The sequence below is a fragment of the Rathayibacter sp. AY1A7 genome, assembly GCF_002930845.1.
Classification (GTDB): domain Bacteria; phylum Actinomycetota; class Actinomycetes; order Actinomycetales; family Microbacteriaceae; genus Rathayibacter.
Map to the genome: position 1 here is coordinate 111,197 of NZ_PSTL01000002.1, position 223,824 is coordinate 335,020.

The following is a 223,824-nucleotide window of genomic DNA, read 5'->3' on the forward strand; positions in this document are numbered from 1 at the left end:
GCTCGCGATCGGGCTCGAGAAGGTGTCCTCGAAGGACGACATCCTGCTCGGCTATCTCAACATCGCCCTGTTCGGAGGCACCGTCTACGGCATCGAGGCCGCGGCGGAGTACTACTACGGCATCCCGGCGGCCGACCTCTCCCTCGCGCAGTCCGCCTCGCTCCTGGCGATCGTGAACAACCCCGAGAAGTTCCGCTTCGACCGGCCGGACGACACGGCCAACGGCGAGGCGAACGGCTACGCGCAGACCCGGGAGCGGCGCGACTACATCCTCGACCGGATGCTCGAGACGGGGAGCATCGACCAGGCCGCGCACGACGCCGCGGCCGCCGAGGCGATCACCCCCGACATCACCCCAGCGTCCACCGGCTGCCAGACGGCCGGCAGCGCGGCCTACTTCTGCGACTACGTGACCCACGTCCTCCGCGACGACCCGGCGCTCGGAGCGACCGACGACGAGCGCTACGCGGCGATCAAGCAGGGCGGCATCAAGGTCTACACGACGATCGATCTCGACCTGCAGAGGACCGCGCAGGAGCTGATGGACGAGCAGGTCCCCTCCTCCGATCCGCGCTTCGACGTCGGGGCGACGGCGGTCGCCGTCCAGAACGGCACCGGGCGCATCCTCACGATGGTGCAGAACAAGCGCTACAGCCAGGACCCGGACGTGATCGCGAGCGGGCCGGAGTTCTCGGCGATCAACCTCAACGTCGACGCGTCCGCGGGCGGCGGCAACGGCTTCCAGACCGGCTCCGCCTACAAGGTGTTCACGCTCGCCGAGTGGCTCGACCGCGGGCACACCCTGCTCGAGCAGTTCGACTCGAAGCAGAAGAACTGGACCGGCTTCGCCGACAGCTGCGAGGGCACCTGGGACTACGACTCCTACAACCCCAAGAACGCCGGCGACGGCGGCTACACCGACACCCAGACGGCGCTGTACTCGACGATCTACTCGCTGAACACGGGCTTCACCGGGATGTCGCACCTGCTCGACCAGTGCGAGATCCGCAAGCAGGCCGAGGCCTTCGGAGTGCACCGCGCGGACGGGACCGCGCTCGTGCAGTCGCCGGGAGCGGTCCTCGGCACCAACGAGATCGCACCGCTCACCATGGCGACCGCCTACTCCGGCATCGCCGCGAACGGCACGACCTGCACCCCCGTCGCGATCACGGCGATCGTCGGAGCGGACGGCCGCGAGATCGAGCCGGTGGAGACGACCTGCAGCCGGGCGGTGTCGTCGAGGGTCGCCTCGGCGATGCAGTACACGATGCTCAAGGTGACCGCCGAGGGCACGGGTGTCGAGGACGATCCGAAGAACGGCATCCAGCACATCACCAAGACGGGCACCACCGACAACTCCGCCGACACCTGGGCCATCGGGGCCTCGACCGAGACCTCCCTCGCGGTCTGGGTCGGCAGCATCTCGGCACGCGCGGACGGCTCGAGGGTGAACCTCGACTCGATCGACTTCGACAGCGGCTGGGCGCCCTCGGCACGCCACCGGATCTGGAAGCCGTTGATGACGGCGATCGACTCCCGCTACGGCGGCTCCGACTTCCCGCAGGCCGACCAGTCGCTCATCGCGGCGCCGCAGGCCACCGTGCCGGACCTGTCGGGCCGGACCAGCGACTCCGCCGCGCAGGCGCTGACTGCAGCAGGGCTCACTCCCGGAGCGACGTCGCAGGTCGACTCGCCCCAGCCGATGAACACCGTGGCCGGCACCGGTCCGGCCGCGGGCACCCGCGTGGACAAGGGCTCGGTGGTGGGCGTGCAGCTGAGCACGGGGAAGGCGCCGCCCGCTCCCGCTCCGGGCGGCTGACACCGCTGGACCGGGATGTCGCCGGTCGGCGAGGATCTGCGACGGGAACGGGTCAGGGGGAACGGGTCAGGGAAGCCGGCTCAGGGCTCGACGGCTCCGGCGGGGAGCAGCCCGAACTCGACGAGCTCGTCGTCGGTGAGCAGTCGGCTGCGGATCATGAAGCGCTTGCCCTCGGGTGCTTCGACGCTGAATCCGCTGCCCCGCCCGTCGACGAGGTCGACGGTGAGGTGGGTGTGCTTCCAGTACTCGAACTGGGAGCGGGACATCCAGAAGTCGATCGGGTCCAGGCCGTCGAGCCGGAGCGATTCGACGAGCACGTCCGAGGCGCCGGTGCGGAACATCCCGGCGGGGAAGCACATCGGGGAGCTGCCGTCGCAGCATCCGCCCGACTGGTGGAACATGAGCGGCCCGTGCAGCGCCGTCATCCGGCGGAGCATGCCGGCCGCCTCCGCAGTGACGTCGACCCTCGTGGAGGTCATGGGTGGTGCTCCTTCGCTCGTGGTGCGGAATGTCTGTGTGCGCCCGCCCGCTGACGGCGGACGCTCCTCCGGGCGGCGTCTCGATACGCCGCTGCGCGGACTACTCGATCAGCACGAGCGGGCGGCCCGTCGTCAGGTGCCTCGCCCGCAGGGCCGAGCACCGTCCTTCCGCGCGTCGCGAGGTGCCTCGCCCGAAAGGGCCGAGCACCGTTCTCCCACGCGCCGCCAGATGCCTCGCCCGCAGGGCCGAGCACCGTTCTCCCGCGCGTCGCGAGGTGCCTCGCCCGCAGGGCCGAGCACCGTCCTTCCGCGCGCCGTCAGGTGCCTCGCCCGAAGGGCCGAGCACCGAACGGCGGATCCGCGTGCCAGCGGATCCGTCTCGGTGCGCACGCTCCCCGCTCCTCCCCACCCGGCCACATCAATAAGCCGACCGCGGCACGGGCGACGAGGAACGAGGAGCCCGTGCACACCAGCACCGAACGACGGATCCGCGTGCCAGCGGATCCGTCTCGGTGCGCACGCTCCCCGCTCCTCCCCACCCGGCCACGTCGGCGAGCCGACCGCGGCACGGGCGACGAGGAACGAGGAGCCCGTGCGAACCGACTCAGAAGAAGCCCATCGGTCCTTCCGCGTAGGAGACGAGGAGGTTCTTCGTCTGCTGGTAGTGGTCGAGCATCACCTTGTGGTTCTCGCGTCCGATGCCCGACTGCTTGTAGCCGCCGAACGCCGCGTGCGCGGGGTACTGGTGGTAGGTGTTCGACCAGACGCGGCCGGCTTCGATGGCCCGGCCCGCGCGGTAGAGCTGGGCGCCGTTGCGGCTCCACACTCCGGCGCCGAGGCCGTAGAGGGTGTCGTTGGCGATGCCGATCGCGTCGTCGAAGTCGTCGAAGGAGGTGAGGGCGAGGACGGGTCCGAAGATCTCCTCCTGGAAGATGCGCATCGAGTTGCGGCCCTCGAACACGGTCGGGTTGACGTAGTAGCCGCCGCTGAGCTCGCCGCCGAGGTCGGCGCGGTCGCCGCCGATGAGCAGCTTCGCTCCCTCCTGCTTGCCGATGTCCATGTAGGAGAGGATCTTCTCGAGCTGGTCGTTCGAGGCCTGGGCGCCGATCATCGTGGCGGTGTCGAGCGGGTTGCCCTGTTTGATCCGCTTGACCCGCTCGAGGCCGTCTCCGACGAAGTCGTCGTAGATCGAGCGCTGCACGAGCGCCCGCGACGGGCAGGTGCAGACCTCGCCCTGGTTGAGGGCGAAGAACGAGAAGCCCTCGAGCGCCTTGTCGTAGAAGGAGTCGCGTTCCGCGGCGACGTCGGCGAAGAACACGTTGGGGCTCTTGCCGCCCAGCTCCAGCGTCACCGGGATGAGGTTCTCGCTGGCGTACTGCATGATCAGGCGGCCGGTGGTCGTCTCGCCGGTGAAGGCGATCTTGCGGATGCGCGGGTGGGAGGCGAGCGGTGCGCCCGCTTCGAATCCGAATCCGTTGACGACGTTGAGCACGCCGGCGGGGATGAGGTCGCCGATCAGGTCGAGCAGCACGTGGATGGACGCCGGCGTCTGCTCGGCCGGCTTCAGCACCACGCAGTTGCCCGCGGCGAGCGCCGGTGCGAGCTTCCACACGGCCATCAGGATCGGGAAGTTCCAGGGGATGATCTGCCCGACCACGCCCAGCGGCTCGTGGAAGTGGTACGCGATCGTGTCGTGGTCGATCTCGGAGACGCCTCCCTCCTGCGCGCGGATCGCTCCGGCGAAGTAGCGGAAGTGGTCGATCGCGAGGGGGATGTCGGCGGCGAGGGTCTCGCGCACGGGCTTGCCGTTCTCCCACGTCTCGGCGACGGCGAGCAGCTCGAGGTTCGCCTCCATGCGGTCGGCGATCTTCAGGAGCATGTTCGAGCGCTCGGCGGGGCTGGTCTTCCCCCAACTCGCGAACGCCTTCCAGCCCGCCTCGACGGCGCGGTCGACGTCGGCGGCGGTGCCGCGGGCGATCTCGCAGAAGGGCTTCCCGGTGATCGGGGTGATGTTCTCGAAGTACTGGCCGCTCGCGGGGGCGACGTGCTCGCCTCCGATGTAGTGGTCGTAGCGCGAGCGGAAGGAGGCGACGGATCCCTCCGTGCCTGGATTCGCGTAGACCGTGGAACCGGGCTCCTGCGGTGCCTGCTCGGCGACCTGGTCGGCGTACAGCGTCATGTGGACCTCCATCGACGTCGTTGTCGTGGGCGCGGGGTGGGCGCCCGGTCCTGACGCTACGTCGCGGGGGGTTGCACGACGTTGCACGGGTCGACGCACTGGCGGGAGCGGCGAGGACGGAGACCGGACCGGCCGGGCGGAGACGCGGCCGCCCGAGGAGGAGGGCCCCGCGGCCCGGACCTCAGACGCTCGCGAGCAGGCGCTGGGCGATCCGGCTCATGTAGACGCCGTAGGTCACCGTGGCCGCTGCGGCCCCCGCGCCGACCCAGGACCACACCTGCGGCCAGGCGGAGCCGTCGACGAGGACCACGACGACTCCGATCGCTCCGACCAGCGTCGTCCAGGTGGCGAGCCAGAGGTCGAGGGTTCGGCCGAAGATCCTCGCCATCGGGTAGAAGTGCAGGCCCACGATCACGGCGATCGCCGGCACGAGGAAGCGGTCGAGCCCGGTGCCGGTGAGGACGCCTACCGCGACACCGATCAGCACGCCCTCCGCGGCGAAGACCGCTCCGAACAGCAGACCGTTCGGCTTCGCCGCGCGGTCGGCGTCGGTGAGCTCCACCGCCATCCTCCGCCGGGCGACGAGGAGGCGGACGGCCTGCACGGCGAAGACCACGGCCGCGAGCGCGCAGAGGGTCACGGCGGTCGTCGCCGCCGGTGCCGGCCAGCCGACCGTGGTGTCGCTCGCCCACCACATCGTGAAGACCGCCATCAGGAGCAGACCCCCCGCGACTCCGCTCGCGAGGGCCCGGGGAGGTGGTGCGAGGGTGCTCATGCGTCGAGGCTAGCGAGACGGCTCCGCGGCCTCACGGCTCCGGCGGGACTCCCGGGAGCGACCGGGACGGCTCAGCGCTGCTCCGCCTCGATCGTCTCGAGGTGCGCGGCGACACCGGCACGGCGGGGCGAGCGGGGCGGGAGGACGCGCAGGAGCTCCCGCCACACCTCCGCGTCGTCGCGGCCGTCCGGGCCCTCCGCCCAGGCGAGGAGGGTCGCGGGCGCCGCATCGGCGAGGACGCTCGCCCGCACCCGCAGGCGCAGCTCGCCGGCGATCGCCCGGATCCCCGGCGCCTCGGACGAGGGCAGCGGCGCACCCCGGTAGGCGTCCAGGGCGAGGCGGTGGGAGCCGCGGTCGAGCAGGCCGAGCACCTGGCGGGCGTCGAGGTCGACCGGGCTCGCCAGGCGGTAGGGGCGCGAGAGGGGCACCAGGCGCGGGAGGGTCGGCTCGAGCGCGCGGCGCAGCCGCACCATCTCGGCGCGGACGGTGACCACCGCGTCGTCCCGGCCGTGGAGCAGGAGGGCGAGCTGCTCGGCCGAGAGCCCGGCCCGGTGCCAGGCGAGCAGGGTCAGGATCTCGGCGTGCCGGGTGCTCAGCTCGAGCGTCGCTCCGGCGGCCGTCACCAGGCCCGTCTCGCGCCCGAGGACCCGCAGGCTCGGCGCCCGGGCCGCCGCTGTGCTCCGTGCAGCGGGCCGCCGCGGGCGGAGGAGCCGCTGCACCATCAGCTCGCTCTCGACGGCGGCGGCGGTCGCCTCCATCAGCGGGAGGGTCTGCGGGGCGACGACGTCGGCGCCGCCGGTGATGTCGATCACTCCGAGGATCTCGTGCGTCTCGGGGTCGTGCACGGGGACGGCGGTGCAGCTCCACGGGTGCACGAGCGAGGCGAAGTGCTCGGCGCCGTGGATCTGCACGCCGTGATCGAGCACAAGAGCCGTCCCCGGCGCGGACGTCCCGACGTCGGGCTCGGCCCACGCGGCACCCTCGACGAACGACATCCCCTCGGCGAGGCTCTTGAGGTGCTGGTCCCCGTCGATCCAGAGCAGCCGCCCGAGCGCGTCGCCCACCGCGACCAGCACGCCGCTGTCCTCGTCGGCGTCGCGCACCAACAGGCGGCGGATCACCGGGAGGACCGAGGCGAGCGGATGCCCGGTGCGGTACTCGCGGAGGTCGTCTCCCGAGAACGAGAGCGGTGCCGTCAGCCGGTCCGGGTCGAGGCGCCGCCGCCGTGCGCGCTCCCACGACTCCTCGACCAGCGCGCGCCGCCGACCGCTGCCAGGGCGGGCCAGCCACGGGTTGGTCATGCGCTCCGCCTCGTCGTCGGGTCGGTGGGAGTCGACGCTACTCCGCGGAGCGCGGCGGCGCCTCTCTCCGCGCACCGGAGCGGCCGCGCCCCCGCACCGCCAGCAGCAGCACCGCCGCCACCAGCACCGCGACGCCCAGGACGGCTCCCGTGGTCAGCCGCTCGCCCAGCACCGCCACGCCGAGGAGAGTCGCGGTCGCCGGCTCCAGGAGGGTGAGCGTCGAGACGGTCGCTGCGGGAAGCGCTCGCAGGCCGCGCGCGAAGAAGGTGTAGGCCACGGCGACCGTCACCACTCCGAGCCAGAGCACGGCCGGAATCGAGCCGGAGAGCCGCTACGGATCGCCCAGCAGCAGGAACGGGAGCGCGAGCAGCGCCGCGGCTCCGAACTGGGCTCCCATGGCGGCGACGGGGCTGAGCCCGCGCTCGAGCAGCAGCTTGCCGCAGACGGCGTAGAGCGCGTAGGAGGCGCCGGCGCCGGCCGAGGCGGCGAGGCCGGGGAGCGTCACGCCGCCGGATCCGCCTCCGCTGAGGAGCACCACGCCGACCGCGGCGAGCGCGGTCGAGGCGAACCAGCGCGGGCTCGGCGTCGTCCGCAGGACGAGCCACTCCAGCAGGCCGGTGAAGGCGGGAGCGGAGCCGAGGGCGACGATCGTGCCGACCGCGACTCCGTTCTGCGCGGTGCCGGTGAAGAAGGCGGGCTGGTACGCGGCGACGCCGACCGCTCCGAGCACGACGAGCAGCACGACGGCGCGGGTCGGGCGGGAGCGGCTCCGCCGGCGCAGAGCCTCCACGCCGAGGAGAGCGGCCAGCAGGGCGCCGCCGAGGACGATGCGCGCCGCCCCGAGGAGGAGCGGATCCACGCCCGCCGCTCCGAGGGCCTGGGCGGTCCCCGTCGTGCCGAAGCAGACGGCGGCGAGGAGGACGGCGCCGATCGCCGAGGTCCGGGCCCCGCTCATCCCGCCCCACTCCCCCGGCCGCCTGATGACCGGCTCCCAGTGTCCCAGGGATGGGCGCGTGCTCTTCCGCCTCTCGCACCGGGGGCCCAGGATGGAGGGACCGGACTAGCGGAGGAGCACGACGTGGGCATCGCGGAACCGTTCGACCTCGAGGACCACCACCGCAGCGCGCACGGCGCCCTGCGCGAGCACTTCTCAGTGCGCGAGTTCGAGGAGGTGCCGCTGGACCGCGAGGCCATCGTCGCCACCGCGTACCTGCGGGCGATCGAGCACGCCACCGTGGCCCGGGTGCTCCCCCTCGCGCGCGCCCACCCCGACGAGCAGGTCCGCGCGTTCGCGTCCGTCTGGGCCGCCGAGCGGCACCGGATCGCCGACGCCCTGGGCGACGTGCTCGCGGCCTCGCCGCAGATCCGCGGCATCGACGTCCGCCCGCCGGAGCCGACGGTGAGGTCGCGCCCGCTCCTCGACCGCGCCGCGGCCTCCCTCGCCGGCCCCGTCGCGCTGGCCCTCGCGGTGGACGCCCGGGTCGCGGTGCACGGCTACCGCCGTCTCGCCCGGCTCTCGCTGCACCCCGAGATGGAACGCCTCGCCGAGACGGTCACGGGCATCCTCGAGCGGCAGGCCGACTTCTTCACGGTGCACGCGGCGGGACGCCTCGGACGCCCGCTGCCGCGCAGGGTGCAGGCGGCCGGCCTGCTCGCCGTGCTGCGCCTCCCGATCGGCGAGGCCGACCTGCCGGAGGCTCTCGCGCGCGAGGGCCGGGAGCTCGTCTTCGGCCGGGACGACGGCGGACTCGACGGGATCGACGCGGGCGTCGTCGCGGCGTTCGCGCTGCCCTGCACGGCGGCACGGCGGCTCGTGCACCCGTACCGGCCGGTGTCGATCCGTGCCGCGCACCGCCTCGGACGGCTCGCCGCCGACACCCGCGCCGCCGTCACGACCCTGCTGGAGCAGGTGCGCGAGTAGCGGCGGCGCTCAGCCCAGCAGCTCGCGCACGTCCTCGGCGGTGATCCCGCCGGTGGCCGCCGCGCCGTCGTCCGACATGACCGCGGCGAAGAGCGCGGCCTTCGCCTCCTTGAGGGCCATCACCTTCTCCTCGATCGTGTCCTTCGCGACCAGGCGGTAGACCATGACCGAGCGGGTCTGGCCGATGCGGTGCGCGCGGTCGACCGCCTGCGACTCGGTGGCGGGGTTCCACCACGGGTCGAGCAGGATGCAGTAGTCGGCCTCGGTGAGGTTGAGCCCGAAGCCGCCGGCCTTGAGCGAGATCAGGAACACGCCCGCCGCGCCCGAGCGGAACCGCTCGATGACCTCGTCGCGCTTCTTCGTCGCTCCGTCGAGGTAGGCGTACTCGATGCCCGCCGCGTCCAGCCGCCCGCGGACCCGGCCGAGGAACCGCGTGAACTGGCTGAACACCAGCACGCGGTGCCCCTCGCCGAGGGCGTCGCCCAGCAGCTCGTCGAGCAGGTCGAGCTTGGTCGAGGGCACGCTCTCGTGCGCCTCGTCGACCAGTGCCGCGTCGAGCGCGACCTGGCGCAGCACGGTCAGCGCGCGGAAGATCGCGAAGCGGTTCTTCTCGAAGTCGCCGATCAGGCCCAGCACGCGCTGCCGCTCCCGCGCCAGGTACGTGTCGTAGACCTTCCGCTGCTTCGGGCCGAGCTCGACCTCGAGGGTCTGCTCCTGCTTGGGCGGCAGCTCCTTGGCGACGAGCTCCTTGGTGCGCCGCAGCATCAGCGGGCGGATGCGCCGCCGCAGCTGCGAGAGCTTCTCGCTGTCGGCCTCGCGCTCGATCGGCTTCTGGTAGAACTCGACGAACCCGGCGGGCGAGGGGAACAGGCCCGGAGCGACGATCGACAGCAGCGACCAGAGCTCCATCACGTTGTTCTCCATCGGCGTTCCCGTGATGGCGAGCTTGAAGGGCACGTCGAGCCGGCGCGCGAGCTGGTGCGTCGCCGACTGGCGGTTCTTGACGAACTGCGCCTCGTCGAGGAGGAGCCCCGACCACTGGATTCCCGAGTACGACTCGTAGTCGAGCCGGAACAGGGCGTAGGAGGTGACGACCAGCTCGGCCTCGCCGATGACGCTCGACAGCGCCTTCCGCTTCTTCTTCGACGTCTCGTCGATCCCGACGACGCGGAGGTCCGGGGCGAAGCGCTTGGCCTCGCCGACCCAGTTGGGCACCACGCTGGTGGGCGCGACGACGAGGAACGGGCGCGGCGAGGTCCCCGCCTCCGCGGCCGCGGCGCGCTGCTCCTGCATCACCCGGGTGACCAGGGCGAGGGACTGCACGGTCTTGCCCAGGCCCATGTCGTCGGCGAGCACGCCGCCGAGCTGGTTGTCGTAGAGGAACGAGAGCCAGTCGTAGCCGAGCTGCTGGTAGGGCCGCAGCTCCACGGCGAAGCCCTCGGGCAGGACCCGCGACTCCAGCGCACCGGTCGCGGTGAAGCCGGAGAGCCCCTCCACGGAGCGGCGCCACGCGGCGGCCTGGGCCTCCACGACGCCCAGCTCGACCAGCTCGTCCCAGAGGGAGGACTGGAACCGGCTGATCCGCAGGGTCTCGCCGGGATCGTCCGAGAGCTCGCGGGCCTCGGCGATCAGCTCGCGGAGGCGGCCGAACCGCTCGTCGTCGAGGGCGAAGTAGACGCCGCTGGGCAGCACCATGTACTCGTCGCCGCGGGCGAGCGCGAGGAAGATCTCGGCCAGCGGGACCGCCTCGTCGTTGACGGTGACGGAGATCTCGAGGTTGAACCAGTCGCGGCTGTCGGGCTGGGCGACGGTCTGCACGGCGACCACGGGGGCGGTCTGCGCCTCGCGGTACTCGACGCGCTCGCCGATCTCCTCGATCTCGACGGTGCCCAGCTCGCGGAGCCGCTCGACCTCGCCGGTGAGGAAGCCGACGGTCTGCATGCCGCGCAGGTCGAAGGTGGGGCGCAGGCGCCTGCTCGACGGGGACACCAGGGCCGGCGTCGACTCCGGGTCGAGACCCGCTCCGACGAGGGAGTCGAGGATCCGCTGCTCGGCCTCGGGGTCGCGGTAGCCGGCGTCCTCGCCGACCCGCAGCGGGAGCCGCTCGGCGTCCACGCCGCCGCGCGCCCCCTCCACTCCGTAGCGCCACCACCACGAGCCGCGCAGGCCCGCGCCGTCGGTGTGCTCGAGGGTGAGGCCGAGGCGCGGCTCGGGCACCGCGGGCGCCTCGAAGGAGCCGTCGCGGGAGACGATGTCGAACAGCCGGTGCAGCCGCTGGTAGTGCTCGGTGAGGAACGCCGACTCCTCGGCCACCGGGATGCGGATGGCCTCGCGGCTCCAGAGGAACGTGCGCGCGGAGGACAGCAGCGGCGCGGCGAACGGGATGAGCGTGACCGGGCGGGCGCGCATCTCGTCGCCGCCCTCCCACGTGTAGAGGCCGACGGCCGGGTCGCCGATGAAGCCGAACTCCTCGGGCGCCGGGTGGTCGCCGATCGCGACGAGCGAGCGCAGCTCGAGGCCGGCGGCGGTGCGCGTGACGTCGATGGAGGCGGTGGCCGTCGTGTCGAGGATCTTCAGCGGCGTCTGGTCGCGGTCGCCCATCACCAGGCCGATGCCCGCGCGGACGGCTCCGTGCAGGGCCGCCCAGATCGCCTCGCTCCGGCACTGGTCGAGGTAGAGCCAGGTGTCGGGCGAGTAGTAGCTGGAGGCGCTGTGCCCGGAGAGCAGGCCCTGCATCTCGCGGATCACGTCGATCTGGCGCTCGTCGTAGTCGTGGCTGTAGTGCAGGTAGCCGAGGTCACGCCAGCTGGTGCCGGTGCGGACCCAGCGATCGCGGTCGCCCATCCGCACCGGGCGCACGCCCAGGCGCGGGCGCGGCTCGGGCGGCGGCCGGTAGGAGTTGTAGCGGCCGGGCGGGCGACGCACGGGCTCGCCGGGCAGCAGCTCGAACTGCAGGCCGAGCGGGATGCCGGTGTGCGAGCGCTCCGCGCCGGCGAGGAGCGGGGCGAGCGCGCTGCGCCACTCCGGGACGGCGTCGACAGCGGCCTCGCCCGGGAAGGGACCGGCCACTCCGCCCTCGCGCTCGCGGCGCAGGGCCTCGATCAGGACGGCCGCGACGTGCTTGCACTCGTGCTTGACCGGGCAGCTGCAGGCGCCGCCGAGGAGGGTCCAGTGCTCGCCCTCGTCGCGGAGCTGCACGCTCACGGCGTACGGCGAGCGCCCGGATCCGCGGACCTGGCCGAAGAGGCGGGTGCGGCCGCCGAACCACTGCAGCTCGCGCACGCGGCCCTCGTCCGCGTACGCGGTGCCCTTCTCGACGGCGGCGGTTCCGACGAGGGCGCGGATGTCCTGCTCGGAGAAGGGCTCGTGGCCGGCGGTCACCGGCCCGGGTGCGGCCGACGGCAGCACCTCACCGGGGGGACTCTGGCGGGCCATGGACCTCACGCTCTCCGCGCTCGAACGAGCGCATCCGTCTATTCAACCCGATTCCGGAGGCGCTGCGAGCCGCGGGCCGGGATCCGTGGAGGACGCACGGCCGTCCCTACGATGGAGGGATGCCCCGTCTGGCCGTCGTCTCGGCGCACACCTCCCCGCTCGAGCAGCCGTCGACGGGCGACGCGGGCGGGATGAACGTGTACCTCGCGGCGGTGCTCCCGGAGCTGGCTGCGCTCGGCTGGGAGATCGAGGTGCTGACCCGCGGCGAGGGCGTCCGGATGCTCGCGCCGGGTGTGCGAGTGGTCGGCGTGCCGGTGCCGGCGGGCGACAAGTACGCGCTGGTGGCCGCGGCGCCGGAGTTCGCGCGCGCCGCGGAGGGGGCCGACGTCGTGCACTCCCACTACTGGGTGTCGGGCCTCGCGGGGGCGCTCACCGGCAGGCCGCACGTGCACTCGATGCACTCGGGCTCGCTCGCGAAGAACGCCCGGCTCGCCCCGGGCGACGTCGCGGAGCCGCAGCAGCGGATCGACGCGGAGCGCTCCGTGCTCGCCTCCGCCGACGCGATCGTGGTGGCGGGCGCCTCGGAGCGGGAGGACGTCGTCAGCGGGTACGGCGCGGATCCGGACCGGGTCGTCGTGGTGCCGCCCGGAGTCGACGCGCGGTTCCGCCCGGGCGGCGGCGAGCGCTCCGGAGTCGTCCTGGTCGGCCGGGTGCAGCCGCTCAAGGGCCAGCTGCTGGCGGTCGAGGCGCTCGCGGCGATGGCGCCGGCGGAGCGGCCGGTGCTGCGGCTGGTGGGCGGGGCGGCACCGGGCCGGGAGTCGTACCTCGACGCGGTGCGCGCCGCGGCGGCTCCGCTGGGAGATCGAGTGCTGATCGAGGGGGCCGCCGACCGCGACCGGGTGGCGGAGCGGCTCCGGAGCGCGCAGCTGGCGCTCGTACCCTCGGCGGCCGAGACCTTCGGGCTCATCGCGCTCGAGGCGGCCGGCAGCGGCACTCCGGTACTCGCACGCAGGACGACCGGCCTGGTGGACGCGGTGCGCGACGGCGGGAGCGGCGTGCTGCTCGACTCCGACTCCCCCGCGGCGTGGGCCGAGGCGATCCTGACCCTGCTGGGCTCGCCCGGTGAGCTGGCGCGCCTCGGCCGCGGCGGCGTCGACTGGGCGGCCGCCCACTCCTGGCCGGCCGCAGCCGCCCGGCTGGACGCCGTCTACCGCGGCCTGTCGGCCCGCTGAGGGAACCCCGGAGCGTCGAGGGACCCAGCGCCTCCGGAAGACCTCGACGGGTCGGGGCTCCCTCGGTGCAGGGAGGGGGTCAGTCGGCGATGGCGGGGGCCCCGGGGTCGAGGCGGGCGCCGCGAGTGGAGCGGTACCAGGGAGCGAGGCGGTCGGGCGAGACGGCGACCATCGCGGCGCCCGTGAATCCGGCGTCGTTGCCGAAGCGGGCGGGGACGATCTCGGTGCCGATGTCGAGGAAGCGGGCGAACTCGTCGAAGACGTGCGCCGCCGCGCCGCCGATCACGAACAGCTGCGGCGAGAGCAGCATCTCGAGGTGCCGGTAGTAGACGCTGAGGCGACCCGCCCACTCCTCGAGGGTGATGCCCTCGCGCCGGACGGCCGAGAAGCCGACCTGCGGCTCGAAGTCGGGACCGTCGATGTGCAGGTGCCCGAGCTCGGAGTTGGGGATCACCACGCCCTCGTGGACGAGCGCCGTCCCGATGCCGGTGCCGAGGGTGGTCAGCAGGAGGAGGCCCTCGCGTCCGCGCATCGCCCCGAACTCGCGCTCGGCGACTCCTGCCGCGTCCGCGTCGTTGACGACGACGACGTCGACCCCGGTCGCCTCCGAGAGGAGGGCCTGCGCGTCGAGCCCGACCCAGCGCTGCGAGACGTGGGTGGTCTGGCGGACGACGCCGCCGCGGACGATCCCGGGGAAGCCGACGCCGACGGGCGTGCCCGCGATCGGCGAGACGTCGCGGACGATGCCGGCGATCGCCTCGGCGAAGTCCTCGGGCTCCTTGCCCAGCGGGTTCGCGACCGCGAAGCGCCGAGCCGCCCGCTCGCCGGTGGTGACGTCGACGAGGGACGCCTTGATCGACGTCCCCCCGATGTCGACGCCGACGGCGAAGCGCGGGAGGAGGCCGTCGTGGGGCTGGGTCACGGATGCTCCGTCTGCAGTGGTGGCGAGTGCGGGGACTCGGGAGAACGGTCGGCCCGTCGGATCCGGGATCGCGACGAGCCGAAGGCGATTCTACGAGCCGTCAGGTGCGCGCGGGCTCCGAGAGGGCGCGGAGGACGAAGTCGATCACCGGCTCGTAGAGGTGGACGGCCAGCCCGTCGTCGATCGGGACGACCACCTCGATCGAGCCCTGCGCCTCGGCGACGAACACCGCCGGGTCGTTGCAGTCGGCGATCGCGATGACCGGCAGCCCCCGCCGGCCGGCGGCGCCCGCGAAGCCGTGGTCGGCGACGACCAGGTCGGGGCGGACGCCGAGCTCGTCGAGGCGGTCGAGCAGCGCGTCCATCGGCTCCGGCGAGTGCGTGTGCTGCAGCCCTCCCCCGCGGTAGACGCAGGTGACCCCGCCGGTGCACCACAGGGCCTGGTGCTCGTCCGCGAGAGGCACGCGGATCCCGTCGGGGGCGGCGAACGGGAGCGCGTTCACGTCGATCACGCGAGCGCCCCGCTCCGTCGCGGCAGCAGCGAAGCGGCGGTAGACGTCCATCAGGGTCGCGGGGTGCGCGGTGGCGAACAGGAGGAGCGCCCCCTCGCGGACAGCGGCGGCGAACCGCTCGCGGTAGCGGGCGAGCCCCGCGACCGTCAGGCGGGCGTCGATCCGGTCCTGCCCGCTCTCGAAGGAGGGGTCGGTGCTGATCCCCACGCGCTCCCCCATCAGCGCGAGCAGTCTCTCGAGCGTCCAGTCCTCGGCCACGTCCACCCCGTAGAGGTGCGCGGGCTCGCGGGCGGCGAGGCCGCGGAGGTTGCCGAGGTTGCTCGCGCGGCCGGTGAGGACGTCCCCGGCGAGGAGGGAGGAGTCGAGGTACGCCTCGAGCTCGGAGTCGGGACGCGGCATGCGGGACCTCTCGATCGACGGGGAGCTCCCAGGCTACGGGCAATTCAGGTGTTGACATCCGATCCGTCACCGATATATCGTTACTGCATCGCCGACAGATCGGAAGCAGCCGCTCCCGACGGGCGACCGGATCCGATCGAAAGGGATCCCCTCACGACAGAGAGCAGCACACCCATGAACTCCAGGACCTTCTTCTCCGACGACCGCCGCGACTCGTGCGACGGCGACCACTCCTCCCGCCACGAGCACCCCGGCCGCGGACAGCGCCGCGGACCCGGCGGTCACGGCCGCGGCTTCGGGCCCGGCTTCGGCTTCGGCCCGGGCTTCGGCCCCGGCTTCGGCGGCCCCTTCGGCCGCGGCGGAGGACGCGCCCGACGCGGTGACGTCCGCGCGGCCCTCCTCTCCCTCCTCTCCGAGAAGTCCTCGAACGGCTACGGCCTGATCAAGGCCATCGCCGAGAAGACGAACGGATCGTGGCGTCCCAGCCCCGGCTCCGTCTACCCCACCCTCCAGCAGCTCGTCGACGAGGGCCTCATCACGGCCGTCGGCGAGGGCCGCGGCACCGAGTACCAGCTCACGGACGCGGGCGGCACCTACGTGCGCGAGCACGCCGACGAGCTCGACGCGGCCTGGGAGGCCACTCCCGGCGCGAGCGACGCCGATCGCGCCTTCATGGAGAACGTCGGCAAGCTGATGGGCGTCGTGCAGCAGTTCCGCGGAGCGACCGAGGCGCAGCGCGCCGCCGCCTCCGCCAAGCTCGACGAGACCCGTCGCGCGCTGTACCTCATCCTCGCCGACTGACCTCGGCTCCCCTCCCGCGATCCGTCGCGGGAGCCCCGGACGGACGGGACCCCCTCGCCTCGGCGACAGGGTCCCGTCCGTTCCGTCGTCTCCGGACCCGGCGCCTCAGCGGGCGGCGGACAGGCGCGCCAGACCCTCGTCGAGGGTGACCGACGGGCTCCACTGCAGATCGGCGCGCGTGCGGCGCTGGTCGAACCAGTGCGCGGTCGAGAGCTGCTCGGCGAGGAAGCGGGTCATCGGCGGCTCATCGGCGCCGGGCCGCACGGCCCACACGCGCTCGACGAGCGAGCCCGCAGCGCGGGCGACGGAGGCGGGGACGGACCAGCGCGGCGGCTCGACGCCCGAGGCGCGGCAGATCCCGGCGAGCAGCTCGGCGACCGGGCGCGGCTCGCCGTTGGTGACGACGTAGGAGCGGCCGTGCACCTCCTCCGCCCGCCCGAGAGCGGCGACGATCGCCGAGGCGGCGTTGTCGATGTAGGTGGAGTCGATCAGCGCCTGGCCGTGCCCGAGGAGCGGCAGCCGGCCGGCGCGCGCCCGCTCGACGATGCGGGCGACGAGCTGGGTGTCGCCCGGACCCCAGACCAGGTGCGGGCGCACGGCGACCACCGCGAAGCCGGGGGCGTCGGCCTCCAGCGCCAGCAGCTCGGCGCGGGCCTTGGTGCGCGCGTAGTCGCCGCGGGCGCGGTCCGGATCGGCGGGCTCGGCGTCGTCGCCGGTGATCGAGGAGCCGGAGTGGGCGACGGAGGGCGACGAGATCTGGACGAAGCGGCTCACGCCGGCGCGGGCGGCGGCGGCGAGCAGACGCCGGGTGCCGTCGATGTTCACGCGGTCGAAGTCGCCAGGATCGCCGGCGAGCGAGACCTTCGCGGCGAGGTGCACGACGCCCTCGGCCGCGTCGACGGCCTCCTCGACCGCGCGCGGATCGGTCAGGGAGCCCCGCGCCTCCTCGACGCCCGCGACCCCGGAGGGCCGACGCTGGAAGGTGCGGACCTCGTGCCCCTGGGCGACGAGGCCCGCGGCCACCGCACCGCCGAGCAGGCCGCTCGCGCCGGTGACCAGGACCCTCACGGAGCCACCATCGGGCCGCCGGCGAGCACGCCCTCGGCCCAGCGCGAGAGCGCGGCCCGGTCGATCTTGGAGTTGTGGCGGATGTCGGTGGGCAGCGCCGGGACGACGAGCACCGCGGCGACGGGCCGGCCGACGGCCGCGCGCACCTCGGCGGCGAGGGCCTCCTCGGCCAGCACCACGCGGCGCGCGCCCGAGCGCAGCTCGACCACGGCGACCAGCTGCGCGACTCCGCGCGGGCCGGCTCCGACGATCGCGGCGCGGGCGACCGAGGCCACGCGCGCCTCGATCCGCTGCTCCGGTCCGACCGGCGTGACCACGCCGTCGGGAGTGACGACGACGTGCGGCATGCGGCCCTCGACCCAGAGGCGGCCGGCGGAGTCCATCCGCCCGACGTCCCCGGTGCGGTGCCAGCGCTCGCCCGGGACGGCGCCGACGCGGGCGGCACGGTCGGTGAGCCAGAGGCGCTCGTAGTGGTCCTCGACGTGACCGGCCGAGACGACGATCTCGCCGGTCGTGCCGGTGATCTCCTCCGGCTCGTCCGTGGCGCGGCCGTCGGCGTCGAGCGGGGCGATCCGCAGCCGGACGCCCGCGGCGGGCACGCCGACGCAGACGCCTCCGCGCGGATCGTCGTCGGACGCGGCCTCGCGGATGCCCTCCAGCGACGCGTCGGTGAGCAGCAGCCCCTCGGTCATGCCGTAGGGAGTGCGGGCGGAGGCGTTCGGCATGAGCGCCTGCGCCTCGCCGAGCAGTCCCGCCGAGACGGGGGCGCCGGCCGAGAGGAAGGTGCGCACGCCGGCGAGGGCGCGGTGGTCGTCAGTGTCGAGCGCGCCGGCTGTGGCCACGACGTTGGCCAGTGCGGCCGGCGAGAGGAACAGCACGGTCGCGTCGACCCGGGCGGCGGCCGCGGCGACGGCGGCCGCGGTGAGCGTTCGGGGCGCGGTGACGTCCATGTCCGGAGTGGCGGAGCGCGTGCCCAGCGCGGGACCGAGCAGGGCGAAGGGCGCGAAGCCCGCGACGAGCCCGGTGCCCGGTCCGATCCCGTACTGGCGGGCGAGCGCGTCGCGGACGCCGGCGAGCTGGCGGTGCGTGTAGACGACGCCCTTGGCGGGGCCGGTCGAGCCGGAGGTGAACAGGATCGCGGCTACGGCGTCGGCGGCGGGAGCCTCGCCCAGCGCCTCCGGGTCGGCGGCCAGCTCGGCGCGGCCGAGCTCGATCAGCTGCCCGAGCGAGGTGTCGACCCCGAGGGCCGCGGCGGAGGCGCGGGGCAGGGTCTGCGTCGAGACCCGGCCGCCGGGCCAGCGGAGGGCCCGCGCGACGGTGAGGCCGGGCAGGGCGCCGACCACCAGATCCGGCCAGGCACCGCGGACCGCGCGGGTGAGACCTCGCAGGCCCAGGCCCGCGTCGGCGACGACGACGACGGCTCCGATGCGCAGGCACGCGTAGAGCAGCGCCGTCAGGTCGGCACCGGGCGGCACGAGGAGCGAGACGCGGTCGCCCGGGGAGACGCCGGAGGCGCGGAGCCCGGCGGCGAGCTCGCGGACCCGCTGCGAGAGCAGGCGCCACGAGACCGAGCGGGGCCCGCCGCCTCCGGAAGGCGCCATCTCGACCAGGGCGAGCGAGTCGTCCTGCGCGTTGCGGTCGAGGTGCGCCCACAGCGGCTCGACCGGCGCGGTCGGGCGGCGGACGTCGGGGGCGGGGTCGCCGCCGAACGGCTCCTCGCCGTCGGAGAGGTCGCCCAGCCAGGTGAGGACGGCGGACGCGTAGTCGACGTCCTCGGCCACCAGGTGGCCCGCTCCCTCGTAGCGGTGGACCTGCGCGTGCGGGAGGCGGTCGACGAGGTCGTCGAGGTAGCGGTCGGAGAAGATCGGGTCCAGCGGGCCCCAGAGCATCAGGGCCGGCGTCGTCAGGGCGCTGACGCCCTCGGCGATGCGCTGCAGCTCCGGGTCGCTCGGGTGCGCGGAGTCGACCGGGATGTCGGCGACGAAGCCGCCCACTCCGCCGCGGCGCGACGCGGACCGGTAGGGCGCGCGGTACCCCTCCTTCACCGCGGAGGGCAGCGCCGGGTGCCCCAGCGCGAGGGTCGTCTCGAGGAAGGCCGGCGTGCCGACCGTCGAGGCGCCGAGCACGCCCGAGGCGAGCGCGAGCCGGAGCGGGGCCGGGATCGGCTCGTCGGCGCTCTGGTGGATCGCGGTGTTCAGGAGCGTCGTGGCGCGCAGCTGCTCCGGGTGGTCGACCGCCCAGCCCAGCGAGACGACTCCACCCCAGTCGTGGCCGAGGGTGACCACGTCGTCGAGGCCGAGCACGTCGGTGAGGTTGGAGAGCTCGCGCACGCGGTCCGCGAGCGTGTGCAGGGCGCCGGTCCGCTCGGAGAAGCCCATCTCGAGCTGGTCGACAGCGACCACCCGCCAGGCGGGGCCTCCGCTGCGGGCCGACTCGAGCGTGGCGGCCGCGAGGCGGCGCCAGAGGTAGGACCAGGTGGGGTTGCCGTGCACGCAGAGGACGGTGCCGACGGGCTCCGTGCCGAGGGCCCCACCCGTGTCGAGCAGGTGCCAGCGACGCGGCACGCCCTGGGCGTCCGGAGCGTCGACGAGGCGCGACCACGCGGGATCGAGCCCGTCGAGCCCGGCCGGGGGCAGCTGCGCCGCGGCCGTGGAGCCGAGCGCTCCGCGGATCCGCTCGGCCGGGTGGGGCGCGGTCACCAGGCGATCTCGAGCATCGCGGTGTTGATGCCCGAACCCACTCCGATGAGCAGCACCCGGTTGCCCGGCTGCAGGGTCTCGGCCTCCTGGGCCAGGGTGATCGGGATCGACGCCGGGCCGACGTTGCCGAGGGTGGGGTAGGTCGTGGGGACGCGGCTGCGGTCGATGCCGACGGCCTTCACCAGGGCGTCGGTGTGGACGTCCGACACCTGGTGCGTGATGTAGCGGTCCATCCCGCTCCAGTTCCAGTCGCGGGTGGCCTCCTTCCACGCCGAGAGGACGAGCTCCATGCCGCCCTTGAGCAGCGCCTTCGCGTCCGTGAACATGCCGTCGACGCTGCCGACGCAGAGCTCGTTGAACTGCGTGGCCGCGCGGGTGATGCCGCCGAGGATGCGGTGGCCCTTGGGGTGCTCGTCGGCCGGGCCGAGGACGGCCGCGGCCGCGCCGGAGCCGAGAGTCAGGCTCGCGAACTCGCTCATGAAGTCCTTGCGCTTGACGCCCTCGCGGCTCAGGCGCTCGATGGTGTTGACCTGGATCTCGTCGGCGTCCTCGCCGTCGATGATGAGCGCGTAGCGGATCTGGCCGGAGTCGATCAGCTGCGCGGCGAGGGTCATGCCGTTGACGAAGCCGAGGCACGCGTTCGCGATGTCGAAGTTGATGGCCGACGAGGGCAGGCCGAGCCCGTGGTGCAGGCGCACGGCGACCGAGGGCTCGAGGTGCTTGCGGGTCACCGACGTGTTGATGATCAGGCCGATCTGGTCGGCGCGGACGCCGGCCTCGGCGAGAGCGCGCTTGCCCGCGTCGATCGCCGCTCCGTCGAAGCCCTGCTCGGTGCCCCAGTTGCGGCGCTCCTGCACTCCGGCGACGCGCTGGAGGAGCCCGGTGGGGAGCCGCAGGCGCTTGAGCGCCGGAGCGAGCCGCGCCTCGATCTCGGCCGAGGTGGTCACGCGCGGAGCCAGCGTGGTCGCGACGGACAGCAATGCGACGTTGCGGTGCGTGGTCGTTGCGTTTCCGTCCAACGGAACTCCCTGTCGAGTTGTCGATCCTGGCATGTGCCTCCGTGATTTTACGCTGTCGTTCAGGCTGCGCTTCCTGGACGCCCGCTGGGCGGTCGCGGAACGCGTCCTCGGCGGCCCGGCGGAGGCTCCTCCCCCGGAACGACGGGCGAGGAGCCGCCGAGGCCACACGCGACGCGCGGTGTCAACCCACCCGCCGGGGCGTCAGGTCCCCATCGCCCACGGCTCGCGATCGCCGCGGAGGCGGGCGGCGAGCGCCATCGCCTGCTCATCGGTCAGGGTCGCGACGTAGTCGACCACACCGCGTCCCCGGCCGAGCCGCTGCAGCGCGGCCGGGTCGGAGGTCGGCCGGCCGCGCTCGTCCGCCGGGAGCCAGTCGGGGTGGTCGGCGCGCAGGCGGAAGTAGCCGTCGGTCGCGAGCTCGATCAGGTCGAGCAGCTTCTGCGGAGCCCGCGAGCCGTCGCGCGGATCCTCCAGCCAGGCGTCGAGGTGGGTCACCAGCGTCTCGAGCACCTGCGACTGGCCGCGCTGGTAGGTGGCGAAGTCCGGCCGGTCGATCACGAAGCGCGTGTGCACGAACTTCAGCACGGCCACGTCGTGCCAGGCGTCGGGGAGGAGGGAGAGGTGGCCCGAGCGGACATTCGGCTCGGCGAGCACCACCACGGAGCGCTGCAGGCGGCCGATCCAGGAGGAGACGAAGGCCTCGATCGCGCGCTCGGTGCGCGTCGATCCGTCGAAGGGGAGCGCGAGGAGCCCCTCGACCAGCTCGGTCGACACCCGCTCCACGGAGGCGCGGAAGTGCTCGTCGCTCGCGATCCACGGGTCGCGAGCCACGAGCCTCCGGCGGAGCATCTCGAGCGAGTGCCCGGGGGCGCGCGCCCACAGCTCCTCGGCGTCGAGGGCGGCGAGCGCGTTCTGCTCGCGGAGGAAGGCGCGGAACTCCACGGCGACGGCCGCCTGCTGCAGCACTCCCGCGCGGTAGAAGTCGTCGAGGTCGTGCAGCGAGTAGGCGATGTCGTCGGCGACGTCCATCACCGAGCACTCGAGGGTCTGCTGCCAGGGGGCGATCGCGGCGAAGCCGGAGCGGGCGTCGAGCAGGTCGTCGAGGTCGAGCGTGTACGCCGAGAACTTCGGCGGTGCGGTCTCCCACCGGCTGGCGGTCGAGCCGCGGGGCAGCTCGGTCGGGTCGGCGGAGTCGATGCCGGGGCGGTGGACCGTCCGCCCCCACGGGTACTTGAGCACGGCGGCACGGGAGGCGGCGGTGAGGTTCAGCCCCACCTCCACCGTCTCGCAGACGTCGAGCTCGGAGAGGATCCGGAACGACTGCGCGTTGCCCTCGAAACCCTCTGCGAGCCCCAGCCGCTCGCGCGCGAGCCGGTCGAGCGCCTGCTCGCCGAGGTGGCCGAACGGAGGGTGGCCGAGGTCGTGCGCGCTGGCCGCGGCCTGCACGACCACCGGGTCGCAGCCGCCGAGCCGCTCGACCAGCTCGCGCTGGGCGGGATCGGTGGTGGTCAGCTGCATCGCGATCGCGCGGGCGACCGCGGTGACCTTGATCGAGTGCGTGAGCCGGTTGTGCACGACCTGGCCGACGCCCGAGGGCGAGATGACCTGGGTCACCGCGGAGAGTCGGGCGAAGTACGGCGAGAAGCGGATCCGCTCCAGGTCGACGCGGTACTCGGGGTACTCCTCGCCGGTGGCGAACCGGTCGACCGGCTCGGGGATGCGCCGGTCGCGGCGGTGGTCGTGCGGGGCCGAGGCCCGCGGGGCCGTCGTCTCGGGGAGTGCCGGCTCGCTCATGGCTTCACCCTAATCAGGGGCGCGGGGGCGGAGGGACCGCGCCGCTCCGGCGGTCGGCGTCGCTCCTCCGCCGAGACACCGCGTCCGCCGGCGAGGCACCGCGGGGACGGCGGCGCCTCGGGGAGCGCAGGGACACCTCGGCCGTGGCCCGGGGGCGGGGCCGGCGCCTCGGCGGACGCCGGGACGCCCCGCGGGAGCCCCGCTGACGAGGCGAGCGGGAGACGCCGGGCGCGGACTCCGTCAGGCGGACTGCTCGCGCGGGGCGACGGCGAGGTGCACGGCCGCGGCGACGACCGCACCGAGGACGTAGGCCGCGATGTCGAGCCAGGAGAAGGTGGTGCCGACGACGAGGCGGAGCGGCGCCCACAGCTCGACCAGGCGCGCTGCGACTCCGATCGCCTGCAGCTGCTCCATCGCGATCGACCAGGCCAGCGCGATCCCGGCAGCCGTCACGCCCGGGATGCGCGGCAGGAGCACCGCGATCAGCAGCGCCACCAGCACGACGTAGGCCACTCCGCCGGCGAGGTCGGCGAGCAGCCCCGTGAGCACGAACCGCAGCGCCAGGCCCAGGCCGAGCACGGCGACGGCCGCGAGGGCGAAGCGGAACCGCGCCCTCACCGGGCACGCTCCTCGAGGGCGCGCTGGAGGCGGTCGAGAGCGAGGAGGAACGTGCGGTCGTCGGCCACGCGCCAGCCGAGGGCGGCCGGGGCGGCGACGACCAGGGGCACGAGGACGGTGCGCGGGCGCCGCCTCGCCGCACGCAGGACGGCGGAGGCGGGCGGCGGGGCGAGGACCGCCAGGACCAGCGCGCGGACCCGGTGGGCACCCGAGGGCGAGGTGCCGACGCCCACCGAGACGATCCGATCCCACTCGGCGATGCGCAGGGCGTCTGCGCGCTCGGCGGCGAGCTCGAGTCCGTCGCGGCCGACGGCCAGCACCGCGGCGGCGGCGGCCGGAGCGGCGGAGGCGGGTGCCGCGATCCGGCGCAGCGCCCGGGCGAGCTCGGGAGTGCGCAGGACGGCGAACCCCTCGGTGACGGCGGCGAGCGCCGCCAGCCGGCGCTGCCGCTCCGGGGCGGCCTGGCGGACCCGGGCCCGGACGGCGGCCGGGGCGGGCAGGGGCGCGGCGAGCAGCGCGGTCGGCTCGAACCGCGTGCGCGGGGGCAGCGGGACCGCCGGCGGTGTGCGCGGCGGGGGCTCGCCCCAGTGCGGCGTCGATGCGGGATCCATGCACCCCTCCCTCCTCGCGCGGCTCCGAGCCGCCCCTGAGATCATCCCTCCTCCGCCCTCCCGCCTTGCCGAGAGGGCTCGGCGGGCTTACCATGGAGTACCCCCCGGGGGTATGCCGCGACCGGCGTGCCGACCGGACGCCCACCGGGCCGATCGACCGGATCGGACCGGATGCACGACACAGGAGGACCCATGAGCACCAGGATCGACCTCGGCCTGACCGCGAGCGGATCGACGGGAGGGTGCGGCTGCGGCGGAGGCGGTGCCTGCGCGTGCGGCGGCCACGGCGGCGCCGGCCGCTCCGACGCCGGCCACGCGGCGCAGGGCTCCCTGTCCGCCGCGTCCGTGCAGAGCTTCGGCGTCGCGGGCATGACCTGCGAGCACTGCGTCCGCAGCGTCACCGAGGAGCTCGCCGCCTACCCCGAGGTCTCGGCGGTCGACGTGTCCCTCGCCCCCGACGGGGTCTCGACCGTCACGGTCGGCTCCTCCCGGCCGCTCAGCCGCGAGGAGATCGCCGCCGCCGTCGCCGACGCGGGCTACCGCCTCGCGCCCCTGAGCTGACGTGGCCGAGACCACCGGCACCCCGCTCGAGCTCGCCATCGGAGGGATGACCTGCGCCTCCTGCGTCGCGCGGGTCGAGAAGCGCCTCGACGCGCTCCCCGGAGTCCACGCGACCGTCAACCTCGCCCTCGAGCGCGCGACGCTGACCCTCCCGCCCGGCACGACTCCGGCCGACGCGATCGCCGCCGTCGAGGCCGCGGGCTACAGCGCGACGGTCCCCTCCACCGGCGAGGCGGCTCACGCGGAGGAGCAGGAGGAGCAGAGCGACGACGACCGGGAGCGGCGCGCCCTGCGCACCCGGCTCCGCGTCTCCGCCCTGCTCGCCGTGCCGGTGGTCCTGCTCTCGATGATCCCGCCGCTGCAGTTCGCGAACTGGCAGTGGCTGTGCCTCGCCCTCGCCTCACCGGTCGCGGTCTGGGGCGCGCTGCCCTTCCACCGCAACGCCTGGCGGGCGCTGCGGCACGGCTCCACCACCATGGACACCCTGATCAGCCTCGGAGTCAGCGCCTCCTTCGCCTGGTCGGTCTGGGCTCTGTTCCTCGGCGATGCCGGACGGCCCGACATGAGCATGCCGTTCGAGCTGCTGGGCAGCCGCTCCGGCCACGACGAGATCTACCTCGAGGTCGCCGCCGCCGTCCCCGTCCTCGTGCTGGCCGGCCGCTACCTGGAGGCGCGGTCGAAGCGCGACGCCGGTGCGGCGCTCCGGGCGCTCCTCCGCCTCGGCGCGAAGGACGCCGTGCGCGTCTCCGCCGACGGGCAGGAGGAGCGGGTGCGCGCGTCCTCGCTCGCCGTCGGCGACGTCCTCCGCGTGCGCCCCGGCGAGACCGTCGCCGCCGACGGCACCGTGCTCGAGGGCTCGAGCGCGATCGACGCGAGCATGCTCACCGGCGAGAGCGTGCCGGTCGAGGTCGGCCCGGGCTCGACCGTGGCCGGCGGAGTGCTCAACGCGCACGGCCTGCTCACCGTCCGCGTCGACCGCGTCGGCTCCGAGACCACGCTCGCGCGGATGGGCCGTCTCGTCTCGGACGCGCAGGCCGGCAAGGCGCGCGTCCAGCGGCTCGCCGACCGCGTCTCCTCCGTCTTCGTGCCGGTCGTGGTGGTGCTCGCCCTGGCCACCCTCGCCGGCTGGCTGATCGCCGGCGCCGACCTCGCCGCCGCCGTCTCTCCCGCCGTCGCCGTCCTCGTCGTCGCCTGCCCGTGCGCGCTGGGCCTGGCCACCCCGACCGCCGTCCTCGTCGGCACCGGCCGCGGCTCCCAGCTCGGGATCCTCCTCCGCGGGCCGGAGGTGCTCGAGGCCGGGCGCCGGATCGACACGGTCGTGCTCGACAAGACCGGCACGCTCACCACCGGCGCGTTCCAGGTCGTCGAGTCCAGCGACGACGAGAGCCTGCGGATGCTCGCCGCCGTCGAGCGCGGGTCGGAGCATCCGCTCGCCGCAGCGATCGTGGCCGGGGCCGCGCACCTCGACGTCCCCGAGGCGACCGGATTCCGCTCCAGCACCGGGTTCGGCGTGCGCGCCCGGGTCGAGGGCCGCCTGGTCGTCGCCGGCCGGCTGCGCTGGCTGGAGGAGCAGTGGGGCTTCGCGCCGGGCGGTCTCGCCGAGCGCGCCGAGCGAGCGACCGCCGAGGGCGGCACCGTCGTCGGCGTCGGCTGGGAGGGGGCGCTTCGCGGCTTCGCGGTCCTCCGCGACGAGCCGAGGCCGGAGGCGTCCCGCACCGTCCGCGCCCTGCGCGAGCGGGGCCTGCGGGTGATGGTGCTGACCGGCGACAACCCGCGGGCGGCGCAGGCCGTCGCCTCGGCCGTCGGCATCGACGAGGTCGTCGCCGAGGTGCTGCCGGAGGAGAAGCTCGCGGTGATCGAGCGCCTCCGTGCGGAGGGCCGCCACGTCGCCTTCGTCGGCGACGGTGTGAACGACGCCGCCGCGCTGGCCGCCGCGGACGTGGGGATCGCGATGGGCGCCGGATCGGACGCGGCGATCGAGGCGAGCGACATCACCCTCGTCGGCGACGACCTCGGCCGGGTGCCCGACGCCCTGCGCCTCGGGCGCCGCACCCTTGCGGTCATCCGGGCCAACCTCTTCTGGGCCTTCGCCTACAACGTGGCCGCGATCCCGCTCGCGATGGCCGGACTCCTGGGGCCGCTCGTGGCCGGCGCCGCGATGGCGTTCTCGAGCGTCTTCGTCGTGCTGAACAGCCTGCGGCTGCGGTCGTTCCGCTGAGTCCCGGCGGGCCGTCCGGAGTTCCCTCGCGGAGCTCTTGACGGCCCGCCCGCAGGTGGCGAGGGTGAGCGCATGAGCCTCTTCATCACCTGCCCGGTCGACGACGTCGAGCGCGCCACCGCCTTCTACACCGCGCTCGGCTGGACCCTGAACGCCGAGATGTCCCGCGAGGACGTCTCCTGCTTCGGGATCGGTCCCGGCACGTCCGTCATGCTCGCGAGCCGCGCGATGTACGAGAGCGTCGGCGCCACCGAGGAGCTGATCGGCGCCCCCGGCACCCCCTCGAAGGTGACCGTCTCGTTCGACCTCGACAGCCGCGCGGCCGTCGACGAGCTCGTCGAGCGGGCCGCCGCCGCGGGAGGCCGGATCGGCGACACCGACGACTACTCCTTCATGTACCAGCGCCAGTTCGACGACCTCGACGGCTACCACTACTCCCCGTTCTGGATGAAGCCGGGCGGCGACGCGGCGGAGTGACGGGGCCGCGCGGACTCACTCCGCGTGCCGCAGGCGGTGCCGCCGGACCGCGGCCCGGTTCGCGCAGCGGACGGAGCAGTACCGCTGCCGGCCGTTCCGCGTCACGTCGACGACGACGTTCCTGCAGTGGTCGCCCGGCGCCCGACCGGCCTCGCACCGCAGGAGGCGGCTCATCCCCCGGGTCGTCAGGTGCAGCGCCGTGCCGACCGCGATGACGGCGTGGAGGACGTGCGCCAGGGACTGGTCCTGGTCGCGGTAGTGCAGGTGCCAGCCCTCGTCGTCGTGGTCGGTCAGGCGCGGATACGCGGCGATCGCGGCCATCTGGCGGTTCAGCGACGTCGCCCGGTCGCTCGGAGTCGGCGCGTCGACCACCTCGAGCCACTCGTCGATCACGTCGCGTGTCCTGGCGTGGTCGTCCGGGCCGGACTCCAAGGCCATCGTCATGCCGAACTCGCGCGTGCGCGCCTCGATGCCCGCGCGGTCGGACGGCCAGTCGTTCGCGAGGGAGGCGGCGAGCAGGACCGCGTACTCGCCGTAAGGGTTGAGCTGCATAAGACCATGACAGCACAGTGGCTCCCATGCGCACCTCCACACCCTCCCCGCACCCCTCCGAGCCGCTCGCCCCCGCCGTCGATCCGCACGAGCACGGCTGGACGACCGAGTCGGCCCACCGGACCAGCGAGGGCGTCGTCGTGTACGTCCGCTGCGACGACTGCGGGACGCGGCGCGTGGACGTGCGGACCGGGCGCCAGGATCCCCCTGCCGCTCTCAGCCGCGTCCTGCCCGCCTCCGACGACCGCTCTCGCCGTGGAGCAGAGGGAGGATGAGGGCATGATCGCCGACCTGACCCTCCCCCGCGACGCCGGCCCCGGGGAGAGGAGCCTCCTCCTCCGGCGGGCGGTGCTCGACGACCTCCCCGCGCTCGTCCGGCTCCTCTCCGACGACCCGATCAGCGCCGGGCGCGGAGACGTCGCCGCCGAGGAGGACGAGGCCGCCTACGAGTCCGCCTTCCGGAGCATCGCGCAGGACCCGGGCAACGATCTCGTGGTCGCAATCGACCGCACCGGAGCCGTGGTGGGCACGCTGCAGCTGACCGTGATCCCCGGGATGGCGCGCCGCGGCAGCTCCCGCCTGCTCGTCGAAGCGGTCCGGGTGGCGAGCGCCGAGCGGTCGGCCGGGATCGGCACGGCCCTGATGCGCTGGGTGCTGGACGTCGCTGCGATCGAGCTCCGCACGCCGCTCGTCCAGCTGACCTCGGACGCCGCCCGCACCGACGCCCACCGCTTCTACCTGCGCCTGGGCTTCGTCGACTCGCACGTGGGCTTCAAGCTCCGCGTCGAGCTGTCGGGCTCGTAGCGGCGGCGCGGGCAGCCCGTCCGGACGCCTGATCGGCGTGTCCCCGCGAGCACGGCCGGCCCGGGAGGGGACGATCCGAGCGGAGGCCCGGACGGCACCGCTCGCCTCTCCCCGGCCGACATGATTGGCTGGCCCGATGAGAACCGAGACCCGCCAGGGCGTCCCCCTCCTGCTCGTCGACGACGACGGAGGCGCGCTCTCGACCCCGGACGACGCGATCGCGCTGATCGGCGAGACCTACGGCGGCGACGTCGAGACGATCGTGGTGCCTGTCGGCCGGCTCGACCCCGAGTTCCTCCGCCTGCGCTCCGGGATCGCCGGGGAGTTCGTGCAGAAGTTCGTCTCGTACGGCAAGCGGCTGGTGATCCTCGGCGACGTCAGCGGGCCGGTCGCGGAGTCGAGCGCGCTGCAGGCCTTCGTCGTCGAGTCGAACCGCGGCGACCACCTCTGGTTCGCCGCCGACCTCGAGGCGCTCGACGCCCGCCTCCGCAGCTCCGGCACCGCGACCGAGCCCGGCGCCGACGGCGGAGTGGCGCCGACGCCCGGCCCCGCCCGCTGATGCCCCTGCTCCAGCCCGGCCCCGACGGCTCTCCGCCCGAGGTCGACGGTCCGGTCCGCCTCCTCCTGCTCGCCGACACGCACCTCCCGAAGCGGGCGAAGGCCCTCCCGGACGAGGTGTGGCGCGCGGTCGAGGAGGCCGACCTGGTCGTGCACGCGGGCGACTGGGTCGACGAGGCGACGCTGGACGCGCTGGAGGAGCGGGCGGCGCTCCTGCTGGCCGTGTGGGGCAACAACGATCCGGAGCCGCTGCGCGCCCGCCTGCCCGAGGTCGCGCGCGCCCGCGTCGCCGGCCTCGACGTCCGCGTGGTGCACGAGACCGGAGCGGCGACCGGCCGCGAGACCCGCGCCGACGCCGCCCATCCGGGTGCCGACGTGCTCGTCTTCGGGCACAGCCACATCCCCTGGGACACCGTCTCCCCGGCGGGTCTCCGCCTGCTCAATCCGGGCTCCCCGACGGATCGGAGGCGCCAGCCGGCCTGCACCTTCCTGACCGCCGTCGCCGACGACGGAGTGCTCCGCGACGTGCACCTGACCGCCCTGCCGCTCCGGGCACGAACCATTCCCGGCGGCGGCGCAAGGGGGTCACAGAGCATTTAGGTCGGCCTAAGCTCACCTGGATGAGCAGCTCACACGACCACCCCGACTCCGCGCACCTGCGCCCGGAGGGTCTCGACGACGCCACCGTGGCGGCGCTCGGGAAGCTCTCGGAGGCGCTCGAGACGGTCGAGCACGCCCGCGGTCTGCTCTACGGCTTCCACCGGCTCACCGGCGCGGCCGACCTCGCTCTGGGCGAGGCCGTCGACGCGCTGCGCGAGGCCGGCCACGCCGCGACCGCCGAGCGGATCGAGGCCGAGCTCGTCGGCCGCAACGTCATCGAGGGGCGCTGGACCTTCCAGATCGTCGAGGACTACGACGACACCTACTACGCCGCGTTCCGGGAGCAGGAGCGCGCCGCGCGCGACGAGCTCGCCGGCGGACGCCGCCACCTCTTCGAGTCCGAGATGAAGGAGGACCGCCGCTCCGGCGGCCGCCGCCACCACGAGTCGCGCCCGGAGGCGGGCTCGTGAACGCCGTCATCCGGATGCACGCCTCGTCGCTGCGGGTCAAGGCGGTCACGCCGGGCCGCGGCGGACGCGGCACGCCTCCCGAGCCCGAGGCGACGATGCGGCGCACCACGCTCAGCATCGACGGCCGCCGCTTCCTCCTCGCCGTCTCCCTCGACACCGAGGAGCTCGAGAAGCGCCTGGTCGAGGCCGTGCGCAACCGCGGCGACATGGTGAGCTTCACTGTCGCCGGCGAGCGCGAGGTCTGCGTGCTGGTCTCCCCGGGCGTCGCGGTCATCCTCGAGCACGAGGACGTCCCGGTCGAGGATCCGGACGCCGAGGACGCGCCGATCCTGTACGACGACGTCGAGTACCTGACCTGATCCGTCGGCGACCGGTCCGGCCGCCGGTCCGGGCGCGGCCTCTCGACTCGGGTCGTCCGTCCGCTCAGACCGCCCCGGTGCTCGCCCACAGGTGGAACGCCGCGTGCGCCCGGTGCGGCCGCCACGCCTGCGACGCCGCCTCCGCCTCCGCCGTGCTCACCCGGCCGAGCGCCTTCCGCAGCACCAGGTCGCCGGCGGGGAAGGCGTCCGGATCGCCGAGGAACCGGAGCGCGAGGTAGTCGGCCGTCCACGGCCCGATGCCCGGGATCGCGAGGAGCGCGCGCCGCTGCTCCGGCAGGTCGCCCGCGCGGTCGAGCACGGGTCCGGCGGCGAAGGCCTCGGCGACGGCCCGGACCGTCCGCGCCCGGGCGTTGGTGATCCCGATCGCCGAGCGCAGAGCCTCGAACTCCGGCGCGAGCAGGGCGGCGGGTGCCGGGAACGCCAGCAGACCGCGCTCCCCCGGGGCGCCGAAGGCCGCGGCGGTGCGTCCGCCGAAGGTCCGGGCCGCGGCGACGGACACCTGCTGGCCGAGGACCGCCATCACCGCCGCCTCGAACGCCTCCGGGTACTGCGTCGCGCGCAGCCCCGGTCGGGCCGCGACGGAGCGGGCGAGCAGCGGGTCCCGCGAGAGCTCGGCGCCGATCGCCACGACGTCGGAGTCGAGGTCGAACCAGGCACGGACGACCGCGGCCGCCGGCGTCAGCACGTCCGGCTCCGCCTCCACCCGCAGCCCGGTCTCCGTCACCTCGAGCACGATCGGCCGCGGCGCCCCGTCGAGGGTGAGCAGGCGCTCCAGGCGCCGGCCGTCGGCCGAGACCCGCTCCACTCCGGGGAGGGCGTGGTTGCGGAGGAGGCTCGCGGCGCCGGCGGAGTCGAAGGGCCCGAGGGCCGGCAGGTCGAGGGAGGACGTCTCGTTCAGGGGAGCAGGACCGTCTTGCCGCGCGCGCGGCCCGACTCGACGAGGGCGAGCGCGGCGGCCGCCTCGGTCAGCGGGAAGGAGGGCCCGAGCACGACCTCGAGCTCCCCGCGACCGGCGCGGTCGAGCAGGCCCGGCCGGGCGGCGTCGCGGAGCGCGGTTCCGGGATCGGCTCCCGGTCCGCCGCCGAGCATCAGGATCCCGCCGAGGCGGGCGGCGTGCTCGAAGCCGGCCACAGTGGCGATGCGCGAGCGGTCGGCGACCAGAGCCACCGAGGCGTCCAGCGCCTCGTCGGTGCCCGCCGTGTCCAGCGCGACGTCGACGCCGCCGGGGGCCAGGACGCGCACGCGCTCCTCCAGCCCGGCGCCGTAGCGGACCGGCTCCGCGCCGAAGCGGCGGACGACCTCCTCGCCGCGCTCGCTCGTAGTGCCCAGCACCCGTGCTCCGCGGACGACCGCGAGCTGCACCGCGAGCGAGCCGACGGCTCCGCTCGCCCCGTGCACCAGGACGGTGTCCCCGGAGGAGACGCGGGTGGCCTCGACGAGGTGCTCGGCGGTCGTTCCGGCCAGCAGCAGGCCCGCGGCCGCCGCCCAGCCGAGCCCGGCGGGCTTGGGCAGGACCGCGCTCGCGGGCGCGACCAGCTCGGCGGAGTAGCCGCCGGAGACCCGGAACGCCACGACCTCGTCGCCCACGCGGATCGGTCCGAGCGGCCCCTCGGCCCCCTCGCCGACCGCGGTCACGACTCCGGAGACCTCGCTGCCCGGCCGGACCGGCACCCGACCGCGCCCGAACATCCCGCGCAGGAGCTTCGCATCGGCCGGGTTCACGCCCGCGGCGCGCACCGCGATCCGCACCCTGCCGGGCGTCGGCTCCCCCGGATCGACCTCGACGGCGCGCAGCGCCTCCGGCCCGTCGAATCCCTCGGCCTGCATCGCGACGACCATGCGTCCGCCTCCCGTCCCCGGGCGCCTGCGCACCCGAGCGCGACGCTAGCAGCAGCGTCCGACCCCCGGACCCCCTGCGGAGAGCGCGGCAGCCGACCGAGAACGCCCGTTCTGGTAGCGCCTACCATGGAAGGATGTCCCCGATCCTCGACGAGCGCCCTCCCCGCGAGGCGATCCTCGCGGCCGCCGACCGGCTCTACTACGAGCGCGGCATCCAGTCCGTGGGGATGGACGAGCTCCGCACGGCCGCGGGCGTCTCGCTGAAGCGCCTCTACTCGGAGTTCCCGAGCAAGGAGTCGGTGGTGGTCGCCGTCCTGCACGGCCGGCACGAGCAGTGGACCCTCGGCGTGACCACCCGGGTCGCCGCGGCGGACGGACCCCGCGGCAAGCTGCTCGCGATCTACGACTTCCTCTTCGACTGGTTCTCCGAGGACTCGTTCCGCGGCTGCGGCTTCATCAACGCCTTCGGGGAGCTCGGCTCGTCGAACCCGATGGTCGCCGAGATGGCGCGCGACCACAAGGAGACGTTCCAGCGCTTCCTCGCGACCCTCGCTGAGGAGGCGGGTGGCGGCGCCGAGCTCGCCGCGCAGCTCGCGATCCTCGCCGAGGGCGCCCAGACCACCGCGGCCATCGCCGGAACCCCGGAGGCCGCCCTGCACGCGCGTCGCGCCGCCGAGATCCTCATCGACGCGGAGACGCGCCCCGTCTGAGGTACGCCGCGCGCGGGATCAGGCCTCGCCGCCCCCGGGCGGGCCGACCACCAGCAGCGCCGCGAAGACCACGGCGACCAGAGCCAGGACCAGCGCCCCGGCGAGCACGGGCCGCGCGAGCGCCCAGCGGAGGAGCCGGCTCGTCACGCGCCGGTCGCGCGGGTCGTCCGTGGCGTGCGTCCGCCACGGGCCCTCCAGCAGGCCGCGGCGCTCGAAGCCGCGCTCCAGCGGGACCGTCGCATAGGGCACGACCGCGCTGACGACCGCGAGCGCCGTCGCGCCCGCCGACCACCGCTGGTTCACCGCGAGCACCAGGGACGCGGCTCCGTAGGCGAGGAACGCGAACCCGTGGATCGGCCCGGCGACGCTCACCGGCCAGTCGCCGGCTCCGGCCGCGTACTTCAGCAGCATCCCCACGATCAGGAGAGTCCAGGTCACCGCCTCGACGATCGACAGCAGGCGGAAGAGGCGGCGCGGGCTCATGGGATCGGCTCCGTTCGGTCCGCGGCGACGCGGCTCGGGGTCGGTCGAGGGTCGCCCGGAGCCTACGGGAGCACACTCGCGAGGAAGCTGAGCGGACGAGGACCGCTCGGGGCGCTCAGCCCAGCCAACCGGTGAGCGAGAGGGCCGTCACCGCGCCGACCAGGCCCGCGGCGACGAGGGCGACCGTGCCCGTGACTCCGCTGCGGGAGGGGGCTGCGGCGGGGCCGCCGGCCAGGCGCGCCCAGAGCCGGCGTGCCACCTCCTCGGCGGAGGGGCGGTCGGCCGGATCGAGAGCGGTCATCGCGGTCAGCAGCTCGCGCCACTCCGCCGGGACCGTCTTCGGGACGACGGGCGCGTGGTGGAGGCGCTGGATCGAGATCTCGAGCGTCGTGCCGGTGTATGCCCTGCGGCCCGAGACGGCCTCGAGGAGGACCAGCCCGAGCGAGTAGACGTCGGACGCCGGTCCGACCGGGCCGGAGCCGAGGCTCTCGGGGCTGAGGTACGCGGCGGTGCCCACCAGCACGTCGGAGCGGGTGAGCCGGGCGTCGTCGACCGAGCGGGCGATCCCGAAGTCGCTGAGCTTGGCCTCGTGCGCGGAGAAGCCGGATGCGGTGGCGCGCGAGCGGACGAGGACGTTCTCGGGCTTCACGTCGCGGTGGAGGACGCCCTGCGCGTGCAGGTGCGCGAGAGCATCGGCCACTTGAGCCCCGACCTCCGCGATGAGCCGCGGATCGCCGGAGCCGAACCAGGCGGCCGCCGGGTCGCTGCGGTCGAAGTACTCGAGGACGAGGAACGCGAGGTCGCCCTCCTCGCCGGGGATCTCGCCCTGGTCGAGGACGTCCACCACGGAGGCGTGACGCGAGTCGATCAGGAAGCGGATCTCGCGCTCGCGACGCGCCCGCTCGTTGGGGGTGTCCGGGACGTCGCGGTGGACCTTGACCGCGACCTGGCGGGCGAGGCGGAGGTCGCGGGCGCGGTAGACGACAGCGCTGCCGCCCTCCCCCACCCGCTCGAGCACGAGGTAGCGACCGGCCAGGGTGGAGCCGACGAGCGGATCCACGACGTCGGCGGGGAGCGGCTGCAGGCGGTCGAGTTCGTCCAGCACGGGCAGCTCCCTTCGCGAATGAGTCACTAGCTCGTCTAACTAGTATTCCCTTCGTAGTGGTCGCCGCCCCTTCATGCAAGCACCTCGGGGGAGGTTGGCTTGTCTAGATGTTCTTGCTACGAGACTGTCTAGACTGTTCGTCATGGATGAGGTCACGCTGAAGCGACCCGGGGCCTTCTGGTTCTCGGGTGAGGCGACCGAGCCCGGAGCGGTGGAGGTCCTCGCCGCGATGCGCGCCTTCCGCACGGCGGAGGCCGCGATGCGCCGCCGGACCCGCGGATCCATGGGCATGGGCGAGAACGACCTGCTGGCCGTGCAGTTCCTCATGCGCCGCCAGCAGAAGGGCGTGCACGTCAGCCCGAAGGACCTGGCCTCCTACCTCGGCATCTCCTCCGCCTCCACGACCGTGCTGATCGACCGGCTGGTCAAGAGCGGGCACGTGGTCCGGGAGCCGCACCCGAGCGACCGCCGGGCCATCCGCATCGTCGCCACCCCCACCTCCCACCGCGAGGTGCGCGAGACGCTCGACGAGATGCACCGCCGCATGCTCGAGGCGGCCGAGACGCTCAACCCCTCCGAGGCCGGGACCGTCATCCGCTTCCTGCAGACGATGCGCGACATCGTCGAGCGCCCGGCCGACTCCGAGACGGTCGACGCCGCCCAGGAGCTCGCGGGCGAGCCGATCGGCGAGTACGCCGACGGCGTGCTGGAGCAGCGCCGCGCCTGACGCGCGTCCCCGCGGCCGTGGCCGCGCGTCCCCGAGAGTTCACTCCGAGGGACTTCTGCCGCGCCCGGGTCCGTCGGAGAATCGAGGCGACCGGCGGCGATGGACAGAAAACGCACTCCGCGACGTAAGTAGCTAGCTCAACTAGTAGGAAGTCTTTCTAGCGATATAGAGTGACGGACGTCAGCTATTCGCACGTCAGATCGGAGCACACCATGGGCAACATCCTGTACGGCACTCCCCCCGCCGCCATCGAGGTAGAGGACCGCGCCCTCGCCCACCTCCAGATCGTCATCATCAACAAGTTCCGCCGCGACGAGCGCTTCCTGCTCACCCTCGACGCGAGTCCCCAGGCCGGCACCGGCCGCCGCGGCGTGTGGATGCACCCGACCATCCCGATCCAGTTCGAGTTCAAGGGCAGCCGCCAGCCCACGATCAACCCGGAGTGGGTCGAGGCCCTCATGGAGCGCGCCAACAGCGGCGCCGGCCTCCGCATCGTGCCCGAGCCGACGAGCAACGCCGCCGTCCCGCTGCGCCGCGCCGAGCCCGCCGCCTGACCCTCCGCGCCGGAGCCGCTCCCGATCAGGCGCCGCCGCCGCACACCGACACGACCCGCCTTCCCGCCCGGGAGGCGGGTTCCGTCGTCTCCGGGCCTGAGAAACCCGGGAGCGCGCTCGCAAGTGGTTGACATTCCGCGCCACGGTCAGGGTCGCAGTCCTACACTGCTCCTGCGGCACGGGGCCGTTCCGGCGGGCTCGTCCCTGCTGTCGCACGCATGACCGGCCGCCGGCCGCTCGGGCCCCCCTCTCGAGCGACCGGCGGACGGCTGCGCGGCGCACCCGAAGCGCCGTCCGCGAGGTCCGCCGGAACCAGGAGCGGCCAGATGACCCACGGAACGAACAGCCTCACCACCACCGTCGACGAGGTGCGCCCGGGCGACCTCTTCTGCGCCGTCGTCGCCCACGAGACCGAGCAGTGGCGCGTCGTCGCCGTCCTCGGCATCCGCGTCCTCGCCGAGCGGGTCTCCGGAGGAGACCGCCGCAGCTTCACGCTCCGCTTCGTGCGCCACCAGCTCTCGCCGGACGTGCTCATCGCGAGGGGCGCCGCAGCGAACCGCTAGGGGATCAGGCGCTCCGCGCGGTAGCGGTCGAAGAGCGCCGTGAACGAGTCGACCGTCCGGTGGAACGCCGTGAAGCCGGCGAGGCGGGACTTGCCGATGTCGGTGACGACCTCGAGGTTCCGGCCGAGGTCGGCGTCGGTGTGCCACCAGGAGGCGACGCGGGAGAGGTCGGGCTCGATCAGCCCGTGCTCGTCGACGAGGCGCCGCCAGACGGGCTCGGCATCGGCCATCTGCTGCTCGAGCGGCTGCGGCTCCTCCCCCGGGCCGACCGGCTCGACGCCGAAGTGCTCCGCGATCCGGGTCCACATCCAGCGCCAGCGGAAGACGTCGCCGTTGACCACGTTGAAGGCCTGGTCGCGGCCCGCCTCCGACGTCGACGCCCAGAGCATCTGCTCGGCGAGGATCGTTGCGTCGGTCATGTCGGTGAGTCCGTTCCACTGCGTGAGCGAGCCGGGGAACACGAACGGGGTGCCCTCGGCACGGTGGATCGACGCCGCGACCGCGAGGGTCAGCCCCATGTTCATCGCGTTGCCGACGGCGTGCCCGATGACCGTGTGCGAGCGGTGCACCGACCAGGTGAACCCGGCGCGCCCGGCCGCGGCGAAGAGCTCGTCCTCCTGCGCGTAGTAGAAGTTCGGGGCGTCGAGGCGCTCCTCCTCCTCGTGGAACGGGGTGTCGGGCATCGCGCCCTGCCCGTACGCCTCGAACGGGCCCAGGTAGTGCTTGAGGCCGGTCACCAGCGCGACGTGCTCGACGGGAGCGTGCGCGAGCGCGGCGAGGAGGTCGCGGACCATGCCGCCGTTGACCGCGATGTTCTCCTCCTCCGTCGCCTGGCGCGACCAGGCGGTGAAGAAGACGTGCGTGGGGCGCTGGTCGGCGAGCACGCGGGCCAGGTCCTCGGCGGAGCGCAGGTCGGCGGCGAGCGGAGTGACGCCGGGGCGCGCGTCGATCGGGCGGCGCGAGAGGGCGGTCACCGGCCAGCCCTGCTCGGTGAGCAGGTCGACGAGGGCGGAGCCGCCGATGCCGGTCGCACCGACGACGAGGGCGCTGCGGGGGTCGGACGGGGGGACGGGAGTGGTGGAGGACATCCCCTGGGCCAACAGCCCCGGGGGCGAGGCATTCCCCGATCCGGGCGTCACGGAGGGACACCGGAGGTCACGGAGGGACACCGGGCGTCACGGAGGGACACCGGGCGTCACGGGCGGACCGCGGACCGGGCTCCTCCCCTACCGTCGAGCACGAGCCGCCCGGGGTGGGCGCAGCGGAACAGGAGCCGACGATGACCGTGACCGACGTGCGGGCCGTGCCCGAGGTGGACTACGAGGAGCTGGCGGGGCGGTTCCGGCCGCTGTTCGCCGAGATCGCGGCGGGAGCGGCGGCGCGGGAGAGCGCACGCGAGCTGCCGGTCGCGCAGATCCGAGCGCTGGCGGACGCCGGGTTCGGCGCGGTGCGCGTGCCGCTGGAGTCCGGCGGGGCCGGCGCGAGCCTCCCCCAGCTGTTCCGCCTGCTGACGGAGCTGGCCGCCGCCGACTCCAACCTGCCCCAGGCGCTCCGCGGCCACTTCGCCCTGGTCGAGGACCGGCTGCTCGCGACCGACGGGACCCGCGAGCGCTGGCTCCGGCGCTTCGCCGACGGCGAGCTCGGCGGCAACGCCTGGACCGAGGTCGGCACGGTCGCGATCGGCGACGTGCAGACGAAGGTCGCTCCGGTCGAGGGCGACCCGACGCGGTTCACGGTGACCGGCACGAAGTACTACTCCACCGGCAGCGTCTTCGCCGACTGGATCGACACCTTCGCCCAGCGCACCGACACCGGGCAGAAGGTGATCGCGATCGTCGACGCTCGCCAGGCGGGCGTCGAGCACGCCGACGACTGGGACGGCTTCGGCCAGCGCACCACAGGCTCGGGGACGAGCACCTTCACGGAGGCGGTGGTCGCGGCCGAGGACGTGATCGACTTCGAGACCCGGTTCCGCTACCAGACCGCGTTCTACCAGGCGGTGCTGCTGGCCGTGCTGGCGGGCTCGATCGCGGGGGCCGAGCGCGAGATCGCAGCCGAGGTGCGGGCGCGGACCCGGATCTTCTCGCACGGGAACGCCGAGTCGTTCGCGGCGGATCCGCAGATCCTGCAGGTGGTGGGACAGGTCTCGGCCGCCGCCTATGCGGGAGCGGCGATCGTGGAGCGCGCGGCGGTCGCGCTGCAGCGGGCGCACGACGCGGCCCTCGACGGCGACCCGCTCGAGGACGAGCGGCAGAACGACCTCGCCGAGCTCGAGACGGCGCAGGCCCAGATCGTCCTGACGCAACTGGCCACCCGGGCGACCTCCGACCTCTTCGACGCGCTGGGCGCCTCCGGGGTGAGCACCCGCAAGAACCTCGACCGGCACTGGCGCAACGCGCGCACGGCCGCGAGCCACAATCCGTGGGTGTTCAAGGCGCGGATCGTCGGCGACCACGCGGTCAACGGCACCGTGCCGCCGCGGGTCTGGGCGATCGGCGCGGGGCCGAAGCGGTAGTCGCCTCGGCGCCGGCCGGGGGCGGTGGACAGCCGGCGAGAGCGGAGGAGAGGATCGAGGGGGCGGCGACGCGGCCGCCGCGGACGAGGGGGCTCGCGATGATCCGGACGACGACCGCGAGGGGCGCTGGTGCGCTGCTCGCTTGCGCGGCGGGGCTGCTCGCGCTGAGCGGCTGCACGGGAAGCGCCGACGAGGGGACCGCCCCGACGACCGCTCCACCGCTGGTCTCGAGCGCACCGACGACGAGCAGTGCCGTGCCGACCGCGAGCGCCGGCAGCGCGACTCCGCTGCCCACCGCGACCCCGGCCACCGCCCTGCTCCCCTGCGAGGACCTGCTCACCGCTGAGGAGGAGGCGTCGCTCGCCGAGGACGGTCTCGCCCTCGCGCCCGAGGCGACGGCGTACGACGTCGACTACCCCGTCGTGCAGGAGATCGCCGAGGACGGGGTGCTCTGCCGGTGGACCGGCCAGGGCGACGTGTCGGTCGTGGTCGGGCAGCTGGCGGTCCCGGACGCGGAGTGGCCTGACCGGAGCGCCGTGCTCCTCGCCGACGGGTTCACCGCCGACGACACCGCGGCTCCGGGCTTCCTCGACGGGCCCGACGGACCGGACGAGAGCTACCCCGGCCGCGGCGTCCTCCACCGCGACGGCGTCCTCTACTACGTGAGCTACTCCGGGATCGTCGGCTCGATCGTGCCGCTCTCCGACTGAGGCGGCGGATCGACGACCCAGGGCGGGCGCCCGTGGTCGGCGCTGCTCCCCGTCGTCAGCTGCTCACCGTGGTGGTCGAACGACAGCGGGGCTCCCGCCTCGGCGCACTCACGGCCGATCAGGTCCATGGCGTTCCAGAAGTACTCGCTCGCTCGTCGATCCCCGGAGATCGTGGAGAGCAGATTGCTCGTGGCGAGACGAGCAGCGTCGGATGCGATCGAGTTCGAGTAGCTTTTGTCGAAGCCCTCGAGGGCTTCGCGAAACGGTGGACGCAGAACGGGATCGAGTTCCGGCGCGTAGTCGTTCCACGCGCGCTCGAGCGGGACGCAGGGAGCGGCCTGCTGATCGCCTCCCGGCTCGGTGCAGCCCACGAGGAGCAGCACGGATACGAGTACCGCCGATGAGGCGGTCGTGCGGTCCACCATCGTTCATCGCTCGATGTGCATCGTCCCCGTCATCAGAGCACGCAGGCCGTCTTGCGGTATTCCGGGGCACTGGTCTCGACGATGTGATCGCAGGTCGAGACGCCGGTGTACCACTTCACGCACCCCCCTTGAAACTCGTCCTCGCAGTTCTTGTTCGGCTGAATCGGAGCGGCCGAGGCCACCTGCGCCCCGAGAACCGACGTCAGCGCCAGCGTGACGACGGCGAGACCGGACCCGAACCACAGAGAACTCTTCATGACGTCTCCTCATTCGCCGGCAGATCCGCCGGGTCCTGGGACCGTATCCATCGCGGAGAGGGCGTCGGACGGTCGGCGCGAACTCGACACATCGAGGCGCGGGCCGGGCCCTCGAGAGGGGGTAGCGTCGACAGGTGCGATTCCCGTGGCGTTCCCGAGACAGCGAGCGACTGCCGCGGGACGTGCTCGTGCTGGGGGTCGTCGCCTTCTTCGTGATGCTGGGGTTCGGCGTCGTCGTGCCGGTGCTGCCGACCTACGTGCGCAGCTTCGGCGTCGACTACACGGCGGTCGGCGCGGTCGTCTCGGCGTTCGCGCTGATGCGGCTGGTCGCGAATCCGTTCGTGGGGCCGCTGGTCGACCGGTTCGGCGAGCGGGTCGTGCTCGCCGTCGGCATCGGCATCGTCGCGCTCTCCTCGGCGCTGGTCGGCTTCGCCTCCGACTACCCGCACCTCCTCCTGCTGCGCGGGGCCGGCGGCATCGGCTCCGCGATGTTCTCCGTCGCGGCGATGACGCTCCTCCTGCGCACCGCGAGCCCGGAGCGGCGCGGCCGCTCGATCGGCTTCTACCAGGGCGGCTTCCTGCTCGGCGGCATGGCGGGCCCCGCGGTGGGCGGCGTGCTCACGGCGATCTCACTCACGGCCCCCTTCTTCTTCTACGCCGGCACGCTCGCGATCGCGGGGCTCGTCGGGCTGATCCTGCTGCAGCGGCCGGAGCGCGACGCGGCACCGTCCGCCGCGGCGAGGACGAAGCCGCTGCGCGAGGTGGCCCGCGACCGCCGGTACCAGAGCGCGGTGCTGGCGAACTTCGCCCTCGGCTGGTCGGCGATGGGAGTCCGCGCAACGCTCGTCCCCGTGCTCGTCGTCGAGGGGCTCGGCGGGCAGCCCGCCTGGACCGGCATCGCCTTCGCGATCGCCGCGGTGGTGCAGACGATCGCGCTAGCGCCCGCCGGCCGCTTCGTCGACACGGTCGGCCGGCGCCCGGCGCTGATCGGCGGATTCTCCGCCGCGGCGGTGGCGATGCTGGCGATGCCGTTCGTCTCGGAGCTGTGGCTGCTCGTCGTGCTGCTCTGCGTCTACGGAGCGGCGGCCGCCTTCATGGGCACGGCCCCGGGCGCGCTGGTCGGCGACGCGGCGGGCGAGCGCGGCGGCAAGCCGGTCTCGGTGTTCCAGGCCGCGTCCGACCTGGGCGGCGTGATCGGGCCGCTGCTCGCAGGCGCTCTCGCCGACGCCGCATCGCCGACCGCGGCCTTCGCCTCCGCCTTCGTGCTGCTGGCGGCGAGCGCGCTGCTCGGCCTGCGGATCCCGCGCTCGCGGATCGCCTAGCTGTTCCGCCCGCGGGCGTCGACGGGCCAGACGGCGCCGCCGCCGTCGCGGAGGAGGACGCGGTACTCGTCGGCCAGGTTCACCGCGACGCAGACGTGGTTCGGCGCGATCCGCACCCGCGTCCCCACGGGCAGGTCGACACCGGTGATCGTCGCATGGTGCTCCGAGAGCACCGGGATGCGCGCCTCCGGGTGCTCCGGGAGGCGGCCGAAGCCGCTCGAGGCCGCGCCACGATCGGAGGAGAGCACCTTGCTGCCCGCGTCGGCGATCAGGTGGTCGCCGCGGCGGGACACGATCGTGGCGAGGACGGTGACGGCGATGTCCTCGGGCGTCATCGTGCCGATCTCCCACTGCTGGGCGTCGCCGAGGGCCGAGACCCCGGGGCGCAGCTCCGTGAGCACCGAGGAGTCGGCGAACGCTGCCGAGGGGGTCGAGCCTCCGCTGACCACGCGGGCCTCGACTCCGGACGCCGCGAGCGACGCGACCGACTCGGCGAGCGCGCGCGCCTCGTCGCGGGCGGCCGCCGCTCCGTTGCCGGCCGCGTAGCTGTGGCCGGGGAAGGTGAAGACGCCGGCGACGTCGAGCCCGGCCGAGACGGCGGCCGCGGCGATCGCGCCGGCCTCGGCGGGGAGCACGCCGCTGCGGTGGTGGCCGGAATCGATCTCGACGACGACCTCGAGCCCCTCGCGCTCGGGCAGGGCCGCGGCCAGGCGCTCGGCCGACTCCGCCGAGTCGACGCCGACCCGCACGCGGGCGCTCACGAGGACGTGGCGGAGCCGCCCGGCGCGCTCGGCGTCGAGCCAGAGCGGGTAGGCGATGAAGAGGTCGCGGATCCCTCCCGCGGCGAAGACCTCGGCCTCCGAGACGGTCGCAACGGTGAGCCCGACGGCCCCTGCGGCGAGCTGGCGCCGGGCGATCTCGAGCGACTTGTGCGTCTTCGCGTGGGGGCGGAGCGCCAGACCCCGCTCGCGGGCCGCCGCGGCGACGGCGGCGATGTCGCGGTCGAGCACCGCCTCGTCGAGCACCAGCGCCGGAGTGGCGAGAGCGTCGAGCACGGCGGAGCGGGCGGAGGAGTCGGCGGCGGCGGTATCGACGGTCACGCGCCGAGCCTAGGCCGCACCACCGGCCCGCGTCCCGCCGTGAGGGCGGCCTCGGGCCGGTCCGCCGCCGGTCATCGCGCCCCGAGGAAGGGCCCGCGGAGGGATCCCGTCGAGCACGACACCGCGTCGACCTCGGAGGCGGCCGCGCCGCTCCGACACCGTCTTCCGGATCGCCCACCTCTCCGCCGGAACGCTCGCGACGACGCTCCTGGGCTTCGGCGTGGTCGGGCTGAGCACTCTCGTCCACTGACCGTTCATCCTCCGCGGGATGCGGGGAGGACCCCGGCGCTGCCAGGCTGAGCGGATGACTCCGCAGTCCTCCCGCCTCCGGCCCTTCGGCCCGTCCGGCGCCACCGTCACCCGGCTGACCCTCGGCACCTCCTGGCGCCCCGAGCGCGTCGCCGACCTCGACCGGGTGCCGGCCCTCGAGCGCGTCCTCGACTCCGACGCCGCCACCCGCGCCGTCTCCGTCGTCGACACGTCCAACGAGTACGCCGGCGGCCACAGCGAGCGCCTGATCGGCGAGGCCCTGCAGGCCCGCGGCGGCGTCCCCGAGGGGATCACCGTGGTCACCAAGCTCGACCGCGACCCGAGCACCGGCAGCTACTCGGCCGAGCGGATGCGCCGCAGCCTCGACGAGAGCCGCGAGCGCCTCGGGATGGACGTCCTCCCCCTGCTCTACCTGCACGACCCGGAGCGCATCTCGTACGACGAGGCCTTCGCCGAGGACGGCCCGGTCCGCGCGCTCGTCGCGATGAAGGAGGCGGGCGTCGCCCTCTCGATCGGGATCTCGGGCGGACCCGCGCCGATGCTGCGCCACTACGTCGACACCGGCCTGTTCGACGCCGTGATCACCCACAACCGCTTCACGCTCGTCGACCGCTCCTCCGAGGAGCTGATCGGCGCGTCCGTCGACCGCGGCGTGATCGTCGTCAACGCGGCGGTCTACGGCGGAGGCGCCCTCGCGCGCTGGCCGGAGCCGGTCGCCTCCTACGCCTACCGGCCGGCGCCGCGCGAGATCGTCGACGCCGTCGCGGCGATGGGAGCGGCCTGCGAGCGGGCGGGCGTGCCGCTCGCCGCCGCCGCGCTGCAGTTCTCGACGCGCGACCCCCGCGTGACGACGACGGTCGTCGGCGCCACCTCCGCCGAGCACTACGACTCCTTCGTGGCCGACGACGCGCTCGAGATCCCCGACGCGCTGTTCGAGGAGCTGGAGTCGCTCGCTCCGCCGAGCACCGTCTGGCAGGACGCGCCCGGGGCGACCTGGCCGCGCTGATCCGGGCATAGCCGGGCTCTCCTCCCGGTTGAAGCACGTGACCCCCTCCGCGAGATGCCGCCGGCGTGCGCCCTCACCGGCGTATCGCCTACCGAAGCGGCGTTCCGCGGAGAAGCACGACAGGAGAGACATGACCGACACCGCCTTGTTCCAGCCGCTGACGCTCCGCTCGAGGACCGCGCGCAACCGCCTCTGGGCGGCACCGATGTGCCAGTACTCGGTGGAGGCGCAGGACGGCGTGCCCACCTCGTGGCACCTCGTGCACCTCGGCGGGCTCGCGCGCGGCGGATCGGGCGTCGTCATCGCAGAGGCCACCGCCGTCGTCCCCGAGGGGCGGATCAGCCCCTGGGACACGGGGCTGTGGAACGACGAGCAGCGCGACGCCTGGGCTCCGATCGTCGATTTCGTGCACGGACAGGGCGCGCTCGCGGGCGTGCAGCTCGCCCACGCGGGCCGGAAGGCGTCGACCTACCGCGAGTGGAGCGGACGCGGATCCGTGCCGCTGGAGGACGGCGGCTGGCCGACCGTCGCTCCCTCGGCCGTCGCGTTCGAGGGCTACGCGGAGCCGCGCGAGCTGGCCGCGGAGGAGCTGCCCGGCCTCGTCGAGGCGTTCCGCGCCTCCGCCCGCCGCGCCGCGGACGCCGGCTTCGACGTGATCGAGCTGCACGCCGCGCACGGGTACCTGCTCCATCAGTTCCTGTCGCCGCTCTCGAACACCCGCGAGGACTCCTACGGCGGCTCGCTCGAGAACCGGGCGCGCCTGCTGCTCGAGGTCGTCCGCGCGGTCCGCGCCGAGATCGGGGAGCTCGTGCTGCTCGTCCGCTTCTCCGCGACCGACTGGGCCGAGGGCGGCTGGACACTGGAGGAGACGATCACCGTCTCGGAGTGGGCGCGCGCCGAGGGCGTGGACCTCTTCGACGTGTCGACCGGCGGACTCGTGCACGCCAGCATCCCGGTGGCGCCGCTCTACCAGGTGCCGTTCGCGCGCGACCTGCGGAAGGCGACCGGTACGCTGGTCGGCGCCGTGGGACTCATCACCACGGCGGAGCAGGCGGAGGGCGTGGTCGCGAACGGCGACGCCGACGTCGTGCTGCTCGCCCGCGAGCTGCTGCGCGACCCGAACGCTCCGGTGCGGATGGCGCACGAGCTCGGCGCGGACCTGCCGGTGCCGCCGCAGTACACCCGGGCCTGGCGCTGAGCCTTCAACCGCGAGATGCCACCTGTGCGCACGCCTCGTGGCGTGTCATGTGCACAAGTGGCATCTCGCGGAGGAGAGCGGTCGGGCTCCCCGGAGGAGAGCGTCAGCTCTCGGAGGGCTCCTCGGGAGCGTCCTCCTCGGGGTTGAAGTGCGAGTCTCCGGAGACCCCCACCGCCAGCCCGTCCTCGGAGTGCGGGATGGTCTCGTCGTCGCCGAGACCGTTCGCCTTCTTCTCGCCTTCGGACGAGGTGGCTGCGTCGGTCACGGCTCAGGCCTCGACGTCGCCGCGCCAGGCACCGTCGGGGGTGCCCTGCTTCTCGATGTACTCCTTGAAGTTGTTCAGGTCCTTCTTCACGGCGTGGCTGCCGGCGCCGACGAGCGAGCCGAGCGTCTCGAGGAAGCCCTTCGGCTCCCAGTCGAGCTGCACGGTGACGCGGGTCTCGGTGTCGGAGAGCTTGTGGAAGGTGACGACGCCCGCGTGGTCGGTCTCGCCGCCGGTGCTGTTCCACGCGACGCGCTCGTCGGGGTGCTGCTCGGTGATGTTCGCCTCGAACTCGCGCTCGACGGGGCCGACCTTCACCTTCCAGACGGTGAGGGTGTCGGTGACCTGCTGGATCGACTCGACCTCGTCGAGGAAGCGCGGGAACTCCTCGAACTGGGTCCACTGGTTGTAGGCGACGGACACGGGGACGTTGACGTCGACGGTCTCGATGATCTGCGGCACGGTGGTGCTCCTTGCTGTCTCACTCGGTGTGCGGCGTTCCGCTGCTGCGGTCGTCACGCTCGACGTTAGGCGGGAGCCGCCTGGGAGCGCACCGGGTTGCGGACTGACCCGAACGTGGTAAGCGAGGGCGCTGCTCCGGCGGGCGTGCCGAGACGGCTCCGTCGGGCGCCGGGACGCCGCCGTGCGCGCTGGGACGGCCGCGGGAGGGCGGCGTCCGGACGGCACGGCGGCGTCTCGGAGCAGCAGGACGGAGCTGGCCGCGGTCAGCGGTCCTGCGGGTCGCCGCCGAGCTGGCCGATGGCGGGGAGGGGGCCGCCGTCGTCGGCGCCGGTGCGGCGCCAGCGGGCGATGGCGTTGCCCAGGTGGTAGATCACGAGGGCGGCGCCGGCGCCGAGGACGATGCCGCCGAGCTCGAAGCCGCCGGAGGAGAACGAGAAGCCGGCGATCGCGATCACGAGGGAGACCGCGGCGGTGTACTGGTTGACCGGGCGCGAGAAGTCGACGCGGTTGTCGATCCAGATCTTGATGCCGATCACGCCGATCAGGCCGTAGAGCGCAGTGGTCGCGCCGCCCAGGACACCGGCCGGGATCGAATTGAAGACGGCGCCGACCTTGGGCGAGAGGCTGAGCAGGATCGCAGTGACGCCGGCGACCCAGTAGGCGGCTGTCGAGTACACGCGGGTGGCCGCCATCACTCCGATGTTCTCGCCGTAGGTCGTGGTGCCGGAGCCGCCGAAGGCGCCGGAGAGGGTGGTCGCCACACCGTCCGCGATCAGGGCCCGGCCGGTGCTGGCGTTGGCGGAGGCGTCGGTCATCGTCGCGACGCCGCGGACGTGGCCGACGTTCTCGGCGATGAGGACGAGCACGACAGGCAGGAACATCGCGATGCCCGACCACGTGGATCCGGAGGCGAAGTCGGGGAAGGTGAACGGCGGCAGCCCGAACCAGTCGGCCGCACCGACCGCGGAGTAGTCGATCTCGTTCCGGAGCAGGGCGACGACGTAGCCGATGACCACGCCGAGGAAGATCGAGACGCGGCCGAGGAAACCGCGGAGGAACACGCTCGACAGGATGATCGCGGCGAGCGTGATCGTCCCGGTGATCGGCGCCTGCTTGAAGCTGAGGTACGCGGTCGGAGCCAGGTTGAACCCGATCAGGGCCACGATCGCGCCGGCGACGACCGGCGGCATCAGCCTGTCGATCCAGCCCAGGCCGACGACCTGCACGAGGACGCCGACGGCAGCCAGGAGGAGGCCCACGGCGACGACTCCGGCGAGCGCCGACCCCGTCCCTCCGACGGCGGTCGCGGCGGTGACGGGCGCGATGAACGCGAAGCTCGAGCCGAGGTAGCTGGGGAGCCGGTTGCGCGTGATCAGGAGGAACAGCAGCGTCCCGACTCCGGAGAAGAGCAGGGTCGTGGCGACCGGGAACCCGGTGAGCACGGGCACGAGGAACGTCGCTCCGAACATGGCGACGACGTGCTGGATTCCGATGGCGATCGTGGCCGGCCAGGCGAGCCGCTCGCCGGGGGCGACGACGGCGCCGGGCTCGACGGTGCGGCCGTCTCCGTGCAGGGTCCAGATGGGCATGGGGCTCCTCGGCGGGGAAGGGAGGCGGGGGTCGACGTTCACAGTAGCGAGGGGTCTGGCCGTGCCGCGGCACCCGACCTACGATCGGGCCATGGACGGAGCGCGGCGTCTCGGCGAGGAGGAGTTCTCCGCGCACCTCGCCGAGCGGGTCGCGCGGATCCGCGGGTCGTTCGGCGACCTCCCGCTCTGGGCGGTCTCGGGCTGGAGCGGTCCGCGCCTGCTGGCGGAGTGGACGCTGACGGGCGGCCCCCGGGGGCTCTCGTTCCTCGCCGACGAGGCGGTCCCGGGCGGGCCGGGGCCCTCCGTCGAGATCCGCACGACCCTCGGCGATCCGCGGCACGACGTCGCGCTGCTCTGCTGCCGGGAGGAGGCGCCCGTCTCGTTCGTGCAGCCGGAGGCGCTGCCCGCTCCTACGCGGATCGCGGAGATCCCCGTCGACGGGGCTCCGGAGCCCTTCGAGGTGTGGGAGGGAGCCGGGGCCGTGCGCGCGGCCGCGTGGGTGCGCGGGCACGTCCTCACGCTGGAGTGCCGCGGAGTCGATCTGGACGCTCTCGCGCTGGACGAGGTGGACGACATCGAGCCGTTCGTGGCCGGCTGGCTGGAGTTCGTCGGCGCCTCGCGGCGTTGAGCGACGACCCGCGCTCCCGCGCTGCTGGGAGAGCGCGGAGTCCCACCCGGCGCGCCGGTGAAAGATGTGCGCCGATCCCGGACAGGAGGGAGCATGAGGCACATGCCAGCTCCCCTCGCGGGTCCCGACCGGTTCGCCGCGGTCGCCGCCGCGGTCGCCGATCCCGTCCGCCGCTACCTCTGGCGGCGCACCGACTCCGCCACCGCCGACGACGTGCTCGCCGCGACGCTCTCGGTGCTCTGGCGCCGCAGCGCCGACGTGCCCGAGGACGACCCGGTGCCGTGGGCGATCGGCGTCGCCCGGCTCCAGCTGCAGAACGCCCGGCGGATGCAGCGCCGCCAGGTCATGCTCGCCCAGCGGATCGCGGTCGTCGATCCGCCCCAGGTGCAGATCGACGAGGGCGAGGCGTCGGGCGCGGAGGAGACCGTGCGCCTCGTGCTCGCCCGGATGCGCGAGCAGGACGCCGAGCTGCTGCGCCTCTGGGCGTGGGAGGAGCTCGACGTCCGCGGGATCGCCGCGGTCCTCGGAGTCACGGCGAACGCCGTCTCGATCCGCCTCCATCGCGCGCGGCGCCGCTTCGCCGAGCTCTACGACTCCGCCGACCCGCACGCGCCCGAAGGGGGACTCCGATGACCGGAACCGACGACGAGGACGTCCGCCGCCTCCTCCGCACGGTCGACCCCGCGCGGAGCCTCCCCGCGCTCGACCGCGGCGAGCTCGCCGAGCAGATCGCCGCCGCGACGGGCGAGGGCACGCGGACGGTGCACTCCCGCCGCCGCTCCCCCTGGCTGATCGTGGGAGTCGGCGCGCTGAGCGCCGGGGCCGCCGCCTCCCTCCTGCTGCCCTTCGCGCTCGGCGTGGGCGGGGGCAGCACCTCGACGCTGATCCTGCCGAGCACGGGCGGGCCGATGGCCGCGTGCTCGCCGGTGACGGCCGCCGCGCTGGCCCCCGCTCAGCTCGCGTTCCGGGCCGAGGTCCGCTCGATCGACGGGAGCACCGTCACCCTGCACGTGCTCGAGCGCTACGCGGGCGAGGTCGGCGACGGCGTCACGGTCACCCAGGGCAGGGAGACGGCGGTGGACGGGGCCCCGATCGTGTTCGAGACCGGGGTCGACTACCTGGTCGCGGCCGACGGCGACACGATCCTGACCTGCGGCCTCAGCGGCGAGAGCTCCCCCGAGCTCGCGGCGCTGTACCAGGAGGCGTTCTCGCGGCAGTAGGCGGAGGCGGGTAGCGGTCCGCGCGGGCGGTGGCAAGGGCCTCCCCGATCGGGGGGAGCGGCGCGCAGGCTGAGGCATGGGCCTCCCGGCCCTCCCCCTCCGGTCGCCCGGCGGCGCCCGCGGGCCCTCGGCGACGCCGCCCCGCCCGCCCCGCAGGAGGCCCGCATGCCGGTGTTCCGGCTCCTCGAACCGCTCCACGCCGCCGGTGTCGCGCTCGCCGACCTCGCGAGCGATCGGCTCCGCCTCCACGGCGACGGCTCCGACGTCCGCATCACCGCGGTGACCGTCGCGCACACCGAAGCGGGCCCCGGCGCCCTCTTCGCCGCGCTCCCCGGGAGGAGGAGCCACGGGGCCCGGTTCGCGGCCGACGCGGCGGCGGCAGGAGCGGTCGCCGTGCTCACCGACGCGGGCGGGCTCGACGAGGCGCGCGCCTCCGGACTGCCCGTCCTCCTCAGCGACGACCCCCGCACCGCCCTCGGCCCGGTCGCCGCGCAGGTGTACGGCACGAGGAGCGGACCGGTGCTCCTCGGCGTGACCGGCACCAACGGCAAGACCAGCACCGTGCACCTCCTCGACGCGGTGCTCCGGCAGCTGAGCGTCGTCTCGGGGCTGAGCTCCACCGCCGAGCGCCGCAGCGCCGACCACGTGGTCGCCAGCCGCCTCACGACGCCCGAGGCCTCCGAGCTGCACGCGCTCCTGGCCCGGATGGCGGAGGACGGCGTCGAGGCGGCGGCGATCGAGGTCAGCGCTCAGGCGCTCGTGCGCTCCCGGATGGAGGGGATCGTGCTCGACGTCGCCGGGTTCACCAACCTCAGCCACGACCACCTCGACGACTTCGGCGACCTGGACGAGTACCTCCGCGCCAAGCAGCGCCTGTTCACGCCCGAGCGGAGCCGCCGCGGCGTCGTGGTCGTCGACACCGAGGCGGGGCGCCGGGTCGCCCGCGAGGCCTCCGTCCCGGTCGTCACGCTCTCGGCCGGAGACGGAGCCGACTGGCGGATCGACGTGCTCGAGACCGCGGTCGACCGCACCCGCTTCCGGCTCACCGCCCGCGACGGCTGGTCGACGACCACCTCCGTCCCGCTCCTCGGACGCCACATGGCCTCGAACGCGGCGCTCGCGCTGGTGATGCTGATCGAGGCGGGCCACGCGCGCGACCGGGTGGCCGCAGCGGTCGGCTCCGGGATCGACGTCACCGTGCCCGGGCGGACGCTGCTTGTGTCCGGCGCCGACGGGCCGCGGGTCTTCCTCGACTTCTCGCACACGCCCGACTCGGTCGCGCGCACCGTCGACGCCCTCCGCGAGGTGACGCCCGGCCGCGTGCTCGTCCTCCTCGGCGCCGACGGCGACCGCGACCCGAGCAAGCGCGCGCCGATGGGCCGGGCCGCCGCCGAGCGCGCCGACCTGGTGATCGTCACCGACCACCACCCGCGCTTCGAGGACCCCGCGCGGATCCGCCGCGCCCTGGTCGACGGCGCCCGCCGCGTCGAGCGCTGCGAGGTGCTCGAGATCGCGGAGCCGGCCGACGCCGTCCGCGCCGCCCTGCACCGGGCCGGCCCGTCCGACTCCGTCCTCTGGGTCGGCCCCGGCGACACCGACTACCGCGTGGTCGGCGCCGACGACCTCCCCTACTCGCCCCGCGCCGACACGGCCCGCGCGCTGGCCGAGGCCGGCTGGAGCGTCGACCTGCTTGACTGACCGGGTGTTCTCGACCCTCCCGGTGCGCCGCGTGCAGGCCCGACCCGAGCACCCCGCCGACCTCGCGCGGTGGCCCGCGACGCTCGCGCCCGTGCGGCAGGTGCTGGCCGAGGGCTGGGATCTCGGCCAGGTGACGGTGATCACCGGCGAGAACGGCTCGGGCAAGTCGACGCTGCTCGAGGCGGTCGCCCTCGCCTACGGGCTGAACGCGGAGGGCGGATCCACGGGTGCGATGCACTCCTCCCGCGCCTCGGAGTCGGACCTGGCCGAGCACCTCCAGCTGGTCCGCGGGGCCGGGGCGTCCAAGCGCGGCTTCTTCCTCCGCGCCGAGACGATGCACGGCTTCTTCAGCTACCTGGAGGAGGTGGGGATCGACGGCGGGTACCACGAGCGGAGCCACGGCGAGTCGTTCCTCGACATCGTGGCGAACCGCTCCCGGATCAGCGGGCTGTGGCTCCTCGACGAGCCGGAGTCGGCCCTCTCGGTGTCGGGCTGCCTCGCCCTGATCGGGCAGCTGCGCGATCTGGTCGCCGGCGGCTCGCAGGTCGTCCTCTCCACGCACTCGCCGATCCTCGCGGCCCTCCCCGGAGCCGACCTCTACGAGCTCGACGAGACGGGCCTGCGCCCCTGCCGCTACGACGACCTCGACCTGGTGCGGACCTGGCGCGGCTTCCTCGACCAGCCGGCCCGCTTCCTGCGCCGGTTGGAGTAGGTCGGAGGGCGCTCGGCCGCGCCGGAACGGGCCGTTCCTGTTCATAAGGAAGGGAGGTAAGTCGGCAGGCCGCCCCGATCTCGCGCATCCCGAGCCGCCCGGGCGAAGCCCTCCTCCGGCACGAGCACTGTCAGGCCGCGGAGGCCGCCGTCGGCCGGGCGACCCGGGGCGCCCAGCCCACCGCGATCGCGGCGCCGGCGAGCGCGAGCTGTCCGAGCGGCGGCAGGATCGCCGAGACCAGGGAGCCGTCGCCGCCGGACGTGACGAAGGTGTCGGCGACCGACATCCCGAAGCCGAACCCGGCGAAGAAGCGGAAGACGACGGCGCCGGCCACCAGGGCGAGCATGAGCACCGCGATCCGCCGCGGAGTGAGCGGCGACCTCCGGCCGACGAGGGCGCCGACCGTCACGACGATCGCGGCGGCCGTCCAGAACGCGGCCCACCCGGTGACCCAGATCGCGTGGGAGCCGAACTCGAAGCCGTCGCGCTCGGACATGGTCGCGTAGATCTCCGCCAGGGCCACGCCGGGGACCTTCGCCTGCGGATTCCAGACCAGCAGATCCACCGCGCCCACCACCGTGACAGCCGCCACGAGCGCGAGGCCCGCGAGGGCGACGGGGAGGCGCTGAGCGCGGGTCGCCGTCCGCGGTGCGAGGGCGATGGTCCGCGAGCCGCCGAGGACGATCGCCCCGCAGACGAGTCCGGCGAGGGAGACGGGCAGGCCGACGAGGGCGAGGGGTCCGGGGAGGAGGAGGCCGGCCGCGGTGAGCACCGGGCCGACGACGGCCGCGACCAGGGAGATCCGCGCGAGCACCGTGCGGGCCGACGCCGCGGCGCCGAGGAGGTGGATCGCGCCGAGGACCGCGACCGCGACGGCGGCGACGAGCACCGCGGTCTGCACGGCGCCGACGGCGGCCAGGGCTGTGTCGGAGGCGGCACCCGGCTCGGGGACGATCCCCCCGCCGGTCAGCGCGATGCCGCTGAGCATCAGCGCGGCCGCGGCGAAGAGCGCGAGTCCGCGGCGGGCGAGGCGGCGCGGGAGCGTGCCCCGCGCTTCGCCGGTGTGCGCGGGCAGGTCGCGGTCGACGCTCACCAGCAGGGCGAGCGCTCCGAGGACGACGCCGCGCCGGGGCAGTCCCAGCTCGGCGGCTCCGGCCAGGTCGGCCCGCCACTCCTCGAGGTAGCGCTCGCGGGCGAGCGGGGGCAGCAGCAGCGACAGGAGCCGCAGAAGCGCGCTCATGCGGTCGCCTCCGCCGCTCGCGGCGCCGTCCGCGCCGTCGACCGCATCCGCTCGACGGCGGCCCGGGCTGCCGGGGCGCCCTCCGCGGTCAGCTCGTAGAGCCGGCGACGCGGGCCGCTCCGCTCGCTCGCGGCCTCCCACTCCGAGACCACCCAGCCCGCTCCCTCGAGCCGCTCCATGATCGGGTAGACGCTGCCCGCCGGTCGCCCGGTGGCCTTGATCACGACCATGCCCCAGGTCGGGCCGTCGGCGTCGAGGAGGGTCCGGAGGACGTCCGCCGTGGCGGGCGTGAGGCGAGGGAGTGGCTGCACACGGATGACGCTACCTATGTAGAGATAGCGGGGTCAACACAGGCGGGACGGCATCTCTAAGCAATACCGCTCTCTGGATTCTCAGCTGCCTGTCAGCCTCTGACATACTCCGCAGATGACCGAGTTCAACCCCGCCGTATTCCCCGGCTCCGCCCCCTCCGCTCCGAAGAAGACCGGCAACGGGCTGGGCCTCGCCTCCCTCATCATCGGAATCCTCGCGCTCATCGGCGCCCTTATCCCGATCGTCAACTACGCCTCGGGCTTCCTCGCCTTCATCGGACTCGTCCTCGGCATCATCGGCCTCTTCCTCAAGGGCCGCTCTCGCGGCACGGCCATCGCCGGCACCGTCCTCAACGTGATCGCGCTTGTCCTCTCGATCATTCTCGCCATCGTCTACACGGCCGGATTCGCGAGCGGCGTCTCGAACGCGATCGCCACCGCGCAGGCCGAGAGCTCCGAGGCCGCTGCCGCGCCGCGGACGCTCGTCTATGAGGTCACCGGCTCGGCTACCGCGGCCTCCATCACTTGGTCGACCTACGACGGAGGAACCTCCGGCTCCGAGCAGGCCACCGGTCAGGCGCTCCCCTTCACGAAGGAGCTGCAAGTCCAGACCGGAGGCGACTTCACCTTCCAGAGCTTCACGCTGACCGCCTCGAACGGCATCGATGACGAAGGCGAGATCAGCTGCCGAATTACCCTCGACGGCGAGGTCATCGCCGAGCAGACCAGCACCGGGGCCTTCGCGTCGGCGCTCTGCTCGGCGACCCCGGAGTAGCCGCCGTGCGTAAAGCCCTTTTCCCTGCAGCTCTCAGTGCGGCAATGCTCCTCCTGACTGCCTGCACGGCTTCCGCGCCCGCAGCAGCTCCGGCCGAGTCGACGACCCCTGCACCTGCGGCGCCCGCGACACCTGCGTTCGTCGAGCTCGACACCGCACAAGCGGCGTCCCGTTATCTCGATCTCGTCTGCCCCAACAACATCGCGATCAAGAATCTGAGCGACGCCTTCTCATCCGGCGAGGACGAGCTTCTGAACGGTGGCGACCCGGACCCTTCCGGCGTGCACGCCGCTGCGTCTGCTCGGCTCGATCTGACAAGACGGACACTCACGCTCCTGGACGACTCGTACTACCACTGGCCGAGCGATGTCTCCGAGCAGATCGCGACGATCCGCGGCTCCTACATCGCCGAGATGTCCACTCTCAACACGATGGCCAACTCGGCCGATTTCAGTGACGCCTACTACTCGACGTTCCCTGAGGCCACGACTGAACAGCAGAGCGCCGGACAAGAGGTCCGCTACGCGCTGGGCATCGATCCGGACACGGTCGCCAGCTGTGTCGGGCACGAGAACGGGATCGACGCTCTGACGTCCGAGAAGGAGCAGCGGGATGCCGGAGCGTAGCGCCTGATCGAGAGGCAGCGATCGGTGGGCGCGTGTTCCCGGAGACGGTCGAAAAGGGGACCGAGGGCTCCGACGCCGACCAGGCGACGTGTTCGCAAGCGGGAGCCCTCGCGCTGACCGTCCGCCGCCGGCCCTCGCGCCGCTAGCCGGACCCCGCACGCAGAACGTCGGTCGAGAGCAGCCGCCTCCACCCTCGGGGGACGGCGGGCACTCTCGGCCGACGTTCTGCGCGCGAGCGCGGGGACTACTTGCGGAACATCCGCGCCGTGGTCTCGAAGAGGCCCTTCACGGGGCGCTGCTGCTCGCCCTGCTGGGCGCCGAGGACGATGATGACGGCGGTCAGCACGGGGATCGCCCACTGGGTGACCTTCTGCACGCGGAGGGCCGTGGTCAGCTCCTGCGAGTTCTGCTCCGACGCCTCGGTCACGCCGGGGGCGCCCTCGTCGGCGTGCTTGGCCTGCGTCGCTCCGGCGACCGCGGCGATCACCGAGGCGGCACCGGCGAGCCCGGTCACGACGGTCTTGACGACGGTGTTCGTGCGGCTCTCCTGCTGGTTGGCCAGGCGGGTCTTGTTGGCGAGGACGAGTCCGATGCCGCCGACGCCGTGGGCGGCGATCGCGGCGAGCTGCACAGGGGTCCAGCGGGCCCAGCCGTTCGAGGAGAGGCGGAGGCGCTCCGCCGGGTCGGACGAGGTGGACGCGGCGCCGTTCAGGCCGACGGCGCCCATGAGCGAGCCGCCGAACCAGGCGGCGGCTCCGAGGTCGTGGAGACTGCGGACGAGGGTGTTGCGGGAGGGCACTGGGGCCTCTTCTCTGCCGGCGGCGGACGTCGGCGGTGGTCGGCCGGTGCGGACTCCTCCGACGCTACGCGCGCCCTGGAACCGCGCACGGGGCTTGACCTCTCCCCCTCCGACACGCTCCGCTGGAGGTCACCGACCGACCCGGACCGACCGACCCGAGGAGCCCCGCGATGCCCACCGACGACGAGAAGCGGACGACCCGCGACGAGTTCCACGACGCCGTGAACATGACCGCGAAGGAGCTCGAGGAGTGGCTCGGCACCGACGAGTCGAAGGAGGTCGGCCAGAAGCCGGAGGGCGGCGGCGAGTCCGTCGGCCACGAGAGCGGGCGCCGCATCGTCGACCTGCTCGGCACGAAGCAGGCCGACCTGAGCGACGACGACTACGCCCACATGACGAAGGTCGTCGGCTACGTGCACCGGCACACGAAGCAGCGTCCCTCGGGCGATGTCACCGAGACGAAGTGGCGCTACTCCCTGATGAACTGGGGCAACGACCCGCTGAAGGGCTGACCCGGTCCGAGAGCTGCGCTCAGCACATCCCGAAGAGGTTGCAGAGGGCGCCGCGGTCCTGGATCGACTCCATGCCCGGCTTCTGCACCTTCGGCAGCTCGTAGGAGGCGGCGACCGTCTGCACGCCGGCGGACGAGGCGGCCTGCACGGGAGCGGCGGCAGGAGCAGCGGCGGGAGCGAGGACGGCTCCGAGGGCGAGTGCGGCGGCGGCGAGGATCGGGGCCATAGTCGTTCTCCTGTGATCGAGGGGTGCGATCGGCTCGACCGCTCCACCAGCATGGCGACGCCCCGTCGCACCGCTCCTGTACGAAAGACCAGTCCGCCCTTGTACGGAAGGCCGACGGGGCTCGGAGAAGGCTTCGGTACCCTGGTCCCGTGGTGGGGACGACGCGGTGGACGAACGACGTGCGGACGCTGCCCGGCGGCTGGATCACCCGGTCCCTCCTCCTCGGCTCCTTCACGCTCCTCGTCGTCATCGACCTGATGGGCGGCAGCGTCGACCTCACGTCGGTCCGCGGCTGGATCGAGCTGGCGCTCCCCTACCTGCCGCTCCTGGCGCTGCTCGCCGGCGCGATCCCCGCGGCGGTCTCGCTCTACCTCGTCTACGCCGTCGTCCTGATGCTCGGCGCCCCGCCGCTGCTGCTCGCGGCGCTGATCTTCCCGACCATCGTGGTGGTCGGCTTCGTCACCTTCCTCCTCCCCTGGCGCGCGGGGCTCGTCTTCGTGCTCGGCACCCTCGTCCTCCTGCCCGCGGTGCTGCTCGTCGACCGCGCCATGGGCACGGCCGTCTACGTCCTGGGCGCGTTCGTCCTCTTCGGCGGCACCGCCGGGCTGGGCCTGAACGCCTTCCGGGGCCGCAGCGAGCGGAGCGAGCGCCGGGCCGACCGCATCCAGGAGGAGCAGGCGCGGATCCGCAACGAGGAGCGGACCCGGCTCGCGCACGAGCTGCACGACATCGTCGCGCACGAGGTCACCATCATCGCCATGCAGGCCCGCCGCGCGACCTCGGTCGAGGACCCGGCCAAGACCGAGCGCATCCTCGAGAGCATCGGCGACGCGGCGCAGCAGGCGCTGCAGGATCTGCGGAGCCTCGTGACGCTCCTCCAGGACGAGGACGAGGCAGGCGCTCCCGCCCGCGGCGACTCCGACCTGCTCGGGACCCCGGAGGTCTCGGGCGCCACGACCACCGCTGTCGGCTTCGTCCACGACGTGCGGAACGTCGCCGACGCGATCGAGCGCGCGGGCTTCCGGGTCCGCCTCGACGTGGCGGGCTCCGTGGCGCAGGTGCCCGCGAGCCTCCGCCAGGTGCTGCGGCGCACGGTCCGGGAGCTGGGCACGAACGTGCTCAAGCACGGCGACACCGCCGGTGAGGTGCAGCTCCGGCTCGAGGTGTCGGGGGGCGAGGTGCAGCTGAGCTCCTCCAACGCGATCGCCTCCGCGGCTCCGATCGTCTCCTCGCACCTCGGGATCGAGGCGATGTCGGCCCGCTGCGCCGTCTTCGGCGGGCGGCTGGATGCGGGAGCCCGCGGCGGCCGCTGGACCACGACCATGACCATCCCCCTCGAGGGCCGGGCGTCCGGTGCGCTCGTCGCGGGGGCGACCGACGAAGGACGAGAGCGATGACCCGCGTGCTGCTGGTGGACGACGAATCGATGACCCGCGAGATCCTCCGCGACTACCTCTCGCAGGACCCGGCGATCGAGGTGGTGGGCGAGGCCTCCGACGGGAGGATCGCGGTGCAGCAGGCGGCGACGCTCCAGCCCGACCTGATCCTGATGGACATGCAGATGCCGGTCATGAACGGCGTCGCTGCGACCGAGCGGATCCACGCCGAGCACCCGGGCATCGCGATCCTCGGGCTCAGCACGTTCACCACGGACCGCTACGTCGTCGACCTGCTCCGCGCGGGCGCCTCCGGCTACCTGGTCAAGGACACGAAGCCGCGGGAGATCATCGCGGCGGTGCACGCGGTGCTCGCGGGCGAGTCCGTGCTCTCCGCCGAGGTCACGCGCCACGTGGTGAAGGGGCTCGAGGAGTCGGTGCCGGCGGAGACGGTGCCGGACCCCGATCTGCTCGAGGCGCTCACCGAGAAGGAGCTCGAGGTGATCCGCCTGCTCGCCCGCGGGATGAGCAACCGCGAGATGGCGCAGGAGCTGTTCGTCACCGAGTCGACCGTGAAGGCGCGGTTCGTGAAGGTGATGGAGAAGCTGGGCGTGCGCGACCGGGTGCAGATCCTGGTCTCGGCGATCGAGCACGGGCTCGTCGACCTGGGGACGCGTCCCGGCCGGAGCTGATCGAGCCCGCCGGATTCAGCCCCAGCCGACCACGTCGGCGACGGGCCGCACGAGCCCCGCGACCGCCCGCTCGAGCGCACTCTCGTCGACCGCGGCGAGCGCCGGCTCCGGATCGAGCACCAGGGCGCCGCCCCAGCCCATCACCTCGTACTCCACCAGGGTGCGCGCGAGCGTCTCGGGCGACCGCCAGGCGCGGAGGAGGTTCGCCCGCGCGAACGCGTGCGCGGCGCGTGCTCCCTCCCCGTGCGCGGCGCGGCCGTCGAGGACGGTGCGCAGCACGGTCTCGAGGGTCGGGATGCCCTGGCCGGCCGGGGAGACGACCTGCCAGGTGAGGGAGGGGCGGCTCGAGCGCAGGCCCCGCGCGACCTGGGCGACCGCATCGCCGCCGGCGGAGCGCAGTGCGGCGGGGACGAGCGGTTCGGCCCCCGCGGTGAGGCGGCACAGCGCCAGGAATGTCGCGGCGTGGCCGACCTCGCCGGACGGGTCCGCGCCGGTGACGATCGTGCTCTCGTAGCCCTGCTCGCGGGACTGGTGCAGAGCGCTCGGCAGCGGAGCCGCGGCGGGCACGGAGACGGGCCGGGACGTCTCGCAGACGGCGCGTTCGGGCCCGACCACGGCGAGCACCGGATCCCCGGCTCCCTGGGCGCGCTCGAGCGTCAGGGCGGTCCAGGCCGCGGCGCCCTCCGGAGGGAGCACCGCGGTGAGGCTCTGCGCCCCGGCCGTCGCCGTCCACGCGAGCGAGACCGCTCCGGGGGGAACGGCCGAGCGGAGGCGGGCAGCGCGGTCGGGCCCGTCGTCTCCGGCCGGGTCGCGCCAGCCGAGGGCGACGACAGCGAAGCGGGAGCGCTCGTCGACGACGGCGAGCGGGGGTGCGGCGGTCATGGGCTCCTCCTTCCTGGAGGGGTGGAGGCGGCGGGAACGCCCAGTGCGGCGAAGGGCTGCTCGGCCAGGCGGGCCGCGGCGTCCGCGAGCAGCGGGCGCGGCGGCCGCGCGGCGAGGGAGTCGACGAGCTCGCCCGCGAAGCCGGGCGCACCGCGCAGCAGGGCATCCCGGGCGACGGTGCGGGCCAGACGCTCGTCGTCGTGCACCAGCCGCTCCGCACGCAGCACCGCGCGATGCCGGGCGTGCTCGAGGGCGGAGTCGTCGCTCACCGCGAGGGCGCGGAGGCGGTGCCACGGATCGACGGGCACGGCGGTGTCGTCGACCAGCACGAAGAGGTCGTCGGCGACGGTGTCGCCCGGGCCGAAGAGTCCGGCGCTCGCGTCGAGTCCGGCCTGCGCAGCGAGCGCCTCGGCGGCGATCAGGTCGCCGAGCAGCTCGTCGGAGACGCGGGTCGACGGCGCGGCGGCGGTCGCGGCGAGCCGGCGGGCGGCGGGCTCGGCGCGGTACTCGGGGCGGGCCGTCCCAGGTGGGACGGCGACCGGTCCTGCCGCGCGATCGGGCGCCTCCGCGAGGGCCGCGACCAGGCGGTCCAGGAGCCGGGCGGGGTCGTCGGCCGTGACGCCGACCAGCACGGAGCCGGCCGGGCTGTAGTGGCGCCGGTGCAGCGCGCGCAGGACGGGCTCGGTCGCGCGGCCCTCGAGGTCGAGGTCGCCGCTGCCGTCGTGCGCGTTGGGGGCGTCGGCCCAGTAGCGGGCGGTCAGGTGCGGCCACGGCAGCACGCCGCCCGGAGCGGGGGCGAGGCGCGCGGCCCGCTCAGAGGCGACCGCGCGGATCTGCTCCGCGATCTGCTCCGGCAGGAAGGCGGGGCGGAAGACCTGCTCGACGAGCCGCTCCGCGATCACGGCGGCCGACCCGGGAGAGCCCGTCTCGAAGAACTCGGAGTAGTCGAGGTGGGTGTGACCGCCGAGGACGCCGCCGCTCTCGGCGACGCGGGTCTGCCGGACGAGACTGGCGACCCCCTCGCTGTCCTGGTAGACGAGGTGCTCGATCAGGTGCAGCATCCCCTCCTCGCCGTCGCGCTCGTGGCGCATACCGGCGGGCACGGCGAGGGCGACCGAGTCGTTGCGGACCTCCGGCCGGTGCACGACGAGCGCGCGGGCGCCGGAGGGCAGGGCGGCGGACAGGGTCGGGACGTCGCGGGCGCTCATTCCGCCCGCTCCCCCAGCTGTGCGGCGGACAGGCGCAGCAGCAGCCGCGCCTGATCGCTGCTGGCGCCCCCGGAGCGGTGCCAGTCGACGGCGTGCTGGGCCAGCCGGAACGCGGTGCCGACGCGCAGCAGCTCGGCGTCGTGGTCCTCCTCGAGCGAGAGTCCGCGGCGGAGCGCGTCGAGGGCCGGGCGGAGCGCGGGGTGGAAGGCGTGCAGCTCTGCGAGCTCCCCGAGCACCCAGGCGGCGTCCCAGACCGGGTCGGCGAGCCCGACGTCCTCGCCCGTGAGCAGAGCGACGCGGGTCCCGCCGACGACGAGGTGGGCGAGGCCGGGGTGGCCGTGGACCACGACCGCGGCCGGCGAGGCGACGACCGCCTCCGCCCAGTCGGCGAGCTCGAGGAGACCGCCGGCGCCGAGCTCCTCGGCGGCGGGCGCCCAGCCACCGGCGAGCCAGCCGCGGGCGCGCTGCAGCGGACGCGGAGGGAGCGGCTCCCCGGCGGGCCGGGCGCCGTGGAGCGCGTCCAGCGCGCCCTTCCACTCGCGGCCGACGGAGACGAGCGCCTCCTCCGACAGCTCGTGGAGGAGCGCGGGCAGCAGGGCGCGGGCGGTGGTGCGGTAGCGGCGGATCGACGGGTCGGCGCCTCCCGGCACGATCCGGGGATCGGGCGCTGCGAGGCGGACGGGCACCGGCGAGAACGGCAGCGGCGCCTGCTCTCCGAGGCGGCGGGTCCAGACGGTGGTCCCGTCGGGTCCTTCCGAGAGCTCGGTGACGAGCAGCCCGGTGACGAGGGCCCGCGGAGGGGCGGTGGTGCTCACGCCGACCTCGCCTCCTTCGCGGCCGCCGGTGCCGTGCGCAGCGACTCCAAGTGGCGCAGCACCGCGGGGAACGCGGGCGGCACCCAGGCGAGCGCCGTGTCGCTGGACTCGCTCGGCCCGGGCACGGGGTCGATGACGGTGAAGTTGGCCGGCTCGCGCAGCAGCGCGAGGGTGGACTCGACGACCGGGTTGCCGAGCGCCCGCGGCGGCAGCGACGGAGCGATGCACACCGGCGCCTCCGTCGTGAGGGCCGCGAGCAGCGACGGGGAGTCGGTGATGCCGTGCGCGAGGCGCGAGGCGTAGTCGAGGGTGGCCGGGTAGATCAGGATGAGGTCGGCCCACTCGGCGAGGTCGACGTGGGCGACGACGATCTCGTCGTCCCAGCGGTCGTCCTGGATCCGGCCGCGCAGTCGCGACTCCAGGTTGTGCCGGGTGGTGAAGCGGTAGGCCGAGTCGCGGACGAGCACGCGGAACTCGGTCGCCGGAGCGGCGGCGCGCGCCCACTGGATCCAGTAGGGCATGACCTGGGTCATGGCGGAGCCGGTCAGGACGAGGGCCACCCGGGAGTAGCCGAAGCGGCCGAGCGAGAGGTCGGAGAGTGCGGCGCTCTGCGCACCGGGCGGGGTGGTCATGGCGGTCTCCTCAGAGGGCGGCGGGCGGGAGGGCGGATCGGGTCGCGGCCGGCGGTGAGGACGGCGGCGGACGGGCGGACCGTGCCCGCGGAAAGGGCGGACGGGGATGGGCGGACCGTGCCCGCGGAAAGGGCGGACGGGGATGGGCGGACGGCGCGAGCGGACGGCACGCGCCCGGGAGGGGCCGGGGCGACGCGGTCGAGGACCGGTCGCCCCGTGCCCGTCAGCACCCTGCGGTGAGGGTGACGCCGATGATGACGCCGGCGCAGAACGGGGTGGTGGCGGGCGCCTCGGAGGCGGCGTCGGTGCCGATCTCGTCGGCGGCGGTGAAGGTGTCGTGGGCGGTGGCGAGCTCGGCGAGGTCGGCGGACTGGACGGTCTGGGCGGTGATGGTCGACATGGTGTTCTCCTTGGATGAGTGGTGGCGGCGGATCCGCCGGGTCGTGCGGGGAGTGGTGCGGGTGGTCCGGCCGGAGGGCCGGGGAGCGGGTGCTGCGGGAGCACCCGGGCGGGAGGAGGGCCGGGTCAGCAGCCCGCGCCGAGGGTGGCGCCGACGATGATGCCGACGCACAGGGGCGTGGTGGCGGGCGCCTCGGTCGCGGCGTCCGAGCCGAGCTCGTCGACGGTGGCGAAGGTGTCGTGCGCTCCCGCGAGGGCGGTGAGGTCGGCGGACTGGGCGTCGGTGGAGATGGTGGTCATGATGTGTCCCTTTCGTGGAGTACCTCGGGCTGAGGTGGTGGTCCCCTCGGGATCGAGGGGAGGTTCGTGGGGCCCTAGCGGGCGGTGAGTCCCGGGCGGTCCGGGTCGATGCGCGCGGCGCGGGCGGCGTCGGCCCAGGCGTCGGCGGCGGGGATCGTCTCGGCCGAGGAGCGCAGGAGCGCTTCGGCGAGGACGCGGGAGCGGTGCTGGCCGAAGCTCAGTCCGCGGTAGGAGGAGCGCTCGTCGGCCGGGTCCTCGGCGTAGGCGAGGCCGTCGGCGAGCCTCTCGGCGAAGGCCGAGACGGCGGTGCGGGGCGAGGGCCGGGCATCGAGCAGCGGAGTGATCCTCCGGGCGACGTCGTCGGCGGAGTCGGCGGGCAGGTAGACAACGAGGGCGTCGGAGCGGGGGAAGGCCCGCGGGTCCGAGAGCGCCTTGACCTGGTGGCGGGCTCCGGAGGCGGCGAGCGCCTCCAGGAGCGGGCCCCACAGGGCGAGCGCGTCCTCCGCCGAGTCGGCGACGAGCGAGAGGCGCACGACCCGGTCGGCGGGATCGAGTCCCATCGGGCCGAGGGCGAGGAGGTAGCCGGGAGTGGTGCGGGTGCGCCAGCTCGGCAGCCGGACGCCGGCGACGACCCCGTCGGCGGAGCGGACGAGATCGACCTCGGGCACGAGGACCCGGACGCGGCCCAGCTCGACGACCCGGCGCTCCTCCCCCTGCACGGTGGCGGAGCCGAGCACCCCGGAGGGAGCGGGCTGCAGGACCGTGCGGTGCGGGATCGCGTCGATCAGCCGGGGGGCGAGGTCCTGGCCGTCGCCTCCGGCGGTCTCGCCGAGCAGCGGGTTCCGGAGGTGCAGGTGGGTGTAGACGGTGGCGGCGAGTCGGGCCCGCAGCTCGATCGGCCCGGTGCCCTCGATCACGGTCCCGTCGACCTCGGCCCGCAGCCGGGCGGCGTCGACGCTGATCACGGCCTCGTCGAGGACGGAGCGGGTGGTGAGGGCGGTCATCGCGGGCTCCTGTCGAATCCGAGGGCGGTGGAGTAGGCGGAGGGGGCGAGCAGGACGCGGCGGCCGATGCCGGCGGCGGCCCGCTCGATCCCGGGGAGGCGGGAGACCATCGAGGCCCGGGCGAGGGTGCGGTCGACGAGGTGCCAGCCCAGGTGGGCGGTGGCGCGGACGGCGAGGGCGTCGTCCGCGCCGGCGGTCTCGGCGGCGTAGGCGAGCCACATCCGCCGGATCCTCGGGACCAGTGCCGCCATCCGCTCCGCGATGCGGGCGTCCGCGGCCGCGGTGTCGAAGGCGAGGGGAGGAGCGGAGGCGCCCTCCCGGGTGGTCACGGTGTCGAGCACCGCGCGGTGGATCCACTCCCCCGCCAGCGTGCCGAGGTCGCGGGCCGGATCCCCGATCCCGAACTCCTCCCAGTCGAGCAGCTGGAGGCGCCCGTCGCGGAGGTGGAACTGGTCGAGGCGGAGGTCGCCGTGGATCGGGGCCGTGCGGTTGCCGCTCTCCCACTCGCGGAGATCCTCCGTGGCCGAGACGAGCTGCTCGTCGTGCTGCAGGTCGCCCCAGAAGGCGAGCTCGGCGAGGGTGAGGTCGACGTAGCGGGTGTGCGGGATGCCGACGCGCAGCATCTCGACGGGAGGGCTGGGGTGCGAGGTCGCGGTGAGGCCCGCCACCGGGCCGGCGTGCAGCCGGGCCAGGAGCCGGCCGGCCTGTTCGGGGAAGTCCGCGGGGACGCGCTCCGCCACGAGCAGGAGGGCCAGGCTGGTGCCGGGGCAGTGCTCGAACACCAGCAGGGAGTCGTCCTCGTCGGCCGCCAGCAGGCGGGGTCCGGCCGGGGCGTGCTCGGGGCTCCGGGCGGCGAAGCCGGCGAAGTCCCTGGAGCGGCGGAAGGCCGCGGGGCCCGCCGTCCGGGGCGAGACGTGCTTGACGAAGACGCGGGCGCCGTCGTCGAGGGTCATCGTCCACGACGCGTTCCGGCCGGCGAAGGCGGGGCGGTCGATCGCGGCGACGCGGTGGCGTCCGCCGCCGAGCAGCCGCTCGGTCGAGGCCGCCGCCCGGAGGGCCGCCGGATCCGCGGGGCGGTGCCCGGGGGTCGCGGGGCGGAGCCCGGGAGTCGCGAGGAGAGTCACGATCGTGCCCTTCGGTCGGTCGAGCGGATCAGAAGAGGTAGGTGACGACGAGGTAGGCGCCGCCCGCTCCTCCGACGAGGAGGGCGGTGTTGACGAGCAGCTTCTTGAGGGGCGAGGGGCGGGTCGAGGCGGTGCGCGAGGTGGTCATGGTGGTGTCCTTCCGAGGGGTGGTGGTGGTGGATATCGGGAGCCGGGCCTAGGAGGCGTCGGCGGCCTTGAGGGAGGCGCGGAGCGAGACGCGGGAGCCGGTGCGGAGCGCGTTGTTGCGGTAGACGCGGACGACCAGGCGGAACAGCAGCGGCACCGTGATCGCGGCGACGACGGCGGCGATCACCATCTCGGGGGTGCCGACCGAGTCGAGGCCGAAGCGCATCGGCATCAGGTAGGAGGAGAAGAGGGGGACGAAGGAGAGCGCGTGCACCCAGGCCTCGTCGAGGTTCGCCGGCACCACGTAGAGCGCGATGATCAGCAGCGCCATCTGCACGACGGAGAGCGGCATGGCGGCGGTGCCCAGGTCCTCCTGCCTCGACACGGTCGAGGCGAGCAGGGTGCTGAGGAGCGCGAAGAGCACGTAGCCCTGCAGGAACCAGACGAGGAACCAGACCAGGCTCGGGCCGAGCTCGATCTCGAGGACCGACCACCCGCCGACCACGCTGAACCCGCCGACGACGGCGCCGCCGATCACGAGCAGCTGGGCCAGGGTCACCAGGCCGACGCCGATCATCTTCCCGGCGAGCAGCGGGGCGACGCCGATCTTCGTCAGCAGGATCTCGACGATCCGGGACGACTTCTCCTCGACCACCCCCGAGGCCAGACTCGACGAGGAGTAGACCATCGCGGCGAGCAGGGCGCTGATCATCGCGGTCGCGAACAGGATCCGGGTGTCGAGGACCACGGTCCCCGCCTCCCTCGTCGCGTCGACCAGGAACCAGCCGCCGATCCCGGCGCCGAGGCCGGCGATCGCGGCCAGCGCGAGGGTCGCGGTGAGGATCGTGCGGTTCCCGGTGCGGGTCAGGATCTCGCGGCGGACGATCGTCGCGGCTCCCCGGGCCGGCGTCGGAGGAGCGGAGCTCTCGGTGGTCCGGGCGTGGGCGGCGCGGGGGTGCGTGGTGGTCATCGTCCTGCTCCTTGGATCTCGAGGCGGCGCTCGGCCGCAGGGGTGGAGGCGGCGGTGAGCCGCTCGGACAGCAGCTCGGTCAGCGAGCGCTGCGCGGTGCGGATGCTCCGGAGGCCGCCGTGGCGGGTGAGGGTCGCGAGCACCTGCTCGGGGACGTCCCGGCCGCTGCCCTCGATCGAGACGAGCAGCGACTCCGGCTCACCGGGGACCGGCTCGGCCGACAGTCCCGGTGTGACGCCGAGCTCGGCGACGAGCAGGTCGTCCAGAGGGCGGGAGAACTGCAGCTGCCAGCGGCTGCGGCCGTCGTCCTGCAGCTCGGCCACCGCTCCGCTCGCGGTCACGCGGCCGGAGTCGAGCACGCACACGGTGTCGCAGAGGCGCTCGACCAGGTCGAGCTGGTGGGAGGAGAAGAGCACGCCGACGCCGCGGGCGGACTGCTGCCGGATCAGGCCGGCCATCGTCTCCACGGCGACCGGGTCGAGCCCCGAGAAGGGCTCGTCCAGCACCAGGAGCGACGGATCGCCCACCAGGGACACGGCCAGCTGCACGCGCTGCTGGTTGCCGAGCGAGAGGTCCTGCACCAGGGTGTCGGCCCGCTCGGCCAGGCCCAGCGCGTCGATCACCTCCTCGGCGGTCTCACGGGCTCCCCGGGCGTCGTGCCCCTCGAGCAGAGCGAAGTGGATCACCTGCTCGCGGACCCGCATCTGCGGGTAGAGGCCGCGCTCCTCCGGCATGTAGCCGATCGAGCGGCGGTCCTCGGCGGTGATCGGCGCGCCGTCCCAGGTGATGGTCCCCGTGTCGGGGGTGAGCAGGCCCAGGATCAGCCGCATCGTCGTGGTCTTGCCGGCGCCGTTGCCGCCGATGAAGCCGACGATCTCGCCGCGGCCCACGGACAGGTCCACGTCGTGCAGGACCCGGTGGCCGCCGAATGCACGGCTCACGCCGCTGAGCTGAAGCCCTCGCATGTCATCTCCTCGAAGTCGTTTCTCTTGACTCCTCAGACGCTACGGACGCTCTCGCGACGGGCTCCTGTACTTCGGTACAGCGCCGAGGTGGCCGAAAGTGCAGGTCCCGGATCACCGGACGTGCAGGTCCCGAGGCGGCCGCGCGTGCAGGTCCGGGGCGGCCCGGGTGCGGGCCGCCTGCGTCCCGGGTGCGGGCCGCCTGCGTCCCGAGCACGACGGACGCCCCCGTGCTCGTCCGGTCGGCGACCGGAGCGCACAGGGGCGTCCGTGGAGGAGGAGGAGGAGGAGCGGGGTCAGGCCGTCGCGCAGCTCCCGTCGACCTCGCCGATGACGCCGTCCGTCACCGACACGACCGCGCAGTTCGGGTAGCCCCGCTGCGGCCGGTGCGCGGGGTCGAGCGCGCGGAGGATGCTCCCGAGCACCGCTCCGTGCGTCACGACCAGCACGTCCCCGTGCTCCGCCGCCGGCGCGAACCGCGCGATCGCGGCCTCCACGCGGGCGCGCACGGTGGTGCCGCTGTCGGCCCGGCCGGAGGGGTCGTGGCGGTGGATCGCGTCGAGCACCGAGTCGAGACCGGCGTCGGTCATCCGCGGCCAGTCGGCGGAGGAGGGCACGTAGGAGTAGCCGTGATCGGCGAACACCGGCTCCCAGAGCGAGGCGTTCGGCTGCCCCTCGAAGGCGCCGAAGTGCCACTCGCGGAGCTCGACCATCGGCTCGGCCTCGAGCGACGGGTGCCCGGCGAGCGCCGCCGCCGCCGTGGTGCGGGTGCGGGTGAGGTCGCTCGTGAACGCCGCGACGAGCGGCACGCCGCGCATCCGCTCGCCGAGGGCCGCCGCCTGGCGCTCGCCGCGCTCGGTCAGCGGCGAGTCGCACCAGCCCTGCAGCTGGCCGGCGACGTTGAAGAGGGTCTCGGCGTGGCGGACGAGGTGGATCGTGCCGGTCACGGGCGCGCGCTCGCGGGCGTCGTCGGGCGGGCGGGGGTGGTGCGGTGCATGCGGTTCTCCGGGGTCAGCGCGCTACTCCGGAGCGGCGCGCGCGATGTGGAGGGCCAGGAAGGCGACCTCCTCGTTGGGCAGGGCGGCCTGGTACTCGGCCGCCACGAAGGAGCGCACGCGCTCGGCGGAGGCGATCGCGCGCGGGTAGCGGGCGCTGAGGCTGGTGAAGAGGAAGTCGTCCTCGCTCTCGAGCAGGCCGCCCGAGAAGAAGCGCTCGGCGAAGTACTGCAGGTGCGCCACGAAGCGGGCGGAGCGGAGGTCGTCGCGGTCGAGCGCGGCTCCGCTGGAGTGCTGGATGATCGCGGTCACCGAGCGGATGAGCTGCACGATCCGGAGCGAGTCGATCCCGACCTTGCCGAGCTCCGCGTTGGCGAGGTGGAAGGCGACGTTCGCGGCCTCGTCGGCGGGCAGCTCCACGTCCAGGCGCTCGCGCATCCGCTCGACCGCCCGCTCCCCCACCGCGTACTGCACGGGGTAGACCGTCCGCATCTCCCAGGCCAGCCGGTTGGCGACCGAGAGCCCGCGCCGCTGCCGCTCCACCGCGAAGTGCAGGTGGTCGGTGAGCGCGAGGTACACGTGCGGGTCGAGCTTCAGCCCCTGCTCCTCCGCGTCGGCGACGACCGCGCGGGTGAGCTCGACGAACTCCGGCGGGATCTGCGCCAGGAGCTCGACGAGGTTGCGCTGATCCGAGTCGTCCAGCGCCACGAACACCTGGTCGACGCTCGAGGGCTCGATCGCCTCGCCGGCCTTCGCTCCGAAGCCGATCCCCCTGCCCAGGAGCACGCGCTCGACGCCGCGCTCGTCGACGACGAGGACGACGCTCGAGTTGAGCACCTTCTTGATGGTCTGCATGCGTGTCTCCGTCGACGGCCGCGTCAGGGCTGGGGTGGGGGTGGCGGGGCCTCTGCCCGGAGAGCCGGACGGCGCCTCCGGGCAGAGGAGGATCATCCCAGATCCGCGCCGTTGGAGGCGATGACCTTCTGGTACCAGAAGAACGAGTCCTTCCGGTAGCGCTCGGTGCTGCCGTGGCCGAGGTCGTCCATGTCGACGTAGACGAACCCGTAGCGCTTCGAGATCTGCGAGCTGGAGGCGCTGATCAGGTCGATCGGCGCCCAGCTCACGTAGCCGAGCAGCTCCACGCCCTCGTCCACCGCCTGGATCATCTGCTCGAAGTGCGCGCGGAAGTAGTCGATCCGGTACGGGTCGTGGACCCGGCCGTCCTCGGTCAGCTCGTCGCGCATCCCGAGCCCGTTCTCGACGATGAACAGCGGCTTGCCGTAGCGGTCGTAGAGGTCGATCAGCGAGATCCGCAGCCCGACGGGGTCGATCTGCCAGCCCCACTCGCTCGACTCGAGGAACGGGTTCTTGACGCCGAGGACCGTGTTGCCGGGGGTGCGCTCGGCGTCGGGGCGCACGGACTCCGTCATCGACATGTAGTAGCTGAACGAGATGAAGTCGACGGGGTGCTCGCGCAGCAGCTCGACGTCGCCCGCCTCGAACGGGATCTCGACTCCGCGGCTCTCGAGCGCCCGCAGCGCCAGGCGCGGGTAGGCGCCGCCCGCCTGGACGTCGGTGCAGAGGTAGAGCATCCGCTCCTTCGCCTGCGTCGCCGCGACGTCGTCGGGGTGGCAGGTGTTGGGGTAGGTGGTCAGCATCGTGAGCATGCAGCCCATCCGCGACGCGGGCCACAGCTCCTTCAGCGTCCTCGTGACCGAGGCGGAGGCGACGAACTGGTGGTGCAGGGCCGTGTAGCAGGCCTGCTCCACGCTGCCCTCGACGGTCTCCTCGATGATCCCGCCCGAGGTGAACGGGTGGCGGATGATGCCGTCGATCTCGTTGAAGGTCAGCCACATGTCGACGAGGTGGCCGAAGCGCTCGAAGCAGGTCCGGGCGAAGCGCTCGAACAGCCCGATCGTGCGGCGGTCGACCCAGCCGTTGTGCTTCAGCGCGAGCGCGAGCGGAGGGTCGTAGTGCGAGAGCGTGACCAGCGGCTCGATCCCGAGGCGCCGCATCTCGGTGAAGAGGGCGAGGTAGTAGGCGATGCCCTCCTCGAGCGGCTCCGCCTCCTCCCCCGTCGGGTAGAGGCGGGTCCAGGCGATCGAGACGCGGAGGGTGGTGAAGCCCATCTCGGCGAACAGCGCGAGGTCGCCGGGGTAGCGGTGGTAGAAGTCGATGCCGCGGCGCTTGGGGTAGTACTCGGTGTCGTCGTCGGCCATCGCCGCCGTGATGCTCTCCACCGTGTTGCGGTGGTGGATCGCGTACTCCTTCGGGTCCGCCTTCGGCTTGTAGGAGGCGACGTCGCTGACCGCCGGGCCGCGCCCGCCCTCGCGCCACGCGCCCTCGACCTGGTTGGCGGCGAGGGCGCCGCCCCATCGGAATCCGTCAGGAAGCGCCATCGGCGAGCTCCTTCTCTTTCTGCGTCACGGTCATGATCCGGTCGCCGGCGGTGATCCGCTCGGCGGCCTCGACGAGCACGGTGTACTCGGCGGAGTTGGTCACGAGCACCGGGGTCGTGGTGTCGTAGCCGGCCGCGGTGATCGCGGCCAGGTCGGCGGTGAGGAGCAGCTGCCCGGCCTCGACCCGGTCGCCGACCGCGACGTGCGCCTCGAACGGCGCGCCGTCCAGCTGCACCGTGTCGATGCCGACGTGGATGAGCACCTCGACGCCGTCCGCGCGGCGCAGCCCCACGGCGTGGCGGGAGGAGAGCAGCGCGATGACCTCGCCCGCGAACGGCGCCCGGACGGCTCCGTCGGTGGGGCGGATCGCCAGCCCCTCGCCGAGCACGCCGGCCGAGAACACGGGGTCCGGCACCTCCGAGAGGGGGATGACGGAGCCGGTGAGCGGCGCCTGCAGCGCGAGCGGGCTCCCGGCGTCGGCCGCCACGTCGCCGAGCGCCTGGACGCTGGCGGAGGCGTCGTCGCGCCAGATGACGAAGGAGACGACGAACGAGACGGCGACCGAGATCAGCAGGCCGATCACGGCGTTGAGCAGGTTCCAGGGGTTCAGCCCGTCGATGAACATCGAGATGCTGGCGACGCCGGGGCTGACCAGCGCGAACGCGGCGACCTGCGTGGCGCCGATGTAGGCGCCTCCGACGACGCTGCCCGTGATGACGGAGACGAGGGCGCGCTTGTTCTGCAGCGTGACGCCGTAGAGCGCCGGCTCGGTGATCCCGAAGAGGGCCGAGAGGCCGCCCGAGAAGGCGGTGGCGCGGAGGGTCGCGCTCTTGGTGCGCAGGGCGATCGCGAGGCTGGAGCCGGCCTCCGCCGCGTTGTGGGCGAGCGAGGAGGCGAGGTAGAAGGTGTCCTTGCCCGCGCTGGCCATCGTCGCGATGGTCGGCGGGATGAACGCCTTGTGCATGCCGACCGAGATGATCAGCGGGAGCACGCCGGCCAGCAGCGCGACGGCCACCCAGCCGAGCGCCCCGTAGAGGCCGATCATCGCGCCGGTGAGCATGGAGCCGAGCCAGTAGCCGAGGGGGCCGAGCAGGAAGATCGTGGCCGGAGCGACGATCACGAGGCACATCAGCGGCACGTAGAACGTGCGGATCGGACCCCACGAGTGCTTCGTGAAGAAGCGCTCGACGACCGAGAGCAGCAGCACGGCCAGGATCGCCGGGAACACCTGGGCGTTGTAGGCGATGACCGGCACCGGGATGCCGAAGAGCGCGACGCCGCCCTCCTGGTTGAGCAGCGTCGTGAACGCCGGGAAGACCAGGACGCCGACGAGCCCGAGCGCGAGCGGCCGGTTCACGTCGAGCTTCTTCGCGCTCGTGTAGGCGACGAGCAACGGCAGGAGGCCGAACACCGCGTCCGGGATGGCGGACAGCAGCTTGAAGTTGTCGGAGGCCGGGTCGAGCCAGCCCAGCGCCGAGGCGAGGACGAGGAACGACTTGAAGATGCCGGCGCCCGCGATGGCCGGGATGATCGGCGTGAACACGCTGACCACGAAGTCCATGATCGTCGCGCCGAGGCGCTTGAGGGATCGCGGCTGCTTCGCCTGCTCTGCGGATGCGGTGGTGCCGCCGCGCAGCTTCTCGACCGCCGCGTACATCTCGCTGACGCCGCTGCCGACGATGACCTGCGTTTGAGGGCCGGTGACGACGCCGATCACGCCGGGCACCGCCTTCAGCGCCTCGACGTCGGCCTTCGCGTCGTCCGCCAGCGCGAACCGCAGACGGGTCGAGCAGTGCTGCAGCTTCGCCACGTTGGCGGCGCCGCCGACGTGCTCGAGGATCGCCTTCGCGCTCTCCTGGGTACTCATCGGTACTCCTCCGGGTGTGTGGGGACGCGCGCTTCCCTGCGCTGTGCTGCCCGGCCGTCCGTCGCCGTCCCCGCCCCCTCCGGCACCGTCATCGGTGCTCCGGCGGAGCGTCAGGAGGCGTCCGGGCACAAAAAAAGGATCCGACGACGCTCATTACGCGTTTCGTCGGATCCTGCCTGCACGACCAGTCACATGTCCGAGAGCGACGCTAACACGGGGGTGGGTGGGGCGTCAAAGTGCGCTGCAACGCGGTCTCGCAGGGCGTCGCCACCGATCGAGTACTCGGTCGAAGAGGAGAAGGTACTGGAGTATTCGATGACATCCTGATCACGTCGAGCTCAGCACTATCAGGAAGAAGTCTCCGCCATGGCACGGATCAGGTCTCTGCACCCCGGCACGCAACGCGTCACTGTCCACCAGACCGAGGTCGACTGCACCTATCAGGCAATCACGGCGGAGGACGGCACTCCGTACATCCACCTCTCGACATTCGGATCGGACAACCGCGCTTCCGGGCCCAAGAGCAGCCAGACCTTCCAGCTCGACGAGCGGACCGCCCGGGAGCTGATCGAGGTCCTGATCTCGACGTTCAAGTTGAACTAGGGCCGCTCCTTCCAGCAGTCGGCGTTGCGCTGCGATTCCAGCATGCGGCGATATCGGCTGCGATGGCGTCCGGGTCCTCGTGCTCCCAGTACCGGAGCACCTGCCAGCCCTCCCCGCGGAGCCGGGCGTCGGTGTCCCGGTCGCGCTCGGCATTCGTGGCGAGCTTGGGCGACCAGTACTGCGAATTCTGCTTCGGATGCGTTGCGTGGAGGGGACAGCTATGCCAGAAGCAACCGTCGATGAAGACTGCGATGCGGCGGCGGGTGAAGACGATGTCCGCCCGCCTGCGGAGGCCGCGCACAGGCCCGTAGTCGACCCGATAGCGCAGCCCCAGAGCATGCAGCCGGCGGCGGACAGCCAGCTCAGGCGCGGTGTCCTTTCGCTTATTGCCGCGCATCGTGCGGCGAGCGCTATCGGAGGACGCCCAGGACTCCGGCGCCTTCCCCCTGCTCACCCGCGCACTACCTGCCTGCTGGCGTCCTGATCACGGTCGCCACCGAGCGCGGGAGATTGGTCTGCATCGTCTCGTAGTCGATTCCGAGGAAGGACTTGAAGAGGGACGAGAAGACGACCTCGGCTCCCTCCACGGGGACCGCCATGCCGATCTGACGACGGACGCTGTCGCGGCCTCCGACGAATTCGTACTCGTCCGGGAACGTCTGCAGCCTGGCCCGCTCGCGGTTGGTCAGCGCGCGCGGCTCATCCCAGTGGTAGACGTGCGTCCCCCCTCCACCGGAGCCCGTCACGGTGTACGAGGGCTTGTCTCGCTCCAGCCGCTTGTAGATCTGGCTGATCGTCGCTCCGGTGACATTCAGGCGCAGGTGCTCCGGCAGCTCTGCGGTGAAAGCACTCTGCCCGGGCTTGATGTGCGTGAGCCGCTCGATGACCCAAGGCTTCTGCTTCGCCAGCTCGTTCTGCGTAACGAGCGGCCCGATCGGAGGGTTCTCGAGCCGATTGCCAGCCGAGTTGTCGATGTGCGCGTACGGCTCCGTGGCGGGGATCTGGAACTGCACGTCGAGGTCCTTCCGGATGCCGACAATGAGGATGCGGTGACGGCGCTGCGGGAGCCCGTACTGCTCGAACTTGTAGAGGTGGGGGGTGAGGACGTACCCGCCCTGGTCCCCCGCCCGCTCCAGCTCGCGGAGGATCTGACGGAAGGAGTGGCCGTCGTTGGCCCCCTTCAGATCGCCGACGTTCTCAGCGACGAACCAGGACGGGGAGTGCTCGTTCAGCACGTTCACGCCGTACTTGTACAGCGGCCCGAAGCGCCCCATCATCCCCTTGCGCTCGCCCACCCGGCTGAAGTCGTTGCAGGGGAAGCCGAAGGCGAAGCCGTCGATCGGAGCGAGCGAAGCGGTCTCGAGGACACGGACGTCGGCATGGATCACGGACTCAGCCGTCGCGCCGGGGATGTTCGACCGGTAGGTCGCGCACGTGTCGGCGTCGTAGTCGTTCGCCCACGCGTGCTGGAGCTCAATTCCGAGCTCCTGCGCCGCACGGTGCGCGCCCAGCGCCATGCCGCCCGGCCCGCAGAAGAGCTCACCCATCCTGAATTCCACGTGCTGCCTCTCGTTCCGCCCCGCGTCAGTGTGCATCCGGCCACCGACATCAGCCGATGCGCCCGATCCCACTCCTGAGCACGCCCGATCGGACGCGCGCTCGACGATCTCGTCCAGCGCCCGAGGGGCAGAAGCAGCTTACCTCGTGGACGGCCGAGGAGGCCGACGCAGCACCGCTTCTCCACGGCAGTCGGTCCTCCGGTGAGAGGAAGTGCTCACGGACAGCACTGCCCATGCACAAGGGAGGTCCTCGTGCCACGTAGGCTGTGCTGAGGTTCATCAAGGGGGCGGCTTGGAGCACGAGATCCTGGTTCCCGGCGTGGAGCTTCTCGAGTCGATGCGGTCTGTCGGCTACTCGTTTCAAGCGGCCATCGCCGATCTCGTCGACAACAGCATCAGCGCTGATGCGCGGAGAGTCGAGATCACTGGAGATCCGATCGATTCCTCATTCCTTACCGTTCTCGACGACGGCATAGGAATGAGCCCAGAAGAGGCGCGCACCGCGCTGCAGCTCGCGGGAAGCGCGCGGACGACGACACGCGCCGGCTCCGACCTCGGACGCTTCGGTCTAGGCCTGAAGACCGCATCGCTCTCCCAGGCGAGGCGACTGACGGTTCTCACCCGCAAGAACGGCGAGACGACCGCCCTCCAATGGGACATCGATCACGTGCTCACCACAGGGCAATGGTCACTCAGCATTCTCGGCGAGAACGAGTACGAGGCACTGCCCCGCGCTGATTCCCTGCTTTCTCGGAGCGCCGGCACACTGGTGGTCTGGCAAGAGCTCGACTACATGCTGGGCGCAGCGGCGCGCCCCGACGTCGTGATGGCTGAGCGCCTCCAGGATCTCAGGGGTCACCTCTCGCTCACGTTCCATCGCTTCCTGGATGACGGCACGCGGAATCCGCTCGTCATCACCGTGAATGGCATCGATGTGCCCGCCCTGGACCCCTTCCTCTCGAGAAACCCTCGGACGCAGGAGTCCTATCGGGAGCCTCTGACCATCGAGGGGCAGCGGATTGAGTTCCAGGCGTACACCCTCCCCCACGCCTCCGCACTCTCGAAGAAGGAGCGCGAGCGCTGGGATCTCGGTGCAGGCATGCGAGAGCGCCAGGGCTTCTACATCTATCGCAACCGCCGGCTGATCTCCTACGGTCACTGGTTCGGGCTGTCCCGGCGCGAGGAGCTGTCGAAGCAATCGCGCGTGATGGTCGACATCCCCAACACCGTCGATCACCTCTGGCAGCTGGACATCAAGAAGTCCCGAGCCGAACCTCCTCAGGCCTTCCGGACCCACTTCCGCCGGGTGATGGACCAGGTCATCGGGAAGAGCAAGCGGGTTCACACCTTCCGAGGTCGACGCGCAACAGGGGACACTGTCGCCAGGATGTGGGAGAAAGTGACCGAGCGCGACGGCTACCGTTACCAGATCAACGCCGACCATCCACTTGTCAGCGCGCTGCAGGAGACGCTGACAGACGAGCAGCGACGACAGCTCGGCCGACTGCTCGCTGACCTCGGACAGACCTTTCCTACCGCGGACCTCTACATCGAGGCGGCGAAGGGCCAGACCAGCTCTGCACCGTCAGTCACCACGACGGAGGTGCTGGAGCAGCTCTCCGCACTTCGACGCTCGGGCGGCTTCGGCAGCTTCTCCCCGGCGCAGGTCGCGTCGGTACTCCGGGCCACCGAGCCATTCGATCGCGTCGAGGACCTCGACGGACTCATCAAGCAGGTATGGAGCGCAAGCGCATGACGAGCACGGCAATCGAAACACAGAAGAAGATCCTGCTCGACGCTCTCAACATGACGCTGTTGAACGACCGGTCGATTCCGCTGGACGATCTCGAGACGAAGGCGCGCCTGCTCGCCCCGATTCTCGCACCCCAGCTCGGCGCGATAGATGTCGACGATGTGGTTGCTCGGGTGACTGAGGTGGGAAAGGTCGTGATCGATCTCATTCCGATCGTCGTCGACCCGGCGACGTTCAAGGAATGGCTCGCCGAACGAAGAGCCACGACGGACACCAAGCGGTGGAATGCCTACCGACAGCTCCTCGTCAATCGCGAGTGGAGCCCGAATGTCATCCAAAAGCTCGACGAATTGACGGATACTGTCCTCGAAAGCATGGGCGATCCGAAGATCCACGGCGAGTGGGCTCGACGCGGGCTCGTGATTGGAGAGGTGCAGTCAGGCAAGACCGCCAGCTACCTCGGCATTTTGAACAAGGCGATCGACTACGGATACAAGATCATCGTCGTGATCGGCGGGCACACGGAGGAACTCCGACGTCAGACCCAGCAGCGACTCGACAAGGACATGACCGGTGTCGACTCCGTCTACATCGCGGACAACATCGACTCCCGCTACGCGAACATGCGCATCGGCGTCGGGAAGATCGACTCCACGATCCAGAGCAACATCCTCACCACGACGCGCTCCGATTTCAGCGCCGCCAGCAAGAACGCCGGTGTCGTCGCCCTCGAGGGGGATACTCCGACGATCTTCGTCGTCAAGAAGAACGCGAGAGTCCTCGCGAACCTAGCCAACTACCTCGTCGGCCAGGCTCAGAACGGGAAGCTGAACGCTCCGTTGGTCGTGCTGGACGATGAGGCCGACTGGGCCTCCGTGAACACGAAGACGGAGGACGACGCGGCAGCGGTGAACAAGGTGATCCGCCGCCTTCTCGCCACTTCCAGTCGAAGCTCGTACCTGGCCATCACGGCGACTCCATTCGCGAATGTGCTCATCGACGACTCGGTCGACGAGGACCTCTTCCCCCGCGACTTCATCCAGGCTCTCGAGAGTCCCTCGAACTACACCGGAGTGGAGTCCTATTTCGGTCGGGAGACCGCCCCGGGAGTGCCGAGGCGCATCCGGACCGACGTGCAGGACTGCCTCGAAGTCCTTCCCTTCAGTCACAAGCGGACGGCACAGCTGGAGGAGTTGCCGACCAGCATGGTCAGGGCAGTGAGCACCTTCCTCGTGGGTACTGCGATTCGGCGGGTACGAGACGGCGAGACTCGTCCTGCGTCGATGATGATCAACGTCTCCCGATTCAACGATGTGCAGGAGAACGTGACCACGCAGGTCAAGCACTTCCTCGACGAGGTCACGCGAGCAGTGCTCGCGGAGTATGCGTTGCCGGAGGACGAGCTGGCAGATGGCAGGTCCTCAGCCTCAGTACTCGAAGACGTCTTCGAGGAGGAGTATCCGGGAACAGCGTCGTGGACTGACCTGCGACCGCACCTCCTCGACATTGCAGCCGAGATCACCGTCGTCCTGGTGAACAGCGGGACGATGGGCCCTCGCAACAAGCGCTTGAGCGAGATGTCACGGGAGGACCGTGAGGCCGAATCACGACTGCCAACGATCTTCGTCGGAGGCGATGTCCTCGCGCGGGGCCTCACGCTCGACGGACTGCAGGTGAGCTACTTCGTCAGGAAGGCAGCAGCCGCGGATACCTTGCTGCAGATGGGGCGGTGGTTCGGCTACCGACCGGGCTACGAGGACCTCGTTCGAGTGTGGATCGACTCTGCCGTCGTGGATCTCTTCAAGTACGTCGCAGATGTCTCGGACGATCTGCGCGGGTCCCTCCGCCTGATGAACTCCCTGAAGATGACGCCGCAGCAGTTCGGATTGAAGATGCGCAGGCACCCCGAGGCATTCCTGATCACAGCCGCGAACAAGCAGAAGAATGCTTTGCAAATCGAAGGCGAGGTGGATATTAATGGAGCTTTCTTCGAATCGTATGTACTGTCTTCAGAGACTGGGGACCTTGACCGGAACTTGAAAGCAGGAGTTGCTCTGGTGGAGACCTTGAAGACCCTGGAGGGCCCGGCCGCGAATCGCGGGTCACTCCTGTGGGAAAGCGTGCCCGCAGAAGTTGTCGCGCGCTTCTTCGCGCAATTTAGAGGTCATGACACCGAGACATTCTTCGGTCGCACAACCAAGAGCGACAAGGCACAACTGGCCGCGCACCTCGCTGATGCGGTGAACGCGGAGAGCTGGGATGTCGGATTCGTCACGGGCTCCGGGGATCAGTCGAGCGCGCTCGGACTTCCGGGTGATCCGAAGACCAGCCTCCGGACCGGAGTGGAGGCGAGCTCGGGGAAGTCACTGCGTTTTGGAAATCGACGCGTTGCAGCAGGATCCGACATCAAGAATGCGATGAATCAGGACGTCATCCGCGAGCTCGAGGCCGGTCTAGGTGCTGGCGAGCGACTCTCGGAGCCCACCATCATCCGCCATGCGTTGGAGCGTCCCCTGCTTCTCGTATACAGCGTGATCACTCAGACATTCACCGACGCGAGAGCCGAAGAGGTGCATGGCGCCGTGGTGAAAGACGACAAGCGGCCGAAGATACGAGCGGATGAACCGCTGGTCGCCGTCGTGGTGGCATTCCCGGTCTCCTCCGACGATGAAGAGCGGGCGGGAAGCAAGAAGGGCCGGGTGTCCCGATTCGTAGCGAACACGGTGTACGCGCGCATGAATCTCAATATGCAGTCGGCAGACGAGGAATCAGATGAGGGAGCCGCGTGAAGCTTGAAGAGGCCTTCGCCACCGTCCTTCGCGGGGAGGACGGCCAGGTCGTCCGGCTTCGTCATCTGTGGCTTCGCGTCTTCGTCCAGAACAGTCAGCGGCATCCGGCTCTCGTGCTTGAGCTTCCGTCAACGCTCGATTACTTCATCGACGGGGGGCGTGGCTTCTCAGTCCAGGTCTCGCAGACCCCTCAGACAGGACTCACATATTTGCGGATCACCTCCCTCGAGCCGGAACTCGATCCGGCCTTCCTCGTGCTCTGCCGGTACCTCCTCGAAGAGAGCCAGCGGGTCGACGGCGCGGAGGCGAGCGTGGAGGCGTTCGCACGCAGTCTCGAGGCGTTCCGGGACTTCCTCGCGAAGCCGCGCGGTCGACTTGGGGAGGACGCACTGCGAGGGCTGATGGCCGAGCTGACGATCCTCGAGATGATCCTCACCGCGGTGAAGACGCCGTCCACTGCCCTCCGGGACTGGAGCGGCCCCTTCGGCAACAGCAAGGACTTCATCTTCCCCTCGGGGCACTGCGTCGAGGTGAAGTCAGCCCACCGGCCGTCCATGGAGGTGACGATCTCGAGCCTGCAGCAGCTGGAACCTGCCAACGCGACGCTGCAGCTGGCAGTCCTGCCCATGGAGAGATCCGACGCATCGGACCAGGAGGCTCGCAACCTGCTCCAGCTCTTCGATGCCCTGGCGGCCGAGGCCGATCACGACCCGGGCTCCAGGAAGCTCTGGATCGATGCCGTCCACGCTCTCGGCTTCGACCGGGAGGACAGCTACTACGCCGACTGGTGGTTCCGGATCGGGGACATCCTGGCTTTCGATGTCGTGGACGAGTTCCCGCGCGTGCGCGCCGTCTCGGTTCCGGCCGCGGTGACGAGCGTCACCTACCGTTTGAACATCGCGTCGCTCGCCGACTACGCGAGCAGTCTTCGACTGCACTGAGCACGAACCGGAGCACAATCAATGACCTTCGAGGAAGCGCTTCGTGAGCGCATCGCCATCAGAGCGGAAGGCTCCTCCTCCTTCGCCGTCCAGGCTTTCGGCGAGGAGCTGGTGGCCCGTCTCCAGGAGGCGGAAGTCGTCTTCGATGCGACAGTCGAGCCTCTTCGCTGCTCCGGGCGGCGATCGAAGAAGCTGGAGATCCTCGGATACGCCGAGGACACCGCAGACGACTCGCTCGTCGTCATCGTCGGTGCTTACTACGACTCTCCAGGCTCGATCCTCACGAAGACGGAGGCACGCAAGATCTTCGGCGCCGGCGAGGCGTATCTCGAGCATTCGGTGGACGGCTGGCTCTCCGAGAACCTCGAGCCCAGCTCCCGCGAAGCGGAGTACGCGATCTACTTCCGCGAGAATCTGGCGAAGTTCAACCGTCTGAAGTTCATCCTCGTCACCGATGCCACGCTCAGCTCCCGGGTCACCACCATCGAGGATGAAGTCGTCGCCGGCAAGCCCGCGTCGTACTCCATCTGGGACCTCCGGCGATTCGAGGAGCTGGCTGCCTCCGAGAGTGGCCGCGATGACATCCGGGTCGACCTCACGGAGTGGATGCCGGAAGGCCTCCCCTGCCTCATCGGCGCGGAGAACGGCGCCGCCGCGACGAGCTATCTCGCGGTTCTTCCTGGGCGGCTCCTGGCTGATGCCTTCCAGCGCTACGGTAGCCAGCTGCTCGAGTCGAACGTCAGGACCTTCCTCAGCGCACGCGGGAAGGTCAACAAGGGAATCCAGTCGACTCTCGCTGAGGAGCCCGACATGTTCCTTGCCTACAACAACGGCCTCACGACGACCGCCACGGGGGTGACGGTCGAGCAGCGGGACGGCGCCAGCTTCATCACCTCGATCGACAACTGGCAGATCGTCAACGGAGGACAGACGACGTCGTCTCTCGCGCACTTCGTCCGGCTGGCGAAGGACCGCTCCCTGGAGGGCGTCTTCGTCCAGATGAAGCTGGTGACGGTGGCTCCGGCTCAGGCGGCGGATCTGGTCGCCAAGGTGTCCCGCTACGCGAACAGCCAGAACAAGGTGAGTGAAGCCGACTTCTTCTCGAACAGCCCCTTCCATGTGCGACTCGAGCAGATCAGCCTGCGCGTCAAGGCGCCCGCCCGAGACGGGGTGCAGTTCGGCACCGGCTGGTTCTACGAGAGGACCCGCGGTCAGTACGAGAACACGAGGAACGCGCGGACGCCTGCAGAGCAGCGGCGCTTCGAACTCGAGTTCCCGAAGAGCCAGGTCATCACGAAGACGGACTGGGCGAAGTTCGCCTTCTCCTGGGAGCAGAAGCCTCACGAGGTCAGCCGGGGTGCGCAGAGCAACTTCATGGCGTATGCGGTGGCGACCGACCGCCTGTGGGAGCAGTCGGCCGATGCAGTGAACGACGACTACTACCGGCAGAGCATCGCCAAGGTCATCATGTACAACCGACTGAGGGCGGCCGTCATGAAGGCGGACTGGTACGAGGGCGGATATCTCGCCAACATCGTCGCCTACGCGATGTCCAAGTTCGCCTTCGAGCTGGGCCGTAAGATGCCCGACCACCGATTCGACTTCGACCGAGTGTGGCGTCAGCAGGCGCTTGGTCCGATCACCGAGGAGGCGTTGCTGGGGATCTCTCGAGCCATGCATGCAGTGCTCACCGATCCGGACCGGCCTCAGAAGAACGTGACTCAGTGGGCGAAGCAGAACGCCTGCTGGGACTCCGCGCAGAAGAAGCGGGTGGTTCTGCCTCCTGCGCTGGTCGATGAGCTCACGCTGACCAGCGCTGCGCACGCGGCACCGGGAGCACCCAGCGCGACCACACCGGAAGGTGGTTCGGTGGTGGAGTCGGTTGCTCGGGTTCTGCGCGTCGATCCCGCGGTCTGGGCGGCTGTGCTCGGTGAAGGAGTCGTGCGAGGCATCGTCAGCCCCATCGAGCGCGCTCTGATCGAGCGCCTCGCCGTCCCCGGTACCGTGCCCAGCGAGAGGCAGGCGGCCCGAGCGCTCGCTGCGCTGGACCGCAGCGCCGAGCACGATCTCGTCGCTGCCGACGCCTACTGACGCCGACCTCGCGCCGGCTGCTTCAGTCGGCGGCTCGATCGCGAAGGAGTGCGGCCAGATCGGCCTCGCCGCGCTCTTCCAACCGGAACAGGACGTCTGAGGCAGATGCGCTCCGATCGAGGCCGACGGCGATGGCCAGAGCGCGATCATCCTCAGCCGAGACACCGGTCAGCGCCGTGACGTCCCCCGAGTCCTCCACTGCCGTCACGGTCACCCGATCTTCAGCGAAGTCCAGCCGGACGACGTCCCCGCCGGCGCTGTCGATCGTGGCGAGAGCGGCTCGGATGGTCCCCATCTGCGGCTGAGTCCCCTCCCACGTGACAGTGACGCCCCAATCATCGCCGTGCCAGCGCTTCCGCTCGCCGGGCGCGAGCCCGAGCGCGAGCGCCACGCCTGAGGACAGCACCGTGCCGCTCCCGCGGAGGTGCTCGGCCGTCACCTCGAGCCGGAAGGCGACCCTCTCGTCGTCGAGGAAGTAGAGGTTCTTCGTCAGGCCAGGCCGCTTGCGGACGGCGGCACGCCGCTCCGCGAAGCGGACCACTCCGGCGCGGGTGACGAAGGGCCAGCCCGCCGCGTAGCCGCGCACGCTGCTCGCGGCCACCGACAGCCGCTCCGGGAGGTCCTCGAGGAGTGCGTCGAGTGCGACGGCGCCGTCGCTCCGCTCCACCTCCGCTGCGATCGCGTCCTTGATGCTTGTGTAGACCTCACCGCCCCATTCCACGAGCCCCCAGTCGCCGCGGCCGACGCGGATGAGCCGATCGTCGTTCGCGAGCGCGTTCCGGATCGACCGAGGCTCCCGCTCCCCCTCGAAGGCGGCCTCGATCCACTCGATCGACCGCGGTGCTCCCTCGACACTCAGGAGCGCCACCGTCAGATCTCCGATGGACGCCCGGCGCGTCCTCGCCCACACGTCGCCGATCCTCACGTGACCGAGCGCGGTCATCCACTCGACGACGCGCTTCTCAGAGAGCGCCGTCCACTCCGCGAAGGACGCGAGCACGTCCGAGTGGGAAGCACCGCCGTGCTGGTCGGCGAGGTCGGCGAAGCGGACCTCCGTCTCCGACCGGGCGCCACCGAGGGAGGGGACGGCGAACCAGTCGCCGTCTCCCTCGAATCCGTCGTCGACCGCGTCGAGAACGGCCAGCGCTGTCGTCCCGTCGTCGTCGACGGGATCGAGGAGTCCCGGGACGGAGGCGAGGAGTTCGACGTGCGAGAGGACGCCGATCCGCGACCTCACTGCCGCGGCTCGGAAGGCCAGGCCCTCGTCCCGCTCCAGCCAACTCGACGTCGCTTCCCGCACTCGGACCTCGATCTGACGGACGCGCTCCCGCGTCACCCCGAGGCGCTCGCCCAATTGGTCCAGGGTCACCCGGCGACCGCCCACATGGCGCCCGAGGAAGATCATCCGCTGACGGTCATCGAGGGCGGCGAGGTGGACGCCGAGCTGCTCGGGCAGGGAGGCGAAGCCCGAGCCGTCGCCGACCCACTCGTCCGAGGTCAGCGCGTCGAGCAGAGCCCATGCCTCGACGACGGCCGCGGGAGCAGCACCGAGGTCTCGCGATGCGGAGAGCAGTGGGGCCTCTCCCTGTCCGAGAGCCTGTCGCCATGACGCTGCGACCTGCACCGCGTCCAGGAGCTTCGTCCTCGGGGTGGCCTCCGCCGCCTGACGCGAACGCCGTGTGAGCGCGGCGGAGACGGCGGGAGGAGCCGGCGACGTGCTGTTGGAGCGGATCGCCTCGTCGACGGCCCAGCCGAGCAGCTCGGTCGCGCTGCGCGCCCCCATGCCTCGGAGCACCATCACGCCTCGCACTCTCATGGGGGCGAGAGCCTCGAAATCGGTGATGTCCTCTCGGATCAAGACGTTGCGGAGGCGGACGCTCTCCACTTGGCCTGGAACGTCGCGGGCGCTCACGGCCGGGAAGAGCTCGCGAAGGGTCGACGAGGTGCGGTACTCGAGGATGTGCTCGACGATCGCGGAACGGGCGCTCGGGTCGTCCAGGTCCCGGCCGGTCAGGGCTGCTCGGAGCTCCGCCCTGTCGGCGGTGGCATGCCCTTCCAGCCAGGGGAACGCGCCGCTCCAGGCGCTCGGCAGATCCGATTCGAAGGCGAAGTCCTCGTATGCGCTCGCGGCCATCGGGGCCCCCTCTCAGCTCCGCCATTCTGGTCTGCGCAACCGACATCTGTCGCCCGCACCACGTCCAGGCTTGACCGAGGGGCAGTCGAAGTGCTCAGTGCGTCGCGACGAAGACCAGGCCCGACGCGAGCAAGAACACGAGGACGGCAGCCACTGTGCCGATCGCGGGGATCCACCAGATCCGACGCGACGTGTTCGGCCGGACGAGTGCGACGACCGTCACGATGAAGGTCAGGGCGACGACTCCGGGGACGAGCACGGTCGTCGTGCTCAGGAGCCCGTAGTCGAATTCGCCCGGAGCTCCCCCCGCACCGATCTATCGCCAGCTGCTCGACCAGCACGAAGAAGGACAGGACGACGCCGAGGACCAGCAGGAGGACGACCAGCAGGATTGCGGTCAGGCGGTCCGCGCGGGCGGAGAGGCGACGGCGGAGCGGCGGGGGAGGTGACAACCGATCGAACGGGTCCCGTTCGCCCCAGTCCGAATCCGAATCGAAGGCCATGGAGCCGCTCGAGATAGTGGAGCAAAGCGGATGAGCATCTCCGATCGCATGGCATCAGTGCGGGTCAGCACGTGGCCAGCACCGCTTCCGCCGCCTCCCGGTCCTGCGCCCCGACCGCCAGCCCGTACTCGCTGAGCACCCCCACGAACTGCTCCACGTACCCGCAACGCAGCTCCGCGGCCGGAGGCAGCCACTGCCCCGGGCCGGCGTCGCTCTTCGCGCGGTTGGTCTGCTCGGAGGCGGCGACGAGGTTCGCGGGGTCGTTCGCGAAGGCGAGGCGCTGGTCGTCCGTCCACGACCAGGCGCCGTGGTGCCAGGCCCAGCCGAGGGCGACGACGTGGTCGATCTGCACGAGGCGGGACGTGTCGGTCCCGGAGACGAAGGCGACCGAGGTGCCGTCGTAGGGGTCGATCAGGGTGCCGGTGAGGACCTTGCAGTCGCGGGTGCCGGGCTTGAACACAGGGGCGAGCAGGTCGCGGCCGAGGACGTCGTTGCGGGTGTCGCAGCCGTTGCGGTCGACGTCCGACCACGCCTGTCCGAAGAGGTCGCGGTCGTAGGGGACGGCGGCGGGGCCTTCGACCGAGGGGAGAGCGGCCAGCGTCGCGAGGGACGGAGCGGACGGCTCCGTTTCCGGAGCGGACGGCTTGACGTCCGCCGAGGGGCTGCTCGGCGCGGGAGCAGAGGGGCTGCTCGGCGCGGGAGCAGCCGGACTGCTCGACGCCGCAGAAGCACCGGCCGAGGAGGACACCGCCTCCGGTCCGCCTCCTCCCGCCGTGTCCGACAGCGCGACGGCGGCGACGGCGAGCGCCGCAGCCCCCAGCAGAGCGAGGATCGCACCAGCCCGTCGACGAGGGCGCCGGCGCACGGGGGACGTAGGCCAGTGGCGCATGATCGACCCCTCCTGCGATGAGACCCGCGATGCGGTCGACGCGACGCGCCTCCTCAGTATGCGGAGTGACCCGCTCCGGGCTCGACGGTCGGGCGGAGGGTCGGGAACAGGGGGCGGCCGCGCGGAGCGACAGCGTCGACGGCCGGGATCGAGCCTCCCGGAGGCCACCTCGTCGCGCCCGCGTCGTCGACCCGCGCCTGCTTGACTGCTCCCATGGAGATCTTCATCGGAGTGGTCGGCCTGCTCGGCGGGCTGGTCATCGCCGGGCTCGCGGTCGTCGCGGTGGTCATCGGACGGCGGCGGGCGATGCCGGCGTCGCTGGTCGACGTCGAGGTGCGGCTGACGCACGCCGGGGACGACTGGTGGCGGGTGGGCGCGCGGGTGCGCAACTCCGGCCGCTCGCTCGTGCCGGTGACGAGCTACAGCGACGGGCGGCCCATCTCGGTCGATCTCGGCGGGGCCGTGTCGGCGGAGTGGTACGGGTCGGCTCCCCGGTCGGACGCGTGGCGGATCGATCCGGCGGTCGGGCTCCTCCTCGGACCCGTCGCGCTGGAGCGCGGGGCCGACCTGGGGGCGACCATCGTCGTGCGCGGGCGGCCGCAGGTGCGGATCGACGCGCCGCTGCGCTACGTGCCGGTGCGCGAGAACGTGATCGAGTCGCAGACGCCGGACGCCGCTCCGGTCTGGGGCGTGTCCGAGGCCGCGGCCGCTCCGGCAGCAGCGCCGTCGTCGGCTCCCCCCGCGCCGATCCGGCCGCGCCAGCAGCGCCCGAGGGACGCCGACCCGAGCCGCGCCGAGCGCGAGAGCGTCCTCCGCGGCGGCTTCGGAGTGTGGGCGGCGATGATCGCGGGCGGCGCAGGAGCCGTCGGCGTCGCGATCGGGATCGCCCTCGAGCTGGCCGGCGTCGAGGCGTCGGGGCTGGGCGGCGCGGGCATCATCCTGATCGCGGCCGGCTTCCTCGGCCTGGTCGGCACCCTCGTGATCCGGCTGCTGCGCCGCTGGCTCGAGCCGCCCGCCCTCTGGCGGACGCCCGCGCAGCGCCTCCGCCGCCCCGGGACGATCACCGTCCTCATCCTGAGCTACGCCGGACTGGCGCTGTTCTGCACCGAGTTCGCAGCGCAGTCGGTGACGGGCGACACGACCTGGGTGGCCGGTGTCGCCGTGCTGATGCTGATCGCCGCGCTAATCGGCATGGGACTCGTCGGGTTCCTCCGCCTGGTCGTCCTGCTCGGCGTGCGCCGCGCCTCCCGGGAGACCCCGTGACCCGTGAGGTCGTCGTCGTCGGAGCCGGCCTGGTCGGAGCGGCGACAGCCCGCGCCCTCACCGAGCGCGGCGATCGCGTGGTGCTCGTCGAGCAGTTCGAGCGGGGCCACGACCGCGGCTCGTCCCACGGCGCGACGCGCATCTTCCGCCGCGGCTACCTCGAGGACGACTACCGCGCCCTCACCGGACGGGCCGGGCGCGCCTGGGCACGGCTCGAGGCCGAGACCGGCCGCCGCCTGCTGCACCCGGTCGGCGCGATCGACCACGGCGACCCCGCCGTCCTGGCCGCCGTCGAGGCTGTCCTCCTGCGCGACGGGATCCCCGTGGTGCGGATCGAGGCGGACGAGGCGCAGCGGCGCTGGCCGGGACTCCGCTTCGAGACCGACGTCCTGCTGCACCCCGAGGGCGGACGCCTCGACGCGGCGGCCGCGATCGACGCGATGCTCGACTCCGCCCTCGGACGCGGCGCCGTCCTCCGGACGCAGACGCGGGTGCTGGGCATCGAGGAGCGCGCCGACGACGTGCGCGTGCTGACCACCGACGGCGCCATCGAAGCCGACGCGGTCGTCGTGGCCGGCGGATCCTGGACGCCTCCGCTCGTGGACGGCCTCATCCGCGCGGCCGGCCGACGCCTCCCTCCGCTGCGCGTCACGCAGGAGCAGCCCGCGCACTTCGCGACGGACCTGCCCCTCGACTCCTGGCCGAGCTTCGCCCACCACCGCGCCGGCCTGCCCGTCGTCTACGGGCTCGCGACGCCCGGAGTCGGGGTGAAGGTGGGCGAGCACAGCACCGGAGTCGTCGTCGATCCGGACGAGCGCACCTTCAAGCCCGAGCCCGGAGCGCTCGCCCGCCTCGTCGGCTACGTCGCGGAGTGGATTCCGGGCGTGGACGCGGCGAGCGCCACTCCGATCAGCTGCCTCTACGACAGCACGCCCGACGAGGACTTCGTGCTCGACCGCGTGGGCCGCGTGACTCTGGCGACCGGGTTCTCGGGGCACGGCTTCAAGTTCGGTCCGGTCCTGGGCGAGCTGCTCGCGGACCTCGTCGCCGGCGGGGCGGCGCGGGAGCGGTTCCAGCTGCTGCCGGTGTGAGGGGCGGGTGCGTCCGGAGGAGCGGCTTCCGACCGGGGAGCAGCGGCTTCTGACCGGGGAGCAGCGGATGGATTCCGACGCAGCAGCGTCTGCTCAGCGGCCTGCCGGGCCTGTTCCGCGCTGCTCGCGGCCGTCCGGGTCGAGGAGGACGGCGTCGTCCCAGCCGCTCGCCGCCGCCGTCGCACGGGCCTTCGCGGGCGCGCGCCGAGCCACCGCGACGACGATCAGCACCCCCAGCATCACCAGGGCGGCGGTCTGCAGCGGCGGCGCGACCATCGCGAGCGCCTGCCGCACGTAGAGCTCCGGCGGGACCGTGATCGAATCGCCCTGGTACTGGTTCGGCAGCAGGAGGACCACGACCGGGAGCGCGAGCACTGCGGCCCAGAGGACGACGGTCACCGCGATCGCGGCGGCCCAGAGCAGGCGGACCCGCGTCATCGGCGGGGAGCCCTCAGCAGCGGGACCACGACAGCCAGGCCGAGCGCGATCAGGCCGACGGTGAGGAACGGTCCGATCGCGTTGTCGCTGAGCACGCGCAGGTACTGCTCGGGCCCGAAGGCGCTCTGCGACGGCGAGTAGTCGTACCAGCTGTGGGAGCTGTTCCAGAGGGCGAGGAGTCCGACGAGGACGCTCACGCCGCCGACGACCCCCAGGGCTCCGGCGATGCGGCGAAAGGGGACGGCGGGGCGGGGGTCGGCGTCGGTCGCGTCGCGACGGTCACCGGAGCCGGGTGCCGCGTCGCGGGGAGCGGAGTCGGGTTCGGCGGGGAGCGGGACGGTCGGCTCGGTCGGGAGTGGGACTGTCGGCTCTGCGGGTCGGGGCGCGGTCGGCTCCGCGGGTGTCGGGACGGCCCGCACCGCCGCTCTCGCGCGCTCCGGAGCGGTGAGTCGGCCGGAGACTCGGGAGCCCGTCGGGCCGCCGACCGATCGCACGTCCTCGTGCTCGGGAGCGGACCCGCCGCCTCTCCGGCCGGCCGAGCGCCCGGTGCCCGCGGCGCCGCCCGACAGGAACGGGGAGCGGAGGCGCTCCTCTCCGCTGCCGCGCCGCTCGGCGCCGCGTCCGTCGTAGCCGCGCTGGAAGCCCGCGTGGTAGCGCGGGTCGGTGCCGCCCTCGTCCGTCCCGCCGCTCTCGCGTGGGGAGCCGTCCGCTCCGGTGCTCCGCGCCATGCCGTCCCCCGCTTCGTGCAGTCGGGCCATCATGTCGCACCTCGCCCGCTGCGGGGAGGTGCCGGGCGGAGCTCGGGGGGCGGTCGACGGAGGCGGGGGTTCAGCGCCCGGCCGCGGTGGTGCGCGACGGGAGGCTGACGATCCCCGCTCCGACCAGCAGCAGGCCGATCGTCACCGCCGTCAGCGCCGACCAGCCTCCGGCTCCGACGGCCAGGCCGAGGAGCCAGCCGCCGGCGGCCGAGCCCGCGTAGAAGGCGATCGTGTAGACCGCGCCGGCGTGCCCACGGAGTGCCGGAGCCGCGCGCGCTCCCGTCCAGGCGGCGCCGGTCGCGTGCAGGGCGAAGAAGCCGGCCGTGAAGACGAGGAGTCCCGCGATCACCACGGCGACGTTCTCGGCGAGCATCACCAGCAGTCCGACGATCATCAGGGCGACGCCGATCCGCATGACGAGGCGGGGGCCGATCCGCGGCCCCCATCTCCCCGCGAGCCGGGAGGAGACGGTTCCCGCGAGGTAGGCGGCGAAGAGGAGGGAGACGAGCGCGGGCGCGAGTGCGAACGGGGGCGCCTCGAGCCGGAACGCCAGGTAGTTGTAGACCGCGACGAACACGCCGACCGCGAGGAACGTCTGCAGCGCGATCGCGACGAGCATCGGATCGCGGAGCACCTGCGCCGTCTTTGCTCGCCAGCCGCCGGGAGCAGTCTCGCGCGCGCCGCCGCCCCGGGGCGCGAGCACCGCGAAGACGATCGCCGCCGCTGCGCAGACGGCCGTCACGACGAGCAGGGCTCCGCGCCATCCGAGCGCCGCCGCGAGCGGTCCGGCGAGCAGGCGTCCGGCGGCACCGCCGATCGTGGTCCCGGAGACGTAGGCGGTCGCGGCGGCCGTCGCTCCGGCGCCTCCGACCCGGTCGTGGATCGCCGCGACGGCGAGCGCCGGGACGGCACCCAGTGCTGCTCCCCCGAGGAAGCGCAGGACGAGCAGGAGCTCGAAGGTCGGGGCGACGCAGGCGAGCAGCGCCAGGACCACGGACGTGAGGACCGCGATCCGCATGGATTCGAGCCGTCCGATGCGCTCGGCCACCGAGGCCCACGGCAGCACCGAGAGCGCCAGTCCGAGGGTCGCGGCCGAGACGGTGAGCGCGGCGTCGGACGGGGCGAGGGCCCATTCCCGCGCGAGCTGCGGGAGGACGCTCTGCACGGCGTAGAGCTCGGCGAAGGTCGCGACCCCGGCGGCGAGGAGGGCGATGGTCAGCCGCCGCTGCGAGAAGGGCGCCGCTGCGCGCATCGGTCGGGTGCGTGCGGCGGTGCTCATGATTCCGACGGTAGACCGCCTGCGGGTGCATCACTAATGCCCTTTCTCGTACTGTTCATGCGTTCTGGTCATGTCCGGATCTAGGGTGGTGGCGTGTCCGACGACTGGCCCGCGACCCTCCGCCTCCTGCCCCTGCTCGTCGCGGTCGCCCAGACCGGGAGCGTCACGGCGGCGGCCGCCGAGCTCGGGATCCCGCAGCCGACCGCGAGCCGGTCGCTCGCCCGGCTGTCCGGCCTGGTCGGCACTCCCCTGGTCCGCCGGGAGGGCCGCGGGGTGGTGCTGACGGAGGCGGGGACCCGTCTCGCCGAGGTCGCTCAGGACGGCATGTCGGTGATCCGCGCCGGCCTCGCGGAGGTGCGGCAGGCGGGCGACGTGGAGCACGGCCGGATCGACCTCGCCTTCCAGACGCTCCTCGGGGAGAGCTTCGTGCCGGATGTGATCCGCCGGTTCCGCCGACGTTGGCCGCAGGTGGGCTTCGGGCTCCGTCACGGCTCCCGAGCCCTCTGCCTGAGGGCCGTGGCGGAGGGCGAGTCCGAGCTGGCGATCGTCGCGGATCCGCCCGATCTCCCCGGAACCACCACGACGACCCTCTACTCGGAGCCTCTTCTCGCGGTCGTGGACCCCCGTCATCCGCTGGCCTCGCGGCGCTCGGTCACGGTGGAGGACCTCCGCGGCCTCGACCTGATCATGCTGGCGCCCGGCTACGGCCTCCACGAGTCGGCCCGGCGCCTGCTCGCCGTGGACGGCCGCGACCCCGTGCCGGCGTTCGAGGTCGGCGACTACCGCGCCGCCCGGGGACTCGCGGCAGCCGGCCTCGGACTCACGATCCTGCCGCCGAGCCCGTCCTCGGTCGACGACGACGTCCGCGAGATCCCGATCGACGATCCGGGCGCGAGCCGTGAGATCGGTGTGCTCGCCCGCGACACCGGAAACCCGGTCGTCCCCGAGTTCCTGCGGGCCCTGCACGCCGCGGCGGCCGCCCGGCGCCGGTGACCGCTGCTCGGCTCTGCTGTCAAGCACAGGAAGCGGAGGCCCTTCGTGCAGCAAGCTTCGAGAGGATCCCCGCACCGCCAGCGACACCCCCCTCCCCCCGCTCCTGCACCACGTCACCGAGGACGGCCCCGGTCATGATCCTTCTCCGCACCCACGCCAACCGCTGGACCGCGCGCGCCCGCCGCAGCGGCGTCGTCCTCGGCATCATCACCCTGGTCTCCGATCTCCCCCGCCCGGCCTACCGGACGGTCCGCCTCGACCCGACGAGCGGCGAGCGCGTCCTGCTCCGCGACACCGCCGAGCTCGAGGAGGCCTTCGCCGTGCTCCTCGCCGGGCTCGAGCGCTCGCGCATCGCGGCCTCGGCATCCCCAGCCGAGTCGGCTCCCCCGTGCGCCCCGGTCGACGCGCCCGTCGCGGTCGCGGACGACCTCGAGGAAGCCGCCTGACCCGACGGCGTCCTTGCGGGGAGACCCTCACCGCGCATCAGGTGCCGAGCTCTCCGCCCGCCTCCTTCACACTCGACGTGTCGGATCCACGTGCCGTGACACCTCGACCGGCGGATCCGCCCTCGGCAGGTCCCGCGGACCGATGACCCGTCGGAGCCGGGCCGACCTGCGCGACCGCAGGAGAGCCCGGCGCCAGCGCGGATCGGTGCGGGCTCGGAGGTGGGGGTCGAGCGGGCGGAAGCCTCCCGCGGTCCGCTCCTCGATCAGCACGATCGTCGCGGTCGCGAGGTGCAGTCTCCGGACCGGCTCCCTCTCGGGATGCGGATGCCCGGAGCGCGTGCGGAGCTGCTGCTCCAGCTGCTCCGGGTCGGCGGACCACCAGGTGCTGACGCCGACGCGTCCATCGGGGAGAGGGAAGCGCTCGGTGATGCGGTACGGGAGGCCGTGCTCGGTCATGCAGTAGTGCCTTTCGAGGAGAGGGTCCGGGAGCCCGGGCCGCGCTGCAGCGGCCCGGGCTCCGGTTCACGAGGTGCGGGTCGAGCGACGGCGCAGCGCCGTCAGAGCGCCGCCGGCCAGGAGCAGAGCGCCGGCTCCGGCCGCGAGGGGCCCGGCCGCCGCTCCCGTCGAGGCGAGCACCGTCGGCACGAGTCCGACCGGAGGCACCGCCACCTGGGCGCAGCTGGCTCCACCGTCGTCCGCGCACGGGTGCAGGACGGTCGTCGGATCGAAGCCCTCCGGGACCTCGGTCAGGCGTGCCCGGTTGGGGATGGTCCACGCGTCCACGCCGTCGGAGACCCGTCCGGTCACGGTGAACGTCGTCGACGCTCCCGGGGCCAGAGACAGGTTCTCGACAGTCAGGTCGGACGACGCCGGGCCGCCGTCCCGGGAGATCGTGACGTCGCTCAGGTGCGCGAGCTCGGGGATGTCGGTGAGGGTCACCCCGTCCGCCGGCCGAGCCCCCTCGTTGGCGACCACGATCCGGAACCCGGCACGCCCGCCGTGGTCGACCTGATTCCCGATCGCCGTCTTCTCGATGGAGAGCCTTCCCTCGACGGGCGGCACCGGGATCTCGGCGCAGGACGACGTCGCATCGTCAGCGCAGGCGTTCGCGACCGTCGGCGGGTCGAAGCCCTCGGGCTGGTGGGTGATCGAGACGCGGTTGGGCAGGGTCGCGGCGTCGTACCCGTCGGCGACCCGGCCGCTGACGTGCAGCGACACCTGGCCGCCGGCGGGGATGTCGAGACCCGTGACGGGCTCCGTGGCCGGCTGCGTTCCTCCGGCGCCGTTCTCGATGGTCGCCTCGAGCAGGTGGTCGAGCGTCGGGACGTCGGTCACGGTCACGTCCGTCGCGTCGACCGTTCCGGTGTTCGCCACGACGATGTCGAAGCCCGCCGTGCCGCCGTGCTCGGCGCTCGCCTGGGACGCGGTCTTCCGGATCAGGAGCGACCCCTCGCCGATGTCGTGCGGGACGGTGGCGCAGGGGTTCGCGTCGGTCCCCGTGCCGGACGAGGCGGGAGCGAAGGGCGCATCGGCGAGGCAGGCCGTGTTCGTCAGCGCGCGGTCCCCCTCGCCGGTCACGATCACGTCGAAGGTCAGCTCGGCCGTCGCCCCGACCGGCAGGCTGCCGGCCGCCCAGGAGATGCGGCCCGTCTCCGCATCGATCATGGCCGTGCCCTGCGAAGCGCGGAGGGAGCCGGAGTCGAGCTCGGCGTCGTCGAGCACGCCCTTGTCGAGGTAGTCGATGACGGCGGCGTCGGAGTAGTCCCCGGTCCCGTCCGAGGTCAGCGTCACCCGGTAGGGCACGCGGCCGCCGCGGAGCAGCGGAGTGGCGGAGTCGACCGACGAGGTCTTCGCGATGGTCACGTGCGGCGCGAGCGGATCGAGGCGTGCGACCGCGACCGCACCGTCCGAGCCGTAGGCCCAGTCGTCGATCGCCCGCAGGTCGCCGTAGGAGCCGTGCACCGAGTCGTTGGCGTTGGGGACGCGGCCCCGCCCGGAGTCGTCGCCCTCCCAGCGGTGCACCCCGCCGGACGAGTCGGTGCCGCCGTCGCCGGACGTCACCGCGGAGGTGCCGGAGTACCGCTCCGAGTTCGATCCGGCGAGGAGCGAGTCGTCCCAGTGGACCATCGACGGGTCGTCGCCGCCGCCGGTCGACCTCACGACGGACACGCCGCCGGCGGACGTCTCGGCGTCGACCCGCGTGAAGTGGAACTCGTTCGTGCGGCCGATGGAGGCGCGGAAGGTGACGTCGGGGTCGGTCACGTCGACCGCCCCGCCCTTCGCGTCCCGTCCGTCCCAGTCGACCGAGAAGGGACCGGTCGTCCCCGCGATCCGGGTGAGGTGCACGTCGCGCTCGCCGTCGTAGGAGCCGTCCCCGTCCGCATCGACGTCCACGACGACGGTGCCCGGCTGCGTCCCCAGGACGCCCGTGAGCGTGCCCGCGTCGGAGCCCGCGGACGACCGCCGGAAGGCGAGGCCCTCGATCGTCGGCGCTTGGTAGGGCGGAGCGATCGACTCCGGCAGGTCGGACGACGGCGGGTCCAGGAAGAGCTTGTAGGTCTGCAGGCCGTCGATCCCGGAGCGTCCGGACGCCTGGACGTACTGCGCCCCGATGCCGCCCGCCTCGCTCGACTGCGGCATGGGGACCGAGAGATAGGACGGATCGGACGACCCGACCTTCACGTTGCCCTTGTTCGTGGCCTGGACCGTCGAGGCGACCCCGTCGTAGCCGCGCAGCCCCAGCTCGTAGCGGGCGCCCGTCTCCGTGACGGCGTGGAGCGTGAAGGACGAGCGCCTCTCCTCGGGCGAGGAGTAGGACTCCTTCGCCCCGGACTGGATCGCATAGGACTCGGACCACACCCGGCCCGCGACCGCCGCGCCCCGCGCGTCCTGGACGCCGATGCTCCAGACGAGGTTCACCGGCGCCGTCACGTCGTCGTCGGACACCCGGATCTGGAAGACCCCGGTCTCGTCCGCCACGAACGAGCCGCCGGCGGACACCGAGGGCGCCGCTCCGGGCGCGAAGTCCTGCTCGTCGAGGACGGCTCCGCCCGGAGCCGTCACCCGGGCGGTACCGCCGCCGGTCTCGCCCTCGCCGGTGCCCGAGCCCGCCTGGAGCGGGTGGAGGTCCACCCGGAGCGTCTCGCCCTTCTGGACCCAGGCCGAGACGGTCGTCACGCCGGCGTTCGTCGCGCCTCCCTGCAAGAGGGTGTTCTCGATCGTCGTGTGAGGACCGTCGGCGGCGAGGGCGGGCGGCGGTGCGAGGCCTCCGCCCAGCAGCCCGCTCACGAGCACGCAGCCCGCCGTCGTGCCGACCAGCGCTCGCGCCGTCCGCGCTCGGGGTCGTCCGCGCTCGTCCCGCCCCGACTGTTCCGTTCGACTCATCCGATGTCCTCTCCTCTGCCGACCGAGCGCACTGCGTCGGCGGCGACCGTTCAGCCCCACGGAAGGAGAGTATTGCTCGGTTCGACGTCACCGCGGCCGGTACGGCTGCATCCGTGGAGAACGGCGCGAGATGGGCGCTGTGGAGGAGGAAACGGCGCGCGAGAAGAGCCGAGCGGCGTGCTCGCGACGGGTGATCGCAGAGCCCGCGAGGAGTGATCGCGAGCACGAGCGCGGACTGATCGCGGATGCGGGCGGAAGACGGTCGGCGCCGTCGACGGCGCGAAGAGGCGTCCTGCGAGACGGAGGACCGGCCGTTCCGTCGCCCCGCGCTCTCCGGGAGACCGACGCCGACAGCCACCGGAACGATTGACCGTTAAAACGAGAACGGCCCGCCGAAGCGGGCCGTTCTGCTCTGTCTCAACCAGAGTGCGCCCGGAGGGATTCGAACCCCCAACCTTCTGATCCGTAGTCAGATGCTCTATCCGTTGAGCTACGGGCGCAGTCCATCGCGTGGGCCAGAGGCGCACGCAACGAGGTACGACTATACATGCCGGGAGCCCCCTCCGCGAATCGGCGGCGGCGGCGCAGACGGCTCCGTCTCGGGACGCCGCCGCAGCCACGAGAACCCAGGCTCCGTCGCGGTGTCCCGGAACGCGCCGCAGAGCCTCCGACGGGCGGATGCCGCTGCTCCCCCTCACGGCGTACCGTGGGCTCATGGAGGCCGCCGCGATCGAGCTCGTGGGCTTCGTCGTCTCTCCGCTGCACCGCTACGAGGGCCGCCCCGCCGATGGCCCGGTGCCGTCCGAGGGCAACGAGCAGCCCGAGCGGATCGAGATCCGCGCAGGCCTCGGCATCGTCGGCGACCGCTTCTTCGCCCAGCGCGCGCACCGCCCCGCGGCGATCACGCTCTTCGCGGTCGAGACCCTCGAGCACATCGCCGCCGAGCTCGGCGCAGGGCCCTTCGACCCCGCCGACGCCCGCCGCAACATCATCGTCCGCGGCGCCGACGTCGATGCGCTCGCCGGCCGCACGTTCGCGATCGAGCAGGGCGGGGAGCGGATCGAGTTCCAGGGCGGACGACCGGCCAACCCCTGCGCCTGGATGGACGTCGTGCTCGCCCCCGGGGCGTTCCGGGCGATGCGCCGGCGCGGCGGCGTCCGGACCGCACCCCTCACGAACGGCGTCCTGAACACCGGGCCCGCCCGTCTGATCCTCCACAGGTCGGACGACATGCTGATCTGAGCCCGGCGGCGAGCGCCTAGGCTCGCAGCGACCGACTCCCCCGATCGAAGGAGGCCCCGTGCTCCGCCCGAGCGACCTCCTCCCCACCCTCGCCACGACCCTGCGGCGCGGAGTCCGCGACGTCTTCGCGACCACGCGCTCCCGGGGGCGGGATCCGCACCGCCGCACCCGCAGCACCGACGTCTCGGTCCAGCGGGTGCACCACCGAGACGTCTGGGCGCGGGTGAGCACAGTGGGGCGCGACGGCGAGCGCACGTTCGTCCTCGTGTCGGGGATCGGAGTCGCGGCCACCTACTTCGAGCGCCTCGCGCCCGCGCTCAACGAGTTCGGTCCGGTGCACGCTCTCGACCTGCCGGGCTTCGGCGGCGTACCGCACCCGATCGACGCGCGCCGCATGGACATCGGAGACTACGCCGAGCTGGTCGGCGCCGTCATCGACGAGCTCGGCCTCGACGATCCCGTCGTCCTCGGCCACTCGATGGGGACGCAGGTGGTGGCCGAGCTCGCCGCGCGCCGTCCGGAGCTGACCACCATCGTCCTGCTCGGACCCGTGATGAACCGGCACGAGCGCCGCCTCCCGACCGCCGCGCTCCGCTTCGCCCAGTCGAGCGTCCGCGAGCCGATCAAGGTCGCGATCCTCGCCGCGGGCGCCTACCTCCTCTGCGGACCGCGCTGGTTCTCCCGTGTGCTGCCCGAGATGATGCACTACCGGATCGAGGAGACCGTCCCCCGGATCCGCGCGTCCGCCCTCGTCATCCGCGGCGAGTTCGACCGGCTCGTGCCGCGCGAGTGGGCGGAGGAGATCGCCCGGTCGATGCCGCACGCGCGGGCCTGGGAGATCCCCGACGCCTCCCACTCCGTGATGCACGCGCACGCGGAGGAGGTCGCCCGCCTCTGCGTCGAGCACGCGCGGGCGCCGCAGCCCGACCGGGACGAGGCCGCCCTCCGCCGCTACCCCGACTCGGAGGTCGACCACTCCGAAGAGGACGCGCCCACCGAGGACCCGATCGGCGCTCTCCGGGGACGCATCACCGAGCTGGCCGGGATCCTCGTGGACGACGACTCCCTCATCGCCGAGGGCAAGACCCTCCACGCCGAGGCGAGCGATCCCGAGGCACTGCACCAGGTCGCTCCGGACCCGGGCGACGGCGAACTCGTCGAGGGCGGCGGACCGAGGAAGGACGGCGAGCAGGACGGCTGACCACCGCAGGCCACCACGAGCCGCATGTCGCGCGGCGCGAGACGCCGAGCGCTCGCGAGAGCAGCCCTCCCGCCGACGCCACTCGGCGCCCGCCCGTCAGGACTCGGCGCCGACGATCTCCTCGCGGATGCGCCGCAGGTCCTCGGCGAGCGCCCCCAGCAGGATCCAGTGCTGCGGATGCGGAGTCGCGATCACGAGCGGCGCGGTGAGAGCGGGCAGCTCGTCCGTGATCGCCTCCGGCTCGGGAACGTCGACCGAGGACTGCACGAGGAGCCGCAGATCGTGGGCGGCCCGGTGCAGCTGGACGGCGATGTCGGCGATCGTCGGCTCCCCGACGAGCTCGTCGTCGTAGAGGTCGTGCACGGTCCGCGTCATGCCCCGGACCCGGGTCACGATGCGCCCCAGCCGCGGGACGACGGAGTCGAGGGCCAGCAGCCGGTCGCGGTGGGCGGAGCGGCGCGGGTTGAGGCGGAGGGACTCCTCGCCGGTCGCGATCGCCTCCTCCGCCTTGCTCTGCATGGTCTGCAGCAGCCGGGCGTTGATGAGCAGCTCGTCGAGCCGGCGTCGCGGGACGGGGGCCTGGAGGGCGTCGCCGAGGTCGTCGAGGGCGGCGGCGAGCTGAGCGGTGAGGTCTCCGATCGCCCGCTCGGCCGGTGCCAGCACGACCGGAGGGACGATGAGCACGTTGATGACGACTCCCACCGCCGCGCCCAGCAGGGTCTCGAGGATGCGGTCGAGCGCGTAGTTCGGCGTGACCGCGCCCACCGAGAGCACGAGCATCGCGCTGATCGGGATCTGCACCGCGGAGGCGGGGGTCAGGCGCACGGCCCACCCGACGGCGATCGCGGCCACGATCGCGAGGAGAACGATGATGCTCTCGCCGCCGAGCACCGTGCCGATCACTGATCCGACGATCACGCCGATGATGACGCCGACCGAGCGCTCGAGGGCCTTGGAGAACGACTGGTTGATGCTCGGCGCGACGACGAGGAGCGCGGCGATCGCGCCGAAGACGGGCAGCGTCCCCGGGAAGACGACGCCGGCGAGGAGCCAGGTGACGACCGTGGCCGCCGCCGTCTTGACCAGCTGCAGCACCGGCGGCCGCGTCGGCACGGTGAAGCTCGAGGTCAGGCGCATGGGACCACGGTAGCGAGCACCCGCTGCCTCGCGGTCCCCGCGCGCATCACCGGCTCGCGGCCGCCTCGACGCTCGCGAGCACCGCGCGGAGCGAGCGCGACGCCTCCGCCCGCAGATCGGCGGGCACCCCCGAGAGCAGCACCCGCTCGGCGTCGAGCACCTCGGGGAAGGCCCGGTCGACCAGCTCCTCCCCCTCGCGAGTCAGCGTGATGAGCGAGCCGCGCCCGTCCGCCGGGTTCGCGGCGCGCCGCACCAGGCCCCGCCGCTCCAGCGAGTGCACGCGCTTGGTGATCGCGGGAGCGGAGGCGAGGGCGATCGTCCGGAGGGTCGTCGGCGACTGCGGAGCGCCGGCGCGACGCAGCGTGGAGAGCACGTCGAACTCGCCGCGGGTCAGCCCGTGGGCGGCGAGCAGCTCCTCCGTCGCCCGCACGATCAGCGCGGAGGCGCGGATCACCCGCCCGACGACGTCGACGGCGGAGGTGTCGAGCTCGGGCCGCAGCACCGCCCAGCCCGCCCTGATCTCGTCGACCGCGTCATCCGGCTGGCCTTCAGAGTCATTCACGCGTAAAGTATATCTGCTTCACCCGTGAACCACTTCTCCGGCCGCCGCCGCTCGGACCCCGATCAGAGGACCCGATGGCCACCACCCCCGTTCTGCCCCACCCCCGCGAGCTCCTCGCCTTCGGCCCGCACGCCGGCGCCCATCGCGTCGCCCTGCGCGCCGGCGTCTCGATCGCCGTCCCGCTGCTCGTCCTCTGGGCGCTCGGCCGCACCGATCTCGCCCTCTACGCGACCTTCGGCGCCTTCACGGCCCTCTACGGACGCCAGCACACGCACCGGCCGCGCCTGCTGATGCAGCTGTCGGCCGCCGCGTTCCTCGTCACCACCGTGACCCTCGGCACCGTCGTCTCCCTCTCTCCTCACCGCGACTGGCTGATCATCCCCGTCGTGGTCGCCGTGACCGTCGCGACCGCCTATCTCAGCGACGCCCTGCACTGGCATCCGCCCGGCCCGCTGTTCCCGGTGTTCGCCGTCACGGCGTGCGCGTCCGTCCCGTCCGAGCCCTCGCGGATCCCGCTCGCCGTCGCTCTCGCCGCGGGCTCCGCCGCCTTCTCGCTCGTCGTCGGCCTGAGCGGTCTCGCGCTCCGCCGCGCACGCCGCCTCGCCCCGACGCCGTGGCGCACCTCGTTCCGCGCGGCGGCGGCCCGTCCGGCGACGCGCGCCGCCCTGCTCCGCTTCGGGGCCGTCGTCCTGGTGGCGGGCACCATCCCGACCGCGACCGGCCTGGGCCACCCCTACTGGGCGATGGTCTCCGCCGTCGCAGCCGTCTCGGGAGCAGACGCCGGCGCCCGGCTCGTGCGCGCGGGCCACCGGATGCTCGGCACGATCGTCGGAGTGCTGATCGCGGCCGCGCTCCTGGCCCTGCCGCTCTCCCCGCTCGCCGTGATCGTGGTGGTGGTGCTCCTCCAGATGACCGCCGAGCTCATCGTCGGCCGCAACTACGGCCTGACCCTCGCCTTCGTCACTCCGCTCGCGATCCTCATGGTCGAGCTCGCGCATCCCGTCGACGAGCTCGTGCTGCTGCGCGACCGGGCGCTCGAGACCGCGCTGGGCGTGCTCGTCGGAGTCGTGGCGACGCTCCTGACCCACGCCGCCTCGCAGCGCTCGCGCTCCTAGGCTCTGGAGGATGGACCGCGCGATCCCCGCAGTGCTCGCCGAAATCACGGCGGCCGTCGCTGAGGTGCGCGAGGTCGCACGGTCGCAGCAGGACGGCGCGCGGGCCCGCGTCGCGGACCGGCTCGACGAGCTGTTCGCCGGAGCGACGACCCGCAGAGAGGTGCGGGCGGCGGCCGCCGACGCGCTCGGGCTCTGGGGCGGGGCGGGCTCCTTCTCGGACGTCGGCTCGGCCGAGGCCGACCACGCGGTCAGGCGCCTGTACCGGGCCCTGCGCGCCGGCCGCTCCTGGCTGCTCCACGCCGGCTGACCCGCACGTCGCGACCGCCGCCCGACGCCGAGAACGACGAAGGCCCCCTGCTTCCGTGGAAGCGGGGGGCCTTCTCGTTGGCGGTACCGGTGGGATTTGAACCCACGGTGGACGCAAGCCCACACATGTTTTCGAGACATGCTCCTTCGGCCGCTCGGACACGGTACCGGGGTCGAGTGTACGCGACGGCCGGAAGTCGCGCCAATCGAGAGGACGGGCCGCCGTCAGGCGGGGAGGAGGAAGCCGAGCACACGGTCCCACTCCGGGATCGCGAGCAGGTGGCCGCGGCCGGGCACGACCTCGAGGCGGGAGTCGGGCAGCCGGGCGGCGTACCACTCGGCATGGCGGCGGCCGGCGACCGCGTCCTCGGCGCCGTAGAGGAGGAGCGCGGGCGGCTCGGCGGACTCGACGGTGAAGCCCCACTCCTGCACGCCGTAGCCGATGAGGTCGGCGGCCATGCCGAGGGCGCCCTGGGCGGCAGCGCGCTCGAGCATGCGCGAGAGGCGCTCGCGGACTCCGGGGGTCTCGAGCACCGCCGTGTCGGCATCGCCGGAGCCGAGCATCCCGAGCAGGGCGTCCGGGGCGGGGGCCGGGCCGAAGGCGCCCTCGAGCGTGCGGGTGAGCGAGCGGACGGCCTCGTCGAGCGGAAGCTCGGCCAGGCGCGCGAGCTCGGCACGGTTCTCGTCGCCGACCCACGGCACGGCGCTGTCGGGAGCGGGCGTGCCGATCACGGCGACGCGCTCCACGAGGCCGGGGTAGTTCGCGGCGAGCGCGAGGGCCACGCGGCCTCCCGCCGACCAGCCGGCGGCGCTGACGGAGGCGATGCCGACGGTCGCGAGGTACTCGGCGATGTCGGCGGCGGCCTGCTCGGGGCTGGCGCCGACGCCCGCTCCGGCGGGGTCGAGGTCGGTCAGGAGGGAGGAGGCGCCGTAACCCGGGCGGTCGAACGAGAGCAGGCGCACCCCGTGGCGCGCGGTCGCCTCCGGGTCGGGGTCGAAGTCCGAGGAGCCGGGAGCGGGATGCGCCAGGACGACGACCCGCTCGGCGCCCTCGGGGCCGGACCAGCTGACTCCGAGCGGGCGGCCGGACTTGAGGACGTGCACTGTCGAGGGCATGTCCCCCAGTCTCCCGCAGACGTCCGACGCCGACGGAGCGGCGCTCGGGAGTCGTCTTCCGAGGCGCGATCCTCCGCCTCCGCCCCTCCGCGACGACGCTCCTCCACAGACGGCTTCCACGCGACCTCACCCCCGGCCTGGCGCGCCCCGCTCCCGGCGTCGGTAGTCGACGGTACTGTCGAAGACACGTTCGAACGAGCGGCGGTGTCGGGGGTCCCCCGTAACGTCGCGCTCGTCCCCCTCCTCCGCCCCGAAAGGACCTCATGGCCTCCTCGAAGACGCGCACCGCCCCGTACCGCTGCTCGGAGTGCGGATGGACGACCGCGAAGTGGGTAGGCCGCTGCGGCGAGTGCCAGCAGTGGGGCTCCGTGATCGAGAGCACCGAGCGCACCGGCCTCGTCCGCGCGGTCGCCGCTGTGGCTCCGGCCGCCGGCCGCATCGCGCGGCCCATCACCGAGATCGAGACCACGTCGGCGGCGCACCGCCCCACCGGCGTGGGCGAGCTCGACCGCGTGCTCGGCGGCGGGATCGTCTCCGGCGCGGTCGTGCTGCTCTCGGGAGAGCCCGGCGTGGGCAAATCGACCCTCCTGCTCGAGGTCGCGAGCCGCGCCGCGGCCGAGGGCCAGCGGGTCCTCTACGTCAGCGCGGAGGAGTCGGCCGCGCAGGTGCGCATGCGGGCCGAGCGCACCGGCGCGATGCACGACAGCCTCTTCCTCGCGGCCGAGACCGACCTCGCCACCGTGCTCGGCCAGATCGACGAGGTCAGGCCGGATCTGCTCATCGTCGACTCGGTGCAGACGGTCGCGAGCGACACCGTCGACGGCCTGCCCGGCGGTCCCAGCCAGGTCCGCGAGGTCGCCGCGACCCTCATCCGCGTCTGCAAGGAGCGGGCGCTCCCCCTCGTGCTCGTCGGACACGTCACGAAGGACGGCTCCATCGCGGGGCCGCGCCTGCTCGAGCACCTGGTCGACGTGGTCTGCCACTTCGAGGGCGACCGGCAGACGGCGCTGCGCTTCGTCCGCTCGCTCAAGAACCGCTTCGGCCCGACGGACGAGGTCGGCTGCTTCGAGATGACCGCCGAGGGCATCGCCGAGATCCCCGACCCGAGCGGTCTGTTCCTCAGCCGCACCCGCTTCCCCACCCCGGGCATCTGCGTCACGGTCGCGATGGAGGGACGCCGCGCGCTCCCCGTCGAGATCCAGGCGCTCGTGATCGCGAACGACGGCGAGCACCCCCGCCGCGTCACGAACGGAGTCGACGCGTCCCGGGTCGCGATGATCCTCGCGGTCCTCGAGCGGCAGGCGGGCATCCCCCTGCGGCGCTGCGACGTCTACGTGTCGACCGTCGGCGGCGTGAAGCTCATGGAGCCGGCGGCGGACCTGGCGATCGCGGTCGCCATCGCCTCCGCCCACGCCTACACGCCGCTGCGGCCCGGGATCGCCGCGTTCGGCGAGATCAGCCTCTCGGGAGACATTCGGCCCGCCTCCGGAGCGAAGCAGCGCGCCTCCGAAGCGACACGACTCGGGCACTCCTCGCACCTCGACTCCAGCGCCTTCACCCTCTCGAGCGCGATCACCCACGCGCTCGTCCCCGTTCCCGAGCGCATCCGTCCGGAGCGGGTGCCCACGCACTGACGGCCGCGTCCCCGGCACGCTGCACACGCACCCGTCCACCGCTCGGAGCCGCTTGCGCCCCCGTCCACCGCATGGTCGAGGATCGCCACCGGAGGCGAACACCGGCTCGATGGGCACTGCCCGACAGCTCCGCCCGACCACGCGCGCGTCCGATCCGCCGCGGCCGCCCGTCGCAGCCTGCCCCTAGACGCCGCCTCCGCCGCCGCCTCCGCCGCCCCCGCCCGAGCTGCCGCCACCGCCCGCGCCGCCGCTCGAGGAGCTCGACGAGGATCCGACGTAGCTCGACGTCGACGACGAGAACGAGGACACGCTGCCGGCGAAGGCCGCCGCGTGGAAGCCGTTCGGTCCGGAGTACCAGACCGGCTCCTCACCGGTGCGCTCGTAGGCCGACGCGAGCTCCGCCGACCACTCCTTCTCGAGACCGAAGAGCACGGCCCACGGCAGCAGGCGCTCCGTCACCTCGACCACCTCGACCGGTCCGACCGTGCGCCGGTCCGCCCCGCGTGGCGACTGCAGCATCGCGATCCGGTCGGCCTCGGCCAGGCGGATGTACAGCTCGAGCCCGCGCAGATGGTCGCGCAGCTCCGCGCCCGCGGCCGTCAGCGGCACCCTCGAGACCAGGATCGTCCCGACGACGGCCGCGACGATCGCGACGAGCATCAGCACGAGCGGGAGCGCTCCGCCGAAGGAGCGGGTCATCAGGAGGATCGCGCCCAGGAAGGCGGCCATGACACCCAGCAGCAGCGGGACGATCACGAGCACGCTGCCGCCGATCGTCCCGGCCTTCTTCAGTCCCGCCTCGGTCACCCTGTTGCCCAGCGCGGTCCGGAACTGTCCGACGGCCTTGCCGAACTCCTTGTCCTTGCCCGAGAGCTCACGCACCGTCCCCGGCGCCCGGCCGAGGGCGATGTCGAGGAACTCGCGGTCGTCGGAGGCGAGGGGCCGCGGGCGTCCCGCGCGTCGCGTCGGCGTCGTCGCAGGGTCGAGCACCCGCACGGCGTACTCCTGCTTCCGCCCCTCCCCCGTCTCCTCGATGCGCACGAGACCGCGGACGGCGGCGTCCAGGAGTCCGGCCGCGGGGGCCTTCGACGTCTTCCGCAGCAGCGCGGCGGAGAGGAACAGCCCCTCCGCGGGCGGGTCGTACTCGGCGACGACGGTCGGGCGGCCGGGAGCGTCGCGGAGCACGGTCCGGCGCCGGTGCACGGCGAGCGCGAGGCCGATCAGGACCGCGGCGAGGCCGCCCAGCTGCACCCAGGACCAGCCGGAGGCGAGGTAGCGGTCGTCGCGCGGCGTGAAGGTTTCGGGGGCGAAGCCGATCGCCACGGTCACGTTCTCCCCCGGAGCCAGCGACTCCCCCGACGCCGTGACGACCGCGCCGTCGCGGCCGATCGGGCAGGGCGTCGTCGAGCCCTCCGGCCCCCGGTAGCAGCTGACGGTCCCCGTCGCGGCGGAGGCCAGCGAACCGGCGAGCTCGACGCGCACGTCGTAGCGGTCGAAGGACTGGCGCCAGCCCGTGCCGTTGACGTCCCAGTAGAACTCGTCCTCGCCGCTGCGCGTGCCGGATCCAGGCAGGGTCGTGTTGTGCTGCGTGTAGGTGAAGACGTAGGTCTGGCTGCCGCTGACGAACTCGTCCGCTGCGCTGGTGACCAGGAGGAAGCCGTCCTCGCGCTCGGTGTCGACCGGCCGCGCCGCCCCGTCGCCGTCGGTGACGGACACCAGGTCGACGTCGGTCGGGTGCCCCTCGTAGTCGAGCGGGATCGCGCGCTGCATGCCGCGGTTCTGCGACGGCGGGAACTCGGCGACGAAGGTCTCGACGGTGGTCAGCGTCGAGCGGCCCTCCTCGTCGCGGTCGAGGCGGAAGTCGGCCGAGTACTCCGAGAACCGGAAGCCGTCCACATCCGCGCGCACGACACCCGCGACGGGCTGCGGAGCCGCGACAGGGTGCGGAGCCGCCACGGCCTGCGCCGCCGCTCCGCCGACCAGCAGCGGGACCGCGAGTGCCACGGCCGCCGCGCGCCGCGCGACCACCCCCGCCCGGCCGGTCGAGGCGGACAGGATCGTGCCGAGCAGCCCCCACATGCCTGCGATGCTACGCGCCGCCGCGCACCCGGCACGTCCCCCGGGCGGACTACTGGAGCAGGAACTGCGTGGGCGAGCCCGAGGGGATGCCGGCGACCGACACCGACAGGTTGTAAGCGGCGCCGCCCGCCTCGACCGCCTCGCGTCCGCCGGAGCAGGTGTCGGCGGAGGAGCGGGTGCGGTCCCACGTCAGCGCGCTGCCCATCACCGAGCGGCCCGCCTGGAGGAGCACCGGCAGATCGGCCGCGCCGGTCTGGCAGTCGGTCGAGGTCCAGATCTGCTCGGAGCCGCTCGTGATCGTGAAGACCTGCTTGCTCGTGCCCGCGTCGATCACGCAGTCGGTGCTCGAGATGTTGGCCAGCGAGAGCGAGAGCTGCGGATCCTCGCCGGGCGCGTAGCTCGTGGCGTCCGTGACCGCGGTGACGGCGACGGAGTCGGCCGTGCAGGCGGGTGCGGCGCCGGGCGTCGCACCGGGCGAGGTGGTCGGGTAGAGCGTCGGCAGCACGACGGTCGGCGTGGGGCTCGACGCGGCGTCGGAGCCGGTCATCCGCGGGAGCAGCGACAGCACCACCGCCAGGCCCGCGACGATGACGACCAGCGCGAGCAGCACTCCGGCGCGGCGTCGCCGGTAGACCCGGGAGGGCAGGCGGCGGGGCGGCGGAGTCACCGGGACAGGCTACGACGTGGCGGCGGTCAGAGCGTCTTCAGCATGCGGGTGTTGCCGAGCGTGTTCGGCTTCACCCGGGCGAGGTCGAGGAACTCGGCGACTCCCTCGTCGGGAGAGCGGAGCAGCTCGGCGTAGACCTCGGGGTCGACGACCTTCTCGCCGATCGGCTCGAAGCCGTGGCGGGCGAAGAAGTCGACCTCGAAGGTGAGGCAGAACAGGCGCTTCAGGCCGAGCTCGCGCGCGTCGTTCTCGAGGCGCTCCAGGATGTGGTGACCCACACCCCTCCCGAGCCAGTCCTGCGCGACCGCGAGGGTGCGCACCTCCGCGATGTCGTCCCACATCACATGGAGCGCACCGCAGCCGATCGCCGTCCCGTGCCCGTCCTCGGCGATGCGGAACTCCTGCACGGCGCCGTAGAGCACCACGCGGTCCTTGCCCAGGAGGATGCGCTCGTTCACGAGCGGCTCGCTGAGCTCCTGGATGAAGGGGACATCGCTCGTGCGCGCGCGGCGCACCGGGTACTTCCAATCGGCCATTCGACAAGCCTAGGCCGCACCGGGCGCGGGATCCTGCGAGCAGGCGCCCACCCCCGGACGACGACGTGCCCGCCCCCTCGCGAGAGGGGACGGGCACGGGGTCGTTCGGCAGCCTGCTACGACATCAGGTCGGGCGTCGCCGGGCCGGCCGTGGCCGCTCCGGTGGACGCGCCGGCGCTGATCGAGATCAGGCGCGGGGTCGTGGTGAAGACGAACCTGTTGTCGGCGAAGTCCACGTGGATGTGGTCTCCGGCGCCGAGCTCTCCGTGCAGGATCCGCTCGGACAGCTGGTCCTCGATCTCGCGCTGGATCGCCCGGCGCAGGGGGCGCGCACCGAGGGCCGGGTCGAATCCGACCTCGATCAGGCGCTCCTTGGCCGGCTGCGTCAGCTCCACCGTCATGTCGCGGTCGAGCAGGCGGTCGCCCAGGCGCTTGATGAAGAGGTCGACGATCTGGAGCAGCTCGGGCTTCGACAGCTGCGGGAAGACGATGACGTCGTCCACGCGGTTGAGGAACTCGGGCTTGAAGTGCTTCTTGAGCTCCTCGTTGACCTTGCCGCGCATGCGGTCGTAGCCGGTGGCGTTGTCGCCCTCGATCTGGAACCCGACGGGACCACCGGCGATGTCACGAGCACCGAGGTTGGTGGTCATGATGATGACGGTGTTCTTGAAGTCGACGACACGGCCCTGGCCGTCGGTCAGTCGACCCTCCTCCAGGATCTGGAGGAGCGAGTTGAAGATGTCCGGGTGCGCCTTCTCGATCTCGTCGAAGAGGACCACGCTGAACGGCTTGCGGCGCACCTTCTCGGTGAGCTGGCCGCCCTCCTCGAAGCCGACGAACCCGGGAGGGGCGCCGAACAGCCGCGAGACGGTGTGCTTCTCGCCGTACTCCGACATGTCGAGCGAGATCATCGCGTTCTCGTCGTCGAAGAGGAACTCGGCGAGCGCCTTGGCCAGCTCGGTCTTCCCGACGCCCGTGGGGCCGGCGAAGATGAACGAGCCCGAGGGGCGCTTGGGGTCCTTGAGGCCCGCGCGGGTGCGGCGGATCGTCCGCGAGAGTGCCGCGATGGCCTCCTCCTGGCCGATGACGCGCTGGTGCAGGGCCTTCTCCATGAAGACGAGCCGCGAGGACTCCTCCTCGGTGAGCTTGAAGACCGGGATGCCCGTCGCCTGGGCGAGGACCTCGGCGATCAGGCCCTCGTCGACCACGCCGGTGGCCTTGACGTCGCCCGACTTCCACTGCTTCTCGAGGCGCAGGCGCTCACCGAGCAGCTGCTTCTCCTCGTCGCGGAGCGACGCGGCCTTCTCGAAGTCCTGGTCCTCGATCGCGGCCTCCTTGGCGGAGCGGACCACGGCGATGCGGTCGTCGAAGTCGCGCAGCTCCGGCGGCGCCGAGAGGATCGAGAGGCGCAGGCGTGCGCCGGCCTCGTCGATCAGGTCGATCGCCTTGTCGGGGAGGAAGCGGTCGCTGATGTAGCGGTCGGCCAGATTGGCCGCCGAGACGATCGCGCCGTCGGTGATGGACACCTTGTGGTGCGCCTCGTAGCGGTCGCGCAGCCCCTTGAGGATGTTGATCGTGTGGGGCAGCGACGGCTCCGCGACCTGGATCGGCTGGAAGCGGCGCTCGAGAGCGGCGTCCTTCTCGAAGTGCTTGCGGTACTCGTCGAGCGTGGTCGCGCCGATGGTCTGCAGCTCGCCGCGGGCGAGCAGCGGCTTGAGGATCGAGGCGGCGTCGATCGCGCCCTCAGCGGCCCCTGCGCCGACGAGGGTGTGGATCTCGTCGATGAAGGTGATGATGTCGCCGCGGGTGCGGATCTCCTTCGTGACCTTCTTCAGGCGCTCCTCGAAGTCACCGCGGTAGCGGGATCCGGCGATGAGCGAGCCGAGGTCGAGCGTGTAGAGCTGCTTGTCCTTCAACGTCTCGGGCACGTCGCCGCGCACGATCGCCTGGGCGAGGCCCTCGACGACGGCGGTCTTGCCGACGCCGGGCTCGCCGATCAGGACGGGGTTGTTCTTGGAGCGGCGGGAGAGGATCTGCATGACCCGCTCGATCTCCTTCTCGCGCCCGATGACCGGGTCGAGCTTGTTGTCGCGCGCCGCCTGGGTGAGGTTGCGTCCGAACTGGTCGAGGATCTGCGATCCCCCCTGAGGCTGCTGTTGCTCACCGCCCACGGCGACCTGCTCCTTGCCCTGGTAGCCGGAGAGCAGCTGGATGACCTGCTGGCGCACGCGGTTCAGGTCGGCACCGAGCTTGACCAGCACCTGAGCGGCGACGCCCTCGCCCTCGCGGATGAGGCCGAGCAGGATGTGCTCGGTCCCGATGTAGTTGTGGCCGAGCTGCAGCGCTTCGCGCAGGGACAGCTCGAGGACCTTCTTCGCCCGAGGCGTGAAGGGGATGTGGCCGGTCGGCTGCTGCTGCCCCTGGCCGATGATGTCCTGCACCTGCTCGCGCACAGCGTCGAGCGAGATCCCGAGGGACTCGAGCGCCTTGGCGGCCACTCCCTCGCCCTCGTGGATCAGGCCGAGCAGGATGTGCTCCGTGCCGATGTAGTTGTGATTGAGCATCTTGGCCTCTTCCTGGGCCAGGACGACGACGCGCCGCGCGCGATCGGTGAATCTCTCGAACATGCTGTCACTCCCTACAGAACCCGCAGGGGTGGGCTCCGATACGTCGACTGTAACCAGCGCTCCCCCCGGTGAGCAGGCCTGTTCGCCCTGGGCGTGCACGCGATCCGGGAGGGGTGCGGGCGGCGGTCCCGTCCACCGGTCCATGCGAAGGCATACACTTCCCGCATGAGCAACCTGGAGGAGCATCCCGACGAGCTCCCCGTCGCCGCGGAGCCGGTCCCTCGCGAGCCCGGCGCGGTCGAGATCCTGGAGGCACGGCTCGTCCCGCTCGGCGGTCCGCGCGCGATCGAGGTGCGCCGCACCCTCCCCCAGCGCTCGCGCTCGACGATCGGCGCATGGTGCTTCGCCGACCACTACGGCCCGGTGCGGCTCGGCGAGGAGGCCGGGATGGACGTCCCGCCGCATCCGCACACCGGCCTGCAGACCGTGAGCTGGCTCTTCGAGGGCGAGATCGAGCACCGCGACAGCGTCGGCAGCCTCGCCGTGGTGCGCCCGGGCGAGCTCAACCTGATGACGGCCGGACGCGGCATCTCGCACTCGGAGGTCTCGACCGGGGGCGCGCCCGTCCTGCACGGGGTGCAGCTCTGGGTCGCGCTGCCCGAGGAGGCGCGGCTCGTCGATCCGTTCTTCGAGCACCACCGCGGCGTGCCCGTGGATCTGCCCGGCGCGCTGGTGCGCGTCTTCGTCGGAGGGATGCTGGGCGCGTCGGTGCCCGCGAGCACCTTCACTCCGCTGGTCGCCGCCCAGATCGACCTCGAGCCGGGTGCCCGGGTCGAGCTGCCGGTCGAGGTGTCGTGGGAGTACGGCGTGCTCGTCGACGCCGGCCCCGTGGCGGTCGAGGGCGCGGACGTCCCGCGCTCGGACCTCGCCTACCTGGCGCCCGGCCGCTCGCACCTGGTGCTGACCGCCGGGGACGCGGGCGCCCGCGTGGTGCTGCTCGGCGGCGAGCCGTTCGCCGAGGAGCTGGTGATGTGGTGGAACTTCGTCGGCCGCAGCCACGACGACGTGGCGGCCGCCCGCGAGCGCTGGCAGTCCGACGTGATCGCCGGGGCGGATCCCGCGGGACCGTTCGGCACCGTCGACGGGTACGGCGGACGCGCGCTCCCCGCGCCCGTGCTGCCGACCGTGCGCCTCAAGCCGCGCCGCCGGGCCTGAGCCGAGACCGTCAGGCCGACGCACTCCGAGGCGGGGCCCACGACGCGGGAGCGCGGGAGTCGCGATGATCCCGCTCGACCACCGCGACTCCCGCGCTCTCACCGGCGCGTCAGGACGCGTCCGACTCCTTCTTCGCGGCGGCCTTCGCTGCTGCCTCGCGATCGGTGGCCTCGGCCGTCTCGCGGAAGGCGCGGCGCGGATCCTGCAGCGCGCTCATCGGCGAGAGGTCGCGCGGAGTGACGGCGTCGACGAGCCAGCCCGTGATGATCCGCCACTTGCGGTCCAGGGTCGGCATCGCCGCTCCGTGGTAGGCGCGGTGCGCGAGCCAGGCGGGGAGGCCGCGCAGCTTCACGCCCTTGATCAGGCCGGCGCCCTTGCCGATGCCGTACTCGGCGACGGTCCCGACGGAGGCGTGGCGGTACTCCTCCACGGTGCCTCCGGTGAGGTCGGCGATGATGTTGCGCGCCAGGAGCTTGGCCTGCCGGACCGCGTTCTGCGCGTTCGGCGGGTAGTACGCGGGCTGCTTCTCGCTGGTGAGGTCCGGCACCTGCGCGCCGTCGCCGGCCGCCCAGGCGCCGCCCACCGGCTCGCCGTCCTCGCGGATGACCCGCAGGCGCGCATCCGCCATGACGTGGCCCTTCGGCCCGCGGGGCGCGTCGGTCGCGTCGAGGATCGGGTTCGGCTTCACGCCGGCGGTCCACACGATCGTGGCCGTCGGGATGCGCTCGCCCGAGGAGAGCTCCACGACGCCGTCCTCGCAGGAGGGCATCGTCGTCTTCAGGTGCACGTGCACGCCGCGCGAGCGGAGGTGGTCGAGCGTCCACTTCGAGAGCTCGGGACCGACCTCGGGGGCGACCCGGTCCAGCGCCTCGACGAGGTGCCAGGTGACGTCGCCCATCGAGAGGGAGGGCTGTGCGGCGAGGGTCTTGCGGCTGAGGTCGAGCAGCTCGCTCAGCGCCTCGACGCCGGTGTAGCCGCCGCCGACGAAGACGAAGGTGAGCAGGCGCCGGCGCTCGGCGGGATCGGTGGTGAGCGCCGCCTTCGCGATGTTCTCGATGACGCGGTCGCGCAGGTGCGCCGCCTCCTCCACCGTCTTGAAGCCGATGCCGTGCTCGGCGAGACCCGGTGTGGGGAACGTGCGGGTGACGGCTCCGAGCGCGAAGACGACCTGGTCGAACTCGATCGTGCGGGTGGAGCCGTCCATCGCGGCGACGGTGGCGCTGCGCTCGGCGAGGCTCACGCCGGTGATCGCGCCGCGGATCACGCGGGTGCGCTTGAGCGCGGAGACCAGCGGCACCGTGACGTGGCGCGGCTGGACGTGCCCGCCGGCGACCTCGGGCAGCAGCGGCTGGTAGGTCATGTAGGGGTTCGGCTCGACGACGGTGACGTCGATCGGCGCCTCCCCCCGTCTCTTCTCGAGGCCCCAGGCCGTGTACAGGCCGACGTAGCCGCCGCCGAGGATGAGGATGCGCGTCGTACGGGATGCCGTCATGTCCGTTCCCTTCTCGAACCCGGCGCCGGGCAGGCGGAACCGGATGGTGCTGAGGACGCTCCGACGCTACGCGGGGCGCGGCGGCCCGCACAGGGACTTGCGCGACGAGTCGGGGCCGCGCATCCTCCGCAGGCGGGCGGACGGGAGCCGCGCTACTGCAGCGCCGAGGTGAGCCGCGCCAGGTTGTCGAGCAGGGTCGAGCGGAGCGGCTGCTGCCGCCACTCGCGGAGGGTCAGCTCGCGGGAGTGCTCGCGGTAGTCCTGCTGCACCTGGCGCAGGTCCTCGACGAACTCCGAGCCGCGCACCATCAGCGAGACCTCGAGGTTGAGCGTGAAGGAGCGCATGTCCATGTTGCTCGAGCCGATCACGGCGACGTCGTCGTCGATCGTGAAGTGCTTCGCGTGCAGGATGGTCGGCTTGCGGTACATCCAGATGCGCACGCCCGCGGTCAGCAGCGTCTCGTAGTACGAGCGCTGGGCGTGGTAGACCACGGCCTGGTCGCCGATCTCGGAGACGAAGAGCTCCACGTGCACGCCCCGCCGGGTCGCCGTCGTGATCGCGTAGAGCATCGCCTCGTCGGGCACGAAGTACGGGCTGGTGATGATGATCGACTTCTGCGCCGAGTAGAGCAGCGTCAGGAACAGGCGCAGGTTGTTCTCGCCCTCGAACCCCGGGCCGCTCGGCACCACCTGGCAGTCGATGGTGTCGCGCTGCTGCAGCGCCTCCATCGGCTCCGACTCCCGGAGGAGCAGCTCGTCGGTCTCGCTGTACCAGTCGGTGATGAAGATGGCGTTGATGCCCTGCACCACCGGCCCCTCGAGGCGCACCATCAGGTCGTGCCAGTGCAGGCCGCGGCGGATGTTGCCGCGCTTGTTGTAGCTGGAGTCGACGACGTTCTGCGAGCCCATGAAGGCCGCGTTGCCGTCGACGATCAGCAGCTTGCGGTGGTTGCGCAGGTCCGGCCGCTGGTACTGCCCGCGCCACGGCCGCACGGGGAGCATGTACGACCACGAGGCGCCCGCCCGCTCGAGGGCGCGCAGCCGGCGGTGGGTGCCGCTGTAGTAGCCGGGCACGCGGATCGACGCGATGTGGTCGAGGAGGATCCGCACGCGCACCCCGCGCGCCACCGCGCGGTCGAGCGCGTCGAAGAAGGGCGCGGTGGTCGAGTCGGCGGCGAGGATGTAGAACTCGCAGTGCACGTACCGGCGGGCGCGGTCGATCTCGGCGGCCATCGCGCGGATGGTCTGCTCGTAGTCGCCCTGGAGGCGCGCGTCGTTCCCGCCGACCAGCGGCATGGCGCCGAGGTTGCGGTTGAGGGTGACCACCGACTCCAGCCACTGCGGCCACGGGTGCTCCCGGGCGACGCGGTCGATGCCGTCGGTCGACTCCAGGATGAACCGGTTGATCTCCTGCTGCTTCCGGCGGCGCTTGCGCGGCAGCCGGTAGCTCCCGATGAAGAGGAACAGCAGGATGCCGACGTACGGGATGAGGAAGATCGCCATCAGCCAGGCGAGGCCGGTGGTCGGACGGCGGTTCCGCGGCACGACGATCACGGCGATCACGCGGACCACGAGCTCGACGACGACGGCCGCGATCGGGAGGATCACAGCCCAGTCGGGTGCGGGCACCGCGCCTCCTCGTTCGTCGTGCGGGGCCGCTCAGCGGGCGCGGGAGGCACCCGCTCGGCGGCGGTGGTCAGGAGGCGTCGCGGGGAGGCAGGCCGCGGCGCTCGCGCTCGCGGGCCTCGATGCGGTCGTACGCGCGGCGCTCGTTGCGGTCCGAGCGGATGAGGGCGCGCATCACGAACCAGAAGATGGCTCCGACCGTGATCGTCGGCACGAGGGCCCACAGCCCCTGGTTCCACAGCTCCCAGTCCATGCGGCGATCATACTGGCGGCACCGGCGCGGGAGCCGTGAGCCCGGAGGCCCGTGCGCCCAGCGGCCTTCGCGGGCGCTGGGCGCTACTGGCTCTCGACCGACTTGTTCAGCGCCGCGGCGTCGGAGTTGAGGCCCTCCAGCTCCGAGCGCAGGCCGTCGTACACAGCGATGTCCGCGTCGATGGCGGCGCGGGTGGCGTCGACGGCCTGGCTGCGGGCGAGCAGATCGGCGCGCTCCGTCTCGAACTCGGCCGTCGATCCGAAGTCGCCGCTGTCGGCGCGCGAGTTGAAGTCGTCGATCTCGACGTTGAGCGCGTCGTACTCGGCGTTGTTCGCGTCGACCCGCGCCGTGAGGTCGGCGTACATCGTCTCGATCCGGGAGACCAGGTCCTCGATGCGGTTCTCGAGATCGGTGAAGACCGCCTCGTAGCGGGCGTTCAGGCCCACGACGACCGAGCGGTCGTCGAAGAACTCGGCGTAGTGCGCCTCGAGCGCCGGCGGCAGGTCGGCCACCTCGGTCCCCAGGATCGAGTGCAGCTCGTTGACGCGCTCGCCGAGGCCGCCGGTGCGGTACAGCTCGAGGCGCTCGGCGATCGTGCCGTCCTGCGGGAGGGACTCGTACGCGGCCTCGAGCTCGTCGCCCAGCTCGGCCTGCTCCTCCGCGTCGAGCCGCACCCACGCGGCGTGCAGCATCTCGTGGGCCGCCGTCACGTCGCGGATCCCGTCGAGGTCGGGGTTGGCGACGTCCGAGATGTAGATGCTGGTGCCGGTGTAGCAGCCGAGGACGATGTCGTCGGAGGCGCCGTAGCCGCAGAGGTCGTTGAAGCCGGCGGTCGGCTCGACCGACGGGCTCGACGCGTAGTAGAGGGCGCGGCCGCGGTCGGACATGGCGGTCCGCTCCGCGAAGCCGGCGATCGTGGGGTCGGGCGTGAACGCCTCGGCCGCCCGCCGGTCGGCCAGCGCGGTGCCGACGTCGCCGGAGGAGGTGAGGACGCTCGCGGCGACCGCGGTCCCCACTCCGAACTGCGCGATCGTGAGGACGCCCGCCGCGACGGCCGCGACGATGCTCGATGCCCTGACCATGTCTCCCCCTCGGCTCCTGCGACCCTACTTGACGAGCGGGAACAGGATCGTCTCGCGGATCCCGAGGCCGGTGATCGCCATCAGGAGGCGGTCGATGCCCATGCCCATGCCGCCGGTGGGGGGCATGCCGTGCTCGAGGGCGCGGAGGAAGTCCTCGTCCAGGCGCATCGCCTCGTCGTCGCCCGCGGCGGCCTGGCGGGCCTGCTCGACGAAGCGCTCGCGCTGCACGACCGGGTCGATCAGCTCGGAGTAGCCGGTGGCCAGCTCGAAGCCGCGGACGTAGAGGTCCCACTTCTCGACGACGCCCGGGATGCTGCGGTGCGCGCGCACGAGCGGCGAGGTGTCGACGGGGAAGTCCATCACGAAGGTCGGACGCGTCAGGCCGCCCTTCACGAAGTGCTCCCACAGCTCCTCGACGTACTTGCCGTGCGTGGGGACGTGCACCTCGACGCCCTCGCGCGCGGCGAGGGTCTCGAGCTCGGCGAGCTCCGTCTCCGGCGTGATCGCGATGCCGGCCGCGAGCGACAGGCTCTCGTACATCGAGATGCGGTCCCACCGGCCGCCGAGGTCGAAGTCGGTGCCGTCGGCCCAGGTGACCACGTGCGAGCCCGCGACGGCCTGGGCCGCGTTCTGGATCAGCTCCTGGGTCAGGTCGGCGATCGAGTTGTAGTCGCCGTACGCCTGGTAGGCCTCGAGCATCGCGAACTCGGGCGAGTGGGTGGAGTCGGCGCCCTCGTTGCGGAAGTTGCGGTTGATCTCGAAGACCCGGTCGATGCCGCCGACGACGGCGCGCTTGAGGTAGAGCTCGGGCGCGATGCGCAGGTACAGCTCGGTGTCGAACGCGTTCGAGTGCGTGGCGAAGGGGCGGGCGGAGGCGCCGCCGTGCATCACCTGCAGCATCGGGGTCTCGACCTCGAGGAACTCGTGCGAGGCGAAGGTGTCGCGGAGGGAGGCGTTCACGCGGGCGCGGGTGACGACCGTCTCGCGGGCCTGGGGGCGCACGATCAGGTCGAGGTAGCGCTGGCGCATCCGGGTCTCGTCGCCGAGCTCGTTGTGCAGGTTCGGCAGCGGCAGGATCGCCTTCGCGGCGATCGTCCACTCCGACACCCACACGCTCAGCTCGCCGCGCTTGCTCGAGACGACCTCGCCCTCGACGAAGAGGTGGTCGCCCAGGTCGACGAGCTCCTTCCACGCCGCCAGCGACTCCTCGCCCACGTCGCCGAGCGAGACCATGGCCTGGATCCGCTCGCCGTCGCCGGCCTGCAGCGTCGCGAAGCAGAGCTTGCCCGTGTTGCGCTGGAACACCACGCGGCCCGCGAGGCCGACGCGCTCGCCGGTCTTCACGTCCGGCTCGATGCCCTCGTGGCGCGCCCGGACGGCCGCGATGGTGTCGGTGACTCCGACCGCGACGGGGTAGGCGCCGGCGCCGAGGTCGTCGCCCGCGAGCTCGAGCAGGCGCTCGCGCTTGGCGAGGCGGACGGCCTTCTGCTCGGAGGCCTCCTGCTGCGCGGCCCGCTCGGCGGCGGCCTGCTCGGAGTCGGACTGCTCGGCGGCGGGGGTCGTGGTCTCGGGGACGTCGGGGGTGTCGGCCATGAGGGGTCGCGGTGCTTTCGGTTCGGGGCGGACGGCCGCGATCAGGCGAGCAGGATCGGGGCGTTGTCGAGGAGGCGGGTGGTGCCGACGATCGCGGCGACGAGCACGAGTGCCGGGCCGCGGTGGTCGGCGTCGACCGGGAGGAGCGTCGCGGGATCCACGACGACGAGATAGTCCAGCTTAACGAGCGGCTCGGCGTGCGCGACGGCCTCGGCGGCCTCGATCGTTGCGGCGGCACCGCGGTCCGCGGCTTCCGTGGCGGCCGCGAGGAGGCGCGGGAGCACGAGGCCCGCGCGGCGCTGCTCCTCGTCGAGGTAGCGGTTGCGGCTGGAGCGGGCGAGCCCGTCCTCCTCCCGCACGATGCCGACGCCCTCGATCGCGACGGGCAGGTCGAGGTCGCGGACCATGCGGCGCACGAGGAACAGCTGCTGCGCGTCCTTCTGCCCGAAGACCGCGACGTCCGGCTGGGCGATGCTCAGGAGCTTGGCGACGACGGTGAGCATCCCGTCGAAGTGGCCCGGCCGCGCGCGCCCCTCGTAGAGGCCGCCGACCTCGCCCGCGACGACCCGCGTCGAGGACGGCCCGTCGGGATACATCTCGGCGACTCCCGGGGCGAAGAGGAGGTCGGCCCCGGCCGCGTCGAGCAGGGCGGTGTCGCCCTCGAGGTCGCGCGGGTAGCGGTCCAGGTCCTCGGTCGGACCGAACTGCAGCGGATTCACGAACACCGACACGACGACGACGTCGGCCAGCTCGCGCGCCCGCTCGACGAGGGCGAGGTGCCCGGCGTGCAGGGCGCCCATCGTCGGCACGAGCGCGATGCGCCGACCGGCCCGCCGCGCCTCCTGCAGCCGCTCGCGGAGGTCGCCGATGCGGTGGACGGTGCTGATCACCCGACGATGCTACCGGCGGTCCCGCGGCCGCCGGGGCCCTCGGCACCGGGACGCCGTGCTCCTCCGCGAGGCACCGCCTCCCGAGCGGCGTCCCACCCGGGGAGCGGCGTCACGAGCGGCACCGCGCGTCAGCCCGCCGCGCGGCGCAGGGCGTCGTCGACGGAGGAGCGGACGAGGCTGGAGAGGAAGAAGCCCGGCTTCTCGACGCCGATGCCCGCCAGCAGTCCCGCCGCCTGGTCGACGATCGCCGTCGAGAAGGTCGTGGCGGTCGAGACGGCCTCCGCGTAGGCGGCGCGGTCCGACTCCGCCACGGTCACCGGCTCCCCGCCCATCTCGACCACCAGCGCCTGCGCGATCGGCAGCACCGGGCCCGGTGCCGACACGGCGAAGTAGGTCTCGGCGAGGCGCGCCAGGTCGAGGCTGGTGCCGCTGAAGGCCATCGCCGGGTGGACTGCCAGGGGGATGACCCCGGAGGCGAGCGCCGGAGCGAGCACCCCGTAGCCGTGCTCAGGCGCCGTGTGCAGCACCAGCTGGCCGGGCTGCCACGCTCCGGTCGCGGCGAGCCCCGCGACCAGGGCGGCGATCTCGCTCCCGGGGACGGCGACGATCACCAGCTCGCTGCGCTCGACGAGCTCGGGGATCGCGAGCACGGGGACTCCGGGGAGCAGCGCGTCGGCGCGCTCGCGGCCGCTCTCGCTGGTGGTGGCGATCCCGATCACGGCGTGGCCGGCCCCGGCGAGCGCGGCACCGAGCACCGGGCCCACGCGTCCGGCACCGATCACGCCGACGCCCAAGCGTCCGTCGCGGCGGTTCTCAGGCATGCGGCTCCCCCTCCGGAGCGGGCCAGTCGGGCAGGGCGGGTGCGGCCGCGCGCCGCCCCCACTGGTGGCTCGCGTCGCGGTCGGCGGCCCGCACTCCGGCCGTCGCGAGGCTCTCGAAGAAGGCGAGTCCGTCGGCCGCGCTCATCACCGGCACGAGCGGAGTGACGGGGCCGGCCACCGTGTGCACGCGCGCCGAGGCCAGCCCGAGCAGGCGCTGGAGCGGTCCCTGCTGGACCCCGACGCTCTGCATCCGCGCCAGGGGCACCACGGCGACCCGCCGCCAGACCGCTCCGCTGCGCAGGATCGCGACCTCGTCCGTCAGCCGGTACCCGGTCCTCCGGAACGAGAAGGGGCGGAGCCACACCGCCGAGCGCGGCGCCCGGGTGAAGCCGGCGGCGTCGCGGTGCCGGAGTGCGTCTCCGACGGGCGTCGACTCCGCTCCCTCGGCCGGTCCGGGCAGCAGGAGGGCGAGGACGCGCTCGACCGCGGCGAGGTCACCGACGGGCAGGATCGTGGTGTTCGGCTCGCCGTTCGCCCCGCGGGAGGCCGCGTGGCCGGCGCGGTCGATCCGCACCTGCCACCAGCCGAAGGGGCGCCAGAGCAGCGGCTGCGTGATCTCGACGGCGTGGATCCGGCCGGGCGGGATCGTGTCGCTGCTGGTCGAGAGCACGCCGTAGCCGACCCGCACGCCGTCGGGCGTCGCGGCGATCGAGTACCGGAGCGAGCGCACGAACTGGCGGACGTAGTAGCTGCCCGAGCCGATCAGGCCCGGCAGGATCGCGAAGAGCACGTAGGGCGAGCCGTAGACGGCGACGAACACCACGGCGACGACCGAGGCGGCCAGGAACAGGGTGAAGCCGCTGAAGACGAGCGAGCCGAGGAGCCGGCCCGGCGGGATCGAGACGACCGACTCGGGCGGCGTCTCGTCCTGAGGCTCGCCGAACTCCTCCAGCCGGCGCGCCAGGAACCCGCCCGCCGGAGCCGCACCGTCGACCGTCGCCTCCCGCTCGCGCACCCCGGACGCGAGCCGCAGGATGTCGCGGCGCAGGGCGTCAACCAAGCGCGACCCGAGGTACGACAGCTGGACGTTCGCGTCCTGCCCGGCCACGCTCACCTCGAGCTTCGCGGCTCCGAACAGCCGCGCGAACAGCGGACGCTGCACCGCGATGCCCTGGATGCGGTCCAGCCGCGCCCGCCGGTTGGTCCGGAAGAGCACGCCGGAGCGCACCTCGACGAGCTCGTCCGTGATGCGGAAGGTGTGCATCCGCCAGGACAGCCAGAACGCGAAGACGGCGACCGCCAGGCCCACCGCGACCGCCAGCAGCGCCCAGCCGACGAGACCGCGGCGCAGCAGCTCGTCGACCGGATCGCCGCTCTCGAACCCCTCCGGCCCGGGCAGGAACAGCTCGACCAGGCGCTCGCGGAGGTTCGTGATCACGATGCCGAGGACGACCAGCAGGCCGATCCCGCCCTTGAGGACCGGGGTCGCGGGATGGAGGCGGTGCCACTCCCCGTCGGCCAGGTCCGTCTCGACGGCGCGGAGCTCGGTCACAGGCCGGCCCGGCGCGACTCGGCGAGCTCGACCAGGCGGTCGCGGAGCTCCTCCGCGTCCTGCTCGGCCAGGCCCGGGATGCTGACGCCGGTCGCCGCGGCGGCGGTGACGAAGCGGAGGTCGGCGAGGCCGAGCGCCCGGGCGAGCGGCCCGCGGTTGACGTCGATGAGCTGCATCCGCCCGTACGGCACCGACACGAAGCGCTGGAACATGATGCCGCGGCGGAAGAGGAGGTCGTCCTGGCGCAGGAGGTAGCCGTAGGCGCGCGCACGGCGCGGGGCCACGATCAGGAGGGTCACCGCGAGGATGGCCGCGGCGGCCAGCGGGATCCAGCCCCACGGCAGGCCGATCAGCATCAGCACCACGGGCACGGCGAGCAGCAGCACGCTCGACACGACGGCCGACACGATCTCGACCGCGACGTACCGGGGCGAGACGCGGCGCCACTCCCCCGTGATGTCGAGGCGGTCCCGCCGGCGTCCCCTCGCGTCGCGGCGGGTCGTCGGCGACGCGTCCTCGGGCTCGGCGGGCATGGCGTCGTCCTCACTGCCCGCGGCGATCCGGGCGTCGGCGTCAGGCGTGGTTCACCTCGCCGACGGCGGTGTCGTCGTCGTCGCTCGGCGGGATGGTGCACAGGTGCTCGGCGACCAGGCCGGCCACCAGCAGGACGAGCGCACCCACGATGGTCGCGACGTCCTGCCACACGGAGCCTAGCGAAGGGATCGCACGGCTCAGCAGGTACACCAGGATGCCGCCGGAGGCTCCGAGCAGCAGAGCACCGACGTGGCTGGACGCCTTCGCCAGCACCACGACGCGCATCGCCCGGAACGGATCGATGGGCCGGCGCAGCGTGCCCTTCGTGGCGCGGTGGATCGGGACGGCGAAGCCGAGCACGAGGGCCGCGACCACGATCAGGGTCAGCGGAACCGTCAGCGGCGGGATGAGCACGGGGCGGCCGGCGGCGGCGATCGCGAGGTCGAGGAGGAACCCCGCGACGGCCCCGGCGAGGCCGAGTCCGAGCAGGGTGCTGATGCGGGTGCGCCTCACGGGGTCCTGCTCTCGGGGTCGGCGGTGGTGCCGCGGGCGGAGTCGCGCCCCGGCCAGGTCAGCCCGGCCGGGTGGTCGGTCACGCGGTCGGTCGCCCGTGCGCGCAGCTCGGCCACGGGTCCGGCCCCGGGAAGGACCGCCGCCGGCTCGGCGTCGAGCCAGGGCTCGAGCACGAAGGCCCGCTCGGCCGCCCGCGGGTGCGGGAGGGTCAGGTGCGGGTCGTCGCGGAGCACGCCGCCGACCGCGATCACGTCGATGTCGAGGGTCCGGTCGCCCCAGCGCTCCTCGCCCTCGCCGCGGATCCGGCCGCCGGCCGATTCGATCGCCGCCGTCGCCGCGAGCAGGTCGTCGGGTTCGAGGACGGTCGAGCCGGTCACGACCGCGTTGAGGTACCCGGGCGCGTCCTCGTCGACGCCCTCGGGCTTCCACGCGGGCGACTCGACGACCTTGGACACCGCCTCGATGCGCAGGCCCGGCGTCGTGGCGAGGGCCCGCAGCGCCTCCTCGAGGTGCGCCAGGCGGTCGCCGAGGTTGCTGCCGAGCGCGAGCACGACGTGGCGCACCGGGCGGACGCGCTCCTGCCGCGGCCTCACGAGCGGGTCCTCGTGATCTGCACGGCGACGTCCTCGAACGGCAGCGGGATCGGCGCGTCCGGCTTGTGGACGGTGATGCGGACGACGTCGGCGGCGGCGAAGCCCAGGGCGACCCGGGCGAGGCGCTCGGCCAGGGTCTCGATGAGGTCGACCGGGTCGCGGGTCACCGCGTCGGCCAGGGCGATCGCGAGCTCGCCGTAGTGCACCGTCTCGGCCAGCGCGTCGCCCTCGGCCGCCGGCGCGGTGTCGAGCCAGACCGTCGCGTCGATCACGAAGTCCTGTCCGTTCTCGCGCTCGAAGTCGAAGACGCCGTGGTGCGCGCGCACGCGCAGCCCGGTGAGGGTGATGGAGTCGCGCACGGCGAGGGCGGCGGGGTCGATCGCGGTCACGGGGTCTCCTCCTGGAGTCGGGCGGCGAGGGCCAGGGCACGGGCGGACGAGCGGACGTCGTGGACCCGGACGCCCCAGGCGCCGTGCTCGGCGGCGATGAGGCTCAGCATGGCGGAGACCTCGTCGCGCTCGGCGGCCGGGGCGCCGGCGGGGGCGAACGGAGCGAGGAACCGCTTGCGCGAGTGGCCGACCAGGACCGGGAAGCCCAGCGAGACGATCGCGTCGAGCCCTGCCAGCAGCGCCCAGTCGTGCGCGCCGACCTTCGCGAAGCCGAGGCCGGGGTCGAGCAGGAGGCGGTCGTCCCGGATCCCGGCCTCACGGGCGGCGTCGACGCGGCGCTCGAGCTCGCCGCGGACGTCCGCCACCACGTCGCCGTAGGAGGCGAGAGCGGTCATGCCCGCGCTGTGCCCGCGCCAGTGCATCGCGATGTAGACGGCGCCGCGCTCGGCGACGAGCGGGAGCATCCGCGGATCGGCGAGGCCGCCGGAGACGTCGTTGACGACGACGGCGCCCGCGTCCAGAGCGGCCTCCGCTGTGGCAGCGCTCATCGTGTCGATGCTGACGCGCACCCCCTCCGCGGCGAGGGCGCGGACGACGGGCAGCACGCGGCCCTGCTCGGCGGCGGAGTCGACGCGCGCCGCACCGGGGCGGGTGCTCTCGCCGCCGACGTCGACCAGGTCCGCGCCGAACGCGGCGGGTCCGTCCCCGGCGGGCCGGGTCAGGTCGAGGCCGTGGCGGACGGCGTCGTCGACGGACAGCCAGCGTCCGCCGTCGCTGAACGAGTCCGGAGTGACGTTGAGGATCCCGAGGAGCGCGGCGCGGCCGGTCGGCGTGAGGTCGGCGACGGTGGTGGCCACGTCACTCCCCCCGCGCGGCGCCGATCAGCGCGATGATCTCGGCGCGGGCGGCCGGGTCGGCGAGGGAGCCGCGGGCGGCGACCGTCACGGTCGAGCTCGCGGTCTGGCGCGGCCCGCGCATCCGCACGCAGCCGTGCTCGGCGTCGACCACGACGAGCACTCCCTCGGGAGCGAGGCCCTGCTCGAGCGCGTCGGCGATCTGCTCGGTCATCCGCTCCTGGATCTGCGGTCGCGACGCGACCGTCTCGACCACGCGCGGCAGCCGGCCGAGGCCGACGACCCGCTCGCGCGGCCGGTAGGCGATGTGCGCGACGCCGAGGAACGGCAGGAGGTGGTGCTCGCAGACGGAGCGGAAGGCGAGGTCGCGCACGATCACCGTCTGGTCGAGCGGCGACTCCTGGCCGCCCTCGACCACCGCGAACGTCTCGGTCAGCTGGGCTGCGGCGTCGTCGTCGAACCCGCCGAAGAACTCCTCGTACGCCTCGGCGAACCGCCGCGGCGTGTCGAGGAGTCCCTCGCGGCCCGGGTCGTCCCCGATGGCCGCGAGGATCTCGGCGACGGCCGCCTCGATGCGCGCCTTGTCGACGGGCACGCGCGCGCTACGCCGTCGCGGGGCGCGGGTTGATCAGCGGCGGGCGCTTCGGCGCGACCTCGTCGGCACCAGCGGAGGAGACTCCCCCGTCGGTCGCACCCGAGTCGATCGGCGCCTTGGCGACCGGGACCGCGATGGGCGGCAGGTCGGACAGGGGGCGCTTGTCGCTCGAGAGCCACTGCGGGCGCTCGTCGATGCGGCGGACGTCCTTGAAGATCTCGGCCAGCTGGTCGTGGTCGAGCGTCTCCTTCTCGAGCAGCTCCATCGCGAGGCGGTCGAGGATGTCGCGGTTGTCGTTGATGACCTGCCACGCCTCGTCGTGCGCCTGCTCGATGAGCTGGCGCGTCTCGGCGTCGACCGTCTCGGCGATCTGCTCGGAGTAGTCGCGCTGGTGGCCCATGTCGCGGCCGAGGAACATCTCGCCCGACGACTGGCCGAGCTTGACCGCTCCGACGTTCGCGGACATGCCGTAGTCGGTGACCATCTTGCGGGCGATGGAGGTCGCCTTCTCGATGTCGTTCGACGCTCCGGTGGTGGGGTCGTGGAAGACGATCTCCTCCGCGACGCGACCGCCCATCGCGTACGTGAGCTGGTCGAGGAGCTCGTTGCGGGTCGTGGAGTACTTGTCCTCCAGTGGGAGAACCATCGTGTAGCCGAGGGCGCGACCGCGCGGAAGGATCGTGACCTTGGTCACGGGGTCGGTGTGGCGCATCGCCGCCGCCGCCAGAGCGTGTCCGCCCTCGTGGTAGGCGGTGATCAGCTTCTCCTTGTCGCGCATGACCCGCGTGCGGCGCTGCGGCCCCGCGATGACGCGGTCGATGGCCTCGTCGAGCGCGCGGTTGTCGATCAGCTGCGCGTTGGAGCGGGCGGTGAGCAGCGCGGCCTCGTTGAGGACGTTGGCCAGGTCGGCGCCGGTGAAGCCCGGGGTCTTCCGGGCGACGACCTCGAGGTCGACTCCGCCGGCGAGCGGCTTGCCGCGGCCGTGGACCTCGAGGATCCGCTTGCGGCCGAGCAGGTCGGGGGCGTCGACGCCGATCTGGCGGTCGAAGCGGCCCGGACGCAGCAGTGCGGGATCGAGGATGTCGGGGCGGTTCGTCGCCGCGATCAGGATGACGTTCGTCTTGACGTCGAAGCCGTCCATCTCGACCAGCAGCTGGTTGAGGGTCTGCTCGCGCTCGTCGTGACCGCCGCCCATCCCGGCGCCGCGGTGGCGGCCGACGGCATCGATCTCATCGACGAAGATGATGGCCGGCGAGTTCTCCTTCGCCTGCTGGAACAGGTCGCGGACACGGCTCGCGCCGACGCCGACGAACATCTCGACGAAGTCCGATCCGGAGATGGAGTAGAAGGGGACGCCCGCCTCGCCCGCGACCGCGCGCGCCAGCAGGGTCTTGCCGGTGCCGGGAGGGCCGTAGAGCAGGACGCCCTTCGGGATGCGGGCGCCGACGGCCTGGAACTTCGCGGGCTCCTTGAGGAACTCCTTGATCTCGTGCAGCTCCTCGATCGCCTCGTCGGCGCCGGCGACATCGCCGAACGTGACCTTGGGCGACTCCTTCGAGACGAGCTTCGCCTTCGACTTGCCGAACTGCATGACGCGGTTGCCGCCGCCCTGCATGCCCGAGAGCATCAGCCAGAAGAACGCGCCGATCAGCAGGATGGGGAGCAGGAAGCCGAGAGCCGAGAGGAACCAGTTGGTCTGCGGGACCTCGTCGTTGTAGCCGGTGCTGCCGAGATCGGCCGCGGACACCGCGTCGACGACCTCCGCGCCGCGAGGGGCCACGTAGTAGAACTGCACCTGCGTGCCGTTGTCTCCGTCGGCCTGCTTGAGCGTGAGATCGACGCGCTGCTCGCCGTCCACGATCTTCGCCGAGTCGACCTTGCCGTCCTTCAGGAGGTCGAGACCCTCCTGCGTCGTGACCGGCCGGAAGCCGGACATGGTGATCAGCGAGGAGCCGATCCACACCGCGACGATCGCCAGGACGACGTAGAGGATGGGACCCCGGAAGATGCGCTTCACGTTCATGCTTGTTGCGGGTGCGACACCCGGCGCCTTTCTGACGAGGAGATTGTGCCTGCCAGGCTACCTCCCGCACTCTGAGCGCCGCCCACGCGTTCGCCGTGGGCCGAACCGCCGCGGGCTGTGTCGTCTGGCGGGGATGCGGCGGGCCGCATCCCCGCGCGCGGTCGGCTTCGCGAGGTGGTGCGTTCCGCAGAGCGGGTCTCGTCGGACTGCCGGGAAACGCTGACACGCGTCGGCACCGTCCGGCGGGGATGCGGCGGGCCGCATCCCCGCGCGCGGTCGGCTTCGCGAGATGGTGCGTTCCGCAGAGCGGGGTGCGTCGGACTGCCGGGAAACGCTGGCACGCGTTTCCCGGTCCGAGTCCTCTGTCTTGCGGGTGGAGGTCGCGGGGATCGGCGCTTCGGCGGTAGGGACGCGCCGCGAGAGCGCAGGAGTTGTCGCACTCGGGCTCGACAGCGACGACTACTGCGGTCTCGGGAAGGAGGCGAAGGTGTCCGAGCAGGACGCGCCGCGAGAACGCAGGAGTTGTCGCACTCGGGCTCGACAGCGACGACTACTGCGGTCTCGGGGGGGGCGAAGGTGTTCGAGCGGGGCGTGCCGCGAGAGCGCAGGAGTTGTCGCACTCGAGCTCGACAGCGACGACTACTGCGGTCTCGGGGGGCGCTGGCGTCCGAGCGGGGCGTGCCGCGAGAAGGGGCAGCAGGCGCGGACGGACAAGCCGGGCCCGCCCGGTCCGCGTCAGGCCGACTCGAGGAGGGGCTCCGGGTCGCGGAGGGCGGGCACGAGGCCGTGGCGGCGGCGGGCGGCGGCCAGCACGGTCACGGCGAGCGCCCCGACCAGCCAGAGCACGAGCACCAGGACCGCGTGCGCGACTCCGATGCTGCCGCCGGCGATCAGCGAGCGGAACGCCTCCACCGTCCAGGTCAGCGGCAGTACGCCGTGGATCGCCTGGAAGAAAGCGGGTGCGGTCTCGACCGGGTAGGTGCCTCCGGCCGAGGACAGCTGCAGCACGATCATCAGCAGCGCCAGGAACCGGCCCGGGGCGTCCAGCAGCGCGATCAGCGCCTGGTTGATCGCCACGAAGGTGAGGCTCGTGAGCACGGCGATCCCGATCAGCCCGGGCAGGTTCGACGCCTCGACGCCCACTCCGAAGCGGATGACGAGCGCGGCCAGGACGCCCTGGGCGACCGCCATCAGCGCGCCGGGCAGGTAGCTGCGCAGCGCGATGACCCAGGCGGGACGGCGCGCGGCGAGGAGGCGGGAGCTGAGCGGGGCACTCATCAGGTAGAAGGCCAGCGCGCCGACCCAGAGCGCGAGGGCCATGAAGTAGGGGGCGAGGCCGTAGCCGTAGGACGGCACGCGGTTCATCCGCTCGGCGTCGATCCCGACCGGGGCGGCCGCGACGGTGCTGAGCTCCTGCGCCTGCTCACCGGTGTAGGTGGGCACGTCGTCCGCGCCGTCCGAGAGCTTCGTGTCGAGGGTGCGCGATCCGGAGGCGAGGGAGTCGATCCCGTCGGCGAGGTCCTGCGAACCGGTGGCCGCGTCGGCCGAGCCGGTCGCGGCGGTCTCGGCGCCGTCCGCGAGGTCCGACGCGCCTGTCGCGAGGGCGGCCGTCCCGGAGGCGAGGTCGGAGGCGCCGGCGGCCGCGGAGGCGATCCCGCTGGTGAGCGGGCCGACCGCGCCGGAGAGGGTGTCCACTCCGCCGGCGACCTGCGCGGCTCCGCCGTCGAGGGTCGCAGCTCCCTGGGCGAGGGCCTGCGCACCGGTCTGCAGCTTCTGGGCGCCGTCGGCGGCGGAGGTCGCCCCGGTGGACAGAGCGGCGGTGCCGGTCGCGAGGTCGGCGGCTCCGCCCGAGACCGTGGCGGCACCGGCGGCGAGCGCCGTCAGTCCGCTGCCGTCGTCGCCGACGAGCGCGGTCGCACCGGAGGCGAGCGTCTGAGCGCCCGCGTCCGCCGAGGCGGCTCCGCCCGCGAGAGCGGCCGCACCCTGCTCGAGGGCGGTCAGCTCGGCCACGCGCTGGGCGTCGGACAGCGAGTCGTACCGAGAGAGCAGGGAGGCGAGGCCGGAGTCGACTCCGGTCGCTCCGGTGGCGAGTCCCGGAGTGGCGGTCGCGAGCGCTCCCGCGCCGGTCGCGAGCTGCTGGGCTCCTGCGAGGGCCTTCCCCGCTCCGTCGGAGAGGGAGGCGGACCCGGTGGCCAGCGCCTCGGCGCCGGACGCCGCCGAGGCCGCGCCGTCCTTCAGGGTCGACGTCCCCGCGGCGAGGTCGGCGGCGCCCGAGGCGAGCGACGCCGCTCCGCCGTCGAGCTGCTGGGCGCCGTCGGCGACCGTGCGGGCTCCCGTGTCGAGCGCCGCCGCCTGGTCGGGCAGCTGACCGGTCCCGCTCGCGATCCGCTGGAGTCCCGACGAGAGGTCGGACGCTCCGGAGGCCGCGCTCCCCGCGCCCGAGCGGAGGGAGTCGGCGCCGGTCGCCAGCTGCGCGGTGCCGTCCTGCAGCTGCGCGAGCCCGACGACCAGCTCGGAGGAGCCGGACGCGGCGGTCCCGGCGCCGTCCGCCAGCTGAGCGGCGCCGTCGGCCGCCTGCTCGAGGCTCGAGTGCACATCGGTGAAGCCGAGGTAGACGTTCTCGAGGTAGGTCGCGCCGACCTTCTCCTCCAGCGTCTTCGTCACGGTGGTGCCGATGGTGGAGGCGATGTTGCCGACGATCAGGTTGGCCGCGTCGTTCGTCTCGATCGACAGCTTCGCCTGCACGGCCGCGGCGGGGTCGTCGCCGCCGACAGAGGCGACGTCGGCCGAGAAGCCGGCCGGCACCGTCAGCACGGCGAGGACGTCGCCGGAGGCGAGCTCGCGGGACGCCTCGTCGGCACCGGTCGCCGTCCAGGCGAAGTCCGAGCCGGACGTGTCGGTGGTGAGCTGCTCGGTCAGGTCGTCGCCGAGGGCGAGCGCGGAGCCGTCCGAGGCAGTCGCGCCGGTGTCCTCGTTGACGATCGCGGCGGGCACCGTGTCGAGGTGGTGCGTGGGATCGAGGTTGGCCGAGGTCAGCAGTCCCGCGTAGATCAGCGGGATGAGCGCGATCGCGGCGAAGACGACGACGAGGCGCGGGTTCACGGCGCGCAGGGCGCGGCGGAGCGGGGAGGTGGTCATGGTCCTTCTACTTCGTGGAGTGCAGGGCGGCGAGCCGCGGCGACGCGACTCCGGTGACGAGGAGCTCGGCGATGTCGGCGGAGGCCGAGGCCGCGGGACGGCGGGCGTCGCCGTCGAGGAGCCAGCCGACGACCAGCCAGGTGGTGCCGGCGGCGAGGAGGACGGCGAAGCGCTCGACGCGTGCGTGGTCGCCGCCGCCCGATCCGCGCTCGGCGAGGGGCGAGAAGGCGAGGAGCCGCTGCGCGAGGAACGCGACGACCGACTCCTGCACGGCGCGGGCCGTGCCTCCGCTCAGCACGCGGCGGTAGAAGTCGGCGTGCACGAGCAGGCCCTCGAGGAGCCCGCGGACGATGCGGGGGACCGCGCCCTCCCAGTCGGCGGGGGCGGTGCCGGGAGCGACGTCACCGAACAGCGCGTGCATCCGCTCCACCGCGGCGGCCTCGATCAGTGACGGCACATCGCCGAAGTGCTGGTAGAACGTGGGGCGGCTGACGCCCGCGGCGCCGCAGAGCTCCGTGATGGAGGGCTGGTCGTCGCCCGGGCGGTCGAGGGCACTCGTGATCGCGGTGAGCAGGAGCTCGCGCGAGCGGGTGAGCCGCGGATCGGTCACGGGGTCCTTCTTCCCGGCGCGAGGAGCGCCTTCTTTACGTCCGTCAGATAACTTACAACCGTAAAGAAGAGCGCGCAAGCATCAGGAGGAGGGCGGCTCCGGGAGCAGCGTCGCGATGGCGGACGTGTCGACGATCACCGAGTCGTGCGGAGTCAGTCCCGGGCTCCGCGGCGTCGGCACCGGCAGGCGCACGAGGAGGGCGCCCGGATCCACGCCGAAGCGCCCGGAGCGGGTGCGGCCGACCGGATCGCCGTCCAGCTCGGCGAGCACCGGCTGGTCGAGCTCGAACGAGAACTCGCGACCGGGCCACTGGCGGAGGGAGGCGAGCCCGTTGCGGTTGCCGGTCGCCACGTCCAGCGCGAGGCCGAAGCGCCGACGCAGCAGCACCAGCTCCAGGTCGCCGTCGTCGAGCACGGCTCCGGCGGCCAGCTCGATGTTCGCGACCACGGAGCTGCAGTTGCAGGCCAGCACCATGAAGCAGCGCTGCGGAGGCTCCTCAGCGCCGTCGATCGTGAGGGTCACCTCGAATCCGGCCTTGAACATCGCCGGCGCCCCCGCCGCGAAGTAGGCGCCCCAGCCCACCCGCTTCTTCAGCTCCTCGTCCGTCTTGTCCATGATCTCGGCGTCCAGGCCCACCCCGCCCATCACCATGAACACCCGCTCCTCGCCGTCGTCGAACGCGGCCGTGCCCACGTCGATCGCGCGGTCCTGCCCGAGCAGGGCGATCTCGACCGCCTCGGGCAGCGAGCCGAGCGGGATCCCGAGGTTCCGCGCGAGGAGGTTGCCGGTGCCGCTGGGCAGCAGGCCGTAGGGGACGCCGGTCCCGCGCAGCACCGTGGCGACGGCGCGGACGGTGCCGTCGCCTCCCATCGAGCACACCAGGTCCGGGCCCGCCTCGAGCGCGGCGCGGGCCGCGGCGGCACCGGAGTCGCCCGGGCTGGTCTCGAACCAGAGCGGCTCGTTCCAGCCGTGGCGGCGCGCGATCGTCGCGACCAGGTCCTCCGCGGCGCCGACGTCGTCGAACTTGCTCGGGTTGATCACGACGGCGACGGTGCGCTTCTCGGGTGCCTTCACCCCGTCAGTCTGACGGCACCGGCGACCGGTCCAGTCGCGCTGACGCCTCCAGGGCGAGCACGGCGCCGATCTCGGCCGAGAGCGTGGCGGGCAGCGACGGAGGCACGTCCCAGCGGGGCCCGGCCAGCAGCACGCCGCGGCGGACGCTCGAGCTCTGCAGCGCGGCGACGCTGCCGGCGACGAAGCCGCGGACGCGAGCCGCCACCGCGGGCGCGACTCCACTCGTCGTGGCGAGGTCGACGAGGTGCCGGTAGGCGATGCCGCCGAACAGGGCGCCGTCCCCCGAGCCCTGGTCGACGAAGACGCCGTCGGGGGCGAGCCGGTCCAGCAGGTCCTCGGCCGTGCGGGAGGCGTGGGCGACCAGGCGGGGGTCGGGCCGCAGGCGGTGCAGGGCGAGCGCCGCGCCGATGTAGACGGCGTGGTTGTAGCTGAAGGCCCAGTCGTCGCGCGCGGAGCCTCCCTCGCGGCCGATGCCGTCTGCGACGAAGCCGGTGTCGTCGTCGCGGAGGCGCACGTGCATCCAGTCGAGGGCGGCGCGCGAGAGCTCCTCCCGGCCGTCGGGCCGCAGCCGCTCCAGGCGGGCGCCGAGGATCGCGAACGGGCCGTTGGCGGGCGCGTTCTTGTAGTCGAGCTGCCGGCGGCGCCAGGCGAGGCTCGCCCCGTGGCGGAGGTTCCACCCCTTCGCGACGGCGAAGCGCCAGAGGCGGTCGGCCCGGTCGAGGAAGCGCGGGTCGCCGGAGGCCTCCCCGAGGCGGGCGAGCGCGCCGCCGAGCCACATCATGTCGTCGAAGTAGCCGTTGACCAGGCGCCCGCCGTTGCGGAGGCGGATCGCACGGTGGATCTGCCGGGCACGCTCCAGGTGCGCCTCGTCGCCCGTGCGCTCGAAGGCGTCGACGGCCGCGTCGATCGCGTGCGCGAGCCACCAGTAGTTGAACTCGAGGTCGGCCCGCAGCGAGGTCGGGTAGCTCATGTGGTAGCCCAGCAGCGGCACCGCGAAGAGCCGCTCGAGGCTCTCCTGCGCGGTGTCCGCGGGGCTACTCGTAGATGTGCGGGGCGAGGACGGCGACATCGCGGAGGTTGCGGTAGCGCTCGGCGTAGTCGAGCCCGTAGCCGATCACGAACTCGTTCGGGATGTCGAAGCCGACGTAGGCCACGTCGACCTCGACCTTGGCGGCCGCGGGCTTGCGGAACAGCGCGCAGATCTCGACGGACTCGGCGCCACGGCTGCGGAGGTTGCCCTGCAGCCACGAGAGCGTGAGGCCGGAGTCGATGATGTCCTCGACGATCAGCACCTTGCGGTTCGTGATGTCGGAGTCGAGGTCCTTCAGGATCCGCACGACGCCGGAGGACTTGGTGCCGCTCCCGTAGGACGAGACGGCCATCCAGTCCATGACGATGTCGAGCTTGAGCTCGCGGGCCAGATCGGCCATCACCATCACGGCGCCGCGCAGCACCCCGACGATGAGCAGGTTCTCGCCCGCGTAGTCGCGCTCGATGGCGCGGGCCAGGTCGCGGATCCGCTCGTGGATCTCGGCCTCGGTGTAGAGGACCTCGGTGATGTCGTCGGCGATGTCGGCTGCTTCCACCCGGCCACTCTACGGGTGCCCGGCCCCCGTCTCCCCTCCGCGAGACTCCGCTCCTGTACACCTCCGCCGGCGAGTCGCGTGCCGGAGCGGCATCTCGCGGGGAGGGGTCGGGCGTCGCGCGGGGACCGGGGGTCGCGGGAACGGGTCAGGGGGCCGCGGGTGCGAAGACGAGGGTGGTGCCGCGGCGGGTGGCGAGGACGCCGGGGAGGTCGACGCCCTTCTGGCCGTGCCAGTCGGTGACCAGCGCGGCGACCGCCAGCGTCTGCGAGCGCGAGAGCGCGACTCCGAACTCGTTCGCCACGACCAGGCGGATGATCCGCTGCCGCAGCGCCGGCGGGTCCGCCGCGAGCCCGCGCGCGTCGACCGTGACGTGCCCCGCCTCGTCCTGGCCCACCAGCTCGAGCGCCCAGTCGAGGGCGAGCGCGTCGAGCGCGTCCCCGTCCTCCCGCAGCTGCTCGGCCGTGCGCGCCAGAGCCTGGGCCACTCCCGGCCCCAGCTCGTCCTCCAGCACGGGCAGCACACGGTTCCGCACCCGGACCCGCGAGTAGCGGGGGTCGTCGTTGTGCGGGTCGTCCCACGGCACGAGCCCCTGGTCGGCGCAGGCGAGGCGGGTCGTCTCGCGGCGCAGGCCCAGGAGCGGGCGCCGCAGCGGTCCGCTGGCCGGCGCCATCCCGTGCAGCGAGGCCGCACCGGCTCCGCGGGCGAGCCCCAGCAGCACCGTCTCGGCCTGGTCGTCGAGGGTGTGGCCCAGGAGGATCGCGGCGGCGCCCGTCGCGGTCAGCGCGTCGTCGAAGGCGCGGTAGCGCGCGCTGCGGGCGGCCGCCTCCGGACCGCCCTCGGCGGACACCGTCACCACCTCGCGCAGCACCGGCGCGAGCCCCAGCGCGTGCGCCTGCTCCGCCGCCCGCCGCGCGACCTCCGCCGACGCCTCCTGCAGCCCGTGGTCGACGATCACCGCGCCGGCCCGCCTCCCGCCCCGCGGGGCCTCGAAGGCGACCGCCGCCGCGAGCGCGAGCGAGTCCGCTCCCCCGCTCAGCGCGACCAGCACGAGCGCTCCGGGGTCGAGCCCGTCGAGGCTCTCGCGCACCGCCCGCCGCAGATCGGCGACGGCGGGGGTCAGGCGGGGGCGATCGGGCACATCAAGTAACGTAATGCCAGCGATCCGCCCCTCCCGCGCGCGCACCCGCGCGAGCGTTCCGGAGGCCGATCCGTCCGCCGATGCGCCGCTCACGGCGCCACCGACTCAAGGAGAGAGCATGGCCGCATACGACGTCGTCGTCGAGATCCCCAAGGGGAGCCGCAACAAGTACGAGGTCGACCACGAGACCGGTCGCGTCTACCTCGACCGCGTGCTCTTCACCTCCTTCGTCTACCCGACGGACTACGGGTACTTCGAGAACACCCTCGGCCTCGACGGCGACCCCGTCGACGCGCTGGTGCTGCTCGAGTACCCCGTCTTCCCGGGCGTGGGCGTCTCCGTCCGCCCGGTCGGCGTGCTCAACATGAGCGACGAGGCCGGCTCCGACGCGAAGGTGATCGTGGTCCCCGCGAAGGACCCGCGCTGGCAGCACATCCAGGACATCGGCGACGTCCCGGAGCAGACGAAGAACGAGATCAAGCACTTCTTCGAGCGCTACAAGGACCTCGAGCCCGGCAAGTGGGTCAAGGTCGACGCGTGGGGCGACGCCGCCGAGGCGGAGCAGATCGTCCAGGACGGCATCAAGAAGCTGGCCGAAGAGGGTCACTGACCCCTCGCATCAACGAAGGAACCCCCTCCCGTCGTCTCGACAGGAGGGGGTTCTCTCGTTGTGCTGTGTGGCCGTGGCTCAGGCGGCCGGGCGGCCGACCATGCCGGCGGGCGTGCCCCAGGTGTTCCAGATGCGCACGGGCTTGCCGTAGTCGGCGGCCTCGATGATCTGGTTGTTCCCGAGGTAGATGGCCACGTGGTAGTAGTCCCCGCCGCCGCCCCAGAAGATCAGGTCGCCGCGCTGGCGCTGGCTGTAGGGGACGAGCTTGCCGGCGCCGGCCATGGTGTTGTACTGGTTCGTCGCCGAGTGGGTGCCGATGTAGATGCCCGAGGACGCGTACGAGGCCTTGGTGAGGCCCGAGCAGTCCCACTGGTCCGGACCCATGCCGCCGAGGACGTACTCCTCGCCGAGCTGCGCCATCGCGTACGAGATCGCGTTCTCGACGGCGCCGCTGGTCGGCACCAGGACCGGAGCGGTGACCGGCTGCGGGAGCGGCTGAGCCGCCGGCTGGGCGATCGGCTGAGCAGCGGGCTGGGCCGGAGCCGGAGCCGGAGCCGGCTGCTGCTGCGCGGGCTGCGGAGCGGCGGGCTGCGGGAGGGACGCGGTCTGACGCGACGGGGCGGCGGTGTCGGCCTGCGCCGAGGACTGCTGCTGGGCGGAGCGGGCGGTGGACTGCGCCTGAGCGGCGGCCTCCGCCTCGGCCTGAGCCTGGGCGGCGGCCTCGTCGGCCTGGCGCTTCTGCTCGCCCGCGAGGTACTGGGTCTCGGCCTCGACCGAGGAGTCCTTCAGCAGAGCGAGCTGGGCGACCAGCTCCTGCGACTTCTCCTCCTGCGCCGAGAGCGACGCGCGGGCCGACTCGGCGGCGGCGTCGGCGTCCTTGCGCGCGGCGTCGGCCTCGTCCGAGAGCGCCTGGTGCTCGGTGACGGCGCGGTCTGCCTGGTCGCCGAGCGACTCCGCGTTCTGCTTGTCGGCGAGGGCGTCGGCGTAGACCTTCTGCGACTGCTCCGAGAGCTGCGACATCGCGCCGAGCTGGTAGAGCAGGTCGCCCGCGTCCTTGCCCTTGGCCACGAGGCTGGCGGAGAGGTCGCCGCCGGCGGCGCGAGAGAGGTGCGCGGCCAGCAGGCCGGCGCGCATCTTCGAGGTCTGGGCCTTGGCGGAGGCGGTGGTCGCCTTCTCCTCGAGGTCGGCGACGGCCTTCGCAGCGGCGTCGAGCGCCTCCTTGGCCTGGCGCCAGGCCTCGGCCTTCTTCATCGCGGTGATCGACTTCTCGTCGACCGCGGTCTGCAGGCTCGCGATGAGGCCGGTGATCGAGTCGATCTCGGCCTGCTTGCTCGCCTCGTCCTTCTTGGCGTTCTGCACGTCGTCCCACGAGGGGTACTTCGCGTCGTCGGCGAGGGCCGGGGTGATGCCGAGGGACGCGGTGACCGCCGTGACCGCGAAGGCGGCGGAGATGACGAGCGGGAGGCGGCCCTTCCAGGCGCGCTCCCGGGGTGCCGGGGTGAAGGTGCGTGCGGTCGTCTGTGCGTCAGCCAAGGGTGACTCCTCGTTGGGCCATGAAAGGTTGGGCGTCGACGGCGGAGCCGTTGACGCGGGTCTCGAAGTGCAGGTGGCAGCCGGTGGACGCGCCGGTCGAGCCGACGGCGGCGATCTGCTCGCCCGCCTGGACCTGCTGGCCGACGCGGACGTAGATGCCGCCGGACATGATGTGGGCGTAGCCGGTGCTGATGCCGCTGCCGTGGTCGATCAGCACCCAGTTGCCGTAGGTGCCGTTGGGGCCCGCGTAGGAGACGGTGCCGCTGTGCGCCGCGAAGATCGGGATGCCGCAGCCACCCGCGAGGTCGGTGCCGCGGTGGTACGAGCCGGAGGATCCTCCGCCGGTCGAGATGCTGTCGCGCGGGCCGAAGGTGCCGGTGATGCGGCCTCCGGCAGGGCGGACCCAGCCGGAGTCGCTGACGGCGCTGGAGCCGCCGCCGCCCGAGGGGGCGACGTACCCGCCGCCGCCGCTGCCGCCGCTGGACGCGGCTGCGGCCCGGGCGGCCTCGCGGCGCGCGGCTTCGGCCTGGGCGGCGGCCTGACGGGCGGCCTCCTCCTCGGCGAGCTTCCGGAGGCGCTCGGCCTCGCGGGCGGCGACGCCGGCCTCGTACTCGGCCACGGTCTTCGACTCGGTGTCGCGGAGCGCGGCGAGCTGCTGCTCGAGCACGACGCTCTGCTCCTGCTGCTCGGCGAGCGCGGCCTCGGACGCCTCCTGGGCGGCGGTCGCCTCGGCCAGCTTCTGCTCGGCGGCGACGCGGAGGCGCTCGCGCTCCGTCTGCGCCACCTCGGCCTGGTCGGCGAGGGAGGACGCGGTGTTGCGGGCGGTGCTGGCCTGCTCGTAGATCGCGGAGGAGCGCTCGACCAGCTTGGTCATGCTCCCGATCTTCGACAGCAGCTGGTCGGCCTGGCCGGCCTTCTGGTCGAGGAAGATGTTGACGGACAGGTCGGTGCCGGTGCTGCGGTAGAGCTGCGCGGCGAGCAGGCCCGCCTGCTGCGAGGCCTTGTCGGCCTCCTCGGCGCTGGCGGCGGCCCGGTCCTCGAGCTTCTTCGACTGGTCCGAGGCCTCGTCGAACGCCTGCTGAGCGGCGAAGTGCTCGTCGCCGCGCTGCTGCGCGAGCTGCTGAGCGGAGGCGACCTCGCTCTGGAGGTCGCCGATCAGGGACGTGATCCGGTCGACCTGAGCGGCCGCGGCGGCGGTGTCGCCCTTCGCCGCCTCGACGTCGGCCCACGACGGGTACTCGACCGCCTGGGCGGGAGTGGCGACGAGCAGGCCGGCGACGAGCGCGACGACGGCGGAGGCCAGGGCAGCACCTCGGAGTCGCCCGAGTCGCGGCGCGCCGGGGAGGCGGGCGGAACGCGGACGGCGCAGGGAGTGGGGCATGGGACCTCGGGGATAGGGGGCCCTCCCTCCGCGGCGGTGCGGCTCCGGCGCGCGGGTGGGGGGAAGAGCGATTCCGCCCCACCCTAACCGCGGCCCTGCCCGATCTCCTAGACCCGGGTCAACCCCGGACGGGGTGCACGCCGCCTGCGGAACCGTCGATTTTGCATCCTGCGCCGCGGCCCCCTATGCTTGCGTGTCGGTAGTCATGGGGGGTCGGCCGCAGGGTCGCCCCGCGAGTCTCCGGCCCCATCGTTTAGTGGCCTAGGACACCGCCCTTTCACGGCGGCAGCACGGGTTCGAATCCCGTTGGGGTCACGGATGGGTCGGTACTACCAGCACCACCAGAAGTACCAGCACCACCGGAAAGTGCGCCGGCTCGAGAGGGTCGGGGCGTGAAAATAGAACAGCCTCGAAGGCAGTATGCTTGTCTTCGCAACGAGGCCCTGTAGCGCAGTTGGTTAGCGTGCCGCCCTGTCACGGCGGAGGTCGCGGGTTCAAGTCCCGTCAGGGTCGCAAAGAGGCCCTTCCGAGAGGAAGGGCCTTTTTCAGGAGATCACCTCTCCAGCGACATCACGTCGCAACGGCTCTGTAGCTCAGTTGGTAGAGCGCACGACTGAAAATCGTGAGGTCACGGGATCGACGCCCGTCGGAGCCACTGGAACCCTCGCCTAGCTTCTACATGGCGGGGGTTTCTTCGTACCCGGAGGTCCCCGCCGCCGCGATTTGCCGCACATCCCTCCCGTTCCGGCCCGCGCCGAGCAGTGACTGCGGCCCGGATCCCGTCCAGGCGGTCTGCGTAGGCTGGCCCGGCCATGCAACCCGACGCCTTCCCGCCGCCCGATCCCGCGACGCTCGCGCCCGACTCCGCTGCGACGACGTCGTGGTCGGCCGAGCCTCTCCCCTCGGTCCAGGCGCCCTACTCCTCCCTCCTCTACCTGCCCGATCCTCGCGTCCGCTGGGGCCTGCCGACCGCCGTGCTCACGATCGTCGGGATCGTCCTGCCGCTGGCCGTGCTCATCCTGCTGTTCGGGTTCGGCGTGCTCCCCTACTCCGCCGGACTCGCCTTCGCGGGGGCGCTCGCGAGCTACCTCGTCGCGCTGATCGTCCCGTTCGCGGCGTCTCGGCTGCGCGGGCTGGGCACGATGGCGGCCGACTTCGGGCTGCGGTTCCGCTGGATCGACGTGCCCATCGGGATCGGGCTCGGCATCGCGGTGCGCGTCGTGATCCTGTTCGTGCTCGCCGCGTTCGCTCCGCTCCTCCAGGACGCGCAGGGGAACCTCGACATCGACCCCGATCCGCTGTGGTTCGTGCTGAGCTCGGTCCTCATCCCCGTCGTCGTCGCGCCGCTGGTCGAGGAGGTCCTCTGCCGCGGCGTCGTGATGCGCGCAGTGCGGAACCGGATGCTCCGGGGCTCCGCGGAGTCGGCGCCGCCCACCCGCGGCCGGCGGATCTGGGCGATGGCGTTCAGCATCCTGGCGTCCACGGCGGTCTTCGCCCTGCTGCACGGGCACCAGATGGTGAACCCGGCGACGATCGTGACACTCGGCGTGACCACGGTCACCGCGGGACTCGCGCACGGCTGGATCGCGACGATCACCGGGCGGCTCGGAGCGGCGATCGTCTCGCACGCGACGCTGAACGGCTCCGCGGTGCTGCTGCTGGCGCTGCTGCCGCTGCTGACTCCGTAGGGGGATCTCGAGACGCCCGTTGCGCGGGCTGCTCGATCGGCAGGAGTCGGGGCGGCCCGATCGGCGGCGTGGGGCGACGCGTCAGACGTCGTAGGTGCGCGCCCCGGGCAGCGGGCCGCGGACCTGGCGGTGCAGGCGCTCCATGTCGGCGTCGAGGGTGGCGGCGGTGCGGGCCGCGTCGGCGAGGCCGTCGAGGAGCTCCTGCGGGACCTGGCGGTCGTACTTGTAGTAGATCTTGTGCTCCAGGCTCGCCCAGAAGTCCATCGCGATGGTCCGGAACTGCACCTCGACGCAGACGTCGACCGATCCGCCGGAGAGGAACACGGGCACCTCGACGATCGCGTGCAGGCTCTTGTAGCCGTTCTCCTTCGGCTCGGCGATGTAGTCCTTCACCTCGAGCACCGTCACGTCGGACTGCGAGGTGAGCAGGTCGAAGACGCGGTAGACGTCCGAGACGAAGCTGCAGGTGATCCGCACGCCGGCGATGTCGGTGATCGCGTCGGCGATGCCCTCGAAGGTCGTCTCGCAGCCCTTGCGCTCGATCTTCTCGATCAGGCTGTCGGCCGACTTGAGCCGGCTCGTGACGTGCTCGATCGGGTTGTACTCCTGCAGCTCGCGGAACTCCTCCTGCAGGATCGACACCTTCGTGACGATCTCGTCCATCCCGAACTTGTACTGGAGCATGAAGCGCGCGAAGTCGTCGCGCAGTGCGCGGATCTCGGCGACGGTGGTGGCGTCGAGCGCCTCGGCGACGGCGTCCGTCAGCGGAGGGACGGCGTGCGCGGGTTCGGGGATGCGGGATTCCACAGTCGGACACCCTACGCGCGGAGTCGTTCGAGACCGGTGGGAGGCACCCGGCCTAGCCTGGGAGCGTGATCACCGAGCCCCGCCCGCTGCGCTTCTGCGCGTTCGTCATGAACACCGCCTCCCACATCCAGCACGGCCTCTGGCGCCACCCCGACGCCCGGCAGCACGAGTTCGACGACGTGCAGCTCTGGATCGACCTCGCCCGGACGCTGGAGCGCGGCCGCTTCGACGCGATGTTCTTCGCCGACGTGGCGGGGCTCTACGGTCCGGCGGACGGCGACTGGGACGTCAACGCCCGCGAGGGGCTGCAGCTGCCCAGCAACGACCCGTCGGTGCTGCTCTCGGCCCTGGCGGTGAGCACCGAGCACCTCGGCTTCGCGTTCACGAGCTCGGTGCTGCAGTCGCATCCGTTCGACTTCGCCCGGAAGGTCTCGACCCTCGACCACCTCTCGAAGGGGCGGATCGCCTGGAACATTGTCACCAGCGCCCTCGACGGCGCGGCCCGCAACTTCGGCTACGACCGGCTCGAGGAGCACGACGAGCGCTACGCCTGGGCGCAGGAGTACCTCGACGTGGTCTACAAGCTGTGGGAGGGCTCGTGGGACGACGGCGCGCTCCTGCGCGACAAGAGCGGCTCCTTCGCCGACCCGGCGCGCATCCACCGCATCGACCACGTCGGGAAGCGCCACCGCGTGCAGGGGCCGCACCTCTCGGCTCCGTCGCCCCAGCGCACGCCCGTGCTCTTCCAGGCCGGCTCCTCCCCCGCGGGCCGGCGCTTCGCCGCGCGGAACGCGGAGGCGCAGTTCGTGTTCTCGGGGTCGCCGGAGAAGACCCGCGAGCTGATCGAGGACACGCGGGCCCTCGCCGCGGCGGCCGGTCGCGGAGCGGGTGCGCCCTCCTTCTACCTGGGCCTCTCCTTCATCACCGGCGACACGGAGGAGGAGGCGCGCCGCGCCGAGCGCGAGATCGACGAGTACCTCTCCTCGGACGCGTTCCTCGTGCACTCGAACCTCGGCTTCGACCCGGCGACGGGCGAGAGGCTCGACCCCGACCTGCCGCTCTCGGCGATCGGGACCTACGCCGGCCAGAGCCACCTGCAGTGGATCCGCGACGCCTCCCCCGACCGCGAGCCGACCGTCCGCGATCTGGCCCGGCTCTCGGCGAAGCTGCGCGGACGGGTCGTCGGCACTCCGGAGCAGATCGCCGACCACCTGGCGGGCTGGCGCGACGCGGGGATCGACGGGATCAACGTCGTCAACTGGATCCTGCCCGGCAGCTACGAGGAGTTCGTCGACAGGGTGATGCCGGTGCTCCAGGAGCGGGGCCTCGCGCAGACCGACTACGCCGAGGGGACGCTGCGCCGCAAGCTGTTCGGGACGGACGAGCTGCCGGCGACGCACCCGGCGCGGGCGTACCGCGGGGCGTTCGCGGGCTGAGCCGTCGCGGGCCGGGCTCTGCGCGTCCACTGCCCCTGCACCGGCTGCCCGCCCCGCCCCGCGCACTCCGTCGGGCGGGGGGACGCGAGGGCGGGTGCGGCTCCGTAGCGTCGAGGGATGATCCAGACCTGGGGAGTCCTGACCGCGCTGTACGGAGTCGTCGTGACGGCGGTCGCGGTGCTCGCGATCGTGCTGCTGGTGCTGCTGTGCCGCCTGGTGCTCGCCGCGCGCGAGAACCTGCAGGCCTCGACGCGGCTGCGCGAGCTGCAGATCGAGCGGATGCTGCTCGAGGACGAGTAGCGGGCCGCGCGTCGCCGGCCGCGACCAGGTCTCCTCGGCGAGGAGCATTCGCGGCCGACGACGCGCGGACCGGTCAGGGCAGAGCGGGTCGCGCCTCCGGGCGGGGCGCCCGCGGGATGAGCAGGCCGAGGGCGACGGCGACCAGCGCTCCGATCGCGCCGATCACGAACGTGGTCTCGAAGCCCTGCGAGCTCGGCAGCTGCACGTCGCCGACCGACACGGTCAGCTGCGCGAGCACGCCCGCGGTCACGGCGGAGGAGAGCGTCGTGCCGAGGGTGCGCATCAGCGAGTTCAGCCCGTTCGCGGCGGCGGTCTCCGAGGCGGGGACGGCGTGCATGATGAGCGTCGGCATCGCGGCGTAGGCGAGGCCCAGCCCGACGCCGATGAGGGCGTTGATCACCAGGATCTGCCACACCTCGCCGCCGAACGGGAGGATCAGCAGGTACGAGACCGCGATCAGCCCGGAGCCGGCGATCAGCACGAGCCGCGGCCCGGACTGCGCCGAGAGGCGGGCGGCGAGCGGGGACGTCGCCATCATCGCCAGGCCCGAGGGCGCGAGCACGAGGCTCGCCACGATCAGGCTCAGGCCGAAGCCGACGCCGGACGCGGTCGGCAGCTCGAGGCGCTGCGGCAGCGTGATCTGGGCGCCGAAGAACGCGAAGCCGACCGCCACCGAGGCGAGGTTGGTGAAGAGGACGGCGGGGCGGGCGGCCACCCGGAGGTCGACGAGCGGGCTCTCCTGCCGCAGCTCGTACCAGCCCCAGAGGAGCAGGACGGCGATGCCGCCGAGGCCGGAGCCGAGGATCGCGGGGCTCGTCCAGCCGGAGTCGTTGCCGCGCGAGACGGCGATCAGCACGCCGCTCAGTCCGAGGGCGAGGCCGATGGTGCCGACCACGTCGAAGGTGCCGGCCGAGCGCAGCGTCGACACCGGCACGACCAGGAGGACGAGGACGATGTCGAGGACGCCGAGGCCTGCAGACATCCAGAACAGGACGTGCCAGTCGGTGTTCTGCGCGATGAGGGCGCTGAGCGGCAGGCCGAGCGCGCCGCCGATGCCGAGGGTCGCGCTGACCAGGGCGATCGCGCCGGGGAGCCGGTCGCGGTGGAGGGTGTCGCGGAGGATCGAGATGCCGAGCGGGATGACGCCCATCACCGCGCCCTGGAGGGCCCGGCCCACGACCAGCGTCCACACGTCGCCCGCGAAGGCGCAGACGATCGAGCCGATCACGAGCACGACCAGCGCGGCCACGGCCATCCGCCGCTTGCCGTAGAGGTCGCCGAGGCGGCCCGAGACCGGGGTGAGGATGCAGGCGCTCAGCAGCGTCGCGGTGATCACCCACGCGGTCTCGGTGCGGTCGGCGCCGAGCAGCGTCGGCAGCTCGGACTGGATCGGGACGACCAGCGTCTGCATGAAGGAGGCGCTCATGCCCGCGAAGGCGAGGACGGCGGTGATGAGGCGCGGGTCCGGCGAGCGGGTCAGGGAGCGTCTGTCGGAGTCGGGCACGGCGGTCCTTCGTGTCGGCGGCGGACGCGCACCCGGACCGCGGCGGCGGGCGGGCCGTCGTCGGCGGGATCGTATCGCTCGGCTCTGCTTTCGACCGGCTCGGGGCTCAACGGCGCGGGGCGCCACTTTGTTCCCTCCTTCTCCTTCCCGCGCGCGTCGGGCAGGACGAGGATGGGCGGATGATCGACATCGAGAGCTGGATCGCCCGCTACGAGAAGGCCTGGGCCACGGACGACGCGGCAGACGTGGCCGCACTGTTCACCGAGGACGCCGAGTACTTCACGGCGCCGCACCGCGACGCGATCACTCCGCGCGGCGCGATCGTCGAGTGGTGGCGGGCGGAGGAGGAGCCCGCCGACCCGACGTTCGCGTGGGGCCTGGTCGCGCTGACGGAGGAGACCGCCGTGGTGGAGGCGCGCACCGTCTACCCGGGCGACCGCACCTACCTGAACCTCTGGGTCATCCGCTTCGCCCCCGACGGGCGGGCGCGCTCGTTCACCGAGTGGTACATGGAGGAGCCGGCCGACTCCGTGTCCTGACCCGCGCGGGTCCCCAGGGAGCGGCGAGGAGCCCTCAGCGGCGCCCGGTCAGAGCTGCGCGGCCGCGAAGGTGTCGCAGCTGGTGGCGTCGCCCTCGAAGCCGGCCTGGAACCAGCGCTGCCGCTGCTCGGCCGAGCCGTGCGTCCATCCCTCCGGATCGACGGTGCCGGTGGCCTGCTCCTGGATGCGGTCGTCGCCGACGGCGGCCGCGGCGCCGAGCGCGTCCTGGTACTCCTGCGCCGTCACCGGCTTGAGGTAGGGCGTGCCGGTCTCGTCGGGCACCGTCGAGGCGTCGCCCACCCAGGCTCCGGCGAAGCAGTCGGCCTGCAGCTCGAGGCGCACCGAGTCCGACTCGGGGCCGGTGCCGGAGCGGTCCGCCGACTCCATCGCGCCGGTCAGGTTCTGGATGTGGTGGCCCCACTCGTGGGCGAGGATGTACATCTGCGCGAGCGATCCGCCCGAGGTGTCGAACCGGGTGCGCAGCTCGTCGAAGAAGTCGGTGTCGAGGTAGATCGTCCGGTCCGGCGGGCAGTAGAACGGGCCGACCGCGGCGGTCGCGCTCCCGCAGCCGGTGGTGGTGCTGTCCTCGAACAGGTCGACGCCGGTCGGGGTCGTGTAGGCGACTCCGAGGGTCGGCGTCTGCTCGCCCCAGTAGCGGTCGAGCGACTCGGCCGCACCCTCGAGGCGGCAGTCGACCTGCGTGTTCGCGTCGGCGCCGCTGTCGCAGGCCACCGCGGTGGAGGTGACGCCCTCCGGCGAGGACCCGCCTCCGCCGAACACCTCGCCGAGGCCCGAGAGGTTCACGCCGAGCAGCTGCGAGAGCAGCGCGAGCACGACCACGCCCACCGCACCCCCGCCGACGGCGATGCCGGTGGTGCGGCCGCGGCGGCGGACCTTGCCGCCGCTGAGCTGGGAGTCGTCGTTGAAGGTCATGCCGACGAAGCTAGCGCTCCGCGGACGGGCTCCGCTCGGGCTTGCGGTCAGCCCCAGCGCGACTCGCTGGCCGAGCGGATGATCTCGAGCAGCGCCTCGCGCAGGGGGCCGTGCTCGAGCGAGCCCGGGAACATGTCGACCTCGAGGCGGTGCGCCCGGCGCCAGGCCTCGCCGCCCGCGTCGGTGAGCGCGACGAGCTGCCGGCGGCGGTCCGACGGATCCGTGGTGCGCGAGACGTGGCCCTCGCGCTCGAGGCGCTCGATGGTGCGCGACATGGTCTGCACCTCGACGTGGGCCGCGGCGGCCAGCTCCTTCTGCGCGACGGGACCCGCCTGCAGGAGGTGCAGCACGATCAGGCCGGCGTGGGTGAGGCCGATCTCGGCGAGGGCGCCGTGCCAGGCGTGCTCGACCATCCGGGAGGCGGTGGAGAGCAGCCGGCCGGTGGGCCAGTCCTCCATCCCGGAGGCGTCGTCCGCGCGCATCTGATCAGGGTAGACCCGCTCCCGGGACACGACGGCACCGGGCGCGGGACGCTCAGGCACGGGCGCCGGGGCATCCCGGCCGCGAGGCGCGGACCGCCCCGCCCATCAGGACGCGAAGCGGTCCGTCGCCTCGATCAGCGCGTCGAGGATCCCCGGCTCGTCGAAGGCGTGGCCCGCGTCGGCGATCATCCGGAAGTCGGCCTCGGGCCAGGCCCGGTGCAGGTCCCAGGCGGTGAAGGCCGGGGTGCACATGTCGTAGCGGCCCTGCACGATGACGGCCGGGATGTCGCGGAGGACGCCGGCGTCGCGGATCAGCTGCCCCTCCTCCAGCCAGCCCCTGTGCACGAAGAAGTGGTTCTCGATGCGGGCGAAGGCGAGCGCGAAGACGGGATCGGACCAGTCCGCGATCAGCTCCGGCTTCTGCAGGAGGGTGATGGTCGACGCCTCCCAGGTGGTCCAGGCGACACCGGCGGGGCCGTGCACGGCGGGGTCCGCGTCGTGGAGCAGGCGGTAGTACGCCTCGATGAGGCTGCCCCGCTCGCCGGCCGGGACGACGGAGGTGTAGCCCTCCCAGAGGTCCGGGTAGACCGCGGCGGCGCCGCCCTCGTAGAACCACTCGAGCTCGGCGCGGCGGAGGGTGAAGATCCCGCGGAGGACGATCTCGCTGACCCGCTCGGGGTGGGTCTCGGCGTAGGCGAGGGCGAGGGTCGAGCCCCAGGAGCCGCCGAGCACGAGCCAGCGCTCGACGCCGAGGTGCTCGCGGAGGCGCTCGATGTCGGCGACCAGGTACCAGGTGGTGTTGGTCGAGAGGTCGGCCTCCGGCTCGCCGGCGTGCGGGGTGGAGCGGCCGCACATCCGCTGGTCGAACAGCACGATGCGGTACTTCTCGGGGTCGAACAGCCGCCGGTGGGCGGGCGAGGTGCCGGCGCCGGGGCCGCCGTGCAGGAACACGACGGGCTTGCCCTCGGGGTTGCCCGAGACCTCCCAGTAGAGCGAGTGGCCGTCGCCGACGTCGAGCATGCCGGAGTCGTGGGGCTCGATCTCGGGGTACAGAGTGCGCATGGCCCGCACCCTACCGACTGTCAGGGTCGCGGTCCGCGAGGCGGGCGGCCCGGCCCCGGAGTGGGCGGGAGCGCCCGCGTCCACCCGGCGCACCCGCCTCCCGCGGTCGTTACTGTGGAGCGGACCTGCACGCCCCCGTCGAAGGAGCCCCCATGCCCACCATTGTGCGCGGCGTCATCGCCCGGTCGAAGGGCGCTCCCGTGGAGCTCGTCGACATCGTCGTCCCCGATCCGGGCCCGGGCGAGGCCGTGGTCGACATCGAGACCTGCGGTGTCTGCCACACCGACTTCCACTACCGCGAGGGCGGGATCAGCGACGACTTCCCCTTCCTCCTCGGTCACGAGGCGGCCGGACGGGTCAGCGCGATCGGAGAGGGAGTCACCCATGTCGCGGTCGGCGACTTCGTGGTCCTCAACTGGCGCGCGGTCTGCGGCGAGTGCCGGGCCTGCACCCGGGCCGAGCCCTGGTACTGCTTCGACACCTTCAACGCGACGCAGCGGATGACCCTGGAGGACGGCACCGAGCTCAGCCCCGCCCTCGGGATCGGCGCCTTCGCCGAGAAGACCCTCGTGCACGCGAAGCAGTGCACGAAGGTCGATCCGGAGGCGGACCCCGCCGCGGTGGGCCTGCTCGGCTGCGGGATCATGGCCGGCCTCGGCGCGGCGATGAACACCGGGAACGTGACGCGCGGCGACTCCGTCGCGGTCATCGGCTGCGGAGGAGTCGGCACGGCCGCCGTGGTCGGCGCCGCTCTCGCGGGCGCCGGCACGGTCATCGCGATCGACCGGGACCCCAAGAAGCTGGTTGCGGCCGAGAAGCTCGGCGCCACGCACGTCATCGACTCCAGCGGCCTCGACGAGGCGGGCGTCGTCGCGGCGGTGCAGGCCCTGACGAACGGCTTCGGAGCGGACGTCGTCATCGACGCTGTGGGCCGCCCCGAGACCTGGCGCCAGGCGTTCTACGCCCGCGACCTCGCCGGGACCGTGGTGCTGGTCGGGGTGCCGACTCCCGAGATGACCCTCGAGATCCCCCTGCTCGACGTCTTCGGCCGCGGTGGATCGCTGAAGTCGAGCTGGTACGGCGACTGCCTGCCCGAGCGCGACTTCCCGATGCTGACCGGCCTCTACCTCCAGGGCCGCCTGCCCCTGGACGAGTTCGTGAGCGAGCGGATCGGGATCGAGGACATCGAGGAGGCCTTCGCCACGATGGCCGGCGGCGACGTGCTCCGCTCGGTGGTGGTGCTCTGATGGGCGCGCGGATCGAGCAGCTCGTCACGAGCGGCACCTTCAGCCTCGACGGCGGCACCTGGGACGTCGACAACAACGTGTGGATCGTCGGCGACGACTCCGAGTGCGTCGTCATCGACGCGGCCCACGACGCGGACGCGATCCTCGCGGCCGTCGGCGAGCGCCGGCTCCTCGCCGTACTGCTGACCCACGGGCACGACGACCACCTCGACGCGGTCGAGGGAGTCCGCGCTGCGACCGGCGCCCCGGTGCTGCTCCACGAGGCCGACCGGATGCTGTGGGACGCCGTGCACCCCGGCACGGCCCCGAGCGGCGGTCTGGTCGACGGGCGGATCGTGCCCGTCGCCGGCGTCGAGCTCGAGGTGCGGCACACCCCGGGCCACACCCCCGGCGCCGTCTGCTTCGTCGCCGAGGCGCTCGGCACGGTGTTCACCGGCGACACCCTCTTCCAGGGCGGGCCGGGGGCCACCGGCCGCTCGTACAGCGACTTCCCGACGATCATCGACTCGATCACGGAGCGCCTGCTGACGCTGCCCGCCGAGACGGTGGTCCGGACCGGCCACGGCGACTCTACGACGATCGGGGCGGAGGCGCCGCACCGCGAGGAGTGGATCGCGCGCGGGCACTGACCGGGCGGGGCCGGCGCAGAGGCTGCCGGCCCTCCCGCTTCGGCATTCTGCTCGCCCGGATGTCCGACGGGTGTGGGAGTTTCGCAACCGATGGTCGTGCTCCCTTGTTACCGTGAACAATCGCCGGTAGCGTGCGGAGACCACACCGCAGGCGGGATCCCCCGTCCGCCCACCGGTTCGCTGCAGAACCCGAGAGGACACGTCGACGATGACGTCACGACCCCCGGGCGGAGGCAGGCCCTCGCGCCTGCTCGCCGCCACCCTCGCCGCATCCGCGACGATCGCCCTCGCCGCCGGCGCCGCCGTGCCGGTCGCCGTCGCCGCGACAGCGGCGACCACTCCCGCGCAGAGCCTGCTCGCGGACTTCACCTTCGACACCGCCCCGAGCGGAGGCGCCTTCACCGACAGGTCGACCCGCGCCGCCGTGAAGGGCACGCCGACCCTCGTCGCCGGCCGCACCGGGCAGGGCAGCGCCGTCTCGCTGTCGTCCTCGTTCTGGCTCGACCTCACTGCGACCGACGGGCAGCCGCTGCTGAAGGGTCGCGACTCCGTCACTCTGTCGTACGACTCCAAGCCCGCCGCCGCGGACAACGTCGGCTGGTCGGTCTTCGCCGCTCGCTCGGCCGCGACCCAGGACTACGCCCAGGAGAAGTACGTCGGCGTCCTCGACAGGACGAACGGCATCACCGTCGAGCGGTACGCCAACAGCGGCGCCCGCGACTCCTCGGGCAACCTCACCGGCCCGAGCAGCACGGAGTGGAAGCACGTCGATCTCGTGCTGAGCGCCGGCACCGCCCGCCTCTACGTCGACGCGAAGCCCGTCGCCGTCACGACGGCCGGCCCCTCGCTCGCGACGGTCCTCGGATCGACCGGCGGAGTCCTGCAGATCGGCAAGGCCAACTGGGGCGGCGGGGAGTACTTCGCCGGACTCCTCGACAATCTGCGCGTCTACGACCGCGCTCTGACCGGGGCCGAGCTGGGCGCGACGAGCAGCACTGTGGCGACCGACCTGCGCGCCGCCCTCGACGTCCCCACGACCGTGCTCGGCGACCTGCCCGCGCAGGTCCTCGGGAACACCGTGACGTGGACCGCCTCCGGCGCCGGCGCCGCGCGCGTCTCCTCCACCGGCGCCGTGAACCTCTCGGGCCTCACCGCTCCCGTCGCCGTCCGCCTCCAGGCAGCCGTCGCCGGGCAGACCTACGCGTGGGACAGCACCCTCGCCGTGCCCGGCGGGCGCATCGCCACCTCCGTCAAGACCGTCACCACGACGAACGGAGTGAAGGACGACCCGCTGGCGTACAACGACGACCGCCGCGCGGACTCGCTCTTCACGGCCGCACTGCCCGCCGGCGCGACCACCTGGGAGCCGCTGAACCGCTCGCAGTCGATCCTCTCCGTCCTCAAGGACGGCGATCAGGCGCAGCGCCCGAACGCCCAGATGGGCTCGCCGCTGCTGTTCCGCTCGAAGGACGGCTCGCTCGGCGCGGTCTCGTCGCAGAACAACGCCACGGACTCCGTCTACCTCTGGAGCTCCGCCGACGGCCGCACGTTCCGCGACCAGCGCGTCCTCCGGGTCGCGCCGGGCTCGGTCGTGACCGACCCGCGGATCGTCTTCGACTCCGCCCTCGGCGTCTACAAGCTGTTCTGGACCGATCTGCTCACCACCGAGGGCCGCGTGACGCTGTTCACGGACCTCGCCTCCGGCACCGCTCCCGGAGCGACCACCCGCGCCGACGCCCGTGTCCCCGGTGTCCAGGGCTCGGGTCTCCCCGCCGGGTTCACCCAGGGCCAGGCCGGCGAGACGGCGCTGACCTCGACCGAGTTCAGCACGTTCTACCGCGAATACGTCGACCTGAAGAACACCGGTGTGAAGTCGCTCAGCGGCTCCGTCGACTCCGGCGCCGGATCCGCTGCGATCGCCGCAGCGCTCCCGGGGCAGGCCGTGATGGAGTACAACGACGGCTCGACCAAGTCGCTCAACGTCGACTGGCAGGACGATCTGACCACCGCCGTCGACACCTCGCGTCCCGGGACCTACCGGGTCACCGGCTCCGTCCAGCAGGACCCCGAGGCGATGGTCAACGAGGCCCGCGCGGATCCGCACGTCTTCTTCAACGAGGACGACGGCTACTACTACCTCACGGGCTCGCACTACGGTCAGGACTCGCTCGGCCCGATCGAGGAGAGCTCCAGCTACCGCAAGATCGGCCTCAAGCGCTCGAAGACCATCGCCGGTCTCGACTCCGCTCCCGAGCAGATCGTGATCGACCCCGACGCCGGCACGCCCGGTCGCCAGAGCCAGTACCCGAACACCTTCTACGGCTGGGGCGGATACATCTGGGCGCAGGAGTTCCACAAGATCAACGGCACCTGGTGGATCGTCGCCGGCATGAACAAGGGCTACGCGCCTGTGGGCGGCTGGTGCGACAACACCGTCCTGATCCCCTACACCGGGACCGACGCCTCGATCGCCGAGGGCGGATTCCTCGACCAGACGAAGTGGGGCGAGCCGGTCGTCCTCGAGGGCGCGGCCTTCGACGTCAGCTACATCGACCGCCAGGAGAACGGCGCCACCCAGGGCTACTGGGTCCTGCCCAACGGCAACACGCTCTCCCTCGCCAAGGCGACGATGGGGCCCAAGGGCACCGTCCCGCTGGTGACCGGTGCGGTCACCCGCATCTACGGCGAGAGCCAGCCGTGGGAGTCGGGCAAGCGCTCGCCGACCCCGTCCGACACCACCGAGGGCAACGACCAGGGCGTCGTCGAGGCGCCGTTCATCGTGTCCAAGGGAGGACGCATGTACCTCACCTACTCGGGCGGAACGGTCGACAAGTACTACTCGCTCGGCCTGCTCACGGCCGACGCGAGTGCCGACCTCCTCAACCCCGCGACGTGGACGCAGACCGCGTTCCCGGTGCTGGACACCGAGGACACCTACCTGGGCCGCCTCGGCGCGGACGAGACGCAGTACTTCTCGCGCCAGCAGGCCGGCACCGGGCACAACTCGTTCGTCGAGGACGAGTCGGGCAACCTGCTCCTCGCCTACCACGCCCGCCCCTACCCGGACCCGCACACGGCGACCGATCCGCAGAACGCGGGCGGCCTGTTCGATTCGGACCGCAACACCTGGTTCAAGGGCGTGAACATCCGCGCGAGCGGCCGGCTCGACCTCTCGCTCTCGAAGGAGCAGGAGGTGGCCTCGGCCAACCGCACCGTCACGGCGACGATCACCGTGAAGGCGCCGGCTGTGCCCGTCACCGCCACTGCAGCGGCTCGCTGCGTCGCGGGCAAGGTGGTGGTCACGCTGACCACTGTCAACAAGGCCGCGTCGACCGCCGACCTCCGCTGGAACACCCTGTGGGGCGCGAAGACGCAGCAGATCGATGCGGGCCGGACCGCCTCGCTGGCCGTGACCACGCGGGCCGCCTCGGTCGCCGCCGGCACCGTCCAGGGGGTCGCCACCGTCGGCAGCGCCTCCGCTCCCGTGAGCGCCGCCTACCCGGCGCTCCGCTGCGGCTGACCTGACCGGGTCCTCCGACCGACGACGCCCGGCCGCCTCTCACCTGAGGGCGGCCGGGCGTCGTCGTTCCGGTCTGCGGTGATGTGCCGGGCGACCGGGTCGCGACCCTCGATGATCTCGGCGGTGCAGCCGGCATCGCGGGAGAAGACCCACCGGATGACGCGGCCGCGTCGGACGACCGGACCGTTGCGATCCACGAACGACTCCCCATCGAGGGGAGGTCGTCGGTCGGCGACGTACGGGGTGTCGTGAGTCGGACGGGAAGAGGCGAGCCGGTCTGCCGCTGCTGCACGAACCGGCCCGCCCCTTCGGCATCGTCTCAGTGGACGAGGGCGGCCTCCGCCTCGTCCCCGGCGGGGTCGAGGTCCTCCTTCTTCCCGCGGATGAGGAGGAATCCGATGACGGAGGCGGCGACCATGGTCACTGCGGCAGCCAGGAACACGGCCTTGTAGCCGTCGGTGAATGCGGTGAGCTCGGCCGTTCCGGACGCGATGGCGGAGTCCGCGGTGCTCGCGTAGAACACGGTGAACACCGCGAGACCGATGGACCCGCCGATGTGGAAGACGGAGTTGACGACGGCGGAGGCCACTCCGGCGTCCTCGTTCTCGACCCCGAGAAGGGCGAGGTTCTGGACGGGCACGAAGAGCATGGAGAGTCCGATTCCGAGCACGACCAGGGCGGGCAGGACCTGGAGGAAGTAGTTCCCGTCCGGGGTGATGCCGAGGAGCAGGAAGAGTCCTGCTGCCGAGACGAGCGGCCCGACGATCATCAGGGGTCGGGGGCCGAACGTGTTGAGGATCTTCGTGGTGACGGGCGAGAACGCCATGATCGCGACGGTCATGGCGAGGTTCGCGAGTCCTGCCATCAGCGGTCCCATTCCGAGCACGATCTGGAAGTAGAACGCGAGATAGAGGATGGCCCCGATCATCACGGCGCCATTGGCGGCCTGGATCAGGATCGCGCCGCCTCGCACACGACGCAGGATGACGCGCAGGGGCAGCAACGGCTGGTCGACCGTGCGTTCGATGAGCACGAAGACGGTCAGCAGGACGATGCCGAGTGCGAGGAAGGCGACGGTGTCGATCGCGCCCCATCCGTGCTCGGCTCGGGTGAACCCGTAGACGATCGCGCCCAGTCCCAGGGTCACGGTGAGGGTTCCCCAGACGTCGTAGCGGTTGTCTCCTTCCGCCTTGCTCTCGCGGAGCACGAGAGCCCCGCCGACGAGGCCGAAGGCGACGAAGATGAGGTTGACGAAGAGGCACCAGCGCCAGTCGGTGAATTCGGTGAGCACGCCGCCCAGGATCAGGCCGATTGCGGCTCCGGATCCGGCGACCGTGCCGAAGACGGCGAAGGCGAGATTGCGCTCCTTGCCGTGGGCGAACGTCACGGTGAGCATGGCGAGTGCGGCGGGGGCGAGCAGTGAAGCGAAGGCGCCCTGGACGCCGCGAGCGATGACGAGTTCCATGCCGCTCTGCGACAGTCCGGCCCAGAGCGAGGCCGCTCCGAAGCCGATCATTCCGACCATGAAGGTGCGCTTGCGGCCCCAGTAATCGGCGATCCGACCGCCCAGAAGGAGAAGTGCTCCGAAAGCGAGGGCGTAGGCGGTGACGACCCACTGGCGCAGGCTGTCGCTCATCCCGAGATCCAGTTGGGCCTGAGGCAGGGCGATGGTGACGATCATCGTGTCGAGGACGACGACGAGCTGGGTCATGGCGAGAACGGCGAGCGCCCACCAGCGGGCGTTCGGCTTGTCCGCGATTCTGGACATGAAGAAACCTCCAGGCTTCTGAGGAATGAAGTCGCTGGAGGTTTTCAGCCTCGGATCCCGCACCGGCAGTGCATCTGACCGCCCGCAGCTCCGAAGCTGGGCAGGCCGATACCGTTCCACAACTGTACAATCATGAATGTACAGTTGCTTCCTGATTCGTCGACCGTGACAGCCGTCCCTCCGGCTGCAGTCCGTCGTCAGGACGGCTCGACACCGAGGGGGTCGAGCCTCACCTTCCGACGTCGGCAGGAGAGGATGGCAGACTGGCGGCCGACACTGTCGCACCCGCTCGTGCGGTGACGCGTCGACACCCTCCGGGCGCCTCAGCACCCGCCATCCCTAGCCGCTCACTCGGACCGAGGGAGCGGCGGAATCGATCACGACATGGAACCGAACCCGCCCAGCGGTGAGGGGGTCCTGCCTTCTCCTCGGACGTCTCCTCGCGCGACGCGACCCAACAACCGGACTCGGATCCTCGACGCAGCGGTCCGTGTCGCGGCGAGGGAAGGTTCTGTTCGCGTCACGCTCGAAGCGACTGCCGAAGAGGCTGGGCTGACACGCGGTGGAATGATGTACCACTTCCGCGATCGAGCCGATCTCGCTCATGCTCTCCAGGAGCACGTCGCGGCAGGCTGGGAAGCCCAGCTGATCGACGTCGCGGGGAAGACCGCGGACGAGGCCACCTTGACGGAGCGCGTGAGTGCCTACGTCACCGTCGCCCTGACGCCGTCGACGCACATGCAGATCGGACTCCTCCAGGCCACGGGCAGCGACACCGCTCTCCGAGCGCCGGTAGCGGAGGTGCGCCGAAGGTGGACGCCCTCCGCAGAGGAGACCGCGACCGATCCGATCGCTCTCCGCCAGTTCATCGCCTGCCTTGCGGCTGACGGCCTGTGGTCACACCACTCCCTCGGAGGCGATCGGATACCGGACGACACTCGAGCCGCGGTGATCTCCGAGATCATCCAGCTCTCCAGCACGGGGTGATGCACGAAGGGCGCGTTCCGGCGTGAGGCGGGTCCCCCGCCCGCCTCACACTGCTGAGGATGCAGCAGCGACGGCGTCCTCGAGGAGCGCCGCCACCGCCTCGCGCCGCGGCAGCACGGTCGCGAGCGCGGCGCCCATGACGGTCGGCGATGCCTCGTGCTGCCCCGGAGCGCTCGGGACGCGGTCGGAGGCGACGCACGTGTCGAAGTCGCTCCACCTGGAGCGTCACCGACACGACCGGTCCGACGACGGCCGACCAGGAGACGTCCCGCGTGCGCCCGCACAGGCACTCGGCTCGTCAGCGGGACAGCAGCGCGACGTGGATCTCCTCGGCGAGGAGGTCCAGTGCTCTGGCGTGGGACGCCAGGAAGGCCCGGCCGTCGCGCGTGATCGAGAAGCGCTCGATGCGCTGCAGCGGGGTCCTCCTGCCTCTCTCGAGGAGCACCAGACCCCGGCGGGAGAGCCGCAGGAGGCGCTTGCGCACCTCGACGACATCGACACGGTCACCGGAGCGGTGGTCGAGAACCTCTCGGAGGCGGGACTCGCCGCGGTTCTCGCCGGTCGCGAGCGCGATCAGGATGAAGACGTCGGTGCTGCAGTCGAGCCCGCAGGCTCCGCAGCGGTTCGTGCACCGCGCAGAGCGTGCCAGGGACACGAGGAATCGATCGAGGCGCATCACGGGTGTCTCCTGGGGAACGGCGGTCTCCTGCTGCAACGAGAGGAACGGGCCGGACCGGTCACGGTCGGCCCGCATCCGGGAGTCCGCTCAGGAGAGGTTCGCACATCAGCGATCGGTCCGGACAGCAGGATACGGCCCGATCGCCGCCCCGGTCCGCAGCCGGTGGTGATGCCGCCGCGGCGGAATCGTCGGGCGATCAGGGTCGAGGACCCGTCCCAACGGCGCAGGGGGGGCTCAGGAGAGAGGGAGGGCGTTGCCGTTGATCAGCAGGAGGTCGTGTCCTCCGACCGCAGCTGCGCTGCCGGCCGCTCCGTCGTCCTTCTCCTCGGTGAGGGTGTGCGACTGCGCGACCTTCGTCAGCACGGGCCCGATCGTCGGGACCGTCCCGGCCCTCCTGCTGTGGTGCATCTCGTCGGTCGTCCTTCTGAGGTGGCGGCACTGCAGGGCGGCGCAGTGCCGGTCGGGGGCGGGACGACGAGGGAGCGGGCGATCGTGGCGCCCGCTCCCTCACCGTCTCAGCGGCAGCTGCGCGCCGGGTAGTCGACGCTCGTCTGCGTGCTGACCGTCTTCCCGTCGACGACGGCCTTTCCTGTCGCGGCCACCGACCCCGCGGGGATCGAGACCGCTCGGGTGGTGACGGCGCTCGACGCGGACGATCCCGGAGCGACTCCGGTCACGGTCTTCGAGCCGAAGGCGGTGACGGTCGTGATGTCCATGATCGAGCGGCTGTCGTTCTTGACCACAGTGGTCAGGACGACCTTCCCGCTGACGCAGCGGGTCGACGCCGTGGCGGTCACGGTCAGGGGCGACGTGACGGTGACCTTGGCGGTCACAGTCCGGTTCGCGGGTGCGACCTCCTCCGTCGGCGTCAGGTCGAAGACCGGCCGGCCGTCGGCGGCGTAGTGGATGCGGGCGAGACGGGTGTCGCGGCCGTCACCCCCGACTCCGTTGCCCCAGGTGTGGTAGACGTACACGTCGTTGCCGTCCTCGTCCTGGGTGACGGCTCCGTGGCCGGGACCCTGCTCGTAGGTGCGGTAGTCGAGGACGCCGTCGGGCAGGGGAACGCTCTGCAGGAGCGGGGCGTCGTACTTGGTCCAGCTCGCGATGTCGGTCAGGTCACTGCCCTCCTTCGCCCAGGCGCCGCCCACGATGTACTTCGGGCTGACGCCGCTGCTGGAGTAGACGAGCGTGATCCTCCCGTCGCGCTGGATCGCGAACGCTCCCTCGGACAGGTGGTCCTCGAACGTCAGCGAGGGCACGATGATCGGGGTCGGCTCGCCGATGACGCGGGTGGGGTTCGCGGGATCGACCTTGGCGATCCAGGTCGCCGGGTCGCTCACTCCGTTGTCGACGTAGCGCTGGGACCAGGCGTAGTACGCAGTTCCACCGGACTCGAAGTAGGTCATGTCGAGGCTGATGTTGCGTCCCGTGCCGGGGCGTCCGAGGGCGCTCCCATCGCTCTTCACGACGGCGCGCGGCGCGCTCCAGTCGGAGGGGTTCGCGGGGTCTCCGCCGTCGCGCAGCTGCATGATGTGCGCCTGCACCGTGAACCACTGACCGTTCTGGTTCGACTGGTCGTTGTCCGGGTTGAAGCACGGGGCGAACAGGATGGAGAGCTTGCCGCCGATCTCGTGGATCTCGGGGGCCCAGTAGCAGCCCGCGATCACCTTGCCCTCGGCGGTGCGGTCCATCCGCGTGGTGCGGTTGAGGAGGTCCACCTCACGGGCCCGTCCGCCGTTGTCGTCGCTGAGCTGGTCGATGCTGTCGGCGACCCGGATCGGCAGGTGCTGCGAGGCGACGTTGTTGTTGTTCGTGTCGTCCGTGGCGGTGAAGAGGTACTGCGTCTTCCCGTTGCGCTCGTAGCGGTAGATCGTCGGATCCGCGCGGTTGTAGGCGAACGGCTCGTTGTACTGCCGCTGGCGGACGGTCCCGGAGAGGTCGTACGTTCCCGGGCCCTTCGCGGCGAGGTCGGCGAGCTGCTGCTGGTTCCAGTCGATGCCGAGGCTGCCGGTCGAGCCGTCGTTGTAGGAGAGCTGCGCCTTCACTCCGGACAGGGCGGAGGTATCGCCCTGATCGATCGTCTGCGGTGCGACCGAGGATCCGGTGTTGACCGTGCGGCCGAACCTCTTCACGAGCGAGTCGGCGACGGAGCCGGAGACCGTCAGCGCGCCGCCCGGCAGAGCGTCGGCGACGCGGCCCGGGACTCCGGAGAGGTCGGGAGCGGCGACGGTGGCGGGGCTTCCTCCGAGGACCGCACCGCGGTTCCCGTCGGTCACGACGACGCTGCGACGGCCGCCGTCCTTCGGCCAGAACGCCTGCGCGCGGAGCTCGGTGCGGGCGAGGTCCGTGACGGTCGTGTACTTCGCCGCCCCGGAGGAGTCCGTCCAGGAGACGAGGTAGCGGTTCTGGTCCGTGTCGAAGACGGCCTTCGGCGCGACGACGCCGCCGGTGGTGCCGAGGTCGATGAGGCCGAGCTCGGTGAAGTCGGACGCGGTGGCGTCCGTGGCCTTGAAGATCAGAGCGCTCGAGGCCCCGGTGCCGTCGGACGCGCCCGACTGCAGGACGCGCGTGGCGATCACGCCGACGGTGCCGTCGGCGAAGGTGAACAGCGAGGGGTTCGCGAGGCCGCGGTTGTCGGCCTTGTCGGTTCCGAGGAAGACCCCGTCGGCGAAGAGGACTCCCGAGTTGCCCGAGAGCGGTGCTGCGTCGGCGACGGACGAGCCGAGTGCCAGGTGGAGGCCGCGGGCGATCGTGTCCTGGTTCGCCTTGTCCTCGCCGGTCGGCGTCCGGGTGTACGACACCACGGTCTTCGCCGTGGAGGCGCTGAGGACGGTGGTGCGGAAGGTCTTCGTCAGCGTGGTGGCGCCGACCTTCACGGAGGCGGTGAGCGCGAGTGCCCGGTCGGTCGCCGAGTCGTTCACGAGGCGGCTGCCGGACAGGCCGGCACCGTCCGCGCTCCACGACACGGTGTAGCCGGCGACCGTGGGAAGAGCGGTTCCGGAGGCGACGGTCGGCGGGACGACGAGGGCGGTGCGCAGGCGCGCCGTGGCGTCGGCCTCGGTGTCGGCGGCGACGGTGACGGTTCGCGCGGTGCCGGTGGCGGCGGATCCGGCGAACGTCGCGGTCGGGGTCAGGGTCACGGTGGCGTTCGCCGAGCCGGGTGCCGGGCGGCGCACGGAGCCGTCGGTGCCGATCACCGCGGGGTCGCTGCTCGCCCAGGTGAGGACGGAGCCGCCCGCGCCGCGGGTCGGGAGGGAGAGGTCGCTGGTGACGGGTCCGGTCACGGCGATGGTCGCCGCGGCGGCGTCCGATGCAGCGATCGCGGCAGCGGCCGGAGCCGCGTCCTCGCGCACCTGGTCCTGGGTCAGTGCGGAGGAGTAGACGTGCACGTCGTCCATCGCCCCGGCGAAGAGAGGGTCAGGGCCGTAGAACGACTTGCCGAGGAGGCCGGAGAAGGCGGAGGTGCCGACAGTCGCCGCTCCGGTCGCGGAGGTCGGGGTGGTCTGGGCGAGCCGGCCGTCGACGTAGGTCGAGACGCTGACGCCGCTGCGCAGGACCACGGCGACGTGGCTCCAGCGGCCGGTGGCGGCGGGACCGGAGTCGGCCGCGCGCTGCTCCGAGCCGTTCTTCACGGCACCGATCAGGCTGCTTCCACACTGGGGCGTGGTGAAGAGGTACCGCTCGGTCGACTGCCCGAGCGCGTACGCCCAGCTGCAGTTCTGGTTCCCCTCCCAGCGCAGCCAGGCCGACATGGTCACGTCGGTGGTGGCCGCCGTGGTCAGTCCCGGCGCGATCTCGGCGTAGGCGGCGGAGCTGCCTGCGGCGCCGCCGGGGAGGCGGAGTGCGCGGTCGGTGCCGCCGCGCGGACCGGCGACGGTCGTCGCTCCGGTCCCGCGTACGGTGGCGGAGCGGCCCGCAGCGGAGTCGGTCAGGGTCGTGCCCGCGCCCACGGCGGAGCCGACGGCGGCGGACGAGGAGAAGTCGTAGGAGAGGACCGGGCTGGGCACCGCGGCCTGTGCGGGTGCCGCGCCGAGCGCAGCCCCTCCCGCTGTCAGGCTCGCGGCGACCAGGAGGGCCGTCGTGCGTCGGAACCGCATTGTTCGTCTACTTCCGTGGGAGAGGTGGATGCGGGGAGCACGGACCCAGGGTCCATGCTCCCCTGCTCCGGTGGCCGGAGGCCCCGGAACGGAGGAGGTCAGGGGAGGGGCGGCTGGACGCCGCCCCTCCCCTGTCACCGGCCTAGCGGCAGGTGAGCGCCGAGTACGGCGCGGTGGCCGTCCTGGTGCCGTTCGCGTCCTTCGAGGCGACGCTCACCTCGCCCGCGGTGACCGAGGTCGCCCGGGTGGTGAAGGCGGCGGACACGGACTTGCCGGGAGCGACCCCGGCGAAGGTCCTGCTCCCCCACTGCGAGCCGACGGTCATCTCGACCGTGGAGCCGCTCGTGTTGGTGCCGGTCGCGGTGACCGTCACCTTGCCGGCGACGCAGCGGCTCGCGGCCGAGGCCGTCAGCGACGGTCCGGGAGGAGCCGTGGCGGTGATGGTGGCGATGGCCGGCGTCGCTGCCGAGTTGGCGAGCTGTCCGCGCACCTGCACGGTGTCGCCCGCCTTCTTCAGCGAGCTGAGATCGGCGGTCGCCCACGTCACGGCGACCGTCTCGCGGTGGCCGTCCTTGAACGTCGCGCCCACCGTGGCGGGCAGGTCGACGGTGGTCGATCCGGCCTGAACGGTCCGCGCCACGGCGTCGATCGAGGTCACCAGGAGCGACGGGTTCCACTTCGCGGCGAGCCCGTCGCGCTCCTTCGCAGTGATGGAGACGACGGATCCGTGGCGGGGCGACGTCGGCAGCGAGAAGCTGCTGGGGATCGTCCACTGGATGTCGCCCTCGAGCGAGTTCGTGCCGAGCGGGATGTAGCCGCGTCCGCCGTAGTTGTCGGTCCAGAGGAAGTACTTGTAGCCCGCCCGGTCACCCTCGTTGGTCTTGAAGATCTCGGGACCCTCGACCTCCGGCGTTCCGGCGGTGCGGCCGATGCAGGTGTCGATCAGGCTCCACGCGCCGGAGGCGGTGGTGGCCCGCAGGTTCGTCGACTTCTGTCCGATGATGTCGGGCGAGGGGCAGCCGCTGGTCTCGGTCGCCTTCGTGAAGCGGTAGTAGGTGTCGCCGTCCTTGAGCATCGTGGCGTCGATCAGCCCGTTGCGGCTGTTGAGCGAGGGGACGTCGGCGGCCTTGAACCAGACCTCGGGGGTGGTGAACTCCCGGAAGTCGCGGGTGGTGGAGGTGAGGATCTGGGGTCCGTTGCCGTCCTCGACGTTGCGGGTGCTGTCGGTGAAGAGGGCCGAGGTCCAGTAGACGACGTACGCGTCGATGGTGGGGTCGTAGGTGGCCTCCGGTGCCCAGGTCATGCCCGCGTTGGGCAGGTTGACCTCGACGTGGCGCTGCTGGCCCCAGTTGACGAGGTCCGTGGACTCCCAGATCTCGAGGTAGCGGCTGCCGCGGTTGGTCGAGCCGCCGAAGCCGGTGGTGCCGACGGAGAGGTCGGTGGCCATCAGGAAGAAGCGGTCGCCCTCCTTCGAGCGGAAGATGAACGGGTCGCGCAGGCCCTTCGTGCCCATGGTGGAGGTGAGGATCGGCTGCGCGTCGTTCAGGGTCTTCCACGTGAGCGAGTCGTTGCCGTCGGAGGTCGCGAAGCGGATCTTCTCGCCTTCGATGCTGTCGCCGGTGAAGTACGCGAACAGGTACGCGTCGAGGTCGCTCGCGGCGACGGGGGCCGCGGCCGGAACGGTGCGCGTGAGGGTCCGGACGAGGGGCGTGGTGCCGGGGAGCGTGACCGTCGCGGTGAGGGTGACGGTGGTGTCGGCGGACGGCCGCGTGAGCGAGCCCTTCGCGACGACGTTCGGCGCGGTGCCCTTGTCGGCGGAGGTGATGACGGCCTCGTTCGACGAGGTCCAGCTGACCACGGCGCTGGAGCTGTTCGCGCGCGCGGCGGTGGCGGCGACGTCGGCTCCGGTCGAGGGCAGGTTCAGGCTGCCGCGCACCGGTCCGGCGAGAGCGGGATCGTTGCTGATGCCGTCGGCGACGGCCCGGGCGAGCTCGGCCTCGGCGCTGTCACCGGCGGCGTACGCCGGGACGAACACGGTGGTGGCACGGCCGACGACGGTGATGCCGCCGTGGACGGCGGTCGGGGTCAGCGTGACGGTGGCGTCCGGGCTGCCCGCGGCGGGCCGGGTGACGACGCCGCTGGTGCTGACGACGCCGGGGGCGCTCGACGTCCAGGTGATCGTGGAGCCGTTGGCGCCGGTCGTGGGGAGGGCGAGGTTCGAGGTCACGTTCGAGGTGTCGCCGAGCGAGACGGCGGCGTCCTGGTTCGCGAGCACCGAGTGCACGGATGCGGCGCTCTGCTGCACCTGGCCGGCGGTGAGCGCGGAGGTCCAGACCTGCATGTCGTCGATCGCGCCGGCCCAGTAGGCGTCCGCGCCGTAGAAGGACTTGCCGAGGAAGCCGGAGAACGTGGAGGTGCCGATCGCCGAGGCGGCGGTGAAGGTCGTGCTGCCCTGGCCGACGAGGGTTCCGTCGAAGTAGGTCGAGACCGACTGGCCGCCCTTGACGACGACCGCCATGTGCACCCAGCGGTTCGCGGCGACCGGAGTGGTGCCTGCGGCCCGCACCTCGGAGCCGCTCTTGATCGCGCCGAAGCCGGCCGGTCCGCACTTCGTGGTGGAGAGGACGTGGGAGTCGACGCTGGAGCCGAGCGTGAAGGGCCAGGTGCAGTCCGGAGCACCGCTCCAGCGCAGCCAGGCGGACATCGTGACGTCCTGCGTGCCGGCGGGGATCAGGCCCGGGGCGATCCGGACGTGCGGCGCGGCCGACGTGCTCGATCCGCCCGGGAGCGAGAGAGCGCGGTCGGTGGAGGCGCCGGAGGGACCCGCGACGCTGGTCGCGCCGGAGTTGATCAGGGTGCCGGGGTGATTGCCCGGAGCGGAGTCGGCGACGACGGCTCCGTTGGCGAGCGTCGCGCCGATGCCGTCGAACGAGTACTGCAGCGCGGGAGCGGGGACGGTCTCTGCGGCGCCGGCGGCGCCGATCGGTCCGAGGACGCCGCCGAGGCAGGCGATCGCGAGCGTCAGCGCGGCGCCCGCTCGGGGGAGGCGTGAGCGCCGGGTGCGCTCCTGCCGGGGGGTTCGTGACATGGGGGGTCCTTCAGGTGAGGGGTCGGAGGGGGAGGACGGAGCCCGCGCGATCGGCCGGCGGAGTGGTGAGTCCGGCGTCCGTCTGGCGGGGAGGGAATCGCCGGAAGGCGGCCCGGGACGCGGGCCTGGCGACCCGTGATCGGGAGGCGGAGGTCGACGTGGGTGCGAGGACGAGACGTCGCGCGCTGCGGGCGCCGACCGCGGTCACCGCGTGGGAGGTGTCGGCCGGGCCGACAGTCATCGGGGCCGGGCGTGGGCCTGCGGCGGGAGGGTGCGGCGGGAGGGTGGTGCTGTCGTCATCATCGACGTTCCTCTCAGGTTCGCCTTCGAACCGGTCGGAGTGGGACGCGAGGCGCGAGGACGCGCTTGCCCACTTCAGGTGACACCGTACCGACTTTTGTTAACGGTAACAATGGCGGATTCCGGGCGATGCCGCAGCGACGGCGGGTGTGAGCGCTCTCTCCCTGCGAGCACGGGGATCCGCGTGGACGGATCACCCTCGCCCGGCGGGGCTCGGACCGGATCCGCTCGAGACCGGCACTTGACACCGGCTCCGCGACCGGTCGATGGTTGTCCACGTCAACATGCAGGTCGTGATCAGCTTCCCGTCCCACTCGGAGCGTCGGCGCTGACGCGTCCCGCGGCGGGACGACCGGATCACCATCCCGGTCGCTCCGGCGCATCCTCTGTCGTGCTCCGACCCCTTCGGACACGGCTCCTTCCTGCGACCCTCACCCGCGTCCCTTCGGGGACGCCGGATGTCTGTGAAAGGCACCCATGTCCCGGACAACGAAGTCCCACCCCTCCAAGCGCCTGATCGGCGCCCTGATCGCGGCCGTCGTCGGCATCACGACCTTCGGCATCAGCTCGCCCGCCTCTGCAGCCACCGCCCCGGTCGGCCTCGGATCGGCGCAGGAGATCCGCAACCAGCACAGCAGCATGTGTCTCGACGACTTCGACTTCGGCACTCAGCCCGGAGCCGAGGTGCGGCAGTGGAGCTGCACCGAGGGGAGCAACCAGCGCTGGCAGGTCACCGACCTCGGCACAGGCTACGCCGAGATCAAGAACACCTTCAGCAACCTCTGCCTCGACAACTTCGACTTCGGCACCACCCCGGGCTCGGAGGTGCGGCAGTGGAGCTGCAACGGCAGCACCGCCCAGCAGTGGCGGATCACCTCCGTCGGCGGAGGCTACGCCGAGATCGCCAATCGGCACAGCGACCTCTGCCTCGACAACAAGGACTTCCGCCAGCTCGACGGCTCCCCCATTCAGCAGTGGACCTGCACCGGCTCCAAGGCCCAGCGCTGGGCACTGACCGATCCGACCGTGCAGAAGATCACCTGGACGCTGAACCGCGTCGCGAGCCCGACCGCTGACGAGGCCGACGCCTACGCCCGCATCACCGACGCGATGGACCGCGCCGTGGCCCGCTACAACCGCCTCAGCAACATCTCCCGCTCCCTGACCGTCTCGTACAGCCCCGGAACCCCGACGGCCGATGCGAACATCTACGGCCAGATCCGCTTCGGCAAGGAGCGCGTCTACATGGTGGAGGGCACCGCCATGCACGAGATCTCGCACACCGTGGGCTTGGGCACGTCGACCACCTTCAACACGAACTGCGAGAACAGCAGCTGGGACTCGGCCCTGGCACTGCTGCGCACCTGGGACGGACCGGACGCGACAATCCAGTGCACCCCGGGTCACATCTTGAACTACGGCCTCAACTACAACAGCGAGTTCAGCCAGCTGAACCTCGAGCGCCACGTGAAGCTGGTGCAGTCCATGCTCAGTGACGGCATGTAGCCGTCACTCGAGGCACGCCCGAACGAGCATCCTCGCCGCCCCTCGCGGGCGGCCGGCGCCGGCGGGGCGGGGAACCAGAGCCCTCCCCCCCGCCGGCGCCGCATGCCCCGATGTCTCCCTCCGGAGGCGCGGGGCAGCGGAGCGCTCGGGAGTCGAGGAGGGCCCCTCGACCGGGTGGTCGCAGCCGACGTGCCGGACGCCGCACCCTGGGGAGGGGGCGTCCGGCACGTCTCCCTCGTGTCCGCGCCGTCCGGTCCGCCGGACCCCCCGGAGGCGCATGACGGGCGGCGTCTGCGGGCGCTAGCGGTTCTGCTCGACGGTGCTCGGCGCGGTCCGGTGCGTCTCCGGCGCCTCCGTGCCGACGGGCTCCGCCTCCCCGCTCGCCGCGGCCTCCCGCAGGTACTGCGCCGACATGACGCGGTAGGAGCGGGTGAGCATCGCCGCGCCGGCCGCGATGATCATGACGACTCCGCCGACCAGGAACACCAGCGCGATCCCCCGGCCGATGCCGTCGTCGAGCAGCCCGCCGAACGCCGAGCGCCCGGCCGGCGACTCCATGTACGGGATGAGCGCGAACTCGGCGATCGGGGCGATGAGGAACGACGTGATCGGAGCGGCGGCCGACTCGAATGCCGCCGCGAAGCCGAAGACGCGCCCCTGGGTCTCGAAGGGGACGACCTTCTGGATCACCGTCTGCTCGGCGGCCTCGACCGCCGGGATCAGGGTCATGTAGATCCAGATGCCGCCGGCGTAGAGCCACCACCAGTCGCGGAGGGTGAAGACCGCGCCGATCAGGCCCATCGCCATCACGAGCAGCAGCATCGTCCGGATCGGGTTCCTCCCGAGACCGAACCTCGCGACGAGCAGACCGCCGATGACGAAGCCGGTCGCCGTCACTCCGAGCACCACGCCCCACAGCTCGACCGGGAACAGCTCGAGGCCGTACGGGTCCATCAGCGCCATGTAGACGCCGCCGATCAGGTTGTTGAACGTCGAGAAGACGATGAGCGCGAACAGCCCGGTCGCCGCCCGCACGGCGGTGATGCTGCCGCGGAGATCGATCAGCGGCGCCCTCTCCCCCGTCGGCGCGGGCCGGTCCTCCGGGATGCGCAGGAAGAGGAGGTGCAGGAGCGCGGCGGCGGAGAGGCCGACCGCGATCACCAGCGTCCACCCCATGCCGAGCAGGCCGATGGCGAGCCCGCTGAAGACGCTCGTCACCACGAAGGCGAGGCCCTGGACCGTGCCGACGAGGCCGTTCGCGCGGGCGTGCCCCTCCACCGGGACCAGCAGGGTCACCGTCGTGGACAGGGCGATGTTGCGCATGTTCTCGATGACGGCGCCGAAGAGGATCGTGCCCGAGAACACCCAGAACCAGGGGGCGCGGAAGTCCAGGAGCGCCGCCTCGGGCAGCGCGAGGAAGAGACCGCCCGCGACGCCGAACGACACGAGCGTGACCGCCCCGGCGAAGACCATGACGCGGAACTTGCGGTGCCGGTCCACGATCGTGCCGAAGGCCATCGCGAAGACCGCAACGAGCAGCATGTAGGCGCCGCCGATGATCCCGGTCGCCAGGACGGAGCGCGTCTCGAGGTACACCCAGAACGTGAGCGCGAACCAGAGGAAGCTCGTCGTCACGTTCGCGACGGCGGTGTTGAGGAGGATCTGGTGGAAGTCGCGGAGCTTCGTCGAGGTGTCGGCATCGGCTCCGGGCACGGGGGCGGTCGAGGACACGGCTTCCCTCCGCTCGCGACGGCGCCGTCGGTCCCGCGGCGGGAGTCGAGGGTCGTCGCAGCCACTGTAGGACCGCGCCGTCGGCGAGTCGAGAGGGGCCGAGCGTCCGGCGGGGATGCGCTGCCGCCTCCCGCGCGGACGCGGGCGCCGCCGCCCTCGCGACCCGGATCAGCGGGCCTCGGGGGCGGCGGCGCCGACGGGTCAGACGATGGCGGCTCGGAGGGCCGCGGCGGCCTCGCCGACGTCCGGGGCGCCGTAGATGGCCCCGCCCGCGACGGCCACGAGGGCGCCGGCGCGCTGCACCGACTCGATGGTAGCGGTGCTCACGCCGCCCGCGACCGAGAACGGCACGCCGGAGGACTCGCCGTCGCGCAGCAGGGTCTCGAAGGTGAAGCCCTCCTCCGCCTGCTCGTCCAGACCGGCGTGCATCTCGACGAACTCGGCGCCGAGGGCGACGACCTCGCGGGCGCGGGCGGCCTTGTCGGGCACGCCGATGAGGTCGACGACGACGCCCTTGCCGTGCTTCCTCCCGGCGGCGATCGCGCCGGCGATGGTGCTGTCGCCGGCGACGCCGAGGACCGTCACGAGGTCGGCGCCGGCCGCGAAGGCCATGTCGGCCTCGAGCTCGCCCGCGTCCATCGTCTTGAGGTCGGCGAAGACCGTCTTGTCGGGGTGCGCCTCCTTGATGGCGGTGATGGCGGAGAGGCCGGCGCTCTTGATGAGCGGGGTGCCCAGCTCGAGGATGTCGACGTGCGGGGCGGCGGCAGCGGCGAGCTCGAGGGCGGCGTCGGTGCTGAGGGTGTCCATGGCGAACTGGAGCTTCACGGGGTTCTTCTTCCTGTCGAGGTGGGGAGTCGGGTCATTCGAGGTTCGCGTGGCGCGGCCAGAGCTCGTCGGCGCTGTCGCCGCGGCGCTGCCAGAGCGCGTGGAACAGGGCGTCGCCGGTGAGCACGACGACCTGCTCGAAGAGCCCGCCGGAGTACTGCGCCGAGGCGGCCCCGGAGCGGTCGAGTTTGTCGGCGGCGGGCACGACCACCACGGCGGAGGCGAGCCCGGCCAGCGGGGAGTCGGCGGCGGTCGTGATCGCCGCGACCCGCGCTCCGGCGTCGACGGCGGCCTGCGCGGCGCGGACGATGCCCCCGGTGGTGCCGGAGCCGCTCGCGGTGAGCAGCACGTCGCCGCCGCGGATCGCCGGGGTCGTCACGTCGCCGACTAGGTGCACCACGAGTCCGAGGTGCATGAGGCGCATGGCGGTCATCCGCAGGGCGAGGCCGGAGCGGCCGGCGCCGTGGACGAAGACGCGGTCGGCGCCGGCGAGCAGCTCGAGGACGGGCTCGAGCCGGTCGGTCGTCAGCGAGGCGGTCGCGGCGGACACCTCGGCGGCGATCACGGCGAGCGCCTCTGCGGGGTCGGTGGTGCGGTCGTCAGCGGGCATGGGTCCACAGTGCGCCCGGCGACCGGATCCGCGCACCACCTGATCGAGGAGGTCCGCCTACCCGATCGGGTGGGCGGTGCCGCTCGCGGGTAGGACGGGTAGGTTCGGGGGATGGATCCCGCCGAGTCCCCCGCCTCCCGCACCCTGCTGCAGCAGCACGCCCGCACGGTGGCCGAGCAGGCCGACCGGCACGCGGTGGCGCTGGAGTCGGTGCTCGCCGCCCTGCGCGCCGAGCGCCTCGACGACCGTGCGGCCCGCACCGTCGCGATCGACATCGCCGCGAACGCCCTGGTCGAGCTGCGCACCGCCTCGGACGAGCAGCGCAGCGCGATGCTGGAGCCCGTCGTGGGCGCGTTCGCGCGGCTCCGGAGCGACCTGCGTCCGCTCGTGCGCTTCGGCGACCTCGACGTGCAGTTCGTCGAGCCGCCCGCCACCGGGCGCGCCCTCCCCGGCGAGGTGGCGCACGCCGCCCGCGCGATCGTGCGGAGCGCCGTGCTGGCCTTCGTGGAGTCGGAGCAGACGCGCCGGGTGCGGATCCAGTGGGACTGCGACGGGCTCAACCTGCTCATCGAGATCCGCGACGACGGCCGGGGCGAGCTGACGACCCGCGACGACGCCCTGCGCCCGATCGCCGAGCGCGTCCGCGGGCTCGACGGGGAGCTCTCGGTCGCGTCGACCGCGGGCTGGGGGTCGACCCTGTCGATCCGCCTCCCCCTCGATCCGCCGGCGCAGCCCGACGGGCTCGACCTCGCCGAGCTCAGCGCCCGCGAGCGGGAGGTGCTGAACCTGATCACGCTCGGCGCCTCGAACCAGCGGATCGCGGACGACCTCGGCATCAGCGGCAACACCGTGAAGTTCCACGTGTCGAACCTGCTGCGCAAGGCCGGGGCCCGCACCCGGGCGGAGCTGGCGGCGCTGGCGCGCTGATCGATCGGGGTGCCCCGCCCGGCAGCACGGCCCTGACAGACCCCCCGGATGCACGGACGGGCCGCGGCGGCCGCCGAGGGTCCCCCCTCTGTGGCGCCGCGGCCCGTCCGGCCGATCAGCGCGTCCCGATCACTCGCTCCGGAGCAGCCCGAAGCGGAACCGGCCGGAGCCGTCGAGCGTGTCGTCGATGCCCGAGATCGTGGAGGAGGCGATGACGGTCTCCGTGCCCTCGAGGAGCGGCACGGTGATCGCCTTCTCCGCCGCGAGGCGCTGCGCCTCCTCGATCGCCGCGGTGCGCTCGTCGCCGGGGGCCAGGCTCCGCTCGCGCAGCACGACCTCGTTGTAGGCGTCGTCCTTCACGGCGGCGCCGAGGATGGAGGGGGCCTCGTCGGTGCCGTAGAGCAGGTTCAGGTAGTTGTCCGAGTCCGGGTAGTCCGCGAACCAGCCCTGCTGGTAGAGCGGGTAGGAGGTCGACTTCTCCTTCACGTACTGCGTCCACTCCGTCGACTGCAGGTCGACCGTGAACAGCCCGCTGCGCTCGAGCTGGTTCTTGATGAGCGCGTACTCGTCCGAGGTGCTGGAGCCGTAGTGGTCGGTGTTGTACTGCAGCTTGAGATCGACGGGACCGGTGATCCCGGCCGCCTGGAGCGCGGCGGCGGCCTCGTCCGCGCTGGGACCGCCGCTCCCGTCGCCGAAGGCCTCCTCGTACGCCGGCGTCGATCCGGTCAGAGCGCTGGGGACGATCGAGTAGACCGGCGCGTAGGTGCCCTTGTAGACCTGGTCCGACAGCTCGTCGCGGTCGATCAGGTCGGCGACGGCGGTGCGGACGGCGAGCGCCTTGTCGGCGTCGGCCTCGGAGGTCGCGGAGCCGTAGGGCATGGTCTCGGGGTTGAAGACCAGGAAGCGCATCTCGGCACCGGGACCGGAGTGCACCGTCAGGCCCTCCTCGCCGCGGAGGTCCTCCGTGTCGGTCGCGTTCAGCGTGCGGTAGGCGACCGCGATCTCGCCGCGCTGGATGTCGAGCTTGAGGTTGCTCTCGTCCGCCTAGTAGCGGACGATCACGGACTCGTTGGCGGCGGCGCCGAGGAGGCCGTCGTAGGAGTCGTTGCGGGTGAGCTGCACGAGCGAGTTCAGCGTGTAGCTCGTGATGGAGTACTGCCCGTTGAAGGCGTCGCCGGCGACGATGTCGTCGTCGGTGGTGAGGGAGTCGGCCGAGAAGACGTCCTCGTCGACGATCGCGGCGGCGGGGCTGGTGAGGATCTGGGGCCAGAGGGCGTTGTCCGGGGTGGCCAGTGTGAAGACGACGGTGGAGTCGTCCTCCGCCTCGACCGAGACCATGTCCGAGAGCAGCGACGAGGGGCCGTTCGGAGCGGCGATCGCCACCTGGCGCTCGAAGGTGAAGACCACGTCCGAGGCGGTGAGCGGATTGCCGTTGGCGAAGGCGGCGTCCTCGCGCAGGGCGACGCGGTAGTGGGTCGGGTCGGTGAACTCGGCCGAGGCCGCGAGGTCCGGCACGGGATCCGTCGATCCGGGGGCGGAGGTCAGCAGCCAGGAGAAGACCTGGTTCTGCAGCGTCGCCGAGCCGAGGTCCCAGGAGCCGGCGGGATCCAGGGCGGTGACCTTGTCCGTGGTCCCCAGGAGGATCCCGGGGGGCGCCTGGGCGCCGGTGGTGCCCGGCGAGCAGGCGGTGAGGGCGACCGGCGTCGTGCCGTCGCGGTTCCGGCTACTCGAGCAGCTTGCCCGCGGTGGCGACCTCGCCGCTGATCAGCGCCTGGATCTCCTCCGGCACCGCGGGGATCTCCTCGCGCGTGATCCCCGCGGAGGGCGACCAGACGAGGTTCACCTGGAGGGCCGGGTCGATGTCCGGGTAGTCGCTGCGGTTGTGGCAGCCGCGGCTCTCCCGGCGCTCGAGCGCTGCCTCGAGGGTGGCCCGCGCGGCCATCGCGGCCGACTTGAGGTCGAAGGCGTGGGCGAGGTCCTGGAAGCCGGCGATGTCCGGGTGCACGCCGATGTCGGCGATGCGCGCCTCGATCGCGTCCAGCTCGGCGAGCCCGGCGAGCAGGCCCTCCTCGTCGCGGACGACTCCGGCGTGCTCGGTCATCGTGTTGCGGATCGCGCGCTGCAGAGCGCGGACGTTCTCGGTGCCGTCGGCCGCGAGCAGGCCGGCGATCTCGTCGCGGGCGACCTGGACGGACGCGGCCGAGCGCGTCTGGGCGGTCAGTGAGGCGGAGTACTCCGCCGCCGCCTGCCCGACGATCCGGCCGAACACCAGCAGCTCGATCAGCGAGTTGCCGCCGAGGCGGTTGGCGCCGTGCAGTCCGCTGGAGGCCTCTCCGATCGCGTAGAGCCCGGGGACGTCGGTGCTGTGGTCGTCCGAGCGCACCCAGACCCCGCCCATCGAGTAGTGCGCCGTGGGCGCGATCTCGATCGGGTCCTTCGTGATGTCGAGCATCTGCAGCTCGAGCATCGTCTGGTACACCCGCGGCAGCCGGGTCATGATCGTCTCGCGCGGCAGGTGCGAGACGTCGAGCCAGACCCCGCCGTTGGGCGTGCCGCGACCCTCCTTGATCTCGGTGTAGCAGGCGAGGGCGACGCGGTCGCGGGTCGAGAGCTCGAGGCGCTCGGCGTCGTACTTGCCCATGAAGCGCTCGCCGAGGCCGTTGCGGAGGATGCCGCCCTCGCCGCGCGCGGCCTCGGAGATCAGCGTGCCGGCCGCGTTCTCGGGCTCGATGATGCCCGACGGGTGGAACTGGACGAGCTCGGGGTCGCGCAGGCGGCCGCCGGCCTCGACGGCCAGGCGGAACGAGTCGCCCGTGTTCTCGTCGCGGCGGGAGGAGGTGCGGCGCCAGATGCGGTTGTGCCCGCCCGCGGCGAGGATCACCGCATCCGCGTGGATCAGGTAGCGGGTGCCGTCGACGAGGTCGAAGCCGTAGGCGCCGAACACGGCTCCGTCCTCGTTGACGAGGATGCGCGTGACGTACACGGTGTCCAGGATCGGGATCTCGAGCTGGGCGGCCCGGTTGACGAGCGTGCGCTGGATCTCGAGGCCGGTGTAGTCGCCCGCGAAGGCGGTCCGGCGGTAGGTGTGCGCGCCGAAGAAGCGCTGCGAGATGCGGCCGTCGCCCTCGCGGGCGAACGGCATGCCGTAGCGCTCGAGGTCCTGGATGCCGCGGGCGGCGTTGGAGGTGACGATCTCGACCGTGCGCGGGTTGGCGAGCTGGTAGGACTCGGTGATGGTGTCGGCCGCGTGCTGCTGCCAGCTGTCGTCGGGGTCCATCGTGGCGAGGGCGGCGTTGATGCCGCCGGCGGCGAGGGAGGTGTGCGCGTCCGACTTCGAGCGCTTGCCGAGCGCGAGGACGTCGACGCCCGCCTCGGCGAGCTCGATCGCGGCGCGCAGGCCCGATCCGCCGGTGCCGATGACGAGGACGGAGGTGGAGATCCGGCGCTCCGGTGCGGTGGTCTCTGAAGTGGTCATGCTTCCACGCTAGGCACGGCGCTTCGATTACTCCAATGCATAATGCTGGGCACAGCCATGCGCATAGGGTATGCATGTGGATCTCGAGCAGCTGACCGGATTCGTCGAGGTCGCCCGCCTCGGCAGCTTCACCCGCGCCGCCGAGGAGCTGCACCTCGCGCAGCCCTCGCTGAGCCGCCGGATCGCCGCGCTGGAGCAGGACCTCGGCTCCGAGCTCTTCCACCGGGCGCGCTCCGGCAGCACCCTCACACCGGCCGGCGAGCTGCTGCTGCCGCTCGCCCGGCGCATGCTCGCCGACGCCGGATCGGTGCGCCGCGAGCTGGCCGAGCTGGCCGGACTCGAGCGCGGCCGGGTGCGGTTCGGCGCGACGCCGACGCTCTGCATCAGCCTCGTCGCGGAGGTGCTGCACGCCTTCCACTCCGCGCATCCCGCCGTGGAGCTGCACCTCGCCGAGGACGGGTCGCGGAGCCTCTTCGACCGGCTGGCACGGGGCGAGCTCGACCTGGCGCTGGTGACGACCTCGACCGCGGCCGCTCCCGGCGCCTTCACGGTGACGCCGCTGCTCGTCGAGGAGCTCGTCGTGGTCTCCTCCGCCGCGGAGCCTCCCCTCGCCGCGACCGGCGCGCTCGACCTGGCGGCGGTAGCCCGCCTCCCGCAGATCGTCTTCAACTTCAGCTACGACCTGCGCCGCACGACCGACGCCGCGTTCGCCGCCGCGGGCCTGGAGCCGGACGTGGTGCTGGAGGGCGCCGAGATGGACGCGGTTCTGCGCTTCGCCGAGCGGGGCCTCGGCGTCGCGGTCGTCCCGGCGATGGTGCTGCAGGGGCGCCCGGGCCTGCGCTCGATCCGCATCGAGGAGCCGACGCTCGAGAAGCCCACGCTGACCCGGACGATCAGCCTCGCGCGCCCGGCGGACCTCGCGCCGACCGCCGCGGCGCGGGTCATGCAGGGCACCGTCGCGGCGACCGCCCGCGCCTTCGCCGCCCAGGCCGGCGGCACGATGCGCCTGGCCGACAGCCGCTGATCCAGCGGGGTCTCATCACCCCGCTGCGCGGCCGGCACATTCTGATCGAGCGGCCCCGGAGGGCGCATCGAGATCCCCCCGCACGCGCAGGAGCGCCCCCGGCCCCGCAGGGCCGGGGGCGCTCCCCGGTGGTTCAGCCGTGCGCTACGAGCACGGGCGCGCCGCGTACGGAGCGCTCACCTCCGTCTCGACGGGGGCGCCGTTCATCGTGGCCGTGGCCTCGACGGTCACCGCACCGGCGGGCAGGTTCGCCTGACGGGTGGTGAAGGCGTGCGACACGGTCTTGCCGGGCGCCACCGAGGTGAACGACTTCGTGCCGGACGTCGACGTGAAGGTCACGCCGACGGGGACGTCGGAGCCGTTGCTCGCCTGGACGGTGACGATCGCCTTGCCCGCGATGCAGCGGGTCGCCGCGCTCGCCGTGATGTCGAGCGCCGGAGCCGCCTCGCCCTCGGTGAAGGCGAAGGTGTCGAGCTCGAACAGGTCGCCGGAGGGTCCGGAGTAGCTGAAGAACACGTCGTGCACTCCGGTCGCTCCGGTCAGCGCGGCGCTGACGTCGGTCCACTCACCGGTCGTCCCGTTCACCGCGACGGTGCCCGCGACGGGCCCGGTCTCGGAGTCGAGGCGGACGGTGACGGTGCCGCCGGCCTGCAGCGCCTTGGCCTTCGCGGTGAACGTCGCGGCTCCGGTGTCCCCGAAGTCGACGGCCGACAGCGCGGTCCAGTCGCCGTTGTCGAGGTCCTTCAGCACGAGGTTCTGGGTCGCGCCCGCGGCGGGGGTGCCGAGCGGCGCCGTCGCGATGCCCTTGCTCCAGCCGATGGTCTCGGCCGGGAAGGTGCGGTACGGATCGAAGTCCTTCACCTGGTCGACGCCCTTGTAGTCGCCGACCACCTGCTGCACCGTGCCGTCGGCGTTGAACTGCAGCTCCTGGATGTGCGGGCTGCGGTACCCCTGGGTGGTGTCGCCGTTGATCCGCTTGTTGAGCGTCGGCGCGTGGTAGGTGAAGTAGTACTTGCCGCCCAGCTCGAAGACCGACTGGTGGTTGTTGCCGCCGGTGCCGGCTCCGAAGAAGCGGCTCTGGTTCGGGAACATCACGCCGGCGTAGTTCTCCTTGGGCCAGGACATCGGGTCGTCCGAGATCATGTAGCCGATCTCGCCGCCGCCCGGGTAGCCGGGCTCGCGGGTCTGGTTGCCGCCGAAGTCGTTGCCGCCGAAGTGGGACGAGTACGAGAGGTAGTACTTGTCCTGGCGCTTGAACACCTGGGCCGCCTCGAACGCGACGGGCGCGTCCACGACGGCGGAAGTGCCCTGGGTCGAGATCATGTCGTCGCCGAGCTCGATCACGCGGATGTTCTTCGGGTTGTTGAAGCGCTCGGCCGCGGGGAGCGCGGTCGAGGCGGGTCCGCCTCCGAAGAACAGGTAGCCCTGGCCGTCGTCGTCGACGAGCGGTGCCGGGTCGAACTTCCACGCGACCGCCTCGGCGCCCGGGGTGGACGCGTTGATGAGCGTGGAGGTGCGCTGGCTGGTCCACGGACCCACCGGCGAGTCGCCGGTGATCACGTTGCTGGAGCCGCCGCCGTTGGCGTAGTAGAGGAAGTACTTGTCGACGCCGTTCACGGTCTTCTTCGCCATGCCGGGAGCCCACGAGTTGCCGGTGTAGGGCGCGACTCCGGTGGAGCCGGCGACCTGGATCTCGCCGTGGTCGGTCCAGTTGACGAGGTCGTCCGAGGAGATCACGGTGATCTGGTTGATCTTGCCGTAGTCGATGCCCGCCGAGACGCCCGTGGCGGGGTTCGGAGCGTAGCCCTGGGTGTCGTTCGTCATGTACATGTACACGCGGCCGTTCTCGACGAAGCCGAAGCCGTCGGCGCCGAACTTCCAGCCCATGAGCGGGTTGTGGTCGCCCGGGATCTTGCCCACGACCTCGATGGTGCGCGAGGCGGGCGCGGGCGGCGCCGCTCCGACCAGCGAGACGTCGTCGAGCTTGTAGTCCATGAGGTGCGTCTCGGGCGCGGCAGACGGAGTCGCGGTCCACGGCGTCTCGAAGAAGAGGCGCGCGGTCGCGACGCTCTGCCCGGCGGGGATGGTGAACGATCCGTTGATCGTCGCCCACTGCCCCTTCGTGGCGGTGACGCTCGCGAGGTTCGTGTAGGTGCCTCCGCCGTAGTGCATCGTGGCGAAGAACTGCTTGGTCGCGGGGCTCGCGGCGTTCTCGTACTTGATCTGCGCCTTGACCTGGTAGGTCTGGCCGGCGACGACCTTGCCGCTGAGGTCCTGCATGGCGCCCGCGCCGGTGGTCGTGCGGCCGGTGACGAGCGCTGCGGCGGTGCCGGTGCGCGCATCCGTGGTCGTCGCGATGGTGCCGGCGTCGGCGGCGTTGCCGTTGTTGACGAACCAGCTGCTGATGCCGCTCTCGAAGCCGCCGTTGACGATGAGCTCCGCCTCAGCGGCGGACGAGGTCTGGGCGGCGAAGGGGGCCACCAGGAGCGCGGTCAGCGCGGCCGTGGCCAGCAGCCTCAGCCGCAACCGCCCCTTCGGAGCGGCTTCTCGTTGTGGTGATCTCACGGATCCTCCTTGATCGTGTCGTGCAGGAGATCGTCGGCGACGGGTGCCGCTGACGCGTTCGGGGGCGGGGGCGGCCGCGCGGGCCGCCCCCGGAGTGCTCAGCCGCAGGACGCGGCCGGATGGGGCGCTCTCACCGTGGTCGTCACCGGCTCGCCGTCGAGGGTGGCGGTCGCGGTCACGACCACCTCGGCGGCGGGGACCGAGGCCGCCCGCGTGGTGAAGGCGTGGCTCGTCGTGGCGCCGGGTGCGAGCGCGGCGACCGTCTTCGTGCCGGAGGCGCTCTCCATCCGGAGGGCGACGGGCACGTCGTCGGCGTTGGTCGCCCGCACGGTCACGACGACCTTCCCCGCGATGCAGCGGGTCGCGGCGGCGGCGGTCACGTCGAGCGACGCCTCCTTCAGCGTCCCGAGGCGCGCCAGCTGGTAGCTGAGCGCGCGCTCCGGGGCGTCGATCTGGTTCTGCGATCCCGCGGTGCCGACCGCCTGCGCCTTCGCGAGGACCGACTGGAGGTCGGACCAGGCGTCGGCCGGGTAGTCGTCGGAGCGGAGCGTCGCCGCGTGAGCGACGGCCGCGTCGAGCTGCGAGCGGTCGAGCGCCTTCCCCTCCGAGGAGAGGGTGTCGCTCAGGAGGAACTCGTCGACGTCGACGTGGCCGCCGGCGGTCTTCGTCGCGTAGCTGAACAGCCCGAGGCGGTGGCCCATGAAGTGCGTGAGCTGACCGTCGAGGGTCTGCGGGCCGACGCGGCTGCCGAGCTTCGTCCAGCTCGTCCCGTCGAGGCTGTACGAGAAGGTCGTCCAGAGCTGTCCGGCCGGGGCCGAGAGCTCGAGGTCGGCCTTCAGGCGCACCTGCGAGGCGTCGCCGAGGGCGGCGGTGGTGCCGGGGAGGAAGGACTCCACGGCCGCCTGATCGAACGTGGTCGCGAACGGCTGGCTGCGGTTCACGACGCCGACGGTGGTGACGCCGTCCACGCGCTTGACCGCGACGTAGGAGAAGCCGCGGTTGTAGGCCGCGAGGCCGGCGACGTCGCCGTCCTTCATCCCGGAGACGTCGAACGCCGCCTCCGCCGACTGCTTCGGAGCCACGATGCGCTGGGAGAGCGTGTTGCGCGCCTCCTCCAGGTACGTCATCTCGGGCGAGCCCGAGAGACGCGTGTGCGCGGCCGTTCCGCTGAGCACCTTCCCGTTGGTGAGGCGGAGCCAGCCCTCGCGCTCGGTCAGCGACCAGTAGCGGTTGTCGGGGGCGTGGTTCCACTGCCAGGGGAGGGCGAGGGTCGAGCCGTTCGGCTCGATCTCGGCGGCCGTCGGGCGCTCGAGGGTGGGAGCGGCGCCGACGAGCGAGACGTCGTCGAGCAGGTACTCGGTGCTCGAGGACGCCGGCTGCGGATTGCCCCACGGCGTCTCGACGGCGAACTTCACGCTGCCGACGTTCGCGGTCTCGGGCACCGTGTAGGTCCCCGTGATCGTCGTCCACTGCCCCTGCGTGACGGCGGCGGAGGCCATCGTCACGGGTCCCGCGCCGAAGTCGGCGCAGAGGTTGAAGCGGACCGACGCGGGGCCGGTCGTGTACTTCACCTTCGCGGACACGGTGTACGTGACGCCGCGCTGCAGCTTGTTCGCCAGCACCTGGCTCGGGCCGGAGCCGTTGAGCGTTCGGGTACCCACGCGGAGCGCGGCGGTGCCGGACGCCGGGTCGGTCGTGTCGGCCGACAGCGTCGCGCCGAACTGGCCGGCCCATGGCGCCGTCCCCGACTCCGCTCCCGGGTTCTGGAGCAGCTGCACGCCGAGCAGCGACGCGTCGTAGGCGGGCGCGGGCGGGATCGTCCACGACTCGTCCTGGTAGGCCTTCGCCGGGGCGTCGTTGTCGAAGTCGTCCGAGACGACGATGCTCTTCTGCCGCTCGAACAGCTCCTCCTCGGGGCTGAGGCGGATCGGCTTCGGGAAGCTCCCGCCCACCGGCACCGAGCCGTTCGTCCCGAACGTCGGCCAGCCGTCCTTCCACGTCGCCGGGATGAGCCCGGGGATGCGGCCGGTCGGGAAGCTGTCGCGGAAGAACATGCCGTGCCAGGCGGTCGAGCCGTCCTCCTTCGCGATCGGCACGAGGCTCCCCTGGGCGAACCCGCTGGAGTTCAGCACGCCCTTGCCCTCGTAGGGGTTGCTGCCGTCGGCGGTCGCGTAGCGGCCCAGCAGCTCGGACGAGCGGAACAGCGCCACCTGGCGGCCCTGACCCGAGGGCCAGGTGATGATGACGATGTAGTACTGCCCGTCGATGTACTGCACCTGCGCGCCCTCGAAGAGGCCGCCGAGGTAGCCGGCCCCCGGGTAGTCCGAGGTGCGGAGGATGTTCGGGTACTCGGCGACGACGGTCGTCAGGTCCTCGCTGAGCTTCACGGCGCTGGTGGATCCGGAGCCGTAGAAGATGTACGGCGTGCCGCCGTCCGCGTCGTCGAAGAACAGCGACGGGTCGTGGAAGGCGCGGCCGAGGGCCGTGCGGGTCCAGGCGCCGTCCTCGATGTCGTCGGTCGAGTAGAGGTAGGAGCCGCCGAGGTTGTTGGTGTTGAAGACCGCGTAGTAGCGGCCGTCGTGGTACCGCAGCGACGAGGCCCACTGGCCGTTGCCGTAGGAGTTCTGCCCGTTCCGGAGCGAGAAGCGGTCGCCGATCTCGAGCCGGTCGAAGACGTAGTTGACGATCTCCCAGTTGACGAGGTCGTAGGACTTCATGATCGGGGCGCCCGGGCTGAGGTGCATCGTGGTGCTGATCATGTAGTAGATGTCGCGGCCGTCGTCGTTCTCGGACGCGGGCACGCGCTCGACGCTGACGTCGGGCACGTCGGCGTTCAGCAGCGGCACGGAGTAGGTGCCGTCGCCGCGGTCCGTCGACGTGTAGGAGGCCTTCGGCGACCACGCGCCGGCCGCGGTCGCCGGAGCCGCGCCGGAGGCGAGGAGACCCGCCGCGAGGAGGGCGCCGATCGCCGTGGAGGCGACTGCGCGCATCGGAGTCATTCGAACAGCGACAGCGTCAGGACGGAGGAGTAGTCGCCGGGGGCGACGTCGGCCTCGGTCTTCAGGGTGAGGCCCGCGGACACGGTCCAGGACCCGTCCGTCGCGGTCTCCTGCGAGTCGAGCGACAGCGCGAGCAGCTCCTGGTCGAACAGGCCCACGGCGTCGGCGCCCTCGTCGAGGATCGTGTCGACCGGGTCGCCCTCGGACACGAGGCCCGACTCGCCGCCGTCCACGAGGACGGGCGTCCAGCCGAGGTGGTCGGAGGAGATGTCCTCCTGGTCCGCGTCGCCGGTGAAGGCGCTCGCCGAGCCGAGGACGTACCAGCCGGCTCCGGCCGGGATCTCGTCGACGGTCCGGGTGTCCGTCACGGTCACGTCGGGCAGCTGCCCGGTGAACGCGCGCACGGTCGGGGTGGAGCCCTCCTCGGCGAGCGTGGCGGAGGTGCCGTCGATCGACATCGAGAGGGCGCCGGGCTGCTCCAGCTCCTCAATGCTGACGTTCACGTCGACGTCGTCGGAGCCGTACTCGGTGTCGGCGGCCGCGGCCGCGGCGGCGACGCCGGACAGGAGCAGGCAGCCGGCGAGAGCGGCGCCCGAGCGGACGAGCCAGAGGGGTCGGGGGGTGCGTCGCGTGGACATGGTGTTCCTCACTCGATCGGCATCGTCGCCGATCAGGTCGAGCGCCGGACGGCGCGGAGTGGTGGCGCGGCCCGAGGCCGCGAGAGGACGGAGCGCGGCGCAGCCCGAGGGGCGTTCGGCCGCGCCTGGAGCGCAGGACGCGCGGAGAGCGGCGGACGGCTCGTGCGCGGCGGCTTCCACAGCGTGGCCACGCGAGCTCCAGCTCTCGACCCCCTCAGCACTGAGGGGAGAAAGGCTGCCCGATACTCGTCTCTCTCGACTGCTGAGCTTTCCCTCAGCTAGTCTTGCGGGCAATGTTACCGGGAACATTCCCGATTGCAAGGACGTGTTCTCAACCGTCCGGAGCAGCGCAGCGAGGCGATCACCGCGTTCCGCCGCGGCCGGGCGGGGACGGCGGGAGGGGACGAGGATGTCCGCAGGGGCGGCGACGGCGGAGGCCGAGCAGGAGGTCGTGACGACGGAGTGCGCGGAGCGCTCAGGCGTCATTGGCGTGCTCCTGGGCGACTTCGAGCCGTTCGGCACGGAGGTGCTGCAGGGAGTGGCGACGGCGCTCCGGGGGACCCGGTTCGACCTCCTCGCCGGCAGCGGGGCGAGCCGCCGGGGCCGGGCGGGATGGGAGCAGGAGTCCCTGCGGCGCCTCACCGAGGCGCACGTAGCGGGAGCGATCCTGGTGACTCCCTCCGGCGTGATCCCCCCGTCGGACCTGCCGCTCGTCGTCGTGGATCCGCTGACCGCGCAGACCGAGCTGCACTCGGTGGCGACCGACGACTTCGGCGGAGCGCAGCTGGCGACCAGCCACCTGATCGGGCTCGGCCACCGCCGCATCGGCTTCGTCGCGGGCCGCCCCGACCTGGAGTCGTCGCACCGGCGCGGCGCCGGCTACCAGCGGGCGCTCGCGGACGCCGGCCTCCCCTACGACCCCGCGCTCGTACGGGTCGGCTACTACCGGCACGACCCCTCCCTCGCCGCCGCCCACGAGCTGCTGCTGCTGCCCGACCGCCCGACGGCGGTCCTCGCCGCGAACGACGCCTCCGCCATCGCCGTGATCGAGGCGGCCCGGGCGCTGGGCCTCTCGGTGCCGGGGCAGCTTTCGGTCGTGGGCTACGACGACGTGCCCGACGCCTCCCGGGTGGTCCCCGCGCTCACGACGGTGAGGCAGCCGCTGCACCGCGTGGGGCGCGCGGCCGCCCGGGCGCTCCTGACGCTGATCGACGGCGGGAGCGTGGCCGAGCAGCACGTGCGGCTGCGCAACAAGCTCGTGCTCCGCGGGTCGACGGCGCCTCCCGCCGAGGGCCCGCCGTCCGGCTGACTCCTCCCCCTCCCCCAGCCGGCGGGAATACGCTCGGCGCATGAACCAGCAGCGCACTCCGGTCACGGTCACGGTCACGGGAGCGGGAGGCGCCATCGGCTACGCGCTCCTTTTCCGCATCGCCTCGGGTCAGCTCCTCGGGCCGGACGTCCCCGTCCGCCTGAACCTGCTCGAGATCCCCTCCGGCCTCCGCGCGGCCGCGGGCACGGCGCTCGAGCTGCAGGACGGCGCCTTCCCCCTCCTCCGCGGGATCGAGGCGACGGACGACCCGGCCGCCGCGTTCGACGGCGCGAGCGTCGCCCTCCTCGTGGGCGCCCGGCCGCGCAGCGCGGGCATGGAGCGCGCCGACCTGCTCGCCGCGAACGCGGGCATCTTCGGACCCCAGGGCGCCGCGCTGAACGCGCACGCCGCCTCCGACATCCGCGTGCTGGTCGTCGGCAACCCGGCCAACACCAACGCCTGGATCGCGCGGCGCAGCGCCCCGGACATCCCTGCCGGCCGCTTCACCGCGATGACGCGACTCGACCACAACCGGGCGGTCGCGCAGCTCACCGCGAAGCTCGACGCCCCCGTCGACGCGATCGAGGGCGTCGCGATCTGGGGCAACCACTCCGCCTCGCAGTACCCCGACGCGACGCACGCCACCGTCGGCGGACGGCCGGTGCCCGAGCTGGTCGACGCGGAGTGGCTGCACACGGAGTTCGAGCCGCGGGTCGCCAAGCGCGGCGCCGAGATCATCGAGGTCCGCGGAGCCTCCTCGGCCGCGTCCGCCGCCTCCGCCGCGATCGATCACGTGCGCGACTGGGTCGACGGCACGTCGTGGACCTCGGCCGCCGTCGAGTCGGACGGCTCCTACGGGGTGGAGGAGGGGCTGATCTCCTCGTTCCCGGTCCGCTCCGTCGACGGCGAGTGGCGGATCATCGAGGGGCTCGAGATCGACGCGCACTCCCGCGCGCGGATCGACGAGTCCGTGCTCGAGCTGCGCGCCGAGCGCGACCAGGCGCTGGCGTTCCTCGCGTCCTGACGCGCCCCTCCCCGTCCTGTCGCCACGGGATGCCACTCCGGTACGCCTCGCGCGACGTGTCGCGTACCGGAGCGGCATCTCGAGGAGGGGCTCAGCGGCGCTTCTCCGGAGTGGGGAGGGTGCCGGAGGCGCGGGCGGCCTCGTACCAAGCGTGCGCCTCCTCCTGGCGCTCCGCCTCGGCGCCGGTCGCGATCGCCGCGCGCACGTGCTCGGGCCCGTAGCCGAACGACGCGACCAGGTCGGCGGCGTGCGGGCGGATGCGGGCGAGCAGCCGGTCGATGTAGGACGTCACCGCGACCGCTCGCTGCGACGACAGGCGCCCGTGGATGAGGTACCAGTCGAGGTGCTTCTCGATCAGGCCCAGGCCGAACAGGTCGCGGAGCCAGGTGAGGACGGTGCGCGTGCCCGCGTCCTCGACGCCGGCGAGCGCCTCCGTGAACGCCTCCCACTGCAGCAGCTCGGCGTGCGCGCGCGCCGCCTCGATGAGCTCGCTCTGGTGCGCGTTGAACAGGCGGGCCGCCTCGTCGGAGGGCAGCTTCGACGCCGGGCGCAGCCGTGAGGCGATCCCCGCGACCATGCTCTCGACGCGGCCGGTGAGCAGCTCGCGCTGGTCCTCCCGCAGCTGGCCGACCGAGCGGGCCGTCGATCCGCGATCGGCGACGACCTGGGCCAGACGGCGCAGACCCGAGTTGTCGACGGTCGCCCCCGCGACCTGCGAGGCGGCGTACCGCGCGAGCTCCGCGGGCTGGGCGCCCTTGAAGCGGCGTCCGACGTCGGTCAGCAGGCGCTTGGCGACCAGCTGGAGGAGCACGGTGTTGTCGCCCTCGAAGGTCGCGTACACGTCGAGGTCGGCGCGCAGCTGCGTGAGCCGGTTCTCCGCGAGGAAGCCCGCGCCTCCGCAGGCCTCGCGCGCCTCCTGCAGCGTGTCGAGAGCGTGCCAGGTCGAGAGCGCCTTCAGCCCCGCGGCGAGGGTCTCGAGGTCCTGCCGCGACTGCTCGGTGTCGTTAGCGCCGGAGAAGACCTCGTCGAACGCCGTTAGCAGCTTCTCGTGCGCGAAGGCGGCGGCGTAGGTGGTGGCCAGGCGCGGCAGGAGGCGGCGCTGGTGCCGCTGGTAGTCGAGCAGCACCTCCTCCCGCTCGCCGCCGCCGGTGAACTGGCGGCGCTGGTCGCCGTAGGTCACGGCGACCGTCAGCGCGATCTTCGCCGCGGCGACCGAGGCTCCGTCGAGCGAGACGCGGCCCTGCACGAGCGTGCCGAGCATGGTGAAGAAGCGGCGGCCCGGGCTCGCGATCGGCGAGGAGTAGGTGCCGTCGGCGGCGACGTCGCCGTAGCGGTTCAGCAGGTTCTCGCGCGGGACGCGGACGCCGTCGAAGTGGAGGCGGCCGTTGTCGATCCCGTTCAGACCGCCCTTGAGGCCGTCGTCCTCCCCGCCGACGCCGGGCAGGAACGCGCCCTGCTCGTCGCGGATCGGGACGAAGAAGGCGTGGACGCCGTGGTTCACCCCTAGGGTGACCAGCTGCGCGAAGACGACGGCCGCACGCCCGTCCACCGCCGCGTTGCCGAGGTAGTCCTTCCAGGCCGCGCGGAACGGCGTCCGCAGCACGAACTCGCCGTCCTCGTAGGTGGCGGTCGTGGCGATCGACGCGACGTCGGAGCCGTGCCCGGTCTCGGTCATCGCGAAAGCGCCCGGGATCTCGAGGCTCATGATCCCCGGCAGCCACTTCTCGTGGTGCGGGCGGGTGCCCAGGTGCAGGACCGCGGCGCCGAAGAGCCCCCACTGCACGCCGGACTTGATCTGCAGCGACGGGTCGGCGGTGACCAGCTCCTCGAAGCCGGCGATGTTGCCGCCGTGATCGGCCTCGCCGCCGAGGTCGACCGGGAAGGCGCGGTGCACGCCGCCCTCGGCCGCGAGCACGCGCATCTGCTCCGAGACGCGGAGGCGGTGCTCCTTCATCGGGAGGCCGTCGGTGCGGTGCAGCTCGGGGCGGGCGGTCAGAGCGCGGCTGGCGAGGCGCTGCTCGCGCCAGGCGCCGAGGAGGGTCTCGCCGAGGGCGGCGACGTCGACGGCGGGGGCGCCGTCCTCGTCCAGGCGCGCATCGACCTCGGAGCCGAGGGAGTCCACCGGCGGCGTGGGCGCGATGGAGCCCGATTGGGAGCGCCGGGCCCGCGTGCGCCCGGTGGCCGCCCGGTCGGCGGCGTCGGCGGCGGAGCGGGGGTGGGGAGCGGTGCTGACCATGGTGTTCGTGTCCCTTCGACCGTCTGCGGTTCGGGCCGCTCCCGGTGCGTCGTGCGCCGACGGGCGCGGCAGCGGAGGCGGTCCTCGCACGGTAGGTCGCGCGGCGGCGCGGCGGAAACGTTCCGTCGCCCGGGCACAAACGGCGCCGGGCGGAGGCGGAAGCGCATTGTCGGAACCGACCAGGCGGAGGCGGGGCGCCTCGTCTGTGCGCTGGACGGGCTGTCCCTGCCGACGGGAGCGGAGGAGGGGGCGGCTCGTCCGTGTGCTGAACGGACTGTCCCTGCGGGCTGCTTCTGCGGAGGAGGGACGCCGCACCGGAGGACGCGTCGCTAGTCTCTCGGCATGAGCGAGCCGCCGCTGCCTCCCCCTCCGCCCGCCCGACAGCCGGCGGCCGGGCCACCCGTGGTCGGCTCGCCCGCGTCTCTCGGGACTCCGGGTGCGCCGCCCGTGGACCTCGCGGCAGCGCCTCCCGGGCCTCCCGCCGCGCCGGGATCCGGGGTTCCGCATGGGCGCCCGGTCCGCGTCTGGGACCTGGTGCTGACGATCGTGCTGATCCTCGTGGCCTCCGCGGTGACGCTGCTGCTGTCGTTCTTCGGGCTGTTCTTCGCGATGGCCAGCGACTCGTGCGGCGGATCGAACGCCTGCGACATCGGCCTGATCGAGGGCGGGGTGGTCCTCGCCGCAGGAGGAGTGTGGGTGCCGTTCCTCGCGGCGCTGGCCTTCTCGATCGTGCTGCTGGTGCGGCGGCGCATCGCGTTCTGGGTGCCGGTGGCGGGCCTCGCGGTGTCGTTCTGCTGCACGCTGCTCGGCGGGTGGATGGCGTCGACGGGCGCGGGCGGCTGAGGGCGCTCGCCGACGCCTCGGACCGAGGACGCTCGCGTCGGTGACGAGATGGGCACGATCGCCGACGCGGAGCCCGGAACACGGTCGCCCGCGCCGGCGCCCGCCTCCGTCGCGGGTGGTGAACCGCGCGCCTCAGCGACGGATCAGTAGCTGTCCCAGCCGGGCTCCCAGTCGGGCTCGTCCGGCGGCACCCAGTCGTCCTCCGGCGGCTGAGCGGCGGACACCGGCGGACCGGACGACTCGCGGCCGAACGAGGGCTTCGCCCCTTGCGAGCGGGACGACCCGCCACGGGCGGCCGGCGCGCGGCGGGGAGCGGGAGCCTCCTCACCGGGTTCCGGGACGGCGATCTCGGGGCTCTCCCCCGCGACGACGGCGAGAACGGCCTCGCCGTAGGTGAGCAGCTTCTTCTGGCCGACGCCGCCGATGATGCTGAGCGCGTCCATCGTCGCCGGCTCGGCGGTCGCGATCTCGCGGAGGGTCGCGTCGTTGAAGACGATGTAGGCCGGGACCGCCTGCGCGCGGGCCTGCGCGGCGCGCCACTCCCGGAGCCGCTCGAACAGCGGCTGAGCCTCGCCCGACAGCTCGGCGACGGTGGACCGCCCGGAGCGGGAGGATCCGCTGGAGCGGGCCGGCTTCTCCGGCTCCTGCCGCAGCTCGACCTTCCGCTCGCCGCTGAGGACGGAGCCGGACGCGGGCGTGAGCACGAGCGTGCCGAAGCCGTCATCGTTCACGCCGAGCAGGCCCTGCGCGAGGAGCTGGCGGGCGACTCCGCGCCACTGGGTGTCGCTGAGCTCGGCGCCGATGCCCCAGGTGGCGAGGCCGTCGTGCTGGTGCTGAGTGGTGCGCGGCGTGGTCTTGCCGCGGAGGACGTCGATGATGTGACCGGCGCCGAACTGCTGGTTGCGCTCTCGCTTGAGGCGGACGACCGTCGACAGGAACTTCTGCGCCGCGACGGTGCCGTCCCAGGAGGCGGGCGGCTCGAGGCAGGTGTCGCAGTTGCCGCAGGCGGTGCTCTCCTGGCCGAAGTAGGCGAGCAGGTTCACCCGGCGGCACTGGACCGTCTCGGAGAGCGCAAGCATCGCGTCCAGGTGCGCGGACATCCGCCGACGGTGCGCCAGGTCTCCCGGCGACTCGTCGATCATCCGGCGCTGCTGCACCACGTCCTGCAGGCCGTAGGCGAGCCAGGCGGTGGACGGCAGTCCGTCGCGGCCGGCGCGACCCGTCTCCTGGTAGTAGCCCTCGACCGACTTGGGCAGGTCGATGTGCGCGACGAACCGCACGTCCGGCTTGTCGATCCCCATGCCGAAGGCGATGGTCGCGCAGACGATGACGCCCTCCTCGCGGAGGAACCGCGACTGGGCGGCGGCGCGCACCCGCGAGTCGAGGCCCGCGTGGTACGCGACGGCGTCGAAGCCCGCCGAGCGCAGCGCCTCGGCCGTCGCCTCGACGCTCTTGCGGGAGAGGGCGTAGACGATGCCCGCGTCGTGCGCGTGCTCGCGCCGCAGGAAGTCGATCAGCTGCTTGCGCGGCTCGACCTTGTTGACGATCCGGTACTGGATGTTCGGGCGGTCGAAGCTCGAGACGAAGTGGCGGGCGGCGCCGAGGTGCAGGCGCGAGGTGATCTCGCGGTGCGTCGCCTCGGTGGCGGTCGCGGTGAGGGCGATGCGCGGGACGTCGGGCCAGCGCTCGGCGAGCTCGCCCAGTGCGAGGTAGTCGGGGCGGAAGTCGTGGCCCCACTGGCTGACGCAGTGGGCCTCGTCGATCGCGAAGAGGGCGATCCGGCCGCGGGCGAGGAACTGCTTCATGCCCTCGTTGCCCAGGCGCTCCGGGGCGACGTAGAGCAGGTCGAGCTCGCCGTCGAGGTAGGCGCGCTCGACGCGGCTGCGCTCGCCGGCGTCCTGGGTGGAGTTGAGGAACTCGGCTCGGACGCCGTTCGCGCGGAGGGCGTCGACCTGGTCCTGCATCAGCGCGATGAGCGGGGACACGACCACGCCGGTGCCGGGGCGCACGATGGCGGGGATCTGGTAGCAGAGCGACTTGCCGCCGCCGGTGGGCATCAGGACGACGGCGTCGCCGCCTCCGATGACCTGCTCGACGATGGCCTGCTGCTCGCCGCGGAAGGAGCCGTAGCCGAAGACCTTCTCGAGGATCGCCTGCGCCTCGGAGGATCCGGAGCCCGCAGCGCCGCTCGCCGCGTCGCTCCGGACGCCGCCGCGGGACTCCGCCGAGGGGTCGGCGAGCGGCGGGGCGGGGAGGGCTGTCGCGGTGGGCTCTGTCACCCGGGGAACTCTACCCGCCGCCTCCGACGCCGCCCCGGGGGTGCGGGGAACTGTGGAGAAGGGCTGCAGGGAGGGAGCTGGGGAGGCGGCTGCGGGGAGGTCGGGGGTCTTCTGCGGCGCCCGGATCAGAGGTCGGTGAGGGTGCGGGTGTCGCCGTCCCAGAAGCGGACGCCCGCGAGGCCGACGGTGAACGGCTCGCCGAGGAGGGGGACGGCGTCGCCGAGCTGCTCGGCGCGGAGGCGGCGCGAGACGCTGATGTGCGGCGTCCAGGCGTCCGGCAGCGAGGTGTCGACGCCGCCCGGCACGAGGCGCGTGGCCCGATCGTGCAGCGCGTCGAGGGCGGGCGAGCGGACCACTCCCCAGGCGAGGACGAAGCGCCCGGCGTGCGGGAAGAGGAGGACGGCGCCCAGGTCGGCCGTCGCCGGCAGCGGACCGAGCGCGCCCGGCTCCGGGGCGGTCAGCTCGGGCCCGGCGACCAGGGTGAGGTGCGGGCGGTTGCTGGCGGACGTGTGCAGGGCGAGGCTCGGGATGCCGGCCGCCTCGAGCGCCTCCCACTGGCTGCGGACGCGAGCCTCCGACTCCGGATCGAGGAGGACTTCGAGGCTGCGCATGTCCACATTCTGCCGCGGCTCCTGTGTGCGGGCCTTCGCGGGCGCGCGGCCACTCGCGGGTGCGCGCGGTCCTCACCGGCTCCCGCGAGTGTGCAGGAGTTGTCGCACTCGAGCTCGAGTGCGACAACTTTCGCGCACTCGCGGGGGCGAGGAGCGGGGCGGAGACGGGGAGCGGGCGGGAACCGCCCACCCGCGCCCCGCCACCCGCGTCAGCCGATCGTCACGAGGGCGGCGAACAGCTCCGGCGCTCGGCGGTCGACGATCCGACCGCCGACGCGGATGCCGACCAGCGCGAAGACGGTGCCCAGCACGAGGGCGGCCGCCAGTCCGATCAGGCCGAAGGCCGGGTCGCCGCCGATGAGCGAGATCGCGCCGAGGACGATCGACGGGAGCGCCAGCAGGCCGGTCGCGGCCATGCTCCCCAGCATCACGACGCTCGAGATCATCCCGGAGCCCGGCGGCGTCTTCAGCGGGCTGTCCCCCGGCCCGGGCACGGGGTAGACGACGAGCGACGAGGCGACGCTCGACACTCCGAACCCGCTGAGCACGAGGGCCAGCGCCATGCCCAGCACGGCCGGGATCGCGTCGGCGCGTCCCGCGTACAGCGCGGTGCCCACCGCCACGACGACGACCGCAGGGATGCCGATGATCGCGGCGGCGACGACGCGACCGGCGCGGTCGGCCGACCCCGTCACTCCGGAGCTGACGTGCGCCGCCCAGGCGGTGCCGTCGTACGACACGTCGGCGCAGAGGGTCACGCCGAAGATCAGGCCGACGAGCACGGCCGAGAGCAGCACGAAGGTGTCGCCCCCGCTGCCGATCGCGGAGTAGAAGACCGCGAGGACGACGACGGCGGGGATGACGAGGAGCCCGCGGCTGTAGCGCGGGTCGCGCCACCAATAGCCGAGGGCACGCGCGGCGACGGCGCCGGTCGGGGTGCCGGGGAAGCGCCCGAACAGGCCGAGGCCCGCGGATCCGGAGGCGGAGTGCGCGCCGGACGCGGCGGGCTCCGCGAGCGCGTGCCGCAGCGCCCGGGCCCACGCCCAGACGAGGACGGCCAGCGTCGCGAGCCCGATCAGCAGGCGCGCGATCGCCGCGACCCAGTCGCCCGCGACGACGGATCCGGGGACGGCCCAGATCGCGCCGAGCGGCGACCAGCCGAGGGCGCCCGCGATCACGGGCAGGACGTCCAGGCCGTCGCGGATCACGTTGGTCAGGCCGAAGAAGAGAGGTCCGAGCAGGATGACGACGACGAGCACGACGCCGCCGATCACCTCGCGGTAGCGGCGGCTCGAGCCCAGGCCCGTGGTGAGCGCGCCGATCAGGCGGGACGCGACCACGCAGGTCGCGACGCCGATCACCGCAGCGACGAGGCCGGGCAGGATGCCGATCGGACGGCTCCACCAGGCGGCGGCGGAGGCGAGCGCCCCGAGCGTGGTCACCACGCCGGGGATGCCCGCGAGGCCCGCGGCGGCGAGCCCGAGGAGGAGGGTCCGCAGCGGGATCGGGAACGTCGCGAGGGTGGGCAGGTCGAGGCTCTGGTCGGAGCCGGACAGGAAGATCGGCCCGAGCACCCAGCCGAGGATCAGAGCGGATCCGCCGAGGACGATCGCGACGTTCGCGAACGCCGGGTCCGTGCCTCCGAGCGCGACCAGGCCGGCCGCGACCAGGCCGAGCACCGCGATCGCGTAGAGACCGCCGAGGATCACGCCGATCAGCTGCCACACGTTCCGCGTCAGCGAGTTGCGGAGCAGGAGCAGCCGCAGCCTCAGGAGATGCGCAACCATGCCGGTCCCTCCTGGTGGGTGCGGCCGCCGACCAGCTCGACGAAGCGCTCCTCGAGGCTGGAGCCGGCGCGGACCTCCTCGAGGGTGCCGGAGGCGAGCACGCGGCCGTCGGCGATGACGGCGACCCGGTCGCACATCCGCTCGACGAGGTCCATGGAGTGGGACGAGACGATGACCGTGCCGCCCGACGCGACGAAGCCGGTCAGGATGTCGCGGATGTTCGCCGCCGAGACCGGGTCGACCGACTCGAACGGCTCGTCGAGCACCAGGAGGCGCGGGGCGCGCACGAGCGCGCAGGCGAGCGCGATCTTCTTGGTCATGCCCGCGGAGTAGTCCACGACGAGCGTGCGGTCGGCCGGATCGAGGCCGAGCAGGGCGAGGAGGTCGTCGGTCCGCTCGACGACGACGGAGCGCTCGAGCCCGCAGAGCAGGCCGTAGTAGGTGACGAGCTGGAGACCGGTGAGGCGGTCGAACAGCTTGACGCCGTCGGCGAGGACGCCGATCAGCCGCTTCGCCTCGAGGGTGTCCTTCCAGACGTCGACCTCGTGGATCGTGACGACGCCGCTGTCGGGGCGGAGCAGGGCCGTGGCCATCGAGAGGGTCGTCGTCTTGCCCGCGCCGTTGGGGCCGACGAGCCCGAAGAAGGAGCCGGCGGGGACGTCGAGGTCGATGTCCTTCACGGCCTCCTTGTCGCCGAAGCGCTTGCGGAGGCCGCGGATCCGCAGAGCGACCTCGCCGTGGCGGCCGGAGGCCTCGGGGGCGGCCCACGCGGGGGTCGCGGAGTCGGTGTGCGCGGAGTCGGTGTGCGCGGAGTCGGTGTGCGCGGAGTCGGTGCCGTCGGCGGCGATGCGCGCGGCGGGGCTCTCGGTGTCCGTGCCGTCCTGGGGAATGCCGGGGGGCGTCGTCCCGTCCATGTGTGTCCCTTCCGGGCCGCGGTGGGCGGCCGCTCCTCCACCCTAGGCAGGCGCTGCGGTCGGGGCATCCGTCCCGCGATGGAGTCGCGCGGAACGCACCGGCGCGACCCCGGCGGCTCGACGGGGCGGGGCGGAGCACGGCCGCCTACGCTGGCCCCATGCCCACGCTCCTCCTCGTCCGGCACGGACGCACCACCGCGAACACCGCGGGGATCCTCGCCGGACGCACCGCCGGAGTGCGGCTCGACGACGTCGGACGCACGCAGGCGGCGCGCACCGGGGAGCGGCTGGCGGCGGTCGAGCTCGCGACCGTGGTGTCGAGCCCGCTCGAGCGGTGCCGGCAGACCACGCGCTTCGTCCTCGAGCGGCAGACGGGATCGCCGGCGACGGTGATCGACAAGGGCATCACCGAGTGCGACTACGGCGACTGGTCGGGGCGCTCGCTGCGGGATCTCGCGACGGAGCCGCTCTGGGCGACGGTGCAGAACCAGCCCTCCGCGGTGGTCTTCCCCGGCGGCGAGGGGATGCTCGCGATGCAGGCCCGGGCCGTGTCGGCGATCCGCCGGCACGACGCGGCGGTGGCGGAGGAGCACGGGGCCGTCGCGGTGTGGGCGGCGGTCAGCCACGGAGACACGATCAAGGCGATCCTCGCGGACGCGCTCGGCATGCACCTCGACCTGTTCCAGAGGCTCAGCGTCGGACCGGCGTCGGTGTCGATCATCCGCTACGGCGCGGGGCGGCCGGAGGTCGTCTCGATGAACACGGACGCCGGGGACCTGGGCTGGCTGCGGAAGGCGGCCCCCGTGGCGGACGCCGCCGTGGGGGGCGGGGCGGGGCACGAGTAGGCGGGGTTCCGGAGGGCCGCTTCAGGGCTCGATCGAGCGGCAGGGACGCGGGTGCTCGGCGGCGGTGGATCTCGATGCGCCCGCTCCGCGGGGGGGCTCGGTCAGCAGGAGGGGCGGGCTGCTCGATCAGCAGGCCGCCCGAGCCCGACGCGCGCAGCCACCGCGGAGGCGGGCGCTCGTAGACTGGGGGCATGCCTCCGATCGTGCACGGATTCGACTGGCCCGATCGCGTCGTCGTGGGGACCGTCGGCTCACCCGGCTCGCGTTCCTTCTACCTCCAGGCCAAGACCGGGCCCCGCGTGGTCAGCGTCGGCCTCGAGAAGCAGCAGTCGGCCCTCCTCGCCGAGAAGATCGACGAGATCCTCGACCAGCTGATGACCGCCCAGGGCAACCCGGTCAGCGTCCCCGCCGGCACTCCCCCGGAGCTCGTCGACAACGACCCGCTCGACCAGCCCGTGGAGCCCGAGTTCCGCGTCGGCGGGCTCAGCCTCGGCTGGGACCCGTCCACCGCGCAGATCGTGATCGAGGCCTACCCGCTGACCGAGGTGGAGGACGACTCCGAGGAGGAGCCCGAGCCCACCGAGATGCTGCAGGTGAAGATCCCGGTCGGAACGGCGCGCGCCTTCGCGAAGCGCACCCTCGAGGTCATCGGCGCCGGACGTCCGCTCTGCCCCCGCTGCGGCGAGCCGATGGATCCCGACGGGCACGACTGCCCGCTCGCATGAGCGACCCGGGCGGGCTCGACGGCGAGCTGGAGCTGGCCGGCCGGATCACGATCGCCTCGAACGCGACGTTCCTCGCGCAGCTCGGCGAGACGTCCGTCGTCTACAAGCCGATCTCGGGCGAGAAGCCGCTGTGGGACTTCCCCGACGGCGTGCTCGCGGGCCGCGAGGTCGCCGCGTACCTGGTCTCGGAGGCGCTCGGCTGGAACGTGGTGCCGCGCACGTGGCTCCGCGACGGTCCGCTCGGGCCGGGCATGGTCCAGCTCTGGCAGGACATCGATCCGGACCAGGACGCGGTCGACCTGGTGCCCACCGACGCCGTGCCCGACGGATGGCGGCACGTCCTCGACGGCAGCGACGAGGAGGACCGCGACATCTCCCTCGTGCACGAGGACTCGACGGCGCTGCGCCGGATGGCCGTGTTCGACGTGGTCGCCAACAACGCGGACCGGAAGGGCGGGCACGTGCTCGCGCTGCCCGACGGCCACCGCTACGGGGTCGACCACGGCCTCACCTTCCACTCCGAGCACAAGCTGCGCACGGTCCTCTGGGGCTGGATCGGCGAACCGCTGCTCGAGGAGGAGCTGACGGCGCTGGCGCTCCTGCGCGCGCAGATCGACGGACCGCTCGGCGAGGCGCTCTCGGAGCTGCTCACCGAGGACGAGGTCGCCGCGTTCGCGAAGCGCTGCGAGCGGCTCGGCTCCTTCGGCCGCTTCCCGGGCCCGCGGGGCGGGATGCCCGCGGTGCCCTGGCCGCTGTTCTGAGCCGGGGGCGGTCGGAGATCAGGACGAACGCCGCAGGAGCGACGGGGACGCGCTGATCCTCAGGGGCGGGAGCGGGTCCCTCCTGCATCCTGAGCGGCTCAGAAGCTCCAGCCGCGGCCGAACAGCTCCTCGCCCGGCGCTCCGCCGCCTCCCGGACCCGCGCCGCGAGCGCCGAGGTAGGAGGAGACGACGGCCGCTCCCAGGTCCTCCGCCTCCGGGTTCACCACCGAGCCGCCGACCCGACGGGCGAGCGAGTCGATGAAGCGCGCGAGGCCCGGGTCGTCGCCCAGGCGGAAGAACGTGGTGTGCGCGCCGAGGCGGAGCGACGCGTCGAGCTCGCGGACCGAGACGGCGACCGTCAGCGGGTCCGGCGGGTAGTCGAAGAAGACGCCGCCGTCGGGCTCGAGGTGCGCGGTCGGCTCGCCGTCGGTGACGATGAGCAGCACCGGCTGCGCATTCGGGTGCTTGCGGAAGTGCCGGTTGGCCAGCAGCAGCGCGTGGTGCAGGTTCGTGCCCTTGTCCCACTCCGCGTCCAGGCCCACCAGCTGCTCGACGTCCATCACCTCGGCGCGGCGGCCGAAGGCGACGAGCTGCAGCGCGTCTCCGCGGAACCGGCTGCTGATCAGGGTGTGCAGGGCGAGGGCGGTGCGCTTCATCGGCACCCAGCGGCCGTCCATCGCCATCGAGAACGACGTGTCGACGAGGAGCGCGACACAGGCCTGCGTGCGCGCCTCCGTCTCCTGCACCTCGACGTCGTCGATCCGGATGCGCACCCCCGAGCCGACCGGCCGGCCCTCGCCGGCGCTGCGGGTGAGGGCGTTGGTCACCGTGCGGGGGATGTCCCAGGCCTCGGCGTCGCCGAACTCCCACGAGCGCGTCGCTCCGGAGCGCTCGCCCGCCGCGCCCGCACGCCGGACGTCGCGGGCGCCCTGACGGCCGGAGACGGTCTCGGCTATGTCGCGCAGGAGCGCCTTCCCGAGCTGGCGCATGGCCTTCGGGCTGAGGGCGAGGCGGCCGTCGGAGCCGCGGCGCAGGGTCCCGGAGTCGCGCAGGGCCCGCTCCAGGCGCTTCAGCGTCTGCGCGTCGACGGAGGCGTCCTCGCCGAGGCGCTTCGCCAGCAGGTCGAGGTCGAGGTCGTCGAGGGAGGAGCGGTCCGTCTGCGCGAGCTGGTCGGCGAGGGCGTCGAGGTCGGCCAGCTCCTGGAACACGCCCGTCCCGTCGCCGAGGCCGAGCCCCTGCTCGCCGTCCATCCGCTCGGAGCCGCCCCAGTCCTCGCCGGGACGGAGCCCCCGCAGGGTCTCGTCGAGGCGGCCGAGGGACTGCATGAGCTCCGGCGTGCCGAAGGCCTCCTGGGCGAGGGCGTCGAGCTCGGCGCGCTGCTCGGCGGTCATCGAGTTGCGCATCCGCTGAGCCGCGGCCGCGCGGGCGGCGAGCGCGTCGATCAGCTCGTCCACCGACTCCGGGCCCTCGGGGAAGTACTCGCCGTGCTGCTCCATGAAGGCGTCGAACTGCTCGGGGGTGTCCTCCCCGCGCGCGTGCGCCTCGAGCAGCTCGTTCAGGTCGCGGAGCATCGCGTCGATCGCGGCGCGGTCCTCGTCGCTCGCGTTCTCGAGGGCCTGCTTCATCCCCTCGAAGCGCTGGTCGAGCATCTCGCGGCCCAGGAGCTCGCGGATCCGCTCGAAGTCGGCGCGCGCCTCGGGGCTCTGCCAGCGGTAGTCGCGGAGCTCCGAGACGGCCGAGGCCGGTGAGGGCGGGAGGCTGTCGAGCTGGATCTCTGCGAGCGCGCGGTCGCCGTCGTCCATCTGCGTGTCGCGGGCGAGCTGCTTGCGCTCGGCGAGGACGGCCTTGTCGAGGAGCTCGCGGATCTCGCGGAGCGTGCCGTCGAGGTTGTTCCTCTGCGTGAGCTCGCGACGCCGCTCGGCGACGCGGGTGGCCAGGTCGTCCAGGCCCTCGCGGTCGCGGGTGCCACGGCGGAGGAACTCGCGCAGGGCGCGCTCGGGCGAGGTGCCGCCCATCACGTCCTCGCCGATCGCGTCGAGGGCTTCCTTCAGGTCGACGGGAGGAGCGAGCGGATCGGGTCCCCCGTCGTACTTCGCGTAGCGCGCGTCGCGCTTCAGCCGGCGGTTGCCGCGCGGACCATCAGCCATAGACGGCCTCGCCCCCGCCCGTCTCCTTGCTCAGCTTGCGCGAGAGGTAGAGGCCCTCGAGGGCGAGCTCGACCGCTCCGGCGCGGCGCCCCTCCCCCACGGCGTCGAGGCGCTCGGCGACCTCGTCGTACACGCGGGCCTCGCCCAGCAGCGGCAGGCCGGCCAGGAACTCGCGGGCAGTCACCTGCTCGCCCGTCGTGATCATCGCGCCGTTCTCGACGGCCTCGACGAGCGGCCCGAGGTCGACGCCGCGCAGGTGGGCGCGGACGGTCTCGGCGGTGGCCTGACGGAGCAGGTGGTCGAGGATCTCGTCCTCGCGGCCCTCCTCCCCCGATTCGAACTCGATCTTGCCGCCGAGCACGTCGACGGCGGTCTCGAGGTCGATGGGGCGGGCGACCGCCTCCTCCTCGCCGCGGCGGGTGGCGCGGTGCAGGGCGGCGGCGGCGATCGTCTCGGCGCCGGCGATGGCGAAGCGGGCGCTGACGCCGCTGCGCTGGTCGACGGAGCTCGACTCGCGCAGGGCCCGCGTGAAGCGGGCGAGGATCTCGATGAGCGCATCGGGCACGGTCGCGACGAGGTCCGCCTCCTGCCGGATGACGGCGACCTCGTCGACGAGAGCCGTCGGGTAGTGGGTGCGGATCTCGGCGCCGAAGCGGTCCTTCAGCGGCGTGATGATCCGGCCGCGGTTCGTGTAGTCCTCCGGGTTCGCGCTCGCGACGACGAGGACGTCGAGGGGGAGGCGGAGGACGTAGCCGCGGATCTGGATGTCGCGCTCCTCCATCACGTTGAGCATGGCGACCTGGATCCGCTCGGCCAGGTCCGGCAGCTCGTTGATCGCGACGATACCGCGGTGGCTGCGCGGGATGAGGCCAAAGTGGATGGTCTCCGGGTCGCCCAGGCTGCGGCCCTCGGCCACCTTCATCGGGTCGACGTCGCCGATGAGGTCGGCGACGCTGGTGTCGGGGGTGGCCAGCTTCTCGACGTAGCGCTCCTCGCGGGACTTCCACGCGACGGGCAGGTCCTCGCCCAGCTCCTCCGCGCGGCGGCGGCTCTCCGTGGTGATCGGCTCGTAGGGGTGCTCGCCGAGCTCGGACCCCTCGATGACGGGCGTCCACTCGTCGAGCAGGCCGACGAGGGTGCGCAGGAGGCGGGTCTTGCCCTGGCCGCGCTCGCCCAGCAGGACGATGTCGTGGCCGGCGATGACGGCGCGCTCGACCTGCGGGATGACCGTCTCGGCGAAGCCGTGCAGGCCCGGCCAGGGGTCGCGGCCCTCGCGCAGGGCGTCGAGCAGGTTGTCGCGGATCTCGGTGCGGAGGCTCTTCTGCACGTGCCCGGAGGCACGGAGCTGGCCGAGGGTCTGGGTCGTCGGGCGCATCACCTCGGCAACGCTACGCCGCAGGTCCGACACGTGGTGGAGGTGCGGCGGATTCCCGGCGCGGGCTTGCGCGGGGGGCGCGCCGCGGACGGCTCAGCGCTCGAGGCGAGGGGCGGCGGCGAGCAGGCGGCGCGTGTACTCCTCCTGCGGTGCGGCGAGGAGCGACGCGGCCGGCCCCGCCTCGACGATCCGACCCTCGCGCATCACGGCGATGCGATCGCTCATGTGGGCGATCACGCCGAGGTCGTGCGAGATGAGGAGGAGGGCGAGGCCGTGACGGCGCTGCAGGTCGTCGAGCAGGTCGAGGATCTGCGCCTGCACCGACACGTCGAGGGCCGAGACGGGCTCGTCGCAGATCAGCACGTCGGGGCGCGTCGCCAGGGCCCGGGCGATCGAGACGCGCTGGCGCTGACCGCCGGAGAGGGTCCGCGGCGAGCGCCGCTCCAGGGCGGGGTCGAGCCCCACGCTCTCGAGCAGCGCGGGCACGGAGGCGGCGCCGGCGTCGCGGAGGAGGCGGCCGACGCTCCAGCGCGGGTCGAACGAGGAGAGGCTGTCCTGGTAGACGGCGCCGATCCGCGGGCGGCGGGGACGGCGGGAGCGCTCGGTCGCTGCCGACCACGGCTCGCCGAACAGCTCGACGGCGCCCGCGTCCGGACGCCGCAGCGCCAGCACGAGCCGGGCCACCGTGCTCTTGCCCGACCCGGACTCGCCGACGAGCCCCACGGTCTCGCCGCGCCGCAGCCGGAGGTCGACGTCGTCGACCGCGACCCGCACTCCTCCGCCGGGCAGCGGGAAGCGGGCGGCGAGTCCGCGGGCCGCGACCACGACCTCGCCGGGGGTGTCGGGCGGGGTCGCCGGTGCGGTCGGGTCGGTGAGCCGGGAGCCGCGCGGGCGCCCGGCGGGGACGGCGGCCACGAGCGCGCGGGCCTCGGGGCTGCGGGGCGCGCGCAGCACCTCGGCCGCGGTCCCCTCCTCCACCACGCGGCCGTCCGCGAGCACGAGGATGCGGTCCGCGAGGCCCGCCACCACCGCGAGGTCGTGCGAGACCAGGACGAGCGCCCGGCCGCGCGCCTTCTGCCCGGCGAAGAGCTCGAGCACGCGGGCCTGGACGGTCACGTCGAGCGCGGTGGTCGGCTCGTCGGCGACGAGCAGCGGCGGATCGAGCGCCACGGCCGCCGCGAGGAGGGCGCGCTGGCGGAGACCGCCGGAGAGATCGCCGGAGCGCTCCCGCATCCGCTCAGCCGGCTCCGGCATGCCGACGCTCGCCAGTGCCTCGACCGTCCGCTGCGCGCGCTCGGCCGCGGGGAGGCGGCCGTGGAGGCGGAGCACGTCGCCGATCTCGCGGCCGATCGGGCGCAGCGGGTCGAGCGAGAGCAGCGCGTCCTGCGGGACGAAGCCGACGGATCCGCCGCGCAGCCGCCGCAGCTCCCGCTCGCCCGCTCCGACCACCTCGGTACCGCCGACGCGGACGCTCCCGGTCACGGCGCCTCCGCTCAGCCCCAGCAGCGCTCGCGCGGTGACGCTCTTGCCCGACCCGGACTCGCCGACGATCGCGACGCACTCCCCCGGCTCCACGCGGAACGAGACCCCGTGCACCACCTCGACTCCGTCGAAGGCGACCCGGAGCACCTCGACGACGACCGCGCTCACCGCGCACCCCGCAGACGCCCGCCGAGGATCGTCGTCGCGATCGTGGTCAGCACGATCGCCAGCCCCGGGAACACGGTCAGCCACCACGCGCTCGCGAGGTAGGTGCGGCCCGCCGAGAGCATCGCGCCCCACTCCGGCGCGGGCGGCTCGGCGCCCAGGCCCAGGTAGCTGAGAGCCGAGGCCCAGACGATCGCCTGGCCGACGCCGAGGGTCGCCAGCACGGCGAGCGGCCCGAAGGTGTTGGGGAGGACGTGCCGGACGAGGATGCGGACGGGTCCGTGCCCCAGCACGCGCGCCGCCTCGACGTAGCCGGAGTCGCGGATGCCGAGCAGCTGCGTGCGCAGGATGCGGGCGTACCCCGGCGCGGTCGAGAGGCCGACCGCGATGGTGGCGGGGACGACTCCGGGACCCGTGACCACGATCACGAGCAGCGCGAGCAGGAGCGCGGGGAAGGCGAAGAGCACCTCGAGCACGCGGCCGATCACGCCGTCGACGACGCGGCCGCCGAACGCCGCGACCACCCCGAGCACCGCGCCGAGGACGAGGCCGATCGCGGTGGCGCTGGCGCCGATCAGGAGGGATGCGCCCGCCCCCGCGATGAGGCGGCTGAGGACGTCGCGACCGGACTCGTCGGTGCCGAGCAGGTGCGCGGCACCCGGTGGGGTGAAGGCGTCGCGCGGGGCGACGGCGAGCGGATCGGAGGGGGCGAGCAGCCCGGGCGCGACGGCGGCGAGCAGGAGCAGCACCACGAAGACCGCGGCCAGCACCTCGCCGGCGCGGAAGCGGGAGGGACCCCGGCGGAGCGGGCGGGCGGCGCGCAGCTCGAGCTCGCTCACGCGACCGCCTCCCGCCGCGCCAGCCGCGGGTCGATCACGCGGGTCAGCAGATCGGTGGCGAGGGTCACGACGATGTACGCCAGCGCCGTGACCAGCACGACACCCGTCACCACCGGCACGTCACGGACCGTCACCGCCGCGAGCAGAGTCCGGCCGAGCCCCGGCCTCGCGAAGATCGTCTCGACCACCACGGCCCCGCCGATCAGGTAGCCGAACGCCCAGCCCGAGAGCGAGACCCCTGGCAGCACCGCGTGGCGCAGCGCGTGGCGGGCGCGGACGCCGAGCTCGCCCTCGCCGCGCGCCCGAGCGGCGAGCACGAACGGCGACTCCAGCGCGTCGAGGAGGGAGCGGCGCATCACCTGGCCGAGGAAGCCCGCCAGCGGGATCGCGAGGGTGAGCGTCGGCAGCACCAGCCCGGCGGGCGACCCTGTGCTGACCGGGGGCAGCCAGCGCAGCGCGGTCGCGAAGACGGCGATCAGCACGGTCGCCAGCCAGAAGTGCGGGAGCGCGGCCGCCGTGAGCTCGAGGCCGGACCCGACCGCGGCGGCGAGGCGGCCGCCCCGGGTCGACCAGAGGGCGGTCGCGAGCGCCAGGATCCATGCGGCGGTGAGCGCGAGCACGGCGAGCAGGAGGGTGCCGGGCAGCTGCTCGCCGAGGATCTGCGCGACGGGAGTGCGCAGGGAGTAGGAGGTGCCGACGTCGCCGCGCGCGAGCCTGCCGAGCTGCACCAGGTACTGCACGAGGAGCGGCTGGTCGAGGCCGTACTGCTCCCGCACCGCGGCGAGCGCCTCGGGCGACGCCTGCGAGCCCGGACCGCCGAGGATCGCCTGCGCCGGATCGCCGGGGACGAGGCGGATGAGGACGAAGACGGCGGTCGCGACGGCCCACAGCACCACGAGGGCGCCGCCGAGGCGGAGGAGCACGCGGCGGATCATGCGGGCGGGCGTCCTCTCTGGTCGGGGCGGTGGAGGGGGGCGTCGTCGAGGTCCGCTCCCTCCGGAGCACGGGGTCTCGATGCGCGACCGTCGGCGGCTACTCGACCAGCATGGAGGACGGACCCCTGCTGATCGAGCAGCCCGCGGAGCGGACGCATCGAGATCCGCCCGTCCCGATCGCGGGGTCTCGATGCGCCGCCGCGGCGGCTACTCGACCGGCACGCGTCCGCTCATCGATCGGTGCAGGCGGCTCGCCGGGGCCGGGTCAGACCCAGGCGTCGGCGAACCAGGGGGTCGACACGGTGTCGAGGGCGACGAGGCCCTGGACAGCCGACCGGTGCAGGTAGTGGTTCTGCTGGTCGTAGAGCGGCAGGATCCAGTAGCCCTCGAGGACGATCCGCTGGGCCTGCTCGTACAGGTCGGCGCGGGCGTCCTCGTCGGTCGTGGCGCTCGCCTGCTCGAGCAGCGAGTCGAGCGCGGGGTCGGCGATCTGCGCGTGGTTGGCGAAGTAGCCGCTCGGCGCGGGGGTGATGCCCGAGGAGGAGTAGAGGATCCGCAGCACGTCGGGTCCGACCTTCGTGTACGGGGCGCTCACCAGCTCGTACTCGTTCGACGCGAGCGCGGTGTACCAGCTCGACAGGTCGAGCAGGCTGATCCGCACGTCGAAGCCGAGGGTCTTCGCCGAGGCCTGGATCTGCTCGAACAGCGACTGCTCGGCCGGGATCGACTGGTTGGTGCTGACGGGGAAGCGCAGCGTCAGCGGCGTGCCGTCCTTCTCGCGGATGCCGTCGCCGTCCGAGTCCACCCAGCCGGCCTTCTTGAGCAGGTCCTCGGCGGCGGCCGTCTCGGAGTCGGACCCGGCGTCCTCGAAGAGCGACGGGTCGGAGTACGCGGTCGCCTCGCGGCTGGACAGCGGGGAATAGGAGCGCTCGGCGGTGCCGAAGAAGAGGGAGTCGATCGCGTCTTTCACGCCGACGCCGCGGACGAACGCCTCGCGGACGGACTCGTCGTCGAACGGCGCCTGCCCGGAGTTGAGCTCGAGGCGGTTGACCGAGCCGGGCCGGGGCGCGTCGAGCTCGACGAGGTCGGTGGCTCCGGTCGCGGCCTTCAGTGTGTCGGGCTGGGCGTTGTCGAGCACGTCGACCTCGCCCGACTGCAGCGCCGCGTAGCGGGTGGCGGAGTCGGGGATGAAGCGCCAGGTGATGCTCGCCAGGTGCGCGGGGCCCTCGTGGCCGTCCCCGGTCGGGCCGGTCGACGCGTCGTAGGCCTCGTTGCGGGTGAGGGTCACGTGGTCCTGCTTGACCCACTCCGAGACGGTGAAGGGGCCGGTGCCGACGGGCGCCTCGCAGTTCGCCTCCTCGCCGCGGGCGATGCCGGCGGGCGACTCGATCGCGGTCCACGGCTGCGCGAGCGACTCGAGCAGCGCACTGTCCGGCGCGGTCAGGGTGAAGCGGGCGACGGTCGGCGAGACCGCGGTGACGGAGGCGACCTTCGCCACGGCGAGGTAGCCGGTGGAGGACTTGGTCGCCGGGTCCTGCAGGTGCGCGATGTTCGCGGCGACCGCCTCCGCGTCGAGGGCGGTGCCGTCGGTGAAGGTCGCGCCCTCGCGCAGGGTGAAGTCGTAGCTGAGCGCGTCGTCCGAGACGGTCCACGACTCGGCCAGCCACGGCGTGATGGTGCCGTCGGCGTCGCGCGAGACGAGCGACTCGAGCACCTGTGTCGCGAGGAGCGCCTGCGGGTAGTTGCCGCCGACATGCGGGTCGAGGCAGGTGGGCTCGGCGTCGCCGGACGCGTAGGTGAGCGTCCCGCCGGCGACGGGTGTGCTGGAGGCGTCCGGCGTCTCGGCGGTGCAGCCGCTGAGCAGGAGCGCGGCGGCCGCGACGGCGGCGGGGAGGGCGAGGAGGCGGGAGCGCAGCGGCATGACGTCTTTCGTGGAGGGGTCGAGGGTGCACGCGTTTCTTGGACGCGACCCAGGAAACGCTAGCAGGGCGCGGAGGCGGCGGACGGGGATCGCTCGGATCCGTGGAGGAGCGCCCGCATCCCGCGCTGGGGAGGGACGAACCGCGCTGTCAGAGGCCCCTGATGCGCCGGGCGGTCGAGAAGGGCCTCCGCTCCTACTGTCGACGCATGACCTCCGCCGTGCTCGCCCTCCTGTTCGGCTCCGCCGTCGCCCTCGTGGGCCTCGTGCCCTGGGCCGCCCTGCAGTACCGGCGGCGCGGCGTCCTCGGGATCGGCAACGCGGTGCTGGCCTTCGCCGCCGTGGTCTACGCGCTCGCCCTCGTCACCTACACGCTCCTCCCCCTGCCCGACGAGGCGACGGTCGCCGCCGCCTGCCGCACCGGATCGGGTCCGCAGCTGCGCCTGTTCGCCTTCGTCGGCGACATCGCGAAGGAGGGCGGGATCGACGGGCCCCGCGCGCTGCTGACGAACCCCGCGTCCGCGCAGGTGCTCCTGAACGTGGTCTTCTTCGTCCCCCTCGGGATGCTCGTCCGCCACCTCGCTCTGCGCGGGCGCCTCGTCGCCGGGCTGATCGGCGGCACCGTCGCCGGCTTCGCCGTCTCGCTCCTCATCGAGGTCACGCAGCTCACGGGCGACTGGTTCCTCTACCCGTGCGCCTACCGGCTCTTCGACGTCGACGACCTGCTGGCCAACACGGCCGGCGCCCTGCTCGGCACCCTCCTCTCCCCCGTCCTCCTCCTCTTCACCCGCCGGACCGAGGGCGCAGTGCCGGAGCTGGCGCGCCCGGTCACGATCCGCCGCCGCGCGTTCGGCATGTTCTGCGACGTTCTCGCGCTGAGCCTCGTCACGGGCGCGCTCGTCTCGATCACCGGGGTCGGCCTCGTGCTCGCGGGGGTGGACACGCGCTCGAGCCCCGGGGACGTGGTTCTCGGAGCCCTGCCGTTCGTCGCTCCGCTGCTCCAGCTCGTGATCGTGCTGCGGTCCGGACGGACCCTCGGCGAGACGGTGGTGCGCCTGCGTCCCGAGCCGCGACCGCTCCTCTGGCAGCGGCTCGTGCGCTGGGCGGCGGGATCGGGCGGCTGGTCGACCCTGCTCGCCGTCGAGGGCGGCTTCTGGTCGCTGCTCGCCTTCGTCCTCGCGGCGGCCGCGATGATCGGCCTGGTCGCGACACGTGGCCGCCGGGGGACTGCGAACGCGCTGGCTCGCCTCGACGTCGTGGACGAGCGGGCGGAGGCGCCGTCCGCCGTCCGGAAGACGGACTGAGAGGAGCCTGCCGGGCCGGCCGGTGGTCAGACCGCCGCGCGGAGCCCCTCGACAAGGTCGTGCTGCGCATCGCGGCCGGCCCGCGTGGGCACGAGCGGGTACACGTGGACCTGCCCGACGGCCTCGTGGAGCTCGAACGGGACCGCGGCGGCCGCCGCCCGCTCGGCCAGCACGTGGGCGTCCGGATTGAGGACGTCCCGCGTGCCGGTGAAGACGGTGAGGGGGCCGAGGCCCGCCAGGTCGCCGAACAGCGGGCTGACCACGGGATCGAGCAGGTCGAGGGCGCCGCGCCAGCTCTCCGCGAGGACGCGACCGCCCGGGGTGCCGAGCCAGGGATCGGTCGGCTGCACCTCGGGGATCCGCAGGTTGCTCCAGGATAGGTCGAGCGCGGGCGAGACGAGGGTCGTGCGCGGCAGGACCACCCCCTCGTCGCGCAGGGCGAGGGCCGTCGAGAGGGCGATCTGGCCGCCCGCAGAGTCGCCGGCGAGGCAGGTCGCCCCGTGCCGCTCAAGACTCCGCAGCACCAGGGCGCGGACACCGTCACGCGCCTCGAGCGCCGTGCCGAAGGGCACGAGCGGGTAGATCGGGAGGGTCACCGCGACGGAGGCCTCGTCGGCGATGCGGGCGGCGAGCCACCAGTGCTGGGGCGCGATCTCGTTCACCCAGCCGCCGCCGTGGACGTAGACGACGCCGCCGCGGATCACCCGCGGGCGGATCGTGTAGACCGGCCAGGAGCCGACCTGCTCCACGTCGACGCGCACGCCGGGCCGGAGGCGGGGCGGCGGGCCGTAGGAGGCGGGACGGAGCGCGCGCTCCCGGATGCGGCGACGGGCTCCCTCCGCGCTGACGAAGGTGCGGTTCGCACGGGCGAGCCGGAGCGCGAGCGGGACGAGGGCATCGGGGACGACGAGCGGCATCGCCCGAGCATCGCGCACCCCGGTGCGCAGCGGCTGGGCGGCGACGGACTGCGCGGCTGCGAACTCTGCGGCGACGGCCTCGGCAGCCACCGACGCGGCAGCCACGGACCCCGCCGCTGATCCGCGGAGGTCGGAATATCCGGCGCGGGCTCCGCGGACGGAGCGTCGGCACCCGCGGACGCAGCGTCGGAGACCACGGACGACGCCCGGGCACCCCGCGCACAGCACGACGGCCCGGCCCGTGGAGGGAGCCGGGCCGGGGCCGCCGGTCCGCGTGGTGCCTGCACGCCCGCGGAGGGCGGGTCGGCAGCGACCTCGCTGTCGCCGTGCGCTGCGGGTCAGCGTCGCGCGGCGGAGCGGCCGGCGAAGCGGGTGTAGACGAGCAGGACGATGATCGCTCCGATGATCGAGCCGATGATGCCGGCGGGCTGGAAGAAGCCGTCCATCGGGTCGTGCTGGAAGATCAGGAAGCCGAGGAAGCCGCCGACGAACGAGCCGACGATGCCGAGCACGATGGTCATGCCGATGCTGATGCTCTGCTTCCCGGGGACGATGAGGCGGGCCAGCGCTCCTGCGATGAGTCCGACGACGATGAGGCTGATGATGAGACCGAGCATGGCGGTCGTCCTTCCGTTGTGCGGGCGGGGGCCCGCTGGTCGGTTCCGCGGTTGCGGGACCGATGGCTACGCAACCACCCCGGAGGAGGCGCCGGTACACCCCTGGGGGTGTGCTCGCCCCGACGAGCCGTGCGGTAGCGTCCGACCATGACCCGCCGTGCGCCCCTCACCGTCGCGCTCGTCGACGACTACGACGTCGTCCTCACGGGCCTCGCGCACATGTTCGACCACTACCGCGATCGGGTGGTCGTCGCCGAGATCGACGCGAACGCCTCCCTCTCCGATCGGATCGACGTCGTCCTCTACGACTCGTTCGCCCAGCCGGAGTCGGACCACCACGAGATCGCGGAGCTGGTGCGCAACGAGCGGGCCGAGCACGTGGTCGTCTACACCTGGAACTTCGCGCCGACGCTCATCGCGGACGCCCTCGAGCAGGGCGTCCACGGCTACCTCTCCAAGACCCTGCCGGCGCGGGAGCTGGTGGCCGCGCTCGAGCGGGTGGCGGCGGGCGAGGTCGTCGTCAGCGATCCTCCGCGGCGGGCGGGCAGCGCACCGGGCCTCGACTGGCCGGGCCGCCACGAGGGCATCACCGACCGGGAGTCGGAGATCCTCGCGCTCATCACGCAGGGCAAGAGCAACGCCGACGTCGCCGCGCTCACCTACCTCAGCCCCAACACGGTGAAGTCCTACATCCGCAGCGTCTACGGCAAGATCGGCGCGACCAGCCGCACGCAGGCCGTCCTCTGGGGCGTCGATCACGGCTTCACCCCGGACCACCACCGCATCGACCACTGGCTCGGCGGCCCCTGACCCGCGCCCGCGGGACGCCGCTCCGGTACGCGACCCGCCGACGAACCCGCTCCCGGGAGGCGTCTCGCAGGAGGGGGCGGGGGCGCACGCACCGCTACGGTGTGGCCATGCCCCTCGACCGCGCGCCGACCATCCGCGACGTCGCGGTGCGGGCCGGAGTGTCGTACCAGACGGTCTCGCGGGTGCTCAACGACAGCCCGCAGCTGCGGCCGCGCACCCGGGAGCGCGTGCTCGCCGCGATCGAGGACCTCGGCTTCCGCCCCAGCGCCGCCGCCCGCGCCCTGGCGACGAGCCGCTCCGGCCTGATCGGGATCCTCGCCGCCGAGAGCCACAGCTTCTACGGCACCGCCACCGCGATGGCCGCGATCGAGCAGGCGGCGCGCGACGCGGGCTACCGGGTCCCGGTCGTGAACGCGGCGCCGGACGCGGAGTCGCTGGCCGACGGTCTCGCCCACCTGCAGCGGGAGTCGGTGGAGGCGATCGTGGTCCTCGCCCCGCAGGAGCGCGCGCTGGAGGCGATGGAGAGCCTCGCGATCGGCGTCCCGTCGGTGACGCTCGGCGCGACGGACCGCGGCGCCGACTCCCTGCTCCTCGTCGACCAGGCGGCCGGAGCGCGACTGGCGACCGAGCACCTCGTCGGCCTCGGCCACACCCGCATCGCGCACCTCGCCGGTCCGCAGCACTGGGTGGAGGCGCAGGCGCGGCTCGAGGGCTTCGGCGCCGGGATGAGCGCGGCCGGCCTCGACCCTGTCGCCGTCGTGGAGGGCGACTGGAGCGCCGAGTCCGGCTACCGCGCCGGCCTCCGCCTCCTCGGAGCCGCGCTTCTGCCGACCGCGGTGTTCGCCGGCAACGACCAGATGGCCCTCGGACTCCTGCACGCCTGCACCGAGCGGGGACTGCGCGTGCCCGAGGACCTCAGCGTCGTCGGCTTCGACGACGTGCCCGAGGCGGCGCACTACCAGCCGCCGCTGACGACCATCCGCCAGGACTTCGCGGAGGTCGGCCGCCGCACGATCGGGGTCGTGCTCGCGGAGCTGCGCGGCGAGGAGCCCGCCGTCGACCGCCCGGTGCCGCCGGTGCTGGTGGAGCGGGCGTCGACGGCTCAGGCCTGAGCAGCACCGGCCCCCGCCTCACCCCGCGTGCGGCAGCAGCACCTCCACGCGCCCCTCGCGCACCCGCGTCTGGAACCGCGGCTGCGGCGAGGTGGCCGGCCCCCGCAGCACCTCGCCGGTCTCGAGCGAGAAGGCGCTGCCGTGCCACGGGCAGGCGACGCACGCCTCCCCCGAGCCGTCCGCCGAGACCTCGCCCTCGTCGAGCGGGCCGGAGAGGTGACTGCAGACGTTCGAGAGCACGTCGATCCGCTCGCCCCGCCGGAAGGCGAGCAGGGGGAGGCCCGCGATCTCCCTCCTCACCGGCGTGCGCTCCGGCAGGTCCGCCAGGGCGCCGAGCTCCTGCCAGCCCGAGGGGAAGCGGTGCGGCACGTCCTCCGCGTGGTTCGCTCCCGCCGCCTGCCGGTAGCTGAGGTGGCCGCCCAGGTAGCCGCCTCCCGAGACGACGGCGAGCCCGAGCATCCCGAGCACCTTCCCGCTCGTGGTGCGCCCGCGGCGGCGCTGCACCCACGACGCGGCGTAGAGGCCCGTCGCGACCACGTTGGCCGCCGAGTGCACCAGCCCGACGCGGGTCTGCTGCTCGTGCAGCTCCGACCAGTCGGTGAAGCCGGAGGCGGCGGTCGGCAGGACGCTGATCACGCCGACGCCGACGAGGGTCCTCGCCGCGCGCTGGTTCCCCGGCAGCAGGTCGAGCACCGCCGCCGACACCCAGGCGCCGGTGGGCACGAGGACGAGCAGCGGATGGACGGGGTGGCCGACCGGGACGCCGTGCAGCACGTCCCGCACCGGCTGCGGCCGGACCACCGCGTTCTCGGCCCGCTTCACCCGGCCGACGAGCGGATCGAGGGCGGCGGCGTTCTCGAGGCGGGTGACGAGTCCGACGAGTCTGATCTCACGCATGCCTCATGCGACCAAGCGGGCGGCCCCGGCGGAAGGGGCTTGCGGCGGAGGAGGAGCAGTCGGACCCCGTCGGGCGGCCCCTCGCTTGCCGACCCCGAGCCGTTTCGCCTACGCTGACCCGGGGCTTTGTGAACGGTCACATCGCCCGAGCGAGGAGCATGATGGACCAGCGCAGGCCCACCCCCGCCGACGTGATCACGAGCGGCGCCACCGCCCTCGGCATCGAGCTCGGCTCCACCCGGATCAAGGCGTGCCTGGTCGACGCGGCCGACCCGTCCGTGGTCCTCGCCGTCGGCAGCCACGAGTGGGAGAACCAGTTCGTCGACCGCCGCTGGACCTACTCCCTCGACGCCGTCCACGCGGGCCTCCAGGCCGCCTACGCGGACCTCGTCGCCGACGCCTCGTCGCGCCACGGCGTGCAGCTCTCCTCCGTCGGGGCGCTCGGCGTCTCGGCGATGATGCACGGCTACCTCCCCTTCGATGCGGACGGCGGGCTGCTCGTCCCCTTCCGCACCTGGCGCAACACCAGCACCGGGCCCGCGTCGGCCGAGCTCACCGAGCTGTTCGGCGCCAACATCCCCCTGCGCTGGTCGCTCGCGCACCTGCACCAGGCGGTCCTCGACTCCGAGCCGCACGTCGAGCGGATCGACTTCCTCACCACCCTCGCCGGCTACGTGCACTGGCGCCTCACCGGCGAGAAGGTCCTCGGAGTCGGCGACGCCTCCGGCATGGTCCCGACCGACCCGGCGACCCGCGACTACGACCAGCGCGTCGTCGACCTCTACGACGCGCGCGCGGCCGGCGCCGTGAAGCCGCTGCGCGAGCTGCTGCCCGCCGTGCTCCCCGCGGGCGCCGACGCCGGCTCGCTCACCGCCGAGGGCGCGCTCCTGCTCGACCCCACCGGCGCCCTCCGGCCCGGCGCCCCGGCCTGCCCGCCCGAGGGCGACGCCGGCACCGGCATGGTGGCGACCAACTCCGTCGCCCCGCGCACCGGCAACGTCAGCGCCGGCACCAGCATCTTCGCCATGGTCGTCCTCGAGGGCCCCTTGGAGAGCGTCCACCACGAGCTCGACCTCGTCGCGACCCCCGCCGGCGACCTCGTCGCGATGGTCCACTGCAACAACGGAGCCAGCGAGCTCGCCGGCTGGGTCGGCCTGTTCTCGCGGTTCGCCGCCGCATCCGGCGGACCCTCGGACAGCGACGCCGTCTACGGCACCCTCTTCGCCGAGGCGCTCGAGGGCGAGGCGGACGCGGGCGGACTGCTCGCCTACAACCACCTCGCGGGCGAGCCGATCGCCGGCCTGGTCGAGGGCCGCCCGCTCGTCGTTCGCACCCCCGACTCGCGCCTCACGCTCGCCAACTTCATGCGCGCGCAGCTCTACGGCGTGTTCGGCACCCTGGCGCTGGGCATGCGCGTCCTCGCAGGCGAGGGCGTGCGGATCGACGAGATGTTCGCGCACGGAGGCATGTTCCGCACCGCCGGGGTCGCCCAGCGCTTCCTCGCCGGCGCGCTCGACGCCCCCGTCTCGGTCGCCGCGACCGCCTCCGAGGGCGGCCCGTGGGGCATGGCGGTGCTCGCCGCCTACCGCCTGCAGAGCGGAGTCGCGCTCGACGCGTACCTCACCGATCAGGTCTTCGGCGACTCCGGCTTCGAGACCGTCGCCCCCGACGCGGACGACGTCGCCGGCTTCTCCGCCTACCTCGAGCGCTACCGCGCCGGCCTCGCCGTCGAGCAGACCGCCGTCGAGACCCTCACCGACCCGCAGAACCAGGGAGCCACCGCATGACCACCCAGACCCCCGCCGTCGAGGAGGCGATCGCCCGCGTCCGCGAGGACGTCGCGCGGCTGCACTCCGAGCTCGTCCGCTACGGCCTCGTCATCTGGACCGGCGGCAACATCTCGGGCCGCGTGCCCGGTGCCGACCTCTTCGTGATCAAGCCCAGCGGCGTCTCCTACGACGACCTCGCGCCCGAGAACATGATCCTCTGCGACCTCGACGGGAACGTCGTCCCCGGCACCCCCGGCAGCGACCGCAGCCCCTCCAGCGACACCGCGGCGCACGCCTACGTGTACCGCGAGATGCCCGAGGTCGGCGGAGTCGTGCACACGCACTCCACCTACGCGACCGCGTGGGCGGCCCGCGCCGAGTCGATCCCCTGCGTCATCACCGCGATGGCCGACGAGTTCGGCGGGGAGATCCCCATCGGCCCGTTCGCGATCATCGGCGACGACTCCATCGGCCGCGGCATCGTCGCGACCCTCAGCGGCCACCGCTCGCGCGCGGTCCTGATGCAGAACCACGGCGTCTTCACCATCGGCAAGGACGCGAAGGACGCCGTCAAGGCGGCCGTCATGGCCGAGGACGTCGCCCGCACCGTGCACCTCGCGCGCCAGGGCGGCGAGCTCGTCCCCATCCCGCAGGAGTCGATCGACGCCCTGTTCGACCGCTACCAGAACGTCTACGGACAGAACCCCACCGGAGCCATCGCATGAGCGTGTACCAGAGCATCATCCCCGACCTCGCCACCCGCACCGTCTGGTTCCTGACCGGCAGCCAGGACCTCTACGGCGAGGACACCCTCCGCCAGGTCGCCGAGCAGTCGCAGGCCGTCGTCGCGCAGCTCAACGAGGCGAGCGCGATCCCCGTGACCGTCGAGTGGAAGCCGGTGCTGAAGAGCTCCGACGCCATCCGCCGCACCATGATCGAGGCGAACTCCGACGACTCCGTCGTGGGCGTCATCACCTGGATGCACACCTTCAGCCCCTCGAAGATGTGGATCCACGGCTTCGACGCGCTCGCCAAGCCGCTGCTGCACTTCCACACCCAGGCGAACGTCGCCCTGCCGTGGCAGGACATCGACTTCGACTTCATGAACCTCAACCAGGCCGCGCACGGCGACCGCGAGCACGGCTACATCCTCAGCCGGATGAGCGTGCCCCGGAAGACGGTCGTCGGCCACGCGAGCGACGCCCGCGTCACCGAGGCCATCGGCACCTGGTCGCGCGCGGCCGCCGGCTGGTCCGCCTCGCAGAGCATGAAGGTCGCCCGCTTCGGCGACAACATGCGCAACGTCGCCGTCACCGAGGGCGACAAGACCGAGGCCGAGATCCGCCTCGGCGTCAGCGTCAACACCTGGGGAGTGAACGAGCTCGTCGAGCGCGTCGACGCCGCCACCTCCGAGCAGATCGACGCCCTCGTCGCGGAGTACGTCGAGAGCTACGACGTGGTCCCCGAGCTGCTCCCCGGCGGCGAGCGCCACGAGTCGCTCCGCTACGGCGCCGCGGTCGAGATCGGCCTGCGCTCGTTCCTGGAGGAGGGCGGCTTCGAGGCGTTCACCGACAGCTTCGAGGACCTCGGCGGGCTCCGCCAGCTCCCCGGACTCGCCGTGCAGCGCCTCATGGCCGACGGCTACGGCTTCGGCGGCGAGGGCGACTGGAAGACGGCCGTCCTCATCCGCATCGCCGCCGTCATGGGCGCCGGCCTCACCGGCGGCACCAGCCTGATGGAGGACTACACCTACGACATGACGCCCGGCGAGGAGCTCATCCTCGGCGCGCACATGCTCGAGGTGTCGCCGTCCCTGTCGTCGAAGCGCGCCTCGCTCGAGATCCACCCGCTGGGGATCGGCGGCCGCGAGGACCCGGTGCGCCTGGTCTTCACCGCCGACGCCGGCCCCGCCGTGGTGGTCGCCCTGAGCGACGTCCGCGAGCGCTTCCGCCTGGTCGCGAACAAGGTCCGGAACGTCGAGCCGCCCCAGACGCTGCCGCACCTGCCCGTCGGCCGCGCCGTCTGGCAGCCGGCTCCGGACTTCGGCACCAGCGCCGCCGCCTGGATCACCGCCGGTGCCGCGCACCACACGGTCATGACGACGCAGATCGGCCTGGAGGCGTGGGAGGACTTCGCCCGCATCGCCGGCGTCGAGCTCCTGGTGATCGACGAGTCGACCACCCTCCGCGGCTTCGAGTCCGACATCCGCTCGAACGCGGCGTACTACCGCCTCTCCCAGGGCCTGTAGATCCTGCGAGGCCGGACGGCCGGCTCCCTGCGGGGGGTCGGCCGTCCGTCGTTCCCGGCACGCCGCCGGGTCGGGGCGGGGGCCCGCCGCCGAGACCGGCCTGGATCGCGTCCGCGATCGAGGGCGGATCGCCCTCTCCGGCCCGTTCGGCGCCCGCTGCAGCGTCCCGGCCCCGGTTGCGGACGCGCTCGCAGCACGACGGAGGCCGGGAGGCCCGGACGGCCCTCGCGGGCAGTCGGTCCTTCCGGCCTCCGGGATGCAGGCGGGCGGCGGGCGGTCAGTCGCGCGAGGTCGAGAACGCCGCGTCGAAGGCGTCGGCCGGCGGCGTGATCGCGTTGAGCTTCCGCACGAAGGCCAGGGCCTCGGGGGCGCCGTCGAGGCGGTCCATGCCGGCGTCCTCCCACTCGACGCTGGTCGGGCCGGTGTAGCCGATCGCGTTGAGCGCGCGGAACACCGGCTCCCACGGGACGGCGCCGTGCCCGGTCGAGACGAAGGTCCACCCGCGGCGCGGGTTCGCCCACGGCAGGTGCGAGCCGAGGACGCCGTTGCGGCCGTCGAGGTTGGTGACCGACTCCTTCACGTGAACGTGGAAGATGTGGTCGGCGAAGTCGAGCACGAACGCGACGCTGTCGAGCTGCTGCCAGACGAAGTGCGACGGGTCGAAGTTGAAGCCGAACGAGGCGCGGTGGCCGATCGCCTCGAGGGTGCGCTTGGCGGTCCAGTAGTCGTAGGCGATCTCGCTCGGGTGCACCTCGAGCGCGTAGCGGACGCCGACCTCCTCGAAGACGTCGAGGATCGGGTTCCAGCGGTCGGCGAAGTCCTGGTAGCCGGCGGCGATCCACTCGTCGGAGGCGGGCGGGAACATGGCCACGCCCTTCCAGATCGACGAGCCGGAGAAGCCGTTGACCTGCGTCACGCCGAGCGCGGCGGCGAAGCGGGCGGTGTCCTTGAGGTCCTGGGCGGCGCGCTGCCGGACGCCCTCGGGGTCGCCGTCGCCCCAGACCCGGTCGCTGAGGATGTCGCGGTGGCGCTCGTCGATCGGGTCGTCGCAGACCGCCTGGCCGGTGAGGTGGTTCGAGATCGCGAACACCTGGAGGCCGTTGCGCTCGAGGATGTCCTTCCGGCTCTGCACGTACTCCGCGTCGTCCCAGCGCGCCACGTCGATGTGGTCGCCCCAGCAGGCGATCTCGAGGCCGTCGTAGCCCCACTCCCCCGCGAGGCGCGCCACCTCCTCGAACGGGAGGTCGGCCCACTGGCCGGTGAACAGGGTGATCGGTCGCGTCATCGCGGATTCCTAACTCTCGACCCCCGCGCGCCGTCGCACCGGGAGAGGTAATTTGAAGTTCCACGCAACATATCAGGCACTCCCGCGAGCCCGAAAGGAACCGATCATCGCCCCGATCGACGGCGCACTGTCGCGCACGCCCACTCTCGTCACCGCCACTGCGGCCCCGACCTGGGAGGAGGGCCTGATCGTCGGCAGCGGCCGCGTCGGCGCCGTGGTGCACGGCCCGGCCGACGCGCTCACCGTCTCGCTGGCGCACGAGCGCTACTTCCTCCCCGTCAACGCGCGGCCCGCCGCCCCGGACCTCGCCCCGGTGCGGGACGAGCTGCGGAGTGCCCTGCTGGCCGGGGACGCCGACGCGGCGAGCGACCTGCTCGAGCGCGGGGCGCGGGCGAGCGGCTACGACGGCGGCCTGATCTGGACCGATCCGCTCGGGCTGTGCGCGACGCTGTCGATCCGCACGGCCGGCGGGGTCGCGTCGAGCCGGCGCCTGCTCGACCCGCTGCTGGGCGAGGTCGCGGTCGAGTGGACCGACCTCGACGGCGGGCGGCACGCGGTGCGACTGATCGCTCCGCACGGGGGCGAGAGCGTCCGGCTGCGGGTGGAGTCGGAGCGCGACGGCGAGAGCACGGTCGAGCTCGGGCTGGGCGCCGGGGACGCGACCTCATTCGACACGGGCGTGCCGGACGCGTCGGCCGTGGTCGAGGCGACGGTCGAGGGCGGAGCGGTCGGACGACTGCTGGCCGTCGCCGGGACCGGAAGTGCCGAGACCGGGGGCGAGCGGATCCGCGCGACGGTCACCGCGGCGACCGGGGCGCCGTGGGACGTGGAGGGCGTCGTGACCCGCTCGACGGTGCCGGTCGCGGCCGGGGCGGGCGCGCTCCTCCGTGTCGATCTGTCGCTGGCGGGCGACGAGCCGGCGGGCCGGGAGCGTGCGGGCGGCGAGTCGACGGGCGACGACGCCTCGTGGGCGGAGCTGCGCGAGGCCCAGCGCCAGGGGCACGGCCGGCTGGTCGGCGCCTCCGTGCTGGATCTCGACGGCGCCTCCGACGCCGAGCTGACCGAGGACCTGTGGGACGCCGCCCGCTCCGGCGACGAGGGCGCGCGCCGCCGCGTCGTCGAGCTCGCGTACCTCAGCGGCCGGGCCAACATCGTCGCCTCCACCGGCGAGCTGCCGCCGACGCTGCAGGGCGTCTGGCAGGGCACCTGGCGGCCGGCCTGGTCGGCCGACTACACGCTGAACGGCAACGTGCAGAACGGCGCGATGGCGGGGATGATCCCGACCGGCACGCCCGAGCTGGCGCTGTCGATCCTGGAGCTGGTGCTGCCGCACCTCGACGACTACCGCGAGAACGCGCGCCTCGTCTACGGGGCGGAGGGGATGCTCCTGCCGTCGCGGATGTCGACCCACGGCCGCGCCGACCACTTCGCGGCGAGCTACCCGCACCTCTTCTGGACGGGCTGCGGCGGCTGGGTGCTGCGCCTCGCCGCCGACGCCGTCGCGGCCACAGGAGATCGCGGCATCGTCGACGACCGGCTGTGGGAGCTGGCCGAGGGCGTGCTGCGCTTCGCCGAGACCGGGACGACCGTGGTCGACGGGGTGCGCCGGATCGTCCCCTCCTATTCCCCCGAGAACACACCGGGTGGTGCGCGCTCGCCGATAGCGGTCGATGCGACGATCGACGTCGCCGTGCTGCGGGACGCCGCGCGGGCGACGGCGCTGCTCGGCCGGGCCCGCGGCGACGACTCGCTCGACGAGCGTTGGGCGCGGGTGGTGGCGGAGCTGCCGGAGTACCGGGTCGCCGAGGACGGCACGCTGGCGGAGTGGATCGACCCTCGGTTCGCGGAGGAGATCGCGCACCGGCACGCGTCGCAGCTGTACCCGCTCTGGTACGCGGGCGACGCTGCCTTCGAGGGCCCCGGTGCCTCCGCGGTGCGGCTGCGGGCCGCCGCGGCGGCGACGGTGGCGGCGAAGATCGCGTGGCGGGCCGAGGCGCCGACCGCTCCTCCCGGGCGGATGGAAATGGCGTTCGGGCTGGTGCAGGTGGGCGTCGCGGCGGCGGCGCTGGGTGACGGGGACGCGGCGCTGACCTGCGCGGAGTGGCTCGCGGTCGAGCACTGGTCACCGACGCTGACGACCCGGCACGACGCGGGGCGGATCTTCAACCTCGACGCCAGCGGCGGACTGCCGGGGCTCGTGGCGGCGATGCTGCTGGGATCGGATGACGAGACGCTGACGGTGCTGCCGGCACTGCCGTCCGCGTGGGCGCGGGGTGCCGTGACGGGGCTGCGCGCGCGCGGCGGGGTGGTCGTGGACCGGCTGGAGTGGTCGCCGGGGCGGGCGTCGCTGCGGGTGCGGCGGGTGTCGAGCGCGGAGTGGCTGGCACCGGCGGGCGGGACGCGGGTGCGCACGCTGCGCGACGCGGTGCTGCGGGTCGACGGGCGCGAGGTGTCGGGCGGGCTGGAGCTCGGTGCGGAGGCGGTGCGCGTGGACGTGGAGTGGCGCGGCTGAGGGCACTGCGGAGGGTGCGGGTGCAGCACGCGGAACGGGCTCCGGTACGCCGACGAAGGCGGAGCAACGCAACGGGCGTCGTCCCCGCTGGCCGCCGGACCCGCCGTGTGGCCGCGTCGACGGGAGAACGAGACGCGCGCCGGATGCGGTGGGGTCGGTTCAGCTCCGCGAGTGCCCGTAGCGGTCGTAGACGCGGTTGCGAGCCGCCCGCTCGGCGGCGGGCAGGCGCTGCGCATCGGCGATCTCGTAGACGCCGAAGGTGTCGCGCAGGCGCGAGGCCGGGTCGACCTCGATGAAGGTGCACCAGGGCAGCCAGTGGTGGTGGCTGCGCAGGGTCTGGGTCGCGAAGTCGCCGCTCTCGTGGCCGAGGCCGGGCATCGCGTAGCCGATGCTGCCGTCGACGTCGGTCGACTGGCGGGTGTTGCGGTGCAGGAACTCGGCGAAATCGAGGTAGTGCTCGTCGCCCGTGATCAGGTGCAGGCGGTAGTAGCTGTACGAGCAGGCCGCCATGTAGACGTCGGCGCCGCCGCCGAGGGTGATGATGCTCTGTCCGCTGATCGAGTACCGGTTGAAGGGATGCGCCCAGGGCGCGCGGACCGGGAAGGACCACGCGTACGTCCAGGTCTCCGTGTAGTCGGCGGCGCGGACGGCGCCCTCCAGCCAGCGCGGCTCCTCCGTCAGGTCGTACAGCGCGAGGAAGCCGAACAGCCCGTAGATGCCCGCCTCCTTGTCCTGGATGTCGGCGTTGTCGCAGGTGCCGCCGCGGTACTCCAGCGTTCGGTGGATGTTCGCGAACGACCACTCGCCGGCGCGCACGGCGGACGCGCGGTAGCGCCCCTCCCCCGTCACGAGGTGCAGCTGCACGAGGAAGCGGATCACGCTCGGGGTGTTCGAGCGCGAGTCCATCCGCACCGAGCCGTCGGCGTTGTAGGCGCGGTGGAAGCTGCCGTCGGCGTCCTGCACCTCGAGCAGCCAGTCGGCGGTCCGCCGGCAGAACTCGAGCCAGAGCGGGCGCTCGTCCCCGAGGTCGCGCAGGTGCAGGTAGGCGTCGAGGATCGCCTCGACGCCGTCGGCGAGCATCCGCAGGTAGTGCGGGTACGGCTCGAAGCCGCCGAGCGAGGGGTTGAAGCACATCCGCGGCGGGCCCGACTCGGGCAGCGCGGTCCGCGCCCAGAAGTCGACGATGCCGACGCCCTGCTCGAACGCCTCCGGCACGCCCTCGCGGTCGCCGTAGCGCAGCAGCTGGTAGCCGATGCCGGGCTGCTGCCCGACGAAGCCGAACTGGAAGGAGACGCTCGAGACGTCGAGGTCCGGCAGCTGGCAGGCGAACGGCAGGCCCCAGGAGTCGCCGTAGCGGCGGGTGAGCCGCTGGAGGATCGCCATGCCGTGGTGGAAGTGCCGCTCGTTGTCGACCTCGAACAGGTCGTCGCGGAGCCGGGCGTAGGTGCTGCGCCAGGTGGCGCGCATCATCGTCGCGAAGTCGTCGTACCGGCCGAGGTCGACCGCGACGGCGTAGCGCTGGCGGAAGCCGACCTCGACCGGGTGGTTCACCCGCTGCAGGGCCTTCGGGGCGGCGTCGTAGTCGAGGCCGGAGTAGGGGTTGTCGATCGGGCGCTCGCCGTCGGCGCCCGGGTGGACGTAGTCGATCGACAGGCCCGCGGGCGGCACGTCGAGCGGGGTCCGTACGCCGAAGCCGTAGTAGAGGTAGTTCAGCGTCGTGCCCTGCGGGCGGCTCAGGCCGATCGAGCCGACGGTGCACTCCGGGTCGGTGAAGTTCTCCGAGCGGACCACGTCCAGGCGCGGCAGCGTCGCGTCGGCCGCCCAGCGCGAGAGCGCCACGGTCTCGCCGGTCGCGAGGCTCTGCGCGGCGAACAGCGGCAGCGCGTAGTGCGTCTCGGTGCGCCAGAAAAACTCGCTGCCGGGGTCGTGGCCCATCGCGTCGGCGGGCCCGAAGGCGTTGTCGCGGTACCAGGCGCCGGGGGCGAAGCACTCGTAGTCGCGGAGGTCGTCGGACCCGGTCAGCCCGAGCGAGACGGCGGTGGAGAAGCCGAGGTCGCCGCCGGCCGCCAGCACCTCGACGTCGCGGTGCACGGAGAAGCCGTCGCCCGCGACGCGCCAGACGTCGGTGACGGCGAAGGCCGACCCGGAGCGGACGGTGATCGTCCCGCTCGCGGTGATCGCCCCCTCCGACAGCGAGACGGCGTCGTAGGGCGCGCCGGAGTACTCGCTGATCGCGGCGACGGTCTTGACCGTGACGCGCAGCGGCCGGTCGTTCGCGTAGAGGACGCGCTCGCCCGCGAGCACCTCGAGGCCGCCCGCCTCGACGCGGAGGGTGTAGTCGCCGGAGCGCAGTTCCACGGTGGTCCCTTCCCGGAGGGTCATCTCAGCTCTTCTCGTCGTGCGCGCGGGGGCCGGCCGGTCGGGCGGCCCCGGCCGGCTCGTCCTCGAGCCGCTGCGCCCCCGGATCGAAGCGCCGCGAGCCCGGCCGGAACAGCAGTGCGACGCCGCCCTCGACCAGCCCCGCGAGCAGCAGCAGGATCGCGAACGGGATCAGCGAGATCTCGGCCCACGCGCCCATCACCGGCATCACCAGTCCGGCCGCTGTGAAGCTGACCGTGCCGAGGATCGCCGTGACGCTGCCCGCCTCGCTCGACGGGCCCTGCAGCGAGAGGTACTGCACCGGGGCGAAGCCGAGCGAGCGGCCGGCCAGCGCGAACGTCAGCGCGCCGACGACGACGAGCAGCGGCTGCGTGCCGGTGAGCGCGAGCACCGCGACCACGACGGCGCCGAGCGCCGTGACGATCGCCGAGGCGGACATCGCGAACCGGGGTCCGAACCGGGGCACGATCACCCGTCCCGTCGTCTGCCCAACCGCGATCGTCACGAGCGAGGTGACCAGGAACAGCAGCCCGTACAGGTCGGGACCGACCGCGTAGACGTTCGTGTAGAGGAAGGGAGCGGTCGCGAGATACGCGAAGCCGACCGACCAGCCCGCGGCCGAGGCGGCGGCGAGCGCCAGCACGCGCGGCCGGCGGAGCATCCCGAAGGAGTTGCGCAGCGACGGGCCGAGCCCGCCCTGGTGCCGCCGCTCGCGGGGCAGCGTCTCGGGCAGCACCAGGAGCGCGATCACGGTCGCGAGCGCTCCCCAGGCGGCGACCGCGAGGAAGGAGCCGCGCCAGTCGATCACCTTGGTCAGCTGCGCGCCGACGGAGGGCACCAGGATCGGGAAGACCGAGACGATCACGGCGAGGTTCGCGAGCATCGTGACGAGCCGCTTGCCGCTGTAGAGGTCGCGGACGATGGCGGTGACGACGACGCCCGCGGCGGTGCAGGCGGCGCCCTGGACGAAGCGGGCCGAGAGCAGCACGGCGGTGTCGGAGGTCATCGCCGCGACGAGGCTCGCCGCGATGTGCAGCGCCGCCGAGACGCCGAGCGGCCACTTGCGGCCGACCGCGTCGCTGAGCGGTCCGGAGATGAGCTGGCCGGCCGCGAAGCCGAAGGTGGCGCCGGTGACGACCAGCTGGGCGGTCGCCACCGAGACGCCGAGATCGTCCTGCAGCGTCGGCAGGAACGGCAGCACCAGGTCGATGGTGAGCGGCCCGAAGCCGACGAGCATCGCGAAGATCGGCAGCAGGAGGCGGCCGCGGGGCATCGCTTGGACGGCGGGGGAGGCGGTGGAGGCGGTCATGAGCGCGGAGCGCAGGTCACGGAGGGGATCCTGTCCATCAGCTCCCGGCCGGGACCGGGAAGTAGAGCGAGAAGGGTTCGTCGACGACCTCGTGCAGAGGCCGGAAGCGGACGGCGGCGGGCTGGCCGACGGCGCGGTAGCCGCGCAGCCACTGGGTCCACTGCCGCTCGTTGTCGGGGGCGAGCAGGGCGGGGGCGTCCTCGAGTCGCCCCCGCAGCGCGATCTCGCGGTCGACGAGGCCGGCCAGCACGATCGGGCCCTCGACGAAGGCGACCGTGCCCGGCTCGTCCGGGATCGGCACGGCGCGGATCACGGTGCCGAAGGCGAGGTCGACGCTCGTGCGGCCGCCGGGGTGCTCGATCAGGAGCGCGCCGTCGCCCGCCCGGACGCGCTCGGCGTCGCCCGCGACCCCCGGCTCGCCGACGGTCCACTCCGGCACCCGCAGCCGCACGTGCAGCGCGACCCCCTCCTCCGAGACGATCTCGACCCGGATCCGCGAGGCGGTGGGGCGGTGCACGTCGCCCGCGGCACCCGCGTTGGCGTCCGGGCCGACGTAGCCGGCGGTGTCGAGCACCTCGACCCGCACCGCCGCGTCGCCGACGGCGGTCGGCAGGCGCAGGCTCGCGTCGACGTGCTGCGCGATCGTCAGCTCGGCGTCGCCGCCGCGGTAGAAGACGAGCCCGGAGTGGCGCGTGTGCGCCTGCACCAGCGTGCCGTGGCAGCACCAGAAGTCCTCGGTCGGGCTGCCCCAGTCCTTGCGGGCGCCGCCCTCGAGCGGCAGGAAGTAGGCGACCATCCCGGTCCGCGGGTTCTGCTGGGCGAGGAGGCCGTTCCAGAGGTTCCGCTCGATGTAGTCGGCGTAGGCGAGGTCGCCTGTCCAGCGCAGCAGCACGTCGGCCAGCCGGATCATGTTGTAGACGACGCAGTGCTCCTGCGTCTTCTCGCCGCGGCGAGCGGCGAACGCGAAGGGCGGCGTCCAGATCTCGCCGGAGGTCTGACCGCCCGTGCAGAAGGTGCCGCGGAGGGTGACCGCCTGCTCCCAGTAGGCCTCGACGATCCTCCGCCAGCGCTCGTCGCCGGTGACCTCGTAGGCGCGGGCGGCGCCGAGGACCTCGGGGATCGTGGTGTTGGCGTGCATGTTGGTCAGCACGTCGCGGCCCTCGAGCAGGCCCTCGAAGAGGGAGCGGCGGTCGTAGCGGCCGAGCATCTCGGTGTAGACGGGGTCGCCGGTGATCGCGAGGAGGTCGGCCCAGACCTCGAGCATGCCGCCGGTCTCGACCTCGAGGATCTCCTGGAACGCGGCGTCGTCGAATCCGCGGACCCACTCCAGCAGCGGGACCGTGGCGGCCCGCGCCATCCGCAGCGCCCGCTCGTCGCCGAGGTCGAGGTGCAGGTCGACGAGGCCCATCAGCAGCTTGTGCATCGCGTACTGCGGCGCCCAGACGGGGCGGCCGGTCGCGAGGCGGTCGAGGTAGCCGCGCGGGATCGCCCAGATCCAGCCGCCGCCGTTCTCCTCCTGGCAGCGCTCGAGTCCGTCGAGCACGGAGTCGATCCGGACGCGCAGCAGCGGGTCGCCGGTGACCGCGACCTCGCGGGCCGCTGCGGAGAGCCAGTGGCCGAGGAAGTGCCCGCGCAGCTGCGAGCCCGGCGTCTCCCAGCCCCAGTGCCGGTCGAGGCCGCGGGCCTCGCGCGAGTCCTGCGAGGGGTGCAGGTGCCAGCCCTGGTCGCCGATCCCGGCCTCGATCAGGAAGTTCTGCAGCAGCCCCTCGTCGGTGAGCGAGAGGAGGTAGTCGCGGTTGAGCCGCCGCCGCGCGTCGAGCACCCCGCGCTCCAGGCGGGTCTCGTGCGGGGCCGGGTGGGTCAGCGGCATGGGTGCTCCTCGTCGAGGCCGTGGGTGGTGCGGGTGCGCGGTGCGAGCGGTGGTCGATCGGCGCGGGTCGATCCGCGCGGTGGTCCATCCGACCGAGAGTCGAGATCGATCTCTCGCTGTACTCAGACCAGGATCGACGATAGGAATGGGGACATGCAATCCCCGAGAGTGATCCATCTCGTCGCCGATGACGTGTCCGCCCTCCTCACTCAGTCGGGAGGCGACCTGCCCGTGCTGCTGCACTGGGGTCCGCGACTCGACGCGAGCGACGACGATCTCGCAGCTTTCGCAAGAACTCCCGTGCGGACGGGGATCGAGGGCTCCTCCGACGTCCCCTACGAGCCCGGGATCCTGCCCGAGCACACCTTCGGCTGGGCCGGCCTGCCGGGTCTCCGGGTGCACCGGGAGGGCGCCGGCTGGTCGCCGAGGCTGACCGTGGACACCGTCTCGGTGGACGGGGAGGCCCTCGCGGAGGGCGCGGTCGCGCAGGCCGGCAGCGCCGCCGTGACCGTCGAGGCGCACGACGCGCAGGCCCGGATCGGGGTCGCCCTAGAGATCGTTCTCTCCCCTGCCGGACTGCTCAGGACCCGCGTCTCGGTCCGCAACGACGGCGCCGGGCACCTCGAGGTGATCGGCGTCGACCCCGCCCTCCGGATCCCGACCGAGGCCCGCGAGATCCTGGACTTCTCCGGCCGCTGGGGCACCGAGAAGATCCCCCAGCGCCACCCCGTCGTCACCGGCACCCACTCCCGCTCCTCGCGGCGCGGCCGCACCGGCCTGGACGCGACGACGGTCGTCGCGGTCGGCACCCCCGGCTTCGACTCCGCCGACGGCCGGGTCTGGCTCTGCCACGTCGGCATCGGCGGCAACCACGAGCACGCGGTGGAGCGCGGCGACGGCTGGCTCGCCTTCCGCGGCGGCGAGCTGCTCCTGCCCGGCGAGGTGCGCCTCGCGAGCGGCGAGAGCTACTCCTCCCCCTGGATCTCCGGCAGCTTCGGCCACGGCCTCGATGCCGCGGCCGCCCGCTTCCACGCCCACCTCCGCGGGGTCTCCCGCTCCTCGCGCCGGCCGCGCCCGGTGACGCTCAACGTCTGGGAGGCGGTCTACTTCGACCAGGACCTCGCCGTCCTCGCCGAGCTGGCCGACCGCGCCGCAGCCCTCGGGGTCGAGCGCTACGTGCTCGACGACGGCTGGTTCCTCGGCCGCAGCGACGACCGCGCCGGCCTCGGCGACTGGACGCCCGACCCCGTCGCCTGGCCCGACGGCCTCCTCCCCCTCGCCGAGCACGTCCGCGGCCTGGGCATGGAGTTCGGCCTCTGGGTCGAGCCCGAGATGATCAACGAGGACTCCGACCTCGCCCGCGCGCACCCCGACTGGATCCTGCGGGCCCGCGAGGAGCTGCCGCCGCGGTTCCGCTTCCAGCAGGTGCTCGACCTGACGAACCCCGACGCGTTCGCGCACATCCTCAGCGTGCTCGACGGCCTGGTCGCCGACCTCGGCGTCGCGTACCTCAAGTGGGACCACAACCGCGACCTGATCGACGCGGGCCACCCCGCCACCGGGACGGCCGCGGTGCACGAGCAGACGCTCGCGCTGTACCGGCTGATCGACGAGCTGCGCGCCCGGCACCCGGAGCTCGAGATCGAGAGCTGCGCCTCCGGCGGCGGCCGGGTCGACCTGGGGATCCTCGAGCGCACCGACCGCGTGCACACCTCCGACAACCAGGACCCGCTGGACCGCTCGCGGATGCTGCGCTGGACCGGGCTGCTCGTGCCGCCGGAGATGCTCGGCTCGCACGTCGCCTCGCCGGTCAACTCCGTCACCGGTCGCACCAGCGACCTGCACACCCGCTGCGCGATCGCCTTCCTCGGCCACTTCGGGATCGAGTGGGACCTCCGCGAGCTGGACGCGGAGGAGGAGCCCGTGCTGGCGGGCTGGATCGCGGCGTACCGCGAGCACCGCGGCCTGATCGCGACCGGCCGGGTCGTCGGAGGCGACGACTCCGACCCCGACGCGCCGTCGCTGCGCGGCGTCGTCGCGCCGGACGGCTCGGAGGCGCTGTACACGCTGGTCACGCCTGCGCTGACCGCGGACTCGCGCCGCCGCGTCCGCCTCCCGGGCCTGGATCCGCGGGCGCGCTACCGGATCGAGACCGCGCGCCCCGGCTCGCTCGGCCCGCCCTGGCAGAGCCCGCACTGGCTGGAGTCGACGGTGCCGCTGGACTCCGACGCCCCGGCCCCCGCCTACTCGGGGAGCCTGCTGGGCGAGGCGGGCCTGGACCTGCCGACCTTCCACGCCGACCGCGCGATCGTCCTGCGGCTCGTCCGCGAGACCGCGTGAGCACCGCCGCCGACCCCGGCGTCCTCGACACCGCCGGCACCGCCGCCGACCCGTCCGCCACCACCCTGGAGCACTCCGTGAACAGCACCGTCACCGTCGACCTCGACCGCCCCGGCGCCACCATCAGCCGCCACCTCTACGGCCATTTCGCCGAACACCTCGGCCGGTGCATCTACGACGGCTTCTGGGTCGGCGAGGACTCGCCCGTCCCGAACGAGGGCGGGATCCGCCTGGACGTCGTCGAGGCCCTCCGCGCCCTCGACATCCCCAACCTCCGCTGGCCCGGCGGCTGCTTCGCCGACCGCTACCACTGGACCAACGGCATCGGCCCGCGCGAGGAGCGCCCCGGCCTGATCAACACCCAGTGGGGCGGAGTCGCGGAGGACAACTCCTTCGGCACCCACGAGTTCATGGCGCTCTGCGAGCTGCTCGGCGCCGACGCCTACATCTCGGGCAACATCGGCTCCGGCACCGTGCAGGAGATGGCGGACTGGGCCGAGTACCTCACCGGCGCGGGGAAGTCGCCGATGGCCGACCTGCGCCGCTCCCACGGCCGGGAGGAGCCGTGGACCGTCCGCTTCTGGGGGCTCGGCAACGAGACGTGGGGCTGCGGCGGCAACATGCGCGCCGGCGCCTACGCCGACCTGGCGCGGCAGTTCGGGACCTTCGTGCAGAGCGGCAACGACACTCCGCTCTACCGCGTGGCCGCCGGAGCCGACGGAGCCGACACCCACTGGACGCAGACGCTGATGGAGGTGATCCCCGAGATCGAGGGGCACCCCTTCTCCTCCGTGCCGTGGGAGTCGGTCTCGGTGCACTACTACACGATCGGCGGCAGCTGGCACGCGAAGGGCAGCGCGACCGACTTCGACGCCGACACCTACTGGAGCACGATCGTGGCCGCGCAGGGGATCGAGGAGCTGCTCCGCTCGCACGCCGCGGTGATGGACGTCCACGACCCCGAGAAGAAGTACGGGATGGTGCTCGACGAGTGGGGCACCTGGTGGGACGTGGAGCCGGGGACCCACCCGGGCTTCCTCTTCCAGCAGAACACGATCCGCGACGCGATGGTCGCGGCCTGGCACTTCGACGTCTTCCACGGCTTCGCCGACCGCCTGGCGATGGCGAACATCGCGCAGACGGTGAACGTGCTGCAGGCGATGCTGCTGACGGACCCGGACGGCGGCGAGATGGTCCGCACGCCGACCTACCACGTGTTCGAGATGAACAAGGGGCACCACGACGCGACGGTGCTGCCGACCACGGTCGCCGGCCCGACGCACGCGGTCGACGGCCGCGAGATCCCCGTCGCCTCCGCCTCCGCCTCCACGAAGGACGGCCGCGTCCTGGTCTCGCTGACCAACGTCGACCTGGAGGAGCCGCTCGAGGTCTCCCTCGACTTCCGCGGCGGGACCGTGACCGGCGCGACCGGCCGCCTCCTCACCGCCGACCGCCCCGACGCGCACAACCGGCCCGGCGCCGCCGACGAGGTGAGCCCCGTCGCCCTCGAGGGCATCGAGACCACGGCGACAGGCCTGCGGGTCACGCTTCCCCCGCACTCCTTCGCGACCGTGACGCTGGAGCTGTCGTGATCGCCGCACGCACGGAGGCCGCCCGCCGCCCGCCGATGGGCTGGAACAGCTGGGACTGCTTCGGCGCCTCGGTGACGGAGGAGGAGGTGCTCGCGAACGCCGCGTACCTCGCCGAGCACCTCCTGCCGCACGGCTGGGACACGGTCGTCGTCGACATCCAGTGGTACGAGCCCGATCCCGGCACGAGCGACTACCAGGAGGTGTCGGAGCCGGTGCTCGACGACTGGGGACGCCCGCAGCCCGCCGTCGGCCGCTTCCCCTCCGCGGCGACGGGCGGATTCACGGCGCTGGCCGCGCGCGTGCACGCCCTCGGCCTCCGCTTCGGCGTGCACCTGATGCGCGGCGTCCCCCGGCGGGCCGTCGAGCTCGGCCTGCCGGTGCTCGGGGCGGAGGCGACCTGCGCCGACATCGTCGACCGCGGGAACGTCTGCCCGTGGAACCCCGACAACTACGGCGTCGACATGAGCGCGACCGGCGCGCAGCAGTACTACGACTCCGTGATGGCGCAGCTGGCCTCGTGGGGCGTCGACTTCGTGAAGCTCGACGACGTGCTCTACCCGCCGATCCAGGCGGAGGAGATCGCCGCCCTCTCGCGCGCGATCGACGCGACCGGCCGTCCGATGGTGCTGAGCCTCTCCCCCGGCAAGCAGCTCTCGCTCGAGAACCTCGAGCTGCTGCGGTCGACCGCGCAGATGTGGCGGATCTCGGACGACTTCTGGGACGACTGGGCCCACCTGCACGAGCAGTTCCAGCGGGCCGCGCGCTGGGCTCCGCACCAGCGTCCCGGCGCCTGGGCCGACGCCGACATGCTGCCGCTGGGGCGGATCGGCGTGCGCGCGCACGTGGGCGAGGACCGGCTCTCGCGGTTCACGCCCGCGGAGCAGCGGACGCTCGTGACGCTGTGGTGCCTGCTCCGCTCGCCGCTGATGATGGGCGGGCACCTCCCGGACACGCCCGCCGTCACCCTGGCGCTGCTGACGAACGGCGACGTCCTCGCGCTCCTCGGCAGCGACGGCAGCCGCGAGATCGTCCGCGACGGCGACCTGGTGGTGTGGTCGGCGTGGCGCGGCGACGAGCAGTGGCGCGGAGTGTTCTGGCTGGGCTCGTCGGCGCGGTCCTACTCCGCGCACCTGGCCGACCTGGGCTGCTCCGGCGCGACCTCGGCCGTCGACGTGTGGAGCGGCGCCGAGCTGCCGATCGTCGGCGGCGCCGTCGAGCTCGAGCTCGAGCCGCACGGCTGCCGCCTGCTGCGCCTGGCCTGACGCGCGGGCGCCGGCCGGGGCGGGCGCCCGCGCGTCAGGCCAGGCGCAGCA

The 223,824-nt window shown here is 72.9% G+C and carries 195 protein-coding genes, 5 tRNA genes and 1 pseudogene (1 of these 201 running past the window's edge); 78 read left to right on the plus strand and 123 right to left on the minus strand.

Annotated features, from left to right (window positions below):
• Positions 1 to 1,819: the 3' portion of a transglycosylase domain-containing protein gene (locus C5B95_RS02690; RefSeq protein WP_104348406.1), read on the plus strand. 500 nt of this gene lie to the left of the window's left edge; the window shows 1,819 of its 2,319 coding nt (coding positions 501–2,319); its start codon lies beyond the left edge, outside the window; the stop codon is at positions 1,817 to 1,819.
• A gap of 80 nt (positions 1,820 to 1,899) precedes the next feature.
• On the opposite strand, the gene C5B95_RS02695 is transcribed toward C5B95_RS02690, so the two are convergent.
• The 6 genes from C5B95_RS02695 to C5B95_RS02715 all read right to left on the minus strand — a co-directional run bounded on the left by C5B95_RS02695 (position 1,900) and on the right by C5B95_RS02715 (position 7,508).
• Positions 1,900 to 2,298, minus strand: a complete 399-nt coding sequence (locus C5B95_RS02695; RefSeq protein ID WP_104249764.1) for a DUF779 domain-containing protein — start codon at positions 2,296 to 2,298, stop codon at positions 1,900 to 1,902.
• A 604-nt stretch (positions 2,299 to 2,902) separates the two neighbouring features.
• A complete protein-coding gene (locus C5B95_RS02700) occupies positions 2,903 to 4,477 on the minus strand; it encodes an aldehyde dehydrogenase family protein (RefSeq protein WP_104226069.1) in 1,575 nt (524 codons plus the stop codon).
• 181 nt (positions 4,478 to 4,658) lie between these two features.
• Positions 4,659 to 5,252 (minus strand): hypothetical protein, encoded by a 594-nt coding sequence (locus C5B95_RS02705; protein WP_146076477.1) that lies wholly within the window; start codon positions 5,250 to 5,252, stop codon positions 4,659 to 4,661.
• 71 nt (positions 5,253 to 5,323) lie between these two features.
• Positions 5,324 to 6,553 carry a GAF domain-containing protein gene (locus C5B95_RS02710; protein ID WP_104224191.1) on the minus strand — a complete coding sequence of 410 codons (1,230 nt, stop codon included), beginning with the start codon at positions 6,551 to 6,553 and terminating at the stop codon, positions 5,324 to 5,326.
• A gap of 37 nt (positions 6,554 to 6,590) precedes the next feature.
• The gene (locus tag C5B95_RS17780) at positions 6,591 to 6,860 is read right to left on the minus strand and encodes a DMT family transporter (protein ID WP_258059747.1); all 270 of its coding nucleotides are present in this window, start codon (positions 6,858 to 6,860) and stop codon (positions 6,591 to 6,593) included.
• A 24-nt stretch (positions 6,861 to 6,884) separates the two neighbouring features.
• The gene (locus C5B95_RS02715; RefSeq protein WP_258059748.1) at positions 6,885 to 7,508 is read right to left on the minus strand and encodes an EamA family transporter; all 624 of its coding nucleotides are present in this window, start codon (positions 7,506 to 7,508) and stop codon (positions 6,885 to 6,887) included.
• 123 nt (positions 7,509 to 7,631) lie between these two features.
• On the opposite strand from C5B95_RS02715, the gene C5B95_RS02720 reads away from it, so the two are divergent.
• A complete protein-coding gene (locus tag C5B95_RS02720) occupies positions 7,632 to 8,474 on the plus strand; it encodes a hypothetical protein (protein WP_104249760.1) in 843 nt (280 codons plus the stop codon).
• A 9-nt stretch (positions 8,475 to 8,483) separates the two neighbouring features.
• Here C5B95_RS02720 and C5B95_RS02725 read toward each other — a convergent pair whose 3' ends face one another.
• Positions 8,484 to 11,909, minus strand: a complete 3,426-nt coding sequence (locus tag C5B95_RS02725) for a DEAD/DEAH box helicase (protein ID WP_104224188.1) — start codon at positions 11,907 to 11,909, stop codon at positions 8,484 to 8,486.
• Between the two features lie 119 nt (positions 11,910 to 12,028).
• On the opposite strand from C5B95_RS02725, the gene C5B95_RS02730 reads away from it, so the two are divergent.
• Complete coding sequence (locus C5B95_RS02730; RefSeq protein ID WP_104348407.1) at positions 12,029 to 13,141, plus strand: glycosyltransferase; 1,113 nt, start codon at positions 12,029 to 12,031, stop codon at positions 13,139 to 13,141.
• Positions 13,142 to 13,220: 79 nt separating this feature from the next.
• On the opposite strand, the gene C5B95_RS02735 is transcribed toward C5B95_RS02730, so the two are convergent.
• Positions 13,221 to 14,063, minus strand: a complete 843-nt coding sequence (locus C5B95_RS02735; RefSeq protein ID WP_244229583.1) for an ROK family protein — start codon at positions 14,061 to 14,063, stop codon at positions 13,221 to 13,223.
• A gap of 100 nt (positions 14,064 to 14,163) precedes the next feature.
• The gene (locus tag C5B95_RS02740) at positions 14,164 to 14,973 is read right to left on the minus strand and encodes a phosphatase (protein ID WP_104348408.1); all 810 of its coding nucleotides are present in this window, start codon (positions 14,971 to 14,973) and stop codon (positions 14,164 to 14,166) included.
• Between the two features lie 174 nt (positions 14,974 to 15,147).
• On the opposite strand from C5B95_RS02740, the gene C5B95_RS02745 reads away from it, so the two are divergent.
• Positions 15,148 to 15,774, plus strand: a complete 627-nt coding sequence (locus C5B95_RS02745) for a PadR family transcriptional regulator (protein ID WP_104224185.1) — start codon at positions 15,148 to 15,150, stop codon at positions 15,772 to 15,774.
• Positions 15,775 to 15,879: 105 nt separating this feature from the next.
• Here C5B95_RS02745 and C5B95_RS02750 read toward each other — a convergent pair whose 3' ends face one another.
• The 6 genes from C5B95_RS02750 to C5B95_RS17325 form a co-directional block, all read right to left on the minus strand.
• Positions 15,880 to 16,842: an NAD(P)-dependent oxidoreductase gene (locus C5B95_RS02750; protein WP_104348409.1), complete on the minus strand. Its 963-nt coding sequence runs from the start codon at positions 16,840 to 16,842 to the stop codon at positions 15,880 to 15,882.
• On the minus strand, positions 16,839 to 19,541 hold the full coding sequence (locus C5B95_RS02755; RefSeq protein ID WP_258059749.1) for an alpha/beta fold hydrolase: 2,703 nt from the start codon (positions 19,539 to 19,541) through the stop codon (positions 16,839 to 16,841). Before C5B95_RS02755 ends, C5B95_RS02750 begins: the two co-directional genes overlap by 4 nt.
• Positions 19,538 to 20,593 (minus strand): 3-oxoacyl-ACP synthase III, encoded by a 1,056-nt coding sequence (locus C5B95_RS02760; protein WP_104233446.1) that lies wholly within the window; start codon positions 20,591 to 20,593, stop codon positions 19,538 to 19,540. The genes C5B95_RS02755 and C5B95_RS02760 overlap by 4 nt, the downstream gene beginning before the upstream one ends.
• Before the next feature lie 168 nt (positions 20,594 to 20,761).
• Positions 20,762 to 22,354, minus strand: coding sequence for a deoxyguanosinetriphosphate triphosphohydrolase family protein (locus C5B95_RS02765; RefSeq protein ID WP_104233447.1), 1,593 nt, complete (start codon positions 22,352 to 22,354; stop codon positions 20,762 to 20,764).
• Positions 22,355 to 22,594: 240 nt separating this feature from the next.
• Positions 22,595 to 22,972 carry a DUF2809 domain-containing protein gene (locus C5B95_RS17320; protein ID WP_160033714.1) on the minus strand — a complete coding sequence of 126 codons (378 nt, stop codon included), beginning with the start codon at positions 22,970 to 22,972 and terminating at the stop codon, positions 22,595 to 22,597.
• Positions 22,969 to 23,583: a hypothetical protein gene (locus C5B95_RS17325; RefSeq protein WP_181067801.1), complete on the minus strand. Its 615-nt coding sequence runs from the start codon at positions 23,581 to 23,583 to the stop codon at positions 22,969 to 22,971. The genes C5B95_RS17320 and C5B95_RS17325 overlap by 4 nt, the downstream gene beginning before the upstream one ends.
• 192 nt (positions 23,584 to 23,775) lie before the next feature.
• Here C5B95_RS17325 and C5B95_RS17785 point away from each other — a divergent pair, with 192 nt between their 5' ends.
• From C5B95_RS17785 to C5B95_RS02785, 3 genes are all read left to right on the plus strand, one after another.
• Positions 23,776 to 24,144 (plus strand): heavy-metal-associated domain-containing protein, encoded by a 369-nt coding sequence (locus C5B95_RS17785; protein WP_104348410.1) that lies wholly within the window; start codon positions 23,776 to 23,778, stop codon positions 24,142 to 24,144.
• 1 nt (position 24,145) lies between these two features.
• A complete protein-coding gene (locus C5B95_RS02780; RefSeq protein ID WP_258059750.1) occupies positions 24,146 to 26,362 on the plus strand; it encodes a cation-translocating P-type ATPase in 2,217 nt (738 codons plus the stop codon).
• Positions 26,363 to 26,434: 72 nt separating this feature from the next.
• Positions 26,435 to 26,839: a VOC family protein gene (locus C5B95_RS02785; RefSeq protein WP_104348411.1), complete on the plus strand. Its 405-nt coding sequence runs from the start codon at positions 26,435 to 26,437 to the stop codon at positions 26,837 to 26,839.
• A gap of 15 nt (positions 26,840 to 26,854) precedes the next feature.
• Here C5B95_RS02785 and C5B95_RS02790 read toward each other — a convergent pair whose 3' ends face one another.
• Positions 26,855 to 27,391: a CGNR zinc finger domain-containing protein gene (locus C5B95_RS02790; protein WP_104348412.1), complete on the minus strand. Its 537-nt coding sequence runs from the start codon at positions 27,389 to 27,391 to the stop codon at positions 26,855 to 26,857.
• Between the two features lie 26 nt (positions 27,392 to 27,417).
• Between C5B95_RS02790 and C5B95_RS02795 the strand changes: the two genes are divergently transcribed.
• The 6 genes from C5B95_RS02795 to C5B95_RS02820 all read left to right on the plus strand — a co-directional run bounded on the left by C5B95_RS02795 (position 27,418) and on the right by C5B95_RS02820 (position 30,182).
• The gene (locus C5B95_RS02795; protein ID WP_104295875.1) at positions 27,418 to 27,666 is read left to right on the plus strand and encodes a hypothetical protein; all 249 of its coding nucleotides are present in this window, start codon (positions 27,418 to 27,420) and stop codon (positions 27,664 to 27,666) included.
• A 4-nt stretch (positions 27,667 to 27,670) separates the two neighbouring features.
• Positions 27,671 to 28,195 carry a GNAT family N-acetyltransferase gene (locus C5B95_RS02800; protein WP_104348413.1) on the plus strand — a complete coding sequence of 175 codons (525 nt, stop codon included), beginning with the start codon at positions 27,671 to 27,673 and terminating at the stop codon, positions 28,193 to 28,195.
• A gap of 136 nt (positions 28,196 to 28,331) precedes the next feature.
• Entirely contained in the window at positions 28,332 to 28,754 is a 423-nt protein-coding gene (locus tag C5B95_RS02805) for a DUF4180 domain-containing protein (protein WP_104348414.1), read from the plus strand.
• Positions 28,754 to 29,353, plus strand: a complete 600-nt coding sequence (locus C5B95_RS02810; protein ID WP_104348415.1) for a metallophosphoesterase — start codon at positions 28,754 to 28,756, stop codon at positions 29,351 to 29,353. Before C5B95_RS02805 ends, C5B95_RS02810 begins: the two co-directional genes overlap by 1 nt.
• 20 nt (positions 29,354 to 29,373) lie before the next feature.
• Positions 29,374 to 29,823: a hypothetical protein gene (locus C5B95_RS02815; protein WP_104224173.1), complete on the plus strand. Its 450-nt coding sequence runs from the start codon at positions 29,374 to 29,376 to the stop codon at positions 29,821 to 29,823.
• The gene (locus C5B95_RS02820; protein WP_104224172.1) at positions 29,820 to 30,182 is read left to right on the plus strand and encodes a hypothetical protein; all 363 of its coding nucleotides are present in this window, start codon (positions 29,820 to 29,822) and stop codon (positions 30,180 to 30,182) included. Before C5B95_RS02815 ends, C5B95_RS02820 begins: the two co-directional genes overlap by 4 nt.
• A gap of 64 nt (positions 30,183 to 30,246) precedes the next feature.
• Here the strand turns inward: C5B95_RS02820 and C5B95_RS02825 are convergent, their stop codons facing one another.
• Together C5B95_RS02825 and C5B95_RS02830 are read right to left on the minus strand one after the other, a co-directional pair.
• On the minus strand, positions 30,247 to 31,101 hold the full coding sequence (locus C5B95_RS02825; protein ID WP_308471209.1) for an AlkA N-terminal domain-containing protein: 855 nt from the start codon (positions 31,099 to 31,101) through the stop codon (positions 30,247 to 30,249).
• Positions 31,098 to 32,042: an NADP-dependent oxidoreductase gene (locus tag C5B95_RS02830; RefSeq protein ID WP_258059752.1), complete on the minus strand. Its 945-nt coding sequence runs from the start codon at positions 32,040 to 32,042 to the stop codon at positions 31,098 to 31,100. The genes C5B95_RS02825 and C5B95_RS02830 overlap by 4 nt, the downstream gene beginning before the upstream one ends.
• A gap of 134 nt (positions 32,043 to 32,176) precedes the next feature.
• Here C5B95_RS02830 and C5B95_RS02835 point away from each other — a divergent pair, with 134 nt between their 5' ends.
• Complete coding sequence (locus C5B95_RS02835) at positions 32,177 to 32,752, plus strand: TetR/AcrR family transcriptional regulator (RefSeq protein ID WP_104224170.1); 576 nt, start codon at positions 32,177 to 32,179, stop codon at positions 32,750 to 32,752.
• An 18-nt stretch (positions 32,753 to 32,770) separates the two neighbouring features.
• Here the strand turns inward: C5B95_RS02835 and C5B95_RS02840 are convergent, their stop codons facing one another.
• Positions 32,771 to 33,235, minus strand: coding sequence for a DUF3817 domain-containing protein (locus tag C5B95_RS02840; protein WP_104348416.1), 465 nt, complete (start codon positions 33,233 to 33,235; stop codon positions 32,771 to 32,773).
• A gap of 115 nt (positions 33,236 to 33,350) precedes the next feature.
• Positions 33,351 to 34,340, minus strand: coding sequence for a serine/threonine-protein kinase (locus tag C5B95_RS02845; RefSeq protein ID WP_181067976.1), 990 nt, complete (start codon positions 34,338 to 34,340; stop codon positions 33,351 to 33,353).
• Positions 34,341 to 34,482: 142 nt separating this feature from the next.
• On the opposite strand from C5B95_RS02845, the gene C5B95_RS02850 reads away from it, so the two are divergent.
• From C5B95_RS02850 to C5B95_RS02860, 3 genes are all read left to right on the plus strand, one after another.
• Positions 34,483 to 35,067, plus strand: a complete 585-nt coding sequence (locus C5B95_RS02850; RefSeq protein ID WP_104224167.1) for a MarR family winged helix-turn-helix transcriptional regulator — start codon at positions 34,483 to 34,485, stop codon at positions 35,065 to 35,067.
• Between the two features lie 212 nt (positions 35,068 to 35,279).
• Positions 35,280 to 35,621, plus strand: a complete 342-nt coding sequence (locus C5B95_RS02855; protein ID WP_104224199.1) for an ATP-dependent DNA ligase — start codon at positions 35,280 to 35,282, stop codon at positions 35,619 to 35,621.
• A 326-nt stretch (positions 35,622 to 35,947) separates the two neighbouring features.
• Entirely contained in the window at positions 35,948 to 36,184 is a 237-nt protein-coding gene (locus C5B95_RS02860) for a hypothetical protein (protein ID WP_104225949.1), read from the plus strand.
• On the opposite strand, the gene C5B95_RS02865 is transcribed toward C5B95_RS02860, so the two are convergent.
• The gene (locus tag C5B95_RS02865; protein ID WP_104224165.1) at positions 36,181 to 37,272 is read right to left on the minus strand and encodes an SDR family oxidoreductase; all 1,092 of its coding nucleotides are present in this window, start codon (positions 37,270 to 37,272) and stop codon (positions 36,181 to 36,183) included. The genes C5B95_RS02860 and C5B95_RS02865 overlap by 4 nt on opposite strands.
• A 191-nt stretch (positions 37,273 to 37,463) precedes the next feature.
• On the opposite strand from C5B95_RS02865, the gene C5B95_RS02870 reads away from it, so the two are divergent.
• Complete coding sequence (locus C5B95_RS02870; protein ID WP_104266703.1) at positions 37,464 to 38,699, plus strand: acyl-CoA dehydrogenase family protein; 1,236 nt, start codon at positions 37,464 to 37,466, stop codon at positions 38,697 to 38,699.
• A 98-nt stretch (positions 38,700 to 38,797) separates the two neighbouring features.
• Positions 38,798 to 39,409 carry a hypothetical protein gene (locus C5B95_RS02875; protein ID WP_104348418.1) on the plus strand — a complete coding sequence of 204 codons (612 nt, stop codon included), beginning with the start codon at positions 38,798 to 38,800 and terminating at the stop codon, positions 39,407 to 39,409.
• On the opposite strand, the gene C5B95_RS02880 is transcribed toward C5B95_RS02875, so the two are convergent.
• The gene (locus tag C5B95_RS02880; protein WP_104348419.1) at positions 39,367 to 39,834 is read right to left on the minus strand and encodes a hypothetical protein; all 468 of its coding nucleotides are present in this window, start codon (positions 39,832 to 39,834) and stop codon (positions 39,367 to 39,369) included. The two genes, C5B95_RS02875 and C5B95_RS02880, sit on opposite strands and share 43 nt — an antisense overlap.
• A gap of 32 nt (positions 39,835 to 39,866) precedes the next feature.
• Positions 39,867 to 40,091, minus strand: coding sequence for a hypothetical protein (locus C5B95_RS02885; protein WP_104348420.1), 225 nt, complete (start codon positions 40,089 to 40,091; stop codon positions 39,867 to 39,869).
• A 134-nt stretch (positions 40,092 to 40,225) separates the two neighbouring features.
• Here C5B95_RS02885 and C5B95_RS02890 point away from each other — a divergent pair, with 134 nt between their 5' ends.
• Positions 40,226 to 41,413 (plus strand): MFS transporter, encoded by a 1,188-nt coding sequence (locus C5B95_RS02890; protein WP_258059753.1) that lies wholly within the window; start codon positions 40,226 to 40,228, stop codon positions 41,411 to 41,413.
• Here C5B95_RS02890 and C5B95_RS02895 read toward each other — a convergent pair.
• Positions 41,410 to 42,513, minus strand: a complete 1,104-nt coding sequence (locus C5B95_RS02895) for an alanine racemase (protein ID WP_258059754.1) — start codon at positions 42,511 to 42,513, stop codon at positions 41,410 to 41,412. The genes C5B95_RS02890 and C5B95_RS02895 overlap by 4 nt on opposite strands.
• A gap of 304 nt (positions 42,514 to 42,817) precedes the next feature.
• Here C5B95_RS02895 and C5B95_RS02900 point away from each other — a divergent pair, with 304 nt between their 5' ends.
• Together C5B95_RS02900 and C5B95_RS02905 are read left to right on the plus strand one after the other, a co-directional pair.
• Positions 42,818 to 43,789 carry an aldo/keto reductase gene (locus C5B95_RS02900; protein WP_181067977.1) on the plus strand — a complete coding sequence of 324 codons (972 nt, stop codon included), beginning with the start codon at positions 42,818 to 42,820 and terminating at the stop codon, positions 43,787 to 43,789.
• A gap of 130 nt (positions 43,790 to 43,919) precedes the next feature.
• Positions 43,920 to 44,987, plus strand: a complete 1,068-nt coding sequence (locus C5B95_RS02905) for an NADH:flavin oxidoreductase/NADH oxidase (RefSeq protein WP_104348422.1) — start codon at positions 43,920 to 43,922, stop codon at positions 44,985 to 44,987.
• A gap of 103 nt (positions 44,988 to 45,090) precedes the next feature.
• Here C5B95_RS02905 and C5B95_RS17330 read toward each other — a convergent pair whose 3' ends face one another.
• From C5B95_RS17330 to C5B95_RS02915, 3 genes are all read right to left on the minus strand, one after another.
• Complete coding sequence (locus C5B95_RS17330; RefSeq protein WP_167299017.1) at positions 45,091 to 45,252, minus strand: hypothetical protein; 162 nt, start codon at positions 45,250 to 45,252, stop codon at positions 45,091 to 45,093.
• Positions 45,253 to 45,255: 3 nt separating this feature from the next.
• A complete protein-coding gene (locus C5B95_RS02910) occupies positions 45,256 to 45,711 on the minus strand; it encodes an SRPBCC family protein (RefSeq protein ID WP_104224157.1) in 456 nt (151 codons plus the stop codon).
• Positions 45,712 to 45,974: 263 nt separating this feature from the next.
• Positions 45,975 to 47,300 (minus strand): uracil-xanthine permease family protein, encoded by a 1,326-nt coding sequence (locus tag C5B95_RS02915; RefSeq protein ID WP_104225956.1) that lies wholly within the window; start codon positions 47,298 to 47,300, stop codon positions 45,975 to 45,977.
• Between the two features lie 91 nt (positions 47,301 to 47,391).
• Between C5B95_RS02915 and C5B95_RS02920 the strand changes: the two genes are divergently transcribed.
• From C5B95_RS02920 to C5B95_RS02940, 5 genes are all read left to right on the plus strand, one after another.
• Positions 47,392 to 47,928 (plus strand): hypothetical protein, encoded by a 537-nt coding sequence (locus tag C5B95_RS02920; protein ID WP_104225957.1) that lies wholly within the window; start codon positions 47,392 to 47,394, stop codon positions 47,926 to 47,928.
• 102 nt (positions 47,929 to 48,030) lie between these two features.
• Positions 48,031 to 48,561, plus strand: a complete 531-nt coding sequence (locus tag C5B95_RS02925) for an RNA polymerase sigma factor (RefSeq protein ID WP_181067978.1) — start codon at positions 48,031 to 48,033, stop codon at positions 48,559 to 48,561.
• Entirely contained in the window at positions 48,558 to 49,148 is a 591-nt protein-coding gene (locus C5B95_RS02930) for a hypothetical protein (protein WP_104348423.1), read from the plus strand. Before C5B95_RS02925 ends, C5B95_RS02930 begins: the two co-directional genes overlap by 4 nt.
• A gap of 165 nt (positions 49,149 to 49,313) precedes the next feature.
• The gene (locus C5B95_RS02935; RefSeq protein ID WP_104348424.1) at positions 49,314 to 50,846 is read left to right on the plus strand and encodes a Mur ligase family protein; all 1,533 of its coding nucleotides are present in this window, start codon (positions 49,314 to 49,316) and stop codon (positions 50,844 to 50,846) included.
• Positions 50,847 to 50,850: 4 nt separating this feature from the next.
• On the plus strand, positions 50,851 to 51,558 hold the full coding sequence (locus tag C5B95_RS02940) for an AAA family ATPase (RefSeq protein WP_104268547.1): 708 nt from the start codon (positions 50,851 to 50,853) through the stop codon (positions 51,556 to 51,558).
• Positions 51,559 to 51,688: 130 nt separating this feature from the next.
• Here the strand turns inward: C5B95_RS02940 and C5B95_RS17335 are convergent, their stop codons facing one another.
• Together C5B95_RS17335 and C5B95_RS02950 are read right to left on the minus strand one after the other, a co-directional pair.
• Positions 51,689 to 52,798 (minus strand): hypothetical protein, encoded by a 1,110-nt coding sequence (locus C5B95_RS17335; protein WP_181067979.1) that lies wholly within the window; start codon positions 52,796 to 52,798, stop codon positions 51,689 to 51,691.
• Positions 52,795 to 53,109 (minus strand): PadR family transcriptional regulator, encoded by a 315-nt coding sequence (locus C5B95_RS02950; protein WP_219813804.1) that lies wholly within the window; start codon positions 53,107 to 53,109, stop codon positions 52,795 to 52,797. Before C5B95_RS02950 ends, C5B95_RS17335 begins: the two co-directional genes overlap by 4 nt.
• Before the next feature lie 115 nt (positions 53,110 to 53,224).
• Between C5B95_RS02950 and C5B95_RS02955 the strand changes: the two genes are divergently transcribed.
• Positions 53,225 to 53,884, plus strand: a complete 660-nt coding sequence (locus C5B95_RS02955; protein ID WP_104348425.1) for an MmpS family transport accessory protein — start codon at positions 53,225 to 53,227, stop codon at positions 53,882 to 53,884.
• A 44-nt stretch (positions 53,885 to 53,928) separates the two neighbouring features.
• Positions 53,929 to 54,510 carry a hypothetical protein gene (locus C5B95_RS02960; RefSeq protein WP_104257117.1) on the plus strand — a complete coding sequence of 194 codons (582 nt, stop codon included), beginning with the start codon at positions 53,929 to 53,931 and terminating at the stop codon, positions 54,508 to 54,510.
• A 244-nt stretch (positions 54,511 to 54,754) separates the two neighbouring features.
• Here the strand turns inward: C5B95_RS02960 and C5B95_RS02965 are convergent, their stop codons facing one another.
• Positions 54,755 to 55,309 carry a hypothetical protein gene (locus C5B95_RS02965; RefSeq protein WP_104225093.1) on the minus strand — a complete coding sequence of 185 codons (555 nt, stop codon included), beginning with the start codon at positions 55,307 to 55,309 and terminating at the stop codon, positions 54,755 to 54,757.
• A gap of 170 nt (positions 55,310 to 55,479) precedes the next feature.
• Between C5B95_RS02965 and C5B95_RS02970 the strand changes: the two genes are divergently transcribed.
• Entirely contained in the window at positions 55,480 to 55,821 is a 342-nt protein-coding gene (locus tag C5B95_RS02970; protein WP_104348426.1) for a DUF3140 domain-containing protein, read from the plus strand.
• A 19-nt stretch (positions 55,822 to 55,840) separates the two neighbouring features.
• Here the strand turns inward: C5B95_RS02970 and C5B95_RS02975 are convergent, their stop codons facing one another.
• Positions 55,841 to 56,047: a hypothetical protein gene (locus C5B95_RS02975; RefSeq protein ID WP_104348427.1), complete on the minus strand. Its 207-nt coding sequence runs from the start codon at positions 56,045 to 56,047 to the stop codon at positions 55,841 to 55,843.
• A 149-nt stretch (positions 56,048 to 56,196) separates the two neighbouring features.
• Here C5B95_RS02975 and C5B95_RS02980 point away from each other — a divergent pair, with 149 nt between their 5' ends.
• Both C5B95_RS02980 and C5B95_RS02985 read left to right on the plus strand, forming a co-directional pair.
• Entirely contained in the window at positions 56,197 to 57,444 is a 1,248-nt protein-coding gene (locus tag C5B95_RS02980) for a sensor histidine kinase (protein WP_258059356.1), read from the plus strand.
• Entirely contained in the window at positions 57,441 to 58,115 is a 675-nt protein-coding gene (locus C5B95_RS02985) for a response regulator transcription factor (protein ID WP_104225096.1), read from the plus strand. Before C5B95_RS02980 ends, C5B95_RS02985 begins: the two co-directional genes overlap by 4 nt.
• A 15-nt stretch (positions 58,116 to 58,130) precedes the next feature.
• On the opposite strand, the gene C5B95_RS02990 is transcribed toward C5B95_RS02985, so the two are convergent.
• The 14 genes from C5B95_RS02990 to C5B95_RS03045 all read right to left on the minus strand — a co-directional run bounded on the left by C5B95_RS02990 (position 58,131) and on the right by C5B95_RS03045 (position 71,819).
• Positions 58,131 to 58,997, minus strand: coding sequence for a hypothetical protein (locus C5B95_RS02990; protein WP_104225097.1), 867 nt, complete (start codon positions 58,995 to 58,997; stop codon positions 58,131 to 58,133).
• Positions 58,994 to 60,205 (minus strand): pitrilysin family protein, encoded by a 1,212-nt coding sequence (locus C5B95_RS02995; protein WP_104348428.1) that lies wholly within the window; start codon positions 60,203 to 60,205, stop codon positions 58,994 to 58,996. The genes C5B95_RS02990 and C5B95_RS02995 overlap by 4 nt, the downstream gene beginning before the upstream one ends.
• Positions 60,202 to 61,020: a hypothetical protein gene (locus C5B95_RS03000; protein ID WP_104225968.1), complete on the minus strand. Its 819-nt coding sequence runs from the start codon at positions 61,018 to 61,020 to the stop codon at positions 60,202 to 60,204. The genes C5B95_RS02995 and C5B95_RS03000 overlap by 4 nt, the downstream gene beginning before the upstream one ends.
• Positions 61,017 to 61,652 carry a flavoprotein gene (locus tag C5B95_RS03005; RefSeq protein ID WP_104348429.1) on the minus strand — a complete coding sequence of 212 codons (636 nt, stop codon included), beginning with the start codon at positions 61,650 to 61,652 and terminating at the stop codon, positions 61,017 to 61,019. The genes C5B95_RS03000 and C5B95_RS03005 overlap by 4 nt, the downstream gene beginning before the upstream one ends.
• A gap of 223 nt (positions 61,653 to 61,875) precedes the next feature.
• Positions 61,876 to 62,052, minus strand: a complete 177-nt coding sequence (locus C5B95_RS17340; RefSeq protein WP_181027123.1) for a hypothetical protein — start codon at positions 62,050 to 62,052, stop codon at positions 61,876 to 61,878.
• Between the two features lie 125 nt (positions 62,053 to 62,177).
• The gene (locus C5B95_RS17345; RefSeq protein ID WP_181027122.1) at positions 62,178 to 62,351 is read right to left on the minus strand and encodes a hypothetical protein; all 174 of its coding nucleotides are present in this window, start codon (positions 62,349 to 62,351) and stop codon (positions 62,178 to 62,180) included.
• Positions 62,352 to 62,425: 74 nt separating this feature from the next.
• On the minus strand, positions 62,426 to 63,355 hold the full coding sequence (locus C5B95_RS03010) for a T3SS effector HopA1 family protein (protein ID WP_104348430.1): 930 nt from the start codon (positions 63,353 to 63,355) through the stop codon (positions 62,426 to 62,428).
• Positions 63,352 to 64,479 (minus strand): class V lanthionine synthetase subunit LxmK, encoded by a 1,128-nt coding sequence (lxmK, locus tag C5B95_RS03015; protein ID WP_258059756.1) that lies wholly within the window; start codon positions 64,477 to 64,479, stop codon positions 63,352 to 63,354. Before lxmK ends, C5B95_RS03010 begins: the two co-directional genes overlap by 4 nt.
• A 196-nt stretch (positions 64,480 to 64,675) precedes the next feature.
• Positions 64,676 to 65,596: an ABC transporter permease gene (locus C5B95_RS03020; RefSeq protein ID WP_104348431.1), complete on the minus strand. Its 921-nt coding sequence runs from the start codon at positions 65,594 to 65,596 to the stop codon at positions 64,676 to 64,678.
• On the minus strand, positions 65,593 to 66,537 hold the full coding sequence (locus C5B95_RS03025) for an ABC transporter ATP-binding protein (protein ID WP_258059757.1): 945 nt from the start codon (positions 66,535 to 66,537) through the stop codon (positions 65,593 to 65,595). Before C5B95_RS03025 ends, C5B95_RS03020 begins: the two co-directional genes overlap by 4 nt.
• A gap of 317 nt (positions 66,538 to 66,854) precedes the next feature.
• Positions 66,855 to 67,505 (minus strand): histidine phosphatase family protein, encoded by a 651-nt coding sequence (locus C5B95_RS03030; RefSeq protein WP_104348432.1) that lies wholly within the window; start codon positions 67,503 to 67,505, stop codon positions 66,855 to 66,857.
• Positions 67,506 to 67,577: 72 nt separating this feature from the next.
• On the minus strand, positions 67,578 to 68,408 hold the full coding sequence (locus C5B95_RS03035) for a PRD domain-containing protein (protein WP_104225973.1): 831 nt from the start codon (positions 68,406 to 68,408) through the stop codon (positions 67,578 to 67,580).
• A gap of 92 nt (positions 68,409 to 68,500) precedes the next feature.
• Positions 68,501 to 69,952, minus strand: coding sequence for a glycoside hydrolase family 1 protein (locus C5B95_RS03040; RefSeq protein ID WP_104348433.1), 1,452 nt, complete (start codon positions 69,950 to 69,952; stop codon positions 68,501 to 68,503).
• Positions 69,939 to 71,819 carry a beta-glucoside-specific PTS transporter subunit IIABC gene (locus C5B95_RS03045; RefSeq protein WP_104348434.1) on the minus strand — a complete coding sequence of 627 codons (1,881 nt, stop codon included), beginning with the start codon at positions 71,817 to 71,819 and terminating at the stop codon, positions 69,939 to 69,941. Before C5B95_RS03045 ends, C5B95_RS03040 begins: the two co-directional genes overlap by 14 nt.
• Before the next feature lie 366 nt (positions 71,820 to 72,185).
• Between C5B95_RS03045 and C5B95_RS03050 the strand changes: the two genes are divergently transcribed.
• Positions 72,186 to 72,422 (plus strand): hypothetical protein, encoded by a 237-nt coding sequence (locus C5B95_RS03050; protein WP_104266685.1) that lies wholly within the window; start codon positions 72,186 to 72,188, stop codon positions 72,420 to 72,422.
• Here the strand turns inward: C5B95_RS03050 and C5B95_RS03055 are convergent.
• The gene (locus C5B95_RS03055; RefSeq protein WP_258059759.1) at positions 72,409 to 72,876 is read right to left on the minus strand and encodes a very short patch repair endonuclease; all 468 of its coding nucleotides are present in this window, start codon (positions 72,874 to 72,876) and stop codon (positions 72,409 to 72,411) included. The genes C5B95_RS03050 and C5B95_RS03055 overlap by 14 nt on opposite strands.
• A 7-nt stretch (positions 72,877 to 72,883) precedes the next feature.
• The gene (locus C5B95_RS03060; RefSeq protein ID WP_258059760.1) at positions 72,884 to 73,969 is read right to left on the minus strand and encodes a DNA cytosine methyltransferase; all 1,086 of its coding nucleotides are present in this window, start codon (positions 73,967 to 73,969) and stop codon (positions 72,884 to 72,886) included.
• 304 nt (positions 73,970 to 74,273) lie between these two features.
• Between C5B95_RS03060 and C5B95_RS03065 the strand changes: the two genes are divergently transcribed.
• The 4 genes from C5B95_RS03065 to C5B95_RS03080 are packed head-to-tail and all read left to right on the plus strand — an operon-like array spanning position 74,274 to position 81,555.
• Positions 74,274 to 75,737: an ATP-binding protein gene (locus C5B95_RS03065; protein ID WP_104348436.1), complete on the plus strand. Its 1,464-nt coding sequence runs from the start codon at positions 74,274 to 74,276 to the stop codon at positions 75,735 to 75,737.
• A complete protein-coding gene (locus C5B95_RS03070; RefSeq protein WP_181067980.1) occupies positions 75,734 to 78,523 on the plus strand; it encodes a Z1 domain-containing protein in 2,790 nt (929 codons plus the stop codon). Before C5B95_RS03065 ends, C5B95_RS03070 begins: the two co-directional genes overlap by 4 nt.
• Positions 78,520 to 79,464 carry a PD-(D/E)XK motif protein gene (locus C5B95_RS03075; RefSeq protein ID WP_104309383.1) on the plus strand — a complete coding sequence of 315 codons (945 nt, stop codon included), beginning with the start codon at positions 78,520 to 78,522 and terminating at the stop codon, positions 79,462 to 79,464. The genes C5B95_RS03070 and C5B95_RS03075 overlap by 4 nt, the downstream gene beginning before the upstream one ends.
• 21 nt (positions 79,465 to 79,485) lie before the next feature.
• Entirely contained in the window at positions 79,486 to 81,555 is a 2,070-nt protein-coding gene (locus C5B95_RS03080; RefSeq protein WP_104348438.1) for an AIPR family protein, read from the plus strand.
• 22 nt (positions 81,556 to 81,577) lie between these two features.
• Here the strand turns inward: C5B95_RS03080 and C5B95_RS03085 are convergent, their stop codons facing one another.
• The 3 genes from C5B95_RS03085 to C5B95_RS03090 all read right to left on the minus strand — a co-directional run bounded on the left by C5B95_RS03085 (position 81,578) and on the right by C5B95_RS03090 (position 85,081).
• Positions 81,578 to 83,689 (minus strand): sigma factor-like helix-turn-helix DNA-binding protein, encoded by a 2,112-nt coding sequence (locus tag C5B95_RS03085; RefSeq protein WP_104309381.1) that lies wholly within the window; start codon positions 83,687 to 83,689, stop codon positions 81,578 to 81,580.
• A 94-nt stretch (positions 83,690 to 83,783) separates the two neighbouring features.
• Positions 83,784 to 83,948 (minus strand): hypothetical protein, encoded by a 165-nt coding sequence (locus C5B95_RS17350; protein ID WP_181067981.1) that lies wholly within the window; start codon positions 83,946 to 83,948, stop codon positions 83,784 to 83,786.
• A gap of 308 nt (positions 83,949 to 84,256) precedes the next feature.
• Positions 84,257 to 85,081 carry an HNH endonuclease family protein gene (locus tag C5B95_RS03090; protein WP_104348439.1) on the minus strand — a complete coding sequence of 275 codons (825 nt, stop codon included), beginning with the start codon at positions 85,079 to 85,081 and terminating at the stop codon, positions 84,257 to 84,259.
• Positions 85,082 to 85,294: 213 nt separating this feature from the next.
• On the opposite strand from C5B95_RS03090, the gene C5B95_RS17790 reads away from it, so the two are divergent.
• Complete coding sequence (locus tag C5B95_RS17790) at positions 85,295 to 86,344, plus strand: hypothetical protein (RefSeq protein WP_104348440.1); 1,050 nt, start codon at positions 85,295 to 85,297, stop codon at positions 86,342 to 86,344.
• The gene (locus C5B95_RS17795; protein WP_104348441.1) at positions 86,341 to 87,435 is read left to right on the plus strand and encodes an FAD-dependent oxidoreductase; all 1,095 of its coding nucleotides are present in this window, start codon (positions 86,341 to 86,343) and stop codon (positions 87,433 to 87,435) included. Before C5B95_RS17790 ends, C5B95_RS17795 begins: the two co-directional genes overlap by 4 nt.
• Positions 87,436 to 87,528: 93 nt before the next feature.
• Here C5B95_RS17795 and C5B95_RS03105 read toward each other — a convergent pair whose 3' ends face one another.
• The 3 genes from C5B95_RS03105 to C5B95_RS03115 form a co-directional block, all read right to left on the minus strand.
• Positions 87,529 to 87,873: a hypothetical protein gene (locus C5B95_RS03105; protein ID WP_104348442.1), complete on the minus strand. Its 345-nt coding sequence runs from the start codon at positions 87,871 to 87,873 to the stop codon at positions 87,529 to 87,531.
• The gene (locus C5B95_RS03110) at positions 87,870 to 88,634 is read right to left on the minus strand and encodes a hypothetical protein (RefSeq protein WP_146076479.1); all 765 of its coding nucleotides are present in this window, start codon (positions 88,632 to 88,634) and stop codon (positions 87,870 to 87,872) included. Before C5B95_RS03110 ends, C5B95_RS03105 begins: the two co-directional genes overlap by 4 nt.
• 67 nt (positions 88,635 to 88,701) lie before the next feature.
• On the minus strand, positions 88,702 to 89,910 hold the full coding sequence (locus C5B95_RS03115; RefSeq protein ID WP_104348444.1) for an MFS transporter: 1,209 nt from the start codon (positions 89,908 to 89,910) through the stop codon (positions 88,702 to 88,704).
• Positions 89,911 to 90,003: 93 nt separating this feature from the next.
• Here C5B95_RS03115 and C5B95_RS03120 point away from each other — a divergent pair, with 93 nt between their 5' ends.
• Positions 90,004 to 90,903, plus strand: coding sequence for a LysR family transcriptional regulator (locus C5B95_RS03120; protein ID WP_104307935.1), 900 nt, complete (start codon positions 90,004 to 90,006; stop codon positions 90,901 to 90,903).
• A 134-nt stretch (positions 90,904 to 91,037) separates the two neighbouring features.
• Entirely contained in the window at positions 91,038 to 91,349 is a 312-nt protein-coding gene (locus C5B95_RS03125; protein ID WP_104348445.1) for a hypothetical protein, read from the plus strand.
• Between the two features lie 66 nt (positions 91,350 to 91,415).
• Here the strand turns inward: C5B95_RS03125 and C5B95_RS03130 are convergent, their stop codons facing one another.
• From C5B95_RS03130 to C5B95_RS03140, 3 genes are all read right to left on the minus strand, one after another.
• A complete protein-coding gene (locus C5B95_RS03130) occupies positions 91,416 to 91,805 on the minus strand; it encodes a hypothetical protein (RefSeq protein WP_104348446.1) in 390 nt (129 codons plus the stop codon).
• Between the two features lie 66 nt (positions 91,806 to 91,871).
• Positions 91,872 to 94,733, minus strand: coding sequence for a DUF11 domain-containing protein (locus C5B95_RS03135; RefSeq protein ID WP_104348447.1), 2,862 nt, complete (start codon positions 94,731 to 94,733; stop codon positions 91,872 to 91,874).
• Between the two features lie 427 nt (positions 94,734 to 95,160).
• Positions 95,161 to 95,233, minus strand: a tRNA-Arg gene (locus tag C5B95_RS03140).
• A 214-nt stretch (positions 95,234 to 95,447) separates the two neighbouring features.
• Here C5B95_RS03140 and C5B95_RS03145 point away from each other — a divergent pair.
• Positions 95,448 to 95,975 carry an MOSC domain-containing protein gene (locus C5B95_RS03145; protein WP_104348508.1) on the plus strand — a complete coding sequence of 176 codons (528 nt, stop codon included), beginning with the start codon at positions 95,448 to 95,450 and terminating at the stop codon, positions 95,973 to 95,975.
• A 58-nt stretch (positions 95,976 to 96,033) separates the two neighbouring features.
• A complete protein-coding gene (locus tag C5B95_RS03150) occupies positions 96,034 to 97,176 on the plus strand; it encodes an alpha/beta fold hydrolase (protein WP_181067982.1) in 1,143 nt (380 codons plus the stop codon).
• A gap of 96 nt (positions 97,177 to 97,272) precedes the next feature.
• On the opposite strand, the gene C5B95_RS03155 is transcribed toward C5B95_RS03150, so the two are convergent.
• Both C5B95_RS03155 and C5B95_RS03160 read right to left on the minus strand, forming a co-directional pair.
• A complete protein-coding gene (locus C5B95_RS03155; protein WP_104225996.1) occupies positions 97,273 to 98,313 on the minus strand; it encodes an aromatic acid exporter family protein in 1,041 nt (346 codons plus the stop codon).
• 46 nt (positions 98,314 to 98,359) lie between these two features.
• The gene (locus C5B95_RS03160) at positions 98,360 to 98,875 is read right to left on the minus strand and encodes a MarR family winged helix-turn-helix transcriptional regulator (RefSeq protein WP_104348449.1); all 516 of its coding nucleotides are present in this window, start codon (positions 98,873 to 98,875) and stop codon (positions 98,360 to 98,362) included.
• Between the two features lie 74 nt (positions 98,876 to 98,949).
• On the opposite strand from C5B95_RS03160, the gene C5B95_RS03165 reads away from it, so the two are divergent.
• Both C5B95_RS03165 and C5B95_RS03170 read left to right on the plus strand, forming a co-directional pair.
• Positions 98,950 to 99,990 (plus strand): FUSC family protein, encoded by a 1,041-nt coding sequence (locus C5B95_RS03165; protein WP_104348450.1) that lies wholly within the window; start codon positions 98,950 to 98,952, stop codon positions 99,988 to 99,990.
• A gap of 10 nt (positions 99,991 to 100,000) precedes the next feature.
• Complete coding sequence (locus C5B95_RS03170; RefSeq protein ID WP_104348451.1) at positions 100,001 to 100,297, plus strand: hypothetical protein; 297 nt, start codon at positions 100,001 to 100,003, stop codon at positions 100,295 to 100,297.
• 78 nt (positions 100,298 to 100,375) lie between these two features.
• On the opposite strand, the gene C5B95_RS03175 is transcribed toward C5B95_RS03170, so the two are convergent.
• Together C5B95_RS03175 and C5B95_RS03180 are read right to left on the minus strand one after the other, a co-directional pair.
• A tRNA-Ser gene (locus C5B95_RS03175) sits at positions 100,376 to 100,465 on the minus strand.
• Between the two features lie 56 nt (positions 100,466 to 100,521).
• Positions 100,522 to 101,412 (minus strand): alpha/beta fold hydrolase, encoded by an 891-nt coding sequence (locus C5B95_RS03180; protein ID WP_104348452.1) that lies wholly within the window; start codon positions 101,410 to 101,412, stop codon positions 100,522 to 100,524.
• A 263-nt stretch (positions 101,413 to 101,675) separates the two neighbouring features.
• Here C5B95_RS03180 and radA point away from each other — a divergent pair, with 263 nt between their 5' ends.
• Positions 101,676 to 103,046, plus strand: coding sequence for a DNA repair protein RadA (radA, locus tag C5B95_RS03185; RefSeq protein ID WP_104224086.1), 1,371 nt, complete (start codon positions 101,676 to 101,678; stop codon positions 103,044 to 103,046).
• 183 nt (positions 103,047 to 103,229) lie between these two features.
• Here the strand turns inward: radA and C5B95_RS03190 are convergent, their stop codons facing one another.
• From C5B95_RS03190 to C5B95_RS03205, 4 genes are all read right to left on the minus strand, one after another.
• Positions 103,230 to 105,125 (minus strand): DUF2207 domain-containing protein, encoded by a 1,896-nt coding sequence (locus tag C5B95_RS03190; RefSeq protein ID WP_181067983.1) that lies wholly within the window; start codon positions 105,123 to 105,125, stop codon positions 103,230 to 103,232.
• A 49-nt stretch (positions 105,126 to 105,174) separates the two neighbouring features.
• Positions 105,175 to 105,792: a hypothetical protein gene (locus C5B95_RS03195; protein ID WP_104226002.1), complete on the minus strand. Its 618-nt coding sequence runs from the start codon at positions 105,790 to 105,792 to the stop codon at positions 105,175 to 105,177.
• Between the two features lie 26 nt (positions 105,793 to 105,818).
• The gene (locus C5B95_RS03200) at positions 105,819 to 106,328 is read right to left on the minus strand and encodes an amino-acid N-acetyltransferase (protein WP_104224089.1); all 510 of its coding nucleotides are present in this window, start codon (positions 106,326 to 106,328) and stop codon (positions 105,819 to 105,821) included.
• A gap of 116 nt (positions 106,329 to 106,444) precedes the next feature.
• Positions 106,445 to 108,955: an ATP-dependent Clp protease ATP-binding subunit gene (locus C5B95_RS03205; protein ID WP_104234294.1), complete on the minus strand. Its 2,511-nt coding sequence runs from the start codon at positions 108,953 to 108,955 to the stop codon at positions 106,445 to 106,447.
• Positions 108,956 to 109,120: 165 nt separating this feature from the next.
• On the opposite strand from C5B95_RS03205, the gene C5B95_RS03210 reads away from it, so the two are divergent.
• Positions 109,121 to 110,110, plus strand: a complete 990-nt coding sequence (locus C5B95_RS03210) for a pirin family protein (protein ID WP_104348453.1) — start codon at positions 109,121 to 109,123, stop codon at positions 110,108 to 110,110.
• Positions 110,111 to 110,219: 109 nt separating this feature from the next.
• On the opposite strand, the gene C5B95_RS03215 is transcribed toward C5B95_RS03210, so the two are convergent.
• From C5B95_RS03215 to tilS, 21 genes are all read right to left on the minus strand, one after another.
• Positions 110,220 to 111,602 carry an NAD(P)/FAD-dependent oxidoreductase gene (locus tag C5B95_RS03215; RefSeq protein WP_104272976.1) on the minus strand — a complete coding sequence of 461 codons (1,383 nt, stop codon included), beginning with the start codon at positions 111,600 to 111,602 and terminating at the stop codon, positions 110,220 to 110,222.
• 152 nt (positions 111,603 to 111,754) lie between these two features.
• Positions 111,755 to 113,230, minus strand: coding sequence for a cardiolipin synthase (cls, locus tag C5B95_RS03220; protein WP_104224093.1), 1,476 nt, complete (start codon positions 113,228 to 113,230; stop codon positions 111,755 to 111,757).
• 67 nt (positions 113,231 to 113,297) lie between these two features.
• A complete protein-coding gene (locus C5B95_RS03225) occupies positions 113,298 to 113,480 on the minus strand; it encodes a hypothetical protein (RefSeq protein ID WP_104224094.1) in 183 nt (60 codons plus the stop codon).
• An 83-nt stretch (positions 113,481 to 113,563) separates the two neighbouring features.
• Positions 113,564 to 114,562: a hypothetical protein gene (locus C5B95_RS17355; protein ID WP_181067984.1), complete on the minus strand. Its 999-nt coding sequence runs from the start codon at positions 114,560 to 114,562 to the stop codon at positions 113,564 to 113,566.
• A 24-nt stretch (positions 114,563 to 114,586) separates the two neighbouring features.
• Complete coding sequence (gene lysS / locus C5B95_RS03235) at positions 114,587 to 116,155, minus strand: lysine--tRNA ligase (RefSeq protein WP_104348454.1); 1,569 nt, start codon at positions 116,153 to 116,155, stop codon at positions 114,587 to 114,589.
• Between the two features lie 41 nt (positions 116,156 to 116,196).
• Entirely contained in the window at positions 116,197 to 117,045 is an 849-nt protein-coding gene (gene panC / locus C5B95_RS03240) for a pantoate--beta-alanine ligase (protein ID WP_104326417.1), read from the minus strand.
• A 128-nt stretch (positions 117,046 to 117,173) separates the two neighbouring features.
• A complete protein-coding gene (locus C5B95_RS03245; protein ID WP_104224097.1) occupies positions 117,174 to 117,866 on the minus strand; it encodes a Rossmann-like and DUF2520 domain-containing protein in 693 nt (230 codons plus the stop codon).
• Complete coding sequence (locus C5B95_RS03250; protein WP_104238409.1) at positions 117,859 to 119,418, minus strand: PH domain-containing protein; 1,560 nt, start codon at positions 119,416 to 119,418, stop codon at positions 117,859 to 117,861. Before C5B95_RS03250 ends, C5B95_RS03245 begins: the two co-directional genes overlap by 8 nt.
• Positions 119,415 to 119,951, minus strand: coding sequence for a PH domain-containing protein (locus tag C5B95_RS03255; protein ID WP_104348455.1), 537 nt, complete (start codon positions 119,949 to 119,951; stop codon positions 119,415 to 119,417). Before C5B95_RS03255 ends, C5B95_RS03250 begins: the two co-directional genes overlap by 4 nt.
• 40 nt (positions 119,952 to 119,991) lie before the next feature.
• Positions 119,992 to 120,465 (minus strand): DUF3180 domain-containing protein, encoded by a 474-nt coding sequence (locus C5B95_RS03260; protein WP_104224100.1) that lies wholly within the window; start codon positions 120,463 to 120,465, stop codon positions 119,992 to 119,994.
• Complete coding sequence (gene folK / locus C5B95_RS03265; protein WP_104309500.1) at positions 120,462 to 121,058, minus strand: 2-amino-4-hydroxy-6-hydroxymethyldihydropteridine diphosphokinase; 597 nt, start codon at positions 121,056 to 121,058, stop codon at positions 120,462 to 120,464. The genes C5B95_RS03260 and folK overlap by 4 nt, the downstream gene beginning before the upstream one ends.
• Positions 121,055 to 121,447 carry a dihydroneopterin aldolase gene (gene folB, locus C5B95_RS03270; protein WP_104347803.1) on the minus strand — a complete coding sequence of 131 codons (393 nt, stop codon included), beginning with the start codon at positions 121,445 to 121,447 and terminating at the stop codon, positions 121,055 to 121,057. Before folB ends, folK begins: the two co-directional genes overlap by 4 nt.
• Entirely contained in the window at positions 121,444 to 122,304 is an 861-nt protein-coding gene (gene folP, locus C5B95_RS03275) for a dihydropteroate synthase (RefSeq protein ID WP_104224102.1), read from the minus strand. Before folP ends, folB begins: the two co-directional genes overlap by 4 nt.
• Position 122,305: 1 nt before the next feature.
• On the minus strand, positions 122,306 to 122,896 hold the full coding sequence (folE, locus tag C5B95_RS03280; RefSeq protein ID WP_104224103.1) for a GTP cyclohydrolase I FolE: 591 nt from the start codon (positions 122,894 to 122,896) through the stop codon (positions 122,306 to 122,308).
• A gap of 7 nt (positions 122,897 to 122,903) precedes the next feature.
• A complete protein-coding gene (ftsH, locus tag C5B95_RS03285) occupies positions 122,904 to 124,919 on the minus strand; it encodes an ATP-dependent zinc metalloprotease FtsH (RefSeq protein ID WP_104224104.1) in 2,016 nt (671 codons plus the stop codon).
• A gap of 735 nt (positions 124,920 to 125,654) precedes the next feature.
• Positions 125,655 to 128,057 carry a YhgE/Pip domain-containing protein gene (locus C5B95_RS03290; protein WP_104348456.1) on the minus strand — a complete coding sequence of 801 codons (2,403 nt, stop codon included), beginning with the start codon at positions 128,055 to 128,057 and terminating at the stop codon, positions 125,655 to 125,657.
• 7 nt (positions 128,058 to 128,064) lie between these two features.
• Positions 128,065 to 128,667: a TetR/AcrR family transcriptional regulator gene (locus C5B95_RS17360; protein WP_104224106.1), complete on the minus strand. Its 603-nt coding sequence runs from the start codon at positions 128,665 to 128,667 to the stop codon at positions 128,065 to 128,067.
• A gap of 81 nt (positions 128,668 to 128,748) precedes the next feature.
• The gene (locus C5B95_RS03300; RefSeq protein ID WP_104234307.1) at positions 128,749 to 129,741 is read right to left on the minus strand and encodes a diacylglycerol kinase family protein; all 993 of its coding nucleotides are present in this window, start codon (positions 129,739 to 129,741) and stop codon (positions 128,749 to 128,751) included.
• Positions 129,742 to 129,745: 4 nt separating this feature from the next.
• Complete coding sequence (locus C5B95_RS03305) at positions 129,746 to 130,810, minus strand: glycoside hydrolase family 76 protein (protein ID WP_104348458.1); 1,065 nt, start codon at positions 130,808 to 130,810, stop codon at positions 129,746 to 129,748.
• Complete coding sequence (gene hpt, locus C5B95_RS03310; protein WP_104325861.1) at positions 130,776 to 131,327, minus strand: hypoxanthine phosphoribosyltransferase; 552 nt, start codon at positions 131,325 to 131,327, stop codon at positions 130,776 to 130,778. The genes C5B95_RS03305 and hpt overlap by 35 nt, the downstream gene beginning before the upstream one ends.
• A 145-nt stretch (positions 131,328 to 131,472) precedes the next feature.
• The gene (gene tilS / locus C5B95_RS03315; protein WP_104348459.1) at positions 131,473 to 132,465 is read right to left on the minus strand and encodes a tRNA lysidine(34) synthetase TilS; all 993 of its coding nucleotides are present in this window, start codon (positions 132,463 to 132,465) and stop codon (positions 131,473 to 131,475) included.
• 118 nt (positions 132,466 to 132,583) lie between these two features.
• Here tilS and ppa point away from each other — a divergent pair, with 118 nt between their 5' ends.
• On the plus strand, positions 132,584 to 133,075 hold the full coding sequence (gene ppa / locus C5B95_RS03320) for an inorganic diphosphatase (RefSeq protein ID WP_068255683.1): 492 nt from the start codon (positions 132,584 to 132,586) through the stop codon (positions 133,073 to 133,075).
• Between the two features lie 78 nt (positions 133,076 to 133,153).
• Here ppa and C5B95_RS03325 read toward each other — a convergent pair whose 3' ends face one another.
• On the minus strand, positions 133,154 to 134,608 hold the full coding sequence (locus C5B95_RS03325) for a C40 family peptidase (protein ID WP_104226017.1): 1,455 nt from the start codon (positions 134,606 to 134,608) through the stop codon (positions 133,154 to 133,156).
• Positions 134,601 to 135,989, minus strand: a complete 1,389-nt coding sequence (locus C5B95_RS03330; protein ID WP_104348460.1) for a peptidoglycan DD-metalloendopeptidase family protein — start codon at positions 135,987 to 135,989, stop codon at positions 134,601 to 134,603. The genes C5B95_RS03325 and C5B95_RS03330 overlap by 8 nt, the downstream gene beginning before the upstream one ends.
• A 242-nt stretch (positions 135,990 to 136,231) precedes the next feature.
• On the opposite strand from C5B95_RS03330, the gene C5B95_RS03335 reads away from it, so the two are divergent.
• The 4 genes from C5B95_RS03335 to C5B95_RS03350 all read left to right on the plus strand — a co-directional run bounded on the left by C5B95_RS03335 (position 136,232) and on the right by C5B95_RS03350 (position 137,677).
• Positions 136,232 to 136,304: transfer RNA gene (locus C5B95_RS03335), tRNA-Glu, on the plus strand.
• Between the two features lie 124 nt (positions 136,305 to 136,428).
• Positions 136,429 to 136,502: transfer RNA gene (locus C5B95_RS03340), tRNA-Asp, on the plus strand.
• 69 nt (positions 136,503 to 136,571) lie between these two features.
• Positions 136,572 to 136,644, plus strand: a tRNA-Phe gene (locus C5B95_RS03345).
• A 157-nt stretch (positions 136,645 to 136,801) separates the two neighbouring features.
• The gene (locus tag C5B95_RS03350; RefSeq protein ID WP_104348461.1) at positions 136,802 to 137,677 is read left to right on the plus strand and encodes a CPBP family intramembrane glutamic endopeptidase; all 876 of its coding nucleotides are present in this window, start codon (positions 136,802 to 136,804) and stop codon (positions 137,675 to 137,677) included.
• A gap of 81 nt (positions 137,678 to 137,758) precedes the next feature.
• Here C5B95_RS03350 and C5B95_RS03355 read toward each other — a convergent pair whose 3' ends face one another.
• The gene (locus C5B95_RS03355) at positions 137,759 to 138,361 is read right to left on the minus strand and encodes a GTP pyrophosphokinase family protein (protein ID WP_104234325.1); all 603 of its coding nucleotides are present in this window, start codon (positions 138,359 to 138,361) and stop codon (positions 137,759 to 137,761) included.
• Positions 138,362 to 138,591: 230 nt separating this feature from the next.
• On the opposite strand from C5B95_RS03355, the gene C5B95_RS03360 reads away from it, so the two are divergent.
• Complete coding sequence (locus tag C5B95_RS03360; protein WP_374954248.1) at positions 138,592 to 139,920, plus strand: NtaA/DmoA family FMN-dependent monooxygenase; 1,329 nt, start codon at positions 138,592 to 138,594, stop codon at positions 139,918 to 139,920.
• 117 nt (positions 139,921 to 140,037) lie between these two features.
• Complete coding sequence (locus tag C5B95_RS03365) at positions 140,038 to 140,220, plus strand: hypothetical protein (RefSeq protein ID WP_104224402.1); 183 nt, start codon at positions 140,038 to 140,040, stop codon at positions 140,218 to 140,220.
• Positions 140,221 to 140,293: 73 nt separating this feature from the next.
• On the opposite strand, the gene C5B95_RS03370 is transcribed toward C5B95_RS03365, so the two are convergent.
• Positions 140,294 to 141,724, minus strand: coding sequence for an MFS transporter (locus C5B95_RS03370; RefSeq protein ID WP_258059764.1), 1,431 nt, complete (start codon positions 141,722 to 141,724; stop codon positions 140,294 to 140,296).
• A 179-nt stretch (positions 141,725 to 141,903) separates the two neighbouring features.
• On the opposite strand from C5B95_RS03370, the gene C5B95_RS03375 reads away from it, so the two are divergent.
• Entirely contained in the window at positions 141,904 to 142,263 is a 360-nt protein-coding gene (locus C5B95_RS03375) for a nuclear transport factor 2 family protein (protein WP_104348462.1), read from the plus strand.
• Between the two features lie 48 nt (positions 142,264 to 142,311).
• Here the strand turns inward: C5B95_RS03375 and C5B95_RS03380 are convergent, their stop codons facing one another.
• The 3 genes from C5B95_RS03380 to pip all read right to left on the minus strand — a co-directional run bounded on the left by C5B95_RS03380 (position 142,312) and on the right by pip (position 144,740).
• Positions 142,312 to 143,196, minus strand: coding sequence for a neutral zinc metallopeptidase (locus C5B95_RS03380; protein WP_104224400.1), 885 nt, complete (start codon positions 143,194 to 143,196; stop codon positions 142,312 to 142,314).
• A gap of 47 nt (positions 143,197 to 143,243) precedes the next feature.
• Positions 143,244 to 143,678: a MarR family winged helix-turn-helix transcriptional regulator gene (locus C5B95_RS03385; RefSeq protein ID WP_104224399.1), complete on the minus strand. Its 435-nt coding sequence runs from the start codon at positions 143,676 to 143,678 to the stop codon at positions 143,244 to 143,246.
• A 105-nt stretch (positions 143,679 to 143,783) separates the two neighbouring features.
• On the minus strand, positions 143,784 to 144,740 hold the full coding sequence (gene pip / locus C5B95_RS03390) for a prolyl aminopeptidase (protein WP_104226020.1): 957 nt from the start codon (positions 144,738 to 144,740) through the stop codon (positions 143,784 to 143,786).
• A gap of 152 nt (positions 144,741 to 144,892) precedes the next feature.
• Between pip and C5B95_RS03395 the strand changes: the two genes are divergently transcribed.
• From C5B95_RS03395 to C5B95_RS03405, 3 genes are all read left to right on the plus strand, one after another.
• The gene (locus C5B95_RS03395) at positions 144,893 to 145,987 is read left to right on the plus strand and encodes an S-(hydroxymethyl)mycothiol dehydrogenase (RefSeq protein WP_104266646.1); all 1,095 of its coding nucleotides are present in this window, start codon (positions 144,893 to 144,895) and stop codon (positions 145,985 to 145,987) included.
• Complete coding sequence (locus C5B95_RS03400) at positions 145,987 to 146,616, plus strand: MBL fold metallo-hydrolase (RefSeq protein WP_104226022.1); 630 nt, start codon at positions 145,987 to 145,989, stop codon at positions 146,614 to 146,616. Before C5B95_RS03395 ends, C5B95_RS03400 begins: the two co-directional genes overlap by 1 nt.
• A gap of 208 nt (positions 146,617 to 146,824) precedes the next feature.
• Positions 146,825 to 150,136, plus strand: coding sequence for a family 43 glycosylhydrolase (locus C5B95_RS03405; protein WP_104348463.1), 3,312 nt, complete (start codon positions 146,825 to 146,827; stop codon positions 150,134 to 150,136).
• A 319-nt stretch (positions 150,137 to 150,455) separates the two neighbouring features.
• On the opposite strand, the gene C5B95_RS03410 is transcribed toward C5B95_RS03405, so the two are convergent.
• Positions 150,456 to 151,904 carry an MFS transporter gene (locus tag C5B95_RS03410; RefSeq protein WP_104348464.1) on the minus strand — a complete coding sequence of 483 codons (1,449 nt, stop codon included), beginning with the start codon at positions 151,902 to 151,904 and terminating at the stop codon, positions 150,456 to 150,458.
• Positions 151,905 to 152,288: 384 nt separating this feature from the next.
• Here C5B95_RS03410 and C5B95_RS03415 point away from each other — a divergent pair, with 384 nt between their 5' ends.
• On the plus strand, positions 152,289 to 152,891 hold the full coding sequence (locus C5B95_RS03415; protein ID WP_104348465.1) for a TetR/AcrR family transcriptional regulator: 603 nt from the start codon (positions 152,289 to 152,291) through the stop codon (positions 152,889 to 152,891).
• A 298-nt stretch (positions 152,892 to 153,189) separates the two neighbouring features.
• Here the strand turns inward: C5B95_RS03415 and C5B95_RS03420 are convergent, their stop codons facing one another.
• The 4 genes from C5B95_RS03420 to C5B95_RS03430 form a co-directional block, all read right to left on the minus strand.
• Complete coding sequence (locus C5B95_RS03420; protein ID WP_146076480.1) at positions 153,190 to 153,570, minus strand: hypothetical protein; 381 nt, start codon at positions 153,568 to 153,570, stop codon at positions 153,190 to 153,192.
• Positions 153,571 to 153,804: 234 nt separating this feature from the next.
• Entirely contained in the window at positions 153,805 to 153,933 is a 129-nt protein-coding gene (locus C5B95_RS17800; RefSeq protein WP_258059766.1) for a hypothetical protein, read from the minus strand.
• Positions 153,934 to 154,085: 152 nt separating this feature from the next.
• Positions 154,086 to 157,667, minus strand: coding sequence for a family 43 glycosylhydrolase (locus C5B95_RS03425; protein ID WP_104347572.1), 3,582 nt, complete (start codon positions 157,665 to 157,667; stop codon positions 154,086 to 154,088).
• Positions 157,668 to 157,809: 142 nt separating this feature from the next.
• Positions 157,810 to 160,755, minus strand: a complete 2,946-nt coding sequence (locus tag C5B95_RS03430) for an immunoglobulin-like domain-containing protein (protein WP_104348466.1) — start codon at positions 160,753 to 160,755, stop codon at positions 157,810 to 157,812.
• Between the two features lie 777 nt (positions 160,756 to 161,532).
• Between C5B95_RS03430 and C5B95_RS03435 the strand changes: the two genes are divergently transcribed.
• Complete coding sequence (locus tag C5B95_RS03435) at positions 161,533 to 162,561, plus strand: RICIN domain-containing protein (RefSeq protein ID WP_104233666.1); 1,029 nt, start codon at positions 161,533 to 161,535, stop codon at positions 162,559 to 162,561.
• Positions 162,562 to 162,861: 300 nt separating this feature from the next.
• Here C5B95_RS03435 and C5B95_RS03440 read toward each other — a convergent pair whose 3' ends face one another.
• From C5B95_RS03440 to hxlB, 3 genes are all read right to left on the minus strand, one after another.
• Entirely contained in the window at positions 162,862 to 164,292 is a 1,431-nt protein-coding gene (locus tag C5B95_RS03440) for an MFS transporter (RefSeq protein WP_104348467.1), read from the minus strand.
• Positions 164,293 to 164,493: 201 nt separating this feature from the next.
• A complete protein-coding gene (gene hxlA / locus C5B95_RS03445; RefSeq protein WP_104224387.1) occupies positions 164,494 to 165,117 on the minus strand; it encodes a 3-hexulose-6-phosphate synthase in 624 nt (207 codons plus the stop codon).
• Positions 165,118 to 165,151: 34 nt separating this feature from the next.
• Complete coding sequence (gene hxlB / locus C5B95_RS03450; protein ID WP_104295993.1) at positions 165,152 to 165,727, minus strand: 6-phospho-3-hexuloisomerase; 576 nt, start codon at positions 165,725 to 165,727, stop codon at positions 165,152 to 165,154.
• Positions 165,728 to 165,838: 111 nt separating this feature from the next.
• On the opposite strand from hxlB, the gene C5B95_RS03455 reads away from it, so the two are divergent.
• Positions 165,839 to 166,654 (plus strand): response regulator transcription factor family protein, encoded by an 816-nt coding sequence (locus C5B95_RS03455; protein ID WP_104239653.1) that lies wholly within the window; start codon positions 165,839 to 165,841, stop codon positions 166,652 to 166,654.
• Between the two features lie 129 nt (positions 166,655 to 166,783).
• On the opposite strand, the pseudogene C5B95_RS17805 reads toward C5B95_RS03455, so the two are convergent.
• Both C5B95_RS17805 and C5B95_RS03470 read right to left on the minus strand, forming a co-directional pair.
• Positions 166,784 to 168,169, minus strand: a pseudogene (locus C5B95_RS17805) (ABC transporter substrate-binding protein).
• Positions 168,170 to 168,377: 208 nt separating this feature from the next.
• Positions 168,378 to 170,129, minus strand: coding sequence for an L-aspartate oxidase (locus tag C5B95_RS03470; RefSeq protein ID WP_104348468.1), 1,752 nt, complete (start codon positions 170,127 to 170,129; stop codon positions 168,378 to 168,380).
• Between the two features lie 70 nt (positions 170,130 to 170,199).
• Between C5B95_RS03470 and C5B95_RS03475 the strand changes: the two genes are divergently transcribed.
• Positions 170,200 to 171,153 carry a LysR family transcriptional regulator gene (locus C5B95_RS03475; protein WP_104348469.1) on the plus strand — a complete coding sequence of 318 codons (954 nt, stop codon included), beginning with the start codon at positions 170,200 to 170,202 and terminating at the stop codon, positions 171,151 to 171,153.
• Between the two features lie 144 nt (positions 171,154 to 171,297).
• Here C5B95_RS03475 and C5B95_RS03480 read toward each other — a convergent pair whose 3' ends face one another.
• The 3 genes from C5B95_RS03480 to C5B95_RS03490 all read right to left on the minus strand — a co-directional run bounded on the left by C5B95_RS03480 (position 171,298) and on the right by C5B95_RS03490 (position 177,355).
• Positions 171,298 to 173,718 (minus strand): family 43 glycosylhydrolase, encoded by a 2,421-nt coding sequence (locus C5B95_RS03480; protein ID WP_219812654.1) that lies wholly within the window; start codon positions 173,716 to 173,718, stop codon positions 171,298 to 171,300.
• Between the two features lie 98 nt (positions 173,719 to 173,816).
• Positions 173,817 to 176,708, minus strand: coding sequence for a family 43 glycosylhydrolase (locus C5B95_RS03485; protein ID WP_258059768.1), 2,892 nt, complete (start codon positions 176,706 to 176,708; stop codon positions 173,817 to 173,819).
• A gap of 5 nt (positions 176,709 to 176,713) precedes the next feature.
• The gene (locus C5B95_RS03490; RefSeq protein ID WP_104233676.1) at positions 176,714 to 177,355 is read right to left on the minus strand and encodes a hypothetical protein; all 642 of its coding nucleotides are present in this window, start codon (positions 177,353 to 177,355) and stop codon (positions 176,714 to 176,716) included.
• 409 nt (positions 177,356 to 177,764) lie between these two features.
• Here C5B95_RS03490 and C5B95_RS03495 point away from each other — a divergent pair, with 409 nt between their 5' ends.
• Entirely contained in the window at positions 177,765 to 178,664 is a 900-nt protein-coding gene (locus C5B95_RS03495; RefSeq protein ID WP_104224380.1) for a LacI family DNA-binding transcriptional regulator, read from the plus strand.
• Between the two features lie 40 nt (positions 178,665 to 178,704).
• Positions 178,705 to 179,688: a malate dehydrogenase gene (locus C5B95_RS03500; protein ID WP_104348472.1), complete on the plus strand. Its 984-nt coding sequence runs from the start codon at positions 178,705 to 178,707 to the stop codon at positions 179,686 to 179,688.
• Positions 179,689 to 179,779: 91 nt separating this feature from the next.
• Here C5B95_RS03500 and C5B95_RS03505 read toward each other — a convergent pair whose 3' ends face one another.
• On the minus strand, positions 179,780 to 181,924 hold the full coding sequence (locus C5B95_RS03505) for an acyl-CoA dehydrogenase (RefSeq protein WP_104348473.1): 2,145 nt from the start codon (positions 181,922 to 181,924) through the stop codon (positions 179,780 to 179,782).
• A gap of 342 nt (positions 181,925 to 182,266) precedes the next feature.
• On the opposite strand from C5B95_RS03505, the gene C5B95_RS17690 reads away from it, so the two are divergent.
• Positions 182,267 to 182,767: a DUF6264 family protein gene (locus C5B95_RS17690; protein WP_219813806.1), complete on the plus strand. Its 501-nt coding sequence runs from the start codon at positions 182,267 to 182,269 to the stop codon at positions 182,765 to 182,767.
• A gap of 143 nt (positions 182,768 to 182,910) precedes the next feature.
• Here the strand turns inward: C5B95_RS17690 and recQ are convergent, their stop codons facing one another.
• From recQ to C5B95_RS03530, 4 genes are all read right to left on the minus strand, one after another.
• Positions 182,911 to 185,046, minus strand: coding sequence for a DNA helicase RecQ (gene recQ / locus C5B95_RS03515; protein WP_104287760.1), 2,136 nt, complete (start codon positions 185,044 to 185,046; stop codon positions 182,911 to 182,913).
• A 125-nt stretch (positions 185,047 to 185,171) separates the two neighbouring features.
• Positions 185,172 to 185,657, minus strand: coding sequence for a 2'-5' RNA ligase family protein (locus C5B95_RS03520; RefSeq protein WP_104226039.1), 486 nt, complete (start codon positions 185,655 to 185,657; stop codon positions 185,172 to 185,174).
• A 209-nt stretch (positions 185,658 to 185,866) separates the two neighbouring features.
• On the minus strand, positions 185,867 to 187,444 hold the full coding sequence (locus tag C5B95_RS03525) for a transporter (RefSeq protein ID WP_104345471.1): 1,578 nt from the start codon (positions 187,442 to 187,444) through the stop codon (positions 185,867 to 185,869).
• Positions 187,426 to 188,358 (minus strand): ABC transporter ATP-binding protein, encoded by a 933-nt coding sequence (locus C5B95_RS03530; protein ID WP_104348476.1) that lies wholly within the window; start codon positions 188,356 to 188,358, stop codon positions 187,426 to 187,428. Before C5B95_RS03530 ends, C5B95_RS03525 begins: the two co-directional genes overlap by 19 nt.
• A gap of 158 nt (positions 188,359 to 188,516) precedes the next feature.
• On the opposite strand from C5B95_RS03530, the gene C5B95_RS03535 reads away from it, so the two are divergent.
• The 3 genes from C5B95_RS03535 (at position 188,517) to C5B95_RS03545 (ending at position 190,689) form a co-directional block, all read left to right on the plus strand.
• Positions 188,517 to 189,203 carry a histidine phosphatase family protein gene (locus tag C5B95_RS03535; protein ID WP_104348477.1) on the plus strand — a complete coding sequence of 229 codons (687 nt, stop codon included), beginning with the start codon at positions 188,517 to 188,519 and terminating at the stop codon, positions 189,201 to 189,203.
• Between the two features lie 191 nt (positions 189,204 to 189,394).
• On the plus strand, positions 189,395 to 189,928 hold the full coding sequence (locus tag C5B95_RS03540; RefSeq protein ID WP_104348478.1) for a DUF3090 domain-containing protein: 534 nt from the start codon (positions 189,395 to 189,397) through the stop codon (positions 189,926 to 189,928).
• Complete coding sequence (locus C5B95_RS03545; RefSeq protein WP_104348479.1) at positions 189,925 to 190,689, plus strand: SCO1664 family protein; 765 nt, start codon at positions 189,925 to 189,927, stop codon at positions 190,687 to 190,689. Before C5B95_RS03540 ends, C5B95_RS03545 begins: the two co-directional genes overlap by 4 nt.
• 98 nt (positions 190,690 to 190,787) lie before the next feature.
• On the opposite strand, the gene C5B95_RS03550 is transcribed toward C5B95_RS03545, so the two are convergent.
• The 6 genes from C5B95_RS03550 to C5B95_RS03575 form a co-directional block, all read right to left on the minus strand.
• Complete coding sequence (locus tag C5B95_RS03550) at positions 190,788 to 192,836, minus strand: VWA domain-containing protein (protein ID WP_104348480.1); 2,049 nt, start codon at positions 192,834 to 192,836, stop codon at positions 190,788 to 190,790.
• On the minus strand, positions 192,829 to 194,211 hold the full coding sequence (locus tag C5B95_RS03555; RefSeq protein ID WP_104258216.1) for a magnesium chelatase: 1,383 nt from the start codon (positions 194,209 to 194,211) through the stop codon (positions 192,829 to 192,831). The genes C5B95_RS03550 and C5B95_RS03555 overlap by 8 nt, the downstream gene beginning before the upstream one ends.
• 93 nt (positions 194,212 to 194,304) lie before the next feature.
• The gene (locus C5B95_RS03560) at positions 194,305 to 195,861 is read right to left on the minus strand and encodes an ABC transporter ATP-binding protein (RefSeq protein ID WP_104348481.1); all 1,557 of its coding nucleotides are present in this window, start codon (positions 195,859 to 195,861) and stop codon (positions 194,305 to 194,307) included.
• Positions 195,858 to 196,697, minus strand: a complete 840-nt coding sequence (locus C5B95_RS03565; protein WP_104348482.1) for an ABC transporter permease — start codon at positions 196,695 to 196,697, stop codon at positions 195,858 to 195,860. Before C5B95_RS03565 ends, C5B95_RS03560 begins: the two co-directional genes overlap by 4 nt.
• Entirely contained in the window at positions 196,694 to 197,632 is a 939-nt protein-coding gene (locus C5B95_RS03570; RefSeq protein ID WP_104348483.1) for an ABC transporter permease, read from the minus strand. The genes C5B95_RS03565 and C5B95_RS03570 overlap by 4 nt, the downstream gene beginning before the upstream one ends.
• 265 nt (positions 197,633 to 197,897) lie before the next feature.
• Positions 197,898 to 199,553 carry an ABC transporter substrate-binding protein gene (locus C5B95_RS03575; protein WP_104348484.1) on the minus strand — a complete coding sequence of 552 codons (1,656 nt, stop codon included), beginning with the start codon at positions 199,551 to 199,553 and terminating at the stop codon, positions 197,898 to 197,900.
• A gap of 206 nt (positions 199,554 to 199,759) precedes the next feature.
• Here C5B95_RS03575 and C5B95_RS03580 point away from each other — a divergent pair, with 206 nt between their 5' ends.
• Positions 199,760 to 200,854, plus strand: a complete 1,095-nt coding sequence (locus C5B95_RS03580; protein ID WP_181067986.1) for a VanZ family protein — start codon at positions 199,760 to 199,762, stop codon at positions 200,852 to 200,854.
• 26 nt (positions 200,855 to 200,880) lie between these two features.
• On the opposite strand, the gene C5B95_RS03585 is transcribed toward C5B95_RS03580, so the two are convergent.
• Both C5B95_RS03585 and C5B95_RS03590 read right to left on the minus strand, forming a co-directional pair.
• Entirely contained in the window at positions 200,881 to 201,876 is a 996-nt protein-coding gene (locus tag C5B95_RS03585; RefSeq protein WP_258059769.1) for an alpha/beta hydrolase, read from the minus strand.
• Between the two features lie 233 nt (positions 201,877 to 202,109).
• Complete coding sequence (locus C5B95_RS03590) at positions 202,110 to 202,388, minus strand: GlsB/YeaQ/YmgE family stress response membrane protein (RefSeq protein WP_104225042.1); 279 nt, start codon at positions 202,386 to 202,388, stop codon at positions 202,110 to 202,112.
• A 147-nt stretch (positions 202,389 to 202,535) separates the two neighbouring features.
• Here C5B95_RS03590 and C5B95_RS03595 point away from each other — a divergent pair, with 147 nt between their 5' ends.
• Both C5B95_RS03595 and C5B95_RS03600 read left to right on the plus strand, forming a co-directional pair.
• Positions 202,536 to 203,198 carry a response regulator transcription factor gene (locus tag C5B95_RS03595; protein ID WP_104225041.1) on the plus strand — a complete coding sequence of 221 codons (663 nt, stop codon included), beginning with the start codon at positions 202,536 to 202,538 and terminating at the stop codon, positions 203,196 to 203,198.
• Positions 203,199 to 203,305: 107 nt separating this feature from the next.
• Entirely contained in the window at positions 203,306 to 204,310 is a 1,005-nt protein-coding gene (locus tag C5B95_RS03600) for a LacI family DNA-binding transcriptional regulator (RefSeq protein WP_104348486.1), read from the plus strand.
• 18 nt (positions 204,311 to 204,328) lie between these two features.
• On the opposite strand, the gene C5B95_RS03605 is transcribed toward C5B95_RS03600, so the two are convergent.
• Complete coding sequence (locus C5B95_RS03605; protein ID WP_104348487.1) at positions 204,329 to 205,207, minus strand: Rieske 2Fe-2S domain-containing protein; 879 nt, start codon at positions 205,205 to 205,207, stop codon at positions 204,329 to 204,331.
• A 161-nt stretch (positions 205,208 to 205,368) separates the two neighbouring features.
• Between C5B95_RS03605 and C5B95_RS03610 the strand changes: the two genes are divergently transcribed.
• From C5B95_RS03610 to araA, 3 genes are read left to right on the plus strand one after another with little or no spacing between them, the layout of a single operon-like run.
• Positions 205,369 to 206,994 (plus strand): xylulokinase, encoded by a 1,626-nt coding sequence (locus C5B95_RS03610; protein WP_104291772.1) that lies wholly within the window; start codon positions 205,369 to 205,371, stop codon positions 206,992 to 206,994.
• Complete coding sequence (locus tag C5B95_RS03615; protein ID WP_104224687.1) at positions 206,991 to 207,701, plus strand: L-ribulose-5-phosphate 4-epimerase; 711 nt, start codon at positions 206,991 to 206,993, stop codon at positions 207,699 to 207,701. Before C5B95_RS03610 ends, C5B95_RS03615 begins: the two co-directional genes overlap by 4 nt.
• Positions 207,698 to 209,224 carry an L-arabinose isomerase gene (gene araA / locus C5B95_RS03620; protein ID WP_104348488.1) on the plus strand — a complete coding sequence of 509 codons (1,527 nt, stop codon included), beginning with the start codon at positions 207,698 to 207,700 and terminating at the stop codon, positions 209,222 to 209,224. The genes C5B95_RS03615 and araA overlap by 4 nt, the downstream gene beginning before the upstream one ends.
• A gap of 277 nt (positions 209,225 to 209,501) precedes the next feature.
• Here araA and C5B95_RS03625 read toward each other — a convergent pair whose 3' ends face one another.
• The gene (locus C5B95_RS03625; RefSeq protein ID WP_104226056.1) at positions 209,502 to 210,509 is read right to left on the minus strand and encodes a sugar phosphate isomerase/epimerase; all 1,008 of its coding nucleotides are present in this window, start codon (positions 210,507 to 210,509) and stop codon (positions 209,502 to 209,504) included.
• Positions 210,510 to 210,561: 52 nt separating this feature from the next.
• Between C5B95_RS03625 and C5B95_RS03630 the strand changes: the two genes are divergently transcribed.
• The gene (locus tag C5B95_RS03630; protein ID WP_104348489.1) at positions 210,562 to 213,021 is read left to right on the plus strand and encodes a glycoside hydrolase family 95-like protein; all 2,460 of its coding nucleotides are present in this window, start codon (positions 210,562 to 210,564) and stop codon (positions 213,019 to 213,021) included.
• A 159-nt stretch (positions 213,022 to 213,180) separates the two neighbouring features.
• On the opposite strand, the gene C5B95_RS03635 is transcribed toward C5B95_RS03630, so the two are convergent.
• The 3 genes from C5B95_RS03635 to C5B95_RS03645 are packed head-to-tail and all read right to left on the minus strand — an operon-like array spanning position 213,181 to position 218,579.
• Positions 213,181 to 215,403, minus strand: a complete 2,223-nt coding sequence (locus C5B95_RS03635) for a hypothetical protein (RefSeq protein ID WP_219813807.1) — start codon at positions 215,401 to 215,403, stop codon at positions 213,181 to 213,183.
• 1 nt (position 215,404) lies between these two features.
• Positions 215,405 to 216,709, minus strand: coding sequence for a multidrug effflux MFS transporter (locus C5B95_RS03640; protein WP_104348490.1), 1,305 nt, complete (start codon positions 216,707 to 216,709; stop codon positions 215,405 to 215,407).
• A 37-nt stretch (positions 216,710 to 216,746) separates the two neighbouring features.
• Positions 216,747 to 218,579, minus strand: coding sequence for a beta-L-arabinofuranosidase domain-containing protein (locus C5B95_RS03645; RefSeq protein WP_181067987.1), 1,833 nt, complete (start codon positions 218,577 to 218,579; stop codon positions 216,747 to 216,749).
• A 153-nt stretch (positions 218,580 to 218,732) separates the two neighbouring features.
• Between C5B95_RS03645 and C5B95_RS03650 the strand changes: the two genes are divergently transcribed.
• From C5B95_RS03650 to C5B95_RS03660, 3 genes are read left to right on the plus strand one after another with little or no spacing between them, the layout of a single operon-like run.
• Entirely contained in the window at positions 218,733 to 220,919 is a 2,187-nt protein-coding gene (locus tag C5B95_RS03650; RefSeq protein WP_104348491.1) for an alpha-galactosidase, read from the plus strand.
• Entirely contained in the window at positions 220,916 to 222,511 is a 1,596-nt protein-coding gene (locus C5B95_RS03655) for an alpha-L-arabinofuranosidase C-terminal domain-containing protein (protein ID WP_308471270.1), read from the plus strand. Before C5B95_RS03650 ends, C5B95_RS03655 begins: the two co-directional genes overlap by 4 nt.
• The gene (locus C5B95_RS03660; protein WP_258059770.1) at positions 222,508 to 223,773 is read left to right on the plus strand and encodes a glycoside hydrolase family 27 protein; all 1,266 of its coding nucleotides are present in this window, start codon (positions 222,508 to 222,510) and stop codon (positions 223,771 to 223,773) included. The genes C5B95_RS03655 and C5B95_RS03660 overlap by 4 nt, the downstream gene beginning before the upstream one ends.
• The last annotated feature ends 51 nt before the right edge of the window (positions 223,774 to 223,824 follow it).

What these genes read in the sequence shown, in the direction of transcription:
- C5B95_RS02850 (WP_104224167.1), top strand. Translation starts at nt 34,483, where the DNA reads ATGGATGAGGTCACGCTGAAGCGACCCGGGGCCTTCTGGTTCTCGGGT.
- C5B95_RS02885 (WP_104348420.1), bottom strand. Translation starts at nt 40,091, where the DNA reads ATGAAGAGTTCTCTGTGGTTCGGGTCCGGTCTCGCCGTCGTCACGCTG.
- C5B95_RS03035 (WP_104225973.1), bottom strand. Translation starts at nt 68,408, where the DNA reads ATGCAGACCATCAAGAAGGTGCTCAACTCGAGCGTCGTCCTCGTCGTC.
- C5B95_RS03190 (WP_181067983.1), bottom strand. Translation starts at nt 105,125, where the DNA reads ATGTGGGGGCTGCTCGGCACGATCCTGTCCGCCTCGACCGGCCGGGCG.
- C5B95_RS03040 (WP_104348433.1), bottom strand. Translation starts at nt 69,952, where the DNA reads ATGGCGCTTCCTGACGGATTCCGATGGGGCGGCGCCCTCGCCGCCAAC.
- C5B95_RS03105 (WP_104348442.1), bottom strand. Translation starts at nt 87,873, where the DNA reads ATGACGCGGGTCCGCCTGCTCTGGGCCGCCGCGATCGCGGTGACCGTC.
- C5B95_RS03520 (WP_104226039.1), bottom strand. Translation starts at nt 185,657, where the DNA reads ATGCGCAGCCTCGAAGTCCTCCTCGATCCGGAGTCGGAGGCTCGCGTC.
- C5B95_RS03215 (WP_104272976.1), bottom strand. Translation starts at nt 111,602, where the DNA reads ATGACGGCATCCCGTACGACGCGCATCCTCATCCTCGGCGGCGGCTAC.
- ftsH (WP_104224104.1), bottom strand. Translation starts at nt 124,919, where the DNA reads ATGAACGTGAAGCGCATCTTCCGGGGTCCCATCCTCTACGTCGTCCTG.
- C5B95_RS03650 (WP_104348491.1), top strand. Translation starts at nt 218,733, where the DNA reads ATGCAATCCCCGAGAGTGATCCATCTCGTCGCCGATGACGTGTCCGCC.
- C5B95_RS17690 (WP_219813806.1), top strand. Translation starts at nt 182,267, where the DNA reads ATGAGCGAGCCGCCGCTGCCTCCCCCTCCGCCCGCCCGACAGCCGGCG.
- C5B95_RS02700 (WP_104226069.1), bottom strand. Translation starts at nt 4,477, where the DNA reads ATGACGCTGTACGCCGACCAGGTCGCCGAGCAGGCACCGCAGGAGCCC.
- C5B95_RS02730 (WP_104348407.1), top strand. Translation starts at nt 12,029, where the DNA reads ATGCCCCGTCTGGCCGTCGTCTCGGCGCACACCTCCCCGCTCGAGCAG.
- C5B95_RS03360 (WP_374954248.1), top strand. Translation starts at nt 138,592, where the DNA reads ATGAACACCGCCTCCCACATCCAGCACGGCCTCTGGCGCCACCCCGAC.
- C5B95_RS02925 (WP_181067978.1), top strand. Translation starts at nt 48,031, where the DNA reads ATGCCAGCTCCCCTCGCGGGTCCCGACCGGTTCGCCGCGGTCGCCGCC.
- C5B95_RS03615 (WP_104224687.1), top strand. Translation starts at nt 206,991, where the DNA reads ATGACCACCCAGACCCCCGCCGTCGAGGAGGCGATCGCCCGCGTCCGC.
- C5B95_RS03080 (WP_104348438.1), top strand. Translation starts at nt 79,486, where the DNA reads ATGACCTTCGAGGAAGCGCTTCGTGAGCGCATCGCCATCAGAGCGGAA.
- C5B95_RS17335 (WP_181067979.1), bottom strand. Translation starts at nt 52,798, where the DNA reads ATGAGCGCGCTTCTGCGGCTCCTGTCGCTGCTGCTGCCCCCGCTCGCC.
- C5B95_RS02695 (WP_104249764.1), bottom strand. Translation starts at nt 2,298, where the DNA reads ATGACCTCCACGAGGGTCGACGTCACTGCGGAGGCGGCCGGCATGCTC.
- C5B95_RS02840 (WP_104348416.1), bottom strand. Translation starts at nt 33,235, where the DNA reads ATGAGCCCGCGCCGCCTCTTCCGCCTGCTGTCGATCGTCGAGGCGGTG.
- C5B95_RS03290 (WP_104348456.1), bottom strand. Translation starts at nt 128,057, where the DNA reads ATGACCACCTCCCCGCTCCGCCGCGCCCTGCGCGCCGTGAACCCGCGC.
- C5B95_RS02955 (WP_104348425.1), top strand. Translation starts at nt 53,225, where the DNA reads ATGACCGAGTTCAACCCCGCCGTATTCCCCGGCTCCGCCCCCTCCGCT.
- C5B95_RS03255 (WP_104348455.1), bottom strand. Translation starts at nt 119,951, where the DNA reads ATGCCCGCCGAGCCCGAGGACGCGTCGCCGACGACCCGCCGCGACGCG.
- C5B95_RS02920 (WP_104225957.1), top strand. Translation starts at nt 47,392, where the DNA reads ATGGACGGAGCGCGGCGTCTCGGCGAGGAGGAGTTCTCCGCGCACCTC.
- hxlB (WP_104295993.1), bottom strand. Translation starts at nt 165,727, where the DNA reads ATGCCCGCTGACGACCGCACCACCGACCCCGCAGAGGCGCTCGCCGTG.
- C5B95_RS03580 (WP_181067986.1), top strand. Translation starts at nt 199,760, where the DNA reads ATGACCTCCGCCGTGCTCGCCCTCCTGTTCGGCTCCGCCGTCGCCCTC.
- C5B95_RS03575 (WP_104348484.1), bottom strand. Translation starts at nt 199,553, where the DNA reads ATGCCGCTGCGCTCCCGCCTCCTCGCCCTCCCCGCCGCCGTCGCGGCC.
- C5B95_RS02960 (WP_104257117.1), top strand. Translation starts at nt 53,929, where the DNA reads ATGCTCCTCCTGACTGCCTGCACGGCTTCCGCGCCCGCAGCAGCTCCG.
- C5B95_RS03485 (WP_258059768.1), bottom strand. Translation starts at nt 176,708, where the DNA reads ATGCGCGCAGTCGCCTCCACGGCGATCGGCGCCCTCCTCGCGGCGGGT.
- C5B95_RS03415 (WP_104348465.1), top strand. Translation starts at nt 152,289, where the DNA reads ATGGAACCGAACCCGCCCAGCGGTGAGGGGGTCCTGCCTTCTCCTCGG.
- C5B95_RS02865 (WP_104224165.1), bottom strand. Translation starts at nt 37,272, where the DNA reads ATGTCCTCCACCACTCCCGTCCCCCCGTCCGACCCCCGCAGCGCCCTC.
- C5B95_RS03530 (WP_104348476.1), bottom strand. Translation starts at nt 188,358, where the DNA reads ATGGACGGGACGACGCCCCCCGGCATTCCCCAGGACGGCACGGACACC.
- C5B95_RS03550 (WP_104348480.1), bottom strand. Translation starts at nt 192,836, where the DNA reads ATGGCTGATGGTCCGCGCGGCAACCGCCGGCTGAAGCGCGACGCGCGC.
- C5B95_RS03635 (WP_219813807.1), bottom strand. Translation starts at nt 215,403, where the DNA reads ATGACCCTCCGGGAAGGGACCACCGTGGAACTGCGCTCCGGCGACTAC.
- C5B95_RS02905 (WP_104348422.1), top strand. Translation starts at nt 43,920, where the DNA reads ATGACCGACACCGCCTTGTTCCAGCCGCTGACGCTCCGCTCGAGGACC.
- C5B95_RS02765 (WP_104233447.1), bottom strand. Translation starts at nt 22,354, where the DNA reads ATGAGCGAGCCGGCACTCCCCGAGACGACGGCCCCGCGGGCCTCGGCC.
- C5B95_RS03375 (WP_104348462.1), top strand. Translation starts at nt 141,904, where the DNA reads ATGATCGACATCGAGAGCTGGATCGCCCGCTACGAGAAGGCCTGGGCC.
- C5B95_RS03050 (WP_104266685.1), top strand. Translation starts at nt 72,186, where the DNA reads ATGGCACGGATCAGGTCTCTGCACCCCGGCACGCAACGCGTCACTGTC.
- C5B95_RS03430 (WP_104348466.1), bottom strand. Translation starts at nt 160,755, where the DNA reads ATGTCACGAACCCCCCGGCAGGAGCGCACCCGGCGCTCACGCCTCCCC.
- C5B95_RS02985 (WP_104225096.1), top strand. Translation starts at nt 57,441, where the DNA reads ATGACCCGCGTGCTGCTGGTGGACGACGAATCGATGACCCGCGAGATC.
- C5B95_RS02915 (WP_104225956.1), bottom strand. Translation starts at nt 47,300, where the DNA reads ATGCCCATCTGGACCCTGCACGGAGACGGCCGCACCGTCGAGCCCGGC.
- C5B95_RS03640 (WP_104348490.1), bottom strand. Translation starts at nt 216,709, where the DNA reads ATGACCGCCTCCACCGCCTCCCCCGCCGTCCAAGCGATGCCCCGCGGC.
- C5B95_RS03610 (WP_104291772.1), top strand. Translation starts at nt 205,369, where the DNA reads ATGGACCAGCGCAGGCCCACCCCCGCCGACGTGATCACGAGCGGCGCC.
- C5B95_RS03525 (WP_104345471.1), bottom strand. Translation starts at nt 187,444, where the DNA reads ATGGTTGCGCATCTCCTGAGGCTGCGGCTGCTCCTGCTCCGCAACTCG.
- C5B95_RS03305 (WP_104348458.1), bottom strand. Translation starts at nt 130,810, where the DNA reads ATGTCGCCGTCCTCGCCCCGCACATCTACGAGTAGCCCCGCGGACACC.
- C5B95_RS03060 (WP_258059760.1), bottom strand. Translation starts at nt 73,969, where the DNA reads ATGGGTGAGCTCTTCTGCGGGCCGGGCGGCATGGCGCTGGGCGCGCAC.
- C5B95_RS02990 (WP_104225097.1), bottom strand. Translation starts at nt 58,997, where the DNA reads ATGACCGCCGCACCCCCGCTCGCCGTCGTCGACGAGCGCTCCCGCTTC.
- C5B95_RS03090 (WP_104348439.1), bottom strand. Translation starts at nt 85,081, where the DNA reads ATGCGCCACTGGCCTACGTCCCCCGTGCGCCGGCGCCCTCGTCGACGG.
- C5B95_RS03400 (WP_104226022.1), top strand. Translation starts at nt 145,987, where the DNA reads ATGGGCGCGCGGATCGAGCAGCTCGTCACGAGCGGCACCTTCAGCCTC.
- C5B95_RS02875 (WP_104348418.1), top strand. Translation starts at nt 38,798, where the DNA reads ATGATCCGGACGACGACCGCGAGGGGCGCTGGTGCGCTGCTCGCTTGC.
- C5B95_RS03210 (WP_104348453.1), top strand. Translation starts at nt 109,121, where the DNA reads ATGAGCAACCTGGAGGAGCATCCCGACGAGCTCCCCGTCGCCGCGGAG.
- C5B95_RS03145 (WP_104348508.1), top strand. Translation starts at nt 95,448, where the DNA reads ATGGAGGCCGCCGCGATCGAGCTCGTGGGCTTCGTCGTCTCTCCGCTG.
- C5B95_RS02900 (WP_181067977.1), top strand. Translation starts at nt 42,818, where the DNA reads ATGACTCCGCAGTCCTCCCGCCTCCGGCCCTTCGGCCCGTCCGGCGCC.
- C5B95_RS03225 (WP_104224094.1), bottom strand. Translation starts at nt 113,480, where the DNA reads ATGGACTGGGAGCTGTGGAACCAGGGGCTGTGGGCCCTCGTGCCGACG.
- C5B95_RS03110 (WP_146076479.1), bottom strand. Translation starts at nt 88,634, where the DNA reads ATGATGGCCCGACTGCACGAAGCGGGGGACGGCATGGCGCGGAGCACC.
- C5B95_RS03395 (WP_104266646.1), top strand. Translation starts at nt 144,893, where the DNA reads ATGCCCACCATTGTGCGCGGCGTCATCGCCCGGTCGAAGGGCGCTCCC.
- C5B95_RS02870 (WP_104266703.1), top strand. Translation starts at nt 37,464, where the DNA reads ATGACCGTGACCGACGTGCGGGCCGTGCCCGAGGTGGACTACGAGGAG.
- C5B95_RS17355 (WP_181067984.1), bottom strand. Translation starts at nt 114,562, where the DNA reads ATGGTCAGGGCATCGAGCATCGTCGCGGCCGTCGCGGCGGGCGTCCTC.
- C5B95_RS03350 (WP_104348461.1), top strand. Translation starts at nt 136,802, where the DNA reads ATGCAACCCGACGCCTTCCCGCCGCCCGATCCCGCGACGCTCGCGCCC.
- C5B95_RS03435 (WP_104233666.1), top strand. Translation starts at nt 161,533, where the DNA reads ATGTCCCGGACAACGAAGTCCCACCCCTCCAAGCGCCTGATCGGCGCC.
- C5B95_RS03535 (WP_104348477.1), top strand. Translation starts at nt 188,517, where the DNA reads ATGCCCACGCTCCTCCTCGTCCGGCACGGACGCACCACCGCGAACACC.
- C5B95_RS03165 (WP_104348450.1), top strand. Translation starts at nt 98,950, where the DNA reads ATGGCCACCACCCCCGTTCTGCCCCACCCCCGCGAGCTCCTCGCCTTC.
- C5B95_RS02860 (WP_104225949.1), top strand. Translation starts at nt 35,948, where the DNA reads ATGACCCACGGAACGAACAGCCTCACCACCACCGTCGACGAGGTGCGC.
- C5B95_RS03180 (WP_104348452.1), bottom strand. Translation starts at nt 101,412, where the DNA reads ATGCCCTCGACAGTGCACGTCCTCAAGTCCGGCCGCCCGCTCGGAGTC.
- C5B95_RS02795 (WP_104295875.1), top strand. Translation starts at nt 27,418, where the DNA reads ATGCGCACCTCCACACCCTCCCCGCACCCCTCCGAGCCGCTCGCCCCC.
- C5B95_RS17790 (WP_104348440.1), top strand. Translation starts at nt 85,295, where the DNA reads ATGGAGATCTTCATCGGAGTGGTCGGCCTGCTCGGCGGGCTGGTCATC.
- C5B95_RS02715 (WP_258059748.1), bottom strand. Translation starts at nt 7,508, where the DNA reads ATGAGCGGGGCCCGGACCTCGGCGATCGGCGCCGTCCTCCTCGCCGCC.
- C5B95_RS02855 (WP_104224199.1), top strand. Translation starts at nt 35,280, where the DNA reads ATGGGCAACATCCTGTACGGCACTCCCCCCGCCGCCATCGAGGTAGAG.
- C5B95_RS03380 (WP_104224400.1), bottom strand. Translation starts at nt 143,196, where the DNA reads ATGACCTTCAACGACGACTCCCAGCTCAGCGGCGGCAAGGTCCGCCGC.
- lysS (WP_104348454.1), bottom strand. Translation starts at nt 116,155, where the DNA reads ATGGCCGACACCCCCGACGTCCCCGAGACCACGACCCCCGCCGCCGAG.
- C5B95_RS02705 (WP_146076477.1), bottom strand. Translation starts at nt 5,252, where the DNA reads ATGAGCACCCTCGCACCACCTCCCCGGGCCCTCGCGAGCGGAGTCGCG.
- C5B95_RS03410 (WP_104348464.1), bottom strand. Translation starts at nt 151,904, where the DNA reads ATGTCCAGAATCGCGGACAAGCCGAACGCCCGCTGGTGGGCGCTCGCC.
- radA (WP_104224086.1), top strand. Translation starts at nt 101,676, where the DNA reads ATGGCCTCCTCGAAGACGCGCACCGCCCCGTACCGCTGCTCGGAGTGC.
- C5B95_RS02760 (WP_104233446.1), bottom strand. Translation starts at nt 20,593, where the DNA reads ATGCCAGGATCGACAACTCGACAGGGAGTTCCGTTGGACGGAAACGCA.
- C5B95_RS02970 (WP_104348426.1), top strand. Translation starts at nt 55,480, where the DNA reads ATGCCCACCGACGACGAGAAGCGGACGACCCGCGACGAGTTCCACGAC.
- C5B95_RS03085 (WP_104309381.1), bottom strand. Translation starts at nt 83,689, where the DNA reads ATGGCCGCGAGCGCATACGAGGACTTCGCCTTCGAATCGGATCTGCCG.
- C5B95_RS03645 (WP_181067987.1), bottom strand. Translation starts at nt 218,579, where the DNA reads ATGCCGCTGACCCACCCGGCCCCGCACGAGACCCGCCTGGAGCGCGGG.
- C5B95_RS17325 (WP_181067801.1), bottom strand. Translation starts at nt 23,583, where the DNA reads ATGGATCCCGCATCGACGCCGCACTGGGGCGAGCCCCCGCCGCGCACA.
- C5B95_RS03070 (WP_181067980.1), top strand. Translation starts at nt 75,734, where the DNA reads ATGACGAGCACGGCAATCGAAACACAGAAGAAGATCCTGCTCGACGCT.
- C5B95_RS02930 (WP_104348423.1), top strand. Translation starts at nt 48,558, where the DNA reads ATGACCGGAACCGACGACGAGGACGTCCGCCGCCTCCTCCGCACGGTC.
- C5B95_RS03545 (WP_104348479.1), top strand. Translation starts at nt 189,925, where the DNA reads ATGAGCGACCCGGGCGGGCTCGACGGCGAGCTGGAGCTGGCCGGCCGG.
- C5B95_RS03130 (WP_104348446.1), bottom strand. Translation starts at nt 91,805, where the DNA reads ATGACCGAGCACGGCCTCCCGTACCGCATCACCGAGCGCTTCCCTCTC.
- C5B95_RS02745 (WP_104224185.1), top strand. Translation starts at nt 15,148, where the DNA reads ATGAACTCCAGGACCTTCTTCTCCGACGACCGCCGCGACTCGTGCGAC.
- C5B95_RS03495 (WP_104224380.1), top strand. Translation starts at nt 177,765, where the DNA reads ATGTCCGCAGGGGCGGCGACGGCGGAGGCCGAGCAGGAGGTCGTGACG.
- C5B95_RS03155 (WP_104225996.1), bottom strand. Translation starts at nt 98,313, where the DNA reads ATGCGCCTGACCTCGAGCTTCACCGTGCCGACGCGGCCGCCGGTGCTG.
- C5B95_RS03125 (WP_104348445.1), top strand. Translation starts at nt 91,038, where the DNA reads ATGATCCTTCTCCGCACCCACGCCAACCGCTGGACCGCGCGCGCCCGC.
- C5B95_RS03570 (WP_104348483.1), bottom strand. Translation starts at nt 197,632, where the DNA reads ATGATCCGCCGCGTGCTCCTCCGCCTCGGCGGCGCCCTCGTGGTGCTG.
- C5B95_RS03600 (WP_104348486.1), top strand. Translation starts at nt 203,306, where the DNA reads ATGCCCCTCGACCGCGCGCCGACCATCCGCGACGTCGCGGTGCGGGCC.
- C5B95_RS03595 (WP_104225041.1), top strand. Translation starts at nt 202,536, where the DNA reads ATGACCCGCCGTGCGCCCCTCACCGTCGCGCTCGTCGACGACTACGAC.
- C5B95_RS03135 (WP_104348447.1), bottom strand. Translation starts at nt 94,733, where the DNA reads ATGAGTCGAACGGAACAGTCGGGGCGGGACGAGCGCGGACGACCCCGA.
- C5B95_RS03540 (WP_104348478.1), top strand. Translation starts at nt 189,395, where the DNA reads ATGCCTCCGATCGTGCACGGATTCGACTGGCCCGATCGCGTCGTCGTG.
- C5B95_RS02805 (WP_104348414.1), top strand. Translation starts at nt 28,332, where the DNA reads ATGAGAACCGAGACCCGCCAGGGCGTCCCCCTCCTGCTCGTCGACGAC.
- C5B95_RS02800 (WP_104348413.1), top strand. Translation starts at nt 27,671, where the DNA reads ATGATCGCCGACCTGACCCTCCCCCGCGACGCCGGCCCCGGGGAGAGG.
- C5B95_RS02975 (WP_104348427.1), bottom strand. Translation starts at nt 56,047, where the DNA reads ATGGCCCCGATCCTCGCCGCCGCCGCACTCGCCCTCGGAGCCGTCCTC.
- C5B95_RS02880 (WP_104348419.1), bottom strand. Translation starts at nt 39,834, where the DNA reads ATGGTGGACCGCACGACCGCCTCATCGGCGGTACTCGTATCCGTGCTG.
- C5B95_RS03455 (WP_104239653.1), top strand. Translation starts at nt 165,839, where the DNA reads ATGGATCCCGCCGAGTCCCCCGCCTCCCGCACCCTGCTGCAGCAGCAC.
- C5B95_RS03330 (WP_104348460.1), bottom strand. Translation starts at nt 135,989, where the DNA reads ATGCCCCACTCCCTGCGCCGTCCGCGTTCCGCCCGCCTCCCCGGCGCG.
- C5B95_RS03490 (WP_104233676.1), bottom strand. Translation starts at nt 177,355, where the DNA reads ATGTCCACGCGACGCACCCCCCGACCCCTCTGGCTCGTCCGCTCGGGC.
- C5B95_RS02710 (WP_104224191.1), bottom strand. Translation starts at nt 6,553, where the DNA reads ATGACCAACCCGTGGCTGGCCCGCCCTGGCAGCGGTCGGCGGCGCGCG.
- C5B95_RS03425 (WP_104347572.1), bottom strand. Translation starts at nt 157,667, where the DNA reads ATGCGGTTCCGACGCACGACGGCCCTCCTGGTCGCCGCGAGCCTGACA.
- C5B95_RS02830 (WP_258059752.1), bottom strand. Translation starts at nt 32,042, where the DNA reads ATGGTCGTCGCGATGCAGGCCGAGGGATTCGACGGGCCGGAGGCGCTG.
- C5B95_RS03405 (WP_104348463.1), top strand. Translation starts at nt 146,825, where the DNA reads ATGACGTCACGACCCCCGGGCGGAGGCAGGCCCTCGCGCCTGCTCGCC.
- C5B95_RS02725 (WP_104224188.1), bottom strand. Translation starts at nt 11,909, where the DNA reads ATGGCCCGCCAGAGTCCCCCCGGTGAGGTGCTGCCGTCGGCCGCACCC.
- C5B95_RS03625 (WP_104226056.1), bottom strand. Translation starts at nt 210,509, where the DNA reads ATGACGCGACCGATCACCCTGTTCACCGGCCAGTGGGCCGACCTCCCG.
- C5B95_RS03365 (WP_104224402.1), top strand. Translation starts at nt 140,038, where the DNA reads ATGATCCAGACCTGGGGAGTCCTGACCGCGCTGTACGGAGTCGTCGTG.
- C5B95_RS03010 (WP_104348430.1), bottom strand. Translation starts at nt 63,355, where the DNA reads ATGACCGCCCTCACCACCCGCTCCGTCCTCGACGAGGCCGTGATCAGC.
- C5B95_RS17345 (WP_181027122.1), bottom strand. Translation starts at nt 62,351, where the DNA reads ATGACCACCATCTCCACCGACGCCCAGTCCGCCGACCTCACCGCCCTC.
- C5B95_RS03005 (WP_104348429.1), bottom strand. Translation starts at nt 61,652, where the DNA reads ATGACCACCCCGCCCGGTGCGCAGAGCGCCGCACTCTCCGACCTCTCG.
- C5B95_RS03355 (WP_104234325.1), bottom strand. Translation starts at nt 138,361, where the DNA reads ATGCTCCAGTACAAGTTCGGGATGGACGAGATCGTCACGAAGGTGTCG.
- C5B95_RS17340 (WP_181027123.1), bottom strand. Translation starts at nt 62,052, where the DNA reads ATGTCGACCATCACCGCCCAGACCGTCCAGTCCGCCGACCTCGCCGAG.
- C5B95_RS03115 (WP_104348444.1), bottom strand. Translation starts at nt 89,910, where the DNA reads ATGAGCACCGCCGCACGCACCCGACCGATGCGCGCAGCGGCGCCCTTC.
- C5B95_RS03505 (WP_104348473.1), bottom strand. Translation starts at nt 181,924, where the DNA reads ATGGTCAGCACCGCTCCCCACCCCCGCTCCGCCGCCGACGCCGCCGAC.
- C5B95_RS17785 (WP_104348410.1), top strand. Translation starts at nt 23,776, where the DNA reads ATGAGCACCAGGATCGACCTCGGCCTGACCGCGAGCGGATCGACGGGA.
- C5B95_RS02815 (WP_104224173.1), top strand. Translation starts at nt 29,374, where the DNA reads ATGAGCAGCTCACACGACCACCCCGACTCCGCGCACCTGCGCCCGGAG.
- pip (WP_104226020.1), bottom strand. Translation starts at nt 144,740, where the DNA reads ATGCGCACTCTGTACCCCGAGATCGAGCCCCACGACTCCGGCATGCTC.
- C5B95_RS02785 (WP_104348411.1), top strand. Translation starts at nt 26,435, where the DNA reads ATGAGCCTCTTCATCACCTGCCCGGTCGACGACGTCGAGCGCGCCACC.
- C5B95_RS03385 (WP_104224399.1), bottom strand. Translation starts at nt 143,678, where the DNA reads ATGCGCGCGGACGACGCCTCCGGGATGGAGGACTGGCCCACCGGCCGG.
- C5B95_RS03500 (WP_104348472.1), top strand. Translation starts at nt 178,705, where the DNA reads ATGAACCAGCAGCGCACTCCGGTCACGGTCACGGTCACGGGAGCGGGA.
- C5B95_RS03200 (WP_104224089.1), bottom strand. Translation starts at nt 106,328, where the DNA reads ATGGCCGATTGGAAGTACCCGGTGCGCCGCGCGCGCACGAGCGATGTC.
- araA (WP_104348488.1), top strand. Translation starts at nt 207,698, where the DNA reads ATGAGCGTGTACCAGAGCATCATCCCCGACCTCGCCACCCGCACCGTC.
- C5B95_RS02810 (WP_104348415.1), top strand. Translation starts at nt 28,754, where the DNA reads ATGCCCCTGCTCCAGCCCGGCCCCGACGGCTCTCCGCCCGAGGTCGAC.
- C5B95_RS03605 (WP_104348487.1), bottom strand. Translation starts at nt 205,207, where the DNA reads ATGCGTGAGATCAGACTCGTCGGACTCGTCACCCGCCTCGAGAACGCC.
- C5B95_RS02835 (WP_104224170.1), top strand. Translation starts at nt 32,177, where the DNA reads ATGTCCCCGATCCTCGACGAGCGCCCTCCCCGCGAGGCGATCCTCGCG.
- C5B95_RS02790 (WP_104348412.1), bottom strand. Translation starts at nt 27,391, where the DNA reads ATGCAGCTCAACCCTTACGGCGAGTACGCGGTCCTGCTCGCCGCCTCC.
- C5B95_RS03555 (WP_104258216.1), bottom strand. Translation starts at nt 194,211, where the DNA reads ATGCGCCCGACGACCCAGACCCTCGGCCAGCTCCGTGCCTCCGGGCAC.
- C5B95_RS03475 (WP_104348469.1), top strand. Translation starts at nt 170,200, where the DNA reads ATGCATGTGGATCTCGAGCAGCTGACCGGATTCGTCGAGGTCGCCCGC.
- C5B95_RS03245 (WP_104224097.1), bottom strand. Translation starts at nt 117,866, where the DNA reads ATGCCTGAGAACCGCCGCGACGGACGCTTGGGCGTCGGCGTGATCGGT.
- C5B95_RS03045 (WP_104348434.1), bottom strand. Translation starts at nt 71,819, where the DNA reads ATGAGTACCCAGGAGAGCGCGAAGGCGATCCTCGAGCACGTCGGCGGC.
- C5B95_RS02995 (WP_104348428.1), bottom strand. Translation starts at nt 60,205, where the DNA reads ATGAGCGCCCGCGACGTCCCGACCCTGTCCGCCGCCCTGCCCTCCGGC.
- C5B95_RS03205 (WP_104234294.1), bottom strand. Translation starts at nt 108,955, where the DNA reads ATGTTCGAGAGATTCACCGATCGCGCGCGGCGCGTCGTCGTCCTGGCC.
- ppa (WP_068255683.1), top strand. Translation starts at nt 132,584, where the DNA reads ATGGCCGCATACGACGTCGTCGTCGAGATCCCCAAGGGGAGCCGCAAC.
- C5B95_RS03020 (WP_104348431.1), bottom strand. Translation starts at nt 65,596, where the DNA reads ATGACCACCACGCACCCCCGCGCCGCCCACGCCCGGACCACCGAGAGC.
- C5B95_RS03590 (WP_104225042.1), bottom strand. Translation starts at nt 202,388, where the DNA reads ATGCTCGGTCTCATCATCAGCCTCATCGTCGTCGGACTCATCGCAGGA.
- C5B95_RS03170 (WP_104348451.1), top strand. Translation starts at nt 100,001, where the DNA reads ATGGACCGCGCGATCCCCGCAGTGCTCGCCGAAATCACGGCGGCCGTC.
- C5B95_RS02935 (WP_104348424.1), top strand. Translation starts at nt 49,314, where the DNA reads ATGCCGGTGTTCCGGCTCCTCGAACCGCTCCACGCCGCCGGTGTCGCG.
- C5B95_RS03470 (WP_104348468.1), bottom strand. Translation starts at nt 170,129, where the DNA reads ATGACCACTTCAGAGACCACCGCACCGGAGCGCCGGATCTCCACCTCC.
- C5B95_RS02740 (WP_104348408.1), bottom strand. Translation starts at nt 14,973, where the DNA reads ATGCCGCGTCCCGACTCCGAGCTCGAGGCGTACCTCGACTCCTCCCTC.